This window comes from Ferdinandcohnia salidurans (assembly GCF_042680725.1).
GTDB lineage: Bacteria > Bacillota > Bacilli > Bacillales > Bacillaceae_L > Ferdinandcohnia > Ferdinandcohnia salidurans.
In genome coordinates this window covers 1-167,452 of the sequence record NZ_JBHUEK010000026.1, presented here as the reverse complement: position 1 = coordinate 167,452, position 167,452 = coordinate 1, and the positions used below count along the sequence as shown (strand labels likewise).

The 167,452-nt window shown below is 37.7% G+C and carries 156 protein-coding genes, 1 tRNA gene, 1 other RNA gene, 1 pseudogene and 3 riboswitches; of the genes and pseudogenes, 53 read left to right on the top strand and 106 right to left on the bottom strand.

Translation table 11 applies throughout. The annotated features are described in order from the left end of the window. Positions 1-97: 97 nt before the first annotated feature. The 16 genes from ACFSFW_RS19000 to ACFSFW_RS18925 all read right to left on the bottom strand — a co-directional run bounded on the left by ACFSFW_RS19000 (position 98) and on the right by ACFSFW_RS18925 (position 19,592). Positions 98-886, bottom strand: a complete 789-nt coding sequence (locus ACFSFW_RS19000; RefSeq protein ID WP_099362474.1) for an enoyl-CoA hydratase — start codon at positions 884-886, stop codon at positions 98-100. 399 nt (positions 887-1,285) lie between these two features. Further along, a complete protein-coding gene (locus ACFSFW_RS18995) occupies positions 1,286-2,905 on the bottom strand; it encodes a long-chain fatty acid--CoA ligase (RefSeq protein WP_388040552.1) in 1,620 nt (539 codons plus the stop codon). A gap of 55 nt (positions 2,906-2,960) precedes the next feature. Then, the gene (locus ACFSFW_RS18990) at positions 2,961-4,100 is read right to left on the bottom strand and encodes an acyl-CoA dehydrogenase family protein (RefSeq protein WP_388040550.1); all 1,140 of its coding nucleotides are present in this window, start codon (positions 4,098-4,100) and stop codon (positions 2,961-2,963) included. Between the two features lie 336 nt (positions 4,101-4,436). Then, positions 4,437-6,080 (bottom strand): M20/M25/M40 family metallo-hydrolase, encoded by a 1,644-nt coding sequence (locus ACFSFW_RS18985; protein WP_388040548.1) that lies wholly within the window; start codon positions 6,078-6,080, stop codon positions 4,437-4,439. A gap of 141 nt (positions 6,081-6,221) precedes the next feature. Further along, positions 6,222-6,878 carry a GntR family transcriptional regulator gene (locus ACFSFW_RS18980; RefSeq protein WP_388040546.1) on the bottom strand — a complete coding sequence of 219 codons (657 nt, stop codon included), beginning with the start codon at positions 6,876-6,878 and terminating at the stop codon, positions 6,222-6,224. Between the two features lie 50 nt (positions 6,879-6,928). Continuing rightward, positions 6,929-8,110, bottom strand: coding sequence for an aminotransferase A (locus tag ACFSFW_RS18975; protein ID WP_388040544.1), 1,182 nt, complete (start codon positions 8,108-8,110; stop codon positions 6,929-6,931). A 154-nt stretch (positions 8,111-8,264) separates the two neighbouring features. Next, positions 8,265-8,612 (bottom strand): cupin domain-containing protein, encoded by a 348-nt coding sequence (locus ACFSFW_RS18970; RefSeq protein ID WP_388040542.1) that lies wholly within the window; start codon positions 8,610-8,612, stop codon positions 8,265-8,267. A 12-nt stretch (positions 8,613-8,624) separates the two neighbouring features. Further along, positions 8,625-9,908 (bottom strand): TRAP transporter large permease, encoded by a 1,284-nt coding sequence (locus tag ACFSFW_RS18965; RefSeq protein ID WP_388040540.1) that lies wholly within the window; start codon positions 9,906-9,908, stop codon positions 8,625-8,627. Next, positions 9,905-10,384: a TRAP transporter small permease gene (locus ACFSFW_RS18960; RefSeq protein ID WP_388040538.1), complete on the bottom strand. Its 480-nt coding sequence runs from the start codon at positions 10,382-10,384 to the stop codon at positions 9,905-9,907. Before ACFSFW_RS18960 ends, ACFSFW_RS18965 begins: the two co-directional genes overlap by 4 nt. Positions 10,385-10,474: 90 nt before the next feature. After that, positions 10,475-11,497: a DctP family TRAP transporter solute-binding subunit gene (locus tag ACFSFW_RS18955; RefSeq protein WP_388040536.1), complete on the bottom strand. Its 1,023-nt coding sequence runs from the start codon at positions 11,495-11,497 to the stop codon at positions 10,475-10,477. A gap of 478 nt (positions 11,498-11,975) precedes the next feature. Continuing rightward, positions 11,976-13,178 (bottom strand): ornithine--oxo-acid transaminase, encoded by a 1,203-nt coding sequence (locus tag ACFSFW_RS18950; protein ID WP_388040534.1) that lies wholly within the window; start codon positions 13,176-13,178, stop codon positions 11,976-11,978. Positions 13,179-13,238: 60 nt separating this feature from the next. Beyond that, positions 13,239-14,786, bottom strand: coding sequence for an L-glutamate gamma-semialdehyde dehydrogenase (gene pruA / locus ACFSFW_RS18945; RefSeq protein ID WP_388040533.1), 1,548 nt, complete (start codon positions 14,784-14,786; stop codon positions 13,239-13,241). A 333-nt stretch (positions 14,787-15,119) separates the two neighbouring features. Next, the gene (locus tag ACFSFW_RS18940; RefSeq protein ID WP_388040531.1) at positions 15,120-16,634 is read right to left on the bottom strand and encodes a coproporphyrinogen III oxidase; all 1,515 of its coding nucleotides are present in this window, start codon (positions 16,632-16,634) and stop codon (positions 15,120-15,122) included. Positions 16,635-16,915: 281 nt separating this feature from the next. Next, the gene (locus ACFSFW_RS18935) at positions 16,916-17,779 is read right to left on the bottom strand and encodes a Cof-type HAD-IIB family hydrolase (RefSeq protein WP_304214582.1); all 864 of its coding nucleotides are present in this window, start codon (positions 17,777-17,779) and stop codon (positions 16,916-16,918) included. 178 nt (positions 17,780-17,957) lie between these two features. Further along, positions 17,958-18,314 carry a YlbF/YmcA family competence regulator gene (locus ACFSFW_RS18930; protein WP_099362485.1) on the bottom strand — a complete coding sequence of 119 codons (357 nt, stop codon included), beginning with the start codon at positions 18,312-18,314 and terminating at the stop codon, positions 17,958-17,960. A gap of 141 nt (positions 18,315-18,455) precedes the next feature. Then, positions 18,456-19,592, bottom strand: coding sequence for a DUF445 domain-containing protein (locus ACFSFW_RS18925; protein ID WP_388040528.1), 1,137 nt, complete (start codon positions 19,590-19,592; stop codon positions 18,456-18,458). A 421-nt stretch (positions 19,593-20,013) separates the two neighbouring features. Between ACFSFW_RS18925 and ACFSFW_RS18920 the strand changes: the two genes are divergently transcribed. The 8 genes from ACFSFW_RS18920 (at position 20,014) to ACFSFW_RS18885 (ending at position 28,135) form a co-directional block, all read left to right on the top strand. Then, positions 20,014-21,372, top strand: coding sequence for a YheC/YheD family endospore coat-associated protein (locus ACFSFW_RS18920; RefSeq protein WP_388040526.1), 1,359 nt, complete (start codon positions 20,014-20,016; stop codon positions 21,370-21,372). A gap of 37 nt (positions 21,373-21,409) precedes the next feature. Then, on the top strand, positions 21,410-22,471 hold the full coding sequence (locus tag ACFSFW_RS18915; protein WP_388040524.1) for a YheC/YheD family endospore coat-associated protein: 1,062 nt from the start codon (positions 21,410-21,412) through the stop codon (positions 22,469-22,471). 143 nt (positions 22,472-22,614) lie between these two features. Further along, positions 22,615-23,973, top strand: coding sequence for a YheC/YheD family endospore coat-associated protein (locus ACFSFW_RS18910; RefSeq protein WP_388040522.1), 1,359 nt, complete (start codon positions 22,615-22,617; stop codon positions 23,971-23,973). Beyond that, positions 23,970-25,154: a YheC/YheD family endospore coat-associated protein gene (locus tag ACFSFW_RS18905; RefSeq protein ID WP_388040521.1), complete on the top strand. Its 1,185-nt coding sequence runs from the start codon at positions 23,970-23,972 to the stop codon at positions 25,152-25,154. The genes ACFSFW_RS18910 and ACFSFW_RS18905 overlap by 4 nt, the downstream gene beginning before the upstream one ends. A 55-nt stretch (positions 25,155-25,209) precedes the next feature. Further along, the gene (locus tag ACFSFW_RS18900) at positions 25,210-25,422 is read left to right on the top strand and encodes a YheE family protein (RefSeq protein ID WP_388040519.1); all 213 of its coding nucleotides are present in this window, start codon (positions 25,210-25,212) and stop codon (positions 25,420-25,422) included. Between the two features lie 338 nt (positions 25,423-25,760). Continuing rightward, positions 25,761-25,946: a hypothetical protein gene (locus ACFSFW_RS18895; RefSeq protein WP_388040517.1), complete on the top strand. Its 186-nt coding sequence runs from the start codon at positions 25,761-25,763 to the stop codon at positions 25,944-25,946. Positions 25,947-26,019: 73 nt separating this feature from the next. Next, positions 26,020-26,928 (top strand): PucR family transcriptional regulator, encoded by a 909-nt coding sequence (locus tag ACFSFW_RS18890; protein ID WP_388040516.1) that lies wholly within the window; start codon positions 26,020-26,022, stop codon positions 26,926-26,928. A gap of 109 nt (positions 26,929-27,037) precedes the next feature. Then, complete coding sequence (locus tag ACFSFW_RS18885; protein ID WP_388040514.1) at positions 27,038-28,135, top strand: ABC transporter ATP-binding protein; 1,098 nt, start codon at positions 27,038-27,040, stop codon at positions 28,133-28,135. A gap of 55 nt (positions 28,136-28,190) precedes the next feature. On the opposite strand, the gene ACFSFW_RS18880 is transcribed toward ACFSFW_RS18885, so the two are convergent. Further along, the gene (locus ACFSFW_RS18880; RefSeq protein ID WP_388040512.1) at positions 28,191-28,433 is read right to left on the bottom strand and encodes a hypothetical protein; all 243 of its coding nucleotides are present in this window, start codon (positions 28,431-28,433) and stop codon (positions 28,191-28,193) included. Positions 28,434-28,723: 290 nt separating this feature from the next. On the opposite strand from ACFSFW_RS18880, the gene ACFSFW_RS18875 reads away from it, so the two are divergent. The 3 genes from ACFSFW_RS18875 to ACFSFW_RS18865 all read left to right on the top strand — a co-directional run bounded on the left by ACFSFW_RS18875 (position 28,724) and on the right by ACFSFW_RS18865 (position 29,710). Further along, complete coding sequence (locus ACFSFW_RS18875) at positions 28,724-28,921, top strand: alpha/beta-type small acid-soluble spore protein (RefSeq protein WP_304214603.1); 198 nt, start codon at positions 28,724-28,726, stop codon at positions 28,919-28,921. A gap of 149 nt (positions 28,922-29,070) precedes the next feature. After that, positions 29,071-29,289 carry a YozQ family protein gene (locus ACFSFW_RS18870; RefSeq protein WP_304214605.1) on the top strand — a complete coding sequence of 73 codons (219 nt, stop codon included), beginning with the start codon at positions 29,071-29,073 and terminating at the stop codon, positions 29,287-29,289. Positions 29,290-29,320: 31 nt separating this feature from the next. Further along, a complete protein-coding gene (locus ACFSFW_RS18865) occupies positions 29,321-29,710 on the top strand; it encodes a hypothetical protein (protein ID WP_099362497.1) in 390 nt (129 codons plus the stop codon). A 68-nt stretch (positions 29,711-29,778) separates the two neighbouring features. Here ACFSFW_RS18865 and ACFSFW_RS18860 read toward each other — a convergent pair whose 3' ends face one another. Further along, the gene (locus ACFSFW_RS18860; protein ID WP_388040510.1) at positions 29,779-31,047 is read right to left on the bottom strand and encodes a hemolysin family protein; all 1,269 of its coding nucleotides are present in this window, start codon (positions 31,045-31,047) and stop codon (positions 29,779-29,781) included. 217 nt (positions 31,048-31,264) lie between these two features. On the opposite strand from ACFSFW_RS18860, the gene ACFSFW_RS18855 reads away from it, so the two are divergent. After that, positions 31,265-31,648 (top strand): globin domain-containing protein, encoded by a 384-nt coding sequence (locus tag ACFSFW_RS18855; protein ID WP_388040508.1) that lies wholly within the window; start codon positions 31,265-31,267, stop codon positions 31,646-31,648. 296 nt (positions 31,649-31,944) lie between these two features. On the opposite strand, the gene ACFSFW_RS18850 is transcribed toward ACFSFW_RS18855, so the two are convergent. The 21 genes from ACFSFW_RS18850 to ACFSFW_RS18750 form a co-directional block, all read right to left on the bottom strand. After that, complete coding sequence (locus tag ACFSFW_RS18850; RefSeq protein ID WP_388040506.1) at positions 31,945-33,960, bottom strand: ABC transporter ATP-binding protein; 2,016 nt, start codon at positions 33,958-33,960, stop codon at positions 31,945-31,947. After that, positions 33,957-35,714: an ABC transporter ATP-binding protein gene (locus tag ACFSFW_RS18845; protein WP_388040504.1), complete on the bottom strand. Its 1,758-nt coding sequence runs from the start codon at positions 35,712-35,714 to the stop codon at positions 33,957-33,959. Before ACFSFW_RS18845 ends, ACFSFW_RS18850 begins: the two co-directional genes overlap by 4 nt. Positions 35,715-36,454: 740 nt before the next feature. Then, positions 36,455-37,474: a thiazole biosynthesis adenylyltransferase ThiF gene (locus tag ACFSFW_RS18840; protein ID WP_388040502.1), complete on the bottom strand. Its 1,020-nt coding sequence runs from the start codon at positions 37,472-37,474 to the stop codon at positions 36,455-36,457. 108 nt (positions 37,475-37,582) lie between these two features. Then, entirely contained in the window at positions 37,583-38,353 is a 771-nt protein-coding gene (locus tag ACFSFW_RS18835; protein WP_388040500.1) for an energy-coupling factor transporter transmembrane component T family protein, read from the bottom strand. A gap of 20 nt (positions 38,354-38,373) precedes the next feature. After that, complete coding sequence (locus ACFSFW_RS18830; RefSeq protein ID WP_388040499.1) at positions 38,374-39,837, bottom strand: ABC transporter ATP-binding protein; 1,464 nt, start codon at positions 39,835-39,837, stop codon at positions 38,374-38,376. A gap of 12 nt (positions 39,838-39,849) precedes the next feature. Beyond that, entirely contained in the window at positions 39,850-40,434 is a 585-nt protein-coding gene (locus ACFSFW_RS18825) for an ECF transporter S component (protein ID WP_388040497.1), read from the bottom strand. Positions 40,435-40,459: 25 nt separating this feature from the next. Continuing rightward, entirely contained in the window at positions 40,460-41,140 is a 681-nt protein-coding gene (tenA, locus tag ACFSFW_RS18820) for a thiaminase II (protein WP_388040495.1), read from the bottom strand. A 100-nt stretch (positions 41,141-41,240) separates the two neighbouring features. Beyond that, positions 41,241-41,404, bottom strand: a riboswitch (TPP riboswitch). A 79-nt stretch (positions 41,405-41,483) separates the two neighbouring features. Further along, on the bottom strand, positions 41,484-41,798 hold the full coding sequence (locus ACFSFW_RS18815) for a YbjQ family protein (RefSeq protein WP_304214627.1): 315 nt from the start codon (positions 41,796-41,798) through the stop codon (positions 41,484-41,486). Next, the gene (locus tag ACFSFW_RS18810) at positions 41,779-41,988 is read right to left on the bottom strand and encodes a hypothetical protein (protein ID WP_388040493.1); all 210 of its coding nucleotides are present in this window, start codon (positions 41,986-41,988) and stop codon (positions 41,779-41,781) included. Before ACFSFW_RS18810 ends, ACFSFW_RS18815 begins: the two co-directional genes overlap by 20 nt. Next, positions 41,985-42,188 carry a sigmaY antisigma factor component gene (locus ACFSFW_RS18805; protein WP_304214630.1) on the bottom strand — a complete coding sequence of 68 codons (204 nt, stop codon included), beginning with the start codon at positions 42,186-42,188 and terminating at the stop codon, positions 41,985-41,987. Before ACFSFW_RS18805 ends, ACFSFW_RS18810 begins: the two co-directional genes overlap by 4 nt. Continuing rightward, a complete protein-coding gene (locus tag ACFSFW_RS18800; protein ID WP_388040491.1) occupies positions 42,175-42,534 on the bottom strand; it encodes a YxlC family protein in 360 nt (119 codons plus the stop codon). The genes ACFSFW_RS18805 and ACFSFW_RS18800 overlap by 14 nt, the downstream gene beginning before the upstream one ends. Then, positions 42,488-43,051 carry an RNA polymerase sigma factor SigY gene (gene sigY, locus ACFSFW_RS18795; RefSeq protein ID WP_388040489.1) on the bottom strand — a complete coding sequence of 188 codons (564 nt, stop codon included), beginning with the start codon at positions 43,049-43,051 and terminating at the stop codon, positions 42,488-42,490. Before sigY ends, ACFSFW_RS18800 begins: the two co-directional genes overlap by 47 nt. Positions 43,052-43,783: 732 nt before the next feature. Further along, complete coding sequence (gene floT, locus ACFSFW_RS18790; protein WP_304214636.1) at positions 43,784-45,319, bottom strand: flotillin lipid rafts scaffold protein FloT; 1,536 nt, start codon at positions 45,317-45,319, stop codon at positions 43,784-43,786. Then, positions 45,316-45,861 (bottom strand): NfeD family protein, encoded by a 546-nt coding sequence (locus ACFSFW_RS18785; RefSeq protein WP_388040487.1) that lies wholly within the window; start codon positions 45,859-45,861, stop codon positions 45,316-45,318. The genes floT and ACFSFW_RS18785 overlap by 4 nt, the downstream gene beginning before the upstream one ends. A 135-nt stretch (positions 45,862-45,996) precedes the next feature. Continuing rightward, positions 45,997-46,497: a hypothetical protein gene (locus ACFSFW_RS18780; RefSeq protein ID WP_304214638.1), complete on the bottom strand. Its 501-nt coding sequence runs from the start codon at positions 46,495-46,497 to the stop codon at positions 45,997-45,999. A gap of 203 nt (positions 46,498-46,700) precedes the next feature. Next, positions 46,701-48,740 (bottom strand): transglycosylase domain-containing protein, encoded by a 2,040-nt coding sequence (locus ACFSFW_RS18775; RefSeq protein WP_388040557.1) that lies wholly within the window; start codon positions 48,738-48,740, stop codon positions 46,701-46,703. A gap of 137 nt (positions 48,741-48,877) precedes the next feature. Continuing rightward, positions 48,878-50,326, bottom strand: coding sequence for a 4-hydroxyphenylacetate 3-monooxygenase, oxygenase component (gene hpaB, locus ACFSFW_RS18770; protein WP_388040555.1), 1,449 nt, complete (start codon positions 50,324-50,326; stop codon positions 48,878-48,880). 121 nt (positions 50,327-50,447) lie between these two features. Next, complete coding sequence (locus tag ACFSFW_RS18765) at positions 50,448-51,125, bottom strand: iron-containing redox enzyme family protein (RefSeq protein ID WP_388040485.1); 678 nt, start codon at positions 51,123-51,125, stop codon at positions 50,448-50,450. A 12-nt stretch (positions 51,126-51,137) separates the two neighbouring features. Further along, the gene (locus ACFSFW_RS18760) at positions 51,138-52,154 is read right to left on the bottom strand and encodes a hypothetical protein (RefSeq protein ID WP_388040483.1); all 1,017 of its coding nucleotides are present in this window, start codon (positions 52,152-52,154) and stop codon (positions 51,138-51,140) included. Continuing rightward, the gene (locus ACFSFW_RS18755) at positions 52,151-53,224 is read right to left on the bottom strand and encodes a DUF3419 family protein (protein ID WP_388040481.1); all 1,074 of its coding nucleotides are present in this window, start codon (positions 53,222-53,224) and stop codon (positions 52,151-52,153) included. Before ACFSFW_RS18755 ends, ACFSFW_RS18760 begins: the two co-directional genes overlap by 4 nt. Then, positions 53,217-53,957, bottom strand: coding sequence for a hypothetical protein (locus ACFSFW_RS18750; RefSeq protein ID WP_388040480.1), 741 nt, complete (start codon positions 53,955-53,957; stop codon positions 53,217-53,219). The genes ACFSFW_RS18755 and ACFSFW_RS18750 overlap by 8 nt, the downstream gene beginning before the upstream one ends. A 298-nt stretch (positions 53,958-54,255) precedes the next feature. Between ACFSFW_RS18750 and ACFSFW_RS18745 the strand changes: the two genes are divergently transcribed. From ACFSFW_RS18745 to ACFSFW_RS18730, 4 genes are all read left to right on the top strand, one after another. Beyond that, positions 54,256-54,876, top strand: a complete 621-nt coding sequence (locus tag ACFSFW_RS18745; protein ID WP_388040478.1) for a DUF47 domain-containing protein — start codon at positions 54,256-54,258, stop codon at positions 54,874-54,876. A 15-nt stretch (positions 54,877-54,891) separates the two neighbouring features. Continuing rightward, a complete protein-coding gene (locus ACFSFW_RS18740) occupies positions 54,892-55,890 on the top strand; it encodes an inorganic phosphate transporter (protein WP_388040476.1) in 999 nt (332 codons plus the stop codon). 72 nt (positions 55,891-55,962) lie between these two features. Next, positions 55,963-57,042: a hypothetical protein gene (locus ACFSFW_RS18735; RefSeq protein ID WP_388040474.1), complete on the top strand. Its 1,080-nt coding sequence runs from the start codon at positions 55,963-55,965 to the stop codon at positions 57,040-57,042. 133 nt (positions 57,043-57,175) lie between these two features. Beyond that, complete coding sequence (locus tag ACFSFW_RS18730; protein WP_099362521.1) at positions 57,176-57,544, top strand: potassium channel family protein; 369 nt, start codon at positions 57,176-57,178, stop codon at positions 57,542-57,544. Between the two features lie 36 nt (positions 57,545-57,580). Here ACFSFW_RS18730 and ACFSFW_RS18725 read toward each other — a convergent pair whose 3' ends face one another. Further along, complete coding sequence (locus tag ACFSFW_RS18725) at positions 57,581-58,327, bottom strand: GTP cyclohydrolase II (protein ID WP_388040472.1); 747 nt, start codon at positions 58,325-58,327, stop codon at positions 57,581-57,583. Between the two features lie 168 nt (positions 58,328-58,495). Between ACFSFW_RS18725 and ACFSFW_RS18720 the strand changes: the two genes are divergently transcribed. From ACFSFW_RS18720 to ACFSFW_RS18695, 6 genes are all read left to right on the top strand, one after another. Beyond that, a complete protein-coding gene (locus ACFSFW_RS18720; protein WP_388040470.1) occupies positions 58,496-58,915 on the top strand; it encodes a MarR family winged helix-turn-helix transcriptional regulator in 420 nt (139 codons plus the stop codon). A gap of 16 nt (positions 58,916-58,931) precedes the next feature. Next, the gene (locus ACFSFW_RS18715; RefSeq protein ID WP_304214661.1) at positions 58,932-60,155 is read left to right on the top strand and encodes an MFS transporter; all 1,224 of its coding nucleotides are present in this window, start codon (positions 58,932-58,934) and stop codon (positions 60,153-60,155) included. A 142-nt stretch (positions 60,156-60,297) separates the two neighbouring features. Further along, positions 60,298-60,861 (top strand): FAD-dependent oxidoreductase, encoded by a 564-nt coding sequence (locus tag ACFSFW_RS18710; protein WP_304214663.1) that lies wholly within the window; start codon positions 60,298-60,300, stop codon positions 60,859-60,861. 176 nt (positions 60,862-61,037) lie between these two features. Further along, complete coding sequence (locus tag ACFSFW_RS18705; protein ID WP_388040467.1) at positions 61,038-61,847, top strand: EcsC family protein; 810 nt, start codon at positions 61,038-61,040, stop codon at positions 61,845-61,847. 119 nt (positions 61,848-61,966) lie between these two features. Further along, the gene (locus ACFSFW_RS18700) at positions 61,967-62,617 is read left to right on the top strand and encodes a hypothetical protein (RefSeq protein ID WP_388040465.1); all 651 of its coding nucleotides are present in this window, start codon (positions 61,967-61,969) and stop codon (positions 62,615-62,617) included. A 118-nt stretch (positions 62,618-62,735) separates the two neighbouring features. Further along, positions 62,736-63,203, top strand: coding sequence for a hypothetical protein (locus tag ACFSFW_RS18695; RefSeq protein ID WP_099362529.1), 468 nt, complete (start codon positions 62,736-62,738; stop codon positions 63,201-63,203). A gap of 107 nt (positions 63,204-63,310) precedes the next feature. On the opposite strand, the gene ACFSFW_RS18690 is transcribed toward ACFSFW_RS18695, so the two are convergent. The 4 genes from ACFSFW_RS18690 to ACFSFW_RS18675 form a co-directional block, all read right to left on the bottom strand. Beyond that, positions 63,311-63,841 (bottom strand): CBO0543 family protein, encoded by a 531-nt coding sequence (locus tag ACFSFW_RS18690; RefSeq protein WP_388040463.1) that lies wholly within the window; start codon positions 63,839-63,841, stop codon positions 63,311-63,313. A 118-nt stretch (positions 63,842-63,959) separates the two neighbouring features. Then, positions 63,960-65,438 (bottom strand): SulP family inorganic anion transporter, encoded by a 1,479-nt coding sequence (locus tag ACFSFW_RS18685; protein ID WP_388040461.1) that lies wholly within the window; start codon positions 65,436-65,438, stop codon positions 63,960-63,962. A gap of 307 nt (positions 65,439-65,745) precedes the next feature. Continuing rightward, the gene (locus ACFSFW_RS18680; RefSeq protein ID WP_388040459.1) at positions 65,746-66,165 is read right to left on the bottom strand and encodes a universal stress protein; all 420 of its coding nucleotides are present in this window, start codon (positions 66,163-66,165) and stop codon (positions 65,746-65,748) included. A gap of 110 nt (positions 66,166-66,275) precedes the next feature. Beyond that, positions 66,276-66,632, bottom strand: coding sequence for a putative zinc-binding protein (locus tag ACFSFW_RS18675; RefSeq protein WP_388040457.1), 357 nt, complete (start codon positions 66,630-66,632; stop codon positions 66,276-66,278). A gap of 247 nt (positions 66,633-66,879) precedes the next feature. Beyond that, a riboswitch (Fluoride riboswitch) is annotated at positions 66,880-66,940 on the top strand. A gap of 53 nt (positions 66,941-66,993) precedes the next feature. Between ACFSFW_RS18675 and crcB (ACFSFW_RS18670) the strand changes: the two genes are divergently transcribed. Then, positions 66,994-67,371, top strand: a complete 378-nt coding sequence (gene crcB, locus ACFSFW_RS18670) for a fluoride efflux transporter CrcB (protein WP_388040455.1) — start codon at positions 66,994-66,996, stop codon at positions 67,369-67,371. Further along, positions 67,368-67,736 carry a fluoride efflux transporter CrcB gene (gene crcB / locus ACFSFW_RS18665; protein ID WP_388040453.1) on the top strand — a complete coding sequence of 123 codons (369 nt, stop codon included), beginning with the start codon at positions 67,368-67,370 and terminating at the stop codon, positions 67,734-67,736. Before crcB (ACFSFW_RS18670) ends, crcB (ACFSFW_RS18665) begins: the two co-directional genes overlap by 4 nt. Before the next feature lie 106 nt (positions 67,737-67,842). Here the strand turns inward: crcB (ACFSFW_RS18665) and ACFSFW_RS18660 are convergent. From ACFSFW_RS18660 to ACFSFW_RS18640, 5 genes and pseudogenes are all read right to left on the bottom strand, one after another. Beyond that, a pseudogene (locus ACFSFW_RS18660) lies at positions 67,843-68,490 on the bottom strand (SpoVR family protein); the annotation flags it as partial. Between the two features lie 149 nt (positions 68,491-68,639). Next, on the bottom strand, positions 68,640-69,263 hold the full coding sequence (locus ACFSFW_RS18655) for a hypothetical protein (RefSeq protein ID WP_388040451.1): 624 nt from the start codon (positions 69,261-69,263) through the stop codon (positions 68,640-68,642). After that, positions 69,244-70,701, bottom strand: a complete 1,458-nt coding sequence (locus ACFSFW_RS18650) for an AAA family ATPase (RefSeq protein WP_388040449.1) — start codon at positions 70,699-70,701, stop codon at positions 69,244-69,246. The genes ACFSFW_RS18655 and ACFSFW_RS18650 overlap by 20 nt, the downstream gene beginning before the upstream one ends. Positions 70,702-71,160: 459 nt before the next feature. Then, positions 71,161-72,570 (bottom strand): SpoVR family protein, encoded by a 1,410-nt coding sequence (locus ACFSFW_RS18645; protein ID WP_388040448.1) that lies wholly within the window; start codon positions 72,568-72,570, stop codon positions 71,161-71,163. Between the two features lie 138 nt (positions 72,571-72,708). Further along, positions 72,709-73,065, bottom strand: a complete 357-nt coding sequence (locus ACFSFW_RS18640; RefSeq protein ID WP_388040446.1) for a DUF3889 domain-containing protein — start codon at positions 73,063-73,065, stop codon at positions 72,709-72,711. 200 nt (positions 73,066-73,265) lie between these two features. Here ACFSFW_RS18640 and ACFSFW_RS18635 point away from each other — a divergent pair, with 200 nt between their 5' ends. Further along, positions 73,266-73,505: a YhdB family protein gene (locus tag ACFSFW_RS18635; protein WP_099353313.1), complete on the top strand. Its 240-nt coding sequence runs from the start codon at positions 73,266-73,268 to the stop codon at positions 73,503-73,505. A 60-nt stretch (positions 73,506-73,565) separates the two neighbouring features. On the opposite strand, the gene ACFSFW_RS18630 is transcribed toward ACFSFW_RS18635, so the two are convergent. The 3 genes from ACFSFW_RS18630 to glpK all read right to left on the bottom strand — a co-directional run bounded on the left by ACFSFW_RS18630 (position 73,566) and on the right by glpK (position 79,180). After that, the gene (locus tag ACFSFW_RS18630; protein ID WP_388040444.1) at positions 73,566-75,296 is read right to left on the bottom strand and encodes a phospho-sugar mutase; all 1,731 of its coding nucleotides are present in this window, start codon (positions 75,294-75,296) and stop codon (positions 73,566-73,568) included. Between the two features lie 602 nt (positions 75,297-75,898). Next, positions 75,899-77,515, bottom strand: a complete 1,617-nt coding sequence (locus tag ACFSFW_RS18625) for a glycerol-3-phosphate dehydrogenase/oxidase (protein ID WP_388040554.1) — start codon at positions 77,513-77,515, stop codon at positions 75,899-75,901. Positions 77,516-77,689: 174 nt separating this feature from the next. Continuing rightward, complete coding sequence (gene glpK, locus ACFSFW_RS18620; protein ID WP_388040442.1) at positions 77,690-79,180, bottom strand: glycerol kinase GlpK; 1,491 nt, start codon at positions 79,178-79,180, stop codon at positions 77,690-77,692. A gap of 351 nt (positions 79,181-79,531) precedes the next feature. Here glpK and ACFSFW_RS18615 point away from each other — a divergent pair, with 351 nt between their 5' ends. After that, positions 79,532-79,777, top strand: coding sequence for an HPr family phosphocarrier protein (locus ACFSFW_RS18615; protein ID WP_304214690.1), 246 nt, complete (start codon positions 79,532-79,534; stop codon positions 79,775-79,777). Between the two features lie 127 nt (positions 79,778-79,904). Here the strand turns inward: ACFSFW_RS18615 and ACFSFW_RS18610 are convergent, their stop codons facing one another. The 8 genes from ACFSFW_RS18610 to ACFSFW_RS18575 form a co-directional block, all read right to left on the bottom strand. Continuing rightward, on the bottom strand, positions 79,905-80,642 hold the full coding sequence (locus ACFSFW_RS18610) for an IclR family transcriptional regulator (protein WP_304214692.1): 738 nt from the start codon (positions 80,640-80,642) through the stop codon (positions 79,905-79,907). A gap of 123 nt (positions 80,643-80,765) precedes the next feature. Further along, the gene (locus ACFSFW_RS18605; RefSeq protein WP_388040439.1) at positions 80,766-82,232 is read right to left on the bottom strand and encodes an aldehyde dehydrogenase family protein; all 1,467 of its coding nucleotides are present in this window, start codon (positions 82,230-82,232) and stop codon (positions 80,766-80,768) included. A 124-nt stretch (positions 82,233-82,356) separates the two neighbouring features. Beyond that, entirely contained in the window at positions 82,357-83,160 is an 804-nt protein-coding gene (locus ACFSFW_RS18600) for a hypothetical protein (protein WP_304214695.1), read from the bottom strand. Then, a complete protein-coding gene (locus tag ACFSFW_RS18595) occupies positions 83,142-84,158 on the bottom strand; it encodes a membrane dipeptidase (protein WP_304214697.1) in 1,017 nt (338 codons plus the stop codon). Before ACFSFW_RS18595 ends, ACFSFW_RS18600 begins: the two co-directional genes overlap by 19 nt. Continuing rightward, positions 84,155-85,867, bottom strand: coding sequence for a hypothetical protein (locus ACFSFW_RS18590; RefSeq protein ID WP_304214698.1), 1,713 nt, complete (start codon positions 85,865-85,867; stop codon positions 84,155-84,157). The genes ACFSFW_RS18595 and ACFSFW_RS18590 overlap by 4 nt, the downstream gene beginning before the upstream one ends. Before the next feature lie 47 nt (positions 85,868-85,914). Continuing rightward, positions 85,915-87,495 carry a BCCT family transporter gene (locus ACFSFW_RS18585; RefSeq protein ID WP_304214700.1) on the bottom strand — a complete coding sequence of 527 codons (1,581 nt, stop codon included), beginning with the start codon at positions 87,493-87,495 and terminating at the stop codon, positions 85,915-85,917. Between the two features lie 229 nt (positions 87,496-87,724). Beyond that, the gene (locus tag ACFSFW_RS18580) at positions 87,725-88,168 is read right to left on the bottom strand and encodes a RidA family protein (protein ID WP_304214702.1); all 444 of its coding nucleotides are present in this window, start codon (positions 88,166-88,168) and stop codon (positions 87,725-87,727) included. Between the two features lie 306 nt (positions 88,169-88,474). Next, positions 88,475-89,131, bottom strand: coding sequence for an HAD family hydrolase (locus ACFSFW_RS18575; protein WP_388040436.1), 657 nt, complete (start codon positions 89,129-89,131; stop codon positions 88,475-88,477). Between the two features lie 186 nt (positions 89,132-89,317). Here ACFSFW_RS18575 and ACFSFW_RS18570 point away from each other — a divergent pair, with 186 nt between their 5' ends. Further along, positions 89,318-89,758 (top strand): disulfide oxidoreductase, encoded by a 441-nt coding sequence (locus ACFSFW_RS18570; RefSeq protein ID WP_099353308.1) that lies wholly within the window; start codon positions 89,318-89,320, stop codon positions 89,756-89,758. A gap of 3 nt (positions 89,759-89,761) precedes the next feature. Beyond that, positions 89,762-90,241 (top strand): thioredoxin family protein, encoded by a 480-nt coding sequence (locus tag ACFSFW_RS18565; protein WP_388040434.1) that lies wholly within the window; start codon positions 89,762-89,764, stop codon positions 90,239-90,241. 189 nt (positions 90,242-90,430) lie between these two features. On the opposite strand, the gene ACFSFW_RS18560 is transcribed toward ACFSFW_RS18565, so the two are convergent. After that, complete coding sequence (locus ACFSFW_RS18560; protein WP_388040432.1) at positions 90,431-90,832, bottom strand: DUF5365 family protein; 402 nt, start codon at positions 90,830-90,832, stop codon at positions 90,431-90,433. A gap of 180 nt (positions 90,833-91,012) precedes the next feature. Between ACFSFW_RS18560 and ACFSFW_RS18555 the strand changes: the two genes are divergently transcribed. The 3 genes from ACFSFW_RS18555 (at position 91,013) to ACFSFW_RS18545 (ending at position 93,142) form a co-directional block, all read left to right on the top strand. Then, positions 91,013-91,912, top strand: coding sequence for an RluA family pseudouridine synthase (locus tag ACFSFW_RS18555; RefSeq protein WP_388040430.1), 900 nt, complete (start codon positions 91,013-91,015; stop codon positions 91,910-91,912). Positions 91,913-92,016: 104 nt separating this feature from the next. Then, positions 92,017-92,889 carry a sulfite exporter TauE/SafE family protein gene (locus ACFSFW_RS18550; RefSeq protein ID WP_388040428.1) on the top strand — a complete coding sequence of 291 codons (873 nt, stop codon included), beginning with the start codon at positions 92,017-92,019 and terminating at the stop codon, positions 92,887-92,889. 154 nt (positions 92,890-93,043) lie between these two features. Beyond that, complete coding sequence (locus ACFSFW_RS18545; RefSeq protein WP_304214714.1) at positions 93,044-93,142, top strand: YjcZ family sporulation protein; 99 nt, start codon at positions 93,044-93,046, stop codon at positions 93,140-93,142. Positions 93,143-93,230: 88 nt separating this feature from the next. Here ACFSFW_RS18545 and ACFSFW_RS18540 read toward each other — a convergent pair whose 3' ends face one another. Continuing rightward, positions 93,231-94,160, bottom strand: a complete 930-nt coding sequence (locus ACFSFW_RS18540) for an alpha/beta hydrolase (RefSeq protein WP_388040426.1) — start codon at positions 94,158-94,160, stop codon at positions 93,231-93,233. 118 nt (positions 94,161-94,278) lie between these two features. Here ACFSFW_RS18540 and ssrS point away from each other — a divergent pair. After that, positions 94,279-94,462, top strand: a non-coding RNA gene (gene ssrS / locus ACFSFW_RS18535) — 6S RNA. 134 nt (positions 94,463-94,596) lie between these two features. Continuing rightward, the gene (locus ACFSFW_RS18530; protein ID WP_304214718.1) at positions 94,597-95,037 is read left to right on the top strand and encodes an OsmC family protein; all 441 of its coding nucleotides are present in this window, start codon (positions 94,597-94,599) and stop codon (positions 95,035-95,037) included. A 183-nt stretch (positions 95,038-95,220) separates the two neighbouring features. Here ACFSFW_RS18530 and ACFSFW_RS18525 read toward each other — a convergent pair whose 3' ends face one another. From ACFSFW_RS18525 to proC, 3 genes are all read right to left on the bottom strand, one after another. Then, positions 95,221-96,138 carry a ketopantoate reductase family protein gene (locus ACFSFW_RS18525; protein WP_304214720.1) on the bottom strand — a complete coding sequence of 306 codons (918 nt, stop codon included), beginning with the start codon at positions 96,136-96,138 and terminating at the stop codon, positions 95,221-95,223. A gap of 82 nt (positions 96,139-96,220) precedes the next feature. Then, positions 96,221-97,144 (bottom strand): VanW family protein, encoded by a 924-nt coding sequence (locus ACFSFW_RS18520; protein WP_304214722.1) that lies wholly within the window; start codon positions 97,142-97,144, stop codon positions 96,221-96,223. A 539-nt stretch (positions 97,145-97,683) separates the two neighbouring features. Next, positions 97,684-98,493, bottom strand: a complete 810-nt coding sequence (gene proC / locus ACFSFW_RS18515) for a pyrroline-5-carboxylate reductase (protein WP_304214724.1) — start codon at positions 98,491-98,493, stop codon at positions 97,684-97,686. A 117-nt stretch (positions 98,494-98,610) separates the two neighbouring features. Between proC and ACFSFW_RS18510 the strand changes: the two genes are divergently transcribed. Continuing rightward, the gene (locus ACFSFW_RS18510; protein ID WP_304214726.1) at positions 98,611-98,745 is read left to right on the top strand and encodes a hypothetical protein; all 135 of its coding nucleotides are present in this window, start codon (positions 98,611-98,613) and stop codon (positions 98,743-98,745) included. A 29-nt stretch (positions 98,746-98,774) separates the two neighbouring features. Here the strand turns inward: ACFSFW_RS18510 and ACFSFW_RS18505 are convergent, their stop codons facing one another. The 7 genes from ACFSFW_RS18505 to speD form a co-directional block, all read right to left on the bottom strand. Beyond that, positions 98,775-99,332 carry a DNA-3-methyladenine glycosylase I gene (locus ACFSFW_RS18505; RefSeq protein ID WP_304214728.1) on the bottom strand — a complete coding sequence of 186 codons (558 nt, stop codon included), beginning with the start codon at positions 99,330-99,332 and terminating at the stop codon, positions 98,775-98,777. 88 nt (positions 99,333-99,420) lie between these two features. Continuing rightward, positions 99,421-101,745, bottom strand: a complete 2,325-nt coding sequence (helD, locus tag ACFSFW_RS18500; RefSeq protein WP_304214730.1) for an RNA polymerase recycling motor HelD — start codon at positions 101,743-101,745, stop codon at positions 99,421-99,423. 180 nt (positions 101,746-101,925) lie between these two features. Continuing rightward, positions 101,926-102,870, bottom strand: a complete 945-nt coding sequence (locus ACFSFW_RS18495; protein ID WP_304214732.1) for an SDR family NAD(P)-dependent oxidoreductase — start codon at positions 102,868-102,870, stop codon at positions 101,926-101,928. 74 nt (positions 102,871-102,944) lie between these two features. After that, positions 102,945-103,526 (bottom strand): TetR/AcrR family transcriptional regulator, encoded by a 582-nt coding sequence (locus tag ACFSFW_RS18490; protein ID WP_304214734.1) that lies wholly within the window; start codon positions 103,524-103,526, stop codon positions 102,945-102,947. 141 nt (positions 103,527-103,667) lie between these two features. After that, positions 103,668-104,375 carry a TerC family protein gene (locus ACFSFW_RS18485; RefSeq protein WP_304214736.1) on the bottom strand — a complete coding sequence of 236 codons (708 nt, stop codon included), beginning with the start codon at positions 104,373-104,375 and terminating at the stop codon, positions 103,668-103,670. Between the two features lie 73 nt (positions 104,376-104,448). Then, on the bottom strand, positions 104,449-104,586 hold the full coding sequence (locus ACFSFW_RS18480) for an FbpB family small basic protein (RefSeq protein ID WP_304214738.1): 138 nt from the start codon (positions 104,584-104,586) through the stop codon (positions 104,449-104,451). A gap of 256 nt (positions 104,587-104,842) precedes the next feature. Further along, positions 104,843-105,652, bottom strand: a complete 810-nt coding sequence (speD, locus tag ACFSFW_RS18475) for an adenosylmethionine decarboxylase (RefSeq protein ID WP_099353474.1) — start codon at positions 105,650-105,652, stop codon at positions 104,843-104,845. Positions 105,653-106,079: 427 nt separating this feature from the next. On the opposite strand from speD, the gene ACFSFW_RS18470 reads away from it, so the two are divergent. From ACFSFW_RS18470 to pelA, 3 genes are all read left to right on the top strand, one after another. Next, the gene (locus tag ACFSFW_RS18470) at positions 106,080-106,958 is read left to right on the top strand and encodes an AraC family transcriptional regulator (RefSeq protein WP_304214740.1); all 879 of its coding nucleotides are present in this window, start codon (positions 106,080-106,082) and stop codon (positions 106,956-106,958) included. Between the two features lie 98 nt (positions 106,959-107,056). Further along, positions 107,057-111,211 carry a right-handed parallel beta-helix repeat-containing protein gene (locus ACFSFW_RS18465; protein ID WP_388040421.1) on the top strand — a complete coding sequence of 1,385 codons (4,155 nt, stop codon included), beginning with the start codon at positions 107,057-107,059 and terminating at the stop codon, positions 111,209-111,211. Between the two features lie 316 nt (positions 111,212-111,527). Continuing rightward, positions 111,528-115,868: a pectate lyase gene (gene pelA, locus ACFSFW_RS18460; RefSeq protein ID WP_388040419.1), complete on the top strand. Its 4,341-nt coding sequence runs from the start codon at positions 111,528-111,530 to the stop codon at positions 115,866-115,868. 76 nt (positions 115,869-115,944) lie between these two features. On the opposite strand, the gene yhbH is transcribed toward pelA, so the two are convergent. The 5 genes from yhbH to queG form a co-directional block, all read right to left on the bottom strand. Beyond that, positions 115,945-117,126 carry a sporulation protein YhbH gene (gene yhbH / locus ACFSFW_RS18455; RefSeq protein WP_304214745.1) on the bottom strand — a complete coding sequence of 394 codons (1,182 nt, stop codon included), beginning with the start codon at positions 117,124-117,126 and terminating at the stop codon, positions 115,945-115,947. Positions 117,127-117,532: 406 nt separating this feature from the next. Further along, positions 117,533-119,428, bottom strand: coding sequence for a PrkA family serine protein kinase (locus tag ACFSFW_RS18450; RefSeq protein ID WP_304214748.1), 1,896 nt, complete (start codon positions 119,426-119,428; stop codon positions 117,533-117,535). Positions 119,429-119,916: 488 nt separating this feature from the next. Then, positions 119,917-120,390, bottom strand: a complete 474-nt coding sequence (trmL, locus tag ACFSFW_RS18445; protein WP_388040416.1) for a tRNA (uridine(34)/cytosine(34)/5-carboxymethylaminomethyluridine(34)-2'-O)-methyltransferase TrmL — start codon at positions 120,388-120,390, stop codon at positions 119,917-119,919. A gap of 283 nt (positions 120,391-120,673) precedes the next feature. Continuing rightward, a complete protein-coding gene (locus ACFSFW_RS18440; protein WP_388040415.1) occupies positions 120,674-121,558 on the bottom strand; it encodes an amidase domain-containing protein in 885 nt (294 codons plus the stop codon). Between the two features lie 305 nt (positions 121,559-121,863). Then, on the bottom strand, positions 121,864-122,997 hold the full coding sequence (gene queG, locus ACFSFW_RS18435) for a tRNA epoxyqueuosine(34) reductase QueG (protein WP_304214754.1): 1,134 nt from the start codon (positions 122,995-122,997) through the stop codon (positions 121,864-121,866). Positions 122,998-123,097: 100 nt separating this feature from the next. Here queG and ACFSFW_RS18430 point away from each other — a divergent pair, with 100 nt between their 5' ends. Further along, the gene (locus ACFSFW_RS18430) at positions 123,098-123,763 is read left to right on the top strand and encodes a B3/B4 domain-containing protein (RefSeq protein WP_304214756.1); all 666 of its coding nucleotides are present in this window, start codon (positions 123,098-123,100) and stop codon (positions 123,761-123,763) included. A gap of 68 nt (positions 123,764-123,831) precedes the next feature. Here the strand turns inward: ACFSFW_RS18430 and ACFSFW_RS18425 are convergent. After that, positions 123,832-123,905 (bottom strand) — tRNA-Gly (locus ACFSFW_RS18425). 534 nt (positions 123,906-124,439) lie between these two features. On the opposite strand from ACFSFW_RS18425, the gene ACFSFW_RS18420 reads away from it, so the two are divergent. After that, positions 124,440-126,197: a SulP family inorganic anion transporter gene (locus ACFSFW_RS18420; protein ID WP_388040412.1), complete on the top strand. Its 1,758-nt coding sequence runs from the start codon at positions 124,440-124,442 to the stop codon at positions 126,195-126,197. 21 nt (positions 126,198-126,218) lie between these two features. Beyond that, positions 126,219-126,551 (top strand): ArsR/SmtB family transcription factor, encoded by a 333-nt coding sequence (locus tag ACFSFW_RS18415; protein WP_099353283.1) that lies wholly within the window; start codon positions 126,219-126,221, stop codon positions 126,549-126,551. A gap of 48 nt (positions 126,552-126,599) precedes the next feature. On the opposite strand, the gene ACFSFW_RS18410 is transcribed toward ACFSFW_RS18415, so the two are convergent. Together ACFSFW_RS18410 and ACFSFW_RS18405 are read right to left on the bottom strand one after the other, a co-directional pair. Beyond that, complete coding sequence (locus ACFSFW_RS18410) at positions 126,600-127,853, bottom strand: S8 family peptidase (protein WP_388040410.1); 1,254 nt, start codon at positions 127,851-127,853, stop codon at positions 126,600-126,602. Between the two features lie 268 nt (positions 127,854-128,121). Next, a complete protein-coding gene (locus ACFSFW_RS18405) occupies positions 128,122-128,652 on the bottom strand; it encodes a DUF6241 domain-containing protein (RefSeq protein WP_388040408.1) in 531 nt (176 codons plus the stop codon). Positions 128,653-128,818: 166 nt separating this feature from the next. On the opposite strand from ACFSFW_RS18405, the gene ACFSFW_RS18400 reads away from it, so the two are divergent. Together ACFSFW_RS18400 and ACFSFW_RS18395 are read left to right on the top strand one after the other, a co-directional pair. Further along, positions 128,819-129,448, top strand: a complete 630-nt coding sequence (locus tag ACFSFW_RS18400) for a hypothetical protein (protein WP_388040406.1) — start codon at positions 128,819-128,821, stop codon at positions 129,446-129,448. A 248-nt stretch (positions 129,449-129,696) separates the two neighbouring features. Then, positions 129,697-130,146, top strand: coding sequence for a nucleoside deaminase (locus ACFSFW_RS18395; RefSeq protein WP_388040404.1), 450 nt, complete (start codon positions 129,697-129,699; stop codon positions 130,144-130,146). A 53-nt stretch (positions 130,147-130,199) separates the two neighbouring features. On the opposite strand, the gene aac(6') is transcribed toward ACFSFW_RS18395, so the two are convergent. The 5 genes from aac(6') to ACFSFW_RS18370 all read right to left on the bottom strand — a co-directional run bounded on the left by aac(6') (position 130,200) and on the right by ACFSFW_RS18370 (position 136,770). Then, positions 130,200-130,637 (bottom strand): aminoglycoside 6'-N-acetyltransferase, encoded by a 438-nt coding sequence (gene aac(6'), locus ACFSFW_RS18390; protein ID WP_388040402.1) that lies wholly within the window; start codon positions 130,635-130,637, stop codon positions 130,200-130,202. Positions 130,638-130,657: 20 nt separating this feature from the next. Then, positions 130,658-131,296 carry a vWA domain-containing protein gene (locus ACFSFW_RS18385; RefSeq protein ID WP_388040400.1) on the bottom strand — a complete coding sequence of 213 codons (639 nt, stop codon included), beginning with the start codon at positions 131,294-131,296 and terminating at the stop codon, positions 130,658-130,660. Between the two features lie 83 nt (positions 131,297-131,379). Continuing rightward, the gene (locus tag ACFSFW_RS18380; protein WP_388040398.1) at positions 131,380-132,393 is read right to left on the bottom strand and encodes a macro domain-containing protein; all 1,014 of its coding nucleotides are present in this window, start codon (positions 132,391-132,393) and stop codon (positions 131,380-131,382) included. A gap of 124 nt (positions 132,394-132,517) precedes the next feature. Next, complete coding sequence (locus ACFSFW_RS18375; protein ID WP_388040396.1) at positions 132,518-135,760, bottom strand: chondroitinase family polysaccharide lyase; 3,243 nt, start codon at positions 135,758-135,760, stop codon at positions 132,518-132,520. Between the two features lie 182 nt (positions 135,761-135,942). After that, the gene (locus tag ACFSFW_RS18370) at positions 135,943-136,770 is read right to left on the bottom strand and encodes a hypothetical protein (protein WP_388040394.1); all 828 of its coding nucleotides are present in this window, start codon (positions 136,768-136,770) and stop codon (positions 135,943-135,945) included. A 212-nt stretch (positions 136,771-136,982) separates the two neighbouring features. Between ACFSFW_RS18370 and uvsE (ACFSFW_RS18365) the strand changes: the two genes are divergently transcribed. Both uvsE (ACFSFW_RS18365) and uvsE (ACFSFW_RS18360) read left to right on the top strand, forming a co-directional pair. Next, a complete protein-coding gene (uvsE, locus tag ACFSFW_RS18365) occupies positions 136,983-137,936 on the top strand; it encodes a UV DNA damage repair endonuclease UvsE (RefSeq protein ID WP_388040392.1) in 954 nt (317 codons plus the stop codon). A 53-nt stretch (positions 137,937-137,989) separates the two neighbouring features. Then, positions 137,990-138,955, top strand: a complete 966-nt coding sequence (gene uvsE, locus ACFSFW_RS18360) for a UV DNA damage repair endonuclease UvsE (RefSeq protein ID WP_388040390.1) — start codon at positions 137,990-137,992, stop codon at positions 138,953-138,955. Between the two features lie 70 nt (positions 138,956-139,025). Here uvsE (ACFSFW_RS18360) and ACFSFW_RS18355 read toward each other — a convergent pair whose 3' ends face one another. Beyond that, a complete protein-coding gene (locus ACFSFW_RS18355) occupies positions 139,026-139,451 on the bottom strand; it encodes a YugN family protein (RefSeq protein ID WP_304214781.1) in 426 nt (141 codons plus the stop codon). Between the two features lie 244 nt (positions 139,452-139,695). Here ACFSFW_RS18355 and ACFSFW_RS18350 point away from each other — a divergent pair, with 244 nt between their 5' ends. The 4 genes from ACFSFW_RS18350 (at position 139,696) to ACFSFW_RS18335 (ending at position 141,594) form a co-directional block, all read left to right on the top strand. Then, positions 139,696-139,944, top strand: a complete 249-nt coding sequence (locus ACFSFW_RS18350) for a transcriptional regulator SplA domain-containing protein (protein WP_099353271.1) — start codon at positions 139,696-139,698, stop codon at positions 139,942-139,944. After that, the gene (splB, locus tag ACFSFW_RS18345; protein WP_099362599.1) at positions 139,941-140,966 is read left to right on the top strand and encodes a spore photoproduct lyase; all 1,026 of its coding nucleotides are present in this window, start codon (positions 139,941-139,943) and stop codon (positions 140,964-140,966) included. The genes ACFSFW_RS18350 and splB overlap by 4 nt, the downstream gene beginning before the upstream one ends. An 89-nt stretch (positions 140,967-141,055) precedes the next feature. Beyond that, positions 141,056-141,202: a hypothetical protein gene (locus tag ACFSFW_RS18340; RefSeq protein ID WP_388040387.1), complete on the top strand. Its 147-nt coding sequence runs from the start codon at positions 141,056-141,058 to the stop codon at positions 141,200-141,202. Positions 141,203-141,228: 26 nt separating this feature from the next. Further along, positions 141,229-141,594: a carboxymuconolactone decarboxylase family protein gene (locus tag ACFSFW_RS18335; RefSeq protein ID WP_388040385.1), complete on the top strand. Its 366-nt coding sequence runs from the start codon at positions 141,229-141,231 to the stop codon at positions 141,592-141,594. A gap of 105 nt (positions 141,595-141,699) precedes the next feature. On the opposite strand, the gene ACFSFW_RS18330 is transcribed toward ACFSFW_RS18335, so the two are convergent. Beyond that, the gene (locus ACFSFW_RS18330) at positions 141,700-142,131 is read right to left on the bottom strand and encodes a DUF2383 domain-containing protein (RefSeq protein ID WP_388040383.1); all 432 of its coding nucleotides are present in this window, start codon (positions 142,129-142,131) and stop codon (positions 141,700-141,702) included. Positions 142,132-142,270: 139 nt separating this feature from the next. Here ACFSFW_RS18330 and ACFSFW_RS18325 point away from each other — a divergent pair, with 139 nt between their 5' ends. Together ACFSFW_RS18325 and ACFSFW_RS18320 are read left to right on the top strand one after the other, a co-directional pair. Further along, the gene (locus ACFSFW_RS18325) at positions 142,271-143,365 is read left to right on the top strand and encodes a hypothetical protein (protein ID WP_388040381.1); all 1,095 of its coding nucleotides are present in this window, start codon (positions 142,271-142,273) and stop codon (positions 143,363-143,365) included. Between the two features lie 6 nt (positions 143,366-143,371). Further along, the gene (locus ACFSFW_RS18320) at positions 143,372-144,583 is read left to right on the top strand and encodes an amidohydrolase family protein (RefSeq protein ID WP_388040380.1); all 1,212 of its coding nucleotides are present in this window, start codon (positions 143,372-143,374) and stop codon (positions 144,581-144,583) included. Positions 144,584-144,656: 73 nt separating this feature from the next. Here the strand turns inward: ACFSFW_RS18320 and ACFSFW_RS18315 are convergent, their stop codons facing one another. The 12 genes from ACFSFW_RS18315 to ACFSFW_RS18260 all read right to left on the bottom strand — a co-directional run bounded on the left by ACFSFW_RS18315 (position 144,657) and on the right by ACFSFW_RS18260 (position 156,154). Beyond that, a complete protein-coding gene (locus tag ACFSFW_RS18315) occupies positions 144,657-145,652 on the bottom strand; it encodes an MsnO8 family LLM class oxidoreductase (protein ID WP_388040378.1) in 996 nt (331 codons plus the stop codon). 137 nt (positions 145,653-145,789) lie between these two features. Continuing rightward, the gene (locus ACFSFW_RS18310) at positions 145,790-146,338 is read right to left on the bottom strand and encodes an NADPH-dependent FMN reductase (RefSeq protein ID WP_388040376.1); all 549 of its coding nucleotides are present in this window, start codon (positions 146,336-146,338) and stop codon (positions 145,790-145,792) included. Positions 146,339-146,533: 195 nt separating this feature from the next. Continuing rightward, entirely contained in the window at positions 146,534-147,922 is a 1,389-nt protein-coding gene (gene guaD / locus ACFSFW_RS18305; RefSeq protein ID WP_388040374.1) for a guanine deaminase, read from the bottom strand. Positions 147,923-148,152: 230 nt separating this feature from the next. After that, positions 148,153-149,334 carry a YecA family protein gene (locus ACFSFW_RS18300; protein WP_304214800.1) on the bottom strand — a complete coding sequence of 394 codons (1,182 nt, stop codon included), beginning with the start codon at positions 149,332-149,334 and terminating at the stop codon, positions 148,153-148,155. A gap of 223 nt (positions 149,335-149,557) precedes the next feature. Continuing rightward, on the bottom strand, positions 149,558-149,977 hold the full coding sequence (locus ACFSFW_RS18295; protein ID WP_304214802.1) for a MarR family winged helix-turn-helix transcriptional regulator: 420 nt from the start codon (positions 149,975-149,977) through the stop codon (positions 149,558-149,560). 69 nt (positions 149,978-150,046) lie between these two features. Next, positions 150,047-150,781, bottom strand: coding sequence for an SDR family NAD(P)-dependent oxidoreductase (locus ACFSFW_RS18290; protein ID WP_388040372.1), 735 nt, complete (start codon positions 150,779-150,781; stop codon positions 150,047-150,049). Between the two features lie 14 nt (positions 150,782-150,795). Next, complete coding sequence (locus ACFSFW_RS18285) at positions 150,796-151,545, bottom strand: SDR family NAD(P)-dependent oxidoreductase (protein WP_388040370.1); 750 nt, start codon at positions 151,543-151,545, stop codon at positions 150,796-150,798. Positions 151,546-151,705: 160 nt separating this feature from the next. Then, positions 151,706-152,971, bottom strand: coding sequence for an MFS transporter (locus tag ACFSFW_RS18280; RefSeq protein WP_388040368.1), 1,266 nt, complete (start codon positions 152,969-152,971; stop codon positions 151,706-151,708). 49 nt (positions 152,972-153,020) lie between these two features. Continuing rightward, the gene (locus ACFSFW_RS18275; RefSeq protein ID WP_388040366.1) at positions 153,021-153,827 is read right to left on the bottom strand and encodes an SDR family NAD(P)-dependent oxidoreductase; all 807 of its coding nucleotides are present in this window, start codon (positions 153,825-153,827) and stop codon (positions 153,021-153,023) included. Between the two features lie 210 nt (positions 153,828-154,037). Next, the gene (locus tag ACFSFW_RS18270; protein WP_388040364.1) at positions 154,038-155,093 is read right to left on the bottom strand and encodes a C45 family autoproteolytic acyltransferase/hydrolase; all 1,056 of its coding nucleotides are present in this window, start codon (positions 155,091-155,093) and stop codon (positions 154,038-154,040) included. A gap of 177 nt (positions 155,094-155,270) precedes the next feature. Beyond that, positions 155,271-155,495, bottom strand: coding sequence for a DUF378 domain-containing protein (locus ACFSFW_RS18265; protein WP_304214814.1), 225 nt, complete (start codon positions 155,493-155,495; stop codon positions 155,271-155,273). An 89-nt stretch (positions 155,496-155,584) separates the two neighbouring features. Then, positions 155,585-156,154, bottom strand: coding sequence for a TetR/AcrR family transcriptional regulator (locus tag ACFSFW_RS18260; RefSeq protein WP_304214815.1), 570 nt, complete (start codon positions 156,152-156,154; stop codon positions 155,585-155,587). 212 nt (positions 156,155-156,366) lie between these two features. Here ACFSFW_RS18260 and ACFSFW_RS18255 point away from each other — a divergent pair, with 212 nt between their 5' ends. After that, a complete protein-coding gene (locus tag ACFSFW_RS18255) occupies positions 156,367-157,290 on the top strand; it encodes a DsbA family protein (protein WP_304214817.1) in 924 nt (307 codons plus the stop codon). A 63-nt stretch (positions 157,291-157,353) separates the two neighbouring features. On the opposite strand, the gene ACFSFW_RS18250 is transcribed toward ACFSFW_RS18255, so the two are convergent. Next, positions 157,354-158,091, bottom strand: a complete 738-nt coding sequence (locus tag ACFSFW_RS18250; RefSeq protein WP_304214818.1) for a pirin family protein — start codon at positions 158,089-158,091, stop codon at positions 157,354-157,356. A gap of 184 nt (positions 158,092-158,275) precedes the next feature. On the opposite strand from ACFSFW_RS18250, the gene ACFSFW_RS18245 reads away from it, so the two are divergent. Then, positions 158,276-158,992 (top strand): sigma-70 family RNA polymerase sigma factor, encoded by a 717-nt coding sequence (locus ACFSFW_RS18245; RefSeq protein WP_304214820.1) that lies wholly within the window; start codon positions 158,276-158,278, stop codon positions 158,990-158,992. 4 nt (positions 158,993-158,996) lie between these two features. After that, positions 158,997-159,599, top strand: coding sequence for an ATP-dependent Clp endopeptidase proteolytic subunit ClpP (clpP, locus tag ACFSFW_RS18240; protein WP_304214822.1), 603 nt, complete (start codon positions 158,997-158,999; stop codon positions 159,597-159,599). Positions 159,600-159,665: 66 nt separating this feature from the next. Here clpP and ACFSFW_RS18235 read toward each other — a convergent pair whose 3' ends face one another. The 6 genes from ACFSFW_RS18235 to ACFSFW_RS18210 form a co-directional block, all read right to left on the bottom strand. Further along, positions 159,666-160,982, bottom strand: a complete 1,317-nt coding sequence (locus ACFSFW_RS18235) for a Na+/H+ antiporter NhaC family protein (RefSeq protein ID WP_304214824.1) — start codon at positions 160,980-160,982, stop codon at positions 159,666-159,668. A gap of 33 nt (positions 160,983-161,015) precedes the next feature. Continuing rightward, a complete protein-coding gene (locus tag ACFSFW_RS18230; protein WP_304214954.1) occupies positions 161,016-161,780 on the bottom strand; it encodes an SDR family NAD(P)-dependent oxidoreductase in 765 nt (254 codons plus the stop codon). Between the two features lie 128 nt (positions 161,781-161,908). After that, positions 161,909-163,012 (bottom strand): 5-methyltetrahydropteroyltriglutamate--homocysteine S-methyltransferase, encoded by a 1,104-nt coding sequence (locus ACFSFW_RS18225; protein ID WP_388040360.1) that lies wholly within the window; start codon positions 163,010-163,012, stop codon positions 161,909-161,911. Positions 163,013-163,129: 117 nt separating this feature from the next. Then, positions 163,130-163,231, bottom strand: a riboswitch (SAM riboswitch). Between the two features lie 110 nt (positions 163,232-163,341). Beyond that, on the bottom strand, positions 163,342-164,220 hold the full coding sequence (locus ACFSFW_RS18220) for a DMT family transporter (RefSeq protein WP_304214826.1): 879 nt from the start codon (positions 164,218-164,220) through the stop codon (positions 163,342-163,344). Positions 164,221-164,425: 205 nt separating this feature from the next. Then, entirely contained in the window at positions 164,426-165,952 is a 1,527-nt protein-coding gene (locus tag ACFSFW_RS18215) for an AbgT family transporter (RefSeq protein WP_304214828.1), read from the bottom strand. Positions 165,953-165,973: 21 nt separating this feature from the next. After that, positions 165,974-167,158 (bottom strand): M20 metallopeptidase family protein, encoded by a 1,185-nt coding sequence (locus tag ACFSFW_RS18210; protein ID WP_388040358.1) that lies wholly within the window; start codon positions 167,156-167,158, stop codon positions 165,974-165,976. Between the last annotated feature and the right edge of the window lie 294 nt (positions 167,159-167,452).

Below are 167,452 nucleotides of genomic sequence, written 5' to 3'. Positions count from 1 at the left end.
TAAATATTGTAAATTAAAAAAGACTGTAGGCAAACTCGAAATTTTTCGAGTTTGTCTACAGTCTGAATCCCGTTGTGTTTCAACGGGATTTTCTTCATTATTCGCCTTTAAAAATTGGCTTTCTTTTTTCTAAAAAGGCTTGAATGCCTTCACGGTGATCCTTTGTGTTTCTCATTGCATACTGTCCGTGTTTTTCTAATTCTAATATTTTTTCAAGCTCTGGTAAGTGCATTTGATTGTAGATAGACTTTGTTTGAATCATGGCAAGCACAGGTTTCTTTTTCCACTTTTTCACCTTATGGATGACCGCTGTTTGCAGTTCTTCCTCTGCAACCTCATCAATTAATCCAATATGTAGAGCTTCTCCTGGTGATAATGGCTTCCCTTCCCAAATTAAATGTTTTGCTCTAGCTTCGCCAAGTCTTTTTTCAAGGAAGAAATGTGCACCTCCGTCAGGAATTAGACCGATGCCAATAAAGTTCATTGCTAATCTTGATTGTCGATCGGCGATAATGTAATCAGCACCTAACGCAAAGCTTAATCCAAGCCCCGCAGCTGGTCCATTGATTGCACTGATTACTAGTTTTGGTAATAAGTAGAGCGTTTTCATTATTTCTGAAATAAGTTCCATCACCGGTGCAAAAGCACTTTCATCAGTGGAACTTAACATTGTTTTTATATCTCCTCCAGCTGAAAAGCTGCGTCCACTACCAGACAATACAAGGATATCCACTTCATCGTTGGCAGCGACTTCTTTTAAACTATGTAAAATTTGGTTAAGCATTTCAATATCCATTGAATTCAGTGCTTCTGGGCGATTTAGAGTAAGGTAGGCTACTCGCTCATCCATATGAAGAAACACTTTTTCTACTTGTTCGATTGCCATTATAAAGCCCCCTTAGTGGTGTTTCTACTATTATATAATTATATCACTTTAAAAGAAACCGTTTTCAACAAATTAATAAGGTCATCCAAGGTTTGTTGGATGACCCTCATGTGTGTGTTCGGCATCTCCTGGTTTTATCCAGATGCGTGCCTCTTTACTAGGTTTTCGAGTTCGCTATCCCCTAGTTTTATCCAGTTGCAAACCTCTTTACTGTGTTTGCGGGTTCGCTATCCCCTAGTTTTATCCAATCTCGAACCTCTTTACCACGTTCGCGAGTTCTCCATCTCCTAGTTTTATCCAGGTGTGTGCCTCTTTACCATGTTTGCGGGTTCGATCTCTCCTAGTTTTATCCAATCTCGAACCTCTTTACACTATTTGCTGTCGAGTTCCCCTACATGTTTACTTAACTTGTGATAAATGTTCTTTCAGTTGGTCTCGCAGGGCTCTTTTCAGGAACTTTCCTACTGATGTTTTCGGGATTTCATCCATGAAGATGATGTCATCTGGCAACCACCATTTCGCAAATTGTGGCTTTAGAAACTCAAATAACTCATCCTTTGTGGTTTGGTCCTTTGCAGCATCTTTTAATACTACACATGCAACTGGCCGTTCTTGCCATCTTTCATGCGGTACTGCAATAACAGCTGCTTCAAACACTGCCTCATGGGCCATAAGTGCATTCTCAATATCAACGGAGGATATCCATTCTCCACCACTCTTGATTAAATCCTTTGTTCGATCCACAATCTTCACAATTCCATCTTCATCCACTGTGACTACATCTCCGGTATGCAACCACCCATCTCGGAACGCTTCATTTGTTCGCTCATCCCTATAATACTCATCAGCAATCCAATTTCCTCTTAACAATAGCTCTCCCATTTCTTTACCGTCATTGGCAACTTCTCCATTTGCCCCTACTACCTTCATTTCAACTAGGGGGACGATAGACCCTTGTTTCGACCGTATTTCTAATTTTTCTTCTTCGGAAAGATCATTTTGATAGCTTTTTAGACGAGATAACACAACAAGTGGTGTTGTTTCTGTCATCCCATAAGCATGGATAAACGGGATTTTGTATTTTGATTCGAACGCTTGAATGAGCCCCTTTGGTGCAGCAGAACCACCACATAAAATACGAGTTAGACTGCTTGTATCGTAGTTGCCTTGCTCTAGTTCATTAAGAAGCCCAAGCCAGATTGTTGGTACACCCGCAGTTATTGTTACCTTCTCGGAATCTATTAATTCAGCTAATACCTTTGGAGTAAAATAGGGTCCTGGCATAACGAGAGTGGTTCCAAACCACACCGCCGCAAAAGGTAATCCCCATGCATTTACATGAAACATTGGAACAACAGGCATCGCAATATCACTTTCCGTCAATCCTGAACTATCAGCTAAACCGAGTGCCATACTATGTAAGACAACTCCTCGGTTTGAATAGATAACCCCTTTCGGATTACCTGTTGTTGCAGATGTATAGCACATCCCTACCGGATCATTTTCATCAAGGCCTTTCTTAAATTGGAATGTAGGATTACCTTCATTTACAATTTTTTCATAATGATAAAGTGGTTCTAAGTTAGATTCAGGCAATTCATCCTTATCAGTCATAATGACGAACGCTTCAACTGTTTTTAATTGATCCTTAACCTTTTCTAATAATGGAAGTAGATCTTCATCAAAAAGCAGTACCTTATCTTCAGCATGATTGATGATGTAGACTATATGCGCGGGTGAAAGGCGAATATTGATGGTATGAAGAACTGCACCAATACCAGGTATCGCAAAATAAGCTTCTAGATGACGATGATGATTCCATGCTAGTGTTCCAATACGGTCCCCTTTACTGACCCCGATTTTGTCAAGGGCACTTGATAATCTCCTTGTTCGTTCACCTATCTCTTTATAAGTATGAGTTACAATACCAGCTGAAGTTCTCGAAACAACGGTTTTCTTTGGAAAATACCTCTCTGCACGCTCGAGCATTGATGATACTAGCAATGGTACATTCATCATAATCCATTCCCCCACTTCAAAATAATTTGAAAACATCAAGTTACTCTTGGTAAACTTATAGCCCCATATTTTTTGCGATTATCGTTTTCATAATTTCATTTGTCCCTGCATAAATCGCTGATACTGGTGTGTCACGATACCGTCTCGCAATCTCGTATTCCTCCATATATCCGTATCCACCATGTAGGTGCATACTTTCAGCTGCGACTTTTTTTGCCATATCGGTTAACCACCACTTTGCCATGGAAACCTTTGTCACCACATCCTTTCCTGCGATATGTTTCTCAATCAAATCATCTAAAAAGGTTCTGCCTATTTCAACTTCTGTTGCCATCTCTGCAAGTCTAAATTGAATATGTTGGAATTTACTAATCGACCTCCCAAAAGCCTCGCGCTCTTTAACATATTTCAATGTTAGCTTTAGCATTGTCTCAGCTGCAATTTGAGCGGATATTGCAACAATTAGTCGTTCTTGCTGGAGCTGCTGCATTAAGTAATAAAAGCCCTTCCCCTCGATTCCAATAAGATTTTCCGCAGGAACAAGCGCATCTTCAAAAATCAGTTCTGCCGTATCTTGTGCGTGGAGACCAACCTTATCGAGTTTCCTTCCCCGGGTAAATCCAGGGGTATCTTTTTCAATTGCTAACAAACTAATTCCTTTATGTTTTTCTTTCGGATCCGTTTTACAAACAACAACGACTAGATCCGCATGAATGCCGTTTGTTATAAATGTTTTCTGACCGTTTACAATGTAATGGTCACCTTTCTTTATAGCAGTCGTTTTAATCCCAGCCAAATCCGAACCAGCACCTGGCTCTGTCATCGCTATCGCTGTAATCATTTCACCTGATATACATGTTGGCAGCCATTTTTGTTTTTGTTCCTCTGTGCCATACTCATTTAAATAAGGGACCACGATATCACTATGAAGACCTATTCCTTTCATGCTTGCGCCAACTCGTTCAAGCTCTTCGTTAATGACGACAGTATAGCCAAAATCAGCATTATGGCCTCCATATTTTTCATCAACCCATGGACATAAAAAGCCATTCTCTCCCATTTTTGTCCAAAAAGAACGAGGGATTATCCCGTTTTTTTCCCAATCGTTATAAAAGGGATATGCTTCTTTTTCAAGAAACTTTTGAAAGGCATCACGAAATATATGATGCTCGTCTTGTAAATAACGTGCGGTCATTATTATCCCTCCTAGTAATAAGGGTTTGTTTTTATCAATGTATGTTTCATGACGGGTAAATATAATGTGGTATTTTTGTGGAAGTCTTGTCTAATAGAAACAAATTAGAAAGCGTTTACATTTTAATAAAAAGGAGTCTGTTTAACTTTATGAGTTCCAGTACTTGAATAATTCCTCATTATAAGAAAAATCCTCCTTTTTGAAAAGAAAAAAAGACCTAATTCCCACATTTTAAGTTTTAAGTATAAAAAAATACCTATAGATAAAACACAATTTTTCGAGTGTCCTATCTGTAGGTTCCATATTTAAAAGTAAATATTCATATTATATATACTCCTATAAAGAATTAGTAATAGAGTTTTGACAAGCACCTGCCGAATTTGAAATATTGCGGATTAACCCCTCTACAAGAGATGGTACCTCTTCGAAAGCACTCTTCATATGAAGGCGTTCCGTTCGTTTGTGGGCATCTTTGCCGAATGGGCCGACATTTAATACAGGTGCCTGGAGTTGTTTCATTTCCTCAAATGGGATGCTGTAGTTTCCACCCCAAACCGGTGTATTGGAGATGAAAGAAGTCCAGCCATCGCCTTCTTCCTTGTAGTTCACGTAACTAAGATCGCTAATGCCATTGAAATAGTGAACTTGCTTTACTGGTAATGCAAACTTCTCCATGCTTTGTGACTTGACATAATCTACACATTCAATGATAAAGTCACAATCAGACGAATTTACCGCAGGATAATATGGAGGTGCATAGAGTAAAACCATCGCCGGTGAAAGCTCTTGACACTCAATCATCAGTGAATCAACAATTTGGAAGGATTTATCACGATCACTCCACTTGTTATTCCCGAGAATCTCGGTCTTAACTGATTCAACAAAGTCTTGGCCAAGTTTCCGAATAGCGTAATCTAGTAGTTCCTCAAAGCGGTAAACCCGAATTTCTCCTACAGGCTTCACACCCTGAGTGGAACAGATTTTTTGATAGTCTTCGTTACAAGATTTTGCAGCATCTCTAGCAATTCCTTCAAAAATATCCATAATTTCTGCTGCATTTCGTTTCATTAAAAACACGTTGTACAGCGCGACTGCACGGAATGGCGTCTGGGTTGAGTACTCCATTTTCAAATCCTTTTGCTGCAGCGTCACAGGTAGTGGAGTCTTCTCCCCCATCACCGTTTCCTGAAGCTTGGGGTTCCACTCCATTTCCTTTGTCATGAACGAAGCAATGTAGTTTGCGGTAATACCACTAAGTGGTTCACCTACGTGGGTTTCCCGTCCGTAAAAAAACACAGACGGCATAATTTTTCCGATAGACCCTGAGTAAATATAATAATTAGGGTCACCTGGTTGCTGACTAAATACCGGCTCCCCGTTTAAGAAAAGCTTATAATTGAGGTCATGTTTTTCACGCATTTCTACTAACTTCAACACAGCTGCTCGCATTCCCGAAGAATTAACCTCTTCATCTGGGACTGTTAATAGAACAAGATTAATTGGCCATTTTTCTGTAGTAGCCTTTTCAATTACCCCCATATGCATGACAAGTCCCATTTTCATATCCATCGTTCCTCGTCCAAACAAATACTCACCAGACAGAAGATCCTTTTGTGCATCCTCAGGCAAGCTGTCAATTCTGCTATGAAGCAATTGTGTTAATTCCTCTGGACGAAATGCAAATTCCTCTATATCACCGTATTCCTCCGTAAAAACTGTATCAAAATGGCTAATAAGTACAATTGTTTCCGCTGCTACAGGGTGTTTGTATAAAGCGGTTACAAATCTTCTACCAAGATCCGCATCATGAAGACCAAGATGAGATGGATTCTCTTGAAAGTATGGTAAATTTTTCAGTTTTTCTGAAACTTTAGCGGGGAAATCCCTTTCTCCCGCTGTGAGTGTTCTGCTATCCCAACTAACGACCTCGCATAACAATTGGCGAAGCGCTTCTTTTGTTCCCCATTGATATTCTGTCATTTCCTTCTAACCCCTTTTAAATTATTGTATTTGCATTTGTATTTGTATACAATAAACATGTAAAAAAATGACTTTTGGTTTTAAAATGTGCAAGAAGCTCCAGTATGTATCTCTTTAACTAGAGCGTCTTAGCCGTGATATTTACTCTTCTTTAGTAGTAAGACCAAGTCGATTCGATATATTTTTTATATGATTAGCCATGCATGTTGCTGCTTCTTCTGGGTCTTTTCTTTCTAGAGCGGTTATAATTTGAAAATGTTCTTCAATGGCTTCAGTCGCACTCATTCGTAACGTATTCGTTAAAATTATATACCTTTGCATCTGAATGCGAAGAGAATTAATAAATTCCTTTAATTTATGATTATTTGTGAACTCGGCGAGATAGCTGTGAAATTGGGTATCCAAATTAATGAATTGGCTATAATTCTTTTCGACGATACTTTCCCGTTGTTGATTACATATCTCTTTTAAAAATTCTAACTGCTTAGCATTAATGGTTATACAGGCCAGTTTAGCTGCTAATGGTTCCAGCGATTCTCTCAAAACCTGATAGTCTTGTGCTTCTTCTATTGAAATTGCTCGAACTCTAGTTTGTTTGTTTAATTCCATCTCAACCAGACCTTCATATACTAGCCTTTTTAAAGCCGTACGAATTGGGGTCCGGCTTATCCCCAGTTTTTCTCCTAAATGCTCTTCTGTTAAATACTCCAAAGGTTTTATTTCATTATTGATAATGGCATTTTTAATCACATCATAAGCTTGATCAGATAATGAACCAGCAGATTTCAGTTTTTGCATCATAATCCCCTTTTTCAGTTAAAACGTTCCTTTTACCATACTTCATCGTATTAAAACTTTTCTACTGTTCTTTTTTTCATAATGCTATCCATAAAAAGCTCTAATCTGTCTAAGGCTTCTTGGAGCATTTCCATAGAGGCTGCATAAGAAATTCTGATAAATCCTTCACCAAACTCGGTAAATCCATTACCCGGAACAACGGCAACTTTTCCTTCTTGTAATAGCTTCAAAGAAAAATTCTCTGAATCCATATTTGTCCTTTTTATTGAAGGAAAAACATAAAAAGCACCTTCTGGTTTTATAACATCAAGTCCCATCTTCATTAAACGGTCACAAACATAATCTCTTCTTTTCCTGTACTCTACAGCCATTTCATTTGCATCATTTATTCCATTTGTTAGTGCTTCAATTGCTGCATACTGGCTAATTGTGCTTGCACAAACTGAATTATAAAGATGAACTTTTAGCATTTCTTCAGATAAATAGGCTGGTGCAAAGGTAAAACCAATTCTCCACCCTGTCATCGAATGAGACTTAGCAAGACCGTTAATGACAATTGTCTTTTCCCTCATTCCAGGGACAGCGGCAATAGAATTATGCTTTTGGTCAAAAGTCAGTTCACTGTAAATTTCATCTGAAACTACGAAAATATCCTTTTCCTCTAGAAGACTAGCAATTTCATTCAAATTTTGTTCATCTAACACGCTTCCTAATGGATTAGATGGAGAGCAAAGAACCAAACAGCGAGTTTTTTCCGTAAGTTTGCTTTTAATTAAATCAGCATTAATCTTAAATTGATCCTGCGTCACATCAATATATACTGGAACAGCGCCGCATAATTTGATGAGCGGTTCGTAACCTGGATAGATAGGAACTGGAAGAAGGACTTCGTCTCCCTCTCTCAAAATAGTACGAAAGGCTGTATCAATTGCCTCAGTAGCCCCGTTCGTTACAATGATTTCCGTTTCGGCATCATATTGAAGACCGTATTTATGATTCACAAAGTCACTTGCAGCTTGTCTAAGGTCGATTAACCCTGCGTTATGAGTATATGCTGTTAAATTCTGTCTTATTGCTGAAATCCCTGCTTCTTTTATATGCTCAGGAGTGCTAAAATCAGGCTGTCCAAGAGTTAGGTTAATCGCATCAGGATAATCGGCAACCATATTAGAAAATTTTCTTATACTGGGAACCTGAATATCCGTAACCCTTTTATTCAATATAATATCCATCATTATCCCCCTTTTTACTGTTACGCGTGAATAGTAATAATCCTTAAATAGGAGTCGCACTCACTTCATGTTGAACCTTTTCTAAATTCTCAAGTCAGATTTCGCTAGCCTCAATTACCTTCATGGAACTTCGCTACCTATTTCCTTCGTTTTCCTACCTTTCAGGGTAGACTACCGCAATGATTTCCATTTCTTCATCATTCGGATTTTCTATTCCATGACCATGGCCAACTTCCATCATGCACGCATCGCCTGCTTTGACAGCAATGCGTTCTTGGTTATTCCTAATGAAAAAGCCCTTCCCTTTCGTCACATAGTAAACTTCGGCTTCACCATGATGTTCATGGAACCCAATTATTGTTTGTGGTTTCAAAACAACCTTGGCAAAAAGAGAAACATTACCCATCGTTTCAGCTGAACCAAAGATTTCATATAACTCAATGGTGCCTTCTCCTCCACGTGGATTTTCAATAATCATTTTTTTCTCTGTTTTTCTAATCAATCGATTCACCTACTATCTGAACAATGCTGGCATAAATGTTGAAATAGCTGGAACAAATATAATCAACATTACAAAAATAATTAAAATTCCAATTATATGTAGTACATATGGGAATGTATGCTCAATTCCCATTTTACGATCAGTGATACTACATCCGGCAATTAAGGACAGACCAACTGGCGGTGTCACATTTGCTAACGCAAAGTTCATGCACAATACCATTCCGAAGTGAATTGGGTCAATGCCATACTGCATCGCAATCGGCATAAAAATCGGACTCAACAATATAATTAATGAGGTTACTTCAGTAAGCGTACCTAAAATGAACAGAATTAATGAAACAACCAATAAGAATTGAAGTGGAGTATGGGCATACTGTAAGAAGAATTCTGAAATCATTGCAGGGATTTGATTTGTTGTCAACACATATGTAAATGCGTTCGCAACGGAAATAATAATTAATATTGTTGCTGATGTCGAAGCTGAACTGACCATGATTTGCTTAAACTTTTTATACGTTAATTCTTTATAAAACAAGGACAAAATAAAGCCATATACTACCGCAACAACAGCTGCTTCGGTTGCTGTGACAAGTCCACTAAATATCCCAGTAAGAATAAATACTGGAGTCATTAGCGGGAAGAACGCTTCCTTACAAATGTTTAAAAATTCTTTTCCACTTATTTTTTCTTGGTGGATGACCCCAAAGTTTTTATGTTTAGACATAAAGGAAACATAGATACATAAAAGAATAACAAGTATAATACCAGGTAAAAATCCGGCAAGAAACAAATCTCCAATGGAGATATTAGCTGTTATGCCAAGGATAACCATTGTTATACTTGGAGGAATAATTAATCCTAAGACACCCGACGGACCAACGATACTTGCAATAAAGCCTCTGCTGTAGTTTTGTTCTTTCATACGAGGCACAATAACAGACCCTACAGCATATGTTGTCGCAACAGTTGAACCTGACACGGCACCAAATAAGGCACTAGTAACAACTGCCGTCATCCCAAGTCCCCCTGGCAACTTCCCAACTAGAGCATTTGCTAATCCCATCAAACGTTTCGTTAAACCACCTTTACCCATGATGTTTCCTGCTAGGATAAATAACGGGAGGGCAAGATATGAGAAGTTGTTAACACCAGCAAACATTCGCTGCACCATCATTTCTAATGACACATCGGTTAATACCAGCATACCAATCGTTACAATACCCATCGTAAACGCAATTGGCATACCTAGAAAAAGGAAGAAAAAGAAAAGTGCTAAAATCGTAATGATCATCATAATTCAACAATTCCTCCTTTTTTAGAAGAATCAAACATATTAAGTATGATGAAATAGATGGAAAAGATCGAACTTATCGGTATCATGATATAAAATAGGCCCATAGGTATCGTTAATGTAGAAGATGTCGAGCCCCATGCTAATATAGAAAGTCGGAATCCATAGACCATCAATACACCGAAAAAGAGGATCATAGTGGAGTGAATAAATATACCAACCTTCTTGCTAATACTTTTTGGCATCATATCAACTAAGAAGTCGACAGATAAATGTATCTTTTCATACATGGCTAAACTACATCCCAAAAATGTTAGCCAAATAACCATCAGTCTTGCCAATTCTTCTGTTCCAGGTAATGAAATTCCAACATATCTTGAGATAACCTGTATAAAAACAATAGCTGTTAAGCCCGTAATCATAATCATACAAAGCGTAGACAACAACTTAACAAGTATATTGGTTAATTTAATAATCATAGAATGGCTCCTTTAGTTAATACTTTTTCCTATGGAAAATAATTCTCCCTGTTCAGATCTTTATGACCCAAACAGAGAGAAGGTTAATCCTTAATATCCAGAAGCTGCTCTGTAAATGTCCATTAGCTCAGAACCAAATACTTCTTTTTCCCATTTGTCATAGACTGGTAGCATCGCTTCACGGAATGCTTTCTTATCAACATTATCATTGACCTTCATTCCACGTTCTTCGAGTGTGTCAATGTATTCTTGTTCTTTAGAATCATTTACAGTTCGGACTTCCTTAGAAATTCTATCTGCTTCTGCTAGAATAATTTCTTGATCTTCTGCTGAGATTTTTTCCCAAACATCAGTATCAACAACCATCATTACTGTATTGTAGAAGTGACCAGAAAGTGATAGATATTCTTGAACTTCGTCAAACTTAGCAGCTACAATATTAGAAAGTGGGTTTTCTTGTGCATCGACTGTACCTTGCTGCAATGCACCATATAGTTCGCTGAATGCCATAACAGTCGGAAGTGCCCCAACTTCTTCAAAAGTGTCTACACGAAGTTCTGTTTCAGCCACACGAATTGACACACCTTCCATGTCTTCTGGCTTAACAATTGGCTTCTTGTTATTTGTAATGTGTCTAAAGCCCCATTCAAGATAACCAATTTTTGTCATACCTTCTTCTTTCATCACATTTCCTAGGTATTCACCAAATTCACCATCATATGCAGCACGTGCATGTTCAGCATCTGCCCACATGTATGGTAAATCCTCTATCGCCATTGTCTTATTTAGGTTTTGCATAGAACCAATCATGATTGCACCTGATCCCATGGTTCCTAATTTTATTTGCTCTAACATTTCTACTTCGGAACCTAACTGACTGTTTGGGAAAACTTTGAACGCGACTCGTCCCTCTGTTTGTTCCTCGACATTCGCAGCCATTTCGTTTATTAATTCGGCAGCAGGAGTACCTTCAGACAATGCATGTCCAAGTTGTATTGTCGTAGGTTCAGCCCCACCACCTTCACCATTCGATTTTTCAGCATTACTGCTACAGCCAACAAGAATAAAAGCAAATAATACCGACAAGCATAAAAATGATATAATTTTGTTCACTTTTTTGACCTCCTTTTAATATTTTTTATATTTCATAGTTTTCCAACACATCAATTTGCCTTTACATTGTTGGATACATATTAGACAATATTCCCACTTAATGTAACTGCTTTCATTTTGTGATAGCCAACTATAGAAAACAACAAGGATTAAATATCCCTCTTATTATTTATTTATTCAAAATACTTCGAATAACAGGCTTTGTGTACCAAGGAACAACCATGTGAAGATGTTTGCAAGTATTTAAATAAAGTCTACTAAATTACCAATATATCAATATAAGTATACGGTGTACTGTATACAGTATACCGTATACACTGTTTGTTAAACTTAGTTATAAATATACGTTATATAAAAATTGACGTCAATATAATTGTATAAAAAATTAAAATATTCTATCTTATATAAATATTTGCCCTAGTGGTCCCCTTATTGGCACCACGTTATCTTTATATTAAAAAACAAATTCCCGTTTACATTAACCTAAAACTTTACTAATTTTTTCAATTGCCCAATCTAATTCCTCTTTGCTAATTACTAATGGAGGAGCAAAACGCATAACGGTATCATGAGTTTCTTTACATAAAAGCCCCACTTCTTTTAATGCTTCACAATATCTGCGGGCAGGCTGTGTAAGCTCGACACCGATAAAGAGGCCGCGACCACGAACTTGTTTAATAATTGGATTATTGATTTCATTTAACTTCTCCATGAAATACTCACCAAGTTCAAGAGAACGATCTGCTAGTCTTTCGTCAATTAGTACATTCATAGAAGCAACTGATACAGCACATGCCATTGGGTTTCCACCGAATGTTGATCCGTGTGATCCAGGATTAAATACGCCAAGTATGTCTTTGCTAGCAACTACACAAGAAATCGGGAATACCCCGCCACCTAGTGCTTTTCCTAAGATAAACATATCAGGATTGACATCTTCCCAGTCACATGCAAACATTTTACCCGTTCGAGCTAATCCGGCTTGAATTTCGTCGGCAATAAAGAGAACATTGTTTTCTTTACATAATTCTGATGCATTCTTTAAGAATCCTTCGGGTGGAATCACAATTCCAGCTTCACCTTGGATAGGCTCAACTAGGAAAGCTGCTGTATTTGTCGTAATAGCTTTTTTCAAAGCTTCTAAGTCACCAAAAGGGATTAGTTTAATACCTGGCAACATTGGACCAAATCCTCGTTGATATTCTGCTTCAGAGGAAAGTGACACAGCCGTCATAGTTCGACCATGAAAATTACCCACACACGCAATAATCTCAGCCTGATTTTCAGCTATACCTTTTACATCATATGCCCAGCGGCGTGCAGCTTTAATCGCCGTTTCAACAGCTTCAGCCCCTGTATTCATAGGTAGAGCCATTTCTTTCTTTGTTAATTTACAAATCATTTCATACCACGGGCCAAGCTGGTCATTATGAAATGCACGAGAGGTTAATGTCACACGATCAGCCTGATCCTTTAACGCCTGAATGATTTTTGGGTGGCGATGCCCCTGATTAACTGCAGAATAAGCACTTAACATATCCATATATTTATTGCCTTCAGGATCTTCCACCCATACTCCTTCAGCTTTTGAAATTACAACCGGAAGCGGGTTATAATTGTGTGCACCAAATTTTTCAGATTGCTCTATTAATGTTTGTGATTTTCTTGTTTGTGTTATCATATTTATCCCTCCCTACGAGATCTTGAGTGTAATAGAAAGTATTTGGTTAAGTACGCTTTCTTAGTACATTTCAGAGGTTGTTTTTGCTTGCATATGCAACTGAATGTAGTCAGGGCCGCCTGCTTTTGAATCTGTTCCTGACATATTGAATCCACCAAAAGGCTGGTAGCCAACAATTGCACCCGTACAACCACGGTTAAAGTAAAGGTTACCTACATGGAAATCTTCACGTGCTTTTTGGATGTTGACACGGTTGTTTGTAATTACCGCACCTGTTAATCCGTATTCCGTGTCATTCGCAATTTCAATGGCATGATCGAAATCCTTAGCTTTTGTGAAACCGACTACTGGTCCAAAGATTTCTTCCTTCATGATACGTGCATCTGGGGTAAGGTCAGCGAATACCGTCGGCTTAATGAAGAATCCTTTGGAGCTGTCTCCTTCTCCACCTGTCATTAGCTTTCCTTCTTTTTTACCAATTTCAATATAGCTCATGATTTTATCAAATGCATTTTGGTCAATCACTGTTGCCATGTAATTACGATAATCTGCTGGATCCCCTTGTGTTAATTCATTTGTTAATTCAACAACGCGGCTTAGCACTTCGTCATATACATCTTCGACAATAATTGCACGGGAACATGCTGAACATTTTTGTCCAGAGAAACCAAACGCTGAAGACACAATAGATTGAGATGCTAATTCAAGATCGGCTTCTTTATCTACAACGATTGTGTCTTTACCGCCCATTTCAGCGATTACACGTTTAATCCAGATTTGGCCGTCATTCAATTTAGATGCGCGTTCATTGATACGTAGTCCAACGTCACGAGAACCTGTGAATGAAATGAAACGAGTATCTTTATGATCAACTAAATAATCCCCAACTTCAGAACCGTTTCCTGGGACAAAATTAAGAACACCTGCAGGAAGACCTGCTTCTTCCATCACTTCAACAAATTTCGCTGCCACAATAGGAGTTGTTGATGCTGGTTTTAATAGAACAGTATTGCCAGCAACAATTGCGGCTACAGTTGTTCCAGCCATGATGGCAAGCGGGAAGTTCCAAGGTGAAATGATAACACCAACACCTAATGGAATATAGTCATAACGATTAAATTCATTAGGACGGCTGTTTACTTTAACACCATCTTTGATCCTTAGCATTTCCCTACCGTAAAATTCAAGAAAGTCAATAGCTTCAGCTGTATCAGCATCTGCTTCTCTCCATGGCTTTCCTGCTTCTTTAGTAAGTAAAGCAGAAAACTCATGTTTACGGCGGCGAATGATTGCAGCTGCTTTAAATAATACGTCCGCACGTGTTTCCGCTGATACCTTTTTCCATGTTTTAAAAGCCTCCACAGCCACTTGCATAGCCTTTTCAGCTAACTCACGATTTGCTTTTGATACGCGTCCAACGACTTCTTCTTTATTAGCTGGATTAATTGATATAATTTTATCGTCAGTAGTAATTCGCTCTTCCCCGATTAATAAATCATAATCTTGGCCTAAGTAACTTTCTACTGTTTGTAACCCCTTTTTGTATGCGTCTTGATTAGCCACGATTGAAAAATCTGTAAATGCTTCATGTTTATATGGTTGTACCATCTCTTCATCCCCCATGTAATTTTTTGGTCAATATACATTAATGCAAGATATGTGCCAACTTTACAAACACATTAAGACAACGTTATTAAAATTTTTAGAGCAAATTTATTTTGCTACGCTAATTTTTTTTGCTCCTTACCGCAAATAATTTTTGCGTTTTTACTTCAATTTACACAGATATTATAGCTGAGTTGATCAATCGAACTTGACATGGAAAACAGCAATAAAACTCAGTAAATCTAAAAATCAATAAAAAGATACCATTGAGAAAAGGTTTACACGTTACCTGAGGATTCATTTCAACTTTGAACGAAAAAAAAGAGGCATAGTTTCCTATACCCCTTTTGCTACTCCAAACAAATCGTTTAAAATATCGATTTTTTTGTTCGTGTATTCAATAAAATGATCATTGTAGGATTTCGGATCCTTCGGGTTTGCAAACTGAGTAATCTTCCCTGTCACAGGATCAATAAATTTGCTAGCTGCTCCACAGCCTAAGCCAATGATTGTTTGCATTTCTTCCATAATCATAATATTGTAGATACTCTCTTGTCCTGGTAGTGAATAGCCAACATTCTCTAAGTTCCCAAGTATGTTCTTCATTCGATATAAATAATATGGGACATACCCGTGTTCCTTTGTCCAGGTTGAAGCATTATTCATCATCTCTGTAATTTCTTCACGACCGGCAACCTTATATTTTTTCTTGTTTCGTGTCATTTCAGATGCACGCTTAAAGGATAAAGTATGAACGGTTAACGACTCCGGCATAAGCTTTTCTGTTTCTGAAAGGGTATAATTGAACTCTTCTACCCCTTCACCCGGAAGGCCAATGATTAAGTCCATGTTGATATTGTTCATCCCCATATTTCGTGCAAGATGAAACTTTTCAACGGTTTCTTCAACCGTGTGGTGACGGCCAATCGCTTTTAGTGTTTCCTGTATATAGGACTGCGGGTTAATACTGATACGGTCGATATTCCACTTTTTTAGGACGTCAAGTTTTTCCGGTGTAATCGTGTCCGGTCTTCCCGCTTCAACTGTGACTTCACGAATGTTTTTCACATTTGGGAAGGACTGGTACATTTCTTCATACAGCATGTCCATCTCTTCTGCCGTGATACTTGTTGGAGTTCCGCCACCATAATATACAGTTGTAATATGAATATCATTTTCCTTTAACCAACGCCCCATCTCACGCATCTCATAATGAAGTCCACCAAGGAAGGAATTGACTGATCCTTGTCTTCCATTGATAGCATATGCAGGGAATGTACAATAGGCACATTTTGTTGGGCAGAAAGGAATCCCAATATAAATACTTACTTCGTTTTGTAGTTGATATAAATCAGGAACCATTGTGAGTTGACGGTCGACGATTTGGCGCATTAATTCGAGTTTTTCGTCTGTAATTAAGTAATCTTCTTTCAGCTCTTTGTGTGCTACCTCATGAGATTTACCCTCTCGAATCTTTTTGTGTAACAGCTTTGTTGGGCGTATGCCAGTAAGCATTCCCCACGGCTGAGTAATACCTGTAAAATCTTGCATGACCATTACATATACATGTGAGACTGCATTTTTTATCTTTTTAAATAGTTCTTTGTCGTTCTCAAATGGAGGAAATTCCTTACGATAGCTTCCCTTAAATTCGTTGCCGGATTTGATGTCAGTCAGTATGGCATGTGTTGTTATGACAGGACTATTATATTCATATTGAAAGTCTACTAATAGCTCAGGATTTTCTAGCTCTGTTATTGAGAGTTCACTTTCTTCATAAAAAAGATTCGTGATGAGCTGTAACGGTCGCATAAACCGATCATCCTCGAGCCCCTTGAATAAAATTCGCATAATTTGTATCACCTTTTATTTTATCAAATGCGCCTTGGCGTATTTGCGCCAGATTTTTTTCGAGCTTACTCGAAAAGTTTCCATTGAAAAGTCTTGGCATCCGCCGAAGGCTTTAACTTTATATAGCAGAAGTCCTCAACTTCTGCTATATAAAGTTAAAATAGCTTACTTAAGTGTACAGAATGTACCTTTTTTAATCAATATGAGAATTTTGGGTAGTTTCTATTTCTGCATTTCTCTCAACAAAAATACCTCCACATAGCGTGGAGGCAAGCCCAACTTTATTTTTCAATCTTAATTTGTTTTAAGAAGTCAATTCTTTGCTGCTTACGGAAATGCTCTTTAATCATATAGGAGACGCCATTCATATTATTGGACCGAGTCACCCAGTCAGCAGCAAATTTCACTTCCTTCGGTGCATTCCACATTGCAACCCCTAATCCAGCAGATTCAATGATTTCAATATCATCTAGTGAATCACCAATAACAACTGTTTCATGCAAAGGAATATCTAAGTGATTAGCTAACGTTTTTAATCCATTAAGTTTAGAAACACCAAAAGGAGTAATTTCTAGCTTATGCGGTTCTGTTAGATCCACTTGAATGTCATTGAAATGCTCATTCACTGTTTCTCTAATTGTTTTCAGTTCAGTTTCACTTTGTGCATAGACCTCAATTTTAGGTGGTGCAACAGGATTGTCTGTTAAATAATCCCCAAGCGAATCGACGAACTGCATTGGATAAAAGAGTGGATCACCAGAACCAAACATTGCTTTTGCGATTAAATTGCCAGGGAATCTCACGCGATTGCCAATTGAAAACTTTTCATGTTGGAGGCGAATGCTACACTTAAAGTTTTCTAATACCTGGACAATATTAAATGTTTTCTCCTCTGAAATACGTTTTACATAAATAGGTTCATCCAGGTTATCACTGATGAATCCTCCATTATGCGTAATTAACAATGAGTTCAGCTTTAATGCTTTTGCGATTTTTTTCGTCGATGGGAAGTGACGTCTTGTTATGAGAGTCACATAAACTTCCTTTGCACGGACAAAATCGATGGCTTCCTTAGTTCCACTTTGAAGCCGACCGTTTGGACGTAGTAATGTGCCATCCACATTTATTGCTAGTAACCTATACATATAGCAGGTCCTCCTTCTCAGTTGGGCGTCCCCTATACATATGGTTATGAAAAAATGAAACTGATTAGAACAAAAGACTATTATAGAAAAATGGCCGACAATATGTGTTACTTAAAGTTTCACATATATGAGCAAAAAAAAGAACCCTCACCAAATTCGCGTGGGTTCCTAAAAAGTCTTATTGTTGATCCATACTTCCGTATAGTTCTTCAAGTGGTTTAAGCATGATTTGATTTAATTCGCCGATGACAACGCTCATTCGCTGCTCAGCTTCCATAAGTTTTGCAATTGTATCATGTTGTTGAACAAGTGCAACTTGTCTTTGAGCCTGTTCTACTTCTTCTTGTGAAATATCTTCACCCATCATTTGTTTTTGTTGAAGGGATAATTGAATGTTCCGGAAGCTTTCAAATAATTTCTTTGCACCTTCGTCATTATTCACTTGATCATATAATTGCTTTAGTTGTTTAAACTCATCACTCTCACGAATCGCCTTCTCAACACCATAAGCAACATCATATAAATTTACACCCATTTTACCTACCTCCTTTATCCAGATTTATTACGAGCAAAATGGTTCTTTTCCACTATAACAAACATTTCCATATAATTCACCCTCATCTAGAAATTAGGGAGATTATTTTAAGATATTCTATGCAGGGCGTTTTGCTTATGTTTATTGTAAAAACTGTGCAATAACCCCTTGAAAAATTCCGATGATTCCACCTAAAAGAGCACCTAAATAGGTAATCATTTTGAATTCCCGTTTAGAAATACCTAACACCATTTCCTCTAGGCGCTCTACAGAAAATGTTCCAACCTGCTCCTTTACAATTTCCTCGATTTTGAGGCTTTTCATCAATTTTTCAATACGATTTGCCACAAATTCGCCAGCCATCTCAATTCCTTTAGGAACTATCTGCTCAAGGATTCTGTCTTTGTAAGGTAGTAACACCTCATTTGCAGGTGTTTCAAGATACTTCTTAACAGGGAAGATGTTCAGAGTCTGTTCCTTTAAGAATGAAAGAATTTTTTCAAAACCTACCTGCTCGACAACTCTGTTAACCTCCCAGGCTTTCACCTTATTCCATTCTTTTTCAATTAAAGATTGTAAAAGCTCCTTTGTTCCTGGGTTAGATAGAAATTTAACAATTTCAGGTTGAATCTTATCTATTAAGCTTGTGTTTCCTAAAAACATTTGCACCATATTTCCAAGCATTCCACGGGTGGCTAGGAACTCGTCGATCATTCTTTTTAGACGATGTTTCCCTTCCTCACTTTCGAAATACTCGATACCTTTTTCTGTTATATATTCCGCAACCGCTGGAAACCTCTTTTCGATAGTTGAAAGTAGCTCCTCTGGAATGACATCGCCTATTTCCTTTTGGCCCATTTCATGTATAAGACTTTTAAATTTGGTTTCAATAAAGTTGGTTAGTTGCTCCTCTGCACGTTCATTAAGATTATGTATCCCAACTTGTCCAGCTATCTCGACAAAATTTATCTCAGTATCCAGCAGTTTAGCAACCTCTTCCTTCGCCCAGCCTTCGATGTTTGCGACAAAGCTTTCATCCTGTAATTTTTTCTTTAGGCTTTCAGGTGTTAAGAGATGCTCTACCACGGTTCTTCCCATCTGCCTTGCTAGCTCTTCCCTCCGTTTCGGGATTAATCCAGGAGTAAATGGAAGGCGTTTTCCACCAATATAGATGGCTTTATATGGCCGAAATAACATCTTGATGGCCAATGAATTCGTAACTCCTCCAATAATGGCTCCAATCACCATCATTAATACAATCATTAAAAAAACGTTCATACAGATCACCCTTTGTTAACTTAATATCAAATACGCCTTGGAGTATTTGTGCCCGATTTTTAGGCCTACAGGAAGTAGGTCATAAAGACGTTGCCACAGGAAGTGGCGTATTTAGTCTTTGATCTTACTGCTCGAAAAATTTCCTTTTAAAAATCGTGGCATCCGCCGGAGGCTAACTTTATTCAGCCAAGGGATAAATTACCACTATAATGTGTACTCCAATCTATTTCATCCCACTAATAGAAATAAAGGACTTCTACTGAATAAAGTTAATTTTTTTTCACAGTTTTTATTGTCTTTTCATACGATACGATATCAGACATTTGCCTATATATTTAAGCAAAATCGTTTTTCTTTATTGAATCATCACCTTATCAATTATAGTGTTTGAACGTCAAGTTACGCAAATGGGGTTATCATGATGACGGAAAAAATTCTTATCGAGGTGATTCCTGTTTCTGACGAGCAGGATTCCTATTTACAAATAAAAATTAGTGACATCATTATAAAGAAGTTTGGCTTACAAAAGGAACAGACAATTGAATTATACTGTAACAGGAATAGTCTTATGGTAAAAGTCGTATCTATTAATGAGAGCGAGCCTGTCATTCAATGTCCAACTTTCATATTAAAGGAATTACAGCTTCCTTCTGAGAATTTTTCAATAACGCTATTCAAGAAAGCAAATAACAAACTAGAAATGGGTCCATTTATCGGTCTATTAACGGAAGCAACTGAAAAAAACAACCTGGTATCATTTGGTTCAATCGGAGAGTTTTGCGAGGAACTGTCACTCTATGCAAGCGAAATCGGAGTACTTTTCTATGTATTCTCTTTAAATACATTTTATGACCAAAAAGGGTACATCTTTATCGATGGCATATGGAAAAAATCGGCTGTTCCTTACCCTCATGTGGTTCACAATCGGATTCACTCACGCAAGCGAGAGCAACACTCAAGTTTTATCGATTTTACAAATGAACTGCAAATGAACAATATCCCATATTTTAATGATCATTTTCTAAATAAATGGGAAGTGCGCGAAATGCTATATGAAAATGAGCATCTCCATTCTTATCTACCTGATACCATGCTTTTAACAAATAAAGATGTTCTCTTTGAAATGCTTGAAAAATATCAATGTGTTTTTGTAAAACCGGTCCATGGGAGCCAGGGGAGAAATATTTTTCGGATTCAAAAAACGGATGAAGATACGTATTTTTTAGATTATACAACGTTCTCAGGTGACATTGAGACGGTTCATCAAAGCTTCCCATCCCTCTTTCAATCCTTACTCTCAAGGCTAAAACAGCATACTTTCATCGTTCAACAATGTATTCCGCTTCTTTCTTATAAAGAAAAGCCATTGGATTTTCGCGTGCTTTGTCAAAAACAATCTAGTGAAAAATGGCAGCTAACCTCGATTGTTGCCCGTGTATCTTCAAAAGATGAATTTGTTTCTAATCTGGCAAGAGGCGGAGAAATTCAAAAGGTTCATAACGTTCTTCTAGAAAACTTTGAGATGAAAGAGATTCCGCATATTAAGAGATTAATAAAGGACTTAGCACTTGAAGTTGCTGAAATTATTGATGGAACAGCGGACGGAATATTTGCGGAATTAGGGATTGACCTAGCTCTCGATGAAACTGGAAAGCCAACCATTATAGAGGTTAATACGAAGCCATCGAAAAATCAAGAACAGGATAAATTATCGACCAAAATTCGACCAAGCGCAAAAGCGCTTCTGCAGCATTGTGTCTTCCTTTCCAACCTAAGATGATCAATCAAAAATCGTATAAAAGAAAGGGGAGAATCTTGTGATTTCACTGGGATTTGTTACGCTTTATCCGAACCAGGAAAAAGGTTATGCAACAGAACTTGCTAAACGTGCACCTGATTTCGGGATTCAACTTTTCCGATTCACACCAACCTCCATCGAACCAGCCTCTGAAATGATCCAAGGAGAAAAATACAATACTATTTCACATACCTGGGAAAAAAGCTTATTTGAAATTCCAACCTATTTATATGACCGCTGTTTTTACTCAGAAGATGAAGTCTCTAAGAAAAGTCAGCCGATTATGAACTGGTTAAAAAGAAGGCCGGGCAACCTATTTCTAGGGCAAGGGCTTCCAAGTAAATGGGAGATTTATAAAATTTTAAGTCAAGATGAGACATTATCACCATATATCCCATCTACTGAACAAGCACTCTCCTCACCTACTATCCTTCGAACCCTAATGAAAAAACATCAACTCATTCTTAAACCAGAAAAAGGCTCGATGGGAAAAGGCATTATTGGTCTCTTTCTTCACCAGGATTATGTTGAGGCCATCTATAAAGATGCTAATCAACTAAAAAAACAGCAGTTTACAACAAGAAGGGATTTAAAAAAATGGCTTGATATGATCATTTCGAACCAGCCCTATTTATCTCAAACCTATTTACCTCTCCATGATGCAGACAACCGCCCTTTCGATATTCGAATTCTACTGCAAAAAAATCGGCATGGGGCATGGATTGAGCAAGGTCGTGGAATCCGCCTTGGATTGCCTGAACATCTCATTTCAAATTTAGGTGGCGGTGGGGAAACTCATTCCTTTGAGAGTTGGACAGAAAAAATGTCTTTCAATCAAAGGCAATTACTTTCGGATAATATTCATACAATTATTAATAGGTTACCAGAGGTTCTTGAAAAACATTTTGATCCATTATTCGAACTTGGAGTTGATTTAGGTCTTACAAAGGACGGTGCCATCTGGATTTTAGATACAAATTCAAAACCAGGTAGAAAGGTAGTTATAGAAACGAGTCCAGAACAAGAAGAATCCCTTTATACAACATTATTACAATATTGCACACATCTACATTCTACTTAGAAAAGCACAAGGCGCCCGCTAATCGGCGACAAGCATAAGACGAGCGCTGACAGAAGGTGTCTTTTACCTTCAGAAGCGATTGGCTTAGACCAGAGAGCCGATGGCGCCTGAAGCTAGACACTTTTAAAAAGGAGCTGTAAAAAATGCGAACACCGCTACCACTGAAAATTACGGAACAAGTAAATGGAACCGTGAGTATTCCTAAAACATTCAAACTAAAAACACCCATCAAGCGTATCTTTTTTGGAACGTCCTCTTGTGAATGTAAGGTCGTCCAAACTGACCAACAGGAAATTAAAATGTCCGAGGATATTTTTACAAACTTAAAAATCCCCTATACAAGTACCACACAAGTGATCATCCATGAGGATCATCTCTATATTGGACCTTTGGTCGGGATTTTCACAGCTGGTTTTAGTGAGTCGATGATTCGCCCAATTGGGGAACGAACACTGTTTTTTGCGAAGCTTTTGGCCCAAGAAAAAGCTGTTGGAGCATACGTTTTTATTTTTGGTGCGAAACATATTGATTGGGATAAGGGTACCATTCATGGACTATTTCATAGTCATAGTGGCTGGGAAACGATTGAAATTCCGTTTCCTAATGTTGTCTATGACCGTCTTCCAAACCGGCGTACTGAAAAACATAAAACATTAAGTGAAATTAAACAACGTTTACATCATGAATACTTAATTCCATGGTTTAATCCTGGATTTTTTGATAAATGGGAGATTCATCAGTTATTAGAGGGTGACCACCGCGTTGCTACGTATTTACCGGAAACCCATAAAAGCCCGACCTTTTCGCTAATTGAACGAATGCTTTCGAAGTATCAACATGTATACATTAAACCAGCAAACGGAAGCCTTGGTTTGGGGATCTATCAAATTCTGTTTGATCGTGAAACAGATGAATATTATTGTCGTTTTCGTGATGCGGACGGAAAAAATCGTCTCCAACGTTTTTCTTCCATTGAGGCATTTGTCAACACTCATTTCCGTAATAGACGATTGGAGCATTATATTGTCCAACAAGGCATTCATTTAATTCGAAGTGATCATAAAACAATTGATTTTCGTATTCATACGAATAAAGATGAAAGAGGAAAATGGCAGGTTAGCGTGATGGCTGGAAAAATTGCAGGTCGTGGAAGTGTTACAACGCATTTAAATAATGGTGGTGTGGTCCGAACACTTACTGAAATTTTTCCTGATGTAGAAGAATGCAAAAAAGTCACTGATTCACTAAGCCAGGCAGCCCTTATATTAAGTGAAGTTATTGATTCTCGACAAGAAGGGCATATCGGGGAACTTGGTTTTGATTTAGGTATTGATAAAAATGGAAGTGTATGGCTTTTCGAAGCGAATTCAAAGCCAGGTCGCTCGATTTTTTCTCATCCAAAGCTAAGGAAATACGATAAACTCTCAAGTAGACTACCACTACAATACGCCGTTTACTTAACAGAAACGACGATTAAAGCCCCTGAGGAAGTGTTCAAATGAGCACTATTTACTATCACATTGAAAAACAGGATTGGTATCAATGTGAGGAGGAAAATGGACTTTTAATCGGAAAGGAAAATACAATCATTTCTTATGTCGGGAGCAGGCAGGAGCATTCGCTCCCTTTTTCTGTTACTAAAAGTGGAAAGCGTGTTGGGCCATTAATTGGGATTCTCACCGGCTCTTCAAAAGACAATAGCTTCATCGGAAATCTCAAAGATTTAAAAAGGATTCTTTCTTCCTTACAGGCCGAAGGTGCCTTAGGAATCGTTATGACACCAAATTCCTTACAGGAACATTCAGTTGAATGCTTTACCTTTTACCAGCCCATACAAAAATGGATCAAAATCCGGACACCCCTTCCAGACGTTGTATATAATCGCGTTCCTTATCGTCGCATGGAAAAATCGAAGCATTTCATTGATACAGTTTCTTTTTTTAGAACAAACGGTATTCCCTTTTTTAACCCAGCCTTTTTTTCAAAATGGACTGTTTATCAAATTTTACGAAAAAATAAATTTGTATCATCCTTTCTTCCGGACACCACACTTCTCAAACAAAAAAGTGACCTTGAACAAATGATAACAAAACATCAGGATCTCTATATTAAAAGTACAACTGGTCATAAAGGTATTGGCCTTTACCGGATAAAAAAATGGAAGAATCATTTTATTGTAGAAACACCAAACGAAAAACAAAGCTATTCATCCCTTACCTCATTTTGGGAGAAAAATGAAGAATCATTTATACAAGAGGATTTTCTGTTGCAAAAAGCTATTCGGGCTGACACATTTAAAGGCAAGCGATATGACCTACGTCTATTATGTCATTATGACGAAAGTGGGTATATTATAAGCGGTATTGGAGTCCGAGTTGCAGGCGAGAACGAGGTAACCACACATGTTCCAAATGGTGGATCAATTATTCCATATGAATCGGTAAGTAGCCGGTTTAATGAAGCCATTTTACATCAACTTGTTTTTGAGATTGGAAAAGAGCTTGTGGAGCAAACCAACGAATTTATCGGAGAATTCTCAATTGACCTTGGGCGTTCTGTGAATAACGAAATTTATATATACGAAATCAATTCAAAACCGATGGTATTTGATGAGACGTATATTCGTGAGAAAGGACTTGAAAATTTAACCAAACTCCTTATAATGAAAGGGACAAAAGTGTAAGCGCCTTAAACTGCTTATACGAATCGTTCAAATACTACCTAAGGAGAGCTTATTGATGATCTCACATTTTCAGTGGAAACCTCTATATAAAAGCAGTAAAATTCCTGGTTGGAGCTTTTCCTTCTATTATCAAGGAACGAAATATAATGGAAACTATAATAAGGATGGTAGCATCGATTGGCATGGCAATCATCCTGATTTAAAAGTAATAAATGATATAACCAAACAAATTCATGAATTAATGCTTTTTCATATTTACGATAATTAACAGGATATTCTATTCACCTCCTTCACAAACTAAGGCTACAATTGCGTGTTCAAAAAGGAGGTTGAAAAGGACCAAGAAGTTCGAGGCGGTGCAGTTTTGAGTAGCGGAACGTATGTAGTTAATACGTGAGCATAAGTTATTGCTTCAGTGAATCCGCTTCGCACGCCGGAAAAGTGTTTTTCTTTTCCAAGGAACGGAAAAACAAGCCAACGAGCTTCCACAGGATGTGGTGACTTCGACGTTCGACACAGGACGTGTCGGTAGTTAGTCGAAGTTCCTACTACGATGTGTCATTTTCACCGGACTTTTTGAACATCCGCTATAAAGGAGGTTTTTTTATGGATAAAAAAGGTAAAGAACGCGAAGACCTTCAATATGAAGGTAAAGATGAGGTATTCATGGATGTCGATCGCTTCATTAACGAGGGGATGGCTGGTGGAAGTGTCTATCGCTTTCATGGTCAAACAAATATAGAAGAAGCACGTGACTTTGTTGAGGAAGAACCACCAACAGAAATTGAATAGCAGTTAGCCACACCTTCTCCTTCTGTTATAATAGAAGGAGATTTTTTATGTTGCGATATAAGGAGTATTTAAAATGTTTGAAAATCTAAAGAATCACTATAAGGATGCGTTTGTAACGTCCGAATCGCCATATCATACAGAGAAATATATGTGGTTTCTAACAGATTCTGGACCTTTGTTTGGGATAAAAAAGGAGCAACTTTCGTCAAAAGAGGCTTCCCTACTATCTTCTCTTTTTACACCATACGGTACTCATGAAAATGATATGACGGATACTCAGGCATTCTGGTATAACCTTTTGTTTTTGCAACAAGGAAACCTCCTCCCAGATCAATTGTCTTTTACACAATGCCGGTTTATTCAATTTCATGCCGACCAACCGATTACCGACAAACTTGAATTCCAGGAAGCCATTCAAGCGCTTTTACCACGGGATACGATCTTTTTATGGGAAAATGACTCGAATGGAGTTCTAATTGAAACAAGAAACGAGGAAATGATTGAGGATGTTATTTATGATGAAATTACCGTTACATTAACGAGTGATTTCTATACGGATATGAATTTATTCATCGGACAAACCCATCCCCTTTCTGACAATCTCGGCTCACTTTTTCAAAACGAAAGAGAATGGTTTCGTAAAGGGATGCATTTTTTACATAAACAGAAAGTCTATCGCCTTCACGATATTTTGCCTTTTTTACTGTTAGAAGGATTGGATAGAAGTTTTCGAAACCAACTTAAGAATATAATACCCGAGGAACTTCAGGGTGACCATGAATTACTTGAAACAATCAAGGTTTTCTTTGAAAGTGATTTAAACGTATCCAATGCAGCTAAACGTTTATACATGCATCGGAATAGCTTACAGTATCGTATTGAGAAATTCATCGAAAAATCGGGAGTCGATATAAAACATTTTCATGGTGCAGTTACGACGTATTTAGCCATTCTAGAATTAGAGCACTATTCAGATTTGTAGACATGCACGAAAACCCTTTCATAGTTTTGTGCAATTTACACATTTACGATTTTGACCTCTCTAAAGTAAACTTTAACTATCGAAAACGTTTACACTAGGAGGAGAAACAATGGCTGAATTAGTATTAGACCATATTTACAAAGTATATGACAATAAAGTAACAGCAGTAGAAGATTTTAACCTTCATATTCAAGATAAAGAATTCATCGTATTCGTAGGTCCATCTGGTTGTGGTAAATCTACAACTTTACGTATGATTGCAGGACTAGAAGAAATTTCCCAAGGTGATTTCTTCATTGATGAAAAACGCGTGAATGATGTTGCTCCTAAAGACCGTGACATCGCGATGGTATTCCAAAACTATGCATTATATCCACATATGAGTGTGTATGATAACATGGCTTTCGGATTAAAGCTTCGTAAATTCCCTAAAGACGAAATTGATCGTCGTGTGAAAGAAGCAGCAAAAATTCTTGGCCTAGAAGAATACTTACAACGTAAGCCAAAAGCATTATCAGGTGGTCAACGTCAGCGTGTTGCATTAGGTCGTGCGATTGTTCGTGACGCAAAGGTATTCTTAATGGATGAACCTTTATCTAACCTTGATGCAAAGCTTCGTGTACAAATGCGTGCAGAAATTTCTAAACTTCACCAACGTCTGCAAACAACTACTATTTACGTAACGCATGACCAAACAGAAGCGATGACAATGGCTACTCGTCTTGTTGTTATGAAAGATGGTATTATTCAACAAGTTGGTGCACCAAAAGATGTTTATGATAACCCTGAAAATGTATTCGTTGCTGGTTTCATTGGATCCCCTGCGATGAACTTCTTCCCAGGTACTTTAAAAGATGGTACATTTACAATCGGTAATGTAAATATTGCAGTTCCTGAAGGTAAAATGAAAGTTCTTCGTGAGCAAGGCTATGTAAACAAAGACATCATCCTTGGTATTCGTCCTGAGGACATCCATGATGAGCCTGTATTTATTGAGTCTTCACAAGGATCTAAAATTAATGCACTTATTGAAGTATCAGAATTAACTGGAGCAGAAACAATGCTTTATTCACAGCTTAATGATACTGACTTCGTTGCACGTGTTGATTCTCGTACACAAGCAAAACCAGGTGAAACAATCGAACTAGCATTTGACATGAACAAATCCCACTTCTTCGATGCTGAAACTGAAAGTAGAATTCGTTAATTTTAAAATAGAAAGTCGCCCACTTGGGCGACTTTTTTACATTGATCTAGATTTACTATTCTTTAATAAGAATCGTTTCTTGGTTATGACAGTTCGGACAATAAAATAGATGAGCACATTCATTGTTTTGAAAAGTTGTTTGGATGCCGTCTATTTTTTTCATCTCATCAATTGGCATATATGCACTATAATCATCAAAATAATCGATAATACGTCCTGAATCCTCTAAGGAATTCCCACATTGTGCACATGAGAAGCTAGCATTGTTAAAGCCATTACATAATGGACAAATTGGCATGGTCTTCTCTCCTATATTCTTAATTACTTACCGATAGTTTTTGATGAAACAATACTGTTATGCTTTCTTTTTCATAGGAATTAATTGGTAGATAAATTTTCGAATATAATCTTCTCTTCGTCACATAATACTTAGTACAAACACAGCAACAACAACTCACCAAGCAACACCGAAACAATCTTTAAACAGTTTTTACTCGGGTTAGCCTAGAGGCTAAGGAATCCCTTATATCTGGTGCAATTCCGGAGTAACCCACCAAATAAAAATCAGTTTAAGGAGATGAAGGAAAAATGGCAAACAACAATAGTAACCAATTAGTAGTACCAGGTGCTCAACAAGCTATCGACCAAATGAAGTATGAAATTGCTCAAGAATTTGGTGTTAACTTAGGTGCTGACACTACATCTCGCGCAAACGGATCAGTTGGTGGAGAAATTACAAAACGTTTAGTATCTTTCGCTCAACAATCTATGGGTGGAAAAGCTTAATAACAATTAAATATTTTGGCTTAAGAGGCACCCTTTAAGGGTGTCTCTTGTTTTTATATAAGGATAATGTTCCAACTTTTGACTTGATTTATTAGATATTGTTGTTGGGATACTAAGCTAGAAGATATTATTTATAGGAGGGTTTTGCTTTGAAGGATAAAATACAAAACAATACTGATGAATTAGCTGCAAGACATTATCAACCAGAAGATTATGGTAAGAATGATCAATTATCTTCCGGATTAGCTACAACTCATGAACAAGTGAGTGATTCTTATATGGAAGGCGAGATTACAGCCCCTTTCAATAGTACCAATGAAAAAAAGGCTGAATCATCTAATGAAGGCTACCAGGATTACTATTCATAAGACTAGAAATTCCTATTAGGAGAGATCCGCATTGAGTGAAGTAAATCAAATTATTCGGGATATAACAACAAAGGCAAAAGATACGTTGACAACAACATCCCAAATGGTAAAAGAAAAAATAAACACTGTTTTGAATCGGCCAATGTCAACGATAGATGAACTTGCCGGGTATATTTCGACCCACCCAGACACGAGTTTCGATGTCAAAGAATTTCTTGGATTCCAGTATCATTTTTATCATCTAAAGATTGCAGATACTACCTTTTATCTAGAGACAAAAGGCGATCATGGTGACTATATTCTGGACCTTACCGTGACATCACCCGAAGGAACACTTTTTGAATATCACTCGTTTGAGAAGAAATATGGCGTTGATGACAAAGTCCCCATACCCCAGACTGTGGCTAGTATTATCCAATAAAGTACAAAGGGGGCGGTCCTGCAGGTTTCCATTTTCATGAAAACCAAGAGAACCGTCCCCTGAATATTTTAATCTTCGATATCTAATATAGGTTGGTTTACTTCCACGAAAACCTTTCTAATGCGGCGGTTTTCAACTTCGGTGACTTTTATTGTAAGATGCATGTAGTCAAACGTATCTCCGACAACTGGAATTTTTTCAAATGATTCAAAAATCCAACCACCTACTGAATAGTGTGAGCTCTCAGGCTCTTTAATCCCAATGATATCAGCAAAATCGTCAAGTGGCATATCTGCGTTTATTTCATACGTATTTTCATCTATTTGTGTAATATATTTAATCTTTTCATCATGTTCATCCCAAATTTCTCCCACTATTTCCTCTAGAATGTCCTCTAGAGTAATCAAACCTGAAGTTCCACCAAATTCATCCACAACAATTGCTAGATGCGTTTTACTTTTTTGAAGTTCAGGGAGTAGAGTTGAGATTTTCATTGATTCAACTACAAAGAATGGTTTACGAATAATTGAACGGACATTTATGTTCTTTTGTTGAACGAGAAGGCTTAAAAATTCACGTTCTGATAAAATCCCAATTATATTATCAATGTTGTCCTCATAAACCGGTACACGTGAAAAGCGTTCCTCTAAAAACATATCTCGAATATTTTCAATCGAATCATTGACCTCAACCGCAACCATGTCAATGCGTGGTGTTAAAATTTCTCCCACTAAAATATCATTAAAGTCGAGTGATCGATGCACTAATTCTTTCTCTTTATTGTCAATAACTCCTTCTTCCTCGCTTAAATCAACCATTACTTTGATTTCTTCTTCTGTAAAAGACGGAGCATCATTATTACTTTTGATGAGCTTAGCTGCCAATGCTTTTAATAGTCCAAATAGATATGTAATTGGTGTCAGAATCTTCATTAATGTAAATAATATACCGGAGACTCTTAATGAGAAGCTTTCCGCATTTTCTTTTGCAAATGATTTTGGAAGAACCTCCCCAAATATTAAAATAAGTAATGTCATCACAAAGGTACTGATAACAAGTCCCGTATTCCCACCAAAAAGATCTGTTGCTACTTTTGAGGCTATTGATGCAGCAGCAATATTTACGATATTATTTCCAACTAATATTGTTGAAAGGGCGTTATCAAAGTTCTCCGTAATAAAAAACGCTTTCTTACTTCCACGTCGCTTTTCATCCACATAATTCTTCAGTCTTATTCGGTTAACACTTGAATAGGCTGTTTCACTTGCTGAGAAAAACGCTGATAACATGATAAGAATGAGTAACAAAATAATGGTACTCAGTGGCAAATCGTCCACGTAATTTTCACACTCCTAATTGTAATTACCTTTGTATTTGTTTAAGATAAAACAAGGATACTTGTTAAATGATAATACAAATTCTTCCGGTATTTTTATAATAGCAAACATTCTTTTATATGGGAATCATTATCTATGACTTGTGATTCAAATCACACCATATTGTTTTTAGTATTGATATAGTACTTATAAAGAAAATTAGCGGCGGGTGATTAGTATGGACTTCAAACTTAATACAGTATATGAAGAGATTGGTGGCGCAGAAGCCATTCATAATTTAGTAAATGCATTTTATCCGAAGGTATATGCAGATCCAGATTTAGCTCCTTTGTTCGAAGGAGATATTGAGGAAATTAAACGAAAGCAATATATGTTCTTGACTCAGTTTCTAGGTGGACCTACATTATATAGTAATGAATTCGGACCTCCAGCCATGAGACATCGTCATATGCCTTTTGAAGTTACACCAACTCGTGCAAAAGCTTGGCTACGTTGTATGAAAGAGGCATTTGAAGAAACGGAACTTACCGGTGAGGTAGCTCAAGGCTTCTATGCTAGACTTCAACAAGTAGCAGGCATTATGGTAAATACACCAGACTAAAGAGAAAAGTGGAAGGCGCGCGGCTTTTGGCTTAGACCAGAGAGCTGATGGCGCCTAGAACTGGACGAAAAAAAATCCACGATAATCGTGGATTTTTTTTATGATTCGATCAAAATTGCACCGATAAAGAAAACTAAAACTAGTGCTGCAGCAATATTAAATGTAATTGATAATTCTTCCACATTGACTCCCCCATTATCTTTGGATGACTTTATAGTATCATCTAATGTGGAAAAATCAGGCTTATTTTATGGCGGATTATTGTCAAAGGAATGAACATTTTCTGACTCATTTTCTTAGCCTGCGATCGAATTTTTACCTTGCTGCAGTTGATACATTTGATAGTACTTCCCTTTCCTTTGCATCAGTTCGTCATGGTTTCCTTGCTCGACGATTTGTCCTCGGTCAAGAACGAGTATTTGATCCGCATTTTTTATCGTCGACAAGCGATGAGCAATAATGAAGGTTGTTCGTCCCTTCTTTAATACCTCTAATGCATCTTGGATAATTGCCTCTGTTTCTGTATCAATACTTGCCGTTGCTTCATCAAGAATGAGAATGGCAGGATCGAACGCAAGTGCTCGCGCGAAGGAAATAAGCTGCCTTTGTCCTGATGACAATGTACTTCCTTTCTCGATCACCGGCTCATCATATCCTTTAGGCAAGCTTTTCAGCAGTTGGTCTGCCCCAACATCCTTCAATGCCTTTTCAACCTTTTCTCTTGATATTGAAGAATCATCTAGACTCACATTCGTTGCAATCGTTCCAGTAAAGAGGTAAGGATCCTGCAACACAATTCCCATGTGCTTACGCAGTTGCTGTTTCGGAATATCATTTATATTTTTCCCGTCAATCAATATTTGTCCTTCCTTTATATCATAAAATCGGAACAGTAAATTCATGATTGAACTCTTTCCAGAACCCGTATGACCTACAAGTGCTACAGTCTCTCCTTGCTTTGCTTCAAAGGAAATATCTTTTAAAACATATTCCCCTTCCTTGTAACCAAAGTTAACATGATTAAACTCAACATTTCCATTGTAGCGAGGTATCTCCTCCTCATTCACATCGACACCTTCTAAGTCAAGAAGCGTAAAGACTCGTTCACCTGCTACCAATGATTGTTCTAAAATCGCCAATTGGTTAACCATTCCGGTAATTGGCTGAAAGAGTCGGTTCAAATAATCAACAAATGCATATAAGACACCTAAAGAAATAACGCTGTTTGCAGACAAGGACGCTCCTCCAAAATACCAGATTAATGCTACGAATGAGACATTTCGGAGAACCCCGACAAGGTTGAAAGATGTTAAAGCGTTTAAACTTAGTAGCTTATTTTGATAAGAAAAATGTTTCTCATTAAGTTCTTCAAATTCCTTACGGGATTCTTCCTGCCTCTTAAACGCCTGGATAATGCTCATCCCTTGAATAGACTCGTTGATCATTCCATTGATTTCACTTAACAGTGAGCGAATCTTATGATTGTACGTTGAAGCATATTTTCGGTAGACCTTAATCCAAATAACTAAGATTGGAACAAGGATTAAGCAGATTAGAGCAAGCTTTACCTCTAATAAAAATAACGCGATAAATATACCAGTGATGTAAATAATACTTGAGAAAAAGTTAGCTAAAACTGTTACATACAGTTCTCGGATTGCCTCCGTATCATTCGTGATTCTTGAAACCACTTTACCAGCTGGCAAATTATCAAAATACTGTATCGGTAACCGCTGAATTTGTGCAAATACATCCTGGCGCATCTTTTGAATAATACGGTTTGAGGATGTCTGCAATAAATAGCGTTGCCCGAAGTGAAAAATGGATGCAACTACTAAGAGACCAAAATAGGCCACAATTAATTTAATGAGCTTTGGAATTTCAGGTCGATAAAAGGCGAGCAACTCATCAACGGATAATTTTGATGCAGGGTATACGAGTGTTTCACCGTTTCTTTTAATTTCAAGATTCCCATTTTTTACCGTTCGTTCCCCATCAAATTCGATTGCCCTATCTACAAAATAATAAGAACGGCCAACCTGTAAAATACGGGATTCGTCACCCTTATCCTCACCCTCTGAAAAATTATCAGAACGTTTATACCAAGTGTTATTGTATTCTACAGCATCCATACTTTCGGTCGTTACATACCATTTATTCTCGATTCCTAAAATATGGTCATCAATCATGGTCTTTGCAATGAATGGACCCGTTAATTCAGCTGCTACTGCGAGCGACAGCATTAATAGCGCTGAAACAATCATTTTCTTATAAAGGAGTGCATAAGATACGAGACGTTTTCCTACGTTCATGCTGTCACCCCACTTTCTGTTAGTTCTTCTACCTGTTGTCGGTCAAATTGTTCTTTGTACCAACCGTTCATGGCTAATAGCTGTGAGTGTGTTCCCTCTTCAATGATCCGACCATCCTCTAACACAACAATCCAATCCGCGTGCTCTACGGCTGATAATCGGTGAGTCGTAATAATAGTTGTTTTTCCTGCACGTTCTTTTCGAATATTCTCGATGATTTTTGTTTCTGTTTTCGCATCAACTGCTGATAATGAATCATCTAAGATAAGAATTTCCGGATTAATGAGTAAGGCACGTGCTATTGAAATTCTTTGCTTTTGCCCACCTGATAACGCAACCCCTTTTTCACCTACAAGAGTCTGTAAACCGTCGGGTAGCATTGTTAAATCTTTGCTAAAGGCTGCAAGTTCGATTGCCTTTTCAAGCTCATCATTTGTTGCATCCTTATTGCCAAATAGGATATTCTCACGAACTGATCGCGAAAATAAAATATGGTCCTGTGGTACATAACCAATCCAACCGTGAAGTGTCTCCATTGGAATGCGGTCAATTGGTGTCCCGGAAATCGTAAGTTCTCCTTTGCCAACAGGATACTCACGAAGCAATTGCTTTACAAGTGTTGTCTTCCCGCTTCCTGTTTTACCTACAACCCCCAATGTGCCTCCCTTATTTATAGTAAGAGTAACATCTTCAAGGTTTTTCACAGTTGATGTAGGGTATTGGAAAATCACTTGATGATATTCGATTTGTTCAGGCAATTCGATTTCTATTGTATTTTTGTGATTTGCAACATCTGGCTGATAGGCTAGTGTTTCATTCACACGGTCGAGTGATGCATTTCCACGCTGCATGATGTTGATGAGTTCACCGATTGCTAACATCGGCCAAATCATCATTCCAAGATATACGTTGAAAGAAACGAGTTCCCCAAGGGTAATTACATTGTGAAACACGAGATAGGCCCCATATCCAAGGCCAATTAAATAACTTAATCCCACTAATATCTTCATTGTTGGATCAAACAAGGCATCAATTTTCGCTACCTTAATATTTTTTTGAAAAACATCTTCGGTCAGTTGACTAAATCGTTGTTCATCCGCTTTTTCTTGAACATAGGCACGAATTACACGAACGCCAGCAATCGATTCGAGTACTTGGTCATTCAAGGCTCCAAACGAGTCCTGTGCCGCCATAAAACGTTGATGAATTTTCTTTCCGTAAATATTCATAATGATCGCCATAATCGGAAGTGGAATCAGTGCAGCAAATGTTAGCTTCCAGCTTATTAAAAATCCCATCGTAAGAAGGATTGTCAGCATAAAAATACTGGAATCGACTAAAGTTAAGATCCCAAACCCGGCTGTTTGAGAAACAGATTTTAAGTCATTCGTTGCACGAGCCATCAAGTCACCGGTTCGATTTTTCTCATAGAAACTGGGCTTCATGATTAACAAATGCTTCATAAATCGCCCTCTCAACATTCTTTCGACGAGATAGGCACCGCCAAATAATTGATACATCCAAATATAGGTGATTCCATAAATAACTAGAGCTAAAGCTACTAAAAATAATAGGTATTGAACTATTTTTTCGGAGGTTAATGTCCCGATATGAATTTCATCAATTGCAACGCCTATAATCTTTGGAGGTATGATTTCTAAAATACCTACAATTGTTAGCAATATAATTGCAACGGTGTATCTTTTCCAATATTGTTTAAAAAACCATCTTAATTTTCCTAAAACTGAAAACATAGGTGTCCTCTCCCTTCACGTTCCAATGTTCTAGCCGCTTTCTGGATCTCCGACATATTTCAATGCAATAATCACATTCATTTCAACTTCCTCCCTTAGTTGTTGTTCAAAAAGTGCGGTGAATATGACGCTTCGAATTTCTGCAAACATTACTCCGAGAACATGGATAATTACTAGGACATGCGCTTGCGTCTGCTAGTTTATTCTCGAAGTCAGTTCCTCAGCGCAGGGCTGCATGGATGTTAACTCAAGCAGTTGCCTCGCTCCGGTACTCAAAGCTGCGTCGCCTGAAATTTCGACGCATAGGACGTGCTAGTGTCGACAATGCCACAGGACGTGGCGTTTTTGTCGACGCGGTCCTCTTCATCCTCCTTTTGAACACTTATTCTTTTAGTATTTTTATAGTAAACAACCTTGTGGTTGTTGTACCCAAAAAGGCACAAAAAGGGCATACCGGCGCAAGCGCGATATGCCCTAAAAAAGCACATAAAAACACACGTCCGCATAGCGTGACCTGTGTATCCTTTGTGAAAAACTTAATTTTGATAATCGTGGATTATCAAACTATATTTACAATAGGAAGGGTCACGAATTGTATAAAGTTAATTGGAATAATCTTTAGCTTTTTCATTTCGTTACCCTCCCTTCCATTTTATAGTAGTCTTAATACTTTGTTAGATTACCACCGTGGACATGTTATTGTCAATCACTAGTTTTTCGACAAGTTTCTCAATTTGAAATTATCCCAAATATCGATGATAAAGGCTTTTAGCTTCTGATACATCCTTTGTTCCATGAATGAGAACACGTCCATCTTTGAAAATGACCATTCGGTTTTGCCCTTTTTGAAATGATAGTAAGTATGGGTTTCTTTCGACTTTGCCTCCTTGGGCGGATAAAAGTTCGGCAAGAGAATGTAAATCTCTTTCGATTTTTTCACTAGGTCGTATTTGAACAGAATCCCTTCCACATAAAACAGCTGACTTTGTTTGATTTTCATAGGATAAAAAAGGATAGGTTGGATTTGTTCCACAAGAAAGACAGCTTTCCTTTTTCACACGATCAACCTTAATTGCGGTATGTTGATTTTTCCATAAATCAAATGAAACTAATTTATTCCGTAACGCATCGTAATCATCAACCAATATTTTGAGAGCTTCGGTTACCTGATAGGCTACCACCATCTGTACAGCTGGGCTGATGATTCCCACCGTATCACATGTTAGTCCTCCCATCGGTACAGTTTCTAAGAGGCAATGCAGACAAGGTGTTTGACCAGGTAGGATTGCATAACTAATACCATAGCTCCCTACGCATGCCCCGTAGATCCAAGGGATCTTATATTTTTGTGAAGCATCATTTAAGAGCATTCTTATGTCAAAATTGTCGGTAGCATCGATTATTAAATCAACATGATCAATGAGATTTTCAATCTCTTGAATAGAAACATCCATGACATGAGCCCGAATATCGACCTCTGAATTTATTTTTTCTAAGCGTTGTTTTGCTGCAACTGCTTTTGGTATACGATTGACTGCATCTTCTTCACTATATAATTGCTGTCTTTGTAAATTTGTCCACTCCACATAGTCCCGGTCCACGATTGTTAACTTTCCAATTCCGGCACGAACCAGTCCCTCTGCGCTGCCCGTACCAAGTGCACCAGCACCTACGATTAATACATGCTTACTTCTAATCTTCTTTTGTCCTTCCAATCCAATTGGAGTAAATAACTCTTGACGAGAATAGCGTTCAGTCACCCCACATCATTCCTTCCCTCAAACTCATGTGTATCCTAAATAATATTTTATCTTTAGCTTGAAATTATCGTAACACATCTAGTTCCTTTCCATGAAGTAACGGGACTTCTATATTAAAAATAATGGACTGGAGAAATAATAGCCAAGACTTAACATAATCACGAAATAAAGAATAAAAATCAAATCATACTTAGAAAGAGTCAGTTCATAGTAAAAGGTACGATCTTTTTGGTTCGAAAAGCGCTTTGCCTCCATTGCAACTGCAATCCGATGTGCACGTCTAATACTTTGTGATAATAACGGAATCGAATATGCTTTTAGTTTAAAAAAGATAGAGCGAATCCCTTTTTGGTGTTCAATCCCACGAACGCGCAAGGCATTTTGAATCGTTTGGAACTCCTCCATCATAATGGGAATCAATCGTAGTCCAGCCATAAAGCTATATGCATATTTAGGTGGCAACTTTAGTTGCTGCATCAACGAATAAAACAGAAAAACGGGACGTGTAGTTAAAGCGAACGTTAAGCCTAGACCCGCAAATATAATTCCTCTAAAACCAACAACTAATCCTTTATAAATGCTTTCCTCTGATATTGTAATGAGTCCCAACTTAAAAAGTACCGTCTCTCCTTTACCAAATAGAATCATAGATGATGAGGTTGAAAGAAAAATAAGCAAAAATGGTAAAGTAAATAGTATGATTCGTTTAAATGAATGTCCAGTGAATCCAAAAAATAAGATAAATACGACCAATGAGGTATGAATAAGTAGATGAAGAGTATCGATGAATAATACTGCAATACATAAACTGACTAGCACGAACAGCTTTATACTTGGATTTATTCGATGTAGCCATGTATCTTTACTTAAAATTTCCATGAGTAAATTCCTTTCCCTGATTACACTTGCACGAGACTAAGATTTACTTTTGCCCGATTCAGCAATTGATCTTTGATTAATCTCCCATTCTCAATGGTCCAGCTTCTAGTCGCAAAATACTCTTCAATTTTTTCATCATGTGTAACCATTATGATCGTTTTGTTCTTTTGTCTATAATCTTCTAGTAAAGAAAGAAGTGCAAACGTATTTTTTGAGTCAAGTCCAAATGTAGGCTCATCTAGTAGAAGAATTTGCTGATCTCTTACAATTGAGGCTGCTACACTTAATCTTCTTTTTTGCCCCATAGATAATTGGTAAGGATGTTTATTTTGATGCTCTATGAGGTGAAAGATTCGAAGTAGTTCCTCTACAGTCTCAGATATTTCTCGTTCATTTCGTTTATCAATTCTTAATGAATACGCAATTTCTTCATAAACAGAGTTTGTTACAAATTGAAGCTCAGGGTTTTGAAATACAAAGGTCATGAGTTGATCGAGCTTCTTTGAAGATGTAACTACTTCTCCAAAAAATGAATAGTGACCTTTTGTTTGAATGAATTGCATTAGAGAGTGAAGCAGGGTACTTTTCCCAGCACCATTTCTCCCCTTGACCACAATCCATTCTCCTTCATGGACTTGAACATCGTTCACATATATTTTTTCCTTTTTCTGTCTATATCCCTTAAATTCCTCAAGGCGAATAGATGGATGATTAAAACCTTCTGTATTTACATATTCCATCCATTTAAAGTCTTGAATAAAGTGCTCCCAGACCCCCGGATACCAAATACCTTGCTCTTTGATGAGTGTTTTATAGCTAGAAAAAATTTCAGCTTTTGAACCATCAGCAATGATTTCTCCAGATTCATTAAAAAGGATAATTCGATCAACAATTGGAAGGACGTGGTCTAGTTTGTGCTCTACGATGACTACTGTTTTATCCTCCACAACATTTCTTATAACTTCCCAAATTTCCTTTGTACCCAGTGGATCAAGCATGGATGAAGGCTCATCTAAAAATAATACATCCGGCTCTAATGCCAAGACAGATGCTATGGCTAAACGTTGTTTCATGCCTCCAGACAAAGTTTGAATGTTTGTGTGGAAATCTTCTAAATCTAATCCAACTTGCTCTAACAGACTTTTTATCCGTTCGTCCATTTGCTCCCTAGGAATTTGTAGATTTTCTAAAACAAATGCAAGTTCTTCATCAACATATGGCATGCAAAACTGTGAATCAGGATCCTGAAAAACATAGCCCCATTCTTTGGGAATCTGTAACTTATTTACCTTCATTGGTAATTCTATTGAGTTTGGAATAATCCCGCTTAATACTTGAAGGATTGTCGATTTCCCACATCCTGAAGGTCCGAGAATTAATATCTTCTCTCCTTTTTTAATATGGCAAGATAAGTCCTTAAAAAGCAAGGACTTATCTCCAGGAAATGTTAAACGAAGGTTTTCTACAAAGGCAATTGATTCCATATTCGACCCCTTTTATTTTTGATCTAGTGCATCAAAATCACTGCTGGATAGTGGGCGTACAAGTTTTGTTACTCCTGTCATTTCCAACGCACTTACTAGATAGTAAGCAAATACACCGGCAAACAAGATGGAACCTACGAATCTAGCAACTAGGAACAAAATGAGATTCCATGCAGCTAAGTCACCTATTTCTCCATATGCAAAATCCATTATTACTGACCCTAGACAAGAAGCTATAGCTGCCAAGACGACCACAGCAATATTATATTTTTTATATCGAAATAGCATAAACACTGCTTCAGCAAACAGCCCTTGTACAACACCGTACAGCAGAACGGTTAGGCCCCATGGAGACCCTAAAATAAATTCACCTGAGGCAGCTGCAATTTCTGCCAGTAAGGCAACACCCGGTTTACGAATCACAAGATACGCAACAGGCGCTGCAATAAACCACATTCCATAGATTAATTGGTCGGCATGTAGCCCAATGGGCTTTACAACATAATATAAAGAACCCCAAACAATATAAACAATCCCGAATGCAATGGCGATTACGATCGTAACCAAAATATCAGTTAGTTTTAACCCTTTGCTCATTTATACCTCTCCTTTTCTCTTTTGTTCATACAGACATTTTTGCTAGAATAGGCCAGTTTTCTAATTGGTACGCCATTTCCCAAAAGGAGTACTCATATTGACTGCTAATCATAAAATGTTCTTTCATACGGTCTCGATCTTCTTGCGTCGCTTTTTCTGCTAATTTATTTACTCTATCAATCTGTTCTTCTACTAGTTCTTTAAACCAGTCCCCACCATACGCCGCAATCCACTCCTGGTAAATCGGCTCTTCTGGTTTGCAATCTTTAAGTCTTTCACCAATTTCATAATATAGCCAATAGCAAGGTAATAAAGCAGCAATTATATCACCCAAATGGCCAGAATAAGCGGCTCTATACAAGTGTGATGTATATGCATATGCTGTCGGTGCAGGTTTAAAGGTTTTTCTTTCTTCCTCCGTAATCTCAAGTCTCTCCGAAAAACTTTTATGCAGTGCTAGTTCGGCCTCGTAAGTTCCTTGAGCATGAATAGCAAGTCGGTTTGTCGTATGTAAGTCCTCTGCCTTTGCTGCACCTAAAGACTGCACTTTTGCAAAATGAGTTAGGTAATAGGCATCCTGCATGACATAGTAGCGAAAACATTTAATTGGTAATGTACCGTCTCCAATTCCTTTGACAAATGGATGATCAAAACTTGCCTCCCAAATATGGTTTGCCTCTTTACGTATTTCTTCTGAAAATAACATGTTCATTTCTCCTCGCTTTACTGTTATTTACAAAATAAAAAACCACCTTCTTTAACAACGTAAAGAAAGTGGTTTGGATTTAGACATATAAAAAATAAAGAGACCCGTCTACCCACTTCCCTACGCTGGTATCAACCAGATCAGGTTCTAAGGGTCTCAAGGTTATGAAAAATCAATCCTCAATCTCAGCCTTAAAGTAAACGATTTAAAGGTATAAACCCATCCATACATTTACCTTTTTTAAAGGCACCCCTAGTGGAATTACAATTATTTATGCAATTTTTCTTATTTCCAATCATAACATGTTGGAAATAATTATCAAGGCTTTTTTAAGGTTTACTTGTTACTCTACATAAACTGCTGTTCCATATGCAATAATTTCAGATGCATTTTGCATAACAGCTGAGGTTTGCAATCGCATCCCGATTACTGCATTTGCTCCTTTTGCGTTTGCATCTTCCACCATTCGACCAATTGCTTTTTGGCGGGCTTCTTCCAGCATTTCAGTATAATCGGAGATTTCTCCTCCAACAATTGTCTTTAATCCAGCCATAATGTCTTTTCCAATGTGCTTTGACTGAACTGTCCCCCCTCTTACAAATCCTTTTAGTTCTTTTACTTCTTTGCCAGGTACAAAATCAGTAGTCACGATAATCATTTTCGTCATCCTCCTCTTTCTCTCGTTTTCGTTCCCATACTAATAGGGCGAATAATAGAATAATGGCAACCATGTAAAAGGCATAGAATGTCAGTGCCTTTGAAATATCAATGAACAAAAATACAATTCCTACGATTTGTCCTACAATGGCTATCATTAATACAATATATTTTGCAATATCCCTCATCATTCCCTACCTGCTTTACGTCGATAAATTTTTCTAGCAAAAATGAAATAACAAACAAGGGGCATCGGTGTTTGAATTAATCCCCATATTCCCCAAAACCAATAATTATGTCCCCGCTTTCTTGCATCTAAAAATAGCCACAAACCTTGAATAAGTACGATAATCACAACTACTAATAAAAGCAGGGTATTATTCGTATTCATGGACAATCACCCGTTTTCGATAACGAAAGAAGCTATATACTGGCAAGCTAATAGTTGCAATGCCTTGAATGATGATAAATACTAGCGGTAGCTGGAAGAATGCGGATATTAGACATGTCATCAAGAATAGAGCAACCAATATAAATGCGGTTAAATCTCTTCTAAATTTCTTCTTTTGTTTTTGTTGTTCAATTGCAACCATTTGTTCAAATACTTGTAGGTCCGGAGTGAAAACCGAGTAATGATGATCTATTTTAGTAAGAGCTTCATTTATATCTTGAATCGTTTCTTTATCCTCTTCATGTTGTTGTTTGTTGTTTAGTAGGACTAGCTTGTTTTTCTTCATGAGGTTTCAGCTCCTTTCTTACTGTATGGATTCCATTATGTATTCTTGATTTAACAGTACCAATGGCGATATGAAGCATATCAGCGATTTCTTCATACGAATACCCATAATAATGTTTGAGAACAATTGGAATCCGAATTTCATCAGAAAGCCTTCCTAGTGCATTAAGAACATCATTCCAATCCTCAGATTGGTTCTCGAATTGCCACTTCATTTTGCGTAATGCTTGCTCCTGTTGCTGATAATTTTGTTCGCGTTTCTTTTTACGGATATCGTCTATGTATAAGTTCGTCGCAATTGTTATTAGCCATGAGGAGAATTTTGCTTTACCGTTATACATTTTGATTTTTTCCATACTTTTCATCATTGCCTCTTGTGCGATGTCTTCAGCAATATCAGGTTTCATTGTAACTTTTATTAAATACTTAACTAAAAAAGGATAATGCTCTTTAAAAAGCATTGCAAACGCGAGTGAGTCACCACGCTTTGCACTGCGAATTAGTTCCTTTTCATCCATGCATTGAATTCTCCCCCGAGAAGATTTGGTTATTTTTATATTTCGCTAATAGTACGTACGAAGTCATAAAAAAGTTCACTTTCAGTTTTAAAAAGTTTTAATATGTTCATTTTCTACAGTTTAACCCATCCTATCGAATATTACATTCACTCATTTTGACTCAATAATGGAGTTTTCCACTGTTCTTGTCAGAATCATGCTATCATTCGGACTTAAACTTGTGGATTTCCTTTGGCCTTGTCAGAATCACACCCTCTTTCGGACTCGAGCTTGGAGATTTCCTCTGTACTTGTCTGAATCACACCCTTATTCGGACTCATGCTTGGAGTTTCTACTTTGGACTTGTCGGAATCACACCCTCATTCGGACTCGACCTCGGCGTTTCTCCTTTGGCTTTGTCAGAATCACACCCTCATTCGGACTCGACCTCGGAGATATCCTCCGGCATTGTCACAATCACATCCTCATTCGGACTCAAGCCCGAAGATTTCCTCTGACCTTGTCTCAATCACACCCTCATTCAGACTCAAGCTCGGAGATTTCCTCTAGCCTTGTCAGAATCACACCCTCATTCAGACTCAAGCCCGAAGATTTCCTCTGTACTTGTCAGAATCACACCCTTATTCGGACTCAGTCCTGCTGTTTTCCACTATCCTAGACGCAATAGCACTCTGCAAAAAAATCACCAAAAAGAAAAGCAGCTCTTTTAAGTAGGCTGCTTTTCAGTTCATATTATTCTTTTTCTGTTGTCTCTGCTTTTCTCGTTTGGACTAATTCATCCGTTAACTGGTCGATGCTGTTTTTTACATTACCTTTACCTGATAGGTTTTCGATAATTTCTTTTACATCAATACCTGATGATGCTTTTAACGACTCTTGAAGAGTTGACATCAAGTTAGTAGCATAACCTGTTACCTTATTGGCTCCGCTATTTTCCCCATTACTACCAGTATCCACAACTGTAATTTTGTCGATATTTGATAATGGTGCTGCCACTTCTTTCGCATATTGAGGAAGCATTTTAATAACCATATCGAGGATAGCCGCTTTCCCATATTGCTCGAATGCTTCTGCAATTTTTTGTTTTGCTTCCGCTTCTGCAAGACCTTTCAAACGGATAATATCTGCTTCAGATTCCCCTTGTGCACGCTGTGCTTCTGCTTTTGCAAGACCATCAATACGGATTTTTTCTGCTTCCGCTTTTGCCATTGCTTCAATTCGATATTTATTTGCATCTGCTTCTGCTAACTGCTTCGCTTTTTCAGCTTCTGCCGCTTGAACAACTGAGTAACGGTCAGCATCTGCTTTCTTCTTAACCTCTGAATCGTATTGCTTTTCACGACGTAAGATTTCTTTTTCTTCGAGTTCAATTTGCTTCTGTCTTTCAATGATTTGGATTTGCATTTGCTGTTCAGTTACCTCTTGTTTCGCTCTCGCTTCTTCTAGGTGGTATGCTTGGTCAGCACGTGCTTTTGCAATATCCTGCTCTCTACGGTACTCAGCCATTTTTAATTGGTTGATTTTTTCGGCCTCTGCTACTTCTGTTGCGCGCTCTAGCTCAGATTTTTTTGCTTCTTTGTCTGCTTCCGCCCGTTTAATACGGGTTTCCTTATCAGCTTCTGCAGTTGCAATATCCGCATCACGTTTTACCTGAGCAATTCTTGGCTTACCTAGTGAATCGAGGTAACCGTTCTTATCACGAACATCCTTGATTGTAAACGATACAATGATAAGACCCATTTTTGCTAAATCCTGTGATGCAACACGTTGTACTTCTTGTGAAAATTTTTCACGATTTTTATAGATTTCTTCAACGGTCATTGAACCTAGGATTGAACGAAGATGACCTTCTAACACTTCTCTCGCTTCATTTTCTCTATCTTCTTTTCGTTTTCCTAAAAATTGTTCTGCTGCTGTTGCTATTTCAGAAATGGAACCACCGATTTTAATAATTGCTGTTCCATCGGCCATTACCGGTACACCTTGCTCTGTGTATACTTCAGGTGTTTGGACATCTAGTTTACTAGATAAGAGACTTAGTGGTTCAGCCTGCTGGAAGACTGGAAGTACAAAAGTACCGCCACCACGGACAATTTTTATTCGGTTACCGGCTTCATCCACATGAACATTCTTTCCTCCTAAATAACTACCTGTTACAATTAGTGCTTCATCAGGACCAGCCGTTCTGTACTTTGTAACAAATACCCCAATAAGTGCAAGAAGCAAAAATGCGACTACCCCAATTACAATCCATATTCCTGTTGTCATTGTTGATTTCCCCCTTTAATCATCATATTTTGGTAAGGTAAGACGTAGGCAACGCCTTCCTTTACATCTATAATAAGAACCTTTTCATCATATGGAATTGGTTCATTATTAAAGCTCTTTGCAGATTTAGCGATTGTTCCACCGATTCCTTCAATGACAACCTCGCCGAAGCCATCAATCGGGATTGAAGTTATGACTTTACCAATCCTACCCTTTAACTCCTCTTCCCTGTATACCATCGATTCCTCAGCAGAAGACAACGGGATTAATACAAAAACATTTAATAGTGTGACTAAAATAAGTGCTAATACGAGTGAAATAACAAAAATTAATAAACTATGAAAGGAAAGCATTTTTTCAAAAATGTATCCAGATGCGCTTAAAAAGGTGAGAAATGAGAAAATAAGTGTTGGGCTTAAAAAACTATCTGGAAAGATTCCCTCTAAAAAATCGCCAAATAGGATAAAAAGAAGGGTACCAATTCCACTAATGACTAAGCCAATCAAATAGATCGTTTCAATGTCATATCCGAATAATTCCATAGCTTCACCTCCAAATCCAAGTAATAGTTTTGAAATTTTCTTTACATTCTCATTTACGGAAAATACTTGAAAAAGGTTTCATTTTTTCACAAAAAAGTTTTAGATTCTTTGTAAATGTATGTCGACACCCTGTAGTTAGATCAATTCTTTTGAAACCCATGCTTTAAGTAAAAATCCAAGCACAATATATGCAACCACATATCTCCAGTCTATAACTAATTTCTCATTCTTTTTTTGGACAATCCCCAGCCCTATGATCCACCAGAAGATCGAATTGTCGGTGATCCGTTTTTTCTGTAGGTGACTGTTTTTCTCCTCGATTAATCTTTTTTTATTTTCGTGACGTGCCCAAAGGATAACAATCACAATATCAGCAATTGCTCCAATCGAGATGGCTACTAATACAAAAGTTGGTGATGGATTCCATCTATTTTTTGATTCGTCCGCCTTATCCTTTTCTACTCTTTCCTTGTCCGCCTTGAGGGCATCTTCAAAACTTTGTGTGACTTCCTTTTTTTCAGAATCGATGATTGCATTTTTATTTGGCACATCAAAATTGGCATAATAGAATCCAATTCCAACTGCTAATAGGATAAATAAACAATAAGCAAATCCAAATAGTAACCCTTTTTTCATGCTTATCAACTCTTTCTTTTTTTCTGAATAGGGAAATCAAAATAGAATCACAGCTAAGAAACATACAAATTATTCCTATTCTTACAATACTCTACAATCGTTCATGAATAAATGACTTTTTCTTTATTAGAACTCATAAGTAAATCTTATGCGCATCTATTAACACAAAAAAGAGAAAGCCCCCTTTACAAGGGAACTTTCTCTTAGTCTTCATGCTTATTTTTCTTTTTTTCTTCTTTTTTACGCTTTTTCTCTTCTTCTTTCCTCTTTTTCTGTTCCTCTTTCCAGTTATCCTTATCTTTACCTTTTTCTTTTTTCATATCTCCCGCTTTCCAGTCATTCTCCTTTTTCTTAATAGGAGCCTGATAGGTTGGGAGATTAAATGAAGTAGGTGGAACATTACTTAATGACTGTTGCATCATTTCTTTAAAAATTGTCGCAGCCGTTGAACTAGTAGTCGTTAAATAATGTTTTTCATCTGTCTTGTCATATCCAAGCCAGACTGCACCGACAAGTTCAGGCGTATATCCGACCATCCAAATATCCTTTGCCCCATTGATACCATCAATAGCTACCTGAGTTGAGCCAGTCTTACCAGCTACTTCTCTTCCCTCTATTTTCGCATTTCGGCCCGACCCGTTTTCAACAGCACCCTTCAATAAGAATGTCATTCTTTTTGCAACCTCAGGAGTTGTAATTTGTACAGGTTCTTCACTCCACTCGGCAATGATTTCACCGTTTGTATCAATAATTTTTGAAATTGCATGTGCCTTCGTCTTTTTTCCTTCATTTGGGAAGGTTGTATAAGCTTCAGCCATGTGAATAGGGGCAACCCCCTTATCAAGACCTCCGAGAGCAAGACTCAAGTTATGATCATTTTCTGTTATCGGAAGACCAAATTCATTCACAGCATCAATCCCGCTTTTAAGTCCAATTTCATTTAAGAGCCAAACTGCTGGGACATTATCGGAATTCCTCACTGCATCATATATAGTGACACTGCCTTTAAACCTTCCACTAACATTGGATGGCTGGTAGCCATTAAAGCTCATTGGTTTATCCGGTAGGACATCATAAATGCTGTAGCCACGTTCCAATGCTGGCGTGTATACAGAAAGTGGTTTGATTGTTGAACCCGGCTGCCTTTTTAATTGTGTCGCATGATTGAAACCACGAAATACATGCTCCCCACGACCTCCAACTAAGGCGTTTATTCCACCGGTCTTTGGGTCTACTAAAATAGCACCACTTTGTAGCAATTGGTCTTCTGGACTTGCAGGAAATAAGCTGTCATTTTTGTATACATTTTCTACAGATTCCTGCATGTGAGGATCAAGTTCTGTATAAATTTCCAAGCCACCAGACATCACCTCATTTTGGGTGAGTCCATATTTTTCAATTGCTTCTTCAATAATATAATCGACGTAATATGGGTATTTTCCTTCATATGGATCAAGTTGGCGCCCTTTGAACACGATTTCTTGGGCCTTAGCTTCCTTCACTTGGTTAGAAGTTAAATATCCCTGTTCCTCCATCGCTGCTAATACAAGATCTCTGCGGCTAAGCGATTTTTCCTCGTTAATTAATGGGTTCATCGTAGAAGGTGCTTTAATAATTCCGGCAAGAATGGCTCCTTCACTAACTGTTAGTTCATTAACCTCTTTACCAAAATAGGTTCTTGAAGCATTTTTTATGCCCCATGCCCCTTCACCAAAATAGATTTGATTCAGATACATTTCAATAATTTTTTCCTTTGAAAATGTACGCTCTATTTTTTGAGCAAGGAAGAATTCATCAATTTTTCGTTTCAGGGTTTGCTCATGAGTTAAAAAGACGTTCTTTGTTAATTGCTGGGTAATCGTACTTCCGCCCTCGACAATGTCACCCGCTTTTAAATTTCGGAAAAGCGCACGAAAAATACCGATATAATCCACCCCTGGATGTTTGTAAAATCGGCGGTCTTCAATGGCAACTAAGGCATTGATAACATGTGGCGGAATTTTTTCATAGCTTACACCTTCGATTTTAGGTCCAGGTACCTTACTGGCGATTTCTCCATTTTTATCATAGATAATAGTTGGTTCCGGCAATGGATTGTTCAAAGCACTAACATCCCGAGAATTGATATACATGTTGAGCCCAATAGCAATAAATAAAATAAAAACCAACCCAATTAACAGGATGATTTTTACTTTTCCTACTTCGGACAAAGTCTTCATGAAGTTTTTTCCCATTATTTGAATGCCCTCCAAATGTGCTAGTAAAAATAATATCGCAAAAATAGCGCTACATATATTTATTCGAACAAGAAAATTTTTTATGTTCATAGGAAAGCTATTTTTTAAAAAAAAATTTGATTAGTGGAGGGTTATTTGTAAAATTAGCTTTTTAAGAATTCTTTAATTTGATTTGTGAGTTCGGTTCTATCGTAGGAGCGGTATAGGTTACTTGCAAGTCGTATTGGGTCACCGAAGAAAAAACGCTCGTATAGAGTTTGTCGTGACCCGAATGCACTAATACTAAGATCCCATGCGAGTCTAAATAGTTTTACTCGATCATACGAATTAGCGTTTGCAGCCTGTAAATATTGGTCAAGATCAGCCCTCTTATCAGAAGCAAAGTCTCTTTCAGTTGGAATTGAAACTAAGCCACTGGCACCTAATAGCTGTAAAATCTCAGTAAAACGTGGATATAGACGAGGGTATAAATTAATCGCACTGTATAGAGGGTTGATTGCAGGTGACATTGTACCCCATTTATCCAATTTCGCTTGAAGTTCAGATGTTAATAATAATGCTTTTAAAGACTCTAGCCCAACTATAATTTCACTGATTTTCTCTTGTACATGCTGATATTCACCAATGTTAATGGTATCCACCAAAGCTTGGGCTACTCCGAGCAGACATTCCGTTTTTACAACCTGTCTTGAAATAACTTGATGTAGGACTAGTGGAAAGAAGCTTGATTCTGTATACATTTTATTGGCACAATCAATACTTTCATTCATAAAGACTCGTTCCCAAGGAACAAGAACATTATTGAAAACAAGGATCGTATCCATTTCTTCAAATCGCGAGCTAAGAGGATGATCAAAAGTTGATTCTTTATATGCAAATGATTCTCTGCAGAGAAAGGTTAATCCTTTTGTGTTACTTGGAATTGAAAAGGCAAAAGCATACTCTTTATTAAATAAATTTCCACCTGATGGAAAGACGATTAACTCATCTGTAATACCACCCTGTGTAGCTAGCAATCTTGCACCATGAATAATAATTCCTTCTGCTCTTTTTTCAATAACCTTGGCCGCTATGATATTATCGTCGTCATCCATATGGAAAAGAGAACGGTTTGTTTGTGGATTTATAAAGGTGTGGGTAAATGAATAATCATTTTCACTTGCTTCCTCATAAAACCTACGGAGATTTTTCACAAACTCCGGATTATTAGAAGAAAATAAATCAGCAGCAGCATTAACAGCCATTAAGCACGTATTCATATAATCAGGGGATCGTCCCATCATTCCAAGTGTACTCTTTGCCCATGTTTGTATCATAAGGCGCCTTTTTTCTAAATCTTCTTTAGTTTTAGGCTCTAAATAGGAAGTTCCTATTTGATTACCCGTTTTAGGAGAAGTAAAGGTCATGATGTCTTGATTTGAAGATTTACTTTGAAGGTCATAGAGCTTCGCTTGACTCTTAATGACTCCACGGAAAGCAGGATGCTCTGAAATATTCCCCTTCACCTTTTCCCCGTCAATCCATATATCAGAATGCAGTTTATTAATTCTATTTATATATTCTTCACCGGAAATTATCCCAATTTTTAACACCTCCACAGGCTACTAACCTAAAATATGCTCCGCTTTAACATCACGTGAGACCATTTTTCATTAACAGCCTGTGGAAAAACATCTAATTGAAAACGTCAGTGTTGATAGGCACAGATTGTGGTTATCTAACAAATTCCAAGATGTCTGTATACATCCTTGAGTGATAGTACATCCCAAACTTCAGGCCACGTTCAATGATTCTTTTTTGATCTCCTTCATAGCCTTGAGCCACTACTTCATATATTTCGTTAGCATGTTGCACATCAAGTACCTCATGATCTGTAAAATGAACGAGTGACCTATTTTCGCTCCCAAAGGTGTTTTTCGCAAATTGGCCCACTAATGGCGAAACACGGGCAACGATTTCTTCAATTACACCAAGTGCGGCAAGCCCCTCTAAATAGTGATAGTGAAGACAAAGATCCGTTAATGCACGGTTGTATGCAAGAACGGGAATGCATGGTTCGCTTTCGTTCATTTCTTCTTCCGATACACCAATACCTTTTAAAAACTGTTTGTAAGTCTCGCTATGAACATATTTTTCGTTCATTTTCCCGTGCTCTTCAAATAAGTTTTCCACAAGTGGCATTCTCATTCGAAAGTCTGACATATTCGTTAAAATCGCTGACAAAAAACGTGGAAAGTAAAGAACGACGTGATAAATTTGAAGTGCAATCTCCTTTTGTTGTTCATCTGAAAATTCTCCTTTAGCTAAAGCCACAAATAATGGATGTTGTTCAATTTTCTCAACTCGAAACATACCATCTGTCACATTCTTTAACTCTACAAATTTCTCCATTCTTACATCCTCCTAAATAAGTGTTATTTCATGAAAATTCATCCAAAGGTTCGCAGGGATGTCCCCGTATGCAAATGTTGTTGATGAAAGTTGTATATTAAAAGGGTTACTTCGATACTGCTCTGCCTCTATGGAAGATACTCCAAAAAACAAAAAGGTGTATCGGTGCTTATAGGTCTTTTGAATATAGGAGATACATTCCTTTCGAAATCTCACTGGTTTATCCCTAGCTGCAAAAAATGCCATATAGCCATGCCGAAATTCCTCACCTTTATTAGGCAATAGTGGGCAACCGACTGTCCGACAAATCAAATTTACTAGTTTAAACATGAAAGGAAGTTTCCTAGAAAGTCGAAGCTTCCTAGCATCTGTTTGATTTACAAGCTTACAGATTGCCAAGTCGTCCTCCTTATCTCTAACAACTAAAAACACACCATTTTCTTTTAAAAATATCCTCTTATCACAAAGTGCAAAGTCTTGAAGCCTAGCTAAGCTCTTGTAAATCTGCCATGCCTCTTCCCCTTCGATTTCGATTACATCAACATGATTTTTCCGATATTTTAAAAACATTGGTACACCAATATGAAACGTTCTTCCAAGTTCAATTCCACCAGGAAGGAGCCCATTCCCTTTTGTCATGGATGCTTTGTTTGAATTTGTATCAAGAACGGTGGAATACATCCATTTGACTGTACCTTCATTTTGATAACGTGATACTAATTGTTGTGTCAAGCGATAGAATGCAAAGGTCCGATGGAAGTCAGGATGAATCCTTAAATCATTTAAGTAATACACATGCTTACATGATCCCTCAATTACCCGCTTTTGCTGACTGACTGCCACACAGCCAATTAATTCACTTCCTTTAAACAATCCAAAATGCCTTGTCCTTCCAAATTCCTCTGACAGTTCAAAAAAATTCGGAGACCGATCAACATAAAAGAGGTCGCTACCTGTACTTGTTTCATCTGCTAACCGAAGCAGTTGTGGTCCGTGGGTTTCATCAAGCTCCATGAATGAATAGGTCATACCAATTGCCCCACTGTTATTTTTTGATACAACATCGAACGCTCTAACCGTTCACAACGTTTTGACAGCTCTTCATCTCGATAAAACTGTTCCATAAAAAAATCAGGTAATTTACTCGTACTAAGCATATTTCGGAACATCAATACAGCTTCTTCTGATTTTGATTGAATCATACTTTTACAAATCGCTGCTTTTCCTTTTCCATCTGCCCAATCAAATACATTTGACAAGTAAAAAGCATCAATCGAACTTTCCTTCTCTAATAGCTCTTGAATACTCATTGGATAAATGAACAGTTTATCGATATTTCTTTTTACTTCTTCATATCCTTCTGGAGTTAAATAGAATGGAACTCCCTCGACCTGGTCATACAAATAAGTAGAAAGTAAGATTTGGCTTAAAAAATAATTATTGTGAATCGGCTTTGTTTTCACTTCTTTCTCAAATTGACTTAAAAAGAAATTCCCAAAATCATTTTCACTGGCATTCTTAAACATAAAGCTAGGAAAAAATTGGAGGTGTGTCGTTTTGCTTAACAAGATTTTTATAGCTGTTCTCCATTGGGCAGTTGTTAAGTATTCTTCATAAAATTTCTGTTGCTCAGCAAGGTTTTTGGCAGAAAACAACTGATTCCAAACCGTCTCGTCATATACATTCCGGCAAATGTTTTCCCCTAAAAATCTATAAAAACGCTCATTTACACCACAATGATTAATTCCCTTTTCTATTTCACTACGATGCAACTTCCAAAATTGATTCGCATAATCAGGCAATTCTTCAGCAATCTCTTCATACATTTCATTCCGATTTCCACAATCCATTTCCCCAATGAAAGCTAGAAAATTATTCAGAGAAAACTGCTGAATCGCTGCCCTTTTCAACTCAATCAAAGCACATTGTGCGGGATTCAAATCAACACAGAGAACTTGGTCTATCGTATCAGTCAGAATGGAAAAAGCCGTACATCCACCTGAACCAACTACGAGCACTTTCTGTGGCCCTACTACTCTTGTAATCTCTCTTTCTACCAAACTGTCCTCTCTTATCTGTGAAAAATATATGTCAGACATTGCTCACGACCCCTCCTTCGAATAAATCCAAGACTTCTTTTTTTCCTTCTTTCCAATTCAACATTCTTTTTCTTCCACTTTCCAGCTGACGATTGAATGTATCTCGAGCATTTGGATCATCCGGTATTGTGGAGTATAGGACGACATTTACTCCTTGTGATAAGTCCAATTTTCTTGAACAAAGCCAATTCTCTACTTCAGGATAAGTTGATTTATATTGATAGAGTGGATCCTTTGATTTTGAAGTTAGTCGCTCAAGATCTAGCTCACCTATATGTGTAAGCTTTTTTGAGAAAACGTGAACCTTCTCCTTTACTTCTTCAGGAACCTCGGATACCTGGAATTTCGGGTAAGCGCAGTCATCAAACAACGCTTTAAAAAGCAGCAAAACCTCTGGATTCTCAATTTCTGCAAGTAGGTGTATTTTTCTACCTACATTCTTTTCCATTAACACTTGAATATAAGACATGAAAAGGTCTAAAAAACAGCTCATTCGCGAAAACAAAGGACCAAAGTATACGAACTTCTCGTCTCCTAGGTCAAAGGTTTGAACGAGTTGGAAGGCAAAAAGCTTTTGATTTCGTCTTAAGCATATTACCTGATCGTATATCTCAAATCTTGAAAAAAGATACGCCTCCCTCACCTTGCTTACTCGGCTTGAAAATGAGAGCATTTCTTCTTTGTGTTTTAAAAGTAATTGATTTGTCTCAATAATCTCTAATAATTGAGTCACTCATCACACCAACCAATTCCTATAGTGTAAAATTACACCATTTATTCTTTAGTGTAATTTTACACTATTCGGAATAAATTTCAAGTATATTTCCTTAATTTTCTATAGATAATAAAAGAGCCTAGTTTATACTTAGATACCTGATGTACAGTTGTATTTTGTATTTTCAATAAACACATCTTGTAAACTTAATATTACGTTTTTGTAAACTTTGTAAAATTTTTATTGTAATTTCGACAAATTTAGATAAAAATATTCTTTGTGTGTTTTTATATTTCATTATTGGAGGAACAACAATATGTTCGCAAATAAGAAAAAAGATGTTTTTTTCGAAGCACTTACATCTATCTCTTCAAATTTAAAAGAAGCGGCAGATTATTTCGTACAGTTTAAAATTAAAAATGTAAGTGACTTGAAAGAGTTTTCGAGTCAAATGAAAGACTATGAGAGAAAAGGCGATGATGTTATTCATGGCTTAATCACTCAACTTAATAAATCCTTTATTACCCCCATTGAGCGAGAAGATATTCTACAATTGGCGATGAAAATGGATGATGTACTAGACGGGATGGAGCAATGCGCAGCACGCTTTGAGATGTATTCATTGACCGATACCGACGAATACATGACTACATATGCTGACCTAATCCATAAAAGTACGGTTGAAATTTTCCATGCCATTGAACTTCTTTCAAATAAAAAACTGTTAGATATGCGTACGCATGCGATTAAAATCAATGATTATGAATCACAATGTGACGAACTCTTAAGGGTTTCAATCAAACAGCTTTTCCAAACTGAAAAAGACCCAATAAAGATTATCCAACTTAAGGAGATTTATGAGATTCTTGAAGGCATTTCAGACTACTGTGAGGATGTTGCGGATACGCTTGAAACCATCATTATGAGAAATGCGTAAGGGAGAATCTTATTAATGGATACGTTACTATTATTAACGGTATTAATTGTTTTTTTTGCATTAGCATTTGACTTCATTAACGGTTTTCATGATACAGCTAATGCAATAGCGACAAGTGTTTCTACAAAGGCACTTAAGCCAAGAGTTGCTATTGTCCTTGCAGCCTCCATGAACTTTATTGGTGCTATTACATTTACGGGTGTTGCCAAAACAATCACCAAAGATATTGTTGATCCTTTTGCGATAGAAAATGGATCAGTTGTTATCTTAGCAGCCCTACTTTCGGCAATTGCATGGAACTTGATAACATGGTACTACGGGATCCCCAGTAGTTCCTCTCATGCTTTAATCGGGTCCATTGCTGGAGCAGCCATTTCTGCTGCAGGCTTTGGGATTTTAAATTACAGTGGTTTTATAAAAATCTTAGAAGCACTCATTCTTTCCCCTTTTATTGCATTAGCAGTTGGATTTCTTATGATGAGCCTTTTTAAAGTCATTTTTAAAAACACAAATCTATATAAGACAAACAAGGGATTCAGGACCTTTCAAATTTTCACAGCTGCCCTTCAATCTTTTACCCACGGAACAAATGACGCTCAAAAAGCGATGGGTATTATCACGATGGCATTGATTGCTGGTGGATTTACAACCTCTACCGATATACCGCTATGGGTGAGAATTGCCGCAGCAACTGCAATGGGGCTCGGTACATCAATAGGTGGCTGGAAAATCATTAAAACCGTCGGCGGTAAAATTATGAAAATCCGTCCAATAAATGGCGCTGCGGCTGACCTATCTTCTGCTCTAATCATTTTTGGAGCGACTTATATTCATTTACCGGTTAGTACAACACATGTTATTTCATCCGCAATCATGGGTGTCGGTTCCGCTCAACGTGTAAAAGGCGTAAAATGGGGTGTTGCCCGTAAAATCGTCCTCACTTGGGTGATTACACTTCCAATCTCAGCATTGTTAGCAGCACTCATTTATCAAATCATTAACCTATTTTTCTAAAAGGTGGCTACTGCCACCTTTTTTTATTTGTTATAATATAATTGTAAAAAGATGACATTAGGAGGCATTCCAATGGTGCACTCACTCAAGAAGAACAGATCAATTTATATTTTTATTATCTTGGCACTATTGATCATTAGCTCAAATTATACAGTGATGGTCATTCAGCCATTTGAGCCTGTCACAGATACATTGATTCTCGCATCCTTGTTTGATTTAACAATCGTGTTACCTCTTTTCTTCTATTTATTTGTGGTTAGAAATCGTTTTTCCATGATTACTCTTCTTCCTGTTGTGATTGGCGGCTTTTGGTTTGCATACTTCATTGTTCCCCATCATGATATCGCTATTTTTAATTACTTGAAATACGGAATCTTTCTAATCGAAGGCCTCTTTATTGCAATTGAATTGTTTCTTGCCGTCTTGTTAATCCGTAAAATTCCAACTCTCATCCAGAATTACAAACAACAAAAAGAAAACTCTTTTTATTATCCTGCAACTATACGTGGAGCCTTGAATCAAACATTTGGTAAGAAAAAGCTTCTTGATATCCTTGTGTTCGATTTCACCATTTTCTATTATGCATTCTTCGTTTGGAGGAAAAAATGGGAAAGTAAAGCTGACACTCATGTGTTTACCATCCATACAAAATCAGGTTATTTTGGGTTGTTTATTATGTTGGTACATGCGATGATCATCGAGGTAATCGGGGTTCACTTTTTAATTGCCCACTTCTGGAGTCCAATTGCAGCTTGGATTTTTACAATTTTTGATTTATATGCGTTGCTTTGGATTATTGCAGACTACCAAGCAGTGCGTCTTTCACCAATTGTAATCAATGATGGTAAGCTTTTTGCACAGGTTGGAATAAGACGTGAAATTGAAGTTGATGTAGACAATATCAAATCAGTTCAAGATACAATTACCGATAAAAAAGCAAGATCAAAGGAGAAAGATAGTTTTTCAATCACTCTTCCTGATTTCTTTGAAGAAGATCCACAATTTGAGATTGAATTAATCAAACCAGTTTTTGCTTATCTGCCATTCGGGAAGAAAAAAAAGATCACAAAACTTTATGTAACAGTAGATGAAAAAGAAGCTTTTTTACAGGAATTAAATAGCTTTGTTAAAGAAAATGATTCTGAATCCTAACATTAATCAAATAAGTGTATTTTGCTCGGCAATTTGCCGAGTTTTTTCATTTTAAGCGAGAATTGAAGGCTAGTCTATTCTACTAACTTTTTAATATACATATAGTAAGGCTGGCCTTAAGGATGTGAAATTTTTGAAATCGTTTATTCATGGAAAAAAGACATTTTATCGTGGTTTAATTTTTATTGTTGTGTATCTTAATACTTTGTTAACTTTTGCTATTATATATATTTTTTTAGATTTACTAGACCTAGGTGCGGTACATGACCATTATGCATCAGATTCGCACCAAGAACAGTCACTAGATATTGTGACTCGGTCGCTATATTTTAGTGCGATTACTCTCTTATCGGTTGGGTATGGGGATGTAACTCCATTTGGTATCTCAAGGGCTGTAGCGATTATTGAAGCGTTAATCGGTTATTTGTTACCTGTGGTCATCGTGATTCAGTTTCTCCCTCCTTTTCGAAATACAGAAGGTGATAATTATCCGTATGATTAGAAATGAGCTAGTCCATCAATGGGCTAGCTCCTCATTTTAAAAAGGTTGTTCATCTTGCGCCATTTCAACGAGATGGCCGGCTCTTTCCACTTTAGTCTTTAAGTATTTTTGGTTAAACTCTGACACATCTCCCCAAATTGGCATCCGTTCTGAAACATTCATTCCTGAATTTTTAAGGGCATCGATTTTTTTAGGATTATTTGTTATTAAGGAAACAGGTTTCGTCCGTAACGACTTCAAGACACGAATCGCATCGTCGTAATTTCTAGCATCATCCTTAAATCCTAGTTGGATATTTGCTTCAACTGTATCTAAACCATTCTCTTGAAGGATATAGGCCATTGCTTTACTAAATAAGCCTATTCCTCGACCCTCATGATTTGCTAAATAAAATAAAGCACCTGCCCCATGGTCCACAATGATTCTCATTGATTGTTTTAGTTGATACCCGCAATCACAACGCTTGCTTCCAAAAATATCACCCGTATGACAAATACTATGCATCCGAATTAAAGCCTCGTCTGCATTTTCAAAATCTCCATATACTAAAACACTTGATTGCTGTTTTTCAGCAAGGTTTGTTGCTGAAAGCTTTTCTATGATTCGATTTGCATCCAGCGTTACCTCATCACAAAGTAGCCAGCAATACCACTGAAAAATGACGGTTTCTCCATCTAAATTCACTGGAAGCTTAATTGGTCCAACTAAGTAAATGGCTTTATCTCCTCTTTCAATAAGTTTAATTTTTTCTTGTAAAATGGATATAATTTCTTTAGAAATCACGAATAATCCCCCTTGCTCAATTGGTTACAAGTAGTTTTTGATTAATATCATTTATTTATCCACCCTAACCTTCTCGTTTTTAATGCTTGGGTCTTGCTTTTTAAAGATAAAAGGTGATATAGTTACCTAGGTAACTAATTATAATGAAATAGGCATTGAGGTGTTTTTATGCAAACTGGCCATACTCTATTTCACGCAGTGCATCAGTTGTCACGACAGCTTACAAAACATGTAAATGAAACGTTAGAACCCTTCGGACTATTCGGCGCGCAATGGTCCGTTTTATTTGTTTTAAAAACAAAAGGGACATCAACACAATCTGAGCTATGTGACTATTTAACTGTTGAGGCTCCACCGATGACTCGAAATATACAAAAGCTCGTTAAGCTTGGATATGTCAGACAAATTCAAGGTACAGACAAGCGTACCAAGCAAATTGAATTAACGGAAAAGGCACTAGCTGAGTATCCAAAATGGGAACAAGCTATGATCGAAATGAATGAAAAGCTCGTAGAAAATTTTCCAATAGAATTGCAGGACCAGTTATATGAACTTTTAAACCATTGGTTCCATCAGGTTAAGAATTAACACCAGGAGGTAAAGTATGGGGAAACAAAAACTTTGGACGAAGGATTTTATAAATCTTTCGGTTAGTAACTTTTTTGTATTTTTGACGTTTTATTATTTATTAGTTTCATTGCCGGTATACACGTTGAATGATTTGGGAGGAAATGAATTAGAAGCAGGGCTCATGGTTACTGTCTTTTTATTCTCTGCAATCATCGTCCGTCCTTTTGCGGGTCAATGGTTAAATACCCTTGGTAGAAAGAAGGTTCTCACTCTTTCATTACTTATTTTCATGATTTCATCGCTATTCTATTTCTTCACTCCATCCATCTACTCTGTTTTATTGCTACGTTTATTCCATGGAATTGGATTCGGAATGGCAACAACCGCTGCTGGAGGGATTGTTGCAGACATTATCCCCGATTCTCGAAAAGGAGAGGGCATGGGATATTTTATTATGTCAAACAACTTAGCAATGGTTATTGGTCCATTCTTAGGGTTAACACTCTTGAATAAATCCGGAATGAATAGCGTGTTTATAGTTGGAGCAATTTGTTCAATTCTTGCATTAGTAACAGGTTATTTTGTAAAAGTTCCTGAAAGAACACAAGAAAAATTAATACAACAAAAACCAGTAAAAACAAAATTGTCCTTCGGGGATCTCTTTGAGGTTCCTGCGATAAAAATTTCAATTGTCGGTGGACTATTAGGGATTGTATACTCTTCTCTCTTATCTTTCGTTTCCGTGTACGCCCAAGAAATTGGATTATTTGAGGTTTCAAGCTTCTTTTTCGTAGTATATGCTGTAGTACTTCTAGTTTCTAGACCTTTCACTGGAAGATGGTTTGATCAATACGGAGCAAATAAAATTGTCTATCCATCAATCGTAGTGTTTGCAATTGGTATGCTGTTTCTCGGAATTTCATCAACTTCCTTTATGTTCTTATTTGCTGCTGCCTTAATCGGGTTAGGCTGGGGAACATTATTCCCAAGCTTCCAAACAATTGCTGTTCAAGCTGCAGCCCCTACACGTAGAGGAACAGCAACAGCTACATTCTTATCAATTTATGACACTGGTATCGGTTTAGGTTCATCAATTGTCGGCCTTCTAAGCGCACAAATCGGGCTCGGCACGTTTTATTTCTTTAGTGGTTTTTATGTGTTATTCGGGATTATACTTTATTATTTACTTCATGATCGAAAAACAAAACTTGTTGTACAAACGGAACAAACTTATCATCAAACATCAGAATCAATCTAGGATAGAAGGGATTTTCCTTTTCTGTCCTTTTTATTTTAATTAAAGGATAATGTTATTTTAAATAAGCAGATGATTAGATTGGCATGATGTTAATGGGTATAATTATGATTGAATACTATTTTACATAAGGAGTGATTGTACAATGTTTGATGTTATTATTGTCGGCGCCGGTCCTGCAGGCGCAAGTGCAGCTTTATTTACAGCTAAGGCTGGTAAGAAAACTTTACTTTTAGATAGTGATAAAGGTATGACCAAGCGTGCTTGGGTTGAAAACCATTATGGCGTTACTGAAATTGAAGGCCCTGAACTAGTTGAAATTGGCCAAAAACAAGCTGCAAAATTTGGTGCTGAAGTTGTTCAACAGGCGGTTACTTCTGTTGAAAAAACTGAAAACGGTTTTAAGGTTGTAACTGATAACGGTGATTACGAAGGAAAATACGTGGTTTTTGCAACTGGAGCTTTAACGGACGTGGCCGCTGCTGCAGGAGTCGCTACTAAAGAAGGCACAGAGCCTCGTATTAAAACAGTTCTTGATGTTGATGCATCTGGTAAAACAAATGTTGAGGGTATCTGGGCTGCTGGTACATGTGCAGGTGTAAGTGTTCATACGATTATTACGGCTGGTGACGGTGCAAAAGTTGCAATTAATATCATCAGTGAAATCAATGGTGAGCGTTATGTTGACCATGATGTGTTAAAGAAATAAAATGTCATAAAAAAACCAGGTGAATAAATTATCACCTGGTTTTTTTATGGGGATGTGACTACCAATAATAGCTAAAATTGTACATAATAAGGTCGATGCCAGTAATCATTATCTGAAACTATTTTTAAATATGAACGTAATACATAATAGGAATAAAAACAGAAAGAGGCATGCAAATGGAATCTAAACATATACTCGAAAGTGAACTAAAAAAGATAGAAGTATGGGAAAAAGACCAGAGTGGTTTATGGTTTTGGGAACGAATTGGTCGACTCCCATTTAAGCTTCTAGATAAACTAACTCCTAAGTTTATCCACGAAAAAATCGGCATTTTACTTGATGAAATTGGAAGCTACATACAAAACGGTGGTAAATATCTCATCCAGGAAAAAGCCATTTTTAATCTAATTGAAAAAAAAGCAAATAGGCCCATTGAAAAGATTGCAGATATCGAACAAATCCCGCTTCAAAAAATGATTGAAGTCAGCCAAGAGCATTCAGAAAAATGGGCAAAAGTGGCCACCCTGCAAGGAGCGACGACGGGGATCGGTGGTATATTTACACTTGCAATCGATATTCCTGCTTTGCTTGGAATGTCATTAAAAACACTTCAGGAAATCGCAATTATTCATGGATTTGATCCAAACGATAAAAACGAGCGAATTTTTATTATTAAATGTTTACAGTTCTCTTCTGCTGATGTAGTTGGGAAGCAGGCAATTCTAAAAGAACTTACCTCCTTTTATCAAGGCAGAAATTCTTCGAATGAAATGATGTCACAACTCCAAGGTTGGCGTGAAGTTGTGTATACCTACCGAGACTCACTTGGTTGGAAGAAACTCTTTCAAATGATACCAATTGCAGGGATTCTTTTTGGAGCTGTCTCCAATCGCTCGATGATTCAAGATCTCACGGAGACTGGAAATATGTTATACCGTAAAAGAAGAATCCTAGAAAGATTAAAAGATGAAGCACCAGCATCCTAAAAGTCCCATTTTTATGGGTCTTTTTCAGGATTAAGGACTCCCTCCAAACTAGTCGGTCACATTTTTTATTAATAACGAATAAGATACTCAAGAGACTAACACAAAGGAGTTATCAACTTATGAAATGGAAAAATTACGGATTATGGGTCTCTCTTGGATCGATTTTATATATGGTATTTAAAGATTTAGGTATGCAAATAGATTTAACATCATGGGAAACATACGTGACTGCAATATTAGGCTTACTGGGAGCTTTAGGGATCATTTCAAATCCGGATAAAGGTAAAGGTTTCTTTGACAAAATACCCGATACACCTGTTGAGGCAATTGCTCAAGTTACGGAACAATTACAAAACCAAAATCAACCCCCTACAGGTCCAGATGGAAATACATCACAAAACCACATTCAGAGTCCACCTAATGTCCAGCAGAACCAAAGCTATATTTCACAACAAACAATGATCGACACACCGCAACAGCAACCACAGAATCAAATGGATCCTGGTCAATCTCACTATCAAGTAAATCAAGTTCAAAATGAATATCAAGATTACCAAAACCAAACAACTCATACTCAACAATTTCAACAACACCAAAGTAATGTAAATAATGCGACTTACATGCAAGAAGTCGAACCAGCACAGGTTCAATCTGAAGTTAATATAGACTCTAATCAGTATGCCGAAGTGTCTAATCAAGAGCAGACACCAAGTAATTTTGACAGAAGTTCTATTCACGGAATGCCAGCACCGCCAAATGAGCATATGTAGTAAGTTTTTCCAAGCGCCTGGTAAGCAGGTGCTTTTTCATTGAAATAATATGAATAATTAACTGGGAAATATAAGAAAATAGATATATAGCGAACTGAAGTGTGGTGGGTAAAACGATGTGAAAGCTGTAGAACGTATATTTTGGAGTATTGCATTACCAGGGTTCGGACAATTATTAAATAAACAATATGTAAAGGGTCTAACCTTTATTTTCTTAGAATTCTTGGTCAATACCCTTGCAAATTTCAATGAAGTCATCATGCTTAGCTTTTTAGGTGAAACACAACAAGCACTTGCATCTACTAATTATGGGTGGCTCATGTTTTATCCTTGTTTGTACTTTTTTGCCATGTGGGATGCATTTAAAGAAGCTGGTGGTGGAAAAGCTCCCTATTCCTTTTTACCATTTGCATTTTGTGCTTATTTTGTTACCGTCGGTTTAATGGTCGCGCCTAAAGCTATTTTTTGGGGTATTACCTTTGGACCTGTTTTTTTTCCAATGATTTGTGTAATTCCCGGGCTAATAGTTGGTTTTCTCATAAGAAAAATCATCCTAACCTTTGGTAAAGAGGACGCTCTCGTGTAATACATATCACAAAAGGTTGCTGAGTGTTAACAGCAACCTTTACCATTTATTTCACCTTTTTATACAATTTTTGTTTTTTACTGATTTCCTCGTAATAAACTTCTTTTTTATCGAAACACCGAGGAAGGAACATCAAAGATATGCCAAAGAAAGAGGATAAATATGAGTGAGGCAACCCAGGCACGAATTGGCCGCACATAATGTAAACGAAGAATGGAGAACATCACGAGGTTAAATAATACTGACCACCCCAAGCTCCAACCATGATTATATTTTATAAGTCCAACAAATAAATCCACAGCTTCATTCACAGCATAAATGCCGCCCCATATTAAGATATAGAACAATTGCTTTATCCAGGTACTTTCTTCTGGGTATTTTCCTAAAAAGATGAGTATGGTTGCTGGATATTTTATAGCCATTATTGAAAAAACGATATGTGTGTTGGTCAGACCAATTCCTTCATCAACACCTTGAGGAGTATATGTCCACATCGCAAACTTGTCAGATAACAAATATAAATAAAGAAAATCCCCCAATAGCAAAAAGAGGTAGGTTGGATAGTATTTTTTAAAATTTCTCCAATCTCCCCAAATAAATAACGCTGCTAGCCAAATTAAACCATAAATTGCATTCACAAAAAGGCACCTCAGTTACTCTAACTGTAAAAATTTTGAAGTTACCTTTTATTGTTTCCTAATAATAATCATTATAGACAAAAAAACACGCTGCCAAATAGACAGCGCGTTTCCTATCTTAATGATTTACTGCTTTATCAAGACCACCTGGTGTCTTGTGTACTGAAAGCTTCTCAACTAATTTATTGCTTTCTGTATTTAATCCTTTAATGTTCACGTTTATCCCATTTTGATGGTATTTCATGACGACCTTATCAATCGCGCCTACCGCAGAGTCATCCCACAGGTGGGCATTTGATAGATCTAAATCTATTTCTTTCACATCTTCTTTGTAATCAAAACTATTGACAAAATCAGTAACTGAAGCGAAGAACAACTGCCCTGAAACATGGTACACTTTCTTTTGCGAATTCTTTGCTGAAAGACTTGTAACTTTTACTTTTGAAATCTTTGAAGCAAAGAAAATTGCACTCAGAATGATTCCAACTAAAACACCTTTTGATAGGTCATGTGTCTGTAAAACTGTGATCACTGTTACAATCATGACAATTGTGTCCGTGATTGGAACCTTATGGAGAGTGCGTAAGGCCGACCAGTCAAACGTTCCGATTGAAACCATGAACATCACCCCAACGAGGGCTGCCATTGGAATTTGAACTAAGAAATCTTTAAGTACTATGATTAAGACCATTAAAAATACTCCGGCTACAAACGCAGAAAGTCTTCCACGACCTCCAGATTTAACGTTAATTACAGATTGTCCGATCATCGCACAACCTGCCATTCCGCCAAAGAAGCCAGAAACGATATTTGCTATCCCTTGCCCACGTGCTTCTTTATTTTTATCACTTTCTGTATCTGTCATATCATCAACAATCGAAGCTGTTAATAATGACTCAACTAATCCAACAATTGCGATTGATAAAGAATAAGGGAAGATAATTTTTAATGTTTCAAAATTCAACGGTATATCAGGGAGTAAAAAAATAGGTAATGTTGATGGAAGCTCCCCCATATCTCCAATTGTACGTACTCCACTATTAGTTAATACTGCGATTACTGTCATAACAATGATAGCTACTAATGGTGATGGAACAGCCTTTGTAAAACGCGGGAAGATATAAATAATGGCTAAGGCTCCTGCTACCATTGCGTACATTTGCCATGATTCACCTGCAAAATGCGGTAATTGAGCCGCAAAAATCAAGATCGCAAGTGAGTTCACGAAACCAGTCATGACTGAACGAGGGACAAATTTCATAAGTCTCCCAAGCTTTAACACACCCATGATAATTTGGATAACACCCGTTAAAATCGTTGCAGCAAGTAAGTATTGGAGGCCATAATCTGCAACCAATGTCACCATTAGTAATGCAGTTGCTCCTGTTGCTGCAGAAATCATACCAGGTCTTCCCCCAACAAATGCAATTGTCACGGCAATACAAAATGAGGCGTACAACCCTATCATTGGGTCAACTCCTGCAATTAGTGAAAAGGCAATTGCCTCCGGAATTAGCGCAAGTGCAACAACAATCCCTGCCATAATATCTCCTCGCACATTGCCAAACCATTCAGTTTTAAATGTTGATAAATTCAAATCAGCACCTCTTTCTATTTTGATTAATGTATTACTCCGGCAAATGCCTTCATGTTTTTTGACTTTCAACTCTCATGAAAGTCGGGTCCGTCGTGAACAAATCAAAGTATAGCGGATTTCAGCTAATATGTGAAATTAGTATGTAAACGCAAACATTTTACCTCACCTTCATTATTCTTCTGTTTTCTTCTATTTTCACTGCGACTTAATAAAATTCTTAATTCCACATGGTAGTTTTTAGTGCGGTACTCAAATAAAAAGACAGTCAGTACTTTTTAAATAAAGCACTGACTGCCTTTACTCGATTTTACTTTACAATTAGCACTGGACAATTTGCACGCTTGGCAACTTTGTGACTAACACTTCCAAGCACAAACTCCTGTAGAACATTTAGTCCTCTGCTACCAATGATGACGAGGTCAAACTGATTTTTATTCGCATAATTTACAATAGTAGGTCCTGGTTCGCCATGAAGAAATGTTATGTCATAAGAAACACCTGATTTCCTCATTATTTGTTCAATTTCTTTTAATCGTAGTCTTCGTTTATCACCAATATCCGGAGCATTCCAATTTTCTAATACATCGGATTTGACTTTATTGTGATCGACTACATATACGATTTCAATTTTTGTATCTAATTTTCCGTTTGTAAGCATTATTGCATGTTCAGCCGCCCGTTTGGAGTGCTCAGAACCATCTGCAGCTAATAGGATTCTATTGTACATAATTGACCTCCCTATTTAATGCGCTTCTTAATTTAAATTCTTTACAATATACTCATTCTCCTTTTCCTACTTTATATTTTTATTTACCACCTTGAATTTCCTATAGTAAGTTATCTAGTAAGTTCCAATATCTCATTGTAAGTATCTAACGTTAGTTGGGGATCCGGATCTACATGTTGTATTTTTGGAACATTAAAATTTGTTAATACAAAATGATGCTTAGCCTCGATTTCATGTCTTGCCAAAATATGCTTACAGCATGCTAGAGGGCAACCGTCAATCGCAATGATATCCCTTCCTGATTTTGCTGTTTTAACAAGTGGTTTAACATCTCCGCCTACTCCTGCAATGCAAGACATTTCAGCTATATTTTCTCGATCCATTTTTATCGCTATTGTATTTGCTGTTTGCGCAGCGGACGAACAGCCTGAACAAGAATAAACTAGAGGCAAATTCTTTTTTTCCACTTTATATCCCTCCCTTTATAATTGGAATCAATTTTAGTATATTTACTATTTTATTTCTGTGAGGAACATCACCATTTTCAGACTTTTTAAAAATATACACAAAAAAACTACCAATGGGGTAGCTTCTTCAAATTTGACCCTATTCGAAAAACAGAAAATATAGTTACTTTGCTAAAAATATGTTAAAATTTTTGTATAAGAATTATTATTTTAAATACAATTTTGAATATATTTTTAAAGTATATAAAATAGTATAGGTGATGGAGTTCACCTTTAACTGCCACTAGGCTAATGACTCCTGTCAGTAACTTTATCTGGCAGGAGTCTTTTTATTTTCACCTAAAATGGGAGGAAAAACAAAATGGTTTATCTTTTAATTGGGATTGCAGGATTTTTAGGGGCAATTTTAAGGTATTTTATTGGTTTTGTATTGTTCGACGAAAGTGCAGTGTTTCCGTTTGCTACTCTTACCGTCAATCTTATAGGGAGTTTTCTATTATCTTGGTTCACAACTGCCTTAGTGGAGAGGCTTTCAATCCCTGCTAACTTAAAAGCCGCTATCGGAACGGGGTTTGTTGGATCATTTACGACTTTTTCTACGTTAAGTGTGGAAACGGTCACGCTTGTTAAAACTGAAGAGTTATTTTTAGCATTCATCTATATATTTGCTAGTATTATTGGGGGATTAATCATGAGTCGATTAGGATTTCGTGTTAGTAAAGGAGAAGCAGTCGGATGAGCCTTGTTAATATCATATTGGTTGGAGTTGGAGGATTCTTTGGAGCAATTACTCGTTATGCAGTCAGTCAATTTATCAATAAGAAATTTTCATTTCGTATACCAATTGCTACACTTTTAATAAATTTATCAGGGTCTTTTCTTCTTGGGTTCATTATCGGAATGGGGATTGGAGGATATGCCTTTTTATTACTTGGTACTGGATTTATGGGGGCATTTACAACATTTTCGACATTTAAACTGGAAGGAATACAACTCCATATTGGCAAACGAAAAAAAGATTTTTTCATCTACAACTTATTAAGTTACGGCGGGGGGATCATGTTAGCCTTTATAGGGATTGAAGTGGGGTATTTCTTGGTATGAGTGTTAACACCGTATGTAATCTTTAAAGCAATTGTATTTCATGTATTAACTAATAACACAAGGACGGACCTCCTGTTACATAACCAAGAGGTCCGTCCCCTACTCATTAAATATATTTCCTATGCACGGTTTTTCCATCATACGTAAATACAACAGATTTATTCTCTAATACGGTCTCCATGTGGACGGGTCTGCCCCATAGTTGATAAATGTAAGGTAGTACTTTTTCAAGATATTTTAAATCAAGCTCTATGTCTTCGTACCAATGTTTTAGGAAGAGCTCCCCGCTTTTTAGATAGTCACCATCGGTTACAGTGATATACGGGAACCCACCGTTGACACGCATGTTCACGAGCTGGTCACGAACCTGTGTCCATTGTTTATCAATGACTTTATAATCTCGTCCTTGCTTTTGGAAGAGATACATGTCTTCGCGCAGGACTAAATCCTTCGTTAAGTAATTTCGAATGAAAGAAATATCTGATTCCACTTCACGAACCTCAAAGATTTTTTCACGCCCAGATCCTGGCTGAACACCACGTTCCTTCATTTCCTTCGTTGGGTTATTGTAACGTTCCTCTATGTCCTCAAAGATTTTTAAACCTAAGTAATATGGATTAATGCTTGTTTTGGATGGTTGCACTACACCTGCATTGAGCTTCGCAAACTCAATTGCTTCATCAGAAGTAAGATCCATTTCTCGGAGAATCCGCTGATGCCAATACGAAGCCCAGCCTTCGTATCGAAAAGGTGTTAATTTTATAATTTGTGTGCAAATAAACTTATTAGGTAAATATGATAAAAAGTTACATTTTTCACCTTAACTTTTTATTAATATGAGAATGCTTAACTACAATTCTTTAAATGAAGCTAACCGTCCACACCAAAACAAAAATATAAGCATTAAACGATGAAACTCCCTGTATTAACACCATTTACATGTCTCAGAGTGATCTTTTGATGAGGGAAATATCCACCATTTGGAAATAATTTTATATTTGTGTTCCCCCACTTCAGTATTTCTTCACTTTTTAGTCCAACAAACCTTTTTTTTGCGATGAGTCCCTTTACATTTTGCTGACTTTCGATAGCTTTTTTCTCTGAATCAAGTTTTGAACTATCTGTAAAGGAAGTATATAGATATACTTCCCTAATATCACTTATTCCCACAACATTGCAAAAGGAAATTGCACGAAGTAAGGCTCCTCTATACTGTTTTAACACTTTCGACCAAGTTGACGAGGAAAGTGTTGATTTAAGCTCGAAAATATATATAATTGCATGTCTATTCTGACTTTCATTAATTTGTAAAACTACTCCGTCAGCACATTTTTGATTATTGATAAACTTAAGCCATTGTGTCTTTTCCTCTTCCAACTTATAGTAACTTATGTTTGGTAAATTAGGAAATATCACTTCTAGCTCTGCTTTACCACTATCCTGTGTTTCATTGATAATAATTTTATGATTCTCTTTTTTGTAGAAATTTTCTAGTACACGGTTAAAATCAATTCCTATTGTTACCATCTAAATCTTCACCTATATTTTGAATTTTATCAGTTTCAATTATCAGTTTTTCTAATGCATTATTAAAAGTAGGCATTTCATACCCATAAAGGTCTAATTCTAATTTCTCAACTTCAGTAATACTATTGTTAGATGAAAATTGGTACGCGTTCACCACAGAAACATCATCTAATATATCTTTAGATTTAAAATTAAGTGTTTCGATTATTTTATTCTTGTTAGGATGCTGTGATAATGTGAGCAGATTATTAATCTTTTGCATAAGACTATCGCTATGTGTTGTAATCCAAACATTTTTATTTCTATTCAACAAATGAAATAAAAAGCGTGCCACTTCCATCTGAATTTTTGGGTGTAAATGAGACTCTAGTTCTTCTATGATCCATAAATCAGGATCATATGAAGAAGATAAAAACATTACTATCGGTGCCAACTCAGCAACAAGAGATGAAGTAACATGAAGTGGTATTCCAACATCTGAATTGCTTGGTACAAATTCAAAGTGTTCAAACGAGTCCTTTGATAGTTTCCCTTCTAATATATTTCCTGTTAAAAAATCAAGCTCCTCTTTGTACTTTTTTTGATTATCAGCATCCAAGTTTAATTTTTGCAATTTCTCTAGGAACATAATTGTAGGTAAAGTTAAATTAGTCCCTGCTATCTGATTTTTATATTCTTCATTTATTTCTATGTCGATTTCTTCTATATCTTCAGCATTATTTCTTTGATTACCTAATATTGCCCGATATGTATGCATAAACCCTGTCCTTGATGCTGGAAAATATATTGGCTGAAGATAACTAAACCTTGACTTAAAAGTAAGAGGATAACTATAAAAATTATAAAAATCTTTTCGAATCAGCATATATAATACTCTTCTAAAAACAGTTCTCAAAAGTATACTTCTATCATCCCGTACAATATAAGATGAGACTTTTTTATCATCAAGAATCAAAGTAACCCTTAATCCTTCAATTACTTGCACTTCTTGAGCACCTTCAGAGTCATCAATAGGAAAAATTCTTTGATGTCTTTCAACTTTTACCTCCAATTCCAAGAATTCTTTCCTCTTAATTTTAATATTGTCTAAAGTAATTGAGTGATTAAAGATCTTCTTAATAAAACTTTCCTTTTGTAATTTTAGTGATTCATTAAAATAGTATATAAGTTCATTTTGTAATTCAGGAGTGATTTTAAATTTTGTTTCATGTGTTGAAGATATTATATTTATGTTCCGTTCTATAAAATCATTGTAGCCTTCAAGGTGAACAATATTTCTAATAATATCATCAGTTTCTGTAATAAGTCCCCAAAGCAACTCCATAATATAACTTTTCCCACTGTTATTATCCCCTACAAATATCATAAAAGGGCTAACCTCAATCGAAGCATTCCTGATTTTACCAAAATTTTGAACTTCTAATGTCCACTTATTCATTGTCTACCTCCACATATTTCAATCAGAAACATCAAAATTTATTATACTTTAAATTAAATTTAAACTTAAAATGTATTATTAGTTTATTACTTATCTAAAACCCACTTTATTTATTCTATTTAAGAAATTTGAGTAAGGTTTTTAGGTATTAAATTTGTCATATATATTTTAACATTTATTAATCAAAACTAAAAATTACCTGAAAAAAATTAGTGCTTTCCTATATATCAGAATTAATTCTTTACTAGCATGCTATTTCATCTCGGTTTGTTAAGGCTAAATATACATACTATTCTTCAATACATACTTGATTTCCTTTAAAAAATTATAGAATTATCCAAACAATATAAAAAAAAACGACTTTCAATTCAAGAAATGAATTTGAGTCGTCTTTTAGTACAGAAATTTAATTAAAACCTCAGCTTTTGAGCCGGCTCGATTTCTTAGTAACTTTTTTAGTTAAATATACTTCCTATGCACCGTCTTTCCATCATACGTAAATACAACAGATTTATTCTCTAATACGGTCTCCATGTGGACTGGTCTGCCCCATAGTTGATAAATGTAAGGAAGTACTTTTTCAAGATATTTTAAATCAAGCTCTATGTCTTCGTACCAGTGTTTTAGGAAAAGTTCTCCGCTTTTTAGATAGTCACCATCGTTTACAGTGATATAAGGGAACCCACCGTTTACACGCATGTTTACGAGCTGGTCACGAACCTGCGTCCATTGTTTATCAATGATTTTATAATCGCGACCTTGCTTTTGGAAGAGATACATGTCTTCACGTAGGACTAAATCCTTTGTTAAGTAATTTCGAATGAACGATATATCTGATTCAACTTCACGAACCTCAAAGATTTTTTCACGTCCAGATCCTGGCTGAACACCACGTTCCATCATTTCCTTTGTAGGGTTATTGTATCGTTCCTCTATGTCCTCAAAGATTTTTAAACCTAAGTAATATGGATTAATGCTTGTTTTTGATGGTTGCACAACACCTGCATTGAGCTTCGCAAACTCAATTGCTTCATCAGAAGTAAGATCCATTTCTCGAAGAATTCGCTGGTGCCAATAGGAAGCCCAGCCTTCGTTCATGATTTTCGTTTCAAGCTGTGGCCAGAAATACAGCATTTCCTCACGCATCATTGTTAAAATATCACGCTGCCAATCCTCTAGCTCCCGACTGTATTGTTCAATAAATAAAAGGATATCTTTTTCAGGCTGTGGCGGAAATTTCTTTTTCTTACGTGCAACTGGTTTATCATTTGCTGCCGTTTTATCTAAGCCCCATAAATCATCATAAGGTGATGGCTTTCGCTTTATTTCTTCTTCTTCATCCTCAAGGCTCCAATTAAGCTTTGGCCTCATAAGGGAAGGGTCAATATGCTCTTGAATAGCTAACACTGCATCTAAAAATGTTTCCACCTCAAGTTTTCCGTAAACATGCTCATAATGTTTTACTCGTTCCGCTGTTGCTGCCATACTTTCAACCATATCTCGTTTTGTATTACTAAAACGGAAATTATTTTTGAAAAAATCACAATGTGCTAGTACGTGAGCAACAATCAATTTGTTTTGAATAAGGGAATTGGAATCGAGTAAAAACGCATAACATGGATCAGAATTGATGACGAGTTCGTAAATCTTACTTAATCCTAAATCATATTGCAGCTTCATTCGATAAAATTGTTTTCCAAAGCTCCAATGCGAAAATCGAGTAGGCATCCCATAAGCGCCAAATGTATAAATAATATCAGCAGGACAAATTTCGTATCTCATTGGATAAAAATCCAGTCCAAAGCCTTCTGCAATTTCCGTGATTTCATCAATTGCATACTCGAGCTTCTTGCGGTCAGAATCTCTCACAGTTGATCTCCCCCTTTTCGTCCTTATCACAATTTATGAGTCATTGGTCAAAATGATGAAAGGGGATTTCGTTGTTACACGTTTTTAACGCAAAAGTGGCCACATTCTATTAGTGAATTGTGGCCAAATAGTTGTTCCTTATTTTACTTCTTCGATGCTTAAAGATAAAAGGGACTCTGTTTGTGGATTAAACAGGATCATCACTTTTGCTGTAAATGTGCGATCTTTAGTTTGTACTTTCAATTCAAAAGTATCCTTTGATTGTGTATCGGTAAGTTCTTCTCGTCCCTTATACTGATAATCGCTGATTTTGCTGTCTGGATAATTCAATTTTGCCACATCAATCGCAATCTTACCCCATTTTTCATAATCCGTTGGCAGCGGTTGTTCCTGCTGTGGTGGTTTTTGTGGTGGCTTCTGTTGTGCGCTTACGATACCGCCTCCTACTATTAGAAACATACTACAAAAAATTGAAATAAATATTCGTTTTGTCATGTTCCATACCTCCTATGTAAAAATCAATTGTATTTTGCGCTATTCCTCAAGATCTTAGTCACTTTATTTTTTCCATTTAAACAAAGACTTTAGGCTTTATGTATTCATATTTGTTTTGGATTCTTGTCCAAGATTTACAGCGAGAAAAAAATTGTTTTCTCCACACACTATAATCAACTCCTTAGAAGGAGGGAAAAGCAGTGAATACTGTTGACTATGACAAAGCGCTTTATTACACGCATCGTTCACAGTGGGATAACCTACTTATATTGATGGTTCGAACAAAGGATGATTTCCTTTCAAAAAAGATTGAACACTTCTTACATGCCTATAATTTTGAAAAAGATTATTCTGTTATCGAAAGACAGTTATATTCTTTACTTCGGTATATAGACCATGCGTCCACAGAAAGCATGGAAGAATTAGCTGCACATATGTAAGTGGGGTGAAAATCCCCACTTTACTTTTATCGAAAAAAACAAGACCCGAGGGCCTTGTTTTTAGTTTAATGTGTTATGAACTTGTTCCATTACATCTTTAGAAATGTCATTTAAAGCTTGTTGACTATCTTCAAGTGAACTTCCTTTAACTCCAAAATAGAATTTTACTTTTGGCTCTGTACCCGATGGACGTAGGCAGAACCACGTACCGTCCTCTAAGAAGTATTTTAAAACATTTGATTTTGGAAGAGTGATTTCTTCTTTTTTACTTTCTTCAACGTTTGTTCGGACACTTTCCTTATAGTCCTCAATAAGGGTTACCTTACGGCCAGCAACAATTGTTGGTGGCTCACTACGGAAGCTTGCAAGAAGATTGTTGATTTGTTCTGCGCCCTCTTTTCCTTTTAGAGTTAAGGATTCAAGGCCTTCACGATAATAACCATACTTCTCAAAAATCTCCATTAGGCCCTCATACATTGTCATTCCTTTGTTTTTGTAGAAAGCACACACTTCTACCGCTAATAATGCAGCTTGGACTGCATCTTTATCACGAGCAAAGTCTCCTATTAAGTAACCATAGCTTTCTTCGTAACCAAATTGGAATTTGTATTCTCCTGTTTGTTCGAATTCCTTAATCTTTTCACCGATAAATTTAAAGCCCGTAAGAGTATCAATTGTATCAAGTCCAAATGATTTCGCTATTTCTCGTCCAATTTCAGATGTAACGATTGTCTTAAGCACGATACCATTTTCCGGTAGAATACCTTGTTTCTTCTTTTCTGATAAAATGTAGTGCAGCAAAATGGCACCTGTTTGGTTTCCTGTTAATACGACGTATTCACCATTGTCATCCTTAACAGCTACCCCTAAACGGTCTGCATCTGGGTCTGTTCCGATTAAAACATCAGCGTCAATCCTTTTGCCTTCTTTTATCGCCAATTCGAAAGCTGCATGCTCCTCTGGGTTTGGTGATTTTACAGTTGAGAAATTAGGATCAGGAAGCTCTTGTTCCTTTACCACTGTAACATTCTCGTATCCAAATGCTTTTAAGCCATTACGAACGGGCTTGTTAGCAGTACCGTGGAGTGGAGTAAACACTACCTTAACGCCAACCTGGGAAAGGGTTGGATTAATCGAGATTGTTTTTAGCTTTTCTGTATAGGCATTATCAATTTCTGTACCAATCATTTTAATGAGTCCGGAAGCTTTTAATTCTTCTTCACTGCCAACTTCTAACTCAAGCTCATTATGGATCGCATTTACCTTTTCAATCACTGTATCTGCAGCTTCAGGTGGAAGTTGTCCACCATCAGAGCCATATACCTTATACCCATTATATTCTGGCGGATTGTGGCTAGCTGTCACCACGATTCCTGAAAAAGCACCTAAATGACGAACCGCATATGAAAGCTCTGGAGTAGGTCGAAGTTCATCAAATACATAGGTTTGAATTCCATGTGTAGCAAGGGTTTTTGCAGCTTCCATTGCAAACTCAGGTGATTTGTGACGAGAATCATACGCAATGGCAACCCCACGGCGCTTCGCTTCTTCACCAAAGGACTCTATAAATGCTGCAAGCCCAGCTGAAGCTTTTCTTACTGTATATAAATTCATACGGTTTGTCCCTGGTCCGATTTCTCCACGCATTCCCCCAGTTCCAAACTCTAGATTTTTATAAAAGCAATCTTCAAGTTCTTTTTGATTGTCTTTCTTTTCAAGCAACGCATTCTTGATTTCTTCATCCAACCCTGGCGTATTGAGCCATTGGTTATACTTTTCCATCCAACTCATGTTCGATGCCCCCAATTACAGTTGTATTGTTAATATCTTTGTTTTATCTTCTACTTATTCTATATAAAATCCTGTCTTTTTCCAATTAATTTAACAAAGTTTGTCTTGATTCTTATGAAAATGAGTAAAAAGGCTAGGTTGATCAAAATGAAGTTTATGATTTTTAGTAGGATTCTTGTTATGGTCCCTATTGTACTTATGCAATGGGGACCACTAAGTTTGATCTCTTTTAACTTAACTTTACAGGTGGTACATGTTTAAGGTGGTTGCTGGTTCACTGTTCCCTAATTTTATCCAGATGCGTGCCTATTTAACTGATAAACTGGTTCGCTGTTCCCTAATTTTATCCAGTTACTTACCTCTTTAACGGGTTTACTGGTTTGCTGTTACCTAATTTTATCCAGATGCGTGCTTATTTAAGGCGGTTGCTGGTTCGCTGTCTCCTAATATCCTCCAGTTACGTACCTGTTTAACTGGTTGTCCTGCTCGCTGTCTTCCTCGTATTGTCCGGCGCTGTTTCACTAATTATCACATGGTGGGACCTTATAATTCCCTGAAAGTCAAAAAAACAGACGGATCCCTCCGTCTGTCTACACAAGTAATTATCTCTCTTCAGTTGGCTCAGTTGCGTCTTTAATGTAAGCTTCAACTTCGGCTTCATAGCCTTGTTTTTCTTCTGCAGTCCAGTTAAACTTTTCGGCCATGTAGGAAATAATCTGTTGTTTCCATTGATTGACCCAATCAATATCAAAGAACATCGCACCTGTACGGCGAATGAGGAAATCGATTGGTTTTGTGACCATTTCATATTGAATTCCATATTCCAATGTTGCAATTACTGGCAGATTTGGTTCATTTACTTTATCACTTAAATCGACCATAATACCCTGAATAATATTGATGTTTGATCCATACAATCGCGTTAATTTTTGAGCATCCTTTTGAGAAAGGTGGAATTCGTTCATGAGTTCCTCAACTTTTTTAGCCATAAACGATGGATAGTTTTTCGAACCACCAACTTCTCCACCAGATATAGCCATACTTTTTGTTTGACAAGGTTTAAGTGTAGTTGCCCCTTCTTCTTGTAAAAGCTTTCCAACTTTGTCTACCACGGTTTCGGCCATTTTACGATAACCTGTTAATTTTCCACCAGCAATTGTGATGAGACCAGAATCAGAAACCCAGATTTCATCTTTACGCGATATTTCGGAAGGATCCTTTCCTTCTTCATAAATCAATGGTCGTAAACCTGCCCAGCTCGATTCAATATCAGAATCCTTGACATTTACACTTGGGAACATATAGTTGATTGTATTAATTAAATATGCACGGTCCTCTGTTGTAACTGTTGGATGAGCGGTATCTTTGTCATAAAATGTATCTGTTGTTCCGATATACGTTTTACCGTCACGAGGTATCGCAAATACCATTCGTCCATCTGGTGTGTCATAGTACACTGCTTGTTTTAACGGGAACTTGGATTGATCAATAACAATATGAACACCTTTTGTTAGACGTAATACTTTACCTTTTTTCGAATTGTCGGCTTCTCTCATTTTATCGACCCAAGGCCCGGTTGCATTAACAATTTTTTTGGCTTGTATTTTGTATTCTTTTCCTGTAAGTTGGTCAACTACCTTTACTCCTTTTACCTTTTCATCCTCATAAATAAATGATTCCACCTTGGCATAATTGACCGCTTTTGCACCGCTTTCGATAGCCTTTTTCATCACTTCAATTGTTAAGCGTGCATCGTCTGTTCGATACTCAACATAATAGCCTCCACCTTTAAGACCGTCCTTTTTGATAAGTGGCTCTTTTGCAAGGGTTTCCTCGGCACTTAACATGGATCTTCTTTCCGACTTTTTCACTCCTGCTAAATAGTCGTAAACACGTAGGCCAATGGATGTTGAAAATTTCCCAAAGGTACCTCCTTGATGTAGGGGTAATAGGATCCACTCTGGAGTTGTAACATGTGGACCATTCTCATATACAATAGCCCTTTCCTTCCCAACCTCGGCCACTAATCCAAATTCAAATTGTTTTAAATAGCGAAGGCCACCATGGACGAGTTTTGTAGAACGGCTGGATGTTCCGGCAGCAAAATCCTGCATTTCAACAAGAGCTGTTTTAAGTCCACGGGCAGCAGCGTCAAGTGCTATACCAGCACCTGTTATTCCACCACCAATGATAAATAAATCGTGAACCTCCTTCTCCATATCCGCTAATATTGAACTTCTACCTATACCTGAAAACTGTGTCACGATTCCCACTCCTTAAAGAGGTAGAAAAAAGAGACCACAAAAGTCATTGTACACATAGTGACAATGCTCCTGCGGTCTCTCCCTAATCTCCTACCGAATGATTAACTTATCTTCATGATAGCATACTTATTATTTGAATGCCATTGCAGCCTGTACTGCCTTTTTCCAACCGTTATATAGTTCTTCTCGCTTTTCTTCACTCATTTTGGGTTCAAAGGTTTGATCAATCGCCCATTTACTAGAAATTTCTGATTGCCCCTTCCAATAGCCCACTGCCAAGCCAGCCAAGTACGCAGCCCCTAAAGCTGTTGTTTCATTAATTACAGGACGTTCAACTGGTACTCCTAAAATACCACTTTGGAAATCCATAAGGAAGTTATTTTTCACAACACCACCATCTACACGAAGTGTTTTCAATGATATGCCAGAATCAGCCTCCATTGCAGTTAAGACATCCTTTGTTTGGTAGGCTAGTGATTCTAGAGTTGCTCGGACGAAATGTTCTTTTGAAGTCCCACGTGTAAGGCCAAACACAGCGCCACGTACGTCACTATCCCAATATGGCGCGCCTAGTCCAACAAATGCCGGCACTACATAGACTCCATCCGTTGAAGCTACCTTTACAGCATAGCCTTCGCTATCCTTGGCATCTGTAAACATGCGCAGACCGTCACGAAGCCATTGAATAGCAGAACCTGCGACGAATATACTTCCTTCTAAGGCGTATTCAACTTTTCCGTTAATCCCCCATGCGATTGTTGTTAATAATCCATGCTTAGAAGGAACTGCTTTCTCACCGGTATTCATCAGCATAAAGCAACCTGTGCCATATGTGTTTTTAACCATACCCTTTTCATAACAAGCTTGCCCGAAAAGAGCTGCCTGTTGGTCCCCAGCTGCACCTGCAATTGGCACCTCTTGACCAAAGAAATGATAAGGAGCTGTAGTTGCATACACGTCTGATGATGGGCGAACCTCTGGTAGCATCGACTTAGGTACGGTTAAATGCTTTAATAACTCATCATCCCATTGTAATTCATAAATGTTGTACATTAAGGTCCGGGAGGCATTTGAATAATCTGTTACATGAGCCTTTCCACCTGATAGCTTCCAAATGATCCAAGAGTCAATTGTCCCAAATAGAAGTTTCCCGCTTTCTGCTTTTTCACGTGCTCCTTCTACATAATCTAAAATCCATTTCACTTTTGTCCCTGAAAAATAGGCATCAAGTAGAAGGCCCGTTTTTTGACGGAATGTATCATTTAATCCCTTTGCTTTTAACTCTTCACAAATATCAGACGTTTGACGGGATTGCCACACAATTGCATTGTACACAGGCTGGCCTGTTTCTTTGTCCCACACAACCGTGGTCTCACGTTGGTTTGTAATCCCAATTCCTGCAATCTGCTCTGCTTTTACATTTGCTTCTGATAAAACAGATGCCATGACTGATAAAATGGAACCCCAAATTTCATTTGCATTATGTTCCACCCAACCTGGTTTAGGAAAAATTTGCGTGAATTCCTTCTGCGCAACATGTACAATTTCACCTTTTTGATTAAATAAAATTGCGCGTGAACTCGTGGTACCTTGATCAAGTGAAAGTATGTATTTTTCCAATTAATAACCCCCTATCAAATGCGCCTTGGCGTATTTGCGCCCGATTTTTTTTCGAGCTCGCTCGAAAAACTACCTCTGAAAAATCGTGGCATCCGCCGGAGGCTTTAACTTTATTCAGACGGAATTTGGACCCATCACTAAATTGAGTACTCAAAATTGCATTCATCCCCACTTATAGAAGTAGAAACTTCTTCTGAATCAAGTTAAAACGTTTTCCTTACTTAAAATTAACACGCTTACATATTTTTTTCTACCTGAGATGAGGTGCTTTTTTTAGGTCTAAAATTTTTTCTTGAGAATAAATGTAGTAATGGTCATTTTAAAATTAACTCTTGTAAGGAGTGGAACGCTTTGATTGAAAAAGAAGTTACAGTTACCATCAAGGAAGGACTACACGCTAAGCCAGCGGGGGAATTAGTTCAGAATCTCAGTAGGTTTACAAGTGATGTTGAATTTCAGCTTAAAAATAGATCATACAATGCCAAAAGTATTTTAGGGTTGATGGGAGCAGGTATCCGTGAAGGACAGATCATTACGGTTAGAGTGGATGGTCCTGATGAAGAGGAAGCATTAGAATGGCTGGAAAAGTTTATCTAATTCCTAACGAAAAACCACGATTGAAATATATTTAGATATCAATCGTGGTTTTTTATTACTTTTACTCAAGTTTATAAAAATGCTCCTATTACACATTGAAAGTAAAATAACAAGTGCTGCCCCATGTTTACCCAAACGTGACTGAGATTTCTTTTGTTGCTTGAACTAATGTAGCTATGTGTTTTGTAACCATTTCTTCATGGAAGCGAAATGCGGGACCAGAGATGGAAAGAGCGCCGATCACGCGGTGTTGGTGGTCAAAAACAGGTGCTGAAAGTGCAGAAACGTTAGAACTGATTTCTCCCATACTAATGGCATATCCATTTTCTCGGGTTGCTTGTATTTTTTCAGCTAAAACCTGTCGCTTTTCCAGTGGTAAACTTTGGATTACCCGTTGCTGCGTTTCCTCTGGTTGAAAAGCTAGAATGGCTCGACCAGTTGCTCCTGCATAGATTGGGTGTTGTTTTCCCACTCCGACTGAACGTCGTATTTCCTGTTGACTTTCATATTCCAGGACACATAAGCGCATGTGACCATTCGGAATATAAAATCCAACTGTTTCTTCAGTGATGTTACGCAATTTTATCAACCATGGTTCTACAATTGGTGCATAAGGAAGTTCTGTCATTATTTTATTAGCATAGTCCATAAATACAGTTCCTAGTGAATAAAGTTTGGACTGGGAATCTTGAAAAACAAACCCTTCCATTTTTAAAGTTGTTAATAAACGGTGAACAATGGTGGAAGACAGTTCCAACTCTTTACTGATATAACTAATACTTTGAGGACCTGGTGTCTCTTTTAGATAATTTAATATTTTGATGGCACGCAATACCGTTGTCGAAACATCAGCTTTTACTTTCATAGTACCCTCCAAATCTCCTATATGAACAAATTCTTTTAACTTCAATTATAACATATTCCTGTCTTAAAATAAGAAAGCAGTGTGGAAGGCAACGTCACCGCCTTCCACACTGTCTTAAATCTGTTATTTACTTTTAATGTATCGTGTTTTGTACTGGCAATAAAATTCCATTGCTTCACTGCCCAGCTCTTTAAATGTACCTGTACTGGATTGCTTATATCCGCCAAACGGCGCTTGGAAGAACGTACCAGTTGTTGTCATATTTACTTTTACGATTCCTGCTTCTATCTCATTAAGTGCTTTATTCATATACTCAAGGTTTTTCGTACAAATTGCTGATGACAACCCATAATCGACATCGTTGGCAACAGAAATTGCTTCATCAATATCCTTTACTTCTATAATATTGATGACTGGACCGAATACCTCTTGCTTTGAAATCGTCATCGAAGGCATCACACCAGTAATGACGGTTGGTTCTACAAAGTAGCCGTTTTCCAAGCCAGGCACATCTGGAACGCCGCCACCAGTAAGAACGATTGCACCCTCATCTCTTGCACTTTGAATGAGCTCAAGCGTGGACTGAAGTTCTGATTTATTGGCTTGCGGTCCCATATCAATGCCTTCTTCCATGCCATTTCCTACCTTTAGCTGCTTTGTTTTCGCAACAATCTTCTCCGTGAATTCTGCAGCAACCTTTTCATGGACAATCACTCTACCTGTTGCTGTGCACGCTTGACCGGTTTGACCGAATGCACCCGCAAGAGCTATCTGAACCGCTTCATCGATATCCGCATCATCCATGATGATAAGAGGGTTTTTCCCACCCATCTCAAGTAGGCAGCGCTTCATATCCTTTGCCGCTTCTGCATAAATCTTCTTCCCAACAGAATTCGATCCAGTAAACGTAACAGCCTTTACTGCCGGATGCTGAATCATTTCCGGAACAAGCCTTCCTGGTGCAATCACATAATTGACAACACCTGCTGGTACCCCAGCACGCTGGATAATATCCATGAATTTCATCACGGTCAAAGGGGTTTCTGAAGAAGGCTTCAGAACAACTGTATTTCCGCTTGCAATCGCTGGTGCCATTTTCCAAGCCGGAATCGATAGTGGGAAATTCCATGGTGTAACGATTAGAACGACACCAAGTGGCTCTGGTTTTGTTTCAATCTTGATGTTCGGCATATCCGCCTCCATGAGAGTCCCTTTTAGTCGACGACACTCACCTGCATAAAATTTAACAATTCCTGCTGCATACATGACTTCTTTCACAGCATCATTATAGGTTTTTCCTTCTTCTTGAACAATTGTTTTAGCGAGTTCTTCCTTTTCATCTTCCAATAAAGCGGCAATCTTATATAGATATTCTCCTCGTTGCGGAGCCGGAACACGTTTCCATGCATGAAATGCCTCTGTTGCTGAATCAATTGCCTTTTTTACATCCTCAGAAGTAGATTGATAGAAGGAAGAAACTACTTCCTTTGTATTGGCAGGATTCAAACCTTCTATTAAATCTGTACCAGATGGTTGTACCCATTCACCGTTCACATAGTTTTTTAAAGTTTCTGTTGTTGTCGTTGTCATAAGAAAAGTCCTCCTCAACTTTATTTCTAAATCTATTTCTATTCGCTCATGTTCAAAAAGAGGAAGAAAGGACATCGTTTTCTCTCACTATGTGTCACTTTCTCCGAGCTTTTTAAACACTCTATTAAGTAGCCAATTCACCAGCACCACGCAACCTAGATAGTTCGGTTGCTGTTACAAGCGTTTGTCGACCTATCTCATTAAGACTGTTCCATAGGATTGGGTCGACTTTCGCCCCATTATGGTACGCTTTTTCAAAATTTGCTTTTAAATATGTTGATTCCGTAAGTGTAATCGTGCCTTTCGATGCTTCCTGTCGCAGTTCTCTAATACAAGAGGTGATCAACTCGATTTCGGTTGTACAAACCAGCCAAAACCCATCGCTTGCTAGATTTGTTGTTTCATATTTACCAAGCTCAGCCGTAAGGTTTTGCTGTAGAATTCGTTCTGCAACTTCCCCTTCAACAAGGAGCGGAAAGGTCATTCCTGGTGTGGACAGAATCCACATCGGATTCCCTTCCATCGTTTTATAACGAATGATACACCCTCTATTTCTTGTAGCGATGTCATGTGCAGGTTTAGCGAGAAGGCGGGAACGGGTCGTGTTATGCATATACACCCGTACCGTTTTATTTGTTTCTGATAAACTCAGGGCATAATCGGCCATCATTTTACCTAAAATAATGGCGCTTTGCCCATTGCCGTCAAAGCGATATAGCCCGTTCTCTTCTGATACTAGCTCAATACCTTCCATAAGAGAGTGCGGATTATCAAGGATCTCCTGCTGTAAAACGTGCATCCCCTCGAGTCCGATAAATTCACTCCACGTGACTACCTCTGCACCGTCATCCGCACAGCCGTACGGAGTACCACCCGCGCAAAAAACTTTTTTACAATGTTGGAATAATTCTACATAGGATACACGCATTGCCTCGCCTCCTTTTCGGATTTAAAACTATCCGTAAAGAAACGTAACCAGTTGCCTCCCATCACCTTCGCCACTTCCTCATCTGTCATGCCTTTTTTAGTGAGGCCACTGGCAATGTTCGGAAAATCTGCTGGTGTCTTGAACCACACCGGCCACTCGGGCCATGAAGGATTTTCCTTGGAACCGGCGCCATAGTCCATTTCATGGGTCCAGCGTCCATTTCTCATCCAGTGCAAGAAATCTACAGACATATTAAAAGTCAAGTCTGTCCCAAGACCAACTTGATTAATCCCCATAAAATCGACTGTTCGAACAATCATGTCACAAAATTCCTCCAGTGTTGTTCCTTTCCCATTAATAAGATGTGGATAGGCACACACCCCGAGAACACCACCAGAATCCCGTAAAGCGCGAAGCACTTCCTCTGATTTATTTCGTTTCGTTGGATAAATCCAGTCAGGGTTTGCATGGGTAATCGCAACCGGACGGGTAGATGTGGCAATTGCATCAAGAGATGTTTGTGTTCCCACATGTGACAGATCCACCACCATTCCAACTCGGTTCATTTCCTGTATTACTAGTTTACCATAACGGGATAGGCCTGAGTCTCGTTCTTCGTAGCAGCTGCTCCCAACCAAGTTTTGGTTATTGTACGTTAACTGCATGACTTTCACACCCAGCTGGCTAAAAACAGATACAAGAGACAGCTCATCCTCTAAAGCAGACGTATTTTGTGCGCCTAGAATGACTCCAATTTTACCTTCTTTTTTTGCCTTTAAAATATCTTCACCTTGAAAAACCTGCATAACAAGATCGTCATTTTCCCTAAAGAAGCGATGCCATTCCCCGACTTTACTGAGTGTCTCGCGGGCATTTTCCCACAAGCCGCAACAGGCATGAACACATGTTACACCGCCTTTTTGCAGTAAATATAGAAAATTACGATCCCAATTACTAAGTTCTAAAGCATCAATCACAATCATTTCTTGTTGTTTCATGACTTATCTCCTTCTACTGTTGGTAATGATGGGAATACCCAGTTGTCTGCGAATGGTTTACCAATTTCCTCGACAAGCGGTGCACCCTGGAATAAGGTAATACGTACCCAGCGGTTAGACTTAGGATCGAAGCGCTCGGCTCCAAAAAACGATAATTTACATCGCAATAAGGTAAGAGGCAGAAACCGTTTGCCTGATAGGTTTGCTTGAATTTCCCCGTATTCATAGCCTTCTAGAGATTGAATGCGTTGAATAATGCCTTTATATTGTGGCTGTCTTAAGATAAACGAAGCAACCTTTTCTTCAGCCGGTACCTTTTCTAAAACCTTGTAGAGTTCCTGTACCTGTTGGGCAATGTTAATCGGCATCTCCAATTCTTCCCCAGGATCTTCTCCACGAACTCCTAAGCGAGGTTCTTCCTTTTCCTCTGAGCGGTACCAAAAATAATAGTTCTCATCAGGATTTGTAAAATCATACTGAAATACCCAATTATACTGGTGTTCTATTAATGCTTTTAATTTTTCTAAAGTCATTCGTGGTTCAATCTGATATGTCTCATCCACATTCATGCACTGCTCTAGGTCTGTAACATGATCCGTATACAATTCAAGCAGTAGTGTGTGCAATAATTCCTGCATTTCAATTGAAACAGTGTCAACAGCTACCTGTACCAAGTCATGCCACACATCGGTCGTCGGTTGGCCGTTTAATGTGCCACCTACCACATATTCTAAAACAACACTTTTCAGGTACTTGCATTGTTCCGCCAAATCCTCAGGCTTATCAAAAAATTCACTGTCCAACTGTTTTGAGTCATCAAAGTAATCTGCTACACGATCCAACCATTTAACTAGTAATCTTAGATCGTCTGGTGATGGATGAATGTCTTTTACTCTAGCAATCGCTTGTTCTCTAACAAAAATCCATTGATGTATCAATCTTGGATGAGAAATGAGAAAAGGTACCATCCCTAATCCTGTTGCATTTCCCGTTCCAATAAAACGCTTCACGTCAGGATGGAGCCGAATCGCTTCCGGATTTTTCTTCTTTGCAATATGCTCCACTAACTCCAAGCTAAAATGGCGTAGCATGTATACTGCGAACATTTGGGCTTGAAATGATCCACTGAATGGATGATTGTCTTTTATTTTTTCATAGGGTGCAATCCCGAATTTACCATTTCCATATACAGCCGTTGTTCGCAGTAAATAGCCAACCTCATTGAGTATTCTTGGGTCGGGTTGCTTTTTTGAAATAAGACATTCAATTACATAATCGAAAACACGTGTACTTTTATTTGCGCGCGACCAGACAAGGTCATTTGCATCACCGCGACCAGCTTCCTGCTTTGGTAATTCCTGCTTTAAACGCTCAAGCTTTTCATCCGATACCTTTCCTTCACATAATGCGAACGTCACATCCCATTTGTTCGAGATAACACGATCGCTTCTTTCGTCATCACTAATTTTTGTGGAAATGACGACAAATGTGAATTCATGCTTCGAGGTCTGTATCCGATATTTGGCATGACCATGACCTTCTTCATCCAGTTCAAAGTCGGCACGGTCTATCTGCCAATTTTCTCGCATTACACGTCTTAGCATAATGCGCAGAAAACTTAACCTCGTAAGTCGAAATGCACCAATTCGTTCCGCTTTCATTACCTCAGAAGCCGGACGCAATGTTTGTTTTTCATGAATAACTGTCATTAGATGTTCACCTCTTTCACTACTTTTACACTTAGATTAACTCGTTATCAAATAGCCTCATCTTGTTTAACCCCATTTACCATGTCTATCTTTGTTTCAGGCCTGGCAATCCCCTGTTCCATTGCAAGCTCCTTGCAAACTCGCGGCGCCGTCCAAAACGTCGTTAACAAAAGAAGCGAAACCGGAACAGCTGTTACCACAATAAATGATTGTAATGAACTTACACTGCTTTCCCCAATCGTCAGTAAAACGATAGCAACCGCACCCATCAGCACTGCCCAAAATACCCTTATCCATTTGGATGGATCACCACTTCCGGTAATCGCCATTGAAATTGTAAGTGACATCGAATCTGTTGTTGTAAGAACAAAAACAATTGTTGCCAGCAAGAAGAGAACGCCGAAAATGAATCCAAATGGTAATTGTTCTGTAATTGCAATCATGGCAGCTGGTGCTCCGTTACTGTTCAAGGCCTCAGAGACAGACCCTGGATTGGCTAGTTCCTGAAAAATCCCAGTCCCTCCTACAACAGTAAACCAAAATGTGGTTACAACAGGAGCGATTACTGCAACAGCTGTTACGATTTCACGAACGGTCCGACCTCGGGAAATACGACTGACAAAAATAGCCATCATTGGTCCATACCCTAAGAACCATGCAAAGAAAAACACGGTCCATCCGCTCAGCCATGCACTATCACCACGGTAGGTGTTCATTGTTATGAAGTTTTGTACATACATGCCAAATGATTCTAAATATGAATCAAAAATAAATAACCCCGGTCCAAGTAATAGCATTGCAGCAACAAGTACAAGTGCCAAAATCACATTGTAACTACTTAATATTTGAATCCCTTTATGAATTCCGGTTGCAGCGGAAATGGCAGCCACTACAACTAGTAAAATAATAATGATCACATGAACAAGTAAAGTGTCTGGTATGCCAAACAAGGCGTTTATACCATAACCTGCCTGCAGGCCTAGGAAACCAATTGGACCAATGGTACCTGCCGCAACCGCGATTACAGAAAACGCATCCACAAATGTTCCTAGTGCGCTCTTTTCCATAATTTTATCACCAAAGATCGGGTATAGAAATGTTCTTGGTTTAAGTGGAGCACCGCGATGATAGTGCGCATACATCAACACGAAAGTACCAAGTGTTCCGAGGATGGCCCACGCTAAAAATCCCCAATCTACAAAACTAGTTGCTAATGCAGGTGTAACAGCCTCAGATGTGCCAGGGGAAATACCGTCAAAATGAGGAGGAACACTTAAGAAATGATATAACGGTTCTGCAGCTGCCCAAAAAACTCCCCCACCTGCAAGTAATGTACACATAATAATGGAAATCCATTTAAAATTACTAATCTCTGGTTTGTCTAAGTTTCCTAATCGAATCCGCCCATATTTGGAAAAGCCTAATATCAGAGCAATGACAAATGTTCCTAACATAAGAAATTGATAGATTGACCCAAAATACTTTACAGAAAAAGCAAATGAAGCGTTTACAATATTCGTTATAATGTCCTGATTAATGAGTCCCACAATTACAAATATGAGCAATGAACCTCCACTTATCAGAAAAACCGGTAAATCAACCATCGACATCATTTTCTTATTCTTCATCCAATTTCCCCCTTTACAAAGTATGTGACTTTTAGTTAATTCCGTTTATAGGAATATAATTCCGTTATTTAATTAAATTTTAAAATAGTGACGAATTATTGTCAATGTTAAATATTAATATTTTTTTCTAAAAATTTGTTTTGCATAGAAAACTAGATTAGTAACGTTCTTCCTTCCGTAATAAAATACAAAAAAGCAGAACGACACGTCGTTTCTGCCTTTTTGTATTTTATTCTACTTCTACTACCATTTCCAGTTCTACTGCTGCGCCACGTGGATTAATTGTTCCAATCGACGTACGTGCATGGGAACCTACTTCCTCTCCAAACACAGAGACAAACAAATCTGAAGCCCCGTTCATCACTTTTGCCTGATCCTTAAAATCCAAAGCACAATTAATAAAGGCCAGCACCTTCACCAACTTCTTCACACGTGATAAATCTCCGACCGCATTTTTTATTTTACTAAGCGCCTCCAAAGCTGCTTGTTTCGAGGCTTCATACCCCTGTTCAACAGACACCTCATCTCCCAGTTTACCTACTGTGTCATACGAAAGACTACCCGATAGAAAAAGTAGATTACCAGTTTGTACATAGAGAACATAGTTCCCAACCGAACCCCTCATTTCCGGCAATTCATAACCTAACTCCTGAAGACGTTGTTCCGGATTCATACTTACCACCCCTATTTTTAATATGTAGATCACAACCAAACCCGCATATCGGAAGTTTAAACCTATATACGGGATTAATAAAATATTACTACATCTAAACTTCTACCGTCAAGGTGTCACGGGGGTCCACAGGGACGGTTCTCTTGGTCCCGATGCTATGGTACGGAGGGACAAATTCGGTGTCCCACCACTTTTTTCCTGGGACGAGGGACCTCTACGCCACATCTAAAAGGGATGCTATTCCATGACAGCATCCCTTTTTATTCGCTATTTCGTCAACAAAGATCCCCACATCTTCTCCCCCTATTAGTTTTCAATTTTCCGAATTAATTGCGTTAATTCTACTAAGGCCATCGACTCCAAGCGATGATCAACTTCACAGAATTCTAAATCCTTTGTTACTTGGTTCGGTATCACGACACAATACATTCCGGCACGTTTAGCTGCTAGTGCACCATTTGCAGAGTCTTCAAAAACTAGACATTCCTCTGGTGAAACACCTAAGCATTTTGCTGCCTCTAAATATAGGGTCGGATCCGGTTTTACCTTTTCAACATCATCAGAAGTTCGAATGCATTCAAAATAATCGAATAAGCAAAGATTCTTTAAGTGATTTGATACCCATTCGTAGGTAGAGCTTGAGGCCAAACCGATTTTCAAACCGGCTTTCTTTGCGGCTGCAAGGTACTCCTCAACGCCTGGTAATGGACCTTCATTCTTCATTCGTTCATTGAATCGGTCTCTTCGTATCTTGGTTAATTCCTCATGGTCAACTTTCTTCCCAATTTGCTCTTCTAAATAGGAAAGGGCATTGAATCCTGCTTGCGTTCCTATCACCTTGCCCCACACCGACATTGGAAGTTCGGAGCCATGCTCTTGAAAGATTTCATTTAACACATTATATTCATTGGTTTCTGTATCATAAATTAAGCCATCAAAATCAAAAATAACTGCCTTTATCACTTCACCATCTCCTGTCTATCTAATCCACCTACTATTATAAAGAATTAATAGGCAATGTCCATTTCTCTCTGTCGACTTTGTCACAAATTGTCCACAAATATATCTTCACTTCAAGATTTTACATTTTACAATCGCCTACCGTGATACTATAATTTTGAGTATACTTATGTGGAATGAGGGAGACGATTGAACTCTAAATCAAATGAAAAGGTACTAGAAACGTATTTATTTATTGCATTTGCTGCAGCATTAATTTCCACGCTTGGTAGTCTTTACTTTTCAGAAATACAGAAATTCGTACCATGTGAACTTTGCTGGTACCAGCGTATCTTTATGTATCCTCTCGTAATCATTTTAGGAATCGCTATTTTTAAAAAGAACTATAACATTGCACTCTATACCTTTATCCTGTCTTTAATCGGTGGTTCAATTTCAATCTACCATTATCTTGTGCAAAAGATCCCTGCAGTTGGTGAGAACTCACTCGCATGTGGTGTTGTACCATGTACAGGCCAATACATTAACTGGTTTGGCTTTGTAACAATACCTTTTTTAGCATTAATAGGTTTTACAATTATTGCAATAACTAGTTTTATAACACTAAAAAGATGGAAAGAAGGGAAATAAATCTTGAAAAAAGTTATTATTTTTACAGTTATTATTGTTGCTATTTTCGGAGCACTTGCTTTTGTAACAACTACTCAAAACAAACAACAATCCGAGGGTAATCCTTATGGGAAGGACAAGCTAGATCCTGCGACAGTTAAACAGCTTAACGATCCAAACTACGGAAATCAAATTTTACCTGAAGAATTAGAAACAAAGTTAGAAAATGGTGAAACCATGACTGTTTACTTTTACAGTCCAACATGTCCACATTGTCAGGAAACAACTCCGGTCATCGTTCCAATGGTAGATGAAATGGGACTTGATTTAAAGAAATACAATCTTCTTGAATTTGAGGAAGGTTGGAATAAATACGGAATTGAGTCTACGCCTACATTAATTCACTTTGAAAATGGTGAAGAAGTTTCACGTCTCGTTGGGTATCATCCAGATCATAACGAATTTAAAACTTTCTTTGAAGGTGCATTGGCAACTTCAAAATAAAAGCAAATCCCTGCTCTCTGAGCAGGGATTTTTTCATCCTTGTCTAGCTTCAGGCACCATCGACTCGAGGTCATAAGCTAATCGCTTCGGAAGGTAAAAAGCACCTTCTGTCAGCGCTCATCTTATGCTTGTCGCCGATAGGCGGGTGCCTTGCGCTTTTCGAGTAAAGGCTAATACTACCTTTATGTATTAAGCTAGATATTGATTTGCTGGCTTTGAATATTTACTTAATACGTCTGGATTACTCACGCATTGAAACTCTTCAATGGTGAAAGGAAACAAATAACCATAATCATTTAAGATTTGCACATTCTTTGCAAAGATTTCCCCGTGATATTCTTGACAGCCTTCTTCTCGAATTGTTTCCAGAACGGCAATAATTGCTTGAAGGCTTGACATGACTTTAAAAGCCTTATCCAAAGTTCGGTTATAGTAGACGTCTTCTTCTTTTGGTGCTAACACATTCCACTTTTCGAGTTTTGTAATATACTCATCTTCAAAGTAGGCTGGAAAGATTGAAGAATACATATAATCGACTAGCTCCGTAATATGATGTTCCTGCTCAGGAGTTGATGCTACTACAATTTTCAATGTAAAACCCACCCTTATATCTCCATAGTATCCATAGTAATAAGACTAGAATAACATAGGATTCTTTGTTTTTGGTACGGTAAGTCTTTCCTCTATACCCACCCTTTCTCTTTCATTCATTACCTGGATTGGATATACTTTAAATGACATAAGGATAGAGAAAATCTAAAGGATGATTGTATGTTAACAAAACGATTTGGAGAATGGTTTGAGGTTACTGTTCCGAGTAGTTGGGAAGGTATCACCATTGAAGACGTTCTTAAGACTGAATGGACAATACCGAAGCAAATGCTTCATCAATTACGTATGGAAAAAGGGACAAAGCTTAATGGGGAAACCAAGAATTTAAACACTCCTCTTAAACAGAATGATAAACTTCAAGTTCACCTTTTCCCTGAAGAGGAATTTGGAGTGATACCAGAATATGTAGCTGAGTTACAAATTTTATATGAGGATGATCATCTCCTTATTGCGAATAAACCACCAGGAATGGATACACATCCAAATGAGGAAGGTCAACTTGGCACACTCGCTAACGCAATTGCCTACCATTTCCAAGCGAACGGTGTTCACACAAAAGTTCGTCATATTCACCGCCTTGATCGTGACACAACGGGCGCTGTTATTTTTGCGAAACATAAATTAGCTTCATCTATTTTAGACCGGAGATTGGAAAAACGTGAAATTAAGCGGACCTATGTCGCTTTAGTGCATGGAATTATCAAACAAAAAAAAGGAACAATAGATGCTTCGATTGGTCGGGATCGACATCATCCGACCCGAAGAAGAGTATCTCCGACAGGACAAAAGGCGATCACAAAATTTAACGTGATTCAAACACTAGTCAATCAAAAAATGACATTGGTGGAACTTGAACTGTTAACAGGTCGTACTCATCAAATACGCGTTCATATGAGCCATCTAGGGTACCCACTTGTGGGAGATACCATATATGGTGGCCAACCAATTGTTCCAAGACAAGCACTTCACGCAGCCAGAATTATCTTACAGCACCCTCTTACAAACGAGACAATGATGTGTGAGGCACCTTTTTTGGATAACTCGTTTATTTTTTCATAGTTCATTCATCTAAATCTTCAGATATTGGGTCTTGTACACATGCAGGGATTACTTTTTTCCTGTATAATATTGGACACAAAGTGAATAAGGAAAGGAGTTTGCCTTTGCAGGACTTACTTATTTACCTCATATTAGGTCTTTGTGTTGGAGTAATGTCGGGCTTTTTTGGTATCGGCGGTGGATTTATTCTTACCCCAACATTAATTCTAATGGGATTTTCTCCGGTTATAGCAATCGCTACAAGCTTATTATATACAGTTGCGACATCACTTTCTGGTGTTGTTGCACATTTTCGCCTAAACAATATTAAATGGGAAACATCCATTGTGATTGGGATAAGTGGAATTATTGCCACTCAGCTTGCGCATCCGTTCGTATTATTATTAGGAAAGTATCAACTAGAAAATACTGTAATTCCATTGATGTATATTGCACTAATTTTGTATTTTTCAATTTCAATACTTGTGAGTAGCTCGTCAAATAAAGAACAATCCATTAGTAAAACCAAATTTTCATATATGAAGATAGTGTTAATCGGCTTATTCGCAGGTTTTATTTCTACCGTATTAGGTGTAGGCGGAGGGTTTATAATTGTTCCTTTATTGATTGGAGTTCTCGCCTTTCAACCAAAGTATGCGGTAGGTACAAGCTTATTAAGTGTATTAATGATTGTAATAGCAGGTTTTACCACATATGCATCTACAGTTGAACTTGATTTCGGTGTTATCGGGAGTCTTATCGTTGGCGCACTAATTGGTGGTCAGCTTGGTGCAAGGGTTACAAATGTGTATGAGGATAAACAGGTTCGCCACTTCTTAGCTGGTTTGTATATTGCTACGGGGGTGAGCTTAGTATTGAAGTTGTTTAATATGGACCTTCTTGGATTACTAATACTGTTTTCCTACTGCCTCTATATGCTTTTACATTTCATACTTCATACTCTTAAGGTACGACTTAAGGAAAAAGAAGTTAGTTAAAACAACATCCCTATTATCCAGAGGATGTTGTTTTTTTTTTTTACATGTACAAAACTAGGTTAGAACCCTTTTTTCGACTTCTCCATGTATGTCCATTTCATAACTGCTGTAATTCCATAGAATATAGTATCTCTCGAAGAAGGAGGTGCTATTTATGGGTTATGATGGAGGCGGAAACAATAGCAACTTTGTGTTAATCGTAGTTCTATTCATTCTTTTAGTCATTGTAGGAGCTTCATTTATGAGCTACTAATCGGTAGGTTTTATGCGTATCCACCACGTATCCCTATCTTATCTCCTCATTAAGGTGTTTCAAAGGCGAATGCCTTTGAAACCCTTTTTTATATATACTTATCTAGCCAGTTGATGACATCCGTAAACACTTCTTCTTTATTTAATTCATTTAAGATCTCATGCCTACTATTTTCATAAAGTTTCACGGTTACGTCCTCGATGCCTAATTTTATATACATATCTGCAGCTTGGAGAATTCCCTTTGAAAAATTCCCAACCGGATCTTGATCACCTGACAAAAAGTACATCGGTAAGTCTTTAGGTATTTTATGATTCTCACTATGTTTATTTACATTTGCTACTCCACTAACGAGGTCATAAAAAAAGCCTGCTGTGAAAATTCCACCACATAGAGGATCTTCAATATACTTTTCAACTACACTATCATCTCTTGATAACCAATCAAACTCGGTTCTAGTAGGCGCAAAAGCTTTATTGTAACTACCGAACGTAAGCTTATTCATAAGTGAGCTACTCGTTCTCTTTCCTTTTCGCTTCATTTCAAGCTTTGCAATGCCCATTCCGATCTGCCCAATAAGTCCAGGATTGCCACCTGTACCCGATAGAATGACACCTGCTAATTGATCACCATGCGTTTGTATGTGTCTCCGAGTTAAGAATGAGCCCATACTATGTCCGAATAAAAAAATGGGCTTGTTCGGATAATCCTTTTTAATGATATTTGTTAACTGAAGCATGTCTTCAACAACTAGATCAAATCCATTTTCCTCTGCAAAAAACCCCATCAGGTTTGCATTTTTTCCCGTTTTTCCATGGCCCCGATGGTCGTTTCCGTAGACGACGTATCCTTCCTGTATTAACGCTTCTGCAAATAAATCGTAACGTTCAATATGCTCAGCCATCCCATGAGCAATTTGGATAACTCCTTTTGGTGTTGTATTACTTTCAGTTTCCCACTTTTTATAAAATATCGTGACACCATCATTCGTTAAAAATGTGAAATCCGTACAGCTCATCTATATAGCCTCCTTTTATATCTATTATATGAAATCAACTAGGCAAATAGATATAGATTTGGTAACAACCACCTATTTTCATTTAGTAGAGGGTTCGGTAAAATTAAGACATAAACAACAGATGCTGTAATGTTAGTTGCCTAGTATTGTTTTAACCGAATACTAAATTTTAGGGAGTTTAAGAGACTAACCTGCAACACCATGCCATCTCCTTAAGTGGAAGGTGAAGCAGGTTATGCAAACACCCACCTGTCAGAGTGCAGGTTGAGAAACAATATGGGGACGGCAATTGTGGCATTCCCTTTGTGATGAAGCTGATTTTCGTTTAATGCGGAATCAGCTTTTTGTTTCTCTTTTATACCTCTTTCTTGTTTCCATTTTTTGTGCATATAATAGAAGTAGGAGTAGAGAAAATTGATGAGGGGAATGAAGAAAAATGAGTCTTTTCACAGTAAAGGGTACTTGGACTGGTAATAGGAACGGGGAAGGTACCATTACCACCGACGGCCTACATACAGTGGTTTCAGCACCAAAACAACTCGATGGTCCTGGTAAAGGTGCAAATCCTGAAGAATTATTAATTGCAGCAGCTACAAATTGTTATATGCTAACTCTTGCAGCTATCTTATCTAATCGTGATATTGAATACACTCATCTCGATGTTGAAACGGAAGGAACAGTCGGAAAGAATGGAAAGCGCTTAGTCTTTGAAAAGATTGTTCATAAACTCGTTATTTATGTGAAACAAGCTGATGAAGAATTACAAGAAAAATTAATTCAACTTGCACATCGTGCAGAGACAGCCTGCTTTATTTCACAAACGTTGAAAGGAAATGTTGAAGTAACCGTTGAACCTGTTGTTAAAGTTGTTAATTAGTTGTTTCGTTACACCCCTTGTTAAGGATGCTGCCAATTGGTGGTTACTTTAACAAGGGGTATTTATGTCTGAAATTATGGAGTGACAGTATTTCTGGAATAGTGACAGTATTTTAAAATTAGTGACAGTAATTCATGAAATATAAAAAAAGGAAGTGCGCTCACACTACCTTTCCCATTTCAACTACCCTCTTTGCGCCTGATAAACCTTTAAGTTTGAATAGATGATCTCTAATAATGGAGTTTCGATTCCTTTTTCCTGGCCAATTTTATATAAATAGCCTTGTAATTGATCAGCCTCTACATCAAAACCTTTTTCCATATCACGCTGCATTGATGATTTCATATCATAACTCAATAAATTCGTTGTTTTTAGATGTTTTTCCTCTATGTCCTGATCAATAGGTGCACCAATTGCCCTCATCACAGAACCGATTTCTTTGTATAGGTTTAGAATAAGCTTTTGACCATTCTGTTCTTCTCGAATTGGGCCAATCGCTGATCTCATTAACGCTGTAATGCCTGAGAAACCAGTGATAAACATATATTTATGCCACATCTCTCGGTCAATATTATCGCTTAATTGAATCGTTGTTTTCGTTCCTGACATGACCTCCGCCAAACTTTCAATACGATTCGTTCTTTCTCCTGAAAACTCCCCGAATAAAGCACGATGGCTCGGGCTTGTCTGAATGATTTTCCCCTCGGAATCCAATGTTGATTCTATGAAGCATAGACCACCAATTACATTTTGTGGGTTAAACTTGGATTTAATGACATCCACATGACTGTAGCCATTCAAGAGCGGCAGGATCATGGTATCCTTGCCCACATATGGCTCAATACTTTCTAAGGCACCTTCAAGGTGATATTGTTTAGTTGAAAGAATGATAACATCGAAAGGACCAGCTTCATCACCCGATTTAATCGTTTTCGGTTGAAGTGTCACATTTCCATGGATACTCTCAATTTGAAGCCCATTTTTTTGGATTTGTTTTTGTCTATTTTCACGGACTAGGAAAGTAATGTCTTCCCCCTTTTCCAGAAGGCGTCCCCCAAAGTAGCCGCCAATTGCCCCAGCTCCTACAACTAGTATTCTCAAATTCTTGCAACCCCTTTCATACTGGTACTACAATATTATAACAAAAAAAGACCAGATAAGTACTGGTCTCTTAAACTCTCATTTAGTTAGATACATAATTAGCTGCGGAACGGACTTCGATTTGAAGTGAACCGCCTTTTACGGACGATTTCAATACTACTGGATATGGACGATTATTTGAAAACTTAAAGTCTAAATACGGATAAGCAACTGTCGCGTCACTCCCAATTGGAACATAACCGACTGGTTTTGAGTGGTGATGGACCTCAATCATTTCAAGTCCCGCCTTTGCAACAGCATTATAAAGAGTACTAGAAGTTTGACATACTCCTCCCCCATATCCCGGAACAAATTCCTTGTTCACGATTACGGTCGCAAGCGCATAGCCGTTTTCTTTTGAGGCATTTCCAACAACTGTATTAAAATAAAAACGGTCCCCAGGTCCCAACACTATATCATTAATTTGATCTGCAGATTTTTTGATATTAAAGCTTCTTCCTTCTACAGAAGCATCGAAATACGTTGTGAAGCTTCCAAGCACGACTTCATTAATACCTTGAACTTGATCTTGTGTAACGTTTGGATTTGTTTCTTCAATCGGAAGTACAACCTGCTTATTAAAAACCGAATTATCTAGTAATCTAGTGACAAGCTCATCTTCCTTTAAAATCATTTGGCTTTGACCTTGTTGCAATTCTCCAGAAGTACTAAGTTTTGCAGGTATCATTGGTCGATCAATCGTTGATGCTAAATCACTTGCTATTTGAATGGCTTTTGCTTTTAATTCTTCTTCATTTTGAAATTCATCCATGTTCAGAACTTCAATGATACTGTTATCTCGAGGATCGATTATAGAAACTTCACGTACATCAACGCCTTGCTTTGTCTCAATTACTTCAACAGGCGCTACCTGATGAAGATCTACTGTCACTGGTTCTTTTTCGATGAGACTGCACCCACTCATCAATAATACACCTAATAATAATGGCAAAGTTGTTTTCTTCAAATTACTCTCTCCCATAGTTTAATGGTCTTGCTTTTTTGTGGACAATGTTACAAATAATCAAATGCGCCTTGACGTATTTGCGCCCGATTTTTTTCGAGCTCGCTCGAAAAACTACCTCTGAAAAATCGTGGCATCCGCCGGAGGCTGTAACATTTACACTAGAAGTTCCAACTTCTGGTGTAAATGTTACAAATGGCTAACAAAAGAACTTACATTGGAATCTTATTAATGAAAAATGAATATATTCCAATTTACTGTAAGTATTTAAATTCCTTCTCGTATTAGGGATATTGACTGAGATGTTTGATAAATGGAAGTGAATGTTGTGGTAAGAATAGTAGTTTAGCAGTAGAAGAAGATAACCTTTTTCACCTCATTAGACGTTGGATAGCTTGTATTTGTTACTAACTTTTGAAATATTTGTCATATTTTTATTATACGTTCTTTCTAAAGAACAAATCAACTAAAAAAACTGCAATCAGAGTCATTTGATTGCAGATCTTTTATTTTAAGAGGAACCACAAGAACCGTCCCTATGGTTACTCTTGTGATAGTTCCTTTGATTTTTTTGTACAACTTTCCATGGCTGCGATTATAGCCGCACGAAAGCCCTGTTCTTCAAGGGTTGAGATAGCTTGAATTGTTGAGCCACCTGGTGTGCATACATCATCTTTTAGTTCACCAGGGTGTTTTTCAGTTTCTAAGACCATTTTTGCAGCGCCCAGTAAAGCTTGGGATGCGAGTTTGTACGCTTGTTTTCTAGGAATTCCTTGCATAACTGCTCCATCTGCTAAAGCTTCGATAAACAAATAAGCATAGGCTGGCGATGATCCACTTACTGCAGGAATGGCATCCATAAGCCGTTCTTCAATAACCTCAGTCTTTCCAAACCCTTCAAATAGTTGGACGATGTCAGTTAAATCTTCCGTAGTCACATATGAGTTTACACAAAGCGCACTCATTCCTTCTCCAACTAATGAAGGAGTATTTGGCATGGAGCGAACTGTCTTTATAGGTTTTTCAATTTGTTTTTCGATAAAATCAAGCGTTATCCCAGCCGCAATTGTAATGATAATCGCTTCTTCTTTTACAACCTCTTTAACCTCATTGATGACCTCAGCATATAAATCTGGTTTTACAGCTAGAAATAAATAGTCGGCATGTGCAGCAACTTCTATATTTTTAAGTGATGTTCCAACTTCGTATGCTTTCTTTACGGATTGTAATGTTTCTTCAGTTCTTGCACTCACAATAATTTGTTGTGGGGTAGCCACTTCAGAAGTGATGATCCCTTGAATCATCGCTTGAGCCATTTTTCCGCATCCAATAAACCCAATTTGTTTGTCCATGTTGTACCTCCTCTACTTACTCCATTATAGAGAAGTTCTACGAATAAAAAAACTTAGATAACCAGTGCATATAAATGGAAAGGGCGGATAAGCTAATCCAAAAAAGAGGTGAAAAAGATGTTTCGATTTGAAAGACTCCTTGATACCGTCTTTGGGTATACAGGTTGGCATGACCTTACAAATACAATGATTCACAGTGAACAAGAACTCGGGTCTTTATATGAAGACGAAGAAGAAGATTCAGTCATGTAAAAAAGGACTCCTTAAATGAGAGTCCTTTCTTATGTACGCTTATAACAATGACAGCTTAATAGATGGTCATTAACCATTCCTGTTGCTTGCATAAATGCGTAGCAAATGGTGGAACCAACAAATTTAAAACCACGCTTTTTTAAATCCTTGCTTAGTCTGTCGCTAATTTCAGTAGTAGTTGGTACTTCACTTAAGGTTTTAAAATGATTTTTTATCGGTTTACCACCCACGAATGACCAGATGTATGTATGGAAGCTTCCGAATTCTTCTACGACTTTATGAAATGCTTTTGCATTTGTGACAACCGCATTTACTTTAAGCCGATTTCGAACAATCCCTTCGTTCGATAATAATTCCTCAATTTTCTTGTTATTATATGTAACAATTTTTTCTGGATCAAATTGGTCAAAGGCTTTACGGTAATTTTCTCGTTTTTTTAATATGGTGTACCAGCTAAGCCCAGCCTGCGCACCCTCTAAGTTCAGATATTCAAATAACAAACGGTCATCGTAAACAGGTACACCCCATTCATGATCGTGGTAATCTATATAAAGGGAATCTTCATTCACCCACCCACATCTTTTCAAATTCTCTCCCCACCTTCTATTTCCTTTTATTAAGGATTATACCAATTAATAATATCCAAAAAAAGAGTCAGCATCTGCCGACTCTTTGTTATACTTCTAAATATTTTTCTTTATCAATCTCATCAAAGAAAAAGCTTCGTTGTCCAATTGAAAAAAGCTGCAATTCATGCATGGCCCTTGTGCAGGCGGTGTAAAAAAGCTTTCTTTCATATTCTCTTCCGTAAACGTCATTTGATGCGTTATAAATAATAACGGCGTCGAACTCGATTCCTTTTGCTAAATACGTTGGCAATATTAAAACACCTTTATCAAATTGGTACGTCTCTTGGCTCATTAAGCGGACATGTATTTTATTTTGTAATGCCTGAAATGCTTCGTTACTTTCCACTGCAGTTTTACAAATGAGCGCAATCGTTTCATGGCCTTTGTCTTGAAGAGCTTTTATATGGTGTAGAATTTCTTCGTGGAGATTAGCCTTAGTATCCACTTCCTTGAGAATAGGAAGCGATCCTGAACGATTAAAGGCTTCAATTTCCTCTCCGCCAGCTACAATGCCTTTAGAAAACTCAACAATTTCTTTTGTAGAGCGGTAGCTTTTTTTCAATTGTATAACTTCATATTTCTCTTCCTCATAAAGCTCTGGCGATAATAATGTTGGTGCATTCATGGAATGAGCGTATATCGCTTGATTGTAATCCCCAAGAATGGTCATCCGACAGCTTGGAAATAACTGCTTCAAATATTCAAATTGGAACGGAGAATAATCCTGGGCTTCATCAATGAATAAATGACGGATACCAGTGTTCGATTTTTTCCCCTCTATTAAGTCCTGTAAATATAAAAATGGAGTTGCATCCTCATAATTCAATTGGTTTTGTTCCAATTGTTTGATGGAGTACGAACTGATTTCGTTCCAATCCTCCGATAATTTTTGTTCATTCACATAAGAAAATAATTGCTTATATAGTCCTTTTATATCTAGATATTCAAGTTTTTTTATCGCAATCTTGATTGGTTTAAAATGCTTACGTACAATTTCCTTAGCAATTAATTTTTCCTCACGTTCATAATCATCAAAGGTATCCTCAGAAAACTCCTGCTTTTTCTGTAATTGCTTAAAGATTTCAAGATGATCTTCCTTCTCCATTAATTCCGCTTCTTGAAGAACCCAATCCTTTTTACGTTCTTTTCGTTCGAACTTAATAACTTCCTTCATTAGCCACTCTGTCACTTTGGTCAATCGATTCGGAATTGTAATGGTTGGATCTAATGTATAGAAGTATTCCTGAATCTCATTTTTCGAGATAATTTTTTTTCTGTTAAAACTAATATTTTTAAAAAGAAGTCCTTTTTCTCCAATTTGTCTTACATAAGAATCGATTAGTTCCATAAACCCAATGCTTGCTTTTAACGTGATTGCTTTAAGCCTCACATCATAATCAGGTTGATCCATTGCTGTTAATAAATATTCCATTTGGGAAAATGGATCCTCCACATCATAAAGAGTACCTAATCGATGCTCTACATACTCTTGGAATGTAGATTGCTGCATGTTATCTTCCCCAAGTTCAGGCAGAACAGTTGCAACATAGCTGTTGAAAAGAGGATTTGGTGAAAATAGCATGATGTTACTTGAGTTAAGCTGTTCACGATAACGATAAAGCAGGTAAGCTACCCTCTGTAATGCAGCTGACGTTTTCCCTGATCCAGCCACACCTTGAACAATTAAATAACGACTTTTTTCATTTCGGATGATTTTATTTTGCTCACGTTGAATAGTTGCAACGATACTTTTCATTTGTGTATTCGCATTATTACCGAGCACCTCTTGAAGCATTTCATCCCCAATTGTGACACCCGTATCAAACATACTTTTCATCTTGCTATTTTTGATGATGAATTGACGTTTTAACGTCATTTCCCCTTGAATTTTTTCAAAATGGGATTCATACTTTGCTGGGCCAGGATAATAATCATAGTACATACTTGAAATCGGTGCTCTCCAGTCAAATATTAAAAAATCCTCATCCTTTTTATCTAATAATGATGCAATCCCAATGTAAATTTTCTCTTCTTTTGTTTCTCCATCTTCTAAAAAATCAAATCGGCCAAAATATGGTGAGTCTTTTAGTCTTTCAAGAACTTTGATTTGTTTATGAATCAGTCGATGGTTTCGCTCACGTTCACCCAATAGTTCGGACTGCTGTTTAATACTTTGAAATGTTTCAATGACGTCATCAGGTTCATCAAGATTGACAGTTACATCTTCCCAAAATGTTTTCCGAAGGTCGACTAGTTCACTTTTTGCGCCTCCCACCTTTGATTCAATGGTTGCTTTCTTACTATCGATGACCTCCAGTACATCTTCAAGTCTGTCTTGTTCCTGAATCCAGTCTGGATTATTTTTTTCCATGAACACCACTCCTCGTATAAGTGAACTTCTGTCTCTACCCTGTAATTGATAATAGTTGACAAACAAAAAATATTGTTATAAAATTATAATAGGGTAATTTGAACGTATTTATTTATATGTTGCAAAAAAAGACAGAACAATGACATCATATCATGTCGTTCTGTCTTTTTCAATGTTTTTTCAGTTATTACTGGGGTTACTCTTCATAAAATCTAAAGTTCTTTTAATTCCTTCTTCATATGGTGTTGCTGGTAAAGTGCCGATTTCCTTCTCATATTTTGAACCATCTAATACGACTGGATCCTCTGTTAAATACAGCATTTCTACAACTTCTCTCATTTGTTTATCAAAAATCCCTAAGAATCGAATCATTCCTTTTGTTACAGTTGAAACAGACTTTGGATAATGTAAATGACTTCCTGCAATACTTATGATCTTTTCACCAGAAATAACTCCTGCAGCCGGAATATTCCAGCTTTGCCCATATGCTTTTTCGTGTATTGCTAGCTCAACAATTGCCTTTGCCCCATCAGGAGTATAAATATATTCCCTTGCATTCTGTTTATTTCCAACGAACTTTGCCTTTTTATTTTGAACCATTTTATCGAATGTGTAGGTCAACATCGCATTTGCTGCGTTAGGTCCATAAAAATCAGGAAAGTGTGCGATAAGGACTGGCACATTTGCTTGAAATGCTATATTACAAAGCTCCACCCTTATCTTCCCTTTTTTCGTATGAGGATTTTTGGGATACTGTTCATTTATTTTTCGACCAGTTCCGCGACCGTATGCATAAATATTATCAACGATCGCCAGCTTACTATTTGCCGATTCAGCAGCTTGAACGACATTTCTCATTAGAGTTGGCTGCTTTTCATTCCATTCACTATACGGAATATTGATCGCATGAAAAATAATATCAATACCTTCTGCTGCTTTTATAAGATCTCTCTCATTAAAAACATCCCCTGTAACGATTTGTACTTTTTCCTTGTTTTTAAATAACTTCTCTAATTTTTCTTTAGAACGAGCAAAAGCTATAACCTCGATCTCTCTTTCAATCAACTCTTCAACAATCGCATATCCCATACCACCTGATGCCCCTAATACTAATGCTTTTTCCATCTCAACCCTCTCCCTTTCTTTTATTAACCAATGGTCAATAAAGTTTAAAAAATATAAATTCATGGGAAAGCTTCTTACACTCCCCCATTTAAAATTGGTTTTAAGATAAATTCAACATGAGACTCCGCTAGTGTTTTAACATCTTGATAGGATTGATTGCTTCTACAATAATGTGTAACAAAACCATGAATCGATAAGAAAATAGACCAAATATCCTGAATGCTCGTTTTATGGTTGCTTAAACTTGAAATTGCATTTGCAAACATTCCATAGCTTTCGAGTGGTTCCTGTTGGATACAGCTTTTTACCTCTTCATCATTAATTAAAAACATTAATTCATATTGGCTTTTATTTGAAAGTCCAAATTCAATGTACCCTAATAAAATTTTCTTCACTTTCTCTTCTGGTGGTAAATTCTGATTCATGATTTGCTGTAAAACACCGTTAAGCATGTCAAAGTCCTGCACAACCATCGCATAAAATAAATCAGCTTTATTTTTAAAATGATAATAAATCGCACCATGGCTATATTTTAATTCATTTGCAATTTGACGCATTGAAACATGTTGGTAGCCTTTTTGTACAAATAATTCATGGGCAACATCCATTATTTTTTCTCGTGATAATTCCTCTTGAACTTGTTTTCTTGGTGACATTACAAACAAATCTCCTTTTATTAACCACTGTTCAATAATAAATATATTCCAGTTTCAACCAGATGTCAATCTGTTCTATGCACATTTTTATATCATTTCAATACAATATAAAAGCGGACCCTTTAGAGAGTCCGCCTTCGATTATTCTGCTTTACTTAAAACTTGCTTTTCTTGCTGCTCTTCAGCTTCATTAGCAGCTTTTTTCTGTTTCATGTAACCAATCCCTACAACTGCAGCAACTACAAGTAGCTCAAAGCCATACTTCACAAATCCATTACTAAATAATGAGCTTAGAAATGGTTCTGCAACAATCATCTTTGATGCAGTCCATGCTAATATAGCAGCACCAATTGTAATAATGATCGGGAAACGATCAATTAATTTAATAAATAATGTACTTCCCCAAACCATAATTGGAACTGAAATAATAAGTCCTAACACAACTAGTAAGAAGTTTCCGTGAGCAGCACCTGCCACCGCTAATACATTATCAAGACCCATAAGTGCATCAGCAATGATAATCGTACGAATGGCTGCCCAGAAGCTGCCAACAGCTTTTATATCATGGCCTTTGTCATCTGTTAACAGATTATAAGCAATCCATACAAGAAGAACTCCACCTACTAGTCGTAGTCCTGGAACTTCAAGTAACCACACTACAGCTAAAGTGGCTGCAGCTCTTATGACAATGGCACCGACAGTTCCCCAAATAATTGCTTTTTTCTGTTGTTCTTTTGGTAAATTTCTTGCCGCTAACCCAATAACAATGGCATTATCCCCCGCTAATACTAAATCAATCGCAATAATAATTAAGAGTGCGGAAAAAAACTCTGCGCTTAAGAATTCCATCAAAGATCTCCCTTCTATTTTTCTTTTATTCTATAAAATTAGGAAAAACAAAATTGCCCTTCACTAGAATAAACTACTTGATTATTGCCATATGTTTATCATCTAGACGTTTTTCAATCTTTTCGAGTTCTTTTTTGTCTTTCAAAATCTCTTCTTTGTTCTTTTTGATTAAGTCCTCAATAGATAATGTTTCTATCTTTCTCTTAAGCATTCCTCTTCTCACCTCACTGCTCTTTGTACTAAAAAACAAAAATGACCTTTACCTCATGAGGTAAAGGTCATAAATATAGACCTCTACCGTAATCTGGTAAAGGTCTTGCTAACAACGTTAGTTGCCAACAAAGCCGAGAGTGGCGACACTCTGAAATGACGACTTTGCTGTAAAAGCTACTCCCCTTTAGGAGAACACTATTCACAATATTTATTATATAATCAATATTACACATTGTTTATACTTTTGTCAACGATTATCTTATATTTTTTCCGTAAAAGATTTCATCCATTTCTGTAATTAACTTTTCAGCAATAACTAATTCCTCTTCAGGTGTCAGTTTTTCTCTTGTATCACTAAAAAATAAATAGTGTTCCAGGTCAAATTCCTTCAATTTGCATTTCGTGTGAAAAATGTTTTCCTGATACACATTCACATCAATCATGTGATACATTTCCTGAATATCTTCTGGTATATAGTTTTGTATCGAATTTATTTCATGATCTATAAACAGTTTATGTCCTGTCACATCTCTCGTGAATCCGCGAACACGATAATCAATCGTCATCACATCGGTTTCGAACGATTGGATCATATAATTTAATGCTTTTAGAGGGGATATTTCTCCACAGGTTGAAACATCGATGTCCGCCCGAAAAGTGCTAATCCCTTCATCTGGATGAGATTCCGGATAGGTATGAACCGTTATATGACTTTTGTCCATTTGTGCAACGACTGAACCTGGTATTGGACCTGGAGATTCTTCAAAGACATCCTTTGTTGGATCATTTACTGGTCCCTCTGATACTAAAATCGTGACACTGGCTCCTTGGGGAACGTAATCCTGTTTTGCGACATTCAAAATATTAGCCCCAATAATATCGGCAACATTACTTAGTATCTCAGTTAATCGATCCGCATTATAGACATCATCAATATATTCAATATACGCATCTCGTTCTTCTTGAGAACTTGTATAACAAATATCATACATATTAAAGCTTAACGATTTCGTAAGATTATTGAAACCATGTAAGTCTAAAATCTGGTTCGAGTTCATCTCCATATGTTTCATATACTTCTCCCCCTTTTATTATTTTTTCCATATTTTTATATTGGTTGATTCGTGGAAATCTATGCACGTTAATGAGATATTTCATTTTGCGCAAAAAAAATCCGGCTAAAAAGCCGGACACTGTAACGATATGATCATTTAAAAGGGGGGTATGAAAAAGCTTATCTTTTCCATGTCTTTATCTTACGTTGTAAATATGAACAAACTATGAATAAAGAATTAAGTTTCTATTAAATCTTCTTTTAGCTCTATAACTTCGATAATCATTTGATTAGAACATACATAAATAGCAATCTTTGCACACTTTTTAAGCAATTCATACACATTTTTGAGTATCCTTGCTATGGTACACTCAATCTTGAAACCGCTTTATTGTTGAATATATCAGCATTCTAGTTAAAAAGGTAGGTGTAGAAAAATGAGAGTTTATCATGATAAATTGTTTAGCAAAAAATTTAAGAGACCGAAGTTTACCATTCAACATAAAGCAGATCGGAAAACAGCTTCTAACTTCCACTCTCATTCAGGTTTTGAAATCGTGTGGCTACAAAAAGGAGAAGCCACATACATTTTTGAAGAAAAAGTCTTTCGTTTAACAAAAGGACAAATTTTATTTTTTAAGAGTACTGATTTTCACAAAGTTAAGTTACATGATGGTGTGCCTTATGAACGAGTTGTTACTCTATTCTCTGAAGACTTTCTAAAGTTTAAACATCCGATTTTCGAGAAATTTAAAAGCTTTTTGGACAACCTCCCTTCCCCTCAATATGTTTTGAATGTACAAGCCTGGAAGGAAGAACAACTTCAGCAAATCGTCGATCATTTATTATTTGAGCAAGAGAATGAAGATCTCTGGGAAAAGGAGGCTGCACTAGAATTATACCTCCTCGAACTCCTACTATTTTTATGCAGAGAAATTCAGTCATCCTTTGCCCAGAATTCCCATTTAATTGTTAAGCGCGACTCTCGAAAAGTAGAAATGCTTGAACGTATCTTAAAGGAAATTAATGAAATCTGGAACACCGATTGGCGTCTTGATTCACTAGCTCAAACACTACATCTAAATAAATATTACCTTTGCCATTTCTTTAAAAAAGAGTTTGGTCTTACCATCCACGATTACATACTTCAAAGAAGAATTTACGAGGCGAAAAAACTACTTATTTTAACGAGTTCTCCTGTAAATCAGGTATCCGAAAAAGTAGGGTTTTCCTCCCCTTCTAGTTTTATCAGAAGCTTCAAACAACAGGTCAGTATGACCCCAAAACAATATCGGACAAATACCCATCTCCTCTAACATTAGATTTGAAGATATGGGTGATTTAAGGAGGTGATTCTTGCTCAAGAGTTGGGTTTTTCATCTGTATTTTAATACATAAACAAGGAGGCCAAATGGTGAGGAAGTTTAAACGTTTTTTTACTGTGCTACTGTGTTTACTATTATTATTGCCTAATATGAGTTTGAATGTATTTGCTGCTGAAGGTGAAACCACGGAGATGATTGATATTCCTGAATCCTCTGATTGGAAAGGTGCTATCGGAGGCGATGTTGGTGGTAATGACAAAATTACGGCTGAAAACTTTTTGATTAAAGAAAATGGAGATGGCTCTGTTAATATGACCGTCAAAAACAATCGTGGTAAAATCTCAAGTAGTTCAGAAGGAATTGCATATTATTACCAGCAAGTTGACCCTACAGATAATTATGAACTAACAGCTAAGGTGAAGGTTGAATCCTTTGAGGCAAATGGACAGGTTGGATTTGGGATTATGCTAAGAGGAAATCTATTAACGTCAACTGATGAAAAAACTGGTGATTATCTTGCGGTAGGTGGTATCAAGCAAGATATTAGAGGATTTTATAAGTACAGTAGCGCGTCATCTATATATCCAGATGAACTCGACTTTACAGCAAACAATCCTGCTCCCGGTGAAGAGTATACACTCAAGCTTAGAAAAGAAGGTACTATTTATCAGTTAACAGTCGGTGAAGAAACAAAAACGTTCACAGATTACACAGGGGAAATGAATTATGTCGGACTTTTCGCCGCAAGAAATGTAAGCGTTACCTACAGTGATGTAAATTTGAATAAATATAAAAAAGTCCAAAGATTAGAAGTAAATAGCGATCATATGAAAACCGAATATCTAACGGATGAAGAACTAAACCTCGATGGTTTAGTCGTTAAAGCAATTTACGATACTGGCGAAGAATCTACTTTATCTGCAAATGAATATATTGTTACCGGTTTCGATAGCAGCACTGTTGGGACAAATACAATTAAAATTAGTTATGGTGGAGCTGTATCAACAATAGACTTAACAATCAATGCATTAACTCTAAATGACTTATCAATCAAATACTTCCCTGCAAAAACGGTTTATTACCCCGGTGATAAGTTTGAATCAGCTGGATTACAAGTATTCGGTTCGTATAATAATGGAGAAACCTATGAACTTTCTGCGGAACAATATAATTTTAAGATTGATGATGTTACGTTAGATGATTCATTCGAATTTAAAGTACCAGGTACAAAAACCGTATCAATTGTGCCTAAAGATTTTCCTGCTGTTACAGCAAGCTTTAATGTAACTGTAAAAGATACTGAGCTTGAAGGGCTTGAGATAAAGAAGCAGCCTGTAAAAACACAATATTTTATTGGTGACCCACTCGATCTTACCGGAATGGTTGTATATGCTACCTATAAGGACGGATCTCAGGTAAGGTTACTAGAAAATGAGTATGATGTCTCTAATTTTGATACGACAACACCTGGAGACAAGAATGTAGTAATTAGCCATAAGGATGCTAGTAAAACTATCACATTCAATGTAAAAGAAAAGGAAGTTCATGAATTAAAAATAACTACGTTTCCTAGTACAACTTTTACAATTGGTGATATTTTTGCATCTGATGGATTAGAAGTTTCAAAGGTTTATGATAACGGAGACCTAGAGGTATTATCCACGGATTCCTATGTTATTGACTCTAGTTCATTTAATAGTGGTGTGGCTGGTACGTATTCTATTACTGTGAATCCAAAAGTAGATTTTGGTGTCTCCCCTATCACATATAAAGTAACAGTTAGAGATAATACAGAATACAAATTTGACTTTATTCGTTTTGGCCAATCCACATCAGATGAGAAAAACACAATCGAGTACTTAGAGAATGATACCGTTCGTTTAGCTGCTATTGACGGAGGTGGAAAAGTTACCGGGGACCATGATGGAATCTCCTTCTATTACACCGAAATTGATGCAAATGAAGATAATTTCGAGCTCTCAGCTGATATCAAAGTTGTTGAATATGCAAAGAATCCTCATGATGGACAAGAGTCCTTCGGAATTATGGCAAGAGACGCCATTTACGAAACTGGCGACCAAAAGGGAATTTTCGCGAGTAATATTGCTGCAATCGGAGGTTATTCAGGAGGTACTCGAGATGAAAACGGAACACAATTGTTTGTTCGAACAGGGGTAACATCGCCGGATGGTACAGGAAGCCAAGGCATTCAAAATGAAATGGTAAAGGCAGAAAGACCAACAACTTCTAATACTCATCCAAACAAAACATATCGTCTTACTCTTAAGAAAACGAATAGTGGTTTTACAGGAATACTAAATGACGGTGAGAAAACAATTGAAAAAGAGATTTATGCACCAGATCTTCTTAATGTTCAAAATGGTAAAGCATATGTCGGTTTCTATGCCGCACGTGTAGCAACAATTGAAGTTAGTAACATAGACTTCGAGGTAACAGCAGCAGAAACAGATGCTCCTAAAGGAGAAGCGCCTGTTAAAGAGGTAACTCCTCAGTTTGACATTTTATCATTGGAAAGGACTTCTGATGCGAATTATCGCCTGATCGTTCAATCAAATGTGAATGGAACTGTGACGATTAAAGAAGGCAATGAAACGATTCGTTATGATGAACCGATTATTGCCGGGCAAAAGCTTGAAATACAAACAAAAATCGCAAAAAATGCAAATACAAACTTTAGTTTTGTATTTATACCTGACGAAACTCAGAAACTAACAGACTATAATAGAATCATTCAAAACTTCACGGTTGAAATGAAGACATTTGCCGAAGATGGGAATATCTATGTTTCTCCTAACGGATTGAGTTCTGGTGACGGATCAAAAGAAAACCCACTAGACTTAGATACAGCCATTGAATTTGTAAAACCAGGTCAACACATCTATGTGATGGAAGGTCGCTATGTGAGAAATGCGATACTTGAAATTAAGAAATACAATGACGGCACTGAAGATGGGATGAAGTACTTATGGGCTGACCCTTCTGCTACAAGTAGACCTATCATTGATTTTGATAAGAAAACTGAAGGTGTTATTCATAGCGGTAACTACTGGCATGTAAAAGGCATAGACTTTATTCAATCTGCCGGAAACACAAAAGGTTACACAGTTGGTGGTAACCACAATATTATTGAAAACATTAAAACCTATCAGAACGGAGACACTGGTCTACAAATCAGTCGTACGGACAATTCTACAAATATAGCTGATTGGCCATCTTATAACTTGATTCTTAACAGTGAATCATTTGATAACCGTGACCCATCTGACAACAATGCAGATGGTTTTGCTGCAAAACTCACGGTTGGCGAAGGAAATATTTTCAGGGGTACTATCTCTCATAATAATATTGATGATGGATGGGATCTTTATACAAAGGTTGGTACAGGTGCTATTGGAGCAGTTACAATTGAGGATAGCATCGCTTATAACAACGGTTTCCTAACAGATGGAACTGTCGGGAATGGCGATAAAAACGGCTTTAAGCTTGGTGGTGAAGGAGTCCATGTCCCTCATATTATCAAAAATAGTGTTGCTTTCGGGAACGGAGCAGCAGGTTTCACAAGTAATAGTAATCCAGGTGTGATTGCCGAAAATAACTACGCAATTAATAATGCCGGTGTAAATATGGCATTCATAACATATGGACACATTACACCTGATTTTACAATTGATGGATTTATCTCCTTCTTTACAGAAGACAGCAAAATGAAAACAAAAGACAATTATCAACACGCTGATTCAGATAAGAACTTCATGTTTAATGGAGAACAATCTGTTAATAAATCTGGGGATGTACTTCCGGATGAAATCATTCAATCTTTGGCTACCATTCAAAACTTTGAACGCAGTCAAGATGGTGAAATTGATTGGAATGGTGTTTGGGATACGTTTGGTGACTTTATGGCACAATATGATGAACCTAATACCGAAAATCCAGAAGAGCCAGGTAAGGAACAGCCTGAAGAACCTAATACTGAAAATCCCGAACAGCCTGGGGAAGAAACTCCTGACAATGAAGAAGACAACAATCAGCCAGGAGATCAAACACCAAGTTCTGATCAAACTGGGGATAATTCTCAAGGGACAGATAAACAAAAAGATAGTAACAAATTACCTAAAACAGCAACCTCTGTATACAACTGGCTCGTTCTAGGTATTCTATTCATTTTTATTGGCATAAGTGTTGGTGTTGTACTTTATCGTAGAAAAGGTCTAGTTTCCTAACCTAATAGCTTCACTTAAAAGAGAGGGTCCTCCCTCTCTTTTTTTTTAACCCCTTCTTCTCTCACACCCCTCCCCCATTACATAGATAATCATTTAGTAAGGATTTCCCTTTTTAGCAACATCGGCATACTTTTATAGCAATATGTTGCTATAGATTGGTATCAAGCTTATGTTACACTCTCTTTTGTAACCGTTTTATTAATTGAATATTCAGATAGTTCTTTCGACCTATTAGGGAGGTGAGTCGTTTTTACTAGAAAGGAAATTACTAGTTTTTGTATATTACTTATTGTTTATAGAAAGGAGATTTTAATGAATGAGTACAATTAAACGTTACTTTTATTTGACATTGGTAGTTTTGCTCACATTCACCAGTTTATTTACTACCGTATCTATTACTCCTGTTCATGCTGAAGAAACGGACGCATCCTCCTTCCTTTTTGAAGCAGATTTTAATAATGACACCACTGGGGAACATCCATCAGGATTTGATGTATCTGAAAGTGGTGGAACCGTTCAAGTAACAGAGGTTCCTGACGCCACGAACAAAAGTGTGTTTTTAGATGATACAAGTGATTCAGCAGACGTTAATTTAAGCAAATCCTTCGAGGAGCTTGTTGGTGTAGTTACTGTTCAAATGAAATTTATGCAACCGCAGTATACAAGCTCGACAAAGGTAATGAGAGTAAAAGGAGACAAAACTCCACTCATTATTGAAACCAAAGACAATAACATATCATATCGTACTGGCAGCACCTATGCACCGTTAGTCCCTATTGAGGAAAATGTATGGTATGACATCAAGGCTGAGGTTGATTTAAATAATCAAACAGTAAATGTCTATATCAATGGAGAACTTAAGTTAGAGAACGCTAAGTTAAATGAACCTGCTACAAAAATAAGTTATTTTGAAACATTCACACCTGGAAGTAAAGCATTAGGACATTATGTAGATGATATTAAAATTTCTGGTTCTTTGCCGGAAGTTGAACCTGAAGAACCGAAAGACCCTGAAGAGCCAGGCGAACCGACTCCTCCTACAGGTGCAGGTGGAATCTATGAAGCGGAAGATGGAAAGTTAGTAAATGCTATCATTGACAACAAACATCCCGGGTTTACGGGAACTGGGTTTGTTGATATGGTACCGAATGCACCGGGTGGTTCCATCGAATGGAAGGTAGATGTTCCTGTCGGTGGAGAATATACATTAGATTTTCGTTATGCACATGGTGGTACAGATGAACGTCCTTCAGAAATTAAAGTGAATGGAGAAGTAGTTGAGCCTAAACTTGCATTTAATCCAACAGGTGGTTGGGCAAATTGGGTCTATACATCAACGAAAGCTACCTTAACAGCTGGTGAAAACGTCATCGTGGCTTCCGGTGTTGGTTCCAGTGGAGGTGCCAATATCGATCATCTTAAAGTTTATACGGAAGTTGACCAAACCTATGAAGCAGAAGATGCCCTACTTGATGAAACAGGGGTCATCATCGATAATCAGCATACTGGGTTTACAGGAACTGGCTTTATTGATTTTAAACCAAATCAGCCTTATAGCTGGGTTGAGTGGACAGTGAATGTTCCAACTGATGGAGAATACTACCTTGACTTCAGATATGCTTCCGGTGGTACTGATGCAAGACCAGCAGAGATTAAAGTAAATGATGAGATAGTTGCAGAATCATTAGCTTTTGATCCTACAGGAGCATGGACAACATGGGTATACACTTCCACGAAAGCTACTCTAAAAGCTGGTGAGAATAAAATTCGTGCTACCGGTGTTGGTACTAGTGGAGGAGCAAATATTGATCATTTACGAATTCATAATAAAGAAACTGGATCTGATGAAGGCCCTATCGATATTGAAGACTCCGAATTAAAGGATATCGTTAGCGGACTTTACTTGAAAAAGTTAAATGAGTTGGGAGTCATCGTTGAAAACCAGCCTGAAGATACCGATTCTATTACAAGACTCGAATTCATGTCTTTAATAAACAGTAAACTTGGATTGGTTAAAGAAGAACATTTCAAGGGATTAAGCACTGAATCTATGGTTTGGGAAGTTTCTCTAAATGAGTGGTACTCGTATATTCTAGCAGCTGCTAAACAAGCTGGATATATGGATGACCTTGTGAGGAATGGAAAGATTCAACCTAACAAGACCCTGAAGAAAAAGGAAGCTGTAAAAATTATTCAAAAGTTAAACGGTTCCTCACCGAATGCAGATAATAACAAAGAACTTACATGGGGGGAAGCTAAAAATCTCGTTAATTCCCTTCCATCAGAAGAAAAAAATAAAACAGTACAAATCGCGGATGTTCATGCAATTTCAAGTAATCTTATTGCGGTTACATTAAATAGTACTTTTGATGAATTTGATTTCTCTGATATTAATGTGGTTTACCCTACTGGCAATTGGTCGACTCTAAGCCCTAACTTTAAGAATCTAAGAATTGACAAGGCCGCAAATGGTAAAAATAAATTTGGTCAAACGGTCCTTATTTTAAATAGTTTGGATGAGCTAGATCAAAACGGGCAGTATATCGTAGAGCCTGAGAAAGTTACTTTTAAAGGCGATTTAAACGATGCAATTCGTAAAGCAGATAATCTATTAACCTGGCAAATGGAACACGGTGGTTGGACAAAGAACTGGCCACATATTTATGAACGTCCATGGGATGGTAAGGAACCGCGTTCAGAATGGGTGGCAAATGGTGTTGAATTAGGAACGATTGATAACGATGCAACGATTAAGGAAATTCTTTTCTTAGCCGAAGTTTATCGTGAAACTGGTGATGAAAAATACAAAGATAGCATTGAAAAAGGCTTTGAATTCTTGTTCCAATTACAATATGACACAGGTGGTTTCGCTCAGGTTTATCCTAGACGCGGCAACTACTCTGACTATGTCACATTTAATGATGAAGCGATGATCAATGTCTTGGAGATGATGGATGATGTTGTTGAAAAGAGGTATCCATTCGATTCAGATGTAATAAATGATTCTTATGTTAATAGAATCAAACTATCCATTAAGGGTGGTATTGATTATATCTTAAAGTCACAAATCAAATTTTCTGATGGAACATTAACGGCTTGGGGTGCTCAGCACGATCCATATACGTTTGAACCACAAAAAGCACGTGCATATGAGCATGCTTCAGTTTCAGGTTCAGAATCTATTGGAATCATAAGATTCCTTATGTCTCGTCCACAAACTGACGAAATAAAGAAATCTATTCGTTCTGCGCTTGAGTGGCTAGATGAAGTTAAACTCGAAAATACACGATATGTAAGTGGTGATCCAAATAATGTGTATTTTGTTGAAGATCCGAATTCAACGGCTTGGTACAGATTTTATGAGATTGATACAAACCGTGGTATCTTCTCAGGCCGGGATGGTGTTATTAAATATGACATTATGGAGATTGAAGAAGAAAGACGAAATGGCTATTCTTGGGGCGGTCATTGGGGTACGAAGTTATTAAGTACCGCTGAAGAAACTGGATATTTTACAAATAACGTATATGTTCAGGTTGTTGGTAGTAACTCTAAGGATATAAATGATAGACAATTAGAAGATGGTGATATCAAAGTTGTGAAAAGCCTAGAAAAACAGATTAGCCAAATTGAAAATGAAATTTTTGTTGCGAAAGATGGAACTGGAGATTATACAACAGTCCAGACAGCAATTGACGCCATTCCTGCAAACAATACAACTCCAATCACCATTTTTATTAAAAATGGAGTCTACAAAGAAGTTGTTACTGTACCGAATACTAAACCATTTATTACGATAATTGGTGAAGATCCGGAGAACACAGTGATTACATTCGATAACTTTGCAGGTAGAGATAATGGTGTTGGTGGAACTCTTGGTACAAGCGGAAGTGCAAGTGTGTATTTACGAGCAAATGATTTTAGAGTAGAAAATGTAACATTCGAAAACTCTTTTGATGAAAGCTCCACAGATGTCAGTGGAAAACAAGCTGTTGCCGTATATGCTGCTGGGGAACGTCAATATTTTAAAAATGTAAGATTCATAGGTAATCAGGATACATTATATGTTCACTCTGGAACACAATACTATAATCAAGTATATGTTGAGGGCGATGTCGATTTCATCTTCGGTGCAGCACGTGCTGTTTTTGATGATTCTGTCATTCACTCACTTAACCGTGGTTCAGAATCAAATAATGGATATATCACGGCTGCTAGTACATTAATCACGGACCCATACGGTATTTTGATTAAAGATAGTAAGCTAACAAGTGATGCCCCTGCTGGTACTGTATATTTAGGCAGACCTTGGCCTGCTGGTGGTAATCCGAATGCGATAGGTAGTGTGGTCATTATGAATAGTGAACTTGGTGACCATATTAAGACAGAGGGTTGGACTTCCATGAGTGGTTTAAATCCAGAAGATGCCCGCTTGTTTGAGTATAAAAACTACGGCCCCGGTGCTGCAATCAATGAATCAAGAAGACAACTTACAGATGAAGAAGCCGCTAACTGGACAGTACAAAATGTATTAAAAGGTTGGGATCCATCTGAAGGTGAAGGTTGTGAGAAACCAGGAAATGGACCTAAGAAAGAGAAAGGGCCAAAACCTGGGAATAATTCAACACCAGGATATTGCAAACAAGCTGGAATTTAAGTTGAAATCGTGGACTTAGGTTTTCTATAAAGTTTATCGATTTACAGGAAAAGAGAGGGTCTCCCCTCTCTTTTTATCATGCATACGCCTTATTTTCTTCTTCATTCTTAAAAAAGCTCTTCATCGCATGGAATACGTCTGCTTTTTGTTTTAAAATATAGTACCTAAATCTTTCATCTTCAATGTTCTTATAGGCTGACATAAGGGTCGAATGACGGTTATACTGGTTTACTTCCCCATAGCCAAACATATTAGAAACCTTCATTAACTCGCTCACTAACTTCACACATCTTGCATTATCTGAGGTTAAATTATCTCCGTCTGAGAAATGAAATGGATAAATATTATAACGTGCCGCTGGATACTTATCATCAATTACTTCTAATGCTTTGCGGTACACTGATGAACAAATCGTACCCCCACTTTCCCCTTTTGAGAAAAAGTCCTCTTCTGAAACAACTTTCGCTTCCGTATGGTGAGCAATGAATTCGATTTCGACCGTTTCATATTTTGTACGCAGGAATCGAGTCATCCAAAAGAAGAAGCTTCGTGCCATATACTTCTCCCAAATTCCCATACTTCCACTAGTATCCATCATCGCAAGCACCACAGCCTTTGAATCTGGTTTTACAATCTCATTCCATGTTTTAAACTTCAAATCCTCCCGATAAATCGGATGGAAGCTAGGCTTCCCTGCCATCGCATTTCGTTTGTATGCCGACATCATTGTCCGTTTCTTATCAATATTCCCCATTAAACCTGTTCGACGAATATCATTAAATTCAATGTTTTCTACAATGTTTTGATCCTGTTCTTTCCGCTTAAGATTTGGCAACTCTAACTCCTTAAATAAGGCTTCCTCAAGCTCCATTAGAGATACTTCCGCCTCATAATAATCTTCACCGGCTTGATCACCTGCACCTTGCCCTTTTCCAGGGCCTGCTTTTCCTGCACTTTGTCCGGACCCATCTCTTGCAATAACGTCACCAACCTGGCTATCTCCATCCCCTTGGCCGACATGTTTATTTTTATCATAGTTGTAACGGATTTTATATTCGTCTAAGGAACGAATAGGAATTTTAACAACATCTTTTCCGTTGGACATAATTATACTTTCTTCCGTTATCAAATCAGGTAAATTATTCTTAATAGCATCCTGTACTTTATCTTGGTGTCTAGTTTGATCATCATGGCCTTTGCGATGGAGGGACCAATCTTCTTGGGAAATGACAAAGTTCTTTGAATTACTTTTCGACATAATCTTTCCCCTCCTAAATTTTTTTTTATTAAACCATTCACATTTTTACCTTGACCCTCATACATTATCTTGACGGTTTGTGAAAGAACTTCGTAAAACGAAAAACTGTAGTAAACAAAACCTGTTTGAAATAAAAAAGAGACCAACAACTACCTACTCTTTAGCAAAAAAATTAACCAATAGTAGATTACTCTATACTATGCAAGAACATTGATTTATTGACAAAAAATTTCGTAAATTAGGCGATTAGTCTTAAAAATAGACAAGTTCCTGCTGTTTTTTCATTTTTTAAATAGCCAATTATTTTATTAAAATGGACAAGTCTTTGATTCACCATATTTGTTTCCGATTTGAAAAACAAGGGATTAGACCATCAAGCTGGCCTAACCCCTATTTTCTTTCTAGATTATCGGTTCAATAAGCTTCCTACATAACGTAGTAGTTCATTCGCGGATGTTGAATTATAACCGTGCTCATCAATTAATCTTGCCACAACCTCATTAACCTTCTTCAGCTGTTGCTCATCAGGTGTTTTTGTAGAAGTAGTGATTTTCACAACGTCTTTTAAGTCCGCAAATAATTTCTTTTGAATTGCCTCTCGAAGACGTTCATGTGAGTTGTAATCAAATCTTCTTCCTTTACGTGCATATGCAGAGATACGAATAAGGATTTCCTCTCTAAATGCCTTCTTAGCATTTTCAGAGATTCCAATTTGCTCCTCAATCGAACGCATAAGCTTTTCATCTGGATTCATTTCTTCTCCGGTTAACGGATCGCGAAGTTTGTTTTTATTACAGTATGCTTCAACATTATCTAGATAGTTATCCATTAATGTCTTCGCAGACTCTTCATACGAATAAACAAATGCCTTTTGAACCTCTTTCTTCGCAATATCGTCATATTCACGTCTCGCAATTGAGATGAAATTTAAATAGCGCTCACGGTCTTCATTCGAAATGGATGGATGGTGTTCAAGGCCATCCTTTAAGGAACGCAATACATCCAATGCATTAATGGATGGGTTTTCTTTTCGTATAATCGTGGATGATATCCGGTTAATGACGTAACGCGGGTCGATACCACTCATGCCCTCATCTTGATATTCCTTTCGAAGCTCCTCCACATCAACTGCATTGAAACCTTCGACACTTTCACCATCATACAATCTCATCTTTTTAATAATATCGATATCGCCTTTTTTAGGGGCTTTTAATCTTGTTAAAATCGTAAACATTGCTGCCACTCTAAAAGTATGTGGTGCAATATGAACATCGCGCACATCACTTTCCTTAATCATCTTTGCATATATACGCTCTTCCTCAGAAACACGTAAATTATAAGGAACTGGCATAACAATGATACGTGAATGTAACGCTTCATTTTTCTTATTCGAAATAAAGGAACGATACTCTGTTTCGTTTGTATGTGCGACGATCAGTTCATCTGCTGAAATTAACGCAAATCTTCCTGCTTTAAAATTACCCTCTTGTGTTAAGGATAGTAAGTGCCAGAGGAATTTTTCATCACACTTTAACATCTCTTGGAATTCCATCATTCCACGGTTCGCTTTGTTTAATTCTCCATCAAAGCGATAGGCACGTGGGTCTGATTCTGAACCAAACTCAGCAATTGTTGAAAAATCAATACTTCCAGTTAAATCAGCAATATCCTGAGATTTTGGATCTGAAGGGCTAAAGGTTCCAATTCCTACACGCTTATCCTCGGACAAGAATATTCGTTCAACTCTAACATCCTCAATCCTGCCTCCGTACTCTTCCTGCAATCTCATCATATTTAGTGGCGATAAATTACCTTCAATTCGAACCCCGTACTCATCGAAGAAGTCCTCTCTTAAATGATGAGGAATAAGGTGCAGTGGGTCTTCATGCATCGGGCAGCCTTTGATTGCATAAACCGCGCCTCTTTCAGTATGTGAGTATGTTTCTAAACCTCGTTTTAACATTGAAACCAATGTAGATTTACCACCGCTAACAGGACCCATCAATAATAAAATTCGCTTACGAACATCAAGTCGTTTTGCTGCTGGATGAAAATATTCTTCGACTAGTCGCTCAAGTGCTTCCTCTAAACCAAATAGTTGGTGGTCGAAGAACTTATATTTGCGCTTTCCATTTTCCTCTTCAATCCCTGCGTCTTTAATCATATTATAAACTCTGGAATGAGCAGACTGAGCAACCCATGGCTTTTCCTTTAGTAGTTCTAAATAATCAGCGAAGGTTCCTTCCCACTTCAAACGTTGTTCCTCTTCACGAAATTGTTCTATCTTTTTTAAGATATCCATTAATTAGGGGCCTCCTCCATCTTTGTTGTCTCTTGCACGGTTTAATAAAATGTATGCGAGGATGTCCTTTAACATGCTTTAATCTTACAAAATTCAACATGTCCTATTCTGAATTATAAGAAAAATTCCCCTAGTATTCTTGATTGGACAAAATGAAAATAATTTAGGAAAAATAAGGGGATACAATGTAAAAGGAGTTTATAAAGTCTATGTACCTGTTTTTAAAAGGTGAGAAAATGTTTACAATTTGTCCATAGATAACATTCACACAAAATTGAAATTAGGTTATAATACACCTAGGTATCTTTTTTGAAGGTTATTTTTGAGCTTCATACATAAAGGAGGAAAAACACATGAAATTATTGTTAATTTTAGGTGTTATTGTTACATTTTTAGCAGCTATCTTTACGGGTGGGTATGAAGATAAGCCAAGCGTAAACAAAAAATAATAAGAAAATGACCTCTGCCAATGGGTAGAGGTCATTTTTTTAAGTTAGTCCAGGATAGTTTTGTTGTCTTAAAGCTTCGTATACTACAATTGCTGCGGTATTTGATAAATTTAAAGAGCGGACATTTTCTGTCATTGGCAGTCGGAGAGCCCGTTCCATATTTTTTTCGATGAGTTCCTTAGGTAGCCCGGTTGTTTCTTTTCCAAATACGAAGAAATGATCCTTTTGTAAATCACTATAATCAAAGGATGAATATGCTTTCTGTCCAAACTTTGTAATAAAGTAAAATTCTCCATCCTGGTATTTTTTAAAAAGCTCCTCTAAAGAATCGTAATAATGAATCTTTACAAACTCCCAATAATCCAGACCAGCACGCTTAAGCATTTTGTCCTCAGTTGAAAATCCCATGGGCCCAATTAAATGTAAAGTTGTCCCTGTTGCTGCACATGTACGCGCGATATTCCCTGTATTTGCAGGAATCTCTGGTTGGTATAATACGACGTGTAGTCCCACTTTCCTTCACCTCAATCGTTATTATACCAAAAAGAAATCAAATACGCCTTGGCGTATTTGCACCCGATTTTTAGGCCCACACGATGTGGGTCATAAAGACGTTGCCACAGGAAGTGGCGTTCTTAGTCTTTGAACTTACCGCTCGAAAAATTTCCTTTGAAAAATCGTGGCATCCGCCGGAGGCTGTAACTTTATTCAGCCAGGGTTTGAACCCCACTAAATAGTATATCTTATTTTCTTGATTCCACACGGACAGTTAAGGGGCTTCTACTGAATAAAGTTATTAGTTATTTATGATATGAAAAAACTTATATTTAATATTCGGTGTATAGGCTGTTGAATCATAATAGGACCAATACCTCATTCGGCTGTTTTGCGACTGAGCATTAACGAGTGGATAACCTTCAATATCCTTCGCCACGACAATCGTATTATGATTAAAACGCCCATCTCCTTCAAAGTCATAGCAAATCAAATCACCCAGTAAAAGCTGCTTCGGGGAGGATACTTCTTTTGCTTGAAGACCTTTTTGTGATCCACTTAAATACCATCTCAAAGCATTAGCGACAGACCAGCTAAAACTCCAATTATTATTTTGCCACCACCAGCCTTTACTGCGATTAGGATGTCCGTACATCGGCGAGCCCCCGGCACGGAGACATTGCGAAATAAAATTCGTACAATTATCTTCAAACTTTTTGTATTTTGGGTTGTAATCATTCCACCAGCGCTCCGCGTATTGAACCGCTGCAAGCCGGTTATATTTAAAATCCCGATCGTCTTCTTCTTGGGTTTCACGATCCATCGCTTCATGATGAGTGTCAATTTCTTTTGGAACCTCTTCATCACTGATTAATTTATTTAATGTAAATACAGCCCTTCTTTCTTCACAGTGCTCCTCGACGTACAGATTTTTATTTTGACGAATTAAATATTGGTAATGAACAAGATAATTGAGATGGACCTTTCCATCCACTTCATTTTTACTGATGATTTGGCCATTTGTATTGCATTTCACGATCTCAGCTGAACGTTTATCTAGAAGTTCTTTTTTCCTCTGAATAAACTCAAGGTCCTTTACTGGCAAACTAACAGAAGAAACACTTCGTTGATTTCCAACTAATAATTGAGCCTTTGCCTCAATTACTTTTGCTAAAGTCGACTTCAACTTCCAACACCACCTTCAGGTTGTGATATTACACAATATGAAGGAATTCGTGAAAATATTTTATTGTTTGTGATCTGGACTTGCGTTTAAGATTTGTCTTATTTAATATTAGCGACTATTACAAGGTAGGTGTTGCATTATTACATCATCAATCTCTTTCCACCTATTGTAGATTGTCCCATTCTCACATTCATCGGAACTCAGACTATGGGTTTATTCGTTTCTGTGTCAGAAACAACCCTCTATCAAGACTCAGACTATAGGGTTAAAATTTTACAAAAAAAGGATGCGCCATCGCATCCTTTTTAGTTGATTAACATATTCAAACCTTTTTCGATTTCTTGTAGAACTTGTTCGTCCTTCTCTTTCAGACTAGCATCTTTTAAGATTTCAATTGCACTTTCGTCGCCTATTTTTCCTAATGCCCATGCAGCAGTACCCCGCAGTACTGGTCTTGGGTCATCCTTTAAGACTTTTGTTAATTCAGGAATCGCACTGCTATCCTTAAAGTGGCCAAGTGCAATAATTGCATTTCGTTGGATTGGTTTTTTCCCTCTCCAAGACCCCGACAGTGAACCAAATGTTTCCTTAAAATCACGATTACTAATCGATAAAATCGGTTTTAACAATGGCTTAACGACCTCAGGCACCGGCTTCATTTCCTCATGAAAATGAAAGTCAATTCCTTTGTTTTTCGGACATGCTGTCTGACAAGAATCACAGCCATACAGCCGATTTCCAATTTTCGTACGGAACTCGTCCGGGATAAAGTCTTTTGTTTGCGTTAAGAAGCTAACACATCTTTGTGCATTGATTTGTCCACCCTGCACCAAAGCACCCGTTGGACAAGCATCAAGACATGCTCGACATGAACCACATTGATCCTCAATTGGCGAATCAGGTACGAAAGGGATATTCGTAACCATTTCCCCTAAATATACGTATGATCCGAACTCAGGTGTAATAATTGCACAGTTTTTTCCACTCCAACCGATCCCTGCTCTCTCTGCCACAGCACGGTCAGATAACTCCCCTGTATCAACCATCGATTGGAGTTTAGCCTCAGGCAACTTTTCCTTGATAAACGCCTCAAGCTTTTGTAACCTGTCCCGTAAAATATGGTGGTAATCCTCTCCCCAAGAGGCACGTGCAAACAAACCTCGACGTTCGTTTCGTGTACTCCTTGGTGCATCCTTTAGCTTTGCTGGATAAGCCAGTGCTATCGCAATAATAGACTTCGCACCAGGTAAAAGGAGCTCTGGGTTTGTTCTTTTTTCAATATCTTTTGGTTCAAATCCCGATTGATAGCCTAATTCCTGTTGCCGTAATAGTCGTGATTTTAATTCTTCAAATGGCGAAGCACTCGCAAAGCCAATTTTATCGATTCCAATCGTTTTACTATAATCAATGATTTCTTGTTGTAGTTGTATAGTGTCCAAGTCTTGGAACCTCCCTTCTTTGGACTTGTAAGCCGTTCTATTTAATGAATTACTAGGATTTATGGTACACTATTTACAATAATTTTTGGAGGGATAAATGATGGAAATTAAGATTTCGCCACATTTAAAGGAACTTGTTCCTGACTTTAAAGTAGGAATTATTCAATACGATCATATCGAAGTTGGCGATTCTCCACAAATGATTCGTGGCAGATTACAGACCTTTCAAGAATCGCTTTTTTTTGATTTAGAGGACAAACATGTAACTGATTTTCAAGGAATCGCTGAGTGGAGAGAGATTTTTAAGCAAGCAGGTACAGATCCAAATCGATATCGTCCATCTGTTGAGGCAATCTATCGTCGGATTCAAAAACAAAACTATTTGAACTCCATACACTCCGCTGCTGACTTAAACAATTTCTTTTCGATGCAGTATGAAATACCAATAGGGATTTATGATTCAAATAAAATCAACGGAGATATTGAAATCCGTGTGGGACAACTAGGTGACGAGTATTTAGGGATTAATGGGAGAACCATTTCGTTGAAGGATAAAATTTTATCCAGCGATGAGACAGGAGCATTTGGAAGCCCTTATGTCGATTCCGAGAGAACGGCTGTAACAATCGAAACTAAACATGCCATTCAAATTGTGTATTTGAAGCCATCTCTACAAAATAATAGCTGTGAAAAATTACTGACTTCCCTAGGTGCGATGTTCACACAAGTACATGGTGGCTCGGCTGAGTCCTTTTTAGTTGTGTAAAATCTGTACAAAATAAAAAACGCAACACTTCGTTTATCTAAGAAACGAAACACTGCGTTATATATGTATGGAGCGGGTGATGAGAATCGAACTCACGACATCAGCTTGGAAGGCTGAGGTTTTACCATTAAACTACACCCGCACATAGATATTAAGTTTATTAAGTATTCAGTACGTCTTTCGGGCCTTACATGCCTCTTCCTCTGCCAGATGATTCAAGATGTAAATGCGTCGAGGCAACTCGCAGCAAATTCATTGAAGCTATGCTCGTGGCTGAGGTTTTACCATTAAACTACACCCGCACATTTAAAATAATATGAAGTTCGTTAATCAATTATGTGATTATTATAACAAGTTTGTAAATGATGTGCAATAGGTTTTGTAACTTTTTGTCGAAGTTTTTTTACCAACTGACTACTTGACTTATTATATACACCTCATTATTATTTTGCAATAGCAATATCAAAATTATTTTCACCATATTTACATAGTTAACGCTACACCCCACATTAATAATTTTTATCAGAATAATAATATTTTTTTAGGACTGCCTGATTCCTTCATGGCAGCCCTTTTTCTTTTCATAAATTTGTTTTGACTTTATAGATGTTTAGGAGTAGATTCATATGTATATTCAAATAATCAGATATTCTATTATTCAGAAGGAAGGATAAACATGCTACATAAGTGGGCTTTTTCAGGGAGATTTAAAGGGTATTCGGTTCATTCTTTACAAAAGGATCTTATTTCTGGCGTTGTTGTTGGGATTATAGCAATTCCTCTTGGAATGGCATTCGCGATTGCTTCAGGCGTCAAACCTGAATATGGGATTTACACGACCATCATCGCGGGTATTCTTATTTCACTCTTTGGAGGCTCCAAATACCAAATCGGGGGACCAACTGGTGCCTTTATTCCGATATTATTTGGAATTGTCGCAACCTATGGATTTGAAAATTTATTAATTGCTGGTTTTATGGCGGGTGTACTTCTATTCTTAATGGGTATTTTTAAACTTGGTTCTTTAATCAAATTTATTCCACGACCGGTTACCATTGGATTTACATCAGGAATTGCCATTATTATTTTTGTTGGGCAGATACCAAATTTTCTAGGCCTCGATAAGATTGAGAAACACGAACTTTTTTTAGATAATATGAGAGAAATTATTTTTCATATTCGTGAGATTAATATTTATAGCATTCTAACAGCAACGATTTGTTTAGTAGTACTTGTGTTAACTCCAAAGCTCTTTCCTAAAGTACCTGGTTCATTAATCGCTTTACTTATTTCTACTGGTATCGCGACTATTTTTTTCCCATCTCAGGTCGCTACGATTGGGTCAACATTTGGGGATATTCCTAGCAAACTACCAAGCTTTCAATTTCCTGAGATCACATTTGAACGAATCAAACAGTTGATTCAACCCGCATTTGTAATTGCAATGTTAGGGGCAATTGAATCTCTTCTTTCTGCAGTTGTTGCTGACGGAATGACAAATAGTAAGCATAATAGTAACCGTGAATTAGTTGGACAGGGAATTGCTAATATGGTTACCCCTTTATTTGGTGGAATTCCAGCAACTGGTGCCATTGCAAGAACGGCCACCAACATTAAAACGGGGGCTGTATCACCTTTTTCAGGTGTCATACATGGTGTCGTTGTTTTGCTTGTCTTACTTTTATTTGCACCATATGCTTCAAAAATTCCTTTAGCAAGTATGGCCCCAATTATTATGCTGGTTGCTTGGAATATGAGTGAACGCCGTGTTTTTTATCATGTGCTACAAACAAAAACGGGAGATTCTCTTGTCCTCGTTGTCACCTTTTTACTAACAGTCTTTATGAATCTAACTGTTGCGGTTCAGGTAGGCCTCATTCTAGCAGTTGTACTTTTTACTAAGCGAATGAGTGATATAATAGTAACGGAAAAAGCTTTGCCAAACCCAGAATCAAAACATGAAAAAGTAGATAGTCGTGTTGTAACTGATTCTCATGATTGTCCACAAATAAGTATTTATAATGTGGAAGGACCTTTGTTTTTCGGAGCTGCTCAGGCTTTTGAACAACAGATTATGAATTCAATCAATTACAAACCAAAGGTTCTTCTTCTACGACTAAGCAGGGTACCTTTCATGGATACAACGGGAGAAGGTCGATTAGCTAGTATTGTTCAGGATTTTTCAAAGCAAGGTATTGTTTTAATTTCAGGGATCAAACCACAACCAAAAAGCGTTCTTCATAAAACAGGTTTATATGAGGTAATCGGAGAGGAAAACTTTTTTGAGCATACAGGCGATGCCATTGATTATGCACTGACCCAGATTAACGACAATAAATGTTTGGGTTGCAGACACTTTGCTTTCAAAGAATGTCAGGCTCTCTCCGGAATCCAGGGAAAAGTAGTGAAAAGCAGAGGTATTTCAATGAGTTAATGTAGAAAGTGAGGTAAGGTAGTGAATTTAGAAATGCAACAATTCAAGGCTGACTTTTTTAAAGCTCTCGCACATCCATTGCGGATCCGTATTCTAGAGCTTCTTGCTGAGGGAGATAAAAATGTGAATGAAATTCAAACCCTTATTGGAAGTGAAGGGTCAGCCGTGTCCCAGCAACTAACTGTACTCCGTGCTAAAAATATTGTCTATGGAACGAAAGACGGCAATCGTGTTATATACTCACTTAGAGACCCAATGATTGTGGAACTTCTTTCGGTGGCAAAACAGATTTTTAATAATCATCTTGTGGATACTATTTCACTACTTGATAAAATCGGGGAAAATGAAAACTAATAGAAAACGGCTAAAATGATTGAACCCATTTTAGCCGTTTTTTTTAATTTACTTAACGAGTGGGAAACCGAATCCAGAAGCGATGTCATCACCATTTCCGGCATATTGTCCGGCAGTGATATCGTTGCTCTTTGCACGATTTTGCAATTCGGTTCTTAATTGTAGGTTTGTCATACTTGGATTTTCTGCCCATATTTTTGCTGCTAACCCTGAAATATGAGGTGTTGCCATTGATGTACCGCTGATTGTGTTGTACGTACCGTCACTCCAAGTTGATTCAATGGCACGACCTGGTGCTGATAATTCCACATCTCTTTCTCCAATCACAAAATCACCATCAGTATCTGGATTTCCTCTTGAAGAAAAATCGGCAACACGGTAGGAATTATTTTGCAATACATTCTCTAAGGCAGCTACTGCAATCGCATTATGAAGTCCTCCTGGAAAACCAATTGTATTCGGTGCAGGCCCCTCATTTCCTGCAGCTGCAACGACTAAAGCTCCATTGTTAACAGCATACGTGACAGCATCCGCAATTAAGGAATCCTTGGAGCTTGAACCTAAAGACATTGAGATTACGACTTTCACTCCGTTTTTCTTACCTTCGTCTGCAGCATGGCGAATGGCAGCAGCAATATCATCAGAATAGCCGAAGCCACTGTTCCCTAATACTCGATAGGCCCATAGCTTTGCGTCAGGCGCAACTCCATATATTCCATTACCACTGCCTCCATTGGCTAAAACAGTTCCCGCTACATGTGTTCCGTGTCCGTTTTTATCGTTACATGACCCATCAATTATTGGAGATTTTCTTTGGGTAAAATCCTTGCATTGCTCAACATTGGCTTGTAAATCTGAATGATTAACATTTGTGCCAGTATCTAAAACTGCTACTCTAATATTGTCTCCACCATCTGTTGAGGCAATTTGTGGGTCATTATAGATTGCTTCGATTCCCCATGGGGTGCGATCAGAAGGTACCACTTCTCCTCCCGCTTTTGGTTTTGTAGCAATTGAAATTTGATTAACAAGCTCTATCTTTACATTTTTATTTTTTAATAAGGCATTATACTGTTTTTCATTAACAGTTGTTGTGAAGCCCTTTGATTCAAAATCCCAACGTGCACCATAGGTAGACTTTAGTTTTGATTTATCATTTTTATTGAGTGGTTGAATTAATACGCGCAATTCATTGTTCGAGGACTCGTTCTGTTCGGGAGCAGCAAACACTCCAATAGCTAAAAGAGAATAAAACATAACCGCAATAAGGAAAACTGATAGTAGCTTTGAAATTGATTTCAAGAACATCCCTCATTTCTATATTATGTAGATAATGAATGGAATCAGTTTCAATAATCTTGGGTTAAATTGAAGTTGGATAAACTAGAAGGAAAATTGGCAGGAAGAATAACAACTTGTAACTTTTCACCACCTTTTACTTTTTTGAAGGTTTCGCTTCTTTATTATAATAGAAACCCTTACATCTTTCATTGGTACAAAAGCACGTTTTTAAAATAAAATATCAGGGATAATAGAACTAAAAAAAGGCAAGTTCATATCGAACTAACCTTTAATCTTGCAAATATTCATCACCAAAATTATTGAGAATAAATCTTCTTTCTTCAGTTTCATTCAATAAGCCATATGCTTTCCCAATGGATCCGTTTTGATAGTCCCAAAAATAATTATGATCATCATCGGCTCGACTGAAATCTCCATTTTTCCATCGTTCCGCAATTGCTAAGAGCTCTTCTTTTCTAGCAAAATCACTTTTGGAAATGATATCATATATCTCATTGATGGTACTTGGAATCATCGGTGTTGCACCCCATTTATCATCGGCTTTTACCTTTTGATGGGTCATATGATGCATCACTTTAATTACTTCATGTTCTTTCGGTGTTTCGCTTATATTCAGTTCGTATGTGATACCACCAATTTTCTTAGTCTGTTCCTTAAACTCATTCACATTACTGGATTCCTGCTTTGATGACGAGGCTGCTTTTTGATCATCATCACTGTCGAACATATTAAAAACACTAAACATCAAACCTACTGAAACGGCTATTATAACCACAAAACCTATTATCCAGAATTTCATCATTTCCCCCTCTAAAAAACACCATATTCTTACTTTTAAGTATTATGTATCCATTTTCCATATTAGCATAAAATAATCGGTTAAATGGCGTTATTTGCATTAAGTGAGGTATTAGAATAACAAAAATAGGTAAAAATACCTACAAACAAGTCGGAGGTTTATATTATTGAGTCTTGGAGCTTGGGCTTATCTATTATTATTTATTTCAGGATTAGCAATTTTAGGAATTGTATATTGGAAAGTTAGGTCAGGCCGTCTTTTTATCCTTTATTTTACTGTAGCTGGTACTACCCTTTTATTCGATTACTTTGTATATCTTTGGGGTAAAGCTTATGTTTATAAACTAGGTGTGTTAGACAATGAATTAGATTCACATTTAGGTGCAATGGTTAATGGTCTTGTGCTCCCTTCGTTTGCAGTCTTATTTGTCGTTTTGAGGTGTAGGTGGTACTGGAGCATTCCGTTGGCACTATTTTTCACCCTTATTGAACTCATTTTTACAAAATGGGGTATATTTGTAACGTATTGGTGGATCCCTTGGTATACTGTTGCTGGTTTAGCTATTTATTTCCCTATTGCTAGACTTTGGTGGGTACATTTAAAAAAGAAATGGATTCAATTTGGAACGTTGCTTTTATCGTTTTATGGAATATTTATTCCTCTACACTTTTTGCTCCACGCAGTTATTGATTTGAGAACCTACCATATCGAATGGTTGGAGCAAGTACATCGAGGTAGTGTTCTGCCATCACAACAGTCACTGGTCTTGTTTTTGCCATTTTACTTGCTTTTTTAAGCATTGTTAATTCAAGAAATGGCTGGTATTTTATTATTATTGTTTGCTATATTGCTTATGATATAGTGTTGAAAATGATCGGTGTTGTGAAGGCTGAACATACGGTTCTAGATTATGCATTAAGCTTTCTTACCTTCTTCCTTGGATATCTGTTTGTAAGGTATGCAGATAGAAAAATCAAAGACCTTAAAAAGGATACCTTGACTAGGATTTGATACAATAGATGAAAAGGCTTGGAGGAGAATAAGTTGGACCAATTTATGAAACGGGCAGTTGAACTAGCCTTACAAAATGTAAATGAAGGTGGACAGCCTTTTGGTGCAGTTCTTGTAAAGGATAACGAGATCATATCTGAAGGTGTAAACGAATTGCATAAAATACATGATGTCAGTGGACATGCTGAATTGCTTGCAATTCGTCGTGCACAAGAAAGGTTTCAAACGAATGAACTATCAGGCTATACGATGTATGCCAGTGGTGAGCCATGTCCGATGTGTATGACGGCCATGTATTTTGCTGGAATTGAAAAAGTGTACTTTTGTCAATCAGTTGATGATGCTGTAGAAGTAGGATTAGGAAAGTCTACATTTATTTATGAAGAATTAAAGAAACAAAGAGAAGAACGCACTCTCCAAATGACACAAATGAAGTTGCTGAATGGGCAAGAAAACCCGATGTTACAATGGAAGCAAAATTGATAAGTTATGATTATGCCTGTCCCCGATAATTAAAGCTGTGGACAGGCATTTTTTTAAAGTTTTTTAGTTAAACATATAATTCGATTCGCTTCTTGAAATCCATTTCTTAAGTGAAAATTCAAGCTTACATTATTCTCAAGTTCAACGTCACTTGCAAATTCTTTACACCCTTTACTCTTTGCCCATTTTTCACAAGCCGATAAAAGCTGTTTAGCAACACCTATCCTCCTGTATTGTTCTTTTACAAAAATACCTTCAAGATATCCTACAGGGCTGCTTTCAGTTCCCTCAACATAATCTATTCGTAATTGACATTGAGCAAAACCAATTGCAACATTCTCTGCCTTAGCTAAAAAAATAATCGCCTTTTGGTCAAGAATTAGCTCAGAAAACTCACTGGTTAATTCATTTTCTACAATATCTGGCCATAACAGCAATGCAAGTTTCGTAATAGCTTTTACATCATTATCAGTAGCCTTTACTATTTCCATAATTCCTCCTTTAGTTTCTACTATCTTGAACGTCGGCTATAATCACGTTCGATTTCTTCCTTCCAGCTTCGGTCTATTTTCTTCCCGCTTCGCAAGTTTGTGACTGCCTCACTTACCATTTGATAGTTCAATTGTGTTCCTTGTTCGTCTGCATGGTAGTCAACGGCATAATCCTCATCAATCCCAAACTGTGCTGCAGTTGAAACCGCATCAATATTTGCACCTAAAAACATGAATTCCCATCCATATTTCTCTTTTTGGTACTGAACCATTTTTTTGATTTTATCTGCTGTAAATTCACGGCTTGCATTTTCCATTCCATCTGTTGTAATTACAAATAGTACTTTTTCAGCTCGTTCATTTTTGCTCGTGTGTTTTTGAACATTGTTTATTTTTTGGATTGTAAAACCGATTGCATCTAATAATGCAGTGGTACCACTAACCTCGTAATCTTTTTCAGTGATTGATGAAATTCCCTTCACATTGATTCTGTCATGCAATAATTCATAATCGTGATTGAATAAGACTGTGGTGACAAAAGCTTCCCCTTCTGCCTTCTTTTGTTTCTTTAGCATCGAATTGTAACCACCAATTGTATCAGCTTCAAGTCCTGCCATTGATCCACTCTTATCTAAAATAAACACTAATTCTGTTTTCATCTTGTTATCCTCCGTTCGTATTTGATTACATCGTAAGGATAACAAGATTTGGAACAATGTTGGTCGCTTCAAAAGCGACATTTTTAAGCACCTAATAATGGCTGGTCGAACATAAATAAAGCTTCATTGATTTCATGAATATTATATTTTGCTTGTTTAATAAAGAATTCAATGATAACGTCAAATTTGCTGCTATGGGTCAATGTGTAACCAGCGGCAGACAATAAATGAATGGTTTCATCAACGTCTAATTGTAATGCAATCGCAAAGGCAATCGCTGTTTTCTTTTTAGGGGCGTAGCCTTCATCTTTGCGAATTTTGGAGAACAATCGACGATCAATATTTGCTCGCTTATACGTTTCAGCATCAGTCATTCCTCGTTCATCAATTAAACGAAGGAGTCTTTCGGAAAATGATTCATCTAATTGGTTGACGATATCAGCTAAACTGCTATCAACCTGAAGGCTTTCTTCGATTTCGTAGAGTTCGAGTTCGTCCGTTTCTTCAATTGGTTCGGCATTATAAAGTTCATTGTTTCTAGCACGGCTAAATGTCGTTTCCATTTCATCTACATAGTGTTCGTCTATATACTGGTTTATGGAAGCAAACAACTTTTTACTAACACCAAAAGATGCTTTATCAAAAACGACGAGATAGACAACCATCTCATTGTCCATCAAATATGAGCTAATCGTCGATACCGCGATTTGTAGAGCTTCTTCTTTTGGGTAACCATAGATACCTGTTGATATCAGTGGAAACGCGACGGATTTGCATTTATGCTGATTAGCAAGCTCTAATGATTGTGTATAAGAGGATTGTAAGAGCTTTGCCTCTTTCTTAGAACCCCCTTGCCAAATCGGCCCAGGAGTATGGATGATAAATTTTGCTGGCAAATTAAAAGCATCAGTGATAACTGCATTTCCTACTGAGCAGCTACTAATTTCATCACAAGCTGCTTGGAGTTCGTCTGCACCCGCAGCATGAAATATCGCTCCACACACACCTCCACCCATCTTCAGCTCTGTGTTCGCAGCATTCACGATCGCATCGACCTTCATCTTCGTAATATCATTCCGAACAATCTCCAACGGCATGACAATCTGCTCCTTTCCCTTAGAAACCGGCCTTGTGGGTCACGGGGACAGGTCCATTGTCCCAAAATAAATAAAAAATGGGACGAGGTACCTGTCCCTCTGTCCCATTATTTTACTATAAATCTTATCCCTTAGGGAGTAGTTGTATTTCCATTGGCTCTGCGTCTTTGCTATCAAATTCTATAACGGTTTGTCCATTGGAAGCGGATAAGATACGAATTCGGTCATCGGTTGTTCCTAACTCCCATTCCCCTTCAATCGTTATCTTCATTTGCTTCATTTTACTTTCGGAATGGCGCCATGTCCGTGAATAAATACTTACTTCTTTTTGTACGCCATTTTCATCATATTGGTCCTCTTCAATCCCTTCATAGAGACGTAGATCAGGATCGACAGCACTTAAGAAGAGCTTCTCGCCTTCCATTTTTGTCATTACCATGGATGGAGTATCAGCAGCTTTCACAATTCCATGCTTAATAGCATTATTAACCTCAAATAACGCATATCCAGTGATTCCAGTTGCTTGGTCATGGACAATATGTGCATTCCGGTCTTGTTGTAGAACATGATAAGGAGCTAGATCAGCGTTTTCCATGGCCTCAGCAAATGCCTTCATTTCCTCAGCTTTTGTTTTAACCAGTACAGCATATTGATATTTTCCATCTTTAGGAGCATGACCATGATCAATCCATGCTGTTGAAAAGGTTCCTGATGTTTCTGAACCATCTTTTTGATCCTTAGACTGCTGTTCAGATCGACTAACTGCAAGTGTTTGTCCTGCAGGTACATAGAATCCATTATCCTTATTATCGATTAACCATGCATTATCTGAAAGTGTAAGATTATCTCTGTAAGGGAAATTTGTAATCTCCCCAGTTGATGACATCCAGACTGGTTCATTATCTGCTTTCATATGATTTTGGAATAGCGTGGTTTCTGTCGGATACTCACTATTCTCATTCTCAATGTCAGATCCAAGTGCAACAATCCGATTGTCAAAGAAGAAATAAGATTTTCGTGCACGATGAGTCTCATCATATTTTGGATGCTCATGGAGCTTCATCGCAAACATACCGTTTTGCCCTTGTAAACCGAGGCTACCCGAATACGTTTCGTCAGATAACAACATTTCCTCAAACCCACTAAATTCGTCAACGTTTCGTACATCTGAACGTAATTTATCAAGTGGCAAATGAATCGTTGTTGTTCCAGGCCAACGATTCCAATCCCAACCTTCTTGGACATAACCGCTATCCTTATGATTATATGAACCCATTATTTGCATTTGACCATAGGACATATAACGACCATATAGATTGGCGTTTTGATAGGTTTCATTCCCCCATAAATAACGACTATATCCTTTAACACCTACAAGCCAATTATCACGGCGATGTATACCAAGATTTGCATAGTTCATGGACCAATATCCATTTGGATCTTCCTCTGCTGCAACTCCTAACTTCTTAAACTCACGTACCGTCGCATCTTCCTTATCAGCTAGTCTCAAGTATGCGGCAGCTACCTCACGATCAATTTCCTCTTTCCCATCCGGTGTTCCTGCTAATGCCATATATCTATAAGGAGGCAAGACCAATCCTTGAGTTCCAGTTGGGTGGCGCCCCGCTACACTAATTAACCACTGCGTTTTATTAGAATACAAACGCATCGACAGCAAGGCTTTTTTCAGTGTTTCATGGGCATCTTCTGCAACCCTAAAAGGCGAATTTGAAAGTACATACATAATCGGTGTAACACCTTTAAACGCATCATTAGCATATGCAGGATAATGGTTTGCATGGTGATAAGCAGAACCATCCTTCTTAAATGCAGCATCTAATCCTTTTGCAGGTCGAAGTCCTTGAGATAACCATGCTGAAAAACTATCCATATCTCGTATCTTTTCCACTGAATCCTCTTGAACTAGGATGCTAGCAAGCATTCCATTTAATGTCGTATTTAAAATATCAATATTCCCTACTACGTCTTCCTTAGGAGTATATATCTTACCTGCACCACTCAACCAAAATATCGTTTTTTGGGTTCGTTCTAAGCGATCAGCTTCATGTAACACGTCCCGCATAAGGAAAGCGGATGTATAGAAGCCGCGAATGTTATATCCAAGGTGATGCATGGTTCCCTGCGAACTGCCATCAATCCAGCCTTGATCTGCCAAATGATCTGCTAAATCTATGTACATTGTCTTTAGTTCATTTTTTTCATTTTCATCCTCTGTAGAGAGGTACGTATTCGCAACTACTTGCATAAAATCAGTGTATTTTCTAAGATCAACTGTATTGCTTAAGTTTTTGAAGTCCTCTTTTAGTGGTGCCGGAATTTGGTCAAAATGCGGCATGAACAAGGAGCCCCCACGGATACTTCCTTCATCGGTGCGATTTATACCGAATGAGGCATATTCGTTACGAATATCATTTAGCAATGACTCTGTTACTTTTTGCTTTTTGAAAACTAATTCTGTAAACTTCTCTTCAATAGCACGAATACCTGCTATTGCAGAATCTGAAATTTCTGATTGAGGTTCTGGTGGTGTTAATCTCGAATAGTGCAGCAAGCCGAGCCAGTGACTATTTGCGGCTTCCATAACAGCTGGATTCACAAACGGTACTTGCCGGTCTGGTGTGTGATGACGTGGATCAAGAGGTGTGGAGAGCATCATCGAGTCAAAATATAGGGTGCCTGATTTAGATTCTGGTGCAACAATTGTCATCCGATTCATTTGAGGATGTGGCGTCCCTTCCATATCACGTTCAAAGGAAACCCAAGCAGTACGCCAGCCCGTAAAATTAAGATCCATTTCAAACCAGCTATCCACCTTATTTCCTCTACCAAATTGGAAGGTTGCAACATCGTCTACAGGTTTTTCATTATAAACCCAGACAACAAAAGTATCGATCGATTGGTCCTGATTATTTTCAACAAACGGTTTAAAGTTAATCTTTTCTTTTACCGTGAGTTTTGACCCATTATGAAAATTCCATTTCAATGCCTGTCGTCCATCCTTCGAGTGCTCATCTGTGATTTCAAGTGTTCCCTCTTTGGAAGTAAAGGTCTTAGGGATACCATCTTCAAACAAAAATAATGGAATTCCGAGTGCTTTAGCATCCTGTTCCATCTGGTAAGCCCTTTTTACTAAAACCTCTTGGTTTGATTCCTCCTGAATCACTTCCGCATGTACCTTTGAAACCTGTGGTTGTGGCCCAAGGACGACTAGTGGCATCGCCAAAGTAGCTGTTAACGATAACGCGATGACTTTTTTCCCATACCCTCTCTTTGTTAAGATAGGTGCTGTTAGCTTGTCTATTTCTCGCTGAAACTGTCCCTGGTATTCATTCTTTAATTTCTTCACCCATACTCTCCCCTTTCAACACTAATATGTAAAACGCTTACATTTATTAATGTTAAATAAAAAGCAAAATAAAAAAAGGTGAAAAGATTATACCCCCTCCAAAAAGGATAGGTACATTTTCCTATGCCGATAAAAAACAAGGACAAGGAACCCCCAACCTAGGGAATGGGTTCCCTGTCCCGTTAATAGATTTCTTTTTCAAAGGTATCTCCGTTACTATATTCGACTTTCATCACTAGTCTGATATTTTCATACTGTTCAACTTGATGGATGTTGAAAAAACGCTCACTAATATCTGGTGAGTTTTCTTTGACCATGTCCAATTCTTCTTCTCCGATTAAGGTATCTCCCTTATATTTTAAGAGGGTTGCTTTTTCTACATATACTGATTTTTCATCAATCTGATAATTGATCAACGTTATATCTAATTTAGATTTAAAAATATGAACATCTGTCTGGATGATTCCGTAATAACTTGATCTCAAATCACCTAAAAATTCATTCTGAAGTTCACTGCTTTTTACCATATCATCATAAGAAACCGTTACATAAAAATGAATTCCATCATTCCTATCGATGGCTTCTTTTTCTGATGTCTCTTCACTGTGATAGGAATCTGAAGTAATCAGGCCGACATGCCATTGTGGCTCTTTATCAAATCTAAAAGGCACTTGTACCTGGAAAAGACCATTTTGCACTTCCTTTGCAGGAATAGCTTGATATTCCTCACTCTCACCAAATGCATAATGAAATACAACCTCTGAATTTTTTTGTAACTCCTTGACCTGCCAATTAAAAATGGCATTCGCTTGGCCATTTGTTACTGCATTGTTATCAATATCCATTGTAATCCTACTAATCCAGCTCTGTTCATTTTTAAATTCTTCTAAAGCACTGTACACTTGTGTCGCCTGACCATCAATACTAGATGTAATATCGTGTTGAAAGTTAGAAATATTGCTTACCTGCCCCTCAAGCTGGTTCACTTTCGAAATTAACGTAAAATTCATCACCAAACTCCCCACCAAAGCCAGTACTACAAAAATCCTAAAATTTCTCTCGATCCCCATCATCTCCCCATAAAAAATAGAAACTTCCGCATAATAACATCATATTCTCCTTACATTAAATATAACAAAATTCTGGGACATAGGGACAGGTTCCTTGTCCCACCGCAAATAAAAAAAGGGACTGGGGAGCCCCGTTCCAAAAGAGGGTAAAAATGAAAATTCGTTTTGGTTATGTGGCAAATGCATTAGGTTTATGGGATTCAAGTCCTTCAAAATCATTAACTTTCACACGCTATGCAGCACTTCCTAAAGATGAACGTATGGAAAAACTAAAATTTGTGACTGCACAGAATTTACTTCATACAAAGAGAATTCTGCATTATAATATCGCACATGAAATTGAGGTTTACCGGCTTTCAAGCTCACTTGTCCCCTTGGCCACCCACCCAGAGGTCATGTGGGATTTCATCACTCCCTTTAAGAATGAATGGGACGAGCTTGGGCGACTTATCCAACAATTTAATATGAGGGTAAGCTTTCACCCTAATCAGTTCACCCTTTTTACAAGTCCAAGAGAAGAAGTCACGACGAACGCTGTAAGCGATATGGAATTTCATTTCAAGATGCTTAAAGCATTGAATGCACTTGACAAAGGAGTCCTTAATATACACATTGGTGGTGCGTATGGAGATAAGGAAACATCATTATCACGTTTTCATCAAAACCTTAAACAACTACCAAATGAAATAAAAAAACAAATGACACTTGAAAATGATGATAAAACCTATGATGTAGAAGAAACACTGATTACTTGTGAAAAAGAAAACATTCCAATGGTCCTCGATTACCATCACTATATGGCAAATATGGGAGACGTCGACCTCCCTCTTTATTTGGAACGCATTTTCAATACATGGATTGACAGGCCTACTGTACCAAAGGTGCATATTTCATCACCCAAATCAGATAATGCCTTCCGTTCACATGCTGATTTTGTGTCACTAGATTTTATTATGCCTTTTTTAAAAATGGCTAAGGAGCTTGATGAAGACTTCGATATCATGATTGAAGCAAAGCAAAAAAACCTTGCCATGCACAAACTCGTTGAAGAAATATCGAAAATCAGAGGAGTAAAGCGAACATCTAGCTCAACAGTGGAGTGGTAGGGACAGGTCCCTTGTCCCACTAAAATGGTTATTAATATGTGAGGTGAATGATGGTGACAAAGGTACGTCTTGGTTACGTGGCAATGAGTACAGAACTTAAAAATGCTTCCCCTTCAAAAACAATGACATTTGCCCAATTTCAAAAAATAGAAGACCGAGAGGCAGCGATTCGCAAATTAGAACGGATTGCCCTTTCCAATTTACATAATACACTTAGACTACTAAAGCATAATGCGGCATCTGACATTTATTTTTACCGGTTTACTTCTCGACTCATTCCTTTAGCCAATCATGAAGAGCTTCTTGATTGGAATTATATGAAACCATTAAAGGCAAGCCTTCGTGAAATTGGAGATTTTGTGAAGGAACATGATTTCCGGGTGGATTTTCATCCAGATCACTTTGTGTTGATCAATTCTCCTCAAGTGGACATTCTTAAAAACTCTGTGCGCACCCTAAAGCTTCACTATCTTCTCTTAAGGGCTATGGGGTTAGATCCCACTCATCGGTGTGTCATGCATGTCGGAGGAAATTATAAAGAAACGGATGTTTCACTTGAACGTTTTGTTACCAATTGGATGGATGTCCCTGCAAAAATTCAAAAGATGATTATGCTCGAAAATGATGATACATCGTTCACTCTAGAAGATACCCTGTACTTATGTGAAAAACTAAATATTCCGCTCGTCTTTGATTATCATCACCATCTCGCCCACCATGAGAATCCGAATTGGGAAATGCATTGGGAGAGGGTTGTGCAAACATGGAAGCATTCTCCACTTCCGATCAAAATGCATATTTCAAGTCCAAAAAGCAAGGAAGCCTTTCGTCATCATTCAGACTTCGTCGATATCGAGATGTTTTTTACATTTTTAAAAGAAATAAAAGACAGTGTTCCACAAATCGACTGCATGATCGAAGCAAAGAAAAAAGACGCTGCACTCTTTCAACTAATGGAAGAAATCAAAACGAGGGATGATGTAGAAATAATCGATGGCTCTTCCTTTTATTTAAAATAAGTGGGTCACAGGGACAGGTCCATTGTCCCAAAATAAAAAAGTGGGACAGTTCACCTGTCCCTCCGTCCCATTACGATACTAAGTCTCTCATGGAATTGTAAATGCGTTCTACTACTTCAACACCCGCTTGTTCCCACCTGCTTTTATCGGATATACGTCCATCTTTATCCAGTGGCTCTTGGAATTGGTCAAGTCCAGTCGTTGCAGTGACAAATGAGTTTTCATCATGGTCAAGACCAAAATTCACAATATGCTTTATCACATACGGTGTACCAAATTGGATTTGGGCACTCGAATGATCAAGCATCCCTTCCACAACGAAAAAAGGAACTCGTAAATAAATGGTTTCTCCATTTTCACGCGATAATACAGCATCAAACTTTCCTTGATCATATTCAAAATTACTGCAAAAACTGCATCCATGGGAATCAAATATATCTCGGACTGCGCCAAAGTTTGCTGTTTTCCCATCGATTACTGAATTTAATGCAATCACACTTATTCACCTCTACTAATCATAGTTACTATTGGTAGTATTTTCAAAATAGTAAAGGAACATACATGGTTGCATGAAACCTCTTCTTTTTCCATAATCCAACAGACATAACTTAGGGAATGAATAGCAAAAATGAGTAAAAAGGATTTAATCTTTTTTATTGGGACACAGGCACAAGTTCGTTGTCCTGAGCTAATACAAATTTAGGGACGAAGGAACTCTGTCCCACTGTAAAGGTGATGTCATGGAACAAATGTATCAGGCTGGAGATGTTGTTTATGTATTTTATCGAAATCCCCATACTCAAGACGTAGCTAATATCCAAGCAGCAGCTGTTGTGAATCACCCTGAGAGACCGAATGAGTTAGCCCTGTTTCTGTATGAAACGTATTATCCACTATCAAATGAGGTTGCTGTGTATTCAACGGAAGAAGAAGCAAACCAGGCCTATCAGTATTACTATGGGGATGTTTCGGAAGGGACATTCGAATGAAACCATTTAATCCAAAGCTCATCTATTTTGAACCGAAAGCATTAGATTACCCGTTAGGAAAACAGCTTCTCGAAAAATTTGAAAAGATGGATGTTGAGATTCGATATACCACATCACACAATCAGGTAAGAAACTTACCCGGTGATAATGACTTCCAAAAATACCGAGTCGCTAAATCAACACTTGTAGTGGGGATTAGAAAAACACTTAAATTTGACACCTCAAAGCCTTCTGCAGAATATGCGATTCCCTTCGCAACTGGCTGTATGGGTCATTGTCATTATTGTTACCTGCAAACAACGATGGGGTCGAAGCCATATATTCGTACATATGTAAATGTTGACGAAATTCTAGAGGCAGCTGATCAATATATGGCGGAGCGTGCACCTGAAATAACCAGGTTTGAAGCATCGTGTACATCGGACATCGTTGGAATTGATCATTTAACACATACTCTTAAAAGAGCGATTGAACATTTTGGGGAATCAGAGTTCGGCAAATTACGGTTTGTGACAAAGTTTCATCATGTTGATCACTTATTAGATGCCAAACACAACGGTAAAACTAGGTTCCGCTTTAGTATGAATGCTGATTATATTGTAAAGAACTTTGAACCTGGAACATCCCCATTAGAAAAAAGAATCGAGGCTGCTGGTAAAGTTGCGAGGGCGGGTTATCCTCTTGGGTTTATCATAGCTCCCATCTACCTCCATGAAGGGTGGGAAGATGGATACTATAAGATGTTCGAGCGATTAGAAGCAGAATTGCCGCCAGAAGCCAAAAAGGATTTAACCTTTGAATTCATTCAACACAGATTTACCAAGCCAGCAAAAAGGGTCATCGAAAAAAATTACCCAATGACTAAATTGGAACTAGACGAAGAAAAAAGAAGGTATAAATGGGGTAAATACGGGATCGGGAAATACATCTATCAGAAGGATGAAGAAGAGGATATCAAAAAACACCTCTATTCGTATATGGAAAAATTTTTCCCAAACGCAAAACTAGAATACTTCACATAAATCAAGGTAAAAATACCGGTGGACAAGGTATCCTTGTCAGGGACAAAGGGACAGGTTCCTCGTCCCAAAAAAATGCAGAGGTGAAAATGATGGCAAAGCAAAAAGGAAATAACAACGCGAAACCACAAAGAAATAGTGATGTTGGTTCAGGATCAAGATACCATGAAAAACACGCAAGCCATGTTCCAGATTATGGTGCTAATAGCATGGATCCCAATGCAAAGGGATACAAATAAGCTTTTAGAAAAGAGGAATCAATAGTATGGATATTGAAGCTAGAAATTCAACGGAGGCTGCCCTCCTTGATTATAAGATGGGATTAGGTACCTTCACTAAAAAAATGCCAAAGCTTGCTGAGTTATATAATGCTTTTACAGAAGAATGCTTTAAAGAGGGCGTTTTATCTCAAAAACAAAAACAACTTATTGCCTTAGGAATAAGTCTGTATTCACAAGATGAATATTGTATCATCTACCATACAAAAGGCTGTTTAGATCAAGGCTGTTCTGAAGAGGAAATACTCGAAGCTGTCGGTGTAACTGCGGCGTTTGGTGGAGGAGCAGCCATGAGTCAAGCCGTTACACTTGTTCAGGAGAGTATGGAAGAATTGAACCAATTAAAACAGTAAAACCTTTTTAACCCAAAGACAGTCTCCTACAAGGCTGTCTTTTTCCCACTAAAAAACACACCCTTAAGTTTTAATGAGTGTGTTCATTTCCAATTTAGGATTCTTTTATCTTAGTAAAGTTTTGATTTCTTCTGCATGTCTGCGGCTTGTATCGATTACCTCTTCAGCTATTTTCCTGCTTTCTGGATCAAGGTCACCCTTAACAAGTTCCTCTGAATACTCAACACCATATTGATCTAACCCTTTTATCGCATCTTCCATAATCCCCTCCGAATCGTTGGAAAGCATCATTTTGTGCATGGAACTGTGGATTCTTCCGGATAAACCCTCGTTATCCGCAGGCACTCCATTTAAATTTTGAATCCTTTCAGCGATTTTTTGAGCATTTTTCTTGGTCTCTTGTTGCATCGCTTGGAACTTCTGCTTTAACACTGGATCGTCAAGATTTTGAATGTGATGTTCAAAGGCACGAATTCCCATATAACATCCTCTTAATAAAGTGTTTAGTTCCTCAATCACGATTTCGTTATTGTTCATATTCTCACACTTTTCCTTTTTCCCTTATTATGAGGGATTTAAAGGATATTATGCATGTAAAAGCCCCAATCAAACAGGCACCTCCCCACATTTTAAACATAAATTGAATAATGATAAATATATGTCTGGAGGACTCAATATGGAGAAGAACAAAGCACCACAATCCATGCCAAAAGCAGCAAGAGCAAGCTGGCATATGTGGGAAATCATCGGGGTTATTTTAGTTTTTGGTTTACTGCTTCTTTTATTACTTTCTCCTAATTCTATGTCTACGCTTTTCGATACCATCATTCAAGAAGTAAAACCAGTTGTTGTAGATATTTTCCTCACAAGTGAAATTGGCATTGCTATTATTGTAAGCGTTATCGTTGGTAGGATACTAGAACGATTAGGTTTTACAGACGGATTGATTCGGATTTTTGTCCCCATTATGAAGTGGTTTAAAATCAATCCTTCAGTCATCATTCCAAGTGTATACAATATTCTTGGAGATATAAATGCAGCTGGAAAAATTTCCGGACCGATTTTAGTAAAGGCAAACGCTACGAAGGCTGAACAAAAAATTGCCGTTTCGACAATGATTCAGTCCCCCCAATCCTTTGCTACTTTTGTACTTGGGCTGATTGCTCTTTCCGTTTTTGGAATCAATGCTTTTCCATTAGTACTATTATCTATTTTCGTTCCGATTGTTATTGTTCCGTTCCTGCTATCAAGAACGATTTACCGAGATACAAAAAAAGTAGAACTTACCGAATTACCTCGTTTTACGCCCAACACACGGTTTTTAAACACGATCTTTGCATCAGCTAGAGAAGGAGCAGAACTTCTTTTCCTGATTATCATCCCTGCGGTAGCTGCTGTATTCTTTTTCATCGGCGCATTAAAATTTGCGGGTGTCTGGAGCTTCATTGAATCAGGTCTTTCTTCTAGTCTAACGTTTCTAAGTATCGAACCTGCTACTGGGATCGTTTCGATACTTGCTGCACCAACGTTGGCAGTTGCACAACTTGCAGACCTTGCGACAACCATTGATCCTCGATTAATTGTGGGTTCATTTGTTCTTGCCAATTCAGGTTTGCCGTTATCTGTCATTTTTGGGCAAGTACCTGTCACTTGGGCTGAATCCTCAGACCTCACAGAAAGAGAAGTACTTGGAGCAGCCGTTATTGGACTGTTAATCCGCATTGCCACAGCCTGTGTGCTCGGCTACTGGCTGACCCCATTTTTGGTGTGATGGTAGATGAAATATATTATTCGCGGAAAAAAACTTGTGACGGTTTCGAATGCGGGAACGATTGACAATGGTGGGATGTTGGTCGAAAACGGATTAATTCAAGAAGTTGGTAGATGGAATGATTTACAAACTCAATTCCCTGAGGTTGAGGTGGTTGATTGCTCAAAATACGTTATCACGCCAGCGCTTGTGGACTGTCACACACATTTACTCGAGTTTGCTCCTACCTCCCTGTATCCGGTAACTCCTGAAACGCATTTTATTGCAGGAACAGGAATCCTTTTTAAAGCTTTGTCTTCCGGAATAACGGCATTAGGTGAGCAAATATGTGGTCATCCCCTATGTAAATTTTCTATAAGTGATTATCGTGAAGCAGTGGCTGGTTTTCCAATGGATATCTCATTTGCAACGACAAGCATCTCCATTGGCTTTGAGAAACTTGCTCATTTCACATCGATTACCGAATCAACGGCTGTTACCCAGGATGACTTAACTTCATCTACTCTTGTAAAAAAAATAGCCGAAAACAGTGACTATCCCGGTGAAAATATATTTATCAATGCCACCCCAGCTAATTTTACGGAGGAATTGGTACCAAGAGCCGGCGAAATCATTTATACCCGCCGTCAACTACAGGAACTTGTCTCTATTTTTCATGAAATGGGTAAGAAAATTGGTTGCCATGTTGCGGGTAAAAAAGGAATCGAGTTGACCCTTGAAGCAGGGTTTGATGTCTTGCACCATGCCCACGGGATTACGGATGAGCAGATCAATCAAGTGGCAGAAAGAGGAATACAGATTGTGGCTACTCCAATGGGCGGAACACATCTACCACCCAATTCTCCTGAGGAAATTAAGAAGTTGGTACAGAAACAGATTCCTGTTTCTATTTCAACAGATGCATACTTGCCACCTTATCCTAGAGTTCCATGGCTGCCATTTCAGGATCGCTCTTTAAAAGGGCCCGACTCTTTGATGCTTATCGCCGGGCCATCTATGAAACTGTTAAAGGATAGCTACAATGAGAACGATATTCTTGCATTATTAACAGCAAATCCAGCTAGGATTCTAGGAAAAGAAAAACAATTTGGAAAGTTAAAACCAGGACTTGAAGCCAATTTCCTAGTCGCCGAAGGCATACCAGGTTTAGAAATTACAGATGTGGAACAAATTAAAAAAATCTATTATAAAGGAACCAAAGTAATTGAACGAGATTAATTAAGACGCAAAATGGTGGGACGCAGGGACAGGTCCCTTGTCCCTGTAAAAATATGGTGGGACGAGGGCCAAATTATAATAATTCCTTAGCCAGTAATCTGTATACATTCAGTCGCTTTTCTTGTGAATGAGGGATGCTACAAATCATTGCTTCGTCATAGCCATATTCCTGCTGCTCTTGACGAAGTTTTTCAGCAATTGCTTTAGCTGATCCAACTACGTGAAGTTTTTTACGATTTTCTTGTATTGTCGTCCGTTCTACTTCAGTTAACGGATAGTCTTGTGCTTCCTTTGGAGTTAACACCTGTCCAAGCTTTCCTCTCATCAGCCATAGACGCGCAATGTCATGTGGCAATGCTTCAAACTCGGCTTCCTCCTCTGTTTCAGCAACGGTCACCATATAGGAAACTGTAATCTCTGGCTTTTCCATAAAGACAGTTGGCTTAAATTCATCTTTATATAAGTCTAGAATATCCTTTGTCATTTCCCCACTAAAAAACTGTGCAAAGGAATAGCCAACACCCATCCTTCCTGCCATGACAGCACTGTTTCCAGTTGAACCTAATAACCATGCTTCGGGCAGAACAACTTGAGAAGGGGTTGCGATTGTATTTTTATAGAGCGGATGGTCAGGAACTTCATCTTTAATCAACCGTAATGCAAGGTCGAATTTTTCATACATATTATTTACCATTGGTTGGCGACCTTCAGATAATGCATAGATTGCGTACTGGTCCCCGCCTGGTGCACGCCCAACTCCAAAATCAATTCTTCCTGGAGAATATGAACTTAGTGTTTTGAACACCTCGGCAAGCTTTAGTGGTGAGTAATGCATCATCATGACTCCACCAGTTCCAATTCGGATCTTCTTTGTTTTTGCCGCAAGATGTGCAACTGAAATCTCCGGGGCCGAACTCGCATATGAGCCGGTTCCATGATGCTCAGCCATCCACATCCGATGATATCCTAATTCATCCGCCAAGATTGCGAGCTCCTCGGCTTTTTTCAATGCAGCCGCAGGAGAATTGCCTTTTGTAATCGGGGCTTGGTCAAGAACACTTAATCTCATTTTCTGTATCCTCCTTTCTATGTTGTGGTAACAGAATCATTGTTGTTTCGGTAAAATATGGTGGGACGAGGGACCTGTCCCTCTGTCCCTAAAAATAAAGTGCCAGCATCCTTAATGGGGCTCGCACTTCTTATGTTTTAGTTTGTTTTTGCGAAATCGACAAATGCTTCAATTTTACTATCTAAGAAGCTTAGTGTTGTTTCATCAACGAATTGTCCAGTTTGTTCATCAACTTTTTGATGTACAGTGTTTATTAGGATCTCGTTAGCTCCTGGAGGTAGAATATTTGCTTGGATACCTGGCGCTACTAAAATATCACGCAAATGTAATTGGGCACGAATCGTTCCCATCATCCCTGGAGTGGCTCCAAGTGTCATAACAGGTTTGCCAATAAATACTTGCTCCACGCGTGAAGTCCAATCTAAAGCATTTTTTAATACACCAGGAACCGACCAGTTGTACTCAGGTGTAATAATAATAACACCGTCTGCATTGGCAATGGCTGCTTTAAAATCCTTTACAACTTGTGGCGGATTTAATTCATCATCTTGATTAAAATGAGGTAAAGCACCGATATCAGGTATTTGTATGTTCAATTTATCCTTATATCGTTCTTGCATGGTTTTAGCGACTTGCATATTAAATGAATTTTTTCTTAAGCTTCCTACGAGTGTTACGATGTTCATTCCTTTTACCTCCCAAGAATTAAAAACATTAACACTTTCACATTATAGTAATTTGTTCCATTTTTCAAACAGATTGCTCTACCGTCTTCTACAATGCTTTGACATAAATCCCCGCAGCGGAATACTAAAAACACCAGTCTCCACCTCTAAACCAAGGTGATGACCGGTGTTTTACTAGCAAAGAGGTTCTATGTTCTAAATATTGTGGGACGAACCTGTCCCTCTGTCCCAGACTTGTTCTCCCTGAATCCAGACTTGGCGAATGTTCTCTGGTCGTGCTAGGTAGATTATTTTTTGAAAGATGTCGTGTAATTTTTCTTCCTCGTCATATAGTGGAAGTTTCGCTGTCTCTAATTTTGTGTCAATGATTTGTACATCCCACGCGTAGTTTTCAGCAAGACGACCGATTGGTAGGCTTAAACTTTCTCCTCCGCCTGCAGTTGCAAAATAGAATGCTTCGTTAAGTGTAATCCTTGAATTTGATACTCCGCGTTCATTAGCTGGTAGGTCTGCATTTACTCCATCCTCTAACATTCTTGAGGAAATTACCGACTGCTTTACATTATCAAAAAGACTCGGTGAGAATCCACCTGAAATATCTGAACCTAGTCCAATATCTACTCCTTTAGATTGAAAGCGTGCAATCGGAATGACACTATTGGCAAAATAAGCATTGGAAATCGGACAATGAGAGACAGCTGCGCCCTTTTCAGCAAATAAATCTGCATCTTCATCAGATAGAAAATTACAATGTGCCATGACGGATTTTTCACGTAACAACCCAAAGTCATTTAGTGCAAACGCGTCGTTTTTACCAAAACGCTCTTTCACATAGCCATGCTCCCAATCACTTTCACTACAATGCGATTGAATATATGTATCGTGTTTCCCTGCCAATTCACCCAAGCCTTTCAATGCTTCATCGGTACAACTTGGTATAAATCGAGGTGTCACTACTGGATATACGCCTTGCTTTGTTGTTTTTCCTAACTCCTTAACGGCTAAAATAAATTCTTCGGTTTCAACTAATGCTGTTTTCGTGTCTCGGTCACGATAATAATCCTCTGTTTGGTCAGGATTATCCATCACCACTTTCCCAACCAAGCCACGTTGACCTTTTTCAGCACATATCTGTGCCAGCAAAAGACTTGCTTCTTTATGAACCGTTGCAAAATAAAGTGCAGTCGTCGTCCCATTTGCAAGTAAGGTATCGACCACCTCGTTATATACCTTGTTAGCAAATTCAAGATCCGCAAACTTCGCTTCAATCGGAAATGTATATGTATTCAACCAGTCATAGAGAGGAATATCTAATGCAGTACCTGCTTGTGCCCATTGTGGAGCATGAACATGTAAATCAATAAATCCTGGTAAAAAATATTGACCCTCATCTAAACGATGATAGCAATCAGAACTTTGATATACCTCTACTATTTGTTGATACTCATCATGATCGGGACCAACTATTTTTTCAATCATGCCATCTTCGTTTATACAAAAAAGATGATCTTTTAGTACCTCAACTTCCTTAGGGGAACGGCTCGTAAATGCTGTTCCATGAAACACACGTGCAAACTTAATCATCAATTTCACCTACATTAAAACTATTTTCGAAAATAATACGGAATCCCCGTGCTAAAACGCAATTAACAACTAAATTATAACATAAGTCCTTGATCTAATAGCTGCCACTCAGGACTAGCAATCATGAACAAATGTAAAGAACCCTCCTTAGATTATTAAGGAGGGGTTCTTTTTTAGGGACAAGTCCCGTGTCTCTGATGAAATATGGTCAGAAAACGGATCTATGTTCCTTATCTACCACAGCATTTTTTATACTTTTTCCCACTTCCGCATGGACATGGTTCGTTTCTTCCGATTTTTATATTTGTATTACCTACAGGATTCTCATTTACATTTTTTAGCTCATTTGAAGTATGTCCTTTTAGGAACCATTCTCTTGTGTTATTCATCAAAGTAGCCACTTTATCTACAAGTTTTTGAAGTGTATCCTGACTATCGAAAACAAGAACACCACTTAAATATTGTAAAATATCGTTTAAATTCTGACCTTTCCTAGTTGCGTATACACATTCTTCAACAATACTATCCGCATCTAGTTTTTTAGTTTCAAAGTTTTGTTTAATAAAGTTGACTAATTGTATATAACTCACATTTCGATCAACAAAATCGAGTTCACCAGCTTCAAGTAGCTGCTCTTTTGTAAAAGGATAAAAAGGTACATTTTTTCTAGCTTGATGTTCGTATTTCACCCTTTTTGGATCAAACACTCTCCGGTTCGAATACCCCACATCATCACTAACTATTCCTTTTTTATATGAATTAAAGTCTTGAAGAACTTGAAAATAATCTTGAGGTCTTAATGGTTCTTTTATATATTTTTCTATCATTTGGCCCAATTCTGTAACAGTTAAAGTACCATAATAATACAAGAGACCTTGGGTAAGCTTGATCCACTCTGTATTTCGCTTAATAATCCCTCTAAAATGTAGATCTTTTTCTACGTTTAATATCTCTTCAATGAGTTCATCTGGAATAGCTACTACCTTTTTTCCATTTATACTTCCAGTAAAAAGCATACCTGTTTTCCGGAAGTACATAATCTGGTCATCTTCCAATTCAGGTGCATGTAGATAGCCACCATTACGAGCTATTTTAACGAGTAAGGAAAAACGTTCAACATCCCATTGACTGCAAACATTTTTCAAAAGCACTGGTATTTCTTGTTGGAATAATGCAATGAGGTCCGCCTTCTTTAAACTGCTAGCATTCTTTATTTCTAAGTACCTTCTAATGTCATCTAACTCGTATTTCGCGTATGCACTCAATGCCTCATCTAAACGAAAAGGAACCTTTATTTCACTCCAATATTTCTGTTCTCGTTTTTCTTCTTGCTTCTTAGTATCCTGTCTTGTTGGTTCGAGACCTTGTCTCGACATGTTATCTAGTTGTTTAATACTATTTACTTCTTTCATTCTAAAACCTCCACAATCTATTACATTATACAAAGAATAAAACACTTTGACAAAAAAGGGGCCCAACTCCCTGAAAAACACACGCAAAAAAACACCAGCCACTCCTAAACTATTAGGATAAGTGACTAGTGTTTTCGGGACTAATGGCGTGGGTCGCAGGGACAGGTCCCGTGTCCCAGGAAAAATATGGTAGGACGAGGGACCTGTCCCTCTGTCCCAAAATTCACAGAAATTTTGTTAGTTTTTCGTATATGTTGCGTAATTGTTGTGTTTCTTCTTCGGTTAGTCTTTCTAGTAGCTTTTTACGGAGTATTTTTCCTTCTTCATTCGCTTTAGAAACCATTTCTATTCCTTCATCGGTGATTTCTAAATAAACGACCCTTCGATTAGACTCGTCTATTTTTCGAACAGCGAGATTTCTTTTTACAAGTTTGTTTGATAGATGGGTTAAGGTAGGAGGAGTAAGTCCCAATGCTTTCGCAATATCAGAAAGACGGCTTTTTCCATGGACCTTCAAGTGTCCTAGCACAAGAATTTGGGAGACACCGAGATCTTCATCAAAGAACTTATTCCACTGGATAATTAAATTATTCGTTACTTTATCCATGTTATGTAGGATTTCAAATATGGTCTGTTCTTTCATAAAGTTTCTTCCTCGCCTTCAAAAGTTAAGAGCCCCTAAATACCTTAAGGGCTCTTTTTAGCATACACATTATTGAGCAGAGAATCCACCATCAATCACTATTTCTGCACCAGTAATATAAGATGATTCATCAGACGCAAGGAATAATGCTGTATTCGCAATATCACTTGGTTTTCCTAGGCGTTGTAAAGGAGTTGCTTGGATTAACAGACCAAGAAGTTCCTTTGATGTGCTTAAGGCTTGAGTCATTGGTGTTTCAATGATTCCTGGGAACAAGGCATTCACACGAACTCCATTGCGACCAAAGGTTGTGGCTGCAGCTTTAGATATCGCACGAACAGCCCCCTTGGAAGCAGAATAATGGTTAAAGCCTTGTCCAATTTGTGCTGTATAAGAGGAAATGTTAATTATAGATCCTGAGTTTTTAGCCGCCATATATGGAGCAACATGTTTCATACCAGCAAAAGGACCGAAGCCGTTAATCGAAAGCATTTTCTGCCAATCATCTAGATTAATATCCTGATAGGGCTTTTCAGATGAAATCCCCGCGTTATTGACTAGAATATCAATTTTACCAAAACGATCATTTACTTCCTTTGCTAACACTTCCCAGTCCTCGTCCGAAGCAACATTTAGTTTCATACCGTATACATTCTCGAGTTGACTAATCTTTTCAAGTGATGCTTCATTAATATCAGCAGCAATCACAATAGCACCTTCTTGGCTGAATAACTTCACCATTCCTTCACCAATTCCAGATGCACCACCCGTAATAATTGCAACCTTATTATCTAATCTTCCCATTCTACATACACTCCCTAACGTAATTTTATTGAACCGCCATCAACCATGAACGTTTGTCCTGTTATATAATCTGAGTCGCTACTAGCTAAAAATACTGCTACACGGCCGATATCTTGTTCTGGATCGCCAAGTCTACGCAACGGAATTTTGTTTACCATAGCTTCGTACATGTCTGGTGCACTTTCACGCCATTGCTGTACACCTTCTGTTAATGCGATAGGTGAAATCAAATTAACATTAATTCCTTCTGGTCCCCATTCATTCGCTGCAACACGAGAAATTGCACGAATTGCTTCCTTTGCAGCCGCATAAGAAGTTTGTGTCACTTGTCCATCTATTCCAGCACCCGATGCAAAGTTAATTACTTTTCCTTTTGTTTTCTTTAATTCCAAATATGCTGCTTGCATAAAGTGGAAGGTTGGATAAAAGCCAGTACCAAAAGATAAATCTAACATCTCCTGTGTTGTTTCATGTAAAAGAGCCTGTCTTGATGCATGCGCATTGTTTACAAGAATGTCTAGTTTACCAAACTTTTTCACCACTTCATCTACAATTTCATAGACATTTTCTTTGATCGAGATATCTTTGATGAAAAGTAAACCTTCTGTATATTGATTAATTTCGGCAAGGGTATCTTTCCCTTTTTCTTCATTCACATCAACAATAGCTATATGAGCACCTTCTTTTGCCATTGCCAGAGCAATTCCTCTACCAATACCTGAAGCACTTCCAGTAATAATTCCAACCTTGCCTTGTAATTTCATTCAATTAACCCCTTTTCGTTTTATATTTAGATATCTAAATATTCGACATCTAAATAATATCAAATTCGAAGACTACCTGCAAATATTTAAAAACGTCAAAATTGTGATTTGATAAAAAAACACTAGTAATTGAATTTTTCACATTACTAGTGCTTAAGTTTCAGTTCCACAAACCATCTTGTTCCATTTTCTTTTTGCTCCTAAAGGCAATGACCACACTTATCATATTGATAACTAACATAAAAATAATTGCATATAATACCGGGGTGTAGCTTCCCATGAAATCAAAAACGTATCCGTAAGCAGGTAAAGCAATAATAGATGCCACAGCTAATCCGAGAGATGCTGTTGAATAAATTTGACTATATTCTTTATTACCAAATAAGCTAGATGTAAGTGCTGGCCCCAATGTTCCAATTGATGAAGATATAAAGCCAAACAATATAACAGCCACTGATATAATTGCGGTGCTAGTTCCTGAGAATAATAGTAGCAAAATTGCAATCATCCCCGCCCCCATTGCAAGGATAGCTGTAATTTTTGATCCGATTCTGTCTGTTAGAAACCCGATAATTAATGATCCAAAAAGGACTCCAATCATATACGTCCCCATCACATTGCCTGCAAAAGTTACATCAAATCCTTTATTCATTAAATATGTCGGAATATGCATTGAAAAGCTCGCAATGGAGGTAACTAAAAGGAAAAAGACCATTAATGCATAGAAGGCAATTGATTTTCTCGCTACCTTCATTTCTACACCTTTTTCACTTGTTTCATTTTCAATTCCTTGACCGTTCTGTTTTGTCTCACCCATTCCATAAGGAATCAAGCCTTTGTCTTGAGGTGATTTTTTTATAAACAACATAATGGTTGGAACCACAATAATGATAACTGTAATCCCGACAATGATATAAGAAGCTCCCCACCCACGGTCGGCTATTAAACCACCAACTACTGGCTGCGCGACTGCACCAAGAATTCCACCTGCTGCACTCAATATTCCAAGCGCAAGACCACTGCTTTTTTTAAACCACTGATTAATCAATACTGGGCCAGCGATAACAGTTATAAAGACTCCACCGACTGCTAGCGGAATAGCAAATAGATACCATCCCCAGACTGATTTCATTAAGCCAAACATGGCAAAAGCTCCAGCTTGCAAGATAATAGCAACTATTAAGAGTACCCGAGTATCATATTTTGCCATCATTTTACCGCCAATAGGTAAGAAAATCATAGTCACAACAGCAGATACACTAAAATAGAGTGTTAAACTCCCCAATCCAATTCCAAGTTCTTTTGTGATGGGTGTCAAAAATAAACCTGCAGAATTATTTAACCCACCTTTACCAAGGCCAACTATGATACATAAAGCCACTAATATCCACCATGCATAGTGGATTTGTTTTTTATTTTCTCCCATGAACTCCCATACTCCCCTTATTTAAACTCTCATACTGTCGAACTGTTAATTAGTTTTGTGCCTTTTTCATTAATTCTTCGAAGTCAGAAATACTTGGATTTCCTATATAATGTCCACCTTCTACTTGAATGGTTTGTCCTGTTATAAACTTAGATTCGTCTGAAGCCAAGAAAACAACAGTATGCCCAATATCCTCTGGCTCACCGTGATATGGTAACGCATTAAATTTTGCGAAAATGTCCAATACTTCTGGTGACATATTATTTTTCGCAGCAGGTGTTAAAATCAACCCCGGAGCAACCGCATTACAGCGAATCTTATTTTTTCCATACTGTGTTGAGATGTATTTCGTAAGATTTACTACCCCTGCTTTTGATGCTCCATATGCAGAACGGATGGCATCACTAAAAAAGCCTGCCATCGATGCTGTATTGATAATCGAACCACCACCCGCTTCAATCATATGTGGGATGGCAAATTTACTTCCAAGCAAAACGCTTTTTAAGTTTAAATTCATGAGGCGATCCCACTCGTCAAGATCCATGTTAACTACATCTAAATCTTTCTTTAGATTTGTCCCACCAACATTGTTATATAAAACATGTATAGAACCGTATTGATTGACAGTAAATTCGACTGCCTCCTTAATAGATTCTTCACTTCCAGCGTCAAGGAAAATCCCAATTGCTTCACCGCCATTAGACTTTATTTCTTGTGCGACCGCCTTTGCCCCATCTACATTAAAATCAGCAATTACCACTTGCGCTCCTTCTTTTGCCAATAATGTCGCAGATGATAGCCCTATACCTGAAGCGCCACCTGTTACTAGTGCAACCTTTCCCGTTACTCTTCCCATCATTGAAACCCCTTTCGAAAAATTATGTTTTTTCATCTAATATTTAGATATCTAACAGTTAAGCACTTAAATGTTAGCAGAACTTCCTCTTTTATGCAATCACAATCTTTTACATTTTTTTGTACACTCAGGTATCACCCGAATTCATATTCTTATTTCAGATTTTTCTACAAAAAAAGAGAGGCAGTAGCTAGTGCCCTGCCCCCCTTCTCACCTATACCAATCCGCTTTCTCCATATTGACGAATGGGATATCTGTGTCAACTTTCCCTTCAATTTTTGCAAGTGAAAAATCAGCCCCATTTAACCATTCTGCAAAGTTAAATATAGTGGGTTCTTGATCCCCGCCAAGTGCGCACCAGGCCTCAAGTTTCTTTGGAAAATAAGCTGAAGTATGTATCGTTCCGGCCCAGCTTCCATAGAGCTTAGAGAAGACTTCTTTATCACTATCATTTAATAATCGAAACGCCTCCAGCCCATTTAAATGATTTTTTCCTTCTATAGCCTGCAGCCTTTTGTTGGAATCATCTAGGACTCGGCGATTTTCTTCTGTTAGGATTTTAAAATGATTCGTACATGTATATCCCTGCCGTACCTCTACTCTTCTTGGAGAAGTTTCCACAATAAAGGGCATCTCACAGGTTGAATCGAATAAGACATAACTAAACGATCCGCGGTGTGGTATGTCCTTTAACAATTGGACGGCATTCTCTACATTGGAGCAAAGTTCAAGAATAAGTCTTCCAATCATATAACAAACGAAACCGTTCCCCGGACGTTTTCGATTCATAAAGGTATAACCCATCGTTAACCCCTTTTCGTTGACCCCATCAGATCTGCCTGTAATTTTTTGTGTTAAGCCGAGTGTGGCATACCCATCATCTATTGGTTGAAAAGCAACCAAACGGCCATCATAGGTTTTGGGATGGTAATCATAGTTTCGAATCATATAATCTTCTCCAACTAATATAGAGCAGCCTGATGGTCGGATATTGACCCTGTAGCCTCCAAATTCCATCAAGACCTTATCCAATGACCACTTCAAAGCATCCTGCAGCCCTAAAAATTCCTCCCAAATAAAAGGGGCCAAATCCTCAAATACCTGTTTCGTCTCATCGATATCAATTTTAAATTGTGGTTTTCTCAGCTTCCACTGTTGCTCCCGATTCTTTACCAAAAATGAATCCCTCAGAAGCTCACCCTGCATAAAACCAAAATCATAATGACTTCCCCGAAACTGAATCACATCCGCAAAAATTCTCTTCATTTTAATTCCTCCTCATTGAGTTAGGCTCGTTGTCTGTATAAAAACTGTCAAGACAAGATATGGAACCCATTTTCCAATCTATCCGATAAATAAAAAAGACTTCTTTACAGAAACGTAAAAAAGGTCAAACCCTTGGGCTTGACCTTTTTTATCGAGAGTTTACTTCAACCTGATTGCTTAGGTTCTACTAGTCTCAGGGACAGTTTCTCTGTCAGGTTTAAAGAGGAGCATAAGACTGTATAAGCCAGCTAACCCCACTAAACTGTAGATAATCCTAGACAAAATCGAATCTTGGCCTCCAAAGATTGCAGCAACCAAGTCAAATTGGAAGAAACCAATAAGTCCCCAATTTATTGCACCAATAATTACTAAAGCTAGAGCTAAACGTTGTAATCCATTCATATTTATCGCCCCTTAATTTTAGTAATATTAGGTTTTGCAATAAAAATTAAAAATATACACCCAACGTTTTATAAAATTTTACGCCGTGCCTATTTCACTTTCCTTAAATGAATTCCGTATTTTAGATAAGGTACTGCTGATTTGATCATTTCCTCTGGGCTGACATTATCCGGATTTCTTCTCCACTCTACAGAAGCCCCGTACATTCCCCAACTCAACATGACTGATGTAATTTTCAAGGTATTTTCGTCATCTGTAGGATGCTGTTTCTTTAACATTTTATAAAAAATGACTTCAAGTTGGTCCCGGATAATACGGGCAATCGTATCCTCATAACCACGGTGGCAGCGATTTGATAATGACAACTGAAAATTAGTGATTGCTTTAAAAATGATGCTAAATGTTTCTTCATTTAATTCACTTTGTTGATAGGACTCACTATTTAAATTTATGAGCAAGACTTCTGATAAAACCTTTTCCAACAAGTCATAAATATCCTCAAAATGATAATAAAAGGTTGCCCGATTAATCATGGCTTCCGTAGTGATGTCTTTTATCGTAATGTCTTTAAATTCCTTTTTTCCTGAAAGCTCAATGAATGAATCCATAATTAATTTTCGCGTACGTAAGACTCGCGGGTCTGTTTTTTCTTGTGTCATTTCATTCTCCCCCTCCCACTTTTCCAACAATTTTGGCGATGTGTTGGATATCCGACAAATCAAGTCTTCTATTGGTATATATACTTTCCATTATCCACTAAACTGAAAGTACAAAGCAAACAAAATGGGACGGGGTTACTTGTCCCAGGAAAAATATGGTGGGACGAGGGACCTGTCCCCTTGACCCAAAAAACTAAAGTGAGGGAATTCTTATGACAAACAATAATAATTTAATGTGTGATTTGGAAACTGGTGTTTGTGGTGTAGCAGGAGACGATGACATGGAAGTAATTGATTTTAACCAACCAAAGAAAACGATTGATTTGTATTATGTGACAGATCCTATCTGCTCACATTGCTGGGCGCTTGAACCAACTTTCCGTCGTTTCAAAGAGCAGTATGGACATTATTTCAATTTCCACACCGTCTTAGGTGGATTACTTGAAAAATGGCATGGCGGGCCTGTTGATCCAGCAAACGGAATTCATGGTCCTGCAGATGTTGCTGGCCATTGGAGAGAAGTTGGGGAATATTCACGTATGCCAATCGATGGATCATTGATGATTGACAATCCCGTTCAATCTTCCTTCCCACCGTCTCGTGTGTATAAAGTCATTCAAAAGAATCACGGTGATGACAAAGCAAATGAATATCTCCGCCATGCAAGGGAAGAATTATTTGCCTTCAATAACAACATCGCTGAAAAATCTGTGATGATTGAAAATGTCAATCATTTAGGTTTAGATGGAGAAGCCATTGTAAAAGAAGCAGAATCTGAAGTTGGCCAACAATTATTAAACGAAGACTTTGCTCTTGCAGCGAAACTTGGTGCCAGAGGCTTTCCAACAATAATTATGGTAAATGAAGAAAACAAAGGCGTTAAAATTGTAGGTAGCCGTCCATTGGATTATTACGTTTCCGGACTATCGAAAATAACAGGCGAAGATGCACCGCAAGCAAAGCAGCAACCTGCACTATCTGACTTGCTTGAAAAAGAAATTCTTTTTGCAAAAGAAATTGAAGTGATGTACGATTTGGAACCTTCTGCACTTCAAGCATTCATTGAGAACCAATTAAAGCCAGGCACGTTTGAAGAAAAAGAACTCCTCGGCGAAAAATACTTTGTGAAAAAATAATGGGACATAGGGACAGGTACACTGTCCCAGTAAGAAATATGGGACGAGGGACCCCTCGTCCCACTAATATGCCCATTTCCCACTGATCGTTCCCTCCATCGACACTGGTGCATTCATGTCGACATAGAATAGTACAGCTGTTGTATCCGCTACTCCAGTTATTGAAGGTAGAGGCTCCTCTAAATCTGTAACAGCTTCCTTTTTTTTAATCTGAAAATCCCCAACAGTAAGCTCACCATCTACAACATATAAAAATGGTGATAAGCCTTGGTAAACAGGTATTTCTAACTGATCCCCTTGCCTCAAATGCGCATCAAGAATATAGACATTTTGTCGAACCTTCAGTGGCGCTTTACTTTCTTCAGGTCCTACCATGAGATACCAATCACGGTTTCGAATGGGCTTTTCATGAAATTGAATCGTTGGTTCGAGATCGGATTCATAGGGTCGAACAAAAATTTGGAGCATTTCGACTTGATCATTTTTCACTTTTTCCTCATGCCAAAAGCTCCGACCCGCATTCATCATCATTAAGTGCCCAGTCGTTATCGGAACCTCTATCCCAGTTGAATCCTTATGATGCATTGTACCACGCCATACATAACTCAAAATCTCATCGTTGACATGCTCATGCATCTTTATCGTTAATCCTTTTTTCATCACAGCATGGTCGATAATACTTAACGAGCCGAACGCAAAATCTTTATTCTCCTCTAAAATATCGCCAGGCTGAATTCTTGTGATTGTAAATGGACCCTTGTATGGTTGCCAATGCTTTTCGGCAGAAAGTTTTTGTAACATTGAAAGGTCACCTTTTGTCCTTTTTGTATATTATAACAAACCCTACTAATCGTTTCTTGTTCGAGAGCTTTTACTTTGCATATAATGGAAACTAAGTAAACCTTGAAAATATTTTTTACCCCCGTATCTTTTCATACCCTTTTATTCGTTTATAAAATAGAGACGCGCTGAAGGAGTGATTGTTTTGCATAGTAAGCTTTGGAATGGTTCAGAGGACTTTAGAGAACAGAAGGAATTTTTTACTGAGGAACAACTTCATGATCTCTATCCGCTGCTCCGACGATATTGCCAGTTTATATCCCAAAACAGCTGGGATGGAGAAGATCTCGTGCAGGAATCCTTGATTAAGGCTTGGAAGCATTATAGGCACCAGCCTACAATCTCTAAAGCACTCTTGAATAAAATAGCCCGAAATGTATGGATAGACACAGTGCGAAAACGAAGCAAAGAGTCTCTTGAAGCTATTACTGATGATGGATATGATGAATCCCTGCAAATGGAGAAACGCTTCGAGGCTGTACAACAGCTTATGAGTAAGCTAACACCGAAGCAAGCTGTCATTTTTGTTTTAAAAGAAGGGTTTCAGTTTCAACTACTTGAAATAGCTGAACTATTAAACACAAATGAGACTGCTGTGAAAGCCGCCATGTATCGTGCAAAACAGAAAATGGAGAAGAAAGAAGAAATTCCACTTATCGAGCAATATTGGACAGAGGAAGATCGTGAGCAGATTCAAAAAGTACTATATGAATCTTTAAACAAGCAAGATCCATCCATATTAATCAGGACGATACCTTCTATCCATTCTTTATCGAAAAACACAAATCCAACTTGTTCTATGCAAAAATCACGATCCTACAAATTTCCTTCAAGCACTGTCTCTATGGCTATGGCTGCATAATAAGATGCAAGCGAATAAGGAGGAAAATAATTTGAATTCGATACCATATGTAATTGAACAATCCAGTCGTGGGGAACGATCGTATGATATTTACTCGAGGTTATTAAAAGATCGGATTATTTTGATTGGTGACGAAATAAATGATTCTGTTGCCAATAGTATAGTTGCACAGCTATTATTTTTAGCAGCTGATGATCCCGATAAAGATATTTCCCTTTATATTAACAGTCCCGGTGGCTCTACTTCTGCTGGTTTTGCCATTTTTGATACGATGCAATATATTAAACCAGATATTAGGACCATTTGTACAGGTATGGCTGCATCCTTTGGTGCCATGCTTTTGCTAGCCGGAACAAAAGGAAAAAGATTTGCCCTCCCAAATAGTGAAATCATGATCCATCAGCCGTTAGGTGGGGTGCGCGGCCAAGCAACTGAGATTGAAATTTCCGCAAAACGCATCCTTAAGCTTCGAGAACATACCAATCAAATCATTTCAGAACGCACAGGTCAACCAGTTGAGAAGGTAGCAAAGGATACTGATCGGGACTATTTTATGAGTGCAGAAGAAGCAAAGGAATACGGGATAATTGATGGAATAATTAAATAACCATCTTTATAGAAAAAGCGAATACCACTCTCAAATGGTAATCGCTTTTTACCTTTTCAGGATTTGTTATGCAGCCTTTATTTTTTTACCTTTATTTCGTTCAAATCTTGGAAATCCAATTAGAATGGCAATAATACCACATATTAAAATTGCAATTGGATAATAGGAATATGCCAAAATGCTTAATGGCGAAATTGCCGCCAACCCTGATGCGACAAGCATTTGTCCTCCATATGGAACAAGCCCTTGCCAGCTACTCGAAAATATATCAAGAATACTTGCAGATTTTCGTGGATCAATTTGGTATTCATCAGCAATATTCTTTGCCAATGGACCAGTGATAATAATAGAAATTGTGTTGTTAGCAGTAGCTAAATCTGTGACACTAACCAATCCAGCAATTCCAAACTCTGCCCCTTTTTTCGTTTTAATTTTACTCGTTACAAAGTTTAGAAGCCATTGGATACCACCGTTATGCTGGATAATGCCAATCATACCTCCGATTAAAATCGCAACAATGGCTAAATCCTCCATATTAATAACACCTTGGGAAACAGCTTTTATAAATCCAGTCAAGGTGTAAGAACCATCAACTAAACCAATAATCCCTGCAAAAATGGTCCCACCTAGAAGAACAATTAAGACATTCACTCCCAGTAAAGCAACAATTAGGACGGCTAGGTATGGAACTACTTTAATAAACTCATATGAGTAATCTCCTAAAGTTTCAACACTATTACCAGCAGTAACGAACCAAAGAATGATTGCAGATACGATAACGGCAGGTAACACAATCAGAAAGTTAGTTTTAAATTTGTCACTCATTTTCGTTTGCTGTGTTCGTACCGCTGCGATGGTAGTATCAGATATCATCGAGAGGTTATCTCCAAACATCGCCCCACCAATGACCGTTCCCATTGCTAAAGCCAGCGGTATCCCAGTTTGTTCTGCAATGCCAATACCAATTGGAGCAAGTGCGGCAACCGTTCCCATTGATGTCCCCATCGATAGAGAAATGAAACAACCGACAACAAATAATCCGACCATTAATAGATTACTAGGAATAAAAGTTAACCCCATATTTACGGTAGACTCAACTGCCCCCATGCCTTTTGCAGTTTCAGCAAATGCACCAGCTAAAATAAAGATAACCGCCAACAGCATAATGTTGGGGTGACCAGCACCTTTTGTAAATATATCAATTTTCGTTGATAATTTTTCCTTTTTATTCATTATTAATGCAATGGCAGAAGCAATAATAATCGCAACATTTAATGGCATATTTGAAAAATCACCGGAAATAGCTCCAGTGCCGACAAATAATAAGACAAAAATTAATAATGGAAACAACGCAGAGAAGCTTCCTTTTTTTACATCTTCCATTTCTACCAACTCCTTTCATTTTAAAAGATGAAATCAGTGCATCGTCATTCCACCCGTAACATTTATCCCTTGCCCCGTCATATAATCCGAGTATGTTGAGGCTAAAAACACAACAACATTTGCGATATCTTTAGGTTCAGCCGTTCTACCTAGCGGAACCTGAGAACAGTCCTCCTGCCTTATTAGCTCAGCATTAAGCCCTCTTAACTCACCGCCTATTACTCTTTCCTTACGCTTCATGTCAGTTTCTACGATGCCAGGACAAACCGCGTTCACATTGATTCCATCTTGAGCCAATTCAATTGCCATTGTTTTTGTAAAGCCTAATACAGCATGTTTGGAAGCAACATAACTTCCCATTAATCGGTACCCATTTTTACCCGCTTGCGAGGATATGTTGATAATCTTTCCACCTTGCCCTTGCTTTTTCAGGATTCTTGCGACGGCTTTACTGAACAGGTATACTCCTTTTGCGTTCACGTCCATCACAAGGTCCCAGTCTTCTTCTTTTATATCTACGGAGTAATCCATTTTTGAAATTCCGGCGTTATTCACTAAAATATCTAAACGCCCAAAATGCTCCATTACTTCTTGAACCGCTTTTTCAACCTGTGCGGCTATTGTAACGTCTGCCTGGAAGTAAACTAACTTTTCATTGGAATTTTCCGCATTAAATTCTCTATCCACTACAGCTACTTTAGCCCCACACTCTAAAAATGCGTCCACAATCGCTTTTCCGATACCTTGGGCACCGCCAGTTACAATAGCTACTTTTCCTGTTAAATCCATACAATACATTTTAGTATCCTCCATGCCTTCATAAAAAAAGTATTCGCGTCTGATTACTTGGTTTTATCCTGTAAAAGGAACAGGTACACCGTCACACCTGCTAATGCAGTTGGACGAGAGCCCCGTCCTTGTTTCCTTTATCCCCAAATTTCTTTTGAGATATCTACAATGTATTTCAATTTCGCCCATTGCTCTTCTTCAGTTAAAATATTTCCGTGGTGCGTCGAAGCAAAACCACATTGCGGGCTGATACACAAATTTTCAAGTGGTACAAATTGTGATGCTTCTTTTACACGTGCGATAATATTCTCTTTAGATTCTAATTCTCCACGCTTTGATGTAAATACACCAAGAACAACGCGAGGGCCATTATTTGGGATATACTCTAATGGAGTGAAGTCCCCCGAACGATCGTCATCATACTCTAAGAAAAAGCCATCCACTTTTTCTTTCGCAAAAAGAGTAGGAGCAATTTTTGCATAGCTTCCTTCGAATGCCCAGTTAGAACGGTAATTTCCACGACAAAGGTGGGTCGTAATTGTTAAATCTTCCGGCTTTCCCTCTAATACGCCATTAGCCACTCTTAACGCTAATTCGATTAATTCTTCACGTGTTGAACCACTATCATTAAAAGGGATCTCCGGTGCATTGAGACCTGCTATGTAAACATCGTCTAGTTGTAAATAGCGGCAGCCTGCCTCATAAAAGGCTTTAATGGCATCTCGATATGTTTGAATAATATCATTCGCATATTCCTCAAGATCAGGATAGATTTCCTTGTTACGGATTCCAGCATTAAACAATTGATTCGGACTTGGAATGGTTTGCTTTGCAATCGCACGGTCACCCACGATTTCTTTAAATTCAATGAAATCTTTAACATGTGGGTGCTCAGGATTAAAGGAAATTTTCCCAATAACTCGCACGTCGTATCTCTCGGTCTCTTCTTCCTTGAACTTAAAGCCATGGTTCGGAACATAGCCCTCTACTCCATTCAAATGCTCTAAGAAATCTGTGTGCCAAAATCTCCGGCGGAACTCGCCATCTGTAACGGCATGTAAGCCAATTTCAATTTGTTTATCTACAATCTTTTTAATTTCTTCTGTTTCAATATCATGAAGTTCGTGTGCTGAAATTGCTCCAGTTTGAAAATCTTTTCTTGCCTGATGAATTACTTCTGGACGTAATAAACTTCCTACATGGTCTGCACGAAATGGAGCCTTTACTAACGTTTTTGTCATTTTAAAACCTCTCCTACCTTTTAATTTTGGGACAAGGGACCTGTCCCTCCGTCCCACACAAAAAACCCTCTTCTTGCAAATAAGAAGAGGGTTGGATAGACATATGAAGTCCCGCTCTTCTTATCTTCTAGCTTGTTGCTACTGGAATTGGCACAGTACTTAAAAAAGTCTGTTGCCGAGGCTTCAAAGGGCCAGTCCCTCCACCTCTCTGGATAAGAAAATTCGAAATATTAAATTATGAATTAAACTTTACGCTCAAATGTAAAATTTGTCAATAGTAATTTTCCAAATAAACCTTTGGTATCGACTTGTTGTGTACTTCTTACGCTCTACGACTTTTTAGTGTTTTTCCAATTAATCTCACTTATAAAAGTAGATCCCAAGATTAAGATGCCACCGACTATTTGTATGAGGTTCATACTTTCATTTAAGATAATGGCAGCCATGATTACAGCGGAAATGGGGTCAATATAGCTTAATACGGCAATCGTTTGACCTTTTAATTTTTTTATTGCTGAAAAATATAATAGGTACGCAACCCCTGTGTGAATGATCCCAACCATTAGTAATAGACTGATTGACTGTAGACCAAGTCCTGAGTAATTCAGGCTTTGCGTAGCTAAAACGTATGGAAACAGTACAATCGAAGCCATTGAAAGCTGCATAATGGTAGTTTCAAAATCTGATAGGCCTTTGATAAACTTGTTGATTAGAATCATACTTGCGTAAAAAGCTGCAGCGAGTAAGCCATTCAAAATGCCTACAGGATGGTTGTATGTTCCTGCCGATGTTTCAGCACCTGGATTAACAACTAAAAGCAAACCTACAAAGGCGAATACAATGCTAGTTCCCTTCATCCAAGTCCATTTTTCTTTCAATAATAGCGGTGCCAAAATCATAACAAACACTGGGGCAAAATAATAGCTTAGTGTAGCATTCGAAATAGTTGTATATCGATAAGATTCGAATAGAAAAATCCAGTTGAAGCCCAACGCTGCCCCGGATAAAAGCAGTAAGATAAGATTCCGTTTTGACATTTTCAATGAAAACTTTTGCTTTACTAGAAAACTGGCACCAATTAAAAACAAACTTCCAATTGTCCCCCGAAATAAAGCCATTTCGCTCGAAGAAAGATCAATATTCTTCACAAACAACCCAATACTACCAAAAATCAGCATTACTCCTATAAAAATAAACTTTGCCTTCATATCCCTACTCCTATTTATAGTCCCGCCCTCTTCCCCTATGTGGCAAAAGAACAGGCACAAAATGTCCTAAAACTAAATGAAACAGAAAATCTCTAATATGAGATTCTCTGTTTCACATGTTACATTGCTTTATTTAAATTGTCAGCCTATATTTTTATTTCCTGAATCTTTTACGTAAAAAATCTTAATCTCGTAATCTGTCCCTCTATAGATGAATCGGTCCCTGTGGTCCAACTGGAACACCGATTAGGTACCAAATCACTGCAATTATGATCCAGAATATACCGAAGAATACCGTGTATGGAAACAATCCAGAAATCAATGTTCCTAACCCAATATTTTTATCGTATTTTTTCGCAAAAGATAATAATAGTACCAGATATGGAAGCATTGGGGTAATAGGATTTGTAATCGAATCTCCCACGCGGTAAATGGCTTGTGTAAAGGCCGGGTGGTAATCCAAATACATAAACATCGGTACAAAGATTGGAGCAAGAATCGCCCACTTTGCTGATGCACTTCCAATTAGCAGATTTACAAATGCAACAAAAATAATGAACAAAATGATTAACGGAACACCTGTTATCCCTATATCATTAAGGAAGTTAGCCCCTTTAATCGCAATGATTGGACCTAGATTACTCTCGCTAAAGAATGAAAGTAATTGTGCGGCAAAAAACACTAAGACAATGTAAGGTCCCATCGTGCTCATCGATTTTCCTAAAATATTTCCAAAATCTCTTGAACTAGTAATTGTTTTGGCACCAAGTCCATAGAAGAAACCAGGAATAAAGAAGAAAATTGTTAATAATGGTACAATCCCTGAAATTAATGGGGATCCATCGATAATCGAACCAGTTTCCGGATTACGTAAAATGCCATTTTCAGGAATAATCAGCGCCAATAAAACAATTACATAGACAGCTGTAGATATTCCTGCCCATTTTAGTCCGCGACTTTCATCTAATGAAATGTTTTCAATTGCCTCAATTTCACCTGTATATTCCCCAAATCTTGGAATCGTAAATTTATGCGTGACCCATACAGAAACAAATAACAGGACAATTGCTGATACCGCGATAAAATAATAGTTCATAGCAGGATTTGCTACATAATTTGGATCTACCGTCTGAGCAGCTGGACCGGTAAACCCAGCGACAAGTGTATCAGACATGCCAATAATGAAGTTTGCAGCAAATGCTCCAAGTGTGGAGGCATATGCCATAATGAGTCCCACGAGTGGATGATATCCAAAAGCCATTAATACGCTTGCTGCGAGTGGCGGCAATACAATTGGACCTGCATCACCAGCTGCGTTTCCTACAATCGCAATTAAAATAATGATTGGAATAATTAGCTTTTTTGGAGTCGTTAAGACCGCACGCTTCATAATCGTTGAGAAGAATCCGCTATTTTCAGCCATTCCAATCCCAATCATCATAACAAGAACCATACCAAGTGGAGCAAAAGCGGTAAAGTTCGTCACTGAATTTAGTAAAATTGCAACTAGACCATCCCCAGTTAAGAGATTAATAGCCTCCACCGCTTCTCCTGTCGTGGGATGTGTTGCTGATACATTGAATAACGATGCAATATAAGATGAAATTAAGGTAATGGCACAAAGAATAATAAACAATACGATTGGATCAGGTAGCTTATTCCCTGCGTACTCAATCGAATCCAGCATTCGATTAAAAAATGTTTTATTTTTTTTCGTTGTAGTTTGCGACATACTATCTCCTTTCTGTGATGCTTATTTATTGTTAGTTAATGTTAATGCTGTAAAGACGTGGAATCGCAATCCGTCTTTCAACGCTTCTTCATCAATATCAAATTTAGGATGGTGGTGTGGATATGTGATTCCCTTTTCTTCGTTCCCTGCACCAATAATGACAAAGCAACCAGGTTTTTCATTACTGAATGCAGAAAAATCTTCTCCACCAAGAAGCGGATCAACCCACTCAAGTGTTCGATCAGGTAAGAACTCTTCAATAACCTGTACAACTTCATCTGTTACGTGTTTGTCATTCATAACCGAACTATAGCCATACGTATAGTTTACCTTTGCTTCAACACCGTTTGCTTTCGCAATACCTTCAGTAATCTCACTGATACGTTTTTTAACAAGTTCACGTACTTCGGGACTTAATGTTCGAACGGATCCACCAATTTCAACAGTATCAGGGATGACATTCAATGCTAACCCACCAGCTTGGAATTTAGTCACAGACACCACACTTGGCTCTAGTGGATCAATGGATCGTGAGACAATGTGATTAAGACCTGTAACAATTTGTGCACCAGTCACAAGAGGGTCGATTGTTAATTGAGGAGTTGAAGCATGTCCCCCTTTACCTTGTAAAGAAATCTCAAACACATCACTTGCTGCTGTTAATGCTCCATAGCGGATGTGAACCGTACCAAATGGAACTGTTGAAAATAAATGGACACCAACAACCTCATCGACTCCGTCAAGAACTCCAGCGGCAACCATTTCTTGTGCGCCTCCAGGAGGTAGTTCCTCTGCATGTTGGAAAAGAAACACGATTTCACCACTTAAATCTTCTTTATGCGCTGTCAAAATCTTAGCTGCTCCTAACAACATCGATGTATGACCATCATGACCACAAGCATGCATGACTCCATCTTTTGTTGAGGTAAATGGAAGCCCAGTTTCTTCTTTTATAGGCAAAGCATCCATATCTGCACGGAGAGCAATGACTCTACCTGGCTTAGATCCCTTTAAGCGGGCTACTACACTCGTTTTTGTCGGTCTAGATAATTCAAAACCACCAAAGCTTTCAAGAAGGTTATATACAAATTGAGAGGTATGATCCTCTTGAAAAGAAAGTTCTGGGTTTTGATGTAAATAACGACGCCATTCGATTACATCTTTGTAAACATCATCTAATTGTTGAAGGATCTCATTCTTTTTCAAAGTAACATCTCCCATTTCATTAAGTAATTTTTTAAAAAATATCTTATATTTAGTTTCTAGCAAAAATACTTTAGTACGTTAACATGATATAAGAATATAAAAACTATTTCAATGGAAAATTATATTAATATTATTCGGAATTAATAGTTTCATTCTGTCTTTTGTATCAATACGAGTACACAGCACCTGAATTACACTGTATTTTCCGGAATAATCCCTATTTTAAAAAAGTAAGTATCCGCCCGTAGAACGGGCGGTTTTGATTTCGCCCTATAAGGGCACTTTACCAACGAA

What these genes read in the sequence shown, in the direction of transcription:
- ACFSFW_RS18850 (WP_388040506.1), bottom strand. Translation starts at nt 33,960, where the DNA reads ATGAACGTAGGAAAACGTCTCGTATCTTATGCACTCCTTTATAAGAAA.
- crcB (WP_388040453.1), top strand. Translation starts at nt 67,368, where the DNA reads ATGAGCCTTGTTAATATCATATTGGTTGGAGTTGGAGGATTCTTTGGA.
- ACFSFW_RS18975 (WP_388040544.1), bottom strand. Translation starts at nt 8,110, where the DNA reads ATGGATATTATATTGAATAAAAGGGTTACGGATATTCAGGTTCCCAGT.
- ACFSFW_RS18700 (WP_388040465.1), top strand. Translation starts at nt 61,967, where the DNA reads ATGAAATGGAAAAATTACGGATTATGGGTCTCTCTTGGATCGATTTTA.
- ACFSFW_RS18260 (WP_304214815.1), bottom strand. Translation starts at nt 156,154, where the DNA reads ATGACACAAGAAAAAACAGACCCGCGAGTCTTACGTACGCGAAAATTA.
- ACFSFW_RS18810 (WP_388040493.1), bottom strand. Translation starts at nt 41,988, where the DNA reads ATGATGAGGGATATTGCAAAATATATTGTATTAATGATAGCCATTGTA.
- splB (WP_099362599.1), top strand. Translation starts at nt 139,941, where the DNA reads ATGAAACCATTTAATCCAAAGCTCATCTATTTTGAACCGAAAGCATTA.
- ACFSFW_RS18805 (WP_304214630.1), bottom strand. Translation starts at nt 42,188, where the DNA reads ATGAATACGAATAATACCCTGCTTTTATTAGTAGTTGTGATTATCGTA.
- ACFSFW_RS18855 (WP_388040508.1), top strand. Translation starts at nt 31,265, where the DNA reads ATGGACTTCAAACTTAATACAGTATATGAAGAGATTGGTGGCGCAGAA.
- ACFSFW_RS18705 (WP_388040467.1), top strand. Translation starts at nt 61,038, where the DNA reads ATGGAATCTAAACATATACTCGAAAGTGAACTAAAAAAGATAGAAGTA.
- ACFSFW_RS18310 (WP_388040376.1), bottom strand. Translation starts at nt 146,338, where the DNA reads ATGAACATCGTAACACTCGTAGGAAGCTTAAGAAAAAATTCATTTAAT.
- ACFSFW_RS18830 (WP_388040499.1), bottom strand. Translation starts at nt 39,837, where the DNA reads ATGGAATCAATTGCCTTTGTAGAAAACCTTCGTTTAACATTTCCTGGA.
- guaD (WP_388040374.1), bottom strand. Translation starts at nt 147,922, where the DNA reads ATGATTAAGTTTGCACGTGTGTTTCATGGAACAGCATTTACGAGCCGT.
- ACFSFW_RS18980 (WP_388040546.1), bottom strand. Translation starts at nt 6,878, where the DNA reads ATGCAAAAACTGAAATCTGCTGGTTCATTATCTGATCAAGCTTATGAT.
- ACFSFW_RS18490 (WP_304214734.1), bottom strand. Translation starts at nt 103,526, where the DNA reads ATGTCACCAAGAAAACAAGTTCAAGAGGAATTATCACGAGAAAAAATA.
- ACFSFW_RS18940 (WP_388040531.1), bottom strand. Translation starts at nt 16,634, where the DNA reads ATGCGAATTTTATTCAAGGGGCTCGAGGATGATCGGTTTATGCGACCG.
- ACFSFW_RS18330 (WP_388040383.1), bottom strand. Translation starts at nt 142,131, where the DNA reads ATGAACAATAACGAAATCGTGATTGAGGAACTAAACACTTTATTAAGA.
- ACFSFW_RS18590 (WP_304214698.1), bottom strand. Translation starts at nt 85,867, where the DNA reads ATGACAGTTATTCATGAAAAACAAACATTGCGTCCGGCTTCTGAGGTA.
- ACFSFW_RS18835 (WP_388040500.1), bottom strand. Translation starts at nt 38,353, where the DNA reads ATGGAAATTTTAAGTAAAGATACATGGCTACATCGAATAAATCCAAGT.
- ACFSFW_RS18905 (WP_388040521.1), top strand. Translation starts at nt 23,970, where the DNA reads ATGAGCACTATTTACTATCACATTGAAAAACAGGATTGGTATCAATGT.
- ACFSFW_RS18960 (WP_388040538.1), bottom strand. Translation starts at nt 10,384, where the DNA reads ATGATTATTAAATTAACCAATATACTTGTTAAGTTGTTGTCTACGCTT.
- ACFSFW_RS18230 (WP_304214954.1), bottom strand. Translation starts at nt 161,780, where the DNA reads ATGTATTGTATGGATTTAACAGGAAAAGTAGCTATTGTAACTGGCGGT.
- ACFSFW_RS18280 (WP_388040368.1), bottom strand. Translation starts at nt 152,971, where the DNA reads ATGGGAGAAAATAAAAAACAAATCCACTATGCATGGTGGATATTAGTG.
- clpP (WP_304214822.1), top strand. Translation starts at nt 158,997, where the DNA reads ATGCAAGCGAATAAGGAGGAAAATAATTTGAATTCGATACCATATGTA.
- ACFSFW_RS18545 (WP_304214714.1), top strand. Translation starts at nt 93,044, where the DNA reads ATGGGTTATGATGGAGGCGGAAACAATAGCAACTTTGTGTTAATCGTA.
- ACFSFW_RS18885 (WP_388040514.1), top strand. Translation starts at nt 27,038, where the DNA reads ATGGCTGAATTAGTATTAGACCATATTTACAAAGTATATGACAATAAA.
- ACFSFW_RS18815 (WP_304214627.1), bottom strand. Translation starts at nt 41,798, where the DNA reads ATGATTATCGTGACTACTGATTTTGTACCTGGCAAAGAAGTAAAAGAA.
- ACFSFW_RS18430 (WP_304214756.1), top strand. Translation starts at nt 123,098, where the DNA reads ATGGAAATTAAGATTTCGCCACATTTAAAGGAACTTGTTCCTGACTTT.
- ACFSFW_RS18710 (WP_304214663.1), top strand. Translation starts at nt 60,298, where the DNA reads ATGTTTGATGTTATTATTGTCGGCGCCGGTCCTGCAGGCGCAAGTGCA.
- ACFSFW_RS18605 (WP_388040439.1), bottom strand. Translation starts at nt 82,232, where the DNA reads ATGACAACGACAACAACAGAAACTTTAAAAAACTATGTGAACGGTGAA.
- ACFSFW_RS18880 (WP_388040512.1), bottom strand. Translation starts at nt 28,433, where the DNA reads ATGCCAATTTGTCCATTATGTAATGGCTTTAACAATGCTAGCTTCTCA.
- ACFSFW_RS18235 (WP_304214824.1), bottom strand. Translation starts at nt 160,982, where the DNA reads ATGGAAGATGTAAAAAAAGGAAGCTTCTCTGCGTTGTTTCCATTATTA.
- uvsE (WP_388040392.1), top strand. Translation starts at nt 136,983, where the DNA reads ATGAAAATTCGTTTTGGTTATGTGGCAAATGCATTAGGTTTATGGGAT.
- ACFSFW_RS18720 (WP_388040470.1), top strand. Translation starts at nt 58,496, where the DNA reads ATGCAAACTGGCCATACTCTATTTCACGCAGTGCATCAGTTGTCACGA.
- ACFSFW_RS18755 (WP_388040481.1), bottom strand. Translation starts at nt 53,224, where the DNA reads ATGTCTGACATATATTTTTCACAGATAAGAGAGGACAGTTTGGTAGAA.
- ACFSFW_RS18540 (WP_388040426.1), bottom strand. Translation starts at nt 94,160, where the DNA reads ATGAGCTGTACGGATTTCACATTTTTAACGAATGATGGTGTCACGATA.
- ACFSFW_RS18295 (WP_304214802.1), bottom strand. Translation starts at nt 149,977, where the DNA reads ATGAAAGAACAGACCATATTTGAAATCCTACATAACATGGATAAAGTA.
- ACFSFW_RS18925 (WP_388040528.1), bottom strand. Translation starts at nt 19,592, where the DNA reads ATGAACGTTTTTTTAATGATTGTATTAATGATGGTGATTGGAGCCATT.
- ACFSFW_RS18335 (WP_388040385.1), top strand. Translation starts at nt 141,229, where the DNA reads ATGGATATTGAAGCTAGAAATTCAACGGAGGCTGCCCTCCTTGATTAT.
- ACFSFW_RS18265 (WP_304214814.1), bottom strand. Translation starts at nt 155,495, where the DNA reads ATGAATGGATTACAACGTTTAGCTCTAGCTTTAGTAATTATTGGTGCA.
- ACFSFW_RS18580 (WP_304214702.1), bottom strand. Translation starts at nt 88,168, where the DNA reads ATGAATCCGGAACAACGTCTTCAGGAGTTAGGTTATGAATTGCCGGAA.
- ACFSFW_RS18740 (WP_388040476.1), top strand. Translation starts at nt 54,892, where the DNA reads ATGGATACGTTACTATTATTAACGGTATTAATTGTTTTTTTTGCATTA.
- ACFSFW_RS18385 (WP_388040400.1), bottom strand. Translation starts at nt 131,296, where the DNA reads ATGAAAACAGAATTAGTGTTTATTTTAGATAAGAGTGGATCAATGGCA.
- ACFSFW_RS18250 (WP_304214818.1), bottom strand. Translation starts at nt 158,091, where the DNA reads ATGTTACAAAAACTTTCTGCCGAAAAGCATTGGCAACCATACAAGGGT.
- ACFSFW_RS18215 (WP_304214828.1), bottom strand. Translation starts at nt 165,952, where the DNA reads ATGTCGCAAACTACAACGAAAAAAAATAAAACATTTTTTAATCGAATG.
- ACFSFW_RS18275 (WP_388040366.1), bottom strand. Translation starts at nt 153,827, where the DNA reads ATGGGAAGAGTAACGGGAAAGGTTGCACTAGTAACAGGTGGCGCTTCA.
- ACFSFW_RS18480 (WP_304214738.1), bottom strand. Translation starts at nt 104,586, where the DNA reads ATGCTTAAGAGAAAGATAGAAACATTATCTATTGAGGACTTAATCAAA.
- ACFSFW_RS18920 (WP_388040526.1), top strand. Translation starts at nt 20,014, where the DNA reads ATGACGGAAAAAATTCTTATCGAGGTGATTCCTGTTTCTGACGAGCAG.
- ACFSFW_RS18450 (WP_304214748.1), bottom strand. Translation starts at nt 119,428, where the DNA reads ATGGATATCTTAAAAAAGATAGAACAATTTCGTGAAGAGGAACAACGT.
- ACFSFW_RS18285 (WP_388040370.1), bottom strand. Translation starts at nt 151,545, where the DNA reads ATGAAATTACAAGGCAAGGTTGGAATTATTACTGGAAGTGCTTCAGGT.
- ACFSFW_RS18405 (WP_388040408.1), bottom strand. Translation starts at nt 128,652, where the DNA reads ATGAAATTCTGGATAATAGGTTTTGTGGTTATAATAGCCGTTTCAGTA.
- ACFSFW_RS18300 (WP_304214800.1), bottom strand. Translation starts at nt 149,334, where the DNA reads ATGAAAGAAGTAAATAGTATTAAACAACTAGATAACATGTCGAGACAA.
- ACFSFW_RS18510 (WP_304214726.1), top strand. Translation starts at nt 98,611, where the DNA reads ATGTTTCGATTTGAAAGACTCCTTGATACCGTCTTTGGGTATACAGGT.
- ACFSFW_RS18320 (WP_388040380.1), top strand. Translation starts at nt 143,372, where the DNA reads ATGAAATATATTATTCGCGGAAAAAAACTTGTGACGGTTTCGAATGCG.
- ACFSFW_RS18555 (WP_388040430.1), top strand. Translation starts at nt 91,013, where the DNA reads ATGTTAACAAAACGATTTGGAGAATGGTTTGAGGTTACTGTTCCGAGT.
- ACFSFW_RS18640 (WP_388040446.1), bottom strand. Translation starts at nt 73,065, where the DNA reads ATGACAAAACGAATATTTATTTCAATTTTTTGTAGTATGTTTCTAATA.
- ACFSFW_RS18990 (WP_388040550.1), bottom strand. Translation starts at nt 4,100, where the DNA reads ATGACCGCACGTTATTTACAAGACGAGCATCATATATTTCGTGATGCC.
- ACFSFW_RS18760 (WP_388040483.1), bottom strand. Translation starts at nt 52,154, where the DNA reads ATGACCTATTCATTCATGGAGCTTGATGAAACCCACGGACCACAACTG.
- pelA (WP_388040419.1), top strand. Translation starts at nt 111,528, where the DNA reads ATGAGTACAATTAAACGTTACTTTTATTTGACATTGGTAGTTTTGCTC.
- ACFSFW_RS18220 (WP_304214826.1), bottom strand. Translation starts at nt 164,220, where the DNA reads ATGAAGGCAAAGTTTATTTTTATAGGAGTAATGCTGATTTTTGGTAGT.
- ACFSFW_RS18800 (WP_388040491.1), bottom strand. Translation starts at nt 42,534, where the DNA reads ATGAAGAAAAACAAGCTAGTCCTACTAAACAACAAACAACAACATGAA.
- ACFSFW_RS18900 (WP_388040519.1), top strand. Translation starts at nt 25,210, where the DNA reads ATGATCTCACATTTTCAGTGGAAACCTCTATATAAAAGCAGTAAAATT.
- ACFSFW_RS18825 (WP_388040497.1), bottom strand. Translation starts at nt 40,434, where the DNA reads ATGAGCAAAGGGTTAAAACTAACTGATATTTTGGTTACGATCGTAATC.
- ACFSFW_RS18680 (WP_388040459.1), bottom strand. Translation starts at nt 66,165, where the DNA reads ATGTACAATAGAATCCTATTAGCTGCAGATGGTTCTGAGCACTCCAAA.
- ACFSFW_RS18630 (WP_388040444.1), bottom strand. Translation starts at nt 75,296, where the DNA reads ATGAGTTGGATGGAAAAGTATAACCAATGGCTCAATACGCCAGGGTTG.
- floT (WP_304214636.1), bottom strand. Translation starts at nt 45,319, where the DNA reads ATGACAACAGGAATATGGATTGTAATTGGGGTAGTCGCATTTTTGCTT.
- ACFSFW_RS18785 (WP_388040487.1), bottom strand. Translation starts at nt 45,861, where the DNA reads ATGGAATTATTCGGATATGACATTGAAACGATCTATTTGATTGGCTTA.
- crcB (WP_388040455.1), top strand. Translation starts at nt 66,994, where the DNA reads ATGGTTTATCTTTTAATTGGGATTGCAGGATTTTTAGGGGCAATTTTA.
- ACFSFW_RS18845 (WP_388040504.1), bottom strand. Translation starts at nt 35,714, where the DNA reads ATGTTTTCAGTTTTAGGAAAATTAAGATGGTTTTTTAAACAATATTGG.
- ACFSFW_RS18315 (WP_388040378.1), bottom strand. Translation starts at nt 145,652, where the DNA reads ATGAGATTAAGTGTTCTTGACCAAGCCCCGATTACAAAAGGCAATTCT.
- ACFSFW_RS18495 (WP_304214732.1), bottom strand. Translation starts at nt 102,870, where the DNA reads ATGGAAAAAGCATTAGTATTAGGGGCATCAGGTGGTATGGGATATGCG.
- ACFSFW_RS18255 (WP_304214817.1), top strand. Translation starts at nt 156,367, where the DNA reads ATGACAAACAATAATAATTTAATGTGTGATTTGGAAACTGGTGTTTGT.
- ACFSFW_RS18290 (WP_388040372.1), bottom strand. Translation starts at nt 150,781, where the DNA reads ATGGGAAGATTAGATAATAAGGTTGCAATTATTACGGGTGGTGCATCT.
- yhbH (WP_304214745.1), bottom strand. Translation starts at nt 117,126, where the DNA reads ATGTCGAAAAGTAATTCAAAGAACTTTGTCATTTCCCAAGAAGATTGG.
- ACFSFW_RS18380 (WP_388040398.1), bottom strand. Translation starts at nt 132,393, where the DNA reads ATGCCGTTGGAGATTGTTCGGAATGATATTACGAAGATGAAGGTCGAT.
- ACFSFW_RS18585 (WP_304214700.1), bottom strand. Translation starts at nt 87,495, where the DNA reads ATGAAGAATAAGAAAATGATGTCGATGGTTGATTTACCGGTTTTTCTG.
- tenA (WP_388040495.1), bottom strand. Translation starts at nt 41,140, where the DNA reads ATGTTATTTTCAGAAGAAATACGTAAAGAGGCAAACCATATTTGGGAG.
- ACFSFW_RS18270 (WP_388040364.1), bottom strand. Translation starts at nt 155,093, where the DNA reads ATGAAGAGAATTTTTGCGGATGTGATTCAGTTTCGGGGAAGTCATTAT.
- ACFSFW_RS18600 (WP_304214695.1), bottom strand. Translation starts at nt 83,160, where the DNA reads ATGCGTGTATCCTATGTAGAATTATTCCAACATTGTAAAAAAGTTTTT.
- ACFSFW_RS18655 (WP_388040451.1), bottom strand. Translation starts at nt 69,263, where the DNA reads ATGGTAACAATAGGAATTGATTTTAACCGTGTACTAGAAAATTTCTAC.
- ACFSFW_RS18610 (WP_304214692.1), bottom strand. Translation starts at nt 80,642, where the DNA reads ATGAAAGTAAAAGCTGATGTTTCGACAACGGTATTGCGTGCCATCAAA.
- pruA (WP_388040533.1), bottom strand. Translation starts at nt 14,786, where the DNA reads ATGGTACAACCATATAAACATGAAGCATTTACAGATTTTTCAATCGTG.
- ACFSFW_RS18935 (WP_304214582.1), bottom strand. Translation starts at nt 17,779, where the DNA reads ATGTATAGGTTACTAGCAATAAATGTGGATGGCACATTACTACGTCCA.
- ACFSFW_RS18650 (WP_388040449.1), bottom strand. Translation starts at nt 70,701, where the DNA reads ATGAATAAGTGGACATTAGAAGTTCAAAATTTTGGTAAAATCAGGAAT.
- ACFSFW_RS18910 (WP_388040522.1), top strand. Translation starts at nt 22,615, where the DNA reads ATGCGAACACCGCTACCACTGAAAATTACGGAACAAGTAAATGGAACC.
- ACFSFW_RS18420 (WP_388040412.1), top strand. Translation starts at nt 124,440, where the DNA reads ATGCTACATAAGTGGGCTTTTTCAGGGAGATTTAAAGGGTATTCGGTT.
- helD (WP_304214730.1), bottom strand. Translation starts at nt 101,745, where the DNA reads ATGGAAAAAAATAATCCAGACTGGATTCAGGAACAAGACAGACTTGAA.
- ACFSFW_RS18780 (WP_304214638.1), bottom strand. Translation starts at nt 46,497, where the DNA reads ATGAAAAAAGGGTTACTATTTGGATTTGCTTATTGTTTATTTATCCTA.
- ACFSFW_RS18530 (WP_304214718.1), top strand. Translation starts at nt 94,597, where the DNA reads ATGAGTCTTTTCACAGTAAAGGGTACTTGGACTGGTAATAGGAACGGG.
- ACFSFW_RS18470 (WP_304214740.1), top strand. Translation starts at nt 106,080, where the DNA reads ATGAGAGTTTATCATGATAAATTGTTTAGCAAAAAATTTAAGAGACCG.
- ACFSFW_RS19000 (WP_099362474.1), bottom strand. Translation starts at nt 886, where the DNA reads ATGGCAATCGAACAAGTAGAAAAAGTGTTTCTTCATATGGATGAGCGA.
- ACFSFW_RS18875 (WP_304214603.1), top strand. Translation starts at nt 28,724, where the DNA reads ATGGCAAACAACAATAGTAACCAATTAGTAGTACCAGGTGCTCAACAA.
- ACFSFW_RS18485 (WP_304214736.1), bottom strand. Translation starts at nt 104,375, where the DNA reads ATGGAATTCTTAAGCGCAGAGTTTTTTTCCGCACTCTTAATTATTATT.
- sigY (WP_388040489.1), bottom strand. Translation starts at nt 43,051, where the DNA reads ATGGATGAAAAGGAACTAATTCGCAGTGCAAAGCGTGGTGACTCACTC.
- ACFSFW_RS18745 (WP_388040478.1), top strand. Translation starts at nt 54,256, where the DNA reads ATGTTCGCAAATAAGAAAAAAGATGTTTTTTTCGAAGCACTTACATCT.
- ACFSFW_RS18965 (WP_388040540.1), bottom strand. Translation starts at nt 9,908, where the DNA reads ATGATGATCATTACGATTTTAGCACTTTTCTTTTTCTTCCTTTTTCTA.
- ACFSFW_RS18985 (WP_388040548.1), bottom strand. Translation starts at nt 6,080, where the DNA reads ATGACAGAATATCAATGGGGAACAAAAGAAGCGCTTCGCCAATTGTTA.
- ACFSFW_RS18350 (WP_099353271.1), top strand. Translation starts at nt 139,696, where the DNA reads ATGGAACAAATGTATCAGGCTGGAGATGTTGTTTATGTATTTTATCGA.
- ACFSFW_RS18765 (WP_388040485.1), bottom strand. Translation starts at nt 51,125, where the DNA reads ATGGAGAAATTTGTAGAGTTAAAGAATGTGACAGATGGTATGTTTCGA.
- ACFSFW_RS18595 (WP_304214697.1), bottom strand. Translation starts at nt 84,158, where the DNA reads ATGAAACAACAAGAAATGATTGTGATTGATGCTTTAGAACTTAGTAAT.
- ACFSFW_RS18370 (WP_388040394.1), bottom strand. Translation starts at nt 136,770, where the DNA reads ATGAATTTTACGTTAATTTCGAAAGTGAACCAGCTTGAGGGGCAGGTA.
- ACFSFW_RS18950 (WP_388040534.1), bottom strand. Translation starts at nt 13,178, where the DNA reads ATGATAACACAAACAAGAAAATCACAAACATTAATAGAGCAATCTGAA.
- ACFSFW_RS18325 (WP_388040381.1), top strand. Translation starts at nt 142,271, where the DNA reads ATGGAGAAGAACAAAGCACCACAATCCATGCCAAAAGCAGCAAGAGCA.
- ACFSFW_RS18340 (WP_388040387.1), top strand. Translation starts at nt 141,056, where the DNA reads ATGGCAAAGCAAAAAGGAAATAACAACGCGAAACCACAAAGAAATAGT.
- ACFSFW_RS18995 (WP_388040552.1), bottom strand. Translation starts at nt 2,905, where the DNA reads ATGATGAATGTACCATTGCTAGTATCATCAATGCTCGAGCGTGCAGAG.
- ACFSFW_RS18225 (WP_388040360.1), bottom strand. Translation starts at nt 163,012, where the DNA reads ATGACAAAAACGTTAGTAAAGGCTCCATTTCGTGCAGACCATGTAGGA.
- ACFSFW_RS18930 (WP_099362485.1), bottom strand. Translation starts at nt 18,314, where the DNA reads ATGGGTGTAAATTTATATGATGTTGCTTATGGTGTTGAGAAGGCGATT.
- ACFSFW_RS18735 (WP_388040474.1), top strand. Translation starts at nt 55,963, where the DNA reads ATGGTGCACTCACTCAAGAAGAACAGATCAATTTATATTTTTATTATC.
- ACFSFW_RS18625 (WP_388040554.1), bottom strand. Translation starts at nt 77,515, where the DNA reads ATGGAGAAGGAGGTTCACGATTTATTTATCATTGGTGGTGGAATAACA.
- ACFSFW_RS18890 (WP_388040516.1), top strand. Translation starts at nt 26,020, where the DNA reads ATGTTTGAAAATCTAAAGAATCACTATAAGGATGCGTTTGTAACGTCC.
- ACFSFW_RS18715 (WP_304214661.1), top strand. Translation starts at nt 58,932, where the DNA reads ATGGGGAAACAAAAACTTTGGACGAAGGATTTTATAAATCTTTCGGTT.
- proC (WP_304214724.1), bottom strand. Translation starts at nt 98,493, where the DNA reads ATGGACAAACAAATTGGGTTTATTGGATGCGGAAAAATGGCTCAAGCG.
- speD (WP_099353474.1), bottom strand. Translation starts at nt 105,652, where the DNA reads ATGGAGATGAACTCGAACCAGATTTTAGACTTACATGGTTTCAATAAT.
- ACFSFW_RS18895 (WP_388040517.1), top strand. Translation starts at nt 25,761, where the DNA reads ATGGATAAAAAAGGTAAAGAACGCGAAGACCTTCAATATGAAGGTAAA.